The sequence below is a fragment of the Rhizobium nepotum 39/7 genome, from assembly GCF_000949865.1.
GTDB classification, from domain to species: Bacteria; Pseudomonadota; Alphaproteobacteria; order Rhizobiales; family Rhizobiaceae; genus Agrobacterium; species Agrobacterium nepotum.
In genome coordinates, this window is the sequence record NZ_JWJH01000015.1 from 1 (window position 1) to 173483 (window position 173483).

Below are 173483 nucleotides of genomic sequence, written 5' to 3' on the forward strand. Positions count from 1 at the left end.
GCCGATTTAAACCGGACAGTAGTGGGCTTGACCCGAGGATCTAAACACGCCAATAAAATCCAGACGTTGCAGACCCTCGGGACAAGCCCGAGGATGACGTCGGAGTGTTTGGTGAGGGTCGCCATTTATCGGATGATACGAACAGTAGTGAGCCTGTCTCGACATCTATTCACGCCGCGCAAGATCAACGGTTGCAGATGCCCGGGACATCCTTGGGGCTCGACACGGGGACGGAGCATGACGTGATGAGAGGTTTTCCGGTTTCGTGTCAGCCAAGGCGGCCTTCGGGCCGCTTTTTTATTGCCGTTTCAAGACCTGCCGATGCTGCCGGTCAGCAGGCGAGATCAGCGACAACCGCGTCCAGAATAAGCATGCCGGAAGGGGTGCAGCGCAGGCGGGAATTGCCTATCCGTTCCACGAAACCGTGTTGCAGGAGGAATTCCTCCTTTTCCGGGTCGAGGTCGCGGCCGGAAAGGTCGCTCCAGCGGGCGAGATCGATGCCTTCGCGGAGGCGCAGGCCCATCAGCAGCAATTCGTCGGCCTGTTCGTCCGCGCCGAGAAGTTCCTGATCGACCATGCCATGGCCTTCCCGCTCGACGGTCTCGAGCCAGGTTTCCGGGTGACGCTCGGTCACGGTCGCAAGCTTGGAGGCACCAGTGGTCAGGCGTCCATGCGCGCCGGGGCCGATACCGGCATAATCGCCGTAGCGCCAGTAGGTCAGGTTGTGGCGGCTTTCGGCGCCGGGGCGGGCGTGGTTGGAAACCTCGTAGGCCGGCATGCCGTAACGCTCGGTGATTTCCTGTGTCGCCTCATAAAGCACGGCTGAGTGTTCGCCATCCGGCACGATCAGCTTGCCGGCCTTGTGCAGCCCGTAAAAGGGCGTGCCTTCCTCGATGGTCAGCTGGTAGAGCGACAGGTGGTCAACCGCATAGGAGACGGCCTCTTTCAGTTCGGCATCCCATTCGGCCACCGTCTGGTTCGGGCGGGCGTAAATGAGATCGAAGGACATGCGCGGAAAAATCTCGCGCGCCAGCCTTATGGCCTTCAAGGCATCGGCCACGTCATGCAGACGGCCGAGGAATTTCAGATCACGGTCGTTCAGCGCCTGCACGCCGAGCGAGACGCGGTTGACGCCTGCGGCGCGATAACCGCGAAACCGTTCCGCCTCGACGCTGGAGGGATTGGCCTCCATGGTGATCTCGATACCATCAGGCACGTGCCAGAAACGCGAGACGCCATCAAGAAGCGCACCAACCGTCTGCGGGTCCATCAGCGATGGCGTGCCGCCGCCCATGAAAATGCTGGTGACGACACGCGGGCCGCTGAGCGCCCGCATCTTTGCCATTTCGCTGAGGAAAGCCGCAGTAAACCGTTCCTGATCCACCGGGCGGTGGCGGACATGGCTGTTGAAATCGCAATAGGGGCATTTGGCCGCACAGAAGGGCCAGTGCAGATAGATCCCAAAACCGGGATCGCCCGTATCCGGCAGAAGCGATGCGCCGGGGGCAGAAATATGATGCTGCCCGATCATCGGGTTCATGCCTCCAGGCAGGTTTCTACGAATTTCTTGAAGGCGCGGGCGCGGTGCGAAAGAGCAGCGGCGTCACCAGGCTTCCAGCCATGTTTTTCATCCGCCGTCATCTCGCCGAATGTGGTGTCATATCCTTCAGGCTTGAAGACAGGATCGTAACCGAAGCCGCTCGTTCCGCGCGGTGGCCACGCAACCGTACCTTCCACCTCGCCGCGAAAATATTCGACATGCCCGTCCGGCCACGCAAGGCACAGCACGCTGACGAAGCGCCCCGTGCGGTCTTCCGGTTTCGATGCGCCGCGTTCCGCAAGCGCGTCCTCGACCTTCTGCATCGCCATGGCAAAGTCACGCGTGCCGTCCGCCGTCTCGGCCCAATTGGCGGTATAAACGCCGGGCGCACCATTCAGCGCGTCGATCACCAGACCGGAATCGTCGGATAAAGCGGGCAGGCCGGATGCCTTCGCGGAGGCAAGCGCCTTGATGGCCGCATTTTCCTCGAAGGTGGTGCCCGTCTCGTCCGGCTCAACGAAATTCAGCTCTGCAGCCGATTTCGCGGAAAAGCCGAAAGGTCCGATCAGATCGGCGATTTCGGCGATCTTGCCCTTGTTGTGGCTGGCGACGACGATCGTTCTGGTATCGAGCTTGCGCATCACGTTTTCCTGTCGGCTCAGGCAATGACCTGCTTTTGAAGGGCGACCAGTTCGCTGCATCCTGCCTTGGCGAGACCGAGCAGCGTCAGGAATTCCTCTTCGGAGAATGGTGCGCCTTCCGCCGTTCCCTGAACCTCGACGATGCCGCCGGAGCCGGTGATGACGAAATTCGCATCGGTCTCGGCGGAGGAATCCTCGAGATAGTCGAGATCGATGACCGGCTGTTTTGCGAAAATGCCGCAGGAGATCGCCGCGATATGATCCTTCAGGACCTTCTCGACCTTGATCATGTTGCGGGTTTCCATCCATTTCAGGCAATCATGCAGGGCGATCCATGCGCCGGTGATGGAAGCCGTGCGCGTGCCGCCATCGGCCTGAATGACGTCGCAATCGATGCTGATCTGGCGTTCGCCAAGCGCCTGCAGATCGACCACCGCACGCAGCGAGCGGCCGATAAGGCGCTGGATTTCCTGGGTGCGTCCACCCTGCTTGCCGGCGGCGGCTTCGCGCTTCATACGCTCGTTGGTGGAGCGTGGCAGCATGCCGTATTCCGCGGTCACCCAGCCCTTGCCGCTGTTGCGCAGCCATGGCGGCGTCTTTTCCTCAAGGCTTGCGGTGACCAGCACATGCGTGTCGCCGAATTTGACCAGACAGGAACCTTCGGCATGTTTCGAGAAATTGCGCTCGAAAGAAACCTTGCGCATCTGATCGGTTTTTCTGCCTGAAGGCCGCATATGATCCACTCTCCATGTTGGTTCCTGCCTTCTAAGGTGCGCTCCGGGCTTTTGCAAAGCCAATTTCCATTTTGCCGCAGCGGTGCGACGCATTATATTGATACAAACAGGGTTTGGATGACAAAGAACGGACGAGATGGGCTTTTCTGCACCACTTTCAAAAGATCAGGCATCGCTGCTGGATGAACGGTCGCGGGAGATTTTCCGGCGCATCGTCGAAGGCTATCTCGACACCGGCGAACCCTTGGGGTCGCGCAGCCTGTCGCGGCTCTTGCCGATGTCGCTTTCACCGGCCTCCGTGCGCAACGTCATGAGCGATCTCGAGGAACTGGGCCTCATCTATTCGCCGCATATCAGCGCCGGGCGCCTGCCCACCCAGACCGGGCTGCGCTTCTTCGTGGATGCCTTCATGCAGGTGGGCGATCTGCCCGCCGACGAGAGGGCGAGCATAGACCGCCAGATCGGCCCGGTCTCCGGCCATGAACAACCGCTGGAAGGGCTATTGACGGAGGCGAGCCGCATGCTGTCCGGCATGTCGCGTGGCGCCGGGCTCGTGCTGACGGCCAAGAACGACGTCACCCTCAAACATGTGGAGTTCATCAGGCTGGAGCCCACCAAGGCGCTTGCCGTGCTGGTTGGTGACCACAATCAGGTCGAAAACCGCATCATCGAATTGCCGGCCGGTATTTCGTCATCGCAATTGACGGAGGCGGCGAATTTCATCAATGCCCATCTGTCCGGCCAGACGCTGCAGGAATTGCGGGACCAGTTTCAGACGCAGCGGGCGGAGTTGCAATCGGAACTCGGCACGCTGACACAGGACCTCATTGAGCGTGGTCTGGCCATATGGTCGGGTGACAATGAGGAGGGCAAGCTCGGCCGACTCATCGTCCGGGGACGCTCCAACCTGCTCGAGGGCCTCGCCGGCGAGGAAGATATCGATCGCGTGCGCCTGCTGTTCGACGATCTGGAACGCAAGGAAAATCTCATCGAGATCCTCAGCCTTGCGGAAAGCGGTTCCGGGGTCAGGATTTTCATCGGCTCGGAAAACAAGCTCTTTTCGCTGTCCGGTTCATCGCTGATCGTCGCGCCCTATCGGGATGAAGAAAATCGCGTCGTGGGCGCGGTCGGCGTCATCGGTCCCACCAGGCTCAATTATGCCCGTATCGTTCCCATGGTGGACTATACAGCGCAGATCATGGCCCGCCTTTCCCGAAAACAGAGATAGGACAAGCCCGCAAGGTCGGAGAATGCGGCAAGCTTTTCGCCGCAAGCCTTGATTTTTGCCCGTCAAAGCTCGATATCGGGCGCAACCAACAACATTCAAATCTGGAGAACGTCATGACCGACGATACGAAAAAGCCCGGACCTGACGCGGACGTCGCCGAAGAACTTATCGAGCCCGCGCTGTTGGGAGAAGAGACGGTGGAGACTGCCGAACCCGATCCGGTCGAGCTGCTCAGGGCCGAAAACGCCGATCTGCGCGACAAGTTCCTGCGTCTTGCGGCGGAAATGGACAATCTTCGTCGCCGCACCGAGCGCGAAGTCAAGGATGCGAAGTCCTATTCCCTTGCCGGTTTTGCGCGCGACATGCTTGCCGTTTCCGATAATCTTCGCCGCGCTCTGGAAGCCATTCCGGACGAACTCAAGACCAATGGCGAGGCTGGTCTCAGCGGCCTGATCGAGGGCGTCGAGATGACCGAGCGCTCGATGCTGTCGACGCTGGAGCGCCACGGCGTAAAAAAGATCGATGCCGAAGGCCAGAAGTTCGACCCGAATTTCCACCAGGCAATGTTCGAAATTCCCAACCCTGCGGTTCCGAACAACACCGTGCTTCAGGTGGTTCAGGCCGGTTTCACCATCGGTGACCGGGTGCTGCGCCCCGCCATGGTTGGTGTCGCCAAGGGCGGCCCGAAGGTGGAGACCGCCACATCGGCCGAGCCGGGCACCGCCTCCGTCAACGAGAAGGATGCGTGAAGCATTCTCTCACCTAATAAAAACGCGCCTCAAGGGCGCGTTTTTTTGACCATGGAAACGAACCCCGGCAGGCCGCGTCAGGCTGCTGTCGCCTGCTCCTGATTAAGGAAAGCGTAGATTGCCGTGTCGGAATCGGTGGCGCGCAGCTTGGCCACCAGTTCGGGGTCGCGCAATGAGCGCGCAATTCTGGACAGTGCCTTCAGGTGATCCGCGCCGGCGCCTTCAGGCGCGAGCAGCAGGAAAACCAGATCGACCGGCTGGTCGTCCAGCGCCTCGAAATCGACCGGTGTTTCAAGACGTGCGAAGACGCCGGTGATCTGATGGATGCTGTTGAGCTTGCCATGCGGAATGGCGATGCCGTGCCCTACGCCGGTGGAGCCGAGTTTTTCACGCTGGAGGATGACGTCGAAAATTTCCCGTTCCGAGACTCCGGTAATTCTGGCTGCCTTGGCGGCCAGCTCCTGAAGCAACTGCTTTTTGGAATTCACCTTGAGGGCGGGAATAATCGCATCTTGTTGCAGCAAATCTGCCAACGCCATTCTCTTTTTCCTTCATGCCATCGAGACGATGCAGGAGGCAGATACGCTGTTGCGACCTGCCTCCCATGTCTTGTCAGACTGTTCAGCTCTTGATCGTTTCCGCGTCGATCCAGCCAATATTGCCGTCATGACGCCGGTAAACGATGTTGAGATATTCCTTGCCCGGGCTGCGGAAGAGCAGAACCGGTTCGTCCGTCATGTCGAGCGCCATTACGGCGCTGGCGACGGACATCGTCTTTATCTGTTTCGAACTTTCCGCCACGATCGTGGGTGCGTAATCTTCGGGAACCTCGTGGTCCTCATCGGGAACAGCATCCATCACCGTATAGGCGATTTCCGACATCGCGCCGTTCGCTGCGGAACCATTGTGATGATGGTCCTTCAGCTTCCGCTTGTAGCGACGCAGGCGCTTTTCGATCCGTTCGGCGGCTGCATCGAAACTCGCTTGCGGATCATTTGCCTCACCCGCCGCATGCAATACAACGCCCGTGTCGAGGTGCAGCTTGCAATCGGCTGCAAAACGCGATCCCGACTTCTCCACGGTCACTTGGCCTGAATACCCCCCATCGAAGTATTTGGTAACTGCCAGACCTATATTGTCCTCAATCCGCTGACGGAAAGATTCGCCGATCTCCATATGTTTACCAGATACACGCACACTCATGGAAATTTTCCTTTTTGTAGTGATTTGCGAGTACCAGCTTACGTCAAGCCGAGCGCGCATCCAAGCGTTTCGAAGACCTTTAAAAGCCTCCATTCGAATTTTACGCCCATGGACGGTGGAGATGAATCCGTTACAAATAACCTTGCTTATGTGTGCGGCGGGCTTCTAGCCCCAGACGTTGCAAGAGTCAATGGTGCAGCCGGAATGCGGCTGAGAAGCCCCGAAAACGTGATCGTTTGCGCTGCTCAGTAGACGGATAATCTGGCGAGCGCTTTCTTTTCCCGCCGTCTCTGGACGGAGGAGGGGATGTTCATCGCCTCGCGATATTTGGCGACGGTACGGCGGGCGAGATCGATGCCGCTCTTTTTCAGGTTATCGACGATATCGTCATCGGAAAGGACTGCGTCGGCGGCCTCATGCGCGATCATCCCCTTGATGCGGTGACGCACCGCTTCCGCCGAATGGCTGTCGCCGCCCTCCACGGAGCTGATGGAAACGCTGAAGAAATATTTCAGCTCGAACAGCCCGCGCGGCGTCAGCATGTATTTTTTCGAGGTCACCCGGCTGACGGTGGATTCGTGCATCTTGATGGCGTCCGCCACCGTCTTGAGGTTCAGCGGACGCAGATGATCGACGCCATTGACGAGAAAGGCGTCCTGCTGGCGCACGATTTCGGTCGCTACCTTCATGATCGTTCTGGCACGCTGGTCGAGGCTGCGGGTCAGCCAATGGGCCGTCTGCATGCATTCGGAAAGAAAATCCTGGTCCTCACCCGCGCGCGCTTTGTGCCTTGAAACCTCGGCGAAATAGGTCTGGTTGATGAGCACGCGCGGCAGGGTCTCGGGATTGATTTCCACCAGCCATCCGCCTGCGGAGGAGGGGCGAATGATGATATCAGGAACGATGGTCTCCGAAACGGTCGATTCATAGCCCGCGCCGGGGCGTGGATTGAGCGTCCTGATTTCCGACAGCATGTCGAGAAGGTCTTCCTCATCGACACCGCAGAGTTTTTTCAAGGCCACGAAGTCCCGTTTCGCCAGAAGCTCCAGATTGTCGACGAAAGCCCGCATCGCCGGATCGAGCCGATCCTTCTGGGCGAGCTGGATCGCCAGACATTCGCTCAGCGAACGGGAAAATACGCCGGGGGGGTCGAAGCCCTGGAGTATCTTCAAGACGCGCTCCACCGCCGAAAGGGTTGCTCCCAGCCGTTCGGCGACATCGTCGGCGGCGTCCGCCGCGATATATCCGGTCTCGTCGAGCTGGCCGATCAGCGCATCGGCGATCATCCTGTCTTCTGCGGAGGATATGGCGAGCGGCAATTGCTGATTGAGATGGTCGCCTAGGCTTTGTCTCGCCGCAATGAAATCGTCGAGATCGTAGCTTTCGCCGGACCCGTTCCCGGGCATGGATTTCCATTGGCCGGCCAGCTCGGGGGCATCGGCCTTTCTCGGTTCGGTATCGTCGGGAAAGACGTTTTCGAAACTGGTGTCCAGCTGTTCGCCGAGATTGGCGGCGCGGTCGCCATACCAGTCGTCGCTGTCGGATGTTACCGTGGCGGACTTGTCCGGGCTTTCGCTCTCCGTGTCGCCGAAATTCTCCGCATTTTCCGGAGTATCGCTGCCCAAATCGCTGTCGTTTGCCGCAATTTCAAGCAGGGGGTTGCGCTCAATCTCCTGCGCGATGAACTGCGTCAGTTCGAAATGCGTCATCTGAAGCAGCTGGATGGACTGCATCAGTTGCGGTGTCATCACGAGAGACTGGTTTTGACGCAGCAAAAGGCTGGCAGATAATGCCATGGCGGACGCGAAACTCCCCTTACAGCTTCTCCGTCGCCACAATTTTCATAAATTTTGCGAGGGGCAACGAAACTTGGCCCAAAAATTGCTTTTTTATTTTGTTTGGTCAAGCGTCACCGCAGGGCGCGATGAAGAATCTTTCGCGCCCGAGGGCTTAAAGGCTAAAATTATTGCCGAGATAGAGCCGGCGCACGTCCGGATTGTTGACGATATCGTCCGCACGGCCATGAGTCAGGACTTCACCGGCATGGATGATATAGGCGCGGTCGATGAGACCAAGCGTTTCGCGAACGTTGTGGTCCGTGATGAGAACGCCAATCCCGCGTGCAGTCAAATGCCTGACGAGATTCTGGATGTCGCTGACGGAGATCGGATCGACGCCCGCGAAGGGTTCGTCCAGAAGCATGAAGGTCGGATCTGTCGCCAGGGCACGGGCAATTTCCAGACGGCGGCGTTCACCACCCGATAGCGCGACGGCCGGCGACTTGCGCAGCTGCGCAATGTGGAACTCTTCCAGCAATTCGTCGAGCTTGCGGTTGCGCTTGGCACTGTCGGGCTCGTGCACTTCCAGCACGGCGCGGATGTTCTCTTCGACCGTCAGCCCGCGAAAGATCGAGGCTTCCTGTGGCAGGTAACCGACGCCGAGGCGGGCACGCCTGTACATCGGCATGGTGGTGACGTCGTTGCCGTTGATGGCGATCTTGCCGCTATCGACGGGCACGAGGCCCGTGATCATGTAGAAACAGGTGGTTTTGCCCGCGCCGTTCGGTCCAAGCAGTCCCACGGCCTCGCCACGGCGTACGACCAGCGAAACGCCATTGACGACCCGACGCGTATTATAGGTCTTCGTCAGACCATGCGCGATCAGAGTGCCTTCATAGCGGGCCTTGTCGGCCTGTGACGCCGCGTCCACAGGTTGGTCGCGCCCGCCGCCGAATATTTTTGAGATCGAGGGTATTTTCACGAGGTGAGACTACTGTTTCTTCTGCTGCGATTTCGGATCGAGCATGATCCGGACAGGCCCGCCGCAGCTTTCGAGCTTTGCCTGTCCCGAATTCATCAGAACAGTGAGCTTGCAGCCGGTGAAGACATTCGTGCCTTCGGACAGCACGACCTGCTTGCCCGTCAGAATGAAGGTCTGCGCCGCCATGTCGAATTCGCCGTGATCGGCGGTAGCCTTCTGGGTCTCCGACGTCAGGTAGACGTTATTGTCGACGAAGATTTTTTCGATGTTGGCGTCGCCGCTCGTGAGTGACGAACCTTCACCCTTGTAGTTGACCGTCATCTTGCCGGCCTGAAGGGTGGTGGTGCCCTGCACAACTTTTACATTGCCGGTGAAATAGGCCTTGCGCTCCTGATCCCGGATTTCGAGCTGATCGCTTTCGATTGCAATCGGCTGATCGCCGGAAAGCGAAACACCCTTCATGTTGCTGGTGGTGTTCTGGGCAAAAGCCACAGTTGCAAGACAGGAAAAAGCAAAAGCTGCGGCTGTAAAGCCTGCGGATTTGCCAAGGGAAACGGGACGGGAAATTTGCATCATCTGGACCGGGCTCTCATTTGCCTTCATTCTTGATATTGGATGCAGCGATACGTGCCCGTACCTGCCCCGAAAATGTAATCGTCTTGCCATTATCGGCGATATCAATCGATTGCGCAACAATCGAGCCGTCGTTTGTTTTGATTGAAACGGGCTCCTTGCTGCTCATCTTTCCGGCCTTCAGATCGACATCCGCAGACTGGAACTTCGCTTGTATGCCATTGCTGAGATTGATGTCAAAAGGAGCGGTCATCTTCAGCGTGTTGGAGGACCGGTCGAAAAGGCCTTCCTTGGCGATCACCTGGGCAATGCCGTCGTTTATCGGCACCGCGGCCAGAACCTTCTCGAGCGTCATGAGGTTGGGGTTGGCGATATCCTGCAACGCACGGTCGGCGTTCATGGAGTAATCGATCCCCTTCTCGTTGCGGCCGGCAACCGCCGGTTTTTCCATCACGATCTTGCCGTCCTCGATCCTTGCGCTCTCAAGCGACACCTCTTCGGGCGCCCAGGTTCGGATGAGCGAAACGGCGACGAAGGCAAGCGAAACGATCGCTGCACCGAGCGGTAGAATGATTTTCAGTCGCTTCACGCGTGCAGAATGCCTGAGCGCGCGCTCATATGCGCCGTTCTGGTCATTGGGCAGCGGAAATGCTGGCGCTGGTTCGCGGAGTCTTTCGAGCATAGGAGCGGGTCCGGAAAACGTCTTGGGCACCATTCTGGCGCGCAAGTGAAGCTTATATGTTTATCTTGATGTCTCTGGCATGAGTGCTTTGTCCTGCCAATATGGTTTTTGTCTGGAAAGGTGCAAGGGATATGCGAATTTAATCGTAATTCTGGTTTCCTTATTGTTTCCTTGCGGCTTCGCGCTAGAAGAACCATATGGCCATGATGCTCAAGTCGCTTAAAAGGCCGGATGGCAGAGGTTTTCGATGGATAATATGGCGATAGCGGATCGCAGGCGACTGCGCCGCAAGCTGACTTTCTGGCGGGTTGCCGCTGTTCTCCTGTTCGTTGCCGGCATTTTCGGCCTCTACCGGTTTTTATGGGCTGCGCCGCAGCAAAGTGCCAGACCCCATATCGCTCGCGTTGAGGTTTCCGGTCTGATCCAGGACAATACTGAACTTCTGGAGCGGCTCGACAAGATTGCCAAGAGTGACAATGTCAAAGGGCTGATCGTGTCGATTTCGTCGCCCGGCGGTACGACCTATGGCGGGGAGCGCATCTTCAAGGCCATTCGCGGCGTTGCGGAAAAGAAGCCCGTCGTGTCCGACGTCCGTACCCTGGCCGCTTCCGCAGGTTATATGATCGCATCAGCCGGCGATGTCATCGTCGCCGGTGAAACCTCGATCACCGGCTCGATCGGCGTGATCTTTCAATATCCCCAGATCGGCCAGCTGATGGACAAGCTCGGCGTCTCGCTGCAGGAAATTAAGTCTTCTCCCATGAAGGCGGAACCTTCCCCTTTCCATGAAGCTCCCGAAGAGGCGAAGACGATGATCCGCTCCATGGTGATGGACAGCTACGGCTGGTTCGTCGATCTCGTGGCCGATCGCCGCAAATTGCCGCGCGAAGATGTACTGAAACTGGCCGATGGATCGATTTTCACCGGCAGGCAGGCGCTTGCCAACAAGCTGGTCGACATGCTCGGCGGTGAAAAGGAAATTCGCGGCTACTTCGAAACGCGTGGGCTTGCCAAGGATTTGCCGATCGTGGAGTGGAACGCACCGTCGTCCCGTTCGCCTTTTTCGCTTTTCAGTGTTGCGCAAATAGCGAAGCTTCTGGGATATGACGATTTAATTCCGTTTGCGGGCTCCGGCCAGCTCGGTGCGGACAAGTTGTTTCTTGACGGTCTTGTTTCCGTTTGGCAGGTTGAGTCGCATTAAAAATCCAATTCTTTCAGGGGGCAACCGTGATCAAGTCTGAACTGGTGCAGATCGTTGCTGCGCGTAACCCGCACCTTTATCACCGTGACGTGGAAAACATCGTCAATGCGGTGCTGGATGAAATCACCGATGCCCTGGCGGGTGGAAATCGCGTCGAGCTTCGTGGTTTCGGCGCATTTTCGGTGAAAAATCGTCCTTCGCGATCCGGTCGGAACCCGCGCACGGGTGAATCGGTTTTCGTCGAGGAAAAATGGGTGCCCTTCTTCAAGACGGGCAAGGAACTGCGCGAGCGCCTGAACCCCGGTATGGGTGACGAAGAGGACGATTGATCGTCCTCACCGCTTGGCGACGGGGAAACGGAGCCGGCGGAAAGCCCGCCGCGATGGAGTATTGTCGGATGTCGAAAAAAATCATCAACCTCATCATCCTGCTTCCGCTGGCGATCATCCTCGTCATCCTGTGCGTGGCCAACCGTCAGGCCGTAACGCTTGCGCTCAATCCTTTCCGGCCGGAGGATGGACTTCTTTCCTTCACCGCGCCGTTTTTCGTGTTCCTGTTCCTCGCCGTCATTTTTGGCGTGCTTCTGGGGTCTTCGGCCACATGGTTCGCGCAGGGCAAGCATCGCAAACGTGCGCGTATCGAAGCGAAGGAAGCCGTTCGCTGGCATGACGAGGCGAACCGGCACAAAGCCGCGGCGACCGGCCATGTTCCGACTGCGGGACAACTCCCGGCAAAGTGATGGTGCCGACATTTGTTGCGGCTCTAGTCGAGCGACGCTTGGAATGCTATTTGCTGGCGCGATAGGACGCGGGCAGAAGCGGAAAGATTTCCATTGAAGAAAAAAGACAGCCGGCCAGGCAATCGCGTGCGTGCCGGGAGCGAGAAAAAACAGGTTCATGCCGCAAAGCCGGCACGGCGGGCAGACGCGGCGCCGAAGAAGCGTGAGCCGGACGCGGTTCGCAGCGTGCCGAAACCTGCACCGAGGGAAAAGGTCGCCCCAGCGCCGGCCATTGAGCAGGTGCCCGCGCGCGCCCTCAAGCTTCGCACCGGGGAGCGCCCCGCAGAACAGGTTCCGGTCATTCTGGAATCGAGCGGCGCGGGTGATTTTCATCTGATCGACAGCGGCAACGGCCTGAAGCTTGAACAATACGGCGAATACCGCGTCGTCCGTCCCGAGGCGCAGGCTCTCTGGCAACCGTCCATCCCCGACCGCGTATGGCAGAATGCCGACGCCGTTTTTTCCGGCGATACGGACGAGGACGGCATGGGCCGCTGGCGTTTTCCGAAGACGCCGCTTGACGAAACCTGGCCATTATCCCTGCTCGGTGTCGAGTTTCTCGGCCGTTTTACGGCTTTCCGACACGTTGGCGTGTTTCCAGAACAGATCGTGCATTGGGAATGGCTGAAAAATGCCGTCGAGACCGCCGACCGGCCGCTGAAAGTGCTGAACCTATTCGGTTATACCGGCGTCGCTTCGCTGGTCGCCGCTGCTGCCGGTGCTGAAGTCACCCATGTCGACGCCTCCAAGAAGGCGATAGGCTGGGCGAGGGAAAACCAGGCGCTTGCCGGTCTGGAACAGGCGCCGATCCGCTGGATTTGCGAAGACGCGATGAAATTTATCCAGCGCGAGGAGCGCCGCGGCAGCACCTACGATATCATTCTCACCGACCCACCGAAATTCGGCCGCGGCACCCATGGTGAGATCTGGCAATTATTCGATCATCTTCCGTTGATGCTGGATATCTGCCGGGAAATCCTGTCACCCAAGGCTCTCGGTCTGGTGCTGACGGCCTATTCCATTCGCTCCAGCTTCTATTCGATGCATGAGCTGATGCGCGACATCATGCGCGGTGCCGGTGGCGTCGTTGCGTCCGGTGAACTCGTCATTCGCGAGGCCGGGCTTGATGGCAAGACGCCGGGCCGGGTGCTTTCCACATCGCTGTTCAGCCGCTGGGAGCCGAAATGACGAACGATATGCGCGAAAACACGACGCGCCGGGTTGGCCAGGTCAAGGAAGTCACCAGCCTTGCCAATCCCATCATCAAGGATATCAAGGCGCTTACCCAGAAAAAGGGCAGGGAAGAGACCGGCACCTTCATGGCGGAAGGCTTGAAGCTGGTCATCGATGCGCTTGAACTGGGCTGGACCATCCGCACCCTGGTTTACGCCAAGGCCGCCAAGGGCAAGCCGCTGGTGGAGCAGGCGGCGGCAAAGACGGTCGCGTCGGGCGGCCTGGTGCTCGAAGTCAACGAAAAAGTCATCGCCTCGATCACCCGCCGCGACAATCCGCAAATGGTCGTCGGCATTTTCGATCAGAGATGGAAGCCGCTGAAGGATATTCGCCCGGTAAAAGGCGAGACCTATATCGCGCTCGACCGCGTCCGCGATCCCGGCAATCTCGGCACCATCATCCGCACGGCCGATGCGGCGGGCGCCTCAGGCGTCATTCTGGTCGGTGATTGCACCGATCCCTTCTCGCTGGAAACGGTTCGCGCCACCATGGGCTCGGTATTCGCCACGCCCGTCGCCCGCGCCTCGGTCGAGGAATTCCTGTCCTGGAAAAAATCGGCCAATGTCAGTGTCGTCGCCACCCATCTTGCCGGTTCCGTGGATTATCGAAAGATCGATTATGCCGGTAAGCCGGTCGTGCTTTTGATGGGCAACGAACAATCCGGCCTGCCGCCGGAACTGGCCGGCAAGGCCGACCAGCTGGCGCGCATTCCCCAGCAGGGCCGTGCCGACAGTCTCAATCTCGCCGTCGCAACCGCTGTCATGCTTTTCGAGGCGCGGCGACATCTCCTCGAACTGACACCGGTGAAGTAATGGCCAAGGCGGCACTGTTTTCGAAATTTGGCCCGGCTTTCGTACTGATCGTTGCCGCACTGGTGCTGGACCAGATCGTCAAGCAGCTGGTCGAAGCCTATCTGCCGCTGCAGGAGATGATTCCGGTCGTTCCGTTTCTGGCACTTTACCGCACCTATAATCTTGGCGTGGCGTTTTCGATGCTGGCGGACATGCATGGCTGGTTCATCGTCAGTATGCGGCTCGTCATCGTCGTCTTCGTGCTGTGGCTCTGGCGCAAGACGGCGGCGGACCGGACCTTCGCCCATCTCGGCTTCGCCTTCATCATTGCGGGGGCAGCCGGCAATCTTCTCGATCGCTTTTTCTACGGTCACGTCATCGACTATATCCTGTTCCACACCGAGACATGGTCGTTCGCGGTCTTCAATCTGGCCGACAGTTTCATAACCATTGGCGCAGGTTGCGTTATTCTCGATGAGTTTTTGCACGCTCGCACGGCTAAAAAGTAAAATTTTAGGGATTCAGCCAAACATATCAAAACCGCTGCCGTGGTAGCGGTTGTGCATGAGCGAACTGGCAAGACTTCGGGAAAAAGTTTCAGATGGCCTCGGCCTGGCCGCCACACCGGCGCAGTCGGCGGATCGTGACCCCGCACCTCATCAGGCTGTTGCGGGCCACGAGATTACTGCCAGGTCGATCGCGCTCTATGTCGCCGTTTCGTTGTCGGTGGGTGCCTTCTCTGCGGCCTTGATCGCGCTTGCTGTGCCCTATGCGGTCACCGTCGCGCTGGCGTCCTTCTTTGCTGCCGTGCTCGCCGGTCTCCTGTTCTACGCGCTGTTCGGCAAATCTTTACCTCATGCTGACGAACTGCCAGCCGATTATTCGGACGTCCGGCTGCGGCAAACGCAAAACCGTTCGCTGATCGCCGAAATGCAGGAAGCCATGGGCGATATCGTCGTGATCCGTAATATGGACCGGCGCATCGTCGAGGCGAATACGGTTTTTCGTGAAGTGACGGGTTGTTGGGCGCCCGAAGGGTTGAGTTGCGAGGAAATCGGCATCGCTTTCCGTCCGGGCGACAAGGTTCACGCCTATGACGTGGAAATAGCGACCCCTTTCGGTCAACGCATTTTCTCCTGGCATGATGTCGTCACCCGCGATCTGGCAAGCAGCCGTCTTCTCATCAGCAGCATCGCCAGGGACGTGACCGAGGAGCGCCTTGCTCTCGGAGAGCGGGAAGACGCCCGCTTGCGCGCCGAAAAGGCCGATGCCGAAAAGGCGCGGCTGCTTGCGACGGTAAGCCATGAAATCCGCCTGCCGCTTTCCGGCATGCTCGGCATGAACCATCTTCTGTCGCAGACGAAGCTCAACGAAGAACAGCGCAATTATCTCGACGGCATGAAGCAGTCCGGCCAGTCGCTGGTGCAGCTGGTGGAGGACCTGCTGGATTATTCGACCATGGAGGCGGGCCGCTTCAAACTCAACCCGCGTGCGGAAAACCTGCGCCGGCTGATCGAAAGCATCGTGGAGATGCTGGCGCATCGCGCCCATGAAAAGGGCATAGAAATCACCTCCTTCGTCACGCCGGACGTGCCCGATTATCTGGATTTCGATCCGGCAAGGCTGCGTCAGGTCCTGTTCAACCTCCTCGGCAACGCCGTCAAATTCACCCGGGAAGGCGGGGTCGTCATAAGGGCGCGCATGGTCGAAGGCGAATTGCACATCGCTGTCGAGGATACAGGCCCCGGCATGAGTAAGGCGGAACAGGCCCGCATCTTTGGCGAATTCGAACAGGCCGGTCCAATGTCGCAGCGAAGTGCAGGGACAGGGCTTGGGCTTGCGATTTCCGCCCGCATCGTGCGGGAATTCGGCGGCAGCCTCACGGTCTTCAGCCGCAAGGGTGAGGGCAGCACCTTCAGGCTGGTGTTTCGTCCGGGCAGCGCTCCGGTCGGTATGCCGGATCCCGGTCGGAGGCATTGCCTGCAACATACGAATGTCCTGCTGATTGCGCCGAAGGGCGTGGCGGCGGCGGTGACGATAGAGGCGATCGAAGCTTTCGGCGGTCAATGCATTCTCATCCACCAGCCGGAGGATCTGGAAAGATTGAAAGACAGGACTGCCGATCTCACCGATATCATCGTCGATCGCCGCATTTCGTCTCTGTTCAGGGATGCCCTGAGGGATTGGCCACAACAGAATGTCCGCCGCACGCTGCTGGTCAGTCCCGAAGAGCGAGCTTCGACCACGCACGCCTCCTTCGACGCCTGGCTGATCCGGCCGCTGCGCGAAAAATCCCTGATTGACGTTCTGTGTGGTCGCCTGCGCGGGATAGAACGGCGTGACGCCATCAACGACAACCACCCGGATGTGGGGTTTTCGTCACGGCTGAGCGAAGGGGCGAGCGGCATCGATATCCTCGTGGCCGAGGACGACGCCGTCAACGCGCGCATCATCCGGGCCGTTCTGGAAAAAAGCGGCTACAGCGTCCGCTCCGTCGATGATTTTCAGGCCTTGCGGCAGTCGGTGGCGCCGGAGGTATCCAGTCTGCCGCAGCTCATCATCTCCGACCTCAATATGCCGGGCGGCGAGGGCTTTGAAGTGCTGCCGCACATTCTTGCCACGCTGAAGGGAGAAAGAAATATTCCCGTCATCGTGCTCAGTAGCGATGCGAGTGTTGAGACCGCCGAAATCCTGCTGAAGGCCGGTGCAGGTGCGGTTTTGACCAAGCCAGCCGACCCGAGGCGGCTGGTGGAGGAAATTCACCGCCTGCTGGAGGCGAAACGCCTGTTGCCATCATAACTTGACAGACTCGCGCTGGCGGCATTTTGTCACTATTCTGTCGTCAATTAGTGATTTATGACAGGAAAAATCTTTTGGTGGCGGAGCGATTCCCCATGGTTGCCGAAATCCTCAATCACGACATTTGTGAAAACAAAGTTGTCATTCATCCTCGTCCCGAGACCGCTCAGGACAATGAGGGTCTTTTCGGCCGTATCGGCACGCTGGAAACACGGCTCGCGAGAAACGAGCGTGAGATCGATGCCGCGCAGTCCGTGCGTTACCGGGTTTTCGTCGAGGAAATGAAGGCGCGCCTTCCCGCAGATGCGATGCGACGCAAGCGCGATATCGATGCATGGGATAGCGTCTGCGACCATCTGCTCGTGCTCGACAAGGCTATCGAAGGCGATAGCGAGGACCAGATCGTCGGCACGTATCGTCTGCTGCGGCAGGAAACGGCGCTTGCCAATAATGGTTTTTATTCCGCAAGCGAGTTCGATATTGCCGCGCTGGTGGCACGCCATCCGGGCAAGCGTTTCATGGAGCTTGGACGTTCCTGCGTGCTGCCGGAATATCGCACCAAGCGCACCGTGGAGCTTTTGTGGCAGGGCAACTGGGCCTATGCCGTGAAACACCGCATGGATGCCATGATCGGTTGCGCCTCCTTCCCCGGCGTGCAGCCGGAAGCCCACGCGCTTGCTCTGTCCTTCCTGCATCACAATTGCGTTGCAAAGGGCGAATGGGCGGCTTCAGCCCTTCCCGAGCTTTACCATGAGATGGACCTCGTGCCGGCGGAGGCGTTGAACGCCCGCAAGGCGCTGAACACCATGCCGCCGCTGATCAAGGGCTATATGCGTCTGGGGGCGATGTTCGGCTCCGGCGCGGTCGTGGATCATGCCTTCAACACCACCGACGTGCTTGTGGTCCTGCCGGTATCGTCCATCGCCGGCCGTTACATCAGCTATTATGGCGGCGAGACCGAGCGTATCAACGGCTGACCGGGCGTTCGTGCGGGTCGGGCGGGATGTTCCTGTGGGCAGCGGTCCCGCGCGTGTTGTGTTGGGGCGGAGATTGCCGCTAGTGTCGGCGCTCCTTTTCCGCAACACGATATGACATCGGCAAGCCATTGACGGACGTTCTGACAACCGCTGCCCTGATTACGGAGGAAAGCCGCGCTTCGGCCACTCCGATGATGGAGCAATATATCGAGATCAAGGCGAACAATCCCGGTTCGCTGCTGTTCTATCGCATGGGCGATTTTTACGAATTGTTCTTTGACGATGCGGTCGAAGCCTCCCGCTCACTCGGCATCACGCTGACGAAACGCGGCCAGCATATGGGACACGATATTCCCATGTGCGGCGTTCCCGTTCACGCCGCTGACGATTATCTCCAGAAGCTCATCCTGCGCGGTTATCGCGTCGCCGTCTGCGAGCAGGTGGAAGACCCGGCCGAGGCGAAGAAGCGCGGATCGAAATCCGTGGTCAAGCGTGATGTGGTGCGGCTCGTCACACCAGGCACGCTGACCGAAGAAAAACTCCTGTCGCCAACGGAATCCAACTATCTGATGGCGCTCGCCCGTATTCGTGGCAGTGCGGAGGCGCAGTTCGCGCTGGCCTGGATCGATATTTCCACGGGCGTCTTCCGTCTGGCGGAAACCACGCTGACACGACTACTAGCCGATATCTGGCGTATCGATCCGCGCGAGTTGATCGTTGCGGACAGTCTGTTCCATGATGAGGAACTGCGGCCGGTATTCGATGTCCTCGGCCGTGTAGCGGTGCCGCAGCCGGCTGTCCTCTTCGACAGTGCAGTCGCAGAAGGGCGTATCGCCCGTTACTTCAATGTCTCGACGCTGGACGGCTTCGGCACATTCTCGCGTGTGGAAATGGCCGCAGCCGCTGCTGCCGTAGCCTATGTCGAAAAGACCCAGATTGCCGAGCGTCCGCCTTTGGGCGCGCCGGAGCGTGAAAGTGCCGCCTCCACCCTTTTCATCGACCCTGCCACCCGCGCCAATCTGGAGCTGGTGAAGACGCTCTCCGGCGAAAGAGACGGATCGCTGCTACATGCCCTGAACCGCACGGTAACGGGCGGTGGCGCACGACTGCTGGCCGAGCGGCTGATGTCGCCTCTGACCGATCCGGAAAAGATAAACGCCCGCCTGGATGCCGTCGCCTACCTCATTGACGATGTCTCCCTTTGCGATGGCCTGCGCGATGCCCTGAAACATGTCGCGGATATGCCGCGCGCGCTTTCCCGCCTTGCGCTGGAGCGCGGCGGGCCGCGTGATCTCGGCGCTATCCGACAGGGTCTGGTTTCAGCCGAGAAAATTGCAGCCATTCTCGATCAGGGATTGCTGCCGGACGAGCTGGCGACGGCTCTCAAGGCTTTGAAAGCCTTGCCGGGCGGGCTGGAGGCATTGCTCGGCTCGATGCTCGCCGACGATCTGCCGCTTTTGAAGCGCGATGGCGGTTTCCTGCGCGAAGGCGCCAATGCCGAACTTGACGAAGTACGGGCGCTGCGCGACCAGTCGCGCCGCGTGATCGCCGGGCTGCAACTGAAATATGCCGATGAGACCGGCATCAAGTCGCTGAAGATCAAGCACAACAACGTACTTGGTTATTTCATCGAGGTTACGGCCGGCAATGCCGATGTGATGATGGCGACGGATGAGGCCAAGGCGCGCTTCATCCACCGCCAGACCATGGCGGGTGCCATGCGCTTCACCACAACAGAGCTTGCCGATCTCGAAAGTCGTATCGCCAATGCCGCCGCACAGGCATTGACCATGGAGCTGGAGGCCTTCGCGCGCATGGTCGAGGCCGTGGTGCAGCAGGCGGAGGCGATCAAGGCCGGCGCGGCGGCACTTGCCATCATCGATGTTGCCTCTAGCCTTGCTTATCTGGCGACGGAACAGGCCTATTGCCGCCCGATCGTCGATGCCTCCATGGCGTTCGCGATCAAGGGCGGGCGTCATCCGGTGGTGGAGCAGGCCCTGCGGCGTCAGTCGGCTGGGCCGTTCATCGCCAATAATTGCGATCTCTCGGCTGCTGACGGCGGCAAAAACGGGGCGATCTGGCTGCTGACAGGCCCGAACATGGGCGGTAAATCGACCTTCCTGCGCCAGAATGCGCTGATCGCCATCCTTGCGCAGATAGGCTCCTTCGTTCCGGCCGAGGCGGCTCATATCGGTATTGTCGACCGGCTGTTTTCCCGCGTCGGCGCGTCTGACGATCTGGCACGCGGCCGCTCGACCTTCATGGTGGAGATGGTGGAAACTGCGGCCATCCTCAATCAGGCGACGGATCGCTCGCTGGTTATTCTGGATGAGATCGGTCGCGGTACCGCAACCTTTGACGGCCTTTCGATCGCCTGGGCGGCGGTGGAGCATCTGCACGAGGTCAATCGTTGCCGTGGTCTCTTCGCCACCCATTTCCACGAGTTGACGGTGCTGTCGGAAAAACTCGGCCGCCTCTCCAATGCCACGATGCGGGTGAAGGAGTGGGAAGGCGACGTCATCTTCCTGCACGAGGTCGGGCCGGGTGCTGCGGATCGCTCCTACGGTATCCAGGTGGCGCGGCTTGCGGGACTTCCGGCGTCGGTGGTGGAGCGCGCACGCGAGGTGCTGACGAAGCTCGAAGATGCCGACCGCAAGAACCCGGCCAGCCAGCTGATTGACGATCTGCCGCTGTTCCAGGTCGCGGTTCGCCGCGAGGAGGGCCGCAAGGCCGGGCCATCGAAGGTGGAGGAAGCTTTGAAGGTGTTCAACCCCGATGAAATGACGCCGCGTGAGGCATTGGACGCGCTCTATGCGCTAAAGAAAGAACTTGGCAGGGCTTGAGGGGATAGACTGCCTGTCCATCGCCTTTAAAACTCGTTATAGGACACTCCCATCGCAAGCGGTGGGATTCCCACAGGACATGGATACCGGCATAGATGGCCATCAAGGACCTGGATTTTTCGGCAATTCTCGATGTATCGGCGCTCAAGCGCGAATGCGACATCATCTTTAAGGAAGACGGCAAGCGCATCGCCGACACCCGTTCCGATTTGCTGCCGATCTTTCGCAAGGCCAGCACGGAAGGCCGGGAAAAGGCCCGGGAACTGCTGAAATCCGATGGCAGCGGCATCGATTGCGCCAGACGCATTTCCTGGCTGCAGGATCGGCTGATCGAAATCCTCTATGATCTGGCCTGCCAATATGTCTATCCGAAAGACGCGCCGCAGATCGCCGTGGCGGCCGTGGGCGGTTACGGTCGCGGCACGCTGGCGCCGGGATCGGATATCGACCTTCTGTTCCTGCTGCCTGCCAAGAACACGCCGGATATGCACAAGGCCGTGGAGTTCGTGCTTTATCTCCTCTGGGACCTCGGCTTCAAGGTCGGCCATGCCACGCGCACGGTGGATGAGTGCGTCCGCCTCTCCAAATCCGACATGACCATCCGCACCGCCATTCTGGAAGTGCGGGCGATTTGCGGCAAGAAATCGCTGACCGACGATCTCGAAAAGCGTTTCGAGTCTGAAGTCGTCACCGGCACCGGCCCGGAATTCATCGCCGCAAAGCTCGCCGAGCGCGACCAGCGCCACCGCAAGGCGGGCGACACGCGTTATCTGGTGGAGCCGAACGTCAAGGAAGGCAAAGGTGGCCTGCGCGACCTGCACACGCTGTTCTGGATCGCCAAATATTATTACCACGTTCGCGATACCGCCGATCTCGTCAAGCTGGGTGTCCTGTCGAAGCGCGAACTCAGGCTGTTCGAAAAGGCCGATGATTTTCTCTGGGCCGTCCGTTGCCAGATGCATTTCATCACCAATAAGGCGGAGGAGCGCCTTTCCTTCGACATTCAGCGTGAGATCGCCGATGCGCTGGGTTACCAGCCGCGTCCGGGACTTTCCGCTGTTGAACGTTTCATGAAGCATTATTTCCTCGTGGCGAAGGATGTTGGCGATCTCACCCGCATCGTCTGCGCCGCACTGGAAGATCGGCAGGCGAAGGATGTGCCGGGCCTGTCGGGTGTTCTCAGCCGTTTTGCCCACCGCGTCCGCAAGATTCCTGGTTCTGTGGAATTCGTCGAGGATCGTGGGCGTATCGCGCTTGCGAAGCCTGATGTGTTCAAGAACGATCCGGTCAATCTGATCCGGCTGTTTCACATCGCCGATATCAACAATCTCGAACTGCACCCGGACGCGCTGCGCGTCGTCACCCGGTCGCTGTCGCTCATCGATGAAGGGCTTCGCGAGAATGAGGAGGCGAACCGGCTGTTTCTGTCGATCCTCGCCTCGCGGCGCGACCCGGCCCTGACGCTGAGACGAATGAATGAGGCCGGTGTGCTCGGCAAGTTCATTCCCGAATTCGGCAAGATCGTCGCGATGATGCAGTTCAACATGTATCATCACTATACGGTGGACGAACATCTGATCCGTTCGGTCGGTGTGCTCTCGGAAGTGGACAAGGGAACCGCTGTGGATGCCCATCCGCTCGCCAACCAGCTGATGCCGGGCGTCGAGGAGCGTGAGGCGCTTTATGTCGCCGTCCTGCTGCACGATGTCGCCAAAGGCAGGCAGGAGGATCACTCGATTGCCGGCGCACGCGTGGCCCGCAAGCTTTGCCAGCGTTTCCGGCTGACCGGCAAGCAGACGGAAATGGTCGTCTGGCTGATCGAGCAGCATCTGCTGATGTCCATGGTCGCCCAGACGCGCGACCTGCACGATCGCAAGACCATCACCGATTTTGCCGATAAGGTGCAGTCCATGGAGCGGCTGAAGATGCTGCTCATCCTGACGGTCTGCGATATCCGTGCCGTCGGTCCGGGCGTCTGGAACGGCTGGAAGGGGCAATTGCTGCGCTCGCTCTATTACGAGACCGAGTTGCTTCTGTCAGGTGGTTTTTCGGAAGTCTCCCGCAAGGAACGGGCACATATCGCCCGCCAGGCGCTTTACGATGCTCTCGATGACTGGGGCCAGAAGGCGCGGCGCAAATACACCAAGCTGCATTATGAGCCTTACCTGCTGACGGTGGCGCTGGAAGATCAGGTGCGCCACACCCGGTTCATCCGCGAGGCCGACAAGCAGGAAAAAGCGCTGTCGACCATGGTGCGCACGCATTCCTTCCACGCCATCACCGAAATCACCGTACTGGCGCCGGACCATCCGCGCCTGCTGTCGATCATCACCGGCGCCTGCGCTGCGGCGGGCGCCAATATCGCGGATGCGCAGATTTTCACGACATCCGATGGGCGGGCGCTGGATACGATCCTCATCAACCGCGAATTTCCGATCGACGAGGATGAGACACGGCGTGGCAACAATGTCGGCAAGCTCATCGAGGAGGTTCTGTCCGGCCGGCAGCGCCTGCCGGAAATGATCGCCACCCGCACCAAGAGCCGCAGGAAGAAAAGCGCCTTCACCATTCCGCCCTCCGTCATCATATCCAACGGGCTGTCGAACAAGTTCACCGTCATCGAGGTCGAGTGCCTCGACCGGCCGGGTCTTCTGGCGGATATGACGGCTGTTATCGCCGATCTTTCGCTGGACATTCACTCCGCCCGCATCACGACGTTCGGTGAAAAGGTCATCGACACTTTTTACGTGACTGATCTGTTCGGGCAGAAGGTGACGAACGACAACCGGCAGGCCAGCATCGCCACGCGCCTGAAGGCGGTGATGAGCGAGCAGGAAGACGAATTGCGCGACCGCATGCCGAACGGCATCATCGCCCATCCAGATGTGGCGGCGCTGCCGGCCACGCGCACGGCAAAGGCTTGAAATCCCCATGAGCTTGATCGGCAAGTTCGCCACGGTCGGCACGGCCACGCTCGGAAGCCGCATCTTCGGTTTCCTCCGCGAAACCCTGATGGCCGCCGCCGTCGGTACCGGCCCGGTGGCCGATGCCTTCAACGCCGCTTTCCGTTTTCCGAACACCTTCCGGCGTCTCTTTGCCGAAGGCGCGTTCAATTCGGCTTTCGTGCCGCTTTTCGCCAAGGAGATCGAGGCGAACGGCATGGAGGGCGCTAGGCGCTTTTCCGAGGAGGTCTTCGGCGTTCTGTTCACCGTGCTTCTGGCTTTGACGATCCTGATGGAACTGTCGATGCCGTTCATCGTGCGAACCGTGATTGCGCCGGGCTTTCTGGAAGACCCGGTGAAGTTCGACAACACCGTCCATCTCGCCACCATCATGTTTCCCTATCTCGCCTGCATGTCGCTGGCTGCAATGATGGGCGGCATGTTGAATTCGCTGCACCGTTATTTCGCAGCCGCGATCGCGCCGGTTTTCCTTAACATCATTCTTATCGGCGTGCTCGCCTGGGCATGGTGGAAGAATTATGACCCGCTTCAGGTAGGGTATGCCTTGTCATGGGGGGTGATGGCAGCAGGTCTGGTGCAACTCGCCATCGTCTGGATCGCCGTGCGCAATGCCGGCATGCGGATCGGTTTCCGCAGGCCGCGGCTGACGAAGAACGTCCAGCGGCTTCTGGTACTGGCTTTGCCGGCGGCAATCACCGGCGGCATCACCCAGATCAATCTGCTGATCAACACCAATATCGCGTCCGCCGGTGAGGGTGTGATTTCGTCGCTTGCCTATGCGGACCGGATTTACCAGCTGCCGCTCGGTGTCGTCGGCATCGCCGTCGCCACCGTGCTTTTGCCGGAACTGGCGCGGGCTTTGCGCGGCGGGCATATGGTCGAGGCGGGAAGCCTGCAGAACCGCTCGGTCGAATTCGTGCTGTTCCTGACATTGCCGGCCGCAGCCGCACTTCTCGTCATGGCGGAGCCGATCGTGCGCTTTCTTTACGAGCGCGGCAATTTCGCACCTTCGGCTACCGTCACTGTCGCTGAAATTCTCGGTATCTACGGGCTGGGCCTGCCGGCTTTCGTGCTGATAAAGGCGTTCATTCCCGGCTTCTTCGCCCGCGAGGATACCCGCACCCCGATGATCTTCGCGGCGATTTCCGTGGCGGTGAACGTCTCTCTGGCACTGACGCTGTTTCCGCGTCTCGGCGGTCCGGGTATCGCCATCGCCGAGATCACGGCCGGTTGGGTGAACGCCGCCCTGCTGTTCGCCATGCTGTTATGGCGCGGCCACTGGCAGGTGGATATTCCGCTTCTCACCCGCATTCCGCGCCTGCTGTTGGCCGCTGCCCTCATGGCGGGCTTCGTTCACTATGCGCTGACCTATCTGAGCTTCGAGCTGTCCTCCGCCTCCTCCATTTTCGTTCGGGCCGGAACCATTATGGGCCTCGTGTTCGCGGCCATGCTGGTTTATTTCGTGCTGGCCTTTGTTTCGGGTGGCGCCGATCTCGGCATGGTCAAGAGAGCCGTCCGGAAGCGCGGCAAGAAGAACGTCGAGACGGAGACAGGCTGATGTCCTTTGCCGGAAACCGCCGTATCACGCTGGTAACCCTCGTGGTCGATGATTACGACCGCGCAAAGGCTTTTTATTGCGAGGTTCTAGGATTCGATTGTCTTTCCGACCAGCCTCTTGACGACGGTAAGCGCTGGCTGGTGGTGAAGCCGCAAGGAGCCGACGGCTGCGGCTTGCTGCTTGCCGAGGCGGATGGTGAGGCGCAGCGCCTTGCCATCGGCAATCAGACCGGCGGACGTGTCGGATTTTTCCTCCACACCGAAGATTTTGCCCGCGACTACGAGACGATGCTCGCGCGCGGCGTGCGTTTTCTGGAGGAACCTCGCCACGAGGTTTACGGTTCCGTCGCGGTCTTTTCCGACCCCTACGGAAATCGCTGGGATCTTCTTCAACCACGCGGCTGATGCACCCTGAAACCGCTTGATTGCGAGGGGCTGCGGGTGCATAAGCGCGCGTGCAAATTCAACCACGGGGCGGGGCCCTCCACAAGCCTTTTCGAGGACGACAATGAACGCATTCAAGCCGCTGGTTTTCTCGGGCGTCCAGCCGACCGGCAATCTGCATCTCGGCAATTATCTTGGCGCCATCCGCAAATTCGTGGCTTTGCAGGAAGATAACGACTGCATCTATTGCGTGGTCGACATGCACGCCATCACCGCCCAGCTCGTTCATTCGGACCTGAAGGCGCAGACCCGTTCCATCGCGGCCGCCTTCATCGCCGCGGGCATCGACCCCGTGAAGCATATCGTCTTCAACCAGTCGGCCGTGCCGCAGCATGCCGAACTGGCATGGGTCTTCAATTGCGTGGCGCGCATCGGCTGGATGGAGCGCATGACGCAGTTCAAGGACAAGTCTGGCAAGAATGCCGAGCAGGTGTCCCTCGGCCTGCTTGCCTATCCGAGCCTGATGGCTGCTGACATTCTGGTCTACCGCGCCACCCATGTTCCTGTCGGTGACGACCAGAAGCAGCATCTGGAACTGGCCCGCGACATCGCCCAGAAATTCAATATCGATTTCGGCGACCATATCCGCGACGCTGGTCTTGGGCTTGATATCACGGTGGGCAACGAGCCGGTGCGTGCCTATTTCCCGATGGTAGAGCCGCTGATCGGCGGTCCGGCCCCGCGCGTGATGTCGTTGAAGGACGGCACCAAGAAGATGTCGAAGTCCGATCCGTCCGATCTTTCGCGCATCAACCTCATGGACGATGTCGACGCCATTTCGAGAAAGATCAAGAAGGCGAAGACGGACCCGGACGCGCTGCCGAGCGAAGTGGAAGGCCTGAAGGGCCGCCCGGAAGCCGAAAACCTCGTGGGTATCTATGCGGCACTGTCGGACAAGACGAAGGCGGATGTTCTTTCCGAATTCGGCGGCCAGCAGTTCTCGGCCTTCAAGCCGGCTCTCGTGGAGCTTGCCGTCAACGTGCTCGCGCCCGTCAATAACGAGATGCGCCGTCTTCTCGACGATCCGACCCACATCGACGCCATCCTGAAGCAGGGCGGCGAGCGGGCGCGTGCAATCGCCGAAAAGACGATGAACGAGGTGCGTGACATCATCGGTTTCCTCCGCTGACCACAGGTCGCCCGGCGGATCGCAGCCAGTGGTTTGCGCCTGCCGCGATTTGATATAATCTCCGCCCGAACCGTCGGGCGGGTTTCTCGGATCGCGGCGGACACAGGGAGTGCGGAATGGTTTCAAAACGGCTGTCGCGTCTGGAAGGGCATCGTCGCAAATTTCTCGCTGTTATCGATGACACACCGGAATGCGAAAGGGCCGTGCACTATGCCGGTCGTCGCGCCAAGAACTCCAATGGCGGACTGGTGTTGCTCTACATGATCCCGGAAGGCGATTTCCAGCAATGGCTGGGCGTCGAGCAGATCATGCGGGCCGAGGCGCGTGAGGAGGCGGAAGCCACGCTCGCCAAGATCGCCCAGAAGGTGCGTGAGACCATCGGCATTGAGCCGGAAGCGGTGATCCGCGAAGGCGGCGCGACCGAACAGATCCACGGACTTATCGAGGAAGACCGCGATATCGCCATTCTGGTTTTGGCGGCGGGGTCGACAAAGGAAGGGCCGGGACCGCTCGTCTCCTCCATTTCCGGACGGGGCGCGGCCTTTCCCATCCCCGTTACCGTGCTGCCGGATACGCTGACGGATGAGGAAATCGACGCGCTCTGCTGATCGTTGCCCGGCCTGAAAGCAGGCACGGTCTTCGGACAAGAATTAGAGGCTGACGATTTCTTGAATGTAATTATCATGTCAGGGCTTGAAGTAAGGCTTCGCCAGGCGTATTTTTTGGAAGAATTCTAAATTACGGGGCGTGAACGGCGACCTCGAAGGAGACAGACGATGTTCATTCAGACGGAAGCCACGCCGAACCCCGCGACCCTCAAGTTCCTGCCCGGCAAGGTGGTGCTGGAAAGCGGGACAGTGGAGTTCCTCAACCCCGCGCAGGCGCAGGCCTCGCCGCTGGCGGAGCGTCTCTTCACCATTCCGGGTGTCACCGGCGTTTATTTCGGCTTTGATTTCATCACCGTCACCAAGGACGACGCCGAATGGCAGCATCTGAAGCCCGCCATTCTCGGCTCGATCATGGAACATTTCATGTCCGGCCGTCCCATCATGGGCACCGCCGTCGCGGCTGAAGTGTCGGATGAAGAAGGCGAGTTCTTCGAAGAGGGTGACGAAACCATTGTCGCCACCATCAAGGAATTGCTCGATACCCGCGTCCGTCCCGCTGTAGCGCAGGATGGCGGCGATATCACTTTCCGCGGTTTCCGCGACGGTACGGTGTTCCTGAACATGAAGGGCGCCTGCTCGGGTTGCCCGTCCTCCACCGCCACGCTGAAACACGGCGTTCAGAACCTGCTTCGCCATTTCGTGCCGGAAGTGCGCGAAGTCGAAGCCGTATGACATTTGTAAGCCAGGCCACGCCATGATTGTTCTTTCACTCGACACATCAGGCGTGGACTGTTCTGCCTGCGTTTATGACAGCGCCTCCGACACGGTGCTGGGCGAGGTATGCGAAACGATCGGCAAAGGTCATGCCGAAAGGCTGATGGCTGTGATCGACGGCGCCCTGCAGCAGGCGCAACTGCCGCTCCAGAAGATCGAGCGCATTGCGGTCACTATCGGGCCGGGTTCCTTCACCGGCATTCGCGTCGGCGTTGCCGCAGCACGGGGCTTTGCCCTGTCGCTCGGCATAGAGGCGGTGGGCGTAACCACGCTCGAAACGATTGCCCTGCATCATCTGCTGGATAATCCGGGCCGGCCCGTTGCCGTCGGGCTGGACGCCAAACGTGGCGAAGCCTATCTCCAGACATTTTCGGCGGATGGAACGCCGCTCGGTGAGGCCGCCCTTTTGTCTCTGGAGGATGCCAAAACGGCTCTTTCCGGTTTCGACGGCGCGGTCATTGGCTCCGCCGCCCCTCTTTTTGTGGGATCGGAAGCGGGATCGGGGCCGGATCATTTCCCGATCGCTACCGTCGCGCGGGCAGGTGGACAGAAGCCGAAAGGCATGCCGAAACCTGCGCCGCTTTACCTTCGCGGTCCCGATGCCCGGCCGCAGACGGGTTTTGCGCTGGCACGCCAGAGCGTTGCCTGATAGGTGGCATCCCGTGAATGCATGCGGATGATTCCTTGTTATGTTTGACGAATATCTAAGCTGGAAACCCTATTTCGAGATCGTGCCGATGCAGCACGAGGATTGCGCAGGAGTGGCGGAACTGCATGCGCTGCGCTTTCCGCGCGCCTGGAATGACGGGGAGTTTTCCGGACTTTTGACGCAAGGCTCGGTTTTCGGTGCCGTCGCGCGTCAGACCAACGCATTTTTCAGCAAGCCGCTCGGTGGTTTCGTACTAGCGCGGGAAGTGGCCGGCGAAGCGGAAATCCTGACCGTTGCCGTGGCCGACAAGTTCGCGCGCAATGGCCTCGGCTGGCGCCTGATGCAATCGGCCGTTCGCGAGGCGATGATGCGCGGCGCCGAAACCATGTTTCTCGAGGTGGACAGCAACAATGCCTCCGCTCTCGGGCTTTATAAAAAGCTCGGCTTCAAAACGGTTGCGGAGCGCAAGGCCTATTACACCGCCAAGGATGGCGCGAAGTCGACGGCGCTTGTCATGCGCCGCGATCTTCGCTAGTTCCCTGCGACAGGCATTTTTCGGCGAGAGCCCCGAAATTCAACTGGAATACTCAAAAGGCCAGAAGACGTGATAGACCTTTCGAAAACGCTGGAGGAACTTTGTGCCGAGCGCGGCATGCGGATGACGGACCAGCGCCGTGTCATCGCCCGTGTGCTGCAGGAATCGGCCGACCATCCCGATGTCGAGGAGCTTTACCGCCGCTCCTCCGCCGTGGATCCGCGCATTTCCATTTCCACGGTCTACAGAACGGTGAAGCTGTTCGAAGACGCCGGCATCATCGAGCGTCACGATTTTCGTGATGGTCGCTCGCGTTACGAGACCGTGCCCGAAGAACATCACGATCATCTGATCGATCTGAAAAACGGTGTGGTCATCGAGTTTCATTCGCCCGAGATCGAGGCGCTTCAGGAAAAGATCGCCCGGGAGCACGGCTTCAGGCTCGTGGATCACCGGCTGGAACTTTACGGCGTGCCGTTGAAGCCCGGCGAGCGCTGAGACGCCGGTGAACAAGCGCACGGTTCAATCATGATGTGGCTCCGGACAGCCTATATTGCGGTCGTTCTTCTGATCGTCACGCTTATATTGCTGCCGCTGCAACTGTTGGGCCTCGCCTTCGACTGGCGGCTACGTCGCCGCATTCCGCGCCTATGGCACCGTATCGCCTGCTATGTTCTCGGCATCCGCGTGCACGTCCACGGTAAGGTGGAGCGGGCAAAACCCCTGATGCTGGCGGTCAACCACGCCTCTTGGAAGGATATCCTCGTTCTCGGCAGCATTGCCGACGTAGTGTTCATCGCCAAGACGGAAGTGCGCGACTGGCCCGTCTTCGGCTGGCTCGCCCGCCTGCAGAAAAGCATCTTCGTCCAGCGGGAACAGAAGCGTAGCACCGGTGCGCAGGTCGGCGAGATTGCCACCCGCATGGCCGATGGCGAGATCGTCGTATTGTTTCCCGAAGGCACCACCTCGGATGGCAACCGCATGCTCGCCGTCAAATCGTCGCTGTTCGGCGCGGCCTCCACTGCGGCCGAACAGGTTCCGGGCAAGCTCGTTTATGTGCAGCCGGTTGCGATTGCCTATACGCGGGTGCAGGGCATGGCCATGGGCCGTTACCACCGGGTCATTGCGGCCTGGCCGGGCAGCATAACCCTGGTGCCGCATCTGCTCGGCATCATCAAGGCGGGCGCCATCGACGTCGACGTGACATTCGGTGACAGCGTTCCGTTCCACAGCACCGACAACCGCAAACGTCTGGCGATGGATATCGCCGCCGCCATCCGTTCCATGCTGGCATTCAGCCTGCGCGGTGGCTGGCGCAAATAGCGCATCGGACCGAAAAGCGTGCACGGTTTTCGCAAAAATCCGATGCGCAAACAAAAATATGGAGCCACCGAATCGGTTCGGCTCTTTCTCGTTGCTCCAGCATCGTCGTTTTTCCGGTATTTTTCTGTTTAATCCGCGCGTGAAAAACACTAGATAACCGCCATGACCCAGGAAACCATTAGCCTCGACGCCTCCGAAGTGATCGCCCGCGATGGGGCAAACAGCCGTAAAGTCTTTATCAAGACCTATGGCTGTCAGATGAATGTCTACGATTCCGTGCGCATGAGCGATGCTTTGGCGAAGGACGGTTACGTTCAGACGGAGGATATGGGCGAGGCGGATCTGGTGCTCCTGAACACCTGTCACATCCGTGAAAAAGCGGCTGAAAAGGTCTATTCGGCGCTCGGCCGCCTGCGCGACATGAAAAAGTCGCGGGAAGAGCAGGGGCGCGAATTCGTGATCGGCGTTGCCGGATGCGTGGCGCAGGCGGAAGGCGAGGAAATCCTTCGCCGTGCGCCCGCCGTCGATGTCGTCATCGGCCCGCAGACATACCATCGCCTGCCGGACGCCCTGAAGCGGGTTCGCGGCGGTGAACGCGTCATCGAGACCGAATATGCCGTCGAGGACAAGTTCGAGCATCTGCCCGTCGCCGAAAAGGCGACGCTGCGCGCGCGCGGCGTCACGGCGTTTTTGACGGTGCAGGAAGGCTGCGACAAGTTCTGTACCTTCTGTGTCGTGCCCTATACGCGCGGTTCGGAAGTCTCCCGCCCGGTGCGCCAGATCGTCGATGAGGCGATGAAGCTGGTCGATGCCGGCGTGCGCGAAATCACGTTGCTTGGCCAGAACGTCAACGCCTGGCAGGGCGAAGGCGCCAAGGGTGAAAAATGGGGCCTTGCGGAGCTGCTGTACCGCCTGGCGGAAATTCCGGGGCTTGCCCGGCTTCGCTACACCACCAGCCATCCGCGCGATATGGATGACCGCTTGATCGGCGCTCATCGCGATCTGCGTATCTTGATGCCCTATCTGCACCTGCCGGTGCAATCAGGGTCGGATCGCATTCTGAAGGCGATGAACCGTCGCCATACGGGCGAGGAGTATATCCAGCTCATTGAGAAAATCCGGGCCGTCCGCCCTGATATCGCCATGTCGGGGGACTTTATTGTCGGCTTCCCGGGCGAGACGGATCGCGATTTTGAAGATACGATGGCGATTGTCGAGCAGGTGAAGTACGCGCAGGCTTTCTCCTTCAAATATTCCACCCGTCCCGGCACCCCGGGCGCGGACCTGACGGATCAGGTTGCGGAAGAGGTGAAGGCCGAGCGACTGGAAAGATTGCAGGCTCTGTTGCTGCGGCAGCAGAGGGAATTTGCGGAATCACTGGTCGGAAAGACGATGGATGTGTTGCTGGAAAAGCCCGGCCGCATGCCTGAACAGTTGATAGGTCGCTCTCCCTGGCTGCAATCTGTGAATCTTGATGCAAAGACGTTGAAAATCGGTGACATTGTTAATGTACGAATCACCGCAACGGGTCCAAACAGCTTGTTTGCCGAGGTGGCAGAGAGTTAGAGTGAGGAGCCGACACTGATTGGGACAGGAGCCTGACCGCTTGAACGCACACGAATTGGTATCACCTTCATCGCGCCAGCCACGCTCAGCCGCGACCGACGCCAATCACTTCGTCCTCACGTTCGAGAATAACAGGATAGCGGGAGAGCTATTCGGTCAGTTCGATCAGAACCTGAAGCTGCTGGAACAGCGCCTCAACATCGATGCCCGCCCGCGCGGCAATTCCGTTGCCATCACCGGCGATGTCGTTGCCACCAATCAGGCCCGCCGGGCGCTGGACTTCCTTTATGAGCGCCTGCTCAAGGGCGGAACCGCCGAGGTTTCCGACGTGGAAGGCGCGATCCGCATGGCCATGGCGGCAGACGACCAGCTGACCTTGCCGACGATGGAGCGCAAGGCGAAGATCTCCATGGCGCAGATTTCCACGCGCAAGAAGACCGTCGCTGCCCGCACGCCGACGCAGGATGTCTATATGCGGGCGCTGGAGCAATCCGAGCTGGTTTTCGGCGTCGGCCCCGCCGGTACCGGCAAAACCTATCTGGCCGTCGCGCATGCGGCGCAACTCTTGGAGCGCGGCGCGGTCGATCGCATCATCCTGTCGCGCCCCGCAGTGGAAGCGGGCGAACGGCTGGGCTTCCTGCCGGGCGACATGAAGGAAAAGGTCGATCCCTATCTGCGCCCGCTTTACGACGCGCTTTATGACATGATGCCGGGTGACAAGGTGGAGCGCGCCATTCAGGCGGGCGTCATCGAAATCGCCCCGCTCGCCTTCATGCGCGGCCGCACGCTTGCCAACGCCGCCGTCATTCTGGACGAAGCCCAGAATACCACGACCATGCAGATGAAGATGTTCCTGACCCGTCTGGGCGAGAAAGGCCGCATGATCGTGACGGGCGACCCGAGCCAGGTGGACCTGCCGCGCGGCGTGAAGTCCGGTCTTGTCGAGGCCCTGCAAATCCTCGGCGATGTGGAAGGCGTGTCCGTCGTGCGCTTCAAGGATGTCGATGTCGTGCGTCATCCGATGGTGGCGCGTATCGTCAGGGCCTATGAATCCCACACGGCGGTGCCGGATGAGAGCCTCGTGAAGGGCAACTGACGCAAGACAATGACAGCTCTGGATATTCAAATCAGCGTCGAGACCGAAGGCTGGTCCTCGGAAGAGGACCTGCTTGCCCTCGCAACCAGAGTGCTGGATGCGGCGGTCGATTGTTTGAAGCGGGAAGAGGAGCAACCCTTCCCGAAAATGCCGGTGGAACTGTCGCTGGTCTTTACCGACGATGAAAATATCCGGGAAATCAATGCCGAATGGCGCGACAAGGACAAGGCGACCAATGTCTTGTCTTTTCCCGCTTTTCCGCTGGAACCGGGCGGAATGCCCGGTCCCATGCTGGGCGATATCGTCATTGCGCGTGAGACAGTTGAACGCGAGGCTCTTGAACTTGAGAAGAGTTTCGGGGATCATCTGACCCATCTTCTCGTTCATGGGTTCCTGCACCTGTTCGGTTACGACCACATGGATGAGGAGGAAGCGGAAGAAATGGAGTCGCTTGAGACTCGCATTTTGGCGGTGCTTGGCCTATCTGATCCTTATGCGGGACAGGAACCGCTTTGAGTATTGTCTGGAGCCATGAACGAACATTCTGCACGACCTGCCAATGAGGGCAGAGAAAACGGTGAGCAGTCCTCTTCGGAGGAGGGCAGTAGTCACTTACGGAACGACTCCCATGCAAAGCCGAGATCGACGATCTGGTCGCGCATCGGACGGTTGCTGAAACCGTCACAGGGCGAGCGCCTGCGCGAGGATCTGACCGACGCGCTGATGGCCGACACCGAAATCGGTGCCGCCTTTTCGCCCGAAGAACGGGCGATGCTGAACAATATCCTGCGTTTCCGGGAGGTGAGCCTCGAAGATATCATGATCCCGCGGGTGGATATCGACGGTCTCGACCAGAACATGACCATCGGCGAGGCGCTGATCCTCTTCGAGGAAACCGGACGCTCCCGCATGCCTGTCTATGATGAGACGCTGGATAACCCGAAGGGCATGATCCACATTCGCGATTTGCTGGCCTATGTCGCCAAGCAGGCCCGCAACAAGCGCCGGGCGGGATCGCGAAGCGTCGCTTATGGCGAGGTGAAGGCGCCGCGTTCGCCACGACCGAATTTCGACCTGGCACGGGTGGATCTCGAGCAGACGGTGGCCGATGCCGGGCTGGTGCGTAAAATTCTTTTCGCGCCGCCCTCCATGCTGGCCTCCGATCTTTTGAAGACCATGCAGGCGCAGAGAACGCAGCTTGCCCTCGTGATCGATGAATACGGCGGCACGGACGGTCTCGTCAGCCATGAGGATATCGTCGAGATGGTCGTGGGTGACATCGATGACGAGCACGACAAGGATGAGACGATGTTTTCGCGTCTTTCCAATGACGTGCTGGTGGCGGATGCCCGCGCCGAACTGACCGAACTTGCCGAGGCGATCGGGCCGGAATTCGATGTCCGCGAGCATCTGGAAGAAATCGATACGCTGGGGGGCCTCATCTTCTTCGCGCTCGGCCGCATTCCGGCCAAGGGCGAGGTGGTCCGGGCCGTTCCTGGTTTCGAATTCCAGATTCTCGATGCGGATTCGAGGCGTATCAAGGGCGTCCGCATCGTCCGTGATCACGGCTCGGATGGGCAGGATGACCGCGCGCCGGGCGAGGCCGGCGACAATGAGGTGATCGCGCTGCCCGGGCCGGATGTTCGCCTGATCACCCACCAGCAGAATGCCGATTGAGGAAGAACGACGGGGTATAGTTCCCCGTCGCTTGCCCGTGTTCGATACCCCAATTCGACGGAGTTGAATGCCCTGTGGAACGGCGCATGACGCTCCGGCACTCATCCCTCCTGTGGACTGCGAATCTTTTTTCCTTTACGTCGGGTCTAAGGGAAAATTCCGTGGCGCGGTCTTGCCGGGAGCGGTCTTTCCCGGACGCGCATAAAACGGAGATGGTATGGAGCGTCTTGCAGGCAGGGTAATGCTGGCCAACGGCAAAAGCCGCGCAGCGATGGCGGTTGCCGCAGGCGCGGTCGGAGCGCTGGCCTTGCCTCCGTTCGGCTTTTTCGCGGCGCTGTTTTTGTCTTTTACCCTGCTTGTCTGGCTTGTGGATGGCTGCACCGGCAAACCCGGCGGCGGCATCTTCAGCCGCATCATGCCCGCTTTCGGCATTGGCTGGTGTTTCGGGCTTGGTTATTTCGTGGCGGGCCTGTGGTGGCTGGGCAATGCCCTTTTGCTGGAAGCGGATGAATTCGCCTGGGCGCTGCCGCTCGCCATCCTCGGCCTTCCGGCTCTCCTTGCGCTGTTTTACGGTGTTGCGGTCGCAGCCGCCAATATCGTCTGGTCGGATGGCCTCGGTCGCATCGCCGCGCTTGCGGCCGGATTCGGCCTTTTGGAGTGGCTGCGCAGCTTCGTGGCGACCGGCTTTCCCTGGAATGCCATCGGTTACGGCATCATGCCCGTGCCGATCATGATGCAGTCGGCGCATCTGCTTGGTCTTTTCGGCGTGACCACGCTTGCCGTTTTCATTTTTGCAGCCCCCGCTTTGATCGGCACGAAAAAAGGCATGTGGCCGGGTCTGGTCGTGGCGGGTCTGCTGCTGGCCGGTCATGTCGGTTATGGCTTTTACCGCCTTCAGACGCCGGTGGAGACGGCGGCGGACGCGCTGACGGTCAGGATCGTGCAGCCGTCGATCGATCAGTCTCGCAAAATGCTGAACGACGACAGGGCGGAAATTTTCAGCGAGCATCTGCAGCTGACGGCCCTGCCGCCCGGCGAAGGCAAAAAACGCCCCGATATCGTTGTCTGGCCGGAGACCTCCGTGCCGTTCATCCTGACGCAAAATCCGGACGCGCTGGCGGAAATCGCAAAAACGCTGGAGGACGGGCAGGTATTGTTCACCGGCGCCGTCAGAATGGAAGACCAGGGCGCCGGCCGGCCGCCGCGTTATTACAATTCGGTCTATGCGATCGACAGCCAAGGTGAAATCATCGGCGCGACCGACAAGGTCCATCTGACACCCTTTGGAGAATATGTCCCCTTCGAAGGTATCCTGCGGGAATTCGGCATTAACAACGTCATCAGCCTGCCGGGCGGCTTTTCTGCCGCCTCTTCGCGCACACCGCTCACGCTTCCTTCCGGCAAGACCTTCTATCCCCTGATCTGTTACGAGATCATTTTTCCCGGCGAGATGACGCCGGGTCTGGCGGGGGCGGCAGCGATCCTGAACGTGACGAATGATGGCTGGTTTGGCGATACGCCGGGCCCATATCAGCATTTTCTGCAGGCCAGAGTGCGGGCCGTCGAAACGGGTGTGCCGGTGATTCGTGGCGCCAATACCGGCATTTCGGCCGTGATAGACCCCTATGGCCGCATTATCGCCGGTTTGGACTACGGTCGGGCCGGAATTGTTGACGCCACCTTGAGTGGTGGGTCAAACGACGCATTTACCTACGACATACATCGGACGTATTTCTGGTTGATTTTTTCTATTATGCTGATCGTTGCGGTATTTCCTGCCTGGAGTTTTGCTCGGCGTCAGAATTGACCAGGACCCCCTGCAATTGCATAGTGAATACGTCAGCCGTAAAACAAGTTTAGACGCTGCCGAAATGCCGACTCATTTCTTCGAATAGTAGTGGAACGAGATATCAACCCTTTCCGAGTGTCAGGACCGCATGATGACCGAAAATAAGAAAAAGCCTAATCCCATCGACATTCATGTCGGAAGCCGAATTCGCCTTCGTAGAACCATGTTGGGCATGAGCCAGGAAAAGCTGGGTGAAAGCCTCGGAATTACCTTTCAGCAAATCCAGAAATACGAAAAGGGCACGAACCGCGTTGGCGCCAGCCGGTTGCAGAACATTTCCGGGATCCTGAACGTACCGGTTTCCTTTTTCTTCGAAGATGCACCGGGCGATCAGGTCGGCGGCGCGACAGGTATGGCGGAAGCGTCCAGCTCCAACTATGTGGTGGATTTCCTCTCGTCGGCCGAAGGCCTGCAGCTGAACCGCGCTTTTGTGAAGATTGCCGATCCGAAGGTTCGCCGTCGCCTCGTCGATCTCGTCAAGGCGCTTGCCGCCGAAGGTGAGGCGGAGTAGCGCCTGTAAGCGACGTCTCTATTTTCCAGCGTGTGGTGCTGGCACTCAACGGTCCGCAAGGGCCGTTTTTTTGTGCCAAATTAGAAACGAATTCTCACATAAAGATATATTTATGTGGTTGTGTCCTTGTCTTTCATGGCCGAAATGACTAACAAACTCGAAGACCATTCTTTGAGGGGAATCCCGCATGCGTGCCAATTACCTGTTCACCAGCGAGTCCGTGGCCGAAGGTCATCCGGACAAGGTTTGTGACCGTATTTCCGATGAAATCGTGGATCTTATTTATCGTGAAGCGTCCAAGACGGGTGTCGATCCCTGGACCGTGCGCATCGCATGCGAAACGCTTGCGACGACCAACCGCGTCATTATCGCCGGTGAGGTTCGGGTTCCCGATACCCTGCTGAAGAAGGACAAGGTCGTCAAGGACGCCGCCGGCCACCCGATCATCAACCCCTCCAAGTTCAAGTCCGCCGCCCGCAAGGCGATCCGCGACATCGGCTACGAACAGGACGGTTTTCATTGGAAGACGGCCAAGATCGACGTTCTCCTGCACCCGCAGTCGGCGGATATCGCGCAGGGCGTGGATAACGCCTCCGACAAGCAGGGCGACGAGGGCGCTGGCGACCAGGGCATCATGTTCGGTTACGCCTGCCGCGAAACGCCGGACCTGATGCCGGCGCCGATCTATTATTCCCACCGTATCCTGCAACTGCTCGCCACCGCCCGCAAGAGCGGCGAAGGCGAAGCGGCGAAGCTCGGCCCGGACGCCAAGAGCCAGGTGACGGTTCGTTACATCGACGGCAAGGCGGCGGAAGCGGTATCCATCGTTCTGTCCACGCAGCATCTCGATGCAAGCTGGGATTCGAAGAAGGTTCGCGACGTCGTCGAACCCTATATCCGCGAAGCTCTGGGCGACCTGAAGATCGCCGATGATTGCCAGTGGTATATCAACCCGACGGGCAAATTCGTGATCGGTGGTCCCGATGGCGACGCGGGCCTGACGGGCCGCAAGATCATCGTCGACACCTATGGCGGTGCCGCTCCGCATGGCGGCGGCGCATTCTCCGGCAAGGACACGACCAAGGTCGACCGTTCCGCCGCCTATGCTGCACGCTATCTCGCCAAGAACGTCGTGGCTGCCGGCCTGGCCGAGCGCTGCACTATCCAGATTTCCTATGCGATCGGCATCGCCCAGCCCTTGTCGATCTATGTCGATCTGCACGATACGGGCAAGGTCAGCGAAGATCAGGTCGAAGCCGCCATCCGCAAGGTTATGGATCTGTCGCCGTCGGGCATCCGTCGTCATCTCGATCTCAACAAGCCGATCTACGCCAAGACGTCTTCCTACGGCCATTTCGGCCGCAAGGCCGGCCGTGACGGCTCCTTCTCCTGGGAGAAGCTCGATCTGGTGAAGCCGCTCAAGGAAGCTTTGAGCGCCTGAGCCTTGTTATTTGACGGCGATTGAGAGATACCGTCACCAACCTTTTGTAACCCGCACAGCGCCTCATGTGGCGCTGTGCGGGTTAAGTCTATTTGTTCTTGAGAGTATGACATGACGGAAGAGCGGCGCTCGCGCGCAACGGAAGCTTTTTTTGGCAGACGCAAGGGCAAGCCCCTGCGCAATCAGCAGATCGATACGATCGAAAACCTGCTGCCTTTGCTGAAAATCGATCTGGAAAGCACGCCGCCGCAAAATCTCGTCGCTCTCTTTCCGGCGGATGTGAAATCGGTTCGTCTGGAAATTGGTTTCGGCGGCGGCGAGCATCTTGCCCACCGCGCGGTTGAAAACCCGGAGACCGGTTTCATCGGCGTCGAACCCTTCGTCAACTCTATGGCAAAGCTGCTGGCGAGCGTGCGTGAAGGCGAGCTGATGAATATCCGCCTTTACGACGATGACGCGACGCAATTGCTCGACTGGCTGCCGGAAGCATCCATCGGTCACATCGACCTTCTCTATCCCGATCCCTGGCCCAAGAAGAAGCACTGGAAGCGCCGTTTCGTTTCCGACGTCAATCTTGCCCGTTTCCATCGCGTGTTGAAACCCGGCGGCAAGTTCTGCTTCGCCTCCGATATCGATACCTACGTCAACTGGACGCTGCAACATTGCGCTCGCCATGGCGGTTTCGAATGGACGGCGGCAAGCGCTGAGGACTGGCGCACGCCCTATGCCAACTGGCCAGGCACGCGTTACGAGAACAAGGCGAAAAGAGAAGGCCGCAGCTCGGCCTATCTCACCTTCATCCGTACCTAGAGCACGTCCAGTTTAAACGGAATCGTTGGACGTGCTCTAGTTCTTTATTTTCAAGCATTTTCCAGACGTAAAACCGCTACGCACTTTTACTGGAAATGCTCTAATCAGCCGGCTGTCAGATATTCGCGTCCACTTCCGCCGCAACCGGAATGGAAGGCTGGGCGCCGGCGCGGGTGCAGGCGAGCGAGCCTGCGACAGCGGCGCGCTTCAGCGCCTTTTCAAAATCCATCCCCTGATCGAGGCTTGCGGCAAGATAACCGCAGAAGGTATCGCCCGCGCCGACCGTGTCGACCGGCTCGATCTTGAGACCGGAGGCCTTGAAAACCTTGCCGTTGCGAATGGCGATCACGCCGTCCGCACCAAGCGTCACGATCAATGTCTGGCCGGTCTTATCGTGCAGGGCCTTGATTTCGCTTTCCCGTTCGGAAGCTGAAAGGCCGCTTTTGCCGATCAGCAGCTCGAACTCGGTTTCATTGGCGATGACGATATCGGCAAGGCCGGCAAGGCGCGACCCATCGGCGGTCAGCGGCGCGGTGTTGATGATGGTGGTGATGCGTTTTGCCTTCGCGGCAGTCAGCGCCGCTTCGATAGCGGATGCCGGCACCTCGAACTGAAGCATCAGAATATCGCTCGCCGACATCTCCGCCACGACCTTTGCGGCGTCAGATGCGGAGACTTCGCCATTGGCGGCGGGAATGACCGAGATCATGTTCTCCCCGCCTTCACCGATCAGGATCACGGCCGTCCCCGTGGGGCCGGGTGCGGTCTTGACGAGCGACAGGTCGGTGCCGGCATCGCGCAGCAATGTCAGAGCCGGTGCGGCAAAGGTGTCGTCGCCCGTAGCGCCCGCCATTTTGACCGTGGCGCCCGCGCGTCGTGCGGCAAGCGCCTGATTGGCTCCCTTTCCGCCAGCCGCCGTGGAAAAGGTCTCCCCCGTCACGGTTTCACCGGGTTTGGGCAGACGTTTGGCGGTGGCGACGAGATCCATGTTGATGGAGCCGAAAACAGTAATCATGGGGGCATGTCCGTATGGGATTTAAGCGAGGCGGCGACTTTGCCCGAGGGGATCACTCGTCGTCAACCACTCGCAGTTTCGCCGTTCCCGCCCTGTTTTCCGCAAAGCGCCGCGCCTGTTCGATTTCCCCGTGAGAGGTTTCTTTTTCAGAGGGTGAAAAATCGAGACCTTCGATCTTCTGGCCGCGTGCCAGCACCTTGTCGGAGGATATCAGCATCATGTCGACGTCTTTCTGCGCCAGCCCGAAATGGGCTTGCAGCTTGCGCGTCCGGTCGTCCAGCCGCCGCACATCATCCATGAGAAGGGCGACTTCGCCCTGAATGAGATGCGCCTGCTCGCGCATGCGCTGATCCTTCAAGACCGACTGGATGACCTGCACCGACAGCATCAAAAGCGATGGCGAAACGATGACGACGCGGGCGCGGTGGGCGCGCTGCACCAGATATTCGAAATGCTGGTGAATATCAGCGAAGATCGATTCGGAAGGTACGAAGATGAAGGCCGTATCCTGCGTTTCGCCGCGTATCAGATATTTTTCCGCCACATCGCGAATATGCACTTCCATATCCCGGCGGAACTGCTGGGTGGCGGCCCGTTTGCCCTCGGGCGTTTCATCCGCTTTCAGCGCATTCCAGGCCTCCAGCGGAAACTTGGCGTCGATGACAAGGGATGGCGCGTTGTTCGGCATCCTGATGATGCAGTCGGGCCGGTAGCCGTTCGAAAGCGTCGGTTGAAGCTGAAAGGCGCCAGGGGGAAGCGCATCGGCGATCAACGCTTCCATGCGCGCCTGTCCGAAGGCCCCGCGCGTCTGCTTGTTGGAGAGGATCGCCTGAAGACCGACCACATCCTTTGCCAGATCCTGAATATTGCCCTGCGCGGCATCGATAACCGCAAGCCGCTCCTGCAAGCGGCTCAGGTTTTCGTGCGTTGAGCGGGTCTGCTCTGTCAGCGTTTCGCCCAGTCGCTGCGACATGCCGTCAAGGCGCTGGTTGATCGTCTGGCCCATCTCGGTCTGGCGTGTGCCGAGCGTCTCCGCCATTGCCGCGATCCGGCCGTGCAATTCGGACTGGGTTTTCAGCAGGTCGGAAATTTCACCATCGGCTTCCGGTTTTTTCTCACGACTTTTCGCGACCACCCACAAAGCGGAGAGGCCGAAAACCAGAGCCGCGAGGAGCGCGCCGAAGCTGATGTCGACGGAGCCGGCACGCAAGGCGGGATCGAGGAGAAAAGAGAAATCGATGCTCATGACCAAATCTAGCAGATTTCCAGTGATTCGTAAGATCAAAACAAGAACATTCATGCGGCAGAAATGAGTCGGGCGAAACAGGCCAAAGGGCCCTTTTCACCCGCGTATTTTTTATTTCCTCCGCGCAAGAGATACGTTATGGGAAGCCATGACTATCAAACCGCTTATCATTTTGCCCGATCCCGTGTTGCGCCAGCAATCAAGGCCCATCGAACAGGTGGATGCCGAAGTGTTGCGCCTTGCGGACGATATGCTCGAAACCATGTATGATGCGCCGGGTATCGGCCTTGCCGCCATTCAGGTTGGCGTGCCGCGCCGCATGCTGGTGATCGACGTTTCGCGCGACGACGAGGAGAAAAAGCCGGTCGTCTTCATCAATCCGGAAATCCTCAAAGTGTCCGACGATGTCTCGGCCTATGAGGAAGGATGCCTGTCCATTCCCGATTATTATGCCGAGGTCGAGCGCCCTGCGTCCCTGACGATGAGATATGTCGACCGTGACGGCAAGCAGCAGACCATCGATGCGGACGGCCTTCTCGCAACCTGTCTGCAGCACGAGATCGATCACCTGAACGGCATTCTGTTCATCGATCGTATTTCGCGGCTGAAGCGTGAGATGGTCATCAAGAAATTCACCAAGGCAGCCCGCGCAAAGATCTGATCCGCCTTAAACCGGAGACGGAACGGCGTAGGAAACAGGGGGCGATTATGGCTCTTCGCATCATTTTCATGGGCACGCCGGCGTTTTCCGTTCCCACATTGCGTGCATTGGTGGAAGCGGGTCACGAGGTCGTTGCCGTCTATACGCAGCCACCGCGTCCCGGCGGCCGCCGCGGTCTCGATCTTCAGAAATCTCCGGTGCACCAGGCGGCCGAACTGCTGGGCCTGCCCGTGCTGACGCCGGTGAATTTCAAGGCTGAGGAAGACCGGCAGCAATTTAAGGAATTCAACGCCGATGTTGCGGTCGTCGTTGCCTATGGGCTGCTTTTGCCCGAGGCGATCCTCTCCGGCACGCGGCTTGGCTGTTATAACGGCCACGCCTCGCTGCTGCCGCGCTGGCGCGGTGCGGCGCCCATCCAGCGGGCGATCATGGCCGGCGATGCCGAGACCGGCATGATGGTCATAAAAATGGAAAAGGGGCTGGACACCGGCCCCGTCGCGCTGACTGCAAAGGTCGCGATAGGTCAGAACACCACGGCAGGTGAATTGCACGATAGCTTGATGCTAACAGGCGCGCGGCTGATGAAACAGGCGATGGACAAGCTGGAAGATGATGATCTGCCTCTCGTCGCACAGGCGGAAGACGGCGTTCTCTATGCTTCCAAGATCGACAAGGGCGAGACCCGCATCGAATTTTCCCGGCCCGCGCAGGATGTGCATAATCATATTCGCGGCCTTTCGCCCTTTCCCGGTGCGTGGCTGGAAATGGAAATCGGCGGCAGGGCGGAACGTGTGAAGGTGCTGGCCTCCGAACTGGCAAGCGGCATGGGAGAAGCGGGCGCTGCGCTCGATGACGCCCTCACCATCGCCTGCGGCAGCGGTGCCGTGCGGCTCACCCGCTTGCAGAAGGCGGGCGGCAAGCCGATGTCGGCTGTCGATTTCGTTCGCGGCACGCCGGTTCCCGCCTCGACGAGGCTTGGCTGATGCCGCGTTTCCGCATGACCATCGAATATGATGGCTCGCCTTACTTCGGCTGGCAGAGACAGAACAACGGCCCTTCGGTCCAGGGCGCGCTTGAAGCCGCTGTCCGGTCGCTGACCGGCGAAACCGTTTCCATTCGCGGCGCGGGCCGCACCGATTCCGGCGTACACGCCGTGGGGCAGGTCGCCCATGTCGATCTTTCCCGCGAATGGCAACCCTACACGCTGCGTAATGCGTTGAACGCCCATCTGGCCATGGCGAAGGAGGCCGTCTCGGTTGTCGACGTAACGGCGGTGACCGAGGATTTCGACGCGCGCTTCTCCGCGTTGCGCCGCCATTATCTGTATCGCATCATCTCGCGCAAGGCGCGGCTGGCGCTGGAGCACAAGCGCGCCTGGTGGGTGTCGAAGGATCTGGACCATGAGCGCATGCATGCGGCAGCCCAGATGCTTGTTGGCCGGCACGATTTCACGACTTTCCGCTCGGTCCATTGTCAGGCGAACAGCCCGGTCAGAACGCTCGACCGGCTGGACGTGACGCGCAATGGCGATCTCATCGAGATACGCGCCACCGCACAGAGTTTTCTGCACAACCAGATACGCTCTTTTGCCGGTACGCTGAAAATGGCCGGCGAAGGCGCCATGACGCCGGAGGATGTGCGTGCCGCACTGGAGGCGCGGGATCGCAAAGCCTGCGGGCCCGTCGCGCCGCCGGACGGTCTTTATTTCATGCAGGTCGATTATCCCGACGTCATTCCGCCGCGTGTGTATTCAAAAGCCGAAACGGCCGAGGATGCGGACTGACTTGGAAGCTCGTGCCGGTTCTCAGGCGGGATAGACGCCGAGAAAACGTTGCAGGGCTTCCGAGAGAAGCATGCCGGGTACGAGCAGGGTCATGACGATCGCCGAGACGAGCAGCGACTGGTCGCGGATGAAGAACCTCACGATCCGCGAAAAGGCGAAGACCAGCGACAGCAAGAGTGCCAGCCAGAGGATGGCGATCAGCCCCTGCAAAGGCGGCAGGAAGAACGCGATCAGAATCAGAACCGCATAGGCATAGGAAAACGGCAGCGATAGCCAGTTCATGGTGGTGACGAGGGGCGCGAATTTTTCCCGGGCACCGAATGCGAACAGCAGCATGCCGATCAACAGCAGCGGCACGATCCAGCAGATGGCCTCGACCATCGCCAGGCGGAAGAAAAAGATGAACCCCGTTCCGGTGCCCGGCGGATAGCTGGCGAGGAAGGCGGCGCGCAGCCACAGCCAGGAAATCAGCATGGCGGGCAGGCACCAGAGGATGGAATAGAACGACCGCCACATGCCACGCTCGGACAGGTCCAGATAACGCGCGCCGGTGTGGTCGCCGAGCAGCAACAGCCACAGGCCCTTCAGATAGAGCCTTATTTCACTTGCCGTCGGCATGGGTGAACCAGCGTTCGATAAAAGTCTCGTAGATACGCGTCAGCGTCTCAAGATCGGCGACGGCGACGCGTTCATCGACCATATGCATGGTCTGTCCGACGAGGCCGAATTCCACCACCGGGCAATAATCCTTGATGAAGCGTGCATCCGATGTGCCGCCGGTGGTCGAAAGTCGGGGTTCCTTGCCGGTCACGGCTTCCACGGCGCCGGAGAGCGACGAGATGAGGGCATTGTTCCGTGTCAGGAAAACATGGGCCGGGCGGTCAGCCCAGACGATCTCGTATTTGGCCGGTGCGCGGTCCGGGCGAAGGTCTCCCCCGGCAGCGGCTGCATCGAGGCGGCGGATGATTTCCGCGCGCAGGCTTTCCACCGTCCAGCTGTCGTTGAAACGAATGTTGAAGGCCGCCGTCGCCCGCGCCGGGATCACATTGGTGGCGGCATTACCGGTATCGACGGTCGTCACTTCCAGATTGGAAGGTTGGAAATCATCCGTGCCGTGATCGAAAGGCGGGTGCATCAGCGCATGGGTCAGCTGCAACAACCCGCGAATGGGATTGTCGGCCAGATGCGGATAGGCGGCGTGGCCCTGCACGCCGTGTACCGTGATGCGGCCGGAAAGCGATCCACGGCGGCCGATCTTGATCATGTCGCCCAGCTGGTCGGGATTGGTGGGCTCGCCCACAACGCAGGCATCCCATGTTTCGCCTCTGGCGGCGGCCCATTCCAGAAGCTTGGAGGTGCCGTTGATCGACGGGCCTTCCTCATCGCCGGTGATCAGGAGGGAAACGGAACCCTTCGGTTTGCCGTGTTTTTCGATATGGCGGGCAATGGCGGCGACGAAACAGGCGATACCGCCCTTCATGTCCACCGCACCGCGGCCGAACATTTCACCGCCGGCGATTTCAGCCGCAAAGGGCGGGTGGCTCCACGCCGCCTCGTCGCCCACCGGAACGACATCCGTATGGCCCGCAAACATCAAATGCGGACCTTCCGTGCCGAGCCTGGCATAGAGGTTCTCCACGTCAGGCGTTCCGGCTTCCGTCGCCACCATTTTTTCCACCGCAAAGCCAAGCGGCGAAAGCAGGGTATCGAGCAGCGATAACGCACCACCTTCGGCGGGCGTCACCGAAGGGCAGCGGATAAGGGCGGCGAGATTGGCAACGGGATCGGTCGTGGTCATGTCAGTGGCTTCTATCAGTCGCGCAGAAGTTCGTTGATACCGGTCTTCGAGCGGGTCTTTTCATCGACGCGCTTGACGATGACGGCGCAATAGAGGCTCGGGCCCGGCTCGCCGTTCGGGAAAGGCTTGCCAGGCATGGTGCCGGCAACGACGACGGAATAGGGCGGCACTTCGCCATAGGTAATCTCGCCTGTGGCGCGATCGACGATTTTGGTCGACTTGCCGATGAAGACGCCCATGCCGAGAACGGCGCCTTCGCGCACGATGCAGCCTTCGACGACTTCCGAACGGGCGCCGATGAAGCAATTATCCTCGATGATGGTCGGGCCGGCCTGAAGCGGCTCCAGAACGCCGCCGATGCCGACGCCGCCTGACAGATGCACGTTCTTGCCGATCTGCGCACAGGAGCCGACGGTTGCCCAGGTATCGACCATCGTGCCTTCATCGACATAGGCGCCGAGATTGACGAAGGAGGGCATCAGCACCACGTTCTTTGCCACATAGGCGGAGCGACGCACCACTGCGTTGGGCACGGCCCGGAAACCCGCGGCGCGGTACTGGTTTTCGCCCCAGTTCTCGAACTTGGACGGCACCTTGTCCCACCAGGTGGATTCACCCGGTCCGCCGGTGACGATTTCCATGTCGTTCAGCCGGAAGGAGAGGAGCACGGCCTTTTTCAGCCATTGGTTCACCTTCCAGTTCCCGTCCGCCTGCTTTTCGGCGACGCGGACCTTGCCGCTGTCGAGAAGTTGAAGAGATGTGTCCACGGCATCGCGAACCTCGCCCTTCGTCGATACATTTACGCCGTCACGGTTGTCGAAGGCTGTTTCGATGATGGTTTCGAGGGAGGTGAGATCCGTAAGGCTCATGGAAAATTCCTTAAAGTCGCGTGTGTTCGTGGTCACGGATGGTCCCGCACCGCTGGAAGGCTCTGGCCATTTGATCTAAGGGAGTGTTGGAAAGGCGTCAATGTGATTTGGGTGATTTGGCGCGTCAGACGAAAGGCATCGAAATGACACGACTGAAAAACGGCAAATTGCAGCGCAAGGACGGGGTATGGGACCCGTTGAAGCGAAGCTCTGCGGACAAGCAGCAGGCCGAGGTCGTTCAAAAAACGCCGCAGTCGGATTCCCCGTCCTACAGGCTTGCCTATGTGGACATGGACTTTCTATGCCGCGAGGAATTGCGCCCCGTCAGGCTGCAGCTGGAACTTCTGAAGACGGAAATGGCGCTCACCGAGCGCGGGATCAAATCCACCGTCGTTATGTTCGGCGGCGCCCGTATTCCCGAACCGGGCGGTGAGGCATGGGCGGCGCGCAACGAGACGCAGAAGCGCAATCTGGAGCAAGCCTCCATTTATTACGAGGAGGCGCGCAAGTTCGCCCGGCTTTGTACCGATTATGGCGCGAAATCCGGGCACCTGGAATATGTGGTGGTTACCGGCGGCGGTCCGGGTGTCATGGAAGCGGGCAATCGCGGTGCTGCCGACGTAGGCGGCCCATCGATCGGTCTCAACATCGTTCTGCCGCACGAGCAGGCACCCAACCCCTATGTCACGCCGGAGCTGAGCTTCAACTTCCACTATTTCGCCATTCGCAAGATGCATTTCCTGATGCGGGCGAAGGCCGTAGTGATTTTCCCCGGCGGTTTCGGTACCCTCGATGAACTCTTCGAGACGCTGACCCTGATCCAGACGAAGCGCATGGCGCCAATCCCGCTCATTTTGTTCGGGGAGAAATTCTGGCGCTCCGTCGTCAATTTCGAATTCCTGGCGGACTTCGGCACCATTGCGCCCGAAGATATGGAGCTGTTGCATTTCGCCGAAACGGCCGACGATGCATGGAACATCATATCCGCCTATTACGAGCACTGATTTTTTACTTGAGGCGACGAAGTAATTTTAGGGTTTAATTAGCAAACATAACCTAATTTTACCTCGTCGCGATGCAGCACACTGTCCCATTTTGGACGGGCCTCCATGACGGAGATTTTCATCCGTTGACGCCGCCTTTTCGGGCCGGCGCTTTGATCGAGGCCAAAATGTTCAATTTCAAAGTGAAGTCGCTTGCGACCAAGCTGATCCTTGTAACCGGCTGTGCAATCACCACGGTTCTTGTCGCATCGAATTCCTTCCTCATTTCCCAGACCAGCAACCGTGTCCATTCGCTGACCATGGATCAGGCCAATACCGAGGCGCGCGCCATCGCCAACGTCATCGCCGCCGATGTGGGCGAGCTGGGCAGCGCCGCGCGTTCCATGGCCGGCATCATCGGCCGCGCGCACCAGGCGAAATCGATGGACCGCCCCGGCATCGTCAATATCCTCAAGGCCAATGTCGAACAGAATGCCTTCGCTTTCGGAAGCTGGTTCTGCGAACAGCTGGGCCTTTTCGACGGACAGAGCACGGAGATTGCGGGCAGGCTTGATCTCGGCACCAATGAAAACGGTGCATTTGCCCCCTATTGGTCGAAGACCCAGAAGGGCGAGATCCAGTTTTCGACCTTCAAGAACGACTATGCGGCGGAATGGTATGCGCTGGCCGCCAAATCCGGCAAGGGCGCCATCACCCAGCCCTATCTGGCCGAAGGTACGCAAGTGCCCACCACCATGACCTCGCTCGCCTATCCCGTGATGTCGGACGGCAAGATGATCGGTGTGGCCGGTGTCGATATTTCGCTGGCCTCGCTCTCCCAGAAGCTGCAGGCGCTGCATCCTTTCGAGACGGGGCGCGTGACGCTTGTTTCGCAGGGTGGCCAATGGCTGGTGCCGCCGACACCCGAGCAGAACATGAAAGCCTATGACGGTGAAGGTGCCAACACCGTTCAGGCGGCGATCACATCCGGCAAGCAGGGCCTCATTGAAAATCTCGGCCTCGATACCGATGCACCCTACAACCGGCTTGTCTATCCCTTCGCCGTTCCGAGCCTCAATGCGACATGGGTGGTTCTGGTGGATATTCCTCATCAGGCGCTGAACGCGCCGGTCCAGGAACAGACCTATCTGATGATCCTCGGTGCGATCGTCATTCTCGCAGCCGTCATTGCTGCGCTTTATTTCGCCGTCCGCCATTTCGTCCGCAACCCGCTAGCCTCGCTGGTCTCTGACGTGAAAACACTGAGCGACGGCCATTTCGACGTTCCGGTCTCCGGACAGGACCGCAGGGATGAAACGGGTGCTGTCGCAACGGCGCTTGAAGGTTTCCGCGCGAAGCTTGCCGGTATCCGTGAAATGGAGGCGGATGCCGCCGTCCAGCGCGGCAATGCGGAAACGGAGCGCCAGCGATCCGAGTTCGAACGCACTGAAAACAGCCGGATGCAGCAGCATATGGTCGGCGTGCTCGGTGCGGGTCTCAACGCCCTTTCGCAGGGCAATCTCACCTACCGGATCGAGGACGAGTTCCCCGGTGACTATGCCAAGCTCCGCAACAACTTCAACTCGGCGCTCGCCAGCCTTGAGGAAACCGTTTCCACCGTCAACGGAACGGTTGTCAGCATCGGTAACGGCACCGGCGAGATCACCCGCGCCGCCAGCGATCTTTCGCACCGCACGGAACAGCAGGCCGCAAGCCTGGAAGAGACCGCAGCCGCTCTCAACCAGTTGACCGCGCAGGTTAATTCCAGCGCGGAAAATGCTGCGCAGGCGGCCGGAGCCGTCGGCCATGCCTGCGACGACGCCGGCAAGTCGGGCGAGATCGTGCAGCAGGCCGTCAACTCCATGGAAGGCATCGCGCAATCCTCGTCCGAAATCTCGCGCATCATCGGCGTGATCGACGAGATCGCCTTCCAGACCAATCTTCTGGCGTTGAATGCCGGTGTCGAAGCCGCGCGTGCGGGTGACGCGGGCAGGGGTTTCGCCGTCGTCGCACAGGAAGTGCGCGAACTGGCGCAGCGGTCGGCAACCGCTGCCAAGGAGATCAAGGGTCTTATCAACACTTCGGCAAGACAGGTGGGCGAGGGTGTCCAGCTGGTGGGCAGGGCCGGGGAGACGATGAAAAATATCGCCGATCAGGTTTTGCAGATCAATCAGCTGATACGGCAGATTTCCGCCTCCGCCAGTGAACAGGCGGTGGGTCTGAAGGAAATCAACTCCGCCGTGACCCAGATGGATCAGGTTACGCAGCAGAACGCAGCGATGGTGGAAGAAACCACGGCTGCAAGCGTCACCCTGAATAGCGAGGCCGGAACGCTGAAATCGCTCGTTGCCGGTTTCACCGTGTCCGGCGGCCATTCCAGCCAGCAATTGCGCGCCACTGCGGCGGCGATGCGCGCGCCTGCGGCCGCGTCACAGGCATCGGGTCGCCCGGCGGCGCCACGCGCCCGTGCCAGAACCAGCGGCACAAACGCGCTGGCGCAGGATGACTGGACCGAGTTCTGAGGAATATCTCCCGATTCCAAATGAAAGGGCCGCTGGTTATGCCAGCGGCCCTTTTTCATGTCTGCGTTCCCGTCAGAGCCGGGCGAAACGCTCCGTCAGCAATTCGAAGAAACCGTCCGCATCCACAGCGCGCATCACGCGGGCGTTGGTGGGGCGCTCGGTCACGCGCCACCAATCCACCACCGTCATGCCCATTGTGAGTTCGGAACTGACCTCGATTTCGACATTGCAATCGCGGCCCTGAAACAGCTCGGGCTTGACGAGATAGGCAATGACGCTCGGATCATGCAGCGGACCGCCGTCCGAGCCGTATTTCTCGATGTCGAAACGTTCGAAGAATTCCAGCATTTCCGCCATGGCGATTGCCGGGCGTGTGCCGATCTCGCGAATGCGGCTGACGCGCGCCTTGGTCGTCAGCAGCTTATGGGTGACGTCGAGCGGCATCATGACGATGGGTATGCCGGAACGGAAGACGATATCGGCGGCCTGCGGGTCGACATAGATGTTGAATTCCGCAGCCGGCGTGATGTTGCCGCCTTCGAAGAAGCCGCCGCCCATCATTACGATTTCCTTGACGCGGCCGGCGATCTCGGGGGCCTTCTGCAGCGCCAGCGCCACATTGGTCAGCGCGCCGAGCGTGCAGAGCGTCACGGTTCCGGCAGGCTCCCGCAGCAGTGTTTCGATGATGAAATCCACCGCATGCTGCTTTTGCGCCGCCATTGTCGGCTCGTCGAGAACCGGGCCGTCGAGACCGGTACTGCCATGAACGTGTTCGGCGGTAATCGGCGCGCGCACCAGCGGCCGTTCCGCGCCCTCGTAGACGGGAATATCGGTGCGTCCGCACAATTCGCAGATGATGCGGATGTTGCGGCTGGTCAGTTTCAGCGGAACATTGCCGGCGACGGCACACAGCCCGAGAATGTCGATTTCTTCAGGGCTTGCGAAAGCCAGCATGATCGCTGCCGCGTCGTCCTGTCCCGGATCCGTGTCGATGATGATTTTTCTGCGTTCTGCCATGTCTTGCCCGCCGTTGAGGTGAGCGCTTTTTTCGAGCGGCGGACGCTCACTTGTCAAGCCTCATTCCTCGGTGTGCCCCTCTTTGCCTGGTGACCCGCCTTGCGCATCGCGGTTTTGCTTCCCATATTGCCAGTGCCGGTACGATTGACCGGAAAGGTTGCCGGAAGCGGAGCCGCGAAACGTCGCTTGGTTGCAAGGACAGAGACGATATGAGCCGCATGACGCCATTTGCCCACCCGCTTTTGCTGGGTTTTGATGCCATGGAAAAAACGCTGGAGCGTATGGCGAAGGCCAATGACGGCTATCCTCCCTATAACATCGAGCGCCTTCCAGGCGGAGAAGACGTACCGGAGCGCCTGCGTATCACCATCGCGGTCGCCGGGTTTTCGCAGGATGATCTGGATGTGACGACAGCCGATAACCAGCTCGTCATTCGCGGTCGCCAGCAGGAGCAGGAAAAGCGGGATTTTCTGTATCGAGGCATTGCGGCGCGGCAATTTCAGCGGGTCTTCGTGCTTGCGGACGGTATGCAGGTGAGGGAAGCGCGCCTGCGCAACGGCCTCCTCTCCATCGATCTCGTGCGGCCCGAAATTTCGAACGTGGTAAAGAAAATTAATATTTCCGTCTCAGAGTAGAACGTGAACGCCGGAATCCGACACGAATCGCTCGGCGTGAAGAAGGAGGCTGAAATATGCTTTTAAAAGAAGCGCATGCGCGTCTCACCCCGTCCCAGCTCGCCCATATCGGTGAGGGAGAAGTGGGATATATCCGTAAAATTCGCGCTGAAGACGTAAGCCGCTGTTTCCCGGAAGCGCCTGATCTCGATCCGCAACTGGATCTCTGGGCGCTGTTTGGTGCGGACGGTACGCCGATCCTCCTGACCGACAATCGTTCCAGTACGTTTTTCAAGGCGGCAGAAGACGATCTGAAAACCGTCAGCCTGCATTGAAACGAAAAAAGCCCGCCGATTGAGCGGGCTTTTTCTTATGAAATCAAAGGAATGGGCGATCCGGCATGTCATCGATCGAGATGACGCCGTCCTTGTTCCTGTCGAGCCGCTCGAACATTTTTTCACCGGCTGCGGTGAATTCGGCTTTACTGACCTGACCGTTTTCATCGGTATCGGCCATGCGGATCATCGCGAAGCCTCCACCCTTGCCGCCATGCTTGCCCCAGCCCTGACGGCCGCCATGTTCGCGTTCGGCACGCTTGCCTTCGGGTCCCTTGCTTTCACCCTCAGGGCGCGGATGGGCGGCGCGGAACGCCTCCATTTTCGCATGGCGGTATTCGCGCATTTCCTTCGGCGTGATCGAACCGTCCTTGTCCTTGTCGATCTCGGCAAAAAGCGCGTCCTGACGTGCGGCGAACTCTTCTTTCGAGATTTTGCCGTCCTTGTTGGTGTCGGCCACCTTCAGCAGTTGAACGAACGCCATTTCCGGGCGGATATGCATGCGCTCGCCATGGCCTTTGCCGGGAGGGGGCGGGGCGGCGAAGCTTGCCGTCGCGGCCGTGCCGACCAAGAGGGCTGCGCCAAGAGCAGAGAGTGCGATTTTTCGTGTAGACATCGTCATTACCTTCCGTTGGTGTCCCTGAAGAGGAAGATAGTGACGTAGGCGCTAGTCCACTACTTAAACATCCGTAAGGTGCATGAAGCTTCGGTAATGTCGCCTGCGGCCGATTTCCATGTTGCCGATCAGCGGCTGATCGTTCTGGTGAGGAAACCTGTCAGGTCGTCGGTGATGTAGTCGATATGCGCATCCGTCGCGGCAGGGATTTCCCAGCGCTCCATGATGATGCCTTCGAGGTTCGAGGGAACGAGCAGCACGGTCTTCATGCCGAGAGCCTTGGGTGCCGCAAGATTGCGCGGCAGGTCCTCGAACATGGCGGCTTTTTTCGTGTCGAGTTTTGCAAGTGCTGCAAACTTCTCATAGGTCGCACTTGCCGGCTTCGGCAGGTAGCCTGCGGCAACAATATCGAAGATATCCTCGAAATGATCGAGAATGCCAAGCGCGCCCGCGGCCGCCTGCGCATGCTTGACGCTGCCATTGGTCAGGATGAACTTGCGGCCCGGCAGCGCCTTGATCGCCTCGCCGAGTTCCGGATGGGGTTTGAGCGCCGAATAATCGATGGCATGCGCGCGTTCCAGAAACTCGTCCGGGCTGATGCCGTAATGGATCATCAAGCCCTGAAGCGTGGTGCCATGCTCATGGTAATAGCGCTTCTGCAAGGTTCGGGCCTCGTCGGGGTCGAGCTTTAAAAGCTCCGCCACGTAGGCCGTCATGTTGCGGTCGATCTGGGAAAACAGATTGACGTGATGCGGATAGAGCGTGTTGTCGAGATCGAAGACCCATTCGTTGACATGGGCGAAATCGACGGCATCGGGCAGGTTTTTCGGCTTTGTGTCCATGGGCTGCTTTATGCCCGTTTCGAATGCCGAAGAAAATCGAAAAGACGACGACTGACGGGAAAATCGGGCTTGGCCGCAACCTCCAGCGCATGATACCGCCAATGCCATGGAACTCTGGATAGGCATAACTTTTGCGAGCGCGTTCTTGCAGAACCTGCGCTCGACCCTGCAAAAGCACCTGAAGGGCATGATGGGCACCACGGGCGCGACTTTCGTGCGCTTCGTGTTCGGCATGCCCTTCGCTCTCGCCTATCTCGGTTTTCTCTATGGTGTGCTCGACCGGCCGCTGCCGGTGCCGAACATGTCGTTCGCTGTCTGGGCGATGGTCGGGGCCATGGCGCAGATCGCCGCCACTTTCCTGTTGGTGCACCTGTTTTCCTTCCGCAACTTTGCGGTCGGCACGGCCTATTCCCGAACTGAACCCGCGCAGGCGGCGTTGTTTGCGCTGATTTTCGTCGGCGAAAGCGTCAATGGCGGTACCTTGGCGGCTATCGCCATGTCGGTGGCCGGCGTCATGCTGATTTCGGTTGCGCGAACGGAAGTGACCCCCGCTTCCATTCTGACCTCCATCTTCAGCCGGACCGCGGGTATCGGCCTCGCCTCGGGCGCTTTCTTCGGCCTCTCATCAGTCGCCTATCGTTCTGCGTCACTGGCGCTGGCACCAAGTCTGCCGGCCCCGGATGCGGTGATGCAGGCCGGTTTCACCCTCGTCGTCGTCATCGTGACGCAGACCCTGTCGATGTTCTTGTGGATCGTCTGGCGGGAGAGGGACGAATTGCGGCGGATCGCAAAGGCGTGGAAACCTTCTCTCGCGGTCGGTTTCGTGGGGGCCACGGCGTCATTCGGCTGGTTTACGGCAATGACGTTGCAGCAAGCCGCTGTGGTCAAGGCGTTGGCGCAGGTGGAGATGCTTTTCGCTTTTGCCTCGACCGTGCTTTTCTTCAAGGAAAAGATCAACCGGCTCGAACTTTGCGGCTGTCTGCTGATCGTTCTGGGCGTGCTGTCGCTTCTGGTGTTCGGCTGAGGAGATGTGAGATGTGGCGGACGGGCTTTCCCGTCCGCCACAGGAACCGGATCAGGGCACGATGAGCGTGCCGGCGCCTTCCGTGAAAATTTCCAGAAGAACGGAATGGGCGGTCTTGCCGTTGAGGATCACCACACCCTGAACGCCGGCCTTGATGGCCTCGATGCAGGTCTCGACCTTCGGGATCATGCCGCCGGAAATCGTGCCGTCCTTGATGAGCGCGCGCGCCTGGGAGACCGTCAGTTCCTTGATGAGTTCCTTGTTCCTGTCGAGAACACCGGGCACATCGGTCAGGAACAGAAGGCGGGTGGCGTTGAGCGCGCCAGCAATGGCACCGGCAAAGGTGTCGGCATTGATGTTGTAGGTGGCGCCGTCGCGACCGGGAGCGACGGGAGCGATGACCGGGATCATCTCCGACTTGGCGAGCAGGTCGAGCAGGGTGCGATCGACCTCGACGACTTCGCCGACGAAACCGAGATCGAGAACACGCTCGATGTTGCTGTCGGGGTCGATCACGGTCTTTTTCGCCTTTTCGGCGAAGACCATGTTGCCGTCCTTGCCGCACAGGCCGATTGCCCATTCGCCCGTCTGGTTGATGAGCGCGACGATTTCCTTGTTGATCGAGCCGGCCAGAACCATTTCAACGATTTCGACCGTCTTGGCGTCGGTGACGCGAAGGCCGCCTTCGAACTTCGATTCAATGCCCATCTTCGTCAGCATTGCGCCGATCTGCGGGCCGCCGCCGTGCACGACGATGGGGTTGATACCGGACTGCTTCAACAGGGCGATATCTTCCGCGAAAGCCTTTCCGAGCGTAGAATCCCCCATGGCGTGACCGCCATATTTCACCACAATGGTCTTGTTCTCATATTTCTGCATGAAGGGCAGAGCCTGTGCGAGCAGCCGCGCCTGAGTTTCGCTTTCGGAAGCAGTCATGGAAAAACCTCGGTCTGTGGTTGCGGCCCTCGAGAGCCTGTCATCGCTCTACAGCATCGGCGCAAAAATCGGAATCGTTTTTTGCAGTGCAGGAAGCGCCAATTCGACGTGCCGGAGCACTTGCAAGGACAGGTGAATGCGCGCTTTGGATGAATGAAAGAAACTCCGGGCCTTATTGTGTCGGCGCATAGTAAAATTCTGCTTTTGGGCGCTTCGGAGCGCGTAATAAGATTGACATAAAGCGCCAATCGGACCAGCCTTGTGGGGAGCAGGGGAGGGGTTATTCAGCAGGGCGACGGGAAAGTCGTCGCGCATCGTGAAAACGATGCTGGCCTGAACGACCGAGGAGTTTGAAAACATATGACGGTGCCGGATCGAGACAAGCAAAGCGGTTTGCGGGACGAAGTGCTCGCTGGCGAATATGTGCTGGGTGCCTTGCCGCCGGAAAGCATGGCGGAGCTTGCAAAACGCATCAAACGCGACCGTCAGTTCGCCGCCATGGTCCGGCGCTGGCGAGACAATCTGGCGGAAACTGAATATCGCGAAAGGGCGAGCGTCGCAGCATTGCTCGACATGAATCCCACCCGCGCAGGCCTGCCTTTCAAGGGTCAGCCGCTGCGCAACGGCAGCATGTTCGTCGCCATGCTTTCGGAAGTCTGGCATTCCGTGCGTTTCTGGCGGCTTCTGGCGTTGACGGCGATGCTTTGGACCGCCGCCCTGCTTTTCACCATCGCCTGAAGGCGGCGGCCTCTTAGAGAGAGACCGTCCGCACGATCTCGGCGCGCAGGCTGTCCAGGCCGAAGGCTTTTTCCGAGGACGTGGCCAGAACTTCCGGATAGGCGGCGGGACGCTTGCGGATTTTCTCCAGCGTTTCACTGATCACGCGGGGAACGCCCACATCCTTGATCTTGTCCGTCTTCGTCAGAACGACCTGATAGGATACGGCCGCCTTGTCGAGCAGGCTCAGAACCTCCTCGTCGTTCGGTTTTATGCCATGGCGGGAATCGATCAGCACGTAAACGCGCTTCAACGTCGCGCGGCCGCGAAGATAGTCGAAGACCAGCTTCGTCCAGGCGTCAACGTGGTCCTTGGGCGCCTGCGCATAGCCGTAACCCGGCATGTCGACCAGCGCCATCGGCGGCAGGTCGCCCGCCTCGCCGGAATAACCTTCAGGAACGAAATAGTTCAGTTCCTGCGTGCGTCCGGGCGTGTTGGATGTGCGGGCAAGTCCCTTGTGACCCACCAGCGCATTGATAAGCGAGGACTTGCCGACATTCGAACGTCCGGCGAAGGCAATCTCCGGCGGGCCTTCGGGCGGCAGGAATTTCATCGCGGGAACACCGCGAATGAATATCCAGGGTCGCCCGAACAGGGGCTTTTCGGTTGCCGGACCGGTTTCACTCATTTCGATTGCACCGGCTTTCGTTTGAACAGCCCTTTTATATTATCGAACAATTCGATCTTGGCGCCGTGGCGCTTCATGATGAGGGCCTGCTGGGAGATCGACAGCGTGTTGTTCCATGCCCAGTAGATGACCAGACCTGCCGGGAAGGAAGCCAGCATGAAGGTGAAGATCAGCGGCATCCAGGTGAAGATCATCGCCTGCGTCGGATCGGGCGGTGTCGGGTTCATGCGCATCTGCAGGAACATGGTGACGCCCATGACGAGCGGCCAGACGCCGATCATCAGGAAGTGCGGCACATCGTAGGGCAGAAGGCCGAACAGGTTGAACAGCGACGTCGGATCGGGCGCAGAAAGGTCGTGAATCCAGCCGAAGAACGGCGCATGCCGCATTTCGATGGTGACGTAGATGACCTTATAGAGCGCGAAGAAGACCGGGATCTGCAGCAGCATCGGCCAGCAGCCGGCCACCGGGTTGATCTTCTCTTCCTTGTAGAGCTGCATCATCGCCTGCTGCATGGCCATGCGGTCGTCGCCATGCTTGGCCTTCAGCTCCTCCATCTTCGGCTGCATGCGCTTCATGTTCGCCATGGACGCATATTGCTTGCTGGCGAGCGGGAAGAACAGAAGCTTCACGACGATGGTGGTAAGCAGGATGGCCAGGCCGAAATTACCAAAATAACGGAAGAAGAAATCCATCATTTTGAACATCGGCTTGGTGATGAAGTAGAACCAGCCCCAGTCGATCAGGAGGTCGAACTTCGGAATGGAATATTCGGTTTCATAACGGTCGACGAGTGGCACTTCCTTGGCGCCGGCGAAGACAAGGCTCTTCAGTTCGATGGACTGGCCGGGTTCGACCGTCATCGTGTCGCTCTTGAAATCGGCCTGGTAGCTCGGCTGATTGCCCGTGATGTGCGAGTAGCGGGTTTCGAACGGCGTCGTCTGCGGCGGAACGATAGCCGCAGCCCAATATTTGTCGGTGATGCCGAGCCAGCCGCCGGTCGCCTTCGCGACCGTTACCGGTGCTTCTTCGATGTTCTTGTATTTCTCTTCCGTCAGGCTGCCGTCTTTGCCCGAAACGCCGAGGAAACCTTCGTGGATAACGAAAACGGGCGGTATCGCCGGCTTGTTGTTACGCGTCACGCGGCCATAGGTGGCGAAGGAGACGGGTGTCTGTCCGGGGTTCTCGACCTTGTCGTTGACCGAGATCATGTAGTGCTGGTCGATCGAAACGGTACGGGAGAAAACGACGCCGTTCTGGTTGGTGTAGGTCAGCGTGACCGGCGTGGTTTCCGTCAGCTTGTCGCCGCTTGCGAGCGTCCATACCGTCGAAGGGCCGGGAACGCTGCCAGCATCGGCGCCGCCGACATAACCGAGTTCGGTGAAATAACCGTCCTTGGTATCGGAGGGCGAAAACAGCGTGATGATCGGGCTCGAGTCATCAACGGTCTCATGGTAGCCCTTGAGCCGGATGTCATCGAAACGGGCGCCGGTCAAATTGATCGAGCCGGCAATGGCGTTGGTGTCGATGGCGACGCGCTGGCTTTTTGCAATCGCTTCTTCACGCGTCGCCGTGGCGGCGGCCTGCGTGGAGGAGGCGGGCGGTGCGCCGTCGACGGTCACGCCGGGTGCGGCACCAGGTGCCTGCTGTTGCTGCGTCGTCTGCTGTTGCGCCTGGCGGGCCTCTTCGGCGCGGCGCTGCTGATCGATGCGCGGATTCATGTAAAGGAATTGCCAGGCGAGGACGATGACAACCGAAAGGGCTATCGCGATGAAGTAATTGCGGTTCTTTTCCATCATTCTTTCCTGGAGCGGGTCTCCTGGGACCGTTTCGGTTTCGCCGTTCCTTCAATTCGCTCGGTAAGGAGAGACTGAAGTTTCGGGAAGGCCGTATTGAGCACGTCCCTGCGGGCGACAATCACATAGTCATGTCCGGGCTTCATTGCGAATCCGGCAGAAAGCCTCACGGCTTCCTTGAGACGGCGGCGCATGCGATTTCGCTCGACCGCGTTGCCTTGTCTTTTCGTTACGGTGAAACCGACCCGAGGTTCGGTTTCCTGGGTTTTCCGGTCGAGGACTTCCAGAAGAAAGGTGCCTCCCCGCCGCTTTTCCCCCGTCTGAACGGCAAGAAAATCCGACCGGTTTTTAAGCCGGCCGGGCAGTTTTTTTGTCTTGCTCATGTGCCCGCGACTTTCATCGGGCCACAGAGACGGCAATTAAGCCGACAGACTTGCGCGGCCGCGCGCACGGCGGGCTGCGAGAACTTTACGACCGCCGGCAGTAGCCATACGGGCACGGAAACCATGACGACGCTTGCGAACAAGCTTGGATGGCTGGAATGTACGCTTCGACATTTATTTAATACCGCGGTGTGCGGCCCTTCTTGAATTTGCAACTATTTTGCAAGAGCGTTTCGTTTTTTGCACGGCTAACCCCGCCTGGGCGAGCTTTTTAATGGCCGAGCGTGCGCGGCTTATAAGGGCATAGGCCGAGCAAAGTCAATTGCCGAAGGGGTTTTCGCGGTTCACCTTTTGCGGAAGCGCCATGAAATCGGCTTCGCGCATGGGCGGCGCGAGCGCATTCCGGCGCGCGATCGATAAAATCTGAAATTCTTTCTTAACGCAGCATTGATAAATGTTGTCATGGGAAAAGTTATGCCAGCTTCCCTTTTTTCACCGTGCCGCTGGCTTTTTGGGGGAACGAAGTTGAGAATTCGCGGTCGTATCAATCTTCTTGTCGGGCTGATGAGCCTTGTTGCCTGTACCATCGGTGGTCTGTCCATATATGCGGTCAGCGAGTTCCAGGTGCGTACGGCCGGATACGAAAAAGCGGCGGAGCGCGCCTATAAGGGCGAAGCGCTCAACCGTCTTGTTACCGCAGTCGTGATGGAGGCGCGCGGTGTCTACGCCGCCCCCGATATGGAAAAGGCGGCACCTTTCGCTGATGGCATCGTGAAGAACCTCGACGCCATGGAAAAGCTGATCGCGACCTGGACCCCTCTCGTTCCGACGGAACAGAAGGCGGCCTTCGACAATCTCTCCAGCCGCTTCAAGGAATTCAAGGCCTTCCGTCTGGAAACGGCGCGGCTTGCCCGGGAAGTCAGCCCGCAGGCGGCCAACCAGCAGGGTAACAACGATGCGAACCGGGCCAACCGGAAAGCCTATCAGGCGGAAATCGACGCCGTTGTGAAAAACGACATTGCCGAGCTTGCCACCGTCAAGGCGGGCATTGCCGGTTTTGTGACGACCACCTTCTGGCTGGTCATCACCGTCACCGGCAGCGGCATATTGGCCGGCGCGGCATTCGGCCTTTACATCGGGGCGCGGCAGCTGAGTGCGCCCATCCGCAACGTTTCTGAAGTCATGAACGCCGTAGCGGACGGAAATCTGGACGCGGACGTGCCTTATCTCGGACGTAACGACGAAATCGGCGAAATGGCGGCGGCTGTCGAGGTCTTCAAGAAGAACGGCCGTGAGGTGCGCCGCATGAATGCGCAGGAAACCGCAATGCGCGCCAAGAGCGACGATCTGCAGGCCGGCATGGCCGTCGTCGTCGACGCTGCGGCCCAGGGCGATTTCAGCCGACGTATCAACAAGGACTACGGCGACGAGAACCTCAATCGTTTTGCCGAGACGATCAATGCCTTGTTGACCGGCGTGGACAATGGCGTCTCCGAGACCAGCCGCGTCATCGAAGGTCTGGCGCGGGGCGATCTGACGGAAAAGATGGACGGCGAGTTTCGCGGTGTGTTCGCCGAACTCCAGGCGAACGTCAACCAGACGCTGACCAAGCTGCGGGAGACGATGCGGGAGGTGCGCAGCAGCACCGAGGGCATCAGCGGCAATGCGAACGAATTGCGCTCGGCAGCCGACGACCTGTCGAAGCGGACGGAACAGCAGGCTGCGGCACTGGAGGAAACCTCCGCCGCGCTGGACGAGATCACGGCCGTCGTTCGCAATTCCACGGACCGCGCGCAGGAAGCCAGCACGATGGTTGCCGAGACCAAGCAGAAGACGGAAGAATCCGCCAATGTCGTGCGTGACGCCGTCTCCGCGATGGACCGCATAGAAAAAGCCTCGCGGGAAATCAGCCAGATCATCAATGTTATTGACGAGATCGCCTTCCAGACCAACCTTCTGGCGTTGAATGCGGGTGTCGAGGCGGCCCGTGCGGGCGATGCGGGCAAGGGCTTCGCCGTCGTCGCACAGGAAGTGCGCGAACTGGCGCAACGCTCCGCAACGGCTGCAAAGGACATCAAGGCGCTGATCACCAAATCCGGCGAAGAGGTCGGCCGCGGCGTGTCGCTGGTTCAAAGAACCGGCAGCGCGTTGAGCGAGATCGAGACGCGTGTTCTGGCGATCAACGAGCACATCCACTCGATTGCCACGGCAGCGAGAGAGCAATCCACCGGGTTGCACGAAGTCAACACGGCGATCAACCAGATGGACCAGGTGACGCAGCGCAATGCCGCCATGGTCGAGGAGACATCGGCCGCGACCCACAGGCTGAGTGGCGAGGCGGGCCATCTCGTGACGCTGGTGTCGCGCTTCAAGGTCGGCGCCGAGGATGCTCAGCTCCGCTCCCGCGCTGAGCAGCCGCTGCGGCCTGTGGCGGTGTCCGGCAGGGCAGCGGCTGTCGCCTCTCCGGCCCGCAAATTGATGAACAGCGTCAGCCGTGCCCTCAATGCCCAGCCGGCCGCAGCGTCGGCGAACGGGGACTGGCAGGAGTTCTGAGGCGTCGCCTCAGGTTTTGTTTGCCACCGGTTTTACATCAACCGCCGCCCCCTCCCGGGCGGCGTTTGTTTTTCCGACAGTGAAGCTGTTTGTTTTGCAACGCATTGGAAAAATATCTGTTAGGTCCTATTATCGTGCTTGCATATAAACCGAGCCGTTCCACCGAAGCGGCGGCGCGCATACAGGATCAGGGCCCGGTGTTTTCTAAAGGCGTAGACAGCTTGGACGGCACGGAGAACAATCCGGTGCACTGTGTGCCGGGATTGACCGGAGGTCTTTCGGGGCGGCTGCTGTTGCTTACCGTCATTTTCGTGATGATTGCCGAAGTGCTGATCTTCGTGCCTTCGGTCGCCAATATGCGCCTTTCGTGGCTGCGGGACCGCCTGAACACGGCCGCCGCCGCCGGCGCGGTGATCGATGGCCTGCAGGCCGAATTGCCACGAAGCGTGCAGAACGACACGCTGATGGCCACCGGGGCGAAGCTTATCGCGCTGCGCAAGGACGGCACGTCGCGCCTGCTCGCCGTGGCGGAAACGCCGCCCGGGGTCGATGAGCAATATGATCTTTCCGATGTTTCGCAACTGGCTGCGGTACGGGACGCGTTCTCCACATTGCTGTTTGGCGGCAATCGCGTCATCCGCGTTTTCGATGTCGTCGGCGACAGCGACACCATCATCGAACTGGTGCTGGGCGAAAACAAGCTGCGGGCGGCGATGCTCGCTTATGCCCGCAACGTTTTCCTGATCTCCATCGTCCTGTCGCTCGTGACCGCTGGTCTTATCTTTGTTTCCATCAACCGCATCATGATCCGGCCCATACGCCGCCTGACGCTCGGCATGCAGCGTTTTTCCGAGGAGCCCGGCAATCCCGAGCGGATTTTCGTGCCGGAGGAAGGAAGCGACGAGCTGGCTGTCGCCGGACGTCACCTTTCCGACATGCAGACTGAGTTGCAGAAAACCCTGCGGCAACAGAAGAACCTCGTGGATCTCGGTCTGGCGGTTTCGAAGATCAACCATGACATGCGCAATATCCTGTCATCCGCGCAGCTCATGTCGGACCGGCTGGTGGATGCCAAGGATCCGATGGTCCGGAGCTTTGCACCGAAACTGCTGCGCACGATCGACCGCGCCGTCGCCTACACAAGCGAGGTTCTGGCCTATGGGCAGGCGACGGAGGGCGCGCCGAAACGCAAGACGGTTCACTTGAGCAATCTGGTGCGGGATGTGCGCGACATTCTGGCGCTGGAGCCTGAAAGCGGCATTGAGTTTCAGGACAGTGTGCCCGCCGATCTCACTGTCGATGCGGATGCCGAGCAGCTTTTCCGGGTGATCCACAATCTCTGTCGCAATGCCGTTCAGGCCCTGCAGTCCGACGCGACGAATACCACGCCACGGTATCTTTCGATTTCGGCCCAGAGGGCCGGCAGCGTTGTCAGCATCGTCATAGACGACAACGGGCCGGGCATGCCGCGTAAGGCGAAAGAGAATCTGTTTTCCGCCTTCAGGGGATCGGCCCGTTCCGGCGGCACAGGCCTCGGGCTCGTTATTGCGCGGGAACTGGTGCTTGCCCATGGCGGCACGATCGCGCTTGTCGAAAAACCCGGTCCCGGCACGCAGTTCCGCATTGAGATCGCCGACCGCGCCGCTTCCGTGCATGCGGCCAGAACCGCCTGAAAATTCGGACCGGAGACAGTTCGGGGCGATCGCCACACCCGCCGGATTATGCGCCACATACGACCCCTCGAAAACGGCCTCTTTGGAATTACTAGTATAATCAATAGGATACGTGAATTGCTGCGGAAAAATGACAATTTCGAAGCGAAATCACTTGCAATCGGAATGAGGACGTTTTAGAGGATCGCCACGCCACCGGAAACGACCGGAACGGCACGCACCCGTAGCTCAGCTGGATAGAGCACCAGACTACGAATCTGGGGGTCAGGAGTTCGAATCTCTTCGGGTGCGCCATTTCTCTTCTCATAAAAATATAGTGATACGCCCCGCGCCAGCCGCCATTTTGTCACGCTGTGCAGCACGGGCGTTATCGGCATTGGAATAAGGTCCGCAAGGCCGGACAGATTCCGCACTTCCCGAAAATGTGCTAAGGTCACCGGGTCATTCGATGACCGCAGGTGAAAGCCATGTTGGAAACGGACAAGGTGTTTGCCGGGTCTATCCCGGAAAACTACGACCGATATATGGTGCCGTTGATTTTCGAGCCATTCGCCCGGGACCTGGCGCGGCGGGCGGCGGCATTGATGCCGGTCGATGTTCTGGAAATCGCCGCAGGCACCGGGGTCGTTACCCGCGAACTGGCACCCGGATTGTCGCCTGCTGCCAACTATGTCGTGACCGATCTCAACCAGCCGATGCTCGACTTTGCGGCATCGCGACAGGCGCCGGATAGTCGCATCCAGTGGCGTCAGGCAGATGCTCAGACCTTGCCGTTTGAAAATGCGACTTTCGATCTCGTTTTCTGCCAGTTCGGCGCGATGTTCTTCACCGACCGCTTGTCCGCCTATCGCGAAGCGAAGAGGGTGCTGAAGCCCGGCGGACATTATTTATTCAACGTGTGGGATAGCATCGAAGAAAATCACTTCGCGAATGAGGTGACGAACGCCCTTGCACGCATGTTCCCTGAGGATCCGCCGCGTTTCATGGTGCGCACCCCGCACGGTTACCACGATAAGGCGTTGATACGTAGCGAGCTGGAAAGTGCCGGGTTTTCCCGCGTGGTGATCGAGACGATATCGGCGCAAAGCCGGGCCCCGTCGCCGCGCATTCCGGCTGTCGCCTATTGTCAGGGAACTGTTCTTCGGACCGAAATCGAAGCCAGAGCGCCGGGAAAACTGGAGGAGGCGACGAACTGCGCCGCATCCGCAATTGAAGCGCGGTATGGCAGCGGCGAGGTTGCCGCCAAAATTCAGGCGCACGTGATTCTGGCTGCCGGTTAGAATACCGGATGCCCCGGTGCAGCCAGGCCGGTTTTAGTCGATAAATCCGGGTCCGGATATTCGGAGCGCGCCCTTAATATTAGTCGTCTTCGATGGATGCCTATGTCACAAGGCCCGGCGATGAGCCGAGATTGCCGGGCTTTCCGGTGTCACCGAACTTTCTGCAAACCTTCGTCATATTGTCATACAATATAAGCATATGCGCTTCAGAAAAAGGAGCGCAGAATGACGCCACAATCACTTGAACTTTCGGGCATCGGTAAAGGCTTTGGAGCCGACGATGTTCTGAAAGAGATCGATCTCTCCATCCGTCCCGGAGAGTTTTTGTCCCTCGTCGGCATGTCTGGCTGTGGCAAGTCCACACTGTTGCGCATCATCGCAGGGCTGGAAACGCCGGATCGCGGTTCGGTCACGATCGGCGGTCAGGATGTGACGGAGATCGATCCGAGCGACCGCAATCTGGCGATGGTGTTCCAGTCCTACGCGCTTTACCCGCATATGAACGTGCGCCAGAATATCGCGACACCGCTTCGGATGCGGCGTCTGCCCTTTGTCGCACGGTTGCCGCTGATCGGACGGATGGCGGCGCCGGCCGATACGCTGCGTGAGATCGATGCCGCTGTCGAACAGGCGGCCGAGACCCTGCAGATCGCGCATCTGCTGGATCGTAAACCGGCGCAGCTTTCCGGTGGCCAGCGTCAGCGCGTGGCGCTTGCCCGGGCGCTGGTGCGCTCGCCCGCCGCATTCCTGATGGATGAGCCGCTCTCCAACCTCGACGCCAAGCTTCGCGCCCATATGCGCGAGGAACTCGTGGGGCTGCACCGGCGGCTGGGCGCGACCTTCATCTACGTCACCCACGATCAGATCGAGGCCATGACCATGTCGGACCGCATCGCGCTGATGTCGGAAGGTCGCATCGAGCAGCTCGGCACGCCGGATGAACTGTACCGGAAACCAGCGACACTGACGGTTGCGCGCTTTATCGGCACGCCATCGATCAACCTGCTGCCGGTGGAACTCGATGCTGAGGGCAAGGTCACGGCTTTTGGGCGCGATCTTGGTGTCGCGGCCTCGGGTCGCGATGTCGGTCCGGCGACGCTCGGCATTCGCGCCGAGGATTTGCGTCCAGGTATCGAAGGTTTCGCGGTGCGGATAACCCGCAGCGAAACCCACGGTGCGGACCGTTTCGTGAGCTGCCGTCTTCTGAGCGACGAGACGGTGACCATCACCCTGCGTCAGACCGCCGGTGAGGCGTTGGGCGCGGATGAGAACGGCGTGATGAACCTCGGCTTTGCGCCGGAGCGCGTGCATCTCTTCGCCGCAGACGGCCTGCGCCGCAAGACGACCGTGCGTGAAATGGTGCCGGCATGACGGCGGTTGATTTTTCCCCGGCTGCGCGCGCAAAAGCTCGTCCGCGCCTGTCGAAAGCGGACCGGCGGATGATCTGGCGTGGGCTGATGTTCGCAGCACCGGCGAGCCTGTTGCTTTTGGCGATCTATATCGTTCCGATACTCGTTCTGGCCGGTTTTTCCGTCACCGATTACAAGCTTGGCGCGCTCTCCACCCGCTTTGTGGGCCTCGGCAATTTCGTCAAGGCTTTTCACGACCCGGTTTTCCTGCGTGCACTGGCGAATACGGCCATCTATGCGGCCATCGTCATTCCCCTGGGCGTGTTTCTGGCGCTCGGCGTGGCCCTGCTCGTTTATAACCGCAAGCGCAGCCGCGCCTTTTGGGAAGTGGCCTATTTTCTTCCCGTCACCGCGACGCTCGTTGCCATGGCGACCGTGTGGCAATTCCTGCTGCACCCTTCGCTTGGCCCGGTGAATGCGGCGATCAAGTGGTTCGGCTTCGAGCCCGTCGCGTTCCTTTCCAACCCCGTTCTCCTCATTCCCACCATGGCGCTGATGGGTGTCTGGCAGGTTCTGGGCTTCAACATGGTGCTGTTCCTCGCCGGCCTCACCGCCATTTCGAAGGATCTGCATGAGGCCGTGAGGCTGGACGGGGCGAAAAACCCGGTCGACCGTTTTTTGACGGTGACGTGGCCGATGCTGGGGCCGACGACGATGTTTGTGGTGGTCACCACCTCGATCTCGGCCTTCAAGGTGTTCGAGACGGTCGCCGTGCTGACCAAGGGTCGCTTCGGCTCCGAAACACTGCTTTTCGATCTCTATCTTGAGGGTTTCGAATATTCCAACACCGGTTATGCCGCCGCGCTGACGGTGATCTTCCTCGTCATCGTGCTGATCCTGTCGATCGGCCAGACGCTGCATATGGACCGGAAGGTGCACTACTGATGGCCGCGCTCCGTAAATATCTCCCGCATCTCGTTCTGGCGCTCGGCGCTTTCGTGATGCTCCTGCCGTTCTACTGGATGATGTTGACATCGATCCGCTCGCCGGCGGAAATATTCGACGTTTCTCTCTGGCCGATCCCCGCGAAATTCGATGCCGTCGAAAACTATACCCGGGCAACGGGCCAGGTGCCGATGGCGCGTTTCATGCTGAACGGCGTCATCGTCTGCGTCGGCATCCTCGTCGTGCAGGTCCTGACATCGGTTCCCGCAGCCTATGCGCTGGCGAAGCTCAGGTTTCCGGGTCGCAAGCTGCTGCTGGGTCTGGTCATCGCGGCACTTTGCGTTCCCATTCAGGCGCTTGCCCTGCCGCTTTTCGTCGGTCTGGCGAAGACGGAACTGTTGAACACCTATTTTGCGATGATGATGCCGTTCTTCCTCTCGGTCTTCGCCATCTTCCTGTTCAACCAGTCCTTCCGCAGCTACCCGGACGAAATCATCGAGGCGGCCCGCATGGATGGTTTTTCGGAAATGGAGATTTGCTGGGGACTGGTGCTGCGCGGCTCGCTGCCCTCGCTCGCCGCTTTCTCGATCTTCTCGCTCGTCGCCCACTGGAACGACCTTTATTGGCCGATGATCGTGGTCTCCGACACCAATCTGGCCCCGCCGCCGCTCGGCATGATGCTCTTCGCGGATGTCGAATCCGGCGCCAATTACGGTGCGCTGATGGCGGGCGCGACACTGATTACCGCGCCAATGGTGCTGTGCTTCCTCCTCGCACGGCGGCATTTCATCGCCGGTATTACCATGACCGGCGTCAAGTGACGCCGTTCAAGCTCCTCCTCCCAACCCTTCTGGAGAATGACATGAAAATCAACCGACGCGCTCTGATGGGCGGTCTGGCACTCGGCGTGGCCTTTGCAGGCCTCGCAACGCCGGTTCTCGCCAACGAAATCACGCTCAACGTTCTCTACAACCTGCCGGGCTTCACGAAATTCCATCAGCCACTGGCCGATGAGTTCATGAAGAAAAACCCTGATGTGAAGATCAACTTCCTCGCTCCGGCCGCAGGCTACAATGAAGGCCAGCAGCAGGTTCTGCGCTCGGCCGTCACGGGCAATCTGCCTGATGTTTATTTCTCGGGTTACAACCTGACGGCGGAACTGGTGCACACGCTCGCACCGCGCAACCAGATCACCGATCTTAGCCCGTTCATCCAGGCTGAAGGCGGTCAGGCGTTCCTCGACAAGAACTACAGCCCGAAGATGGCGGCACTCGGCCAGATCGACGGCAAGCAGTACGGCCTGCCGGTCAATGCGTCCTCGCCGATCATCTATATCAACTCCGACCTCGTCACCAAGGCCGGTGGCGATCCGGACAAGATGCCGACGACCTTCCCGGAACTCATTGCTCTTGCCAAGAAGATCAAGGCTCTCGACCCGAAGTTCGCGGGCATGAGCTACGACATCAACGGCTGGCCGGATGACTGGTTGTGGCAGGCGTTCATTTACGAGCAGGGCGGCAAGCTCGTTGACGAAAAGACCAAGACGGTTGCTTTCGACAATGAAATCGGCCTCAACGCGCTGAAGATGGCTCGCCAGTTCGTCACCGAAGGCGGCCAGAACCTGCTCGACTGGGATCAGTCGCGCCAGCAGTTCGGTGCAGGCCTCACCGGCTTCATCTTCTCCACCCCGGCCCACGTCCAGACCATCACCGGTCTGGTTGGCGACCGCTTCAAGCTGAAGACGGCGACCTTCCCGCTCGACAACAAGGAAAAGGGCGGCGTGCCGACCGGTGGCAACTCTGCCGTTATCCTGACGCAGGAAAAGGCCAAGCAGGATGCTGCCTGGAAATACCTGAAGTGGATCACCGGCCCCGAGGCGCAGAACACCATCGTTCGCATCACGGGCTACCTGCCGACCAACAAGCTGGCCACCGGTCCGGACTTCCTCGCGCCCTATTACGTCGAGAACCCGAATGTGAAGACCGCGTCGCTTCAGGCTGACCGTTCTCTGCCCTGGGCCGGTTATCCGGGTGGCGATTCCGTCCGCATCTGGCGCACGCAGCGCGACATCATCGGCACCGTCATGCGCGGTGAAGTGACGCCGGAAGCCGGTCTCAAGCAGATCGTCGAGCAGACCAACGCCTTGCTGAAATAAGCGAAACCATCGGGGCTGCGGGAAAACCCATTCCCGCAGCCATTTTGCGCAGAAAGACCGACAATGAAGATCATCCAGATCACCGACACCCATCTTCTGCCGCCGGGCATCGCGATAAACGGCGTGGACCCCGAAAAGCAGCTGCGCGCGGCGATATCAGATATCATCGAAAAACACGCCGACGCCGATCTTCTTGTCATGACGGGCGATCTTTGCAATTACGGTGAGCCGGAGGCCTATGAGCTGCTGCGCGACATTCTCGCGCCCGTATCCTTGCCCATGCGCCTCATGCTCGGCAATCACGACCGCCGCCCGGAATTCGTGGCGGCTTTTCCCGAACAGCCACGGGACGAAAACGGCTATATCCAGTCCTTTATCGATACCGAATTCGGCCGCCTGCTGTTTCTCGACAGCCATGAGGCAGATGTCATCGGCGGCATCTACGGGGCGGATCGTCTGACATGGCTGGACAGCGCGCTTGAAGGTGCCGGCGACCTGCCGGTGACGGTTTTCATTCACCACCCGCCGATGGATTGCGGTATCCGGCATTTCGAAAACATCGGCATGCATGACGACGGCGCAATCATGCGTCGCCTCGCCGCTCATCAAGCCGGCGTGCGCCATATTGTTTTCGGTCACATTCATGTTCCGATGGCGGGCACCAGCGCGGAGGGCATAGCCTATAGTTCCGGTCAGGCCTGCGCGCACCGTTTCATCACCGATATCGCGGTTGTCGATCCCCTGTGGACGGGCGGCAACCCCTGTTACCGGGTGATCAGCCTCGGTGCGTTCGGCTTGCGCGCCTATGATGCCGAAGTGGGGCAGGCCGTACTCGGTCAGGCCTCCGCTTGTGAAGGCCCCTGATCTCGCGCGATTTTCCACGATACGATAAAAATCACATCGCATCTCCTCGGACCCATAGCCTGACAATTGGGTCCGTTTGGACACACCGGGGCGGAAATCTCCACCGTTTCGCGATGGTTGCTGGCGCGGCAGTTCCGCCTCCGGTAGAAATTCCTATCCTCCGGCCGCTATCCAGCTGCCTCTGGGTTGTAGGAGAATGATGTGATGCCCATTCGCTTCGTGGCCGTGATCGCGATTGTTGCCGTGCTTGCCAGCTGCGGCGGGCGTCCCATCGGGGTCATGACACCGACCGGGCAGACCGTGGCGGGGACGACTCCCGTCAATCTTCTGGTCGCCACGACCCGCGCGCCATCGGAAAATACCGCCGTGCTTTTCGGCGGCGAGCGCGGAACGGGTTTGAAGGTCGATGCGGTCACCATCTCCATTCCGCCCAAGGCCAACCGCAAGGTCGGGCAAGTGCAATGGCCGAAAAAGCTGCCGCCGAACCCGCTGAAGGATTTCACCACGGTGGCGGTGGAGCCTATTCATTCCGAGGCGGAGACGAAAAGCTGGATCAGCAGACATATCCAGAAAGATCGCCGCGTGCTGGTTTTCGTGCACGGTTTCAACAACCGCTACGAAGACTCGGTCTACCGCTTTGCCCAGATCGTCTATGATTCCGGCACGGATGTCGTTCCTGTCGTTTTCACATGGCCATCGCGAGCCAGCATTTTCGACTATAATTACGACAAGGAAAGCACCAACTACTCGCGCGATGCGCTGGAGGAACTGCTGACCCGTCTCGCAAAGGACAGGTCCATCGGCGAGGTCACCGTCATGGCGCACTCCATGGGCACATGGCTTGCGGTGGAAGCGTTGCGCCAGATGGCCATCCGCAATGGCCGCGTCGATCCGAAGATCGGCAATGTCATTCTGGCCGCGCCAGATCTCGATGTGGATGTGTTCAGCAGGCAGTTCACAAGCCTCGGCAAGACGCCGCCGAAATTCACGCTGTTCGTCTCGCAGGATGACCGCGCGCTCAGCCTGTCGCGCCGCATCTCCGGCAATGTCGACCGGCTGGGCCAGATCGACCCATCGGTCGAGCCCTATCGCAGCCAGCTGGAAAAAGCCGGCATTACCGTGCTGGATTTGACCAAGCTGCAATCGGGAGACCGGCTGAACCATGGCAAATTCGCCGAAAGCCCTGAGGTTGTCCGCCTGATCGGCGACCGCCTGATCGCCGGCCAGACGGTGACGGATTCCGATGTCGGTCTGGGTGAGGCTCTGGGCGCGGTCAGCATCGGTGCTGCGCAAACGGTCGGAACGGCGGCGAGCGTCGTGGTCAGCGCACCGATTGCGGTGTTCGATCCGCGCACGCGTGAAAATTACGGCAGGCAGGTCGAACGGCTCGGCCGCTCCGTCGAAAACACCGTCGGATCGGTGGGCGATACCGCCGGCTCCGTGGTGGACGATCAGGCGCTTCAGCAGTCGAGATTGAATTGCGAGGCGACCGCCAATCGAAACCGGGCGGAATGCCGCAGCCGCTAGATCATGATTGAGAGCTGATAGCGAAAACCATAAGCGGTTTTCGCTATCAGCTCTCGCAGATTTGTATACAGCTTGTATTTTTATCTGTAATATCGGTCAACAACTCAACTTCCGGAGTAAGACCCCATGCGTTGGAAACGCACCCTGCAGCTTCTCGATGTGCATTGTGAAGGCGAAATCGGCCGTGTCGTCACCGGTGGCGCGCCGAAAATTCCCGGCGACACCGTCGCCGAGCAGCTTCACTGGATGAACACCGATCCGCAAGGGGAAGCCCTGCGCCGTTTCCTGACACTGGAACCGCGCGGCACGCCCATGGGGTCGATCAATCTTCTCCTGCCGCCGAAGCATCCCGACGCGCATGCCGCCTTCGTCATACTCCAGCCGGATCAGGCGCATGCCAGCTCCGGCTCTAATTCCATCTGCGCGACGACAGCGCTGCTGGAAAGCGGAATGGTGGAGATGCAGGAACCGGAAACCGTCATCATCCTCGAAACGGCGGCCGGTCTGGTCAAGGCCACGGCCACCTGCCGCGACGGGCGCTGCGAAAAGGTCAAGCTGACCATGGTGCCGTCCTTCGTGCATGAGCTGGATGTGACCATCGACACGCCCGAATGGGGCAAGGTGACGATGGACATCTCCTATGGCGGCATTTTTTACGCGCTTGTCGATGTGCGCCAGATCGGCTTGACCATCGAGAAGGCGAATGCGGCAAAGCTGGTTGCGGCGGGCATGATCCTGAAAGACCTGGTCAACCGTGAAATGACGGTCGTGCATCCGGAAATCCCTGCCATTTCCGGCGTTGCCTATGTGATGTTCCGTGATGTCGATGCGGACGGTTCCATCCGCACCTGCACCACCATGTGGCCGGGCCGGGCGGATCGCTCGCCCTGCGGCACCGGTAATTCCGCCAATCTTGCGACGCTTTACGCGCGCGGCAAGGTGAAGGTGGGAGACGAATACAAGTCCCGTTCGATTATCGGCTCGGAGTTCGATGTCGGCCTTTCCGCCGTCACCGAAGTGGCGGGCCGTCCGGCTGTCATTCCCACCATTGCCGGGCGCGGTTTCACCTTCGGACTGCACCAGGTCGGTCTCGATCCCTTCGATCCCTTTGCCGATGGGTTTGCCATGACGGATGTCTGGGGTCCGGAAGCGGGTGGCATCTGAGGTTCGCTTCAAAAAAATGACATTTACAGCCGCCCGATGCCCATCGGCGGCTGTTTTCCTGTGACGAAAGATGCTAAGCGGGCGCCAATTCCGTCATGCTCCGAGGTATCCCGATGAAGTCGCTCACCCTTCGCCGCCCTGATGACTGGCATCTGCATTTGCGCGATGGCGCCATGCTGGAAGGCGTGATCGGAGATACGAGCCGCCATTTCGCCCGCGCCATCATCATGCCGAACCTCGTGCCGCCGGTCGTCACCTGCGCTGACGCCCGCGCCTATCGCGAGCGGATCGTCAAGGCCATTCCGGCCGGCGATCGTTTCGAACCGCTGATGACGCTTTATCTTACCGAAGACACCCAGGCCGACGATGTGGAAGAGGGCAAGAAAAGCGGTCTCATCACCGCCGTGAAGCTCTATCCGGCCGGCGCGACCACGAATTCCCATGGCGGCGTGCGCGATTTCAACAAGGCGATGCCGGTTCTGGAGCGCATGGCGAAGATCGGCCTGCCGCTTTGCGTGCATGGCGAGGTGACAACGCCGGAAGTCGATATTTTCGACCGCGAGAAAGCCTTCATCGATACGGTTCTGGAGCCTCTGCGCCAGCGCCTGCCTGAGCTGAAAGTGACGATGGAGCACATCACCACCCGCGACGGCATGGACTACATCAAGTCGTCCAAGGCCAATCTGGCCGGCTCCATCACCACCCACCACCTCATCATCAACCGCAACGCCATTCTGGTCGGCGGTATCAAGCCGCATTATTATTGCCTGCCCGTCGCCAAGCGCGAGGAGCACCGGCTGGCCCTGCGCGAAGCCGCAACTTCGGGCGATGTCCGCTTCTTCCTCGGTACGGATTCCGCCCCGCATGTGGATCCGCTAAAGGAATGCGCCTGCGGCTGCGCCGGCATCTACACCTCGATCAACACCATGAGCTGTCTGGCACACGTCTTCGAGCAGGAAAACGCCCTCGACAAGCTGGAAGCCTTCGCCTCCCTCAACGGTCCCGCCTGGTACGGGCTGGCGCCGAATGAGGAGACGATCACGCTGGTCAAGCGCGAGGAAGCGGTGTCGTTTCCCGAAAAAATCGAGACGGGCGCCGGGCCGGTGACCGTATTCGACCCGATGTTCCCGCTGCACTGGGATGTAAGCTGATTTTTTAACCGCCGGCACTGCTGGCGGTTTTGTTATGGTCTTCAGGCTTCCGCCGATAAATTCCGGTGCCGCCTGCGGACATCTTCAATGCTGAACCGAGACATTGTGCTTTCCGAAACCGATCGCGGTTTTCGGAGCGATAAACCAAGGCCGAAAAAGGAGAACGCCTATGAACCATTTCACATTCACCGACCGCGCCGTCGTAGCGGAACTGGTTGCGAAGATGTTGTGGGAAATTAAGGCGGTCCACTTCAATTCCGAAAGCCCCTACACCTTCGCCTCAGGCATGAAGAGCCCTGTTTACATCGACATGCGCAAGCTCATTTCCTTCCCGCGCATTCGCTCCGCGACAATGGATTTTGCGGCGGCGGTGGTGATGCGCGAGGCGGGTTTCGAGAAATTCGACTGCGTGGCGGGCGGTGAAACCGCCGGCATTCCTTTCGCCGCTTTCCTTGCGGAGCGCCTTGGCCTGCCGATGATCTACTGCCGCAAGAAGCCGAAAGGCCACGGCCGCAACGCCCAGATCGAAGGCCATATGCCGGAAGGTGCCCGCGTTCTCGTCATCGAGGATCTGACGACGGCCGGCGGCTCGATGTTCACCTTCATCGACGCCATCCGCGCGGCGGGCGGCATCGTCGATCACGGCATCGCGCTGTTTTATTACGGTATCTTCGAAGAGGCCGAAGCTCGCTTCACCAACGGCAATGTCAAGCTGCATTACCTGACCACCTGGCGTGATGTTCTGGCTGTCGCCCGGGCTGAAAAACTGTTCGATGAAAAGACCCTGTCGGAGGTGGAAGCCTTCCTCGACAAACCGCTGCCATGGTCGGCGAAGAACGGCGGCGTCAGCGAATTGCCGCAATCATGATTTCGGATATGGCCAGCCCGGCTTTGTGGCTGGCCTTCCGATCGATCTTCGTCTAAATCGATTTAAGTCCATTTGATTTGCTGTTTGAGGAGGACCGTAATGATCCTGTGTTGTGGTGAAGCCCTGATCGACATGCTGCCCCGGCAGACGACGCTGGGTGAGGCGGGTTTTGCCCCTTATGCCGGCGGAGCGGTCTTCAACACGGCGATTGCGCTGGGGCGTCTCGGCGTCCCGTCCGCATTCTTCACGGGTCTTTCCGATGACATGATGGGCGACATTCTGCGGACGACCCTGCGGGCGAGCAACGTCGATTTCAGCTATTGTGCAACGCTTTCGCGGCCGACAACCATTGCCTTCGTCAAGCTGGTGGATGGCCATGCCACCTATGCCTTTTATGATGAAAACACCGCCGGCCGGATGATCACCGAAGCCGAGCTTCCAGCGCTGGGAGCTGACTGCGAGGCGCTGCATTTCGGCGCGATCAGCCTCATTCCGGAACCCTGCGGCAGCACCTATGAGGCGTTGATGGTGCGCGAGCATCAAAGCCGCGTCATTTCGCTCGATCCGAATATCCGCCCCGGCTTTATCAAGGACAAGCAGTCGCACATGGCCCGCATTCGTCGCATGGCGGCGATGTCGGATATCGTGAAATTCTCCGACGAAGACCTCGAATGGTTCGGCCTGGAAGGCGATGAGGACACGCTCGCCCGCCACTGGCTGCATCACGGCGCGAAACTCGTCGTCGTCACCCGCGGCGCCAAGGGTGCGGTCGGTTACACCGCCAATTTCAAGGTGGAAGTGGCTTCCGAGCGGGTGGAGGTCGTCGATACGGTCGGCGCGGGTGATACATTCGACGCCGGCATTCTGGCCTCGCTGAAAATGCAGGGCCTTCTGACCAAGGCGCAGGTTGCTTCGCTTACGGAAGAGCAGATCAGAAAGGCATTGGCGCTGGGCGCGAAGGCTGCTGCGGTCACTGTCTCGCGGGCTGGCGCAAATCCGCCTTTCGCGCATGAAATCGGGTTGTAAGCAGGGCGTGTGCGCCATCTTCGAATAGGTGGCTGGTTGCCCGTCACGCTCGCTAAAGCCGTAAAAAACCGTTATTTGGATATCAAGAAGCTTGTGTCCGCCGGTTTTTCACGAAACAAGCGTCGCATGAGCGATCTGACAATCCATCCTTTCGATTTCGACCCGACCTATGGCATGCGGCGCGAGCAGCTGCTGGCCATTACCCCGCCTGAAGCGCCACCCGGCTTCGATGATTTCTGGAAGAAGCGTTATCGCCGCGCGCTCGCCACGGATCCGAGGCCGGTGTTGCGCAAAAGCAAGCTCAACCATCCCCGCTGGCACGTCCTCGATATTACCTACACCTCGACCGGTGGCTTCCGCATCGGCGGCTGGATGCTTCTGCCGCGTGAGGGACAGGTGCGTCGTGGTCTTGTCGTCGGTCATGGCTACGGCGGGCGCGGCGAGCCCGATTTCGATGTACCGGTGGAAGAAACGGCCGTGCTGTTTCCCTGCTTTCGTGGGCTTTCGCTGAGCGCCTGCCCGCCGATTTCGTCCGATCCTGCCCTTCATGTTCTCTATAACATCGACAGGAAGGACGATTACATCATCGGTGGCTGCGTCGATGATCTGTGGATCGCCGTTTCCACACTCGTGACCCTCTATCCATGGCTGGAAGGGCAGGTGGGTTATAGTGGCATCAGCTTCGGCGGCGGCATCGGCGCCCTGGCGATCCCATTCGATAATCGCATCGACCGAGGCCATCTTGTGGTGCCGACATTCGGACACCGGCCATTCTGGCTGACGCTGCCGACCGTCGGCAGCGCGGATGCAGTGCAGACCTATCAGAAGACCCATGCCAATGTGCTCGAGACGCTGCGCCTGTTCGACGCCGCCTGTGCTGCGTCCCGCATAAAAGTGCCGATGCTGGTTGCACCCGCTCTTTTTGATCCGGCGGTTGCTCCACCCTGCCAGTTCGCGGTTGCCAATGCCCTGCCGCACTCAAAATTTAATGAAATCTTCATCCTAGACGCGGGACATTTCGAATACGCTGACAGCGCATCCCAAGATGCGGTCCACAAGGACAAGGTCAGACAGTTTTTCAAGGTGCCATGAAACGCGAATATCTCCGCTGGTATAGTCAAAGGCTTCATCGCGACATGGAGCTGTTAATATTCGGTCATTCTGGCGCCAAGGTGCTGATGTTCCCCACCCGCGACGGGCGCTTCTTCGAATATGAGGAACTGGGACTTGTCGGTAGCCTGGCCGACAAGCTGGAAGCCGGTCAACTTCAGCTCTATTGCATTGAGGGACTGGCCAGAGAGACTTTATATGCGACCTGGCAGCACCCGGCCGAGCGCATTCGCCGCCATGCCGCCTTCGAGGATTATATTCTGAGCGAAGTACTGCCGCTGATGGCAGAGAAGAACCCGGATAGTGATACTATCGTGCAGGGGTGCAGCCTGGGGGCGTTTCAAGCCGCCAGCCTCGTCTTTCGGCATCCGCATCTCTTTCGGAAACTTGTCGCCTTTTCCGGCCGCTACGACCTGACGATGAAGGTGGAATCCTTCGGAGACCTGTTTGACGGCTATTATGACGACGACATCTATTTCCACATGCCGAGCCACTTTCTGCCGGGCCTGACCTGCCCCTGGCGGCTCGAAAACCTGCGCCGCATCGACATGGTTTTCACCATCGGCGATGCCGATCCGTTTCTGGACAACAACCATCATCTCAGCCGGGTTTTGTCGGACAAGCAGGTAAGCCATCAGTTGCATGTCTGGGAGGGCCGCGCCCACCGGGCGGGTGCATGGCGCAAGATGGCGGCACTTTATATTTGAGCGCCGCTTCGCCTTAAGGTCGTCCGGTTTAAAGTCAAAGCGCTTGTGTGAGTGACTTCGCCTCAAACGCGACGTTATCCTCGGGTCGAGCCGAGGATAACGGAAGTGGCTTTATTAGCAGCCGGAGAAGATTGCGGAGGTGAGGATTTTACCCCGCCAGTCCCGACAGCGCCTTCACCAACCCCTGCGTCGAGCTGTCATGGCCGGCAGCGCTTTCCTTGCCTTCAACGACGGGAAGCAGGCCGGTTGCGAGTTCCTTGCCAAGCTCCACGCCCCATTGGTCGAAGGAGTTGATGCGGAACAGCACGCCTTCCACGAAAACGCGGTGTTCGTAGAGCGCGATCAGGCGGCCGAGGGCAAAGGGTGTCAGCTTGTCGTAGACGAAGGTAATCGAAGGGCGGTTGCCGGTGAAAACGCGGTGCGGCGCGATGAAATCGGCCTGGCTGTCTTCCATGCCCTTGGAAGTGAGCTGGGCTTTCGCTTCAGCAAGCGTGCGGCCCTTCATCAACGCTTCCGATTGCGCCAGGCAATTGGCGATGAGAAGCTGGTGCTGATGGCGCAGCTCAGGTTCGAAACCGTTGGCGGCGATCATGAATTCGGCCGGAATGACGCTCGTACCCTGATGGATGAGCTGGTAGAAGGCGTGCTGGCCGTTGGTGCCGGGTTCGCCCCACACAACCGGGCCGGACTGGCCTTCGACGGGCGTGCCGTCGATGGTGACGCCCTTGCCGTTCGATTCCATGTCAAGCTGCTGCAGATAGGCGGGGAAACGCGACAGACGCTGATCATAGGGCAGTATGGCCCGTGTGGAATAGTTCAGCACGTTGCGATGATAAAAACCGATGAGGCCGAGCAGCATCGGCAGGTTTTCGCGGATCGGCGCCTCGCGGAAGTGCCTGTCCATGGCGTGTGCGCCATCCAGAAATTTGCCGAAATTCTCCGGTCCGATGGCGATCATCAGCGGCAGGCCGATGGCAGACCAGATCGAATAACGTCCGCCCACCCAGTCCCAGAAACCGAAGACGCGATCGCTTTCGATGCCGAAGGCGGCGACCTTTTCCAACGCCGTCGAAACGGCGGCGAAATGGTGCTTTACGGCCTCTTCACCCAGCTTTTCGGCAATGAAGCGACGCGCGGTGGCGGCATTCGTCATCGTTTCGATGGTGGTGAAGGTCTTCGACGCGACGATGAAGAGCGAGGTTTCCGGGTCGACGAGCTTCAGCGTGTCGGCGATATGCGCGCCGTCGATATTGGAAACGAAATGCGCACGCGGACCATCATGGAAGGGGGCAAGCGCCAGCGTCACCATCACGGGGCCGAGGTCGGAGCCGCCGATACCGATATTGATGATGTCGGTTATCTTTTTGCCCGTGGCCCCTTTCAGGGAACCGGAGCGGATGGCGTCGGCAAACCTGCCCATGGCGGTGAGAACGCCATTCACATCCGGCATCACATCCTTGCCGTCAACGAGAACGGGCGTATTGGAGCGGTTGCGCAGCGCGGTATGCAGCACGGCACGATCTTCGGTGAAGTTAATCGCCTTGCCCGAGAACATCTCTTCACGCTTGGCCTCGACGCCGCCGTCGCGCGCCAGCTTTTCGAGAAGCGTCACGATCTCCTCGTTCACCGCGCATTTGGAATAATCCATCAGCAGGTCATCGAATTGCGCGCTGAAACGGCTGAATCGTTTGTCGTCGGCCGCAAAAGCGGCGCGCAGATCGGTTGCGGCTGTGCTGCTTGCCGTTGCTTTCAGTTTTTCGATGGTGGCCTGCATCTTGTGCTCCTCGGCTTCCTGGAAGGATGAGGAAACTATTCTTTTTCAGGCGACCAAATCAAGGCGAGTTCGATAAAAGAGAGGGGCTGGGACAAAAGAAAAGAGCCGGTTGCCCGGCTCTCCCCATTGCCTGAGGCAATCAGTTCAGATTGCGCAATTCGCGCCGCAAAATCTTGCCGACATTCGATTTGGGAAGCTCGGTGCGGAATTCGATGATCTTCGGGCGTTTGTAGTTGGTCAGGTTCTTGGCGCAGAAGGCCTTGAGTTCCGCTTCTGTCAGCGACTGGTCTTTCTTGACGACGAAAAGCTTGACGGTCTCGCCCGAATGTTCGTCCGGAACGCCGATTGCGGCGCATTCCAGCACGCCGGGGTGGCTGGCGGCAACTTCCTCGATCTCGTTCGGATAGACGTTGAAACCGGAAACGAGGATCATGTCCTTCTTGCGGTCGACGATCTTGGTGTAACCGGCATCGTCCATGAAACCCATGTCGCCGGAACGGAAGAAGCCGTCTGCCGTCATCGCTTTCTCGGTTTCGTCCGGCCTCTGCCAATAGCCGGCCATCACCTGCGGTCCGCGAATGCAAATCTCGCCGACCTCACCGGAAGGCAGGCTGTTGCCTTCCTCGTCGCGAATGTCGATTTCCGTCGAGGAAATCGGCAGACCGATGGTGCCGCTGAATTCCGTGGCGTCGAGCCGGTTGACGGTGGCGACGGGCGAGGTTTCCGACAGTCCGTAACCTTCGGCGATCGGGCAACCGACCATCGAAAGCCAGCGTTCGGCCACCGGCCGCTGAACCGCCATGCCGCCGCCGAGAACGAGGATGAGCGACGACAGGTCGAGCTTGCGGAAATCCTCGTTGTTCATCATTGCGTTGAACAGCGTGTTGATGCCGGGGAAAATATGCGGTCGGAAATGCGACAGTTCCTTGACGAAGCCCGGAATGTCACGCGGATTGGCGATCAGCAGATTGTGGCCGCCCAGTGCAATGCCCATCAGCGAATTCACCGTCAGCGCGAAGATGTGGCAGAGCGGCAGCGCGCAGATGAAGTTGAGGACTTCTGGACGGTCCTTTCGTCCGCTGAAGGCAGCGTCCAGCCAGAGGCTGATCTGGGCCTTGTTGGCCAGAAGATTGGCATGGGTAAGGATGGCGCCTTTGGAAATGCCCGTGGTGCCACCGGTATATTGCAGGAAGGCGATGTCCTGTGCGTTAAGACTGGCAGGCTTCAGGGGAAGCTCCTGCCCTTCCTTCAGTACGGCCTTGAAACTGATGGAGCCGGGGATAGCATAAGCGGGTACGAGCTTCTTCACCTTGCGAACCACAAGATTGACGATATGTCCCTTGAGGCCGAGGAGATCGCCCATGGCCGCGACGACCACGTGCCGGACGGCGGTTTTCGGCACCGCCTGCTGCGCCACATGGGCGAAGTTCTCCAGTACGAAAAGCGCTTTTGTGCCGGAATCCTTCAGCTGGTGTTCCAGTTCGCGCGGCGTATAGAGCGGATTGACGTTCACCACGATCATGCCAGCGCGCAAAATCCCGTAAACCGCGACGGGGTTCTGCAGGATATTCGGCATCATCACGGCAACCCGGTCGCCCTTTTCCAACCCTCTGGATTGCAGCCAGGCCGCGACCGCGCGGGTTTCGATATCCAGTTCCCGATAGGTCAGGGACTTTCCCATGCTGGAAAAGGCTTTTCTGTCGGCAAATTGCGCACAGCTCTTTTCGAGAAGCTCGATAAGGGACGTATAGGCGGATGCGGGGATCTCGGAAGGTACGCCCGGCGGATAGGACGCCAGCCAGCGTTTATGGACGCTGACATTTTCCGGATGTCCCAGGGACAATTCACTCATGCTTCTCCTCCCAGAGTCTGTGTCGCGCCGCACGTTCTATGGAACGCGTGAAGGGCGCTTTAAGCTGCCTGATCGTCAGGAGGCTCCCCGCATTTACCGGCAATAACCGGATTGAGGAAACCACCTGCGGCGTCACCGGATCGACCGCTCCTCCTGCTCCCCGGTGACGAATGATAGACGCCTAATCCCTGGACGTCCATCGTATTGGCAAAGCCTAATTAACTCTAACGTAAACGTCAATATTGCTGCCCGACATCTCGCAACCTCGTGATGGGAAACCGTATTTTGCCCGGCTTTTGACTTTAATCCTGATTTGAGCGATCAACATAATTCGCAAGGCAGGGCAGGATTTGAAATGGCAGGCAGCGCAGCGCTTGAACTGAAATCGGTGGGCAAAAGATTCGGCGATACCGATGTTTTGTCCGATATCGACTTATCCGTCGAACGCGGCGAGATCATTTGTCTGGTGGGACGGTCCGGCTGCGGAAAGTCGACCTTGCTGCGCATCGTCGCGGGCGTGGAGACGCCGGATCATGGCAGCGTTTCCTTGAATGGTGCGATCGTTGCCGGGTCTGCTGTTTTCGTTGAACCGGAAAAGCGCAATATCGGCTTCGTTTTTCAGGATTATGCGCTTTTTCCGCATCTCACCGTCGAACAGAATGTTATGTTTGGTCTGAGGTCTCTGCCGAAGGCCGAGGCCCGCCGCCGCGCTGCGGAGATGATCGAACACGTTCATCTGCAAGAGTTGGCCAAGCGCTACCCGCATACGCTCTCGGGCGGGGAGCAGCAGCGCGTGGCCCTTGCCCGCGCCCTTGCGCCGCAGCCCGGCCTGCTGTTGATGGACGAACCCTTTTCCAATCTGGACCGGGGACTGCGCGACAATGTGCGCGAGGAAACGCTGGGCATTCTGCGGCAACTGGGCACGACGGTAATCATGGTCACCCATGATCCGGAAGAGGCGCTTTCCGCAGGCGACCGGGTGGTGCTGATGCAGCGCGGGCGTATCGTGCAGAGCGGCACGGGTTATGAAATCCACGACAACCCCAAAACCCGCTATGCCGCCGATTTTTTCTGCGCCTTCAACAAGATCGAAGGCCGAGTGAGGCAGGGGCGCGTGGAAACGCCGCTCGGGCCTCTGGGTGATGCGTCCGGTCTGGCGGAAGGCATTGCCGCCATCGCCTATGTGCGCCCCAATGCGATTTCGATCATCGAGGACAGCGCTGCGAAGGAGGGGATAGCAGGCGAAATATCGAGCCGCGTTTTCCTCGGCGAGATCGAACAGCTTGGCATAACCGTGCCCGGCCTTCCCGCTGACCTGCGCGTCAGGACAATGCAGCGCACCCCCGCCAAGACCAAGGCCGTGCGCTTCGGTATCGATCCGAAGGGTGTCCTGATATTTACCTGAAGTTGAATGAGCGGATTTGTATGTTTATTTCCGCTCCATTTTCAACTGTTGGTGATCAAAACGCGCCTGAAAACGGCCAAATAAAACTTGATTTACCGCATCATGTATGATGTTTGCTCCCCCTATATTGCGCCATCGAAGAAGGAGACACACCATGACGAAATTTGCCAAACTTGCCCTGCTTGCCAGCACCGTTGCTTTTGCAGCCGGTTCAGTCAGCGCTGCGGAATTGAACATCTACACCACCAGAGAGCCGGGCCTGATCCAGCCCCTCCTGGAATCCTTCACGGCTTCGAGCGGCGTCAAGGTCAACACCGTATTCCTCAAGGATGGCCTTGCCGAGCGCGTTCTCAGCGAGGGTGCAAGCTCCCCCGCCGACGTTCTGATGACCGTGGATGCCGGCAACCTTGTCGATCTCGCTGAAAAGGGTGTTACCCAGGCGGTTGAATCCGAAACCTTGACCAAGGCCATCCCGGCTGAACTTCGCGACGCCAAGGGCCACTGGTTCGCGCTTTCCATGCGCGCCCGCGTTCTTTATGCGGCAAAGGATGTCGACCTCGCCTCCTTCAACTATGAAGATCTCGCCGACGCCAAGTGGAAGGGCAAGGTCTGCATTCGCGCCGGCCAGCATCCCTATAACACGGCGCTCTTTGCCGACTACATCGCCCATCATGGCGCAGCGGACACCGAAAAGTGGCTTGCTGGCGTCAAGGACAACCTGGCCCGCAAGGCAGGCGGCGGCGACCGTGACGTTGCCAAGGATATCCTCGGCGGCATTTGCGATATCGGCATCGCCAACTCCTATTATGTCGGCCTGATGCGCTCGGGCAAGGGCGGCGAAGAGCAGGTGAAGTGGGGCGACGCGATCAAGGTGGTTCTGCCGACCTTCAAGAATGGCGGCACGCAGGTCAATATCAGCGGTGCGGCCGTGGCCAAGAACGCACCGAACAAGGCGGAAGCCGTCAAGCTTCTGGAATATCTCGTCTCTGACGAAGCCCAGAAGATCTATGCCGGAGCCAATTTCGAATACCCGGTCAAGCAGGGCGCCGCTCTTAACGAGATCATCGCCTCCTTCGGCGATCTGAAGATCGACAACAAGCCGCTGACGGAAATCGTGTCGCATCGCAAACAGGCGAGCGAGCTGGTCGACAAGGTCGGTTTCGACAAGTAAAGGCCAATCAGCGATAACATGGTGGAAGGCGTTCGCACCCGCGGACGCCTTTCCCTGTATTTTCAAGAAGCTCATGATTCCAGACGCCGTCCAGCCATTGCCGTCCCGCACCGGAACAAGGTTTTCATCCTCCTTCTGGTGGCTGTGCCTGTCGCTGGCTGCGGTCTGCGGCGCCATGGTGCCGGTTCTTGCACTCGTCTCGCAGGCTTTGCAGGGTTCGGAAGGCCTGTGGGCTCATCTTGGCTCGACCGTTCTTTTGACTGCCCTGCCGGACACAGTGATCCTTCTTGCCGGTGTCGGGCTGCTGGCCGGTGTCGTCGGAACCTATGCTGCCTGGCTGGTCACCGCCTATGATTTTCCCGGGCGCAGACTGTTGGAATGGGCGCTGCTGCTGCCGCTGGCCATGCCCACCTATATCGTCGCTTACGCCTATCTGGATATTCTGCATCCGATCGGACCGGTGCAGGGCGCGCTCCGCTGGCTGCTCGGTTATTCGAGTCCACGGGAATTCCGTCTGCCGGACATAAGATCGATGACGGGCTGCATCATCCTTCTCGGCTTCGTGCTGTTTCCCTACGTCTATATTCCTGTGCGGGCCATGTTCCTGACGCAGGCGGGCAACCTGCTTGAAGCAGCCCGCACGCTCGGCGTCTCCAGACGTGCGGCTTTCTTCAAGGTCGCGGTGCCGCTGGCGCGCCCGGCGATCGCAGTCGGTATCAGCCTTGCCCTGATGGAAGCACTGAACGATATCGGCGCGTCGGAATTTCTGGGTGTCCGCACACTCACCGTTTCGGTCTATACCACCTGGGTCACGAAATCGGACTTGCCCGGTGCGGCGCAGATCGCGCTTTCCATGCTGTTCATCGTGGTCGCCCTCGTGGCGTTCGAACGATGGGCGCGGCGCAAGCAGCGTTATGCGGTCTCGGCGCAGAAAAGCAGACAACTGGACCCGCTGCGGCTCACCGGTCTGAAAGCCGTCGGCGCTTTTGCTCTCGGCAGCCTGCCGGTCCTGATCGGTTTCGTGGCGCCGGCGAGCTATCTCGTCATCGAGGCATGGAAGCGGTTCCGGTTCAGCGGCCTGTCGTCCCGTTTCGCCGACGAAGCGCTTAATACCATCGTCTTTGCCGGACTGGCGACGGCGATCACACTTATCCTCGGCCTTGCGGTCGCTTACGCGATGCGCCTTGCACCCGGCCGCCTCTCGTTCTGGTCCTATCGTCTTTCCACGGTGGGATATGCGGCCCCCGGCACGGTTATCGCCATCGGCGTACTGATTGCGCTCGGGGGCTTCGACCGGTTTGTCGACCAGACCATGCGCGAATGGTTCGGCATATCCACCGGCCTCATTTTCATCGGCAGTGGTGCGGCCCTGATCTATGCCTATTCGGCGCGCTTCCTCACCATTGCGGCTGGTGGCGTCGATGCCGGTCTGAGCCGCATCCCGCAATCCTTTGATCACGCCTCGCGAACGCTGGGTCGATCGGCGACGCAGACATTCCGCCAGATCCATCTGCCGCTTTCTAAGGCGTCGCTTGCGGCGGCGGCATTGTTGATCTTCGTCGATTGCGTCAAGGAACTTCCCGCCACGCTCCTGTTGCGGCCGCTGAATTTCGAGACTTTCGCAACACATCTTTACGGTGAGGCGGCGCGTGGCACCTACGAAGAAGCGTCGATTGCGGCACTGGCGATCGTCGTCATCGGCATCTTGCCAGTCATGCAGCTCGCAAGGATAGGGCGGCGCAAGAGCTGACTTGGGAGTTACCCATAAATGACAGGCGCAAAACTGTGCGAGAAGCCAATAAGCTTCAAATCTCCCCAGAAAACGACAAGCATCCGGCCTTAATCCTGATGTAAATACTCAGCTTAATTGAGGTGCTGCGGCCTGCCGTATATAAACGTCGGCCGTGATCTGTTTCGGGGCATATCTTGAAAAATTTGCATGAGATGTTTTTGGGCCGCCTGGCTTTGGGAACGGCTGCCATTGTTTTGATGGCGCCATTGGTAGGTCACGCACAGCAGACGACCGTTCTGCGTGAGATCACCGTCGAGGGGCAGGGCGCGGAAAACGCCACGGGTCCGGTCCGGGGGTACGTCGCGAAGAAAAGCGCGACGGGTTCGAAAACTGAGACGGAAACGAAGGACATTCCGCAGTCCGTATCGGTCGTCGGCCGCAAGGAAATGGATGACCGCGGCGTCGTGACCAAGATCGACGAGGTACTGCGCTACACGCCCGGCGTGACGGCGGAGCCCTTCGGAACCGATCCGGATACGGACTGGTTTTACATTCGCGGTTTCCAGGCAACCCAGACCGGCGTTTTCCTCGACGGGCTGAACCTGTTCAGCTACGGTTTCGGCGGTTTCCAGATGGATGCCTACGGTCTGGAACGGGTAGAGGTCCTGAAAGGACCAGCCTCGGTACTCTATGGCGGCGCCAATCCCGGCGGCATCGTGCAGATGGTTCGCAAACGGACACAGGATGAGCCGGTGCGCGAAACGGAAATCGGCATCAATAATTTTGGCAATGCTTTCTTCGGCTTCGATCTCGGCGACAAGGTCGACGGTGAGGGCGTGTGGAAATACCGCGTCACCGGCAAGGTTTCGGGCGGCGATAACTACACCGACTATTCCGAGGATCTGCGCGGCTTCATCATGCCGCAGATCACCTTCGAGCCGGATGCGCAGACAAGTGCGACGCTCTACGGCTATTTCTCGGCGCTGGATCAGGTCCATGTCGGCAACGGCTTCCTGCCCTATGTCGGCACCGTCGTCGACGCCCCCTTCGGCAAGCTCGACCGCAAGGCCTTTTATGGCGAACCGGATATCGATAGTGGCCGTGTCTACCAATCCATGGTGGGTTACGAAGTCAGCCATGAATTCGACAATGGCTGGAAGATCAGCCAGAACGCCCGTTACGGCCATCTCTACAAACACGAAACCGGACCCTATCCGGGCGGTTGGGCCAACGCCGACGCCAATGGACAGCCGATCCTCGATGCCAGCACCAATGACTATATGCTGACCCGCTTCGGTTATGACGGCCTGTCGAAGGTGGACAGTTTCGGCATCGACAACCGCGTCGAAGGCCAGTTCGACACCGGCACGGTCAGCCATTCGCTACTCTTCGGTCTCGACTATAAATACTACAAACTGGATCAGGTGCAGGCCTGTTGCGGATCGAATGCGATCGGCGCGCTCAACCCGATCTATGGATCGACGCAGGGAACGAATTTCGTCTACGCCGATAACGTCGTGACCCAACAGCAGATCGGCATCTATGCGCAGGACCAGCTGCGGTTCGGCGATGGCTGGCTGGTAACGCTGAATGGCCGTTACGACTATGTCGATACGGAACTGAATAACAGGCTACCGGCGGGCGTATCGCGCCGCTCCAATGACGATGCGCTGAGCGGGCGTGCCGGTCTTGCCTATGAATTCGACAATGGCCTGACGCCCTATGTTTCGGCGGCTACCTTCTTCAATCCGCTGATCGATACGCTTGCAGATGGCAGCCCCGCCGTGCCGGAGGAGGGACATCAGTTCGAGGCCGGTATCAAATATGAGCCGACCTTCTTTGACGGCAGTATCACCGCCTCGGTCTTCAAGCTGGTCAAGGACAATGCCATCGTTTCCTATACGGCCGGCGGCGTGACCACGAGCGGCCAGTTCGGGCAGGTCGAATCCACCGGCTTCGAGCTTGAGGCGAAAGCCAATCTCAGCGACAACTGGAAAGCTCTTGCGTCCTATTCCTATACCGATCTCGACATTACCAAGGATGCCAATCCCAACCTGATCGGCAAATCGCCATGGATCGTACCCGCTCACACGGCGTCGCTATGGTTGGATTACGCCTTCACCGACGATACGTTTGAAGGCCTCAGCATTGGCGGTGGCGTGCGCTATCAGGGCAAGTCCTGGGCGGATGCGGCAAATACGCTGCGGGTTCCGGATGCAGCCGTCTTCGATGCCGCAATTCGCTACGAGAAGAACGACTGGACGGCCTCCGTCAACGTCGCGAATGTCTTCGACAAGGACTATGTCAAGAGCTGCGCCGGCGTCTCCGTCTGCGGTTGGGGTGACAGCCGCACCGTCACCTTCAAGCTTTCCAAGAAGTGGTAACGGGCGGCTAGGGCTGACAGTTGCGGGGAATGCAGTTTGCCACTATAAACATGAACAATCTTATCATGTTTATAGTGGCGCCTTTGCGCCTTGCTGGATCAAGAGGCCATGGCTTTCCGCGTTCGGATGGAAAATCAGATCGAGGGCTTTGCCGTCATCGGCGGCCCGCGCTCAAGGGTGTGGAACGGCATCGTCGCCGATCTCTGGGACGTGCGTTGCGCGCCGAAAGCGGGTGGCCGTTATGTCGGCAAGGACCCGCGTTTCGTTTTCCTGCTGGATATGGATGGGACGGATGACGGCCGGTTCGCGATGAACCGCAGCCGCCGCGACAATTACGCCTCGTCCGAAGCGAACCGGATTTCCTTCGTACCCGCTGATCTGGATGTGCATGCGGAACTCAGCAATGTTTCCTTCGTGCGCCATCTCGATCTGCATTTCGATGCCGGATTGCTGGGTGCACGGCTGGTGCAGGGGTTCGATCCGCACGGGCTGCTCGATCCGCATCTGATGTTCGAGGACGAGCGCCTGCTGGCGCTTGCACGGCTGATCGCCGCCGAATGCGATAATCCGGATCCCTTGCACGATCTCTACGGCGAAAGCCTCGTGCTGGCGCTGCTGACGGATTTCCTCAATGTGAAGCGGGAGCCGGTCAAAAAACGCAGCAAGCTCGCTGCCTGGCAATTGAGAGCGGCGACGGATTACATCCGCGAACATTGCCTGCGGTCGATAAGGCTGGAGGAACTCGCGGAACTCACCAACCTGTCGCAATCTCACTTCAGTCACGCCTTCAAGGCGTCTACCGGCGTGCCGCCGCATCAATGGCAGATGCAGGCGCGCATCGACCGCGTCAAGGATCTGATGATGCGAACGGACATGGCGCTCACCGACATTGCCATCGCCGCCGGTTTTTCCGATCAGGCGCATTTCTCCCGCGTCTTCCGCAAGATGGTCGGCGTTTCCCCTTCCGTCTGGCAAAAAATCCGCCAATAGGCGCCTTTTCGTTCCATCCTTCTTCGAAAAAATTCTGCCCCCAGCGTCTGAAACGCTGCGGAACGAATTGTCCGTCGAGAGGTTTACCAGACGTGACCTCAACGAGGAAAATCAAGGAGGAAAGACACATGTTGCATCAGGAACCCCGTGCCGGACAGGACCCCTATGTCAAGGATACGCCGAGCCTGATCGCCAGCGACAAGGTGGAAGGCACCCGCGTATACGGCGCTGACGGCAAGCATATTGGTTCGATCCAGCGCATCATTCTGGAAAAACGCGGCGGCCGCGTGGCCTACGCGGTTTTGAGCTTCGGCGGCTTCCTCGGGATCGGCGACGATTATTACCCGCTCCCATGGGAAAAGCTGCACTATGACGAAGAACTCGATGGCTACCGCATCGATCTCACCAAGGAAGAGATCGAAAACGCGCCGCATTTCGCCAATCTCGATGATGACGACCTGCTGAACGCCAGGGACCGCAAGGTTTATGACTATTACGGCGTCGCGCCGTACTGGATGTAAGGCCATAAAGAAAGGCGCCTCCGGCTACTTGGGTTGGAGCGCCGCCCATAAAGGAACGGCTCCTTTTCAGGAGCCGTTTTCGTTTGGTGGTATCAATGCGGATTTTTCTGCATCTCCGAGACTGCGTCGGTAAAGCATTTGCGGGCTTCCTCGGGCGACTTGCGTCCGTCAAGGGCGGCGCGGCAGGCGCTTCTGGCTTTCACGAAACTCAGGCCGCGTATTTTCGGCCAGCCTTCGGTCAACAACCTCAGTGCTTCGAACGGCCCGGCGATGACATTCTTGCCTTTTTCATCAAGATTGACCTCGACAGGTTCTGTCCATCTCTCGTTCTTCATCGTGCACCTCCCAGAGCAACGCGATCCCGAAACACACCCGACAGCGGAGCAACCCATGAACGCTGTCGTGTGTCACTGCCGTTCAGGATATGCGCAAGTGATCGAATTGACAACGGTGATCAGCGAAAGCCGAAAAACGACAGGATCGCCAGAACGATAACGACGAGGCCGACGATGTAGATGATCTGGTTCATGATTTTCTCCTTGGCTGGTGTCATCACCATAACGTGAGGGAGAAGATGAGGTTCCAGTTCATCGTAAGAATTTAATCACGTACTAAAATATTGCGGACGTCCCTTTTTGCGCGATTATGAAGCCGCGCCGAAGCGACTGTCACTGCGGTTATTTTCGCGAGGATGGTGAGCTAGGCTGCGAATTCTTGCCAGTCGCCATCATCTCGTGCATTCGAAATTTCATGTTTTGCTGCACGAGCAAGGAACCCCGACCGGGTAAGTCCTTTAGCTTCGGCAAAAGCATCAATTTCTTTCAGCACATCTTCTGGAAGAGTAATGTTCAGTCGAACAGATTTTTTGCTCCCAGTCTTGAGTGATACGAGGATGGCAACACCATCCTTGTTTTCGGGGTCAGCCATAATGGCTTCAAGAGAACAAGGTTCGGGGATGGCTTCGCCGTCCTCGATCATGCCCTCGACATGGAGCGCAAGAGCTTCCTCTGCCATACGACGGGCATCATCCAAATCGGTACCAGCCGTCACGACGCCGGGAAAATCGGGGAAGGAAACGCCGTAATCGCTATCAGCGTCCTTGTGGATCAGTCCGATATAGTTACGCATGGTTTTCACCTCAGATTGGCAATGGCGATGCCGGTCAATGCGCTGAATTTTCTATGCTTTTGATTTTAAAGGAAATGGTGCCGCTTAGGTGACTCGAACACCTGACCCCGTCATTACGAATGACGTGCTCTACCGACTGAGCTAAAGCGGCCCGATTGTGACCCGTTTGTCACGGATCAGCTTCATGGCGGGCTGATACAGGCAATGCCGAAGGATTTCAAGCCTTGAATGCAAGGGTCGTGAAAATTCTGCGAAAAGCATTGCCTGTCCACTGTTTACGCGTGGCCTCAGGCTTTCCCGCAGATGCGTTTTCTCGCTTCCTCATATTCCTTGGCCAGACGATCGACGAGGTCCGCCACCGGCTCCACCGCCTTGACTGCGCCGATGCCTTGCCCGGCGCCCCAGATATCTTTCCAGGCCTTTGCACCGCCGGTGGCGGCTTCGAAATCCATTTTCGAAGGGTCCGCTTCGGGAAGATTGTCGGGGTCCATGCCGGAGGCGACGATCGAACTTTTCAGATAGTTGCCGTGGATGCCGGTGAAATAGTTCGAATAAACGATGTCCTTGGCTTGCGCCTCAACGAGCGCCTGCTTGTAACCGTCAGAGGCGCGCGCCTCCTGTGTCGCGATGAAGGGGGAGCCGATATAGGCCATATCCGCGCCCATGGCCTGTGCCGCGAGGATGGAGCCGCCATTGGCGATGGCGCCGGCCAGCAGCAGGGGGCCATCGAACCATTCGCGGATTTCCTGAACGAGAGCGAAGGGCGAAAGCGTGCCCGCATGTCCGCCAGCACCTGTCGCCACCGCAATCAGCCCGTCCGCTCCCTTGCGGATGGCGGAGCGGGCGTGGCGATCGTTGATGACATCATGCAGCACGATGCCGCCATAGGAATGTACGGCGGCATTGACTTCCGGCACCGCGCCGAGCGAGGAAATCACCACCGGCACCTTGTATTTCACGCAAAGACCAAGATCGTGTTCCAGCCGTCGGTTGGACATATGGACGATCTGGTTGACCGCAAAGGGAGCGGCCGGACGGTCGGGATTGGCAAGGTTGTGGGCGGCCAGCTCTTCGGTGATCATCGCCAGCCACTCGTCCAGCTGGCTTTCAGGCCGCGCATTGAGCGCGGGGAAAGCGCCGATGACGCCGGCCTTGCATTGCGCCAGCGTCAATTGCGGATGCGAAATAATGAATAGCGGTGACGCTATGACCGGAAGACGCAGATTGTCTTTCAGCACGGACGGCAGCATGTCTCCTCCCACGAATTACGTTTACGCGCACGTAAGTCAATATCGTGTTCGGCGGTGGATTGAAAGCGAAAACAGCACCGCGCCGACCTCTCAAACCTGCGTTCGAAGCGCCACAATGGATCGATTTTCCCCAAAGCAATCCGGTCTTTATCGCAAACGATGCTTGCGGAGGCGCGGCATAGCCGTTACCGAATCGTAAACCAACGGCGCAAGCCACATATTTTTTTGCGAAGAGCAGTAGAACAAGGATCGGTCGTGAGCGGACTGGAAACGGCAATCAGAAATGCTCTGGAAAAATCGGACAGATCGAACGCCGAAGTTCGTGCACGAATTTACCAATCGTCCCGTCAGGCACTGGAAGCGGGCCTGCGCAAGCAGGGCATAGACGATCCGCAGGTCGTCTCCCAGCAGCGCCAGCGGCTCGAAAGCGTGATCCACGTCATCGAGAGTGAAGAGCGTAACCGTCTTCTGGACAGGGTGGAGCAGCAATTGCGGCCGCCTTTGCCGGCAAATACCGCGCATGATGAACTCTCGGTCGATCCCGTTTCACAGGCACAACACCACGGTGATATGGCCGTCGAGCCGGAATTGCGCGGCGAAACGCGTGATGCGCGGCCGGCCCCCACCGCTGCTCCGGAAGGTCCGGGTGCGGACCGTCGCAACGCAAAGGCGCCGATGAGAAGCGCCAGTGCAGGCGACGCGTCGCTTGCCTTTCGCCCGGAAGGTGCGGTCGGCCGGCGCAAGCGTCGCGGACTCTTCGCCCGACTTTTCATGTTCGTGACGTTGCTGGCTTTTGTCGGTGTCGGTGCTTGGTGGGTCTATTCCTCCGGCCTGCTGCTATCGCCGGAGCAGCGCGACACCAGCGTGCCCAATCCGCCGGCACAGGTTGAGGCTGAAGACTTCAACGGTGCTGAGCCCGCACCGAGCCTTTCCCCCGGCCGTGGCTTCTCGGACGACTGGATCGAGATATTCAATGCCGAGCGTGGCAACTCGGGGATTTCGGCGGGTCCACGCGCCAATGTCGAAAATATCGCCACACCCGCTGGCAAGGCGATAAAGGTGACGTCGAGAAGCGTCTCGCAGGATGGCGCGGTCAGCTTTGAGGTTCCGGTGGAAGTGATGCGGGATATGGCGGGTAAATCCTCGACCATATCGATCACGCTGCAATCCTCTAGCGACCGGCAGACGCAGGTTTCCGTCGCCTGCGATTTCGCTACCCTGGGCGATTGCTCCCGTCACCGCTTCACGGCCACGGCCGAACGTGCGGACATGCTGCTGAATGCGACGTTCGAGCGCTCGCTTGCCCCGAATGCGCCGGGCAAGATCTTCATCAACAGCGACATCGATGGCAACGGGCGTCCGGTCAATCTTTATTCCGTGCGCATTTTGCCCGGTCAGTAAGAAGCCGGTAAGAAGAGGAACAAGCGCCGCCAGGGCGCTTGTCATTGTCTCAAGGTCCTATTTGAGAAAACCCGGTCCTGATCCCAGTATCTTGCCGTCGATCTCGCCGATCGCCTTTTTGTCCTTGCCGTCATAGTCGAGCGCATTGAGGATGTGGCGAATGAGGTTCACTCTGGCACGGCGTTTGTCGTTGGCATGCACCACAGTCCAAGGGGCGTCGGCGGTGTGGGTCTTTTCCAGCATCTCGTCGCGCTTTTGCGTGTAATCGTCCCATTTCGTCAGCGCGGCTATGTCCATGTCCGAAAGCTTCCAGCATTTCAACGGGCTGTGGCGACGATCGTGAAAGCGCTCGATCTGCGTTTCGCGGCCGATGTCGAGCCAGAACTTGAACAGATGGACGTCCTCATGGACCAGCATCTTTTCCAGCCGCGGCGTTTCCTTGAGGAAGCGCTTGTGTTCCTGCGGGGTGCAGAAGCCCATGACCGGCTCGACACCGGCGCGGTTGTACCAGGAACGGTCGAAGAGAACGAATTCACCGGCTGTCGGGAAATGTGAGATATAGCGCTGGAAGTACCATTGGCCGCGTTCGGTTTCCGTCGGTTTGGTCAGTGCCACCACGCGGGCATAGCGTGGGTTGAGGTAGGCGCGGGTCGCGAAGATAGCGCCGCCCTTGCCGGCCGCATCGCGGCCCTCGAAAACCGTCATCACCCGTTTGCCGGTGGCCTGCAGCCAGAACTGCACCTTGACCAGCTCCACCTGCAGCGCTTCGAGAGCGGCGTCGTATTCCTCCCGCTTCATTTTTTTGTCGTAGGGGAAATCGCCGGCGGAAAGTTTCTTTTCCTCCACCCAGTCGGGAAGAATCGGATCGTCTATGTCGAAGCTGCGCAGCTTGCCGCCAATGGTGAGCTCCACCGATCGCGTCTTCGTTTCCTCGTCCATGTTTCCTCCTGATGTTGTTGTGTAAAGGCAACTCGCCGCCAATGAGTTCACATCCGCCGGCAGAATTCAAGTGAAAGAGGATTGCCGGGCCGGGAGCCCTGGTAGTGACGATTGCGGCGCAGATTATGCGCATATACGTTGTGGAAATTGCGCAGCGATGAATCTCTGTCATGAAGCTGGCCTATGAGATTTCGATGTGCTGTCAGATGAAAGTGGAAAGCGGCTGAAATGGCAGTGATGAAAGGCGATAGTGGATTGAAGCTTTTGGGGAAAAAGCTTGGCCGAAACTGGTTGCCCGTTCTCGTCGTCAGCATGCTTGCCGTCGTGGCCGTTTCGGAACTGCACACGCCCTACATGCCCGCTATCCTGTGGCTCTGCGCCGTCATCGCCATTCTGGCCGTTCGGGAGCGGCCGGTGGCGCCGGCAAAGAAAGAAAACGCGGCTGCGGAGACGGATGAGCCGGAAGTGCCTGGCGAAAACGTTATTTCCGGCGTAAAGGCCGGCCTTGCGGTTCTGGATACACCGGTCTTCATCCTCGATAAAAACGCCAGCGTGCTATATCAGAACGGCGCGGCGGAACGCGCCTTCGGCCAGCTTCCGGCTGGCGCGCATATCTCCGCCCGGCTGCGTTCGCCGGGTCTGCTGGATGTCATTCGCGAAACCATCACCACCGGTCAGTCCAACCAGGTCGAACACTCGGAGCGTTTTCCCTCAGAGCGGGTTTTCATCGTCCGCATCGCCCGCGCGGATGCGGGGGAGGTGGCGGGTCCGCCATTCTACATCCTGTCGTTCCGCGATGTTTCGGAGCTTCGCCGTATCGACCGTATGCGCAGCGATTTCGTCGCCAATGCAAGTCATGAATTGCGCACCCCGCTCGCCTCGCTGCGCGGCTTCATCGAAACCATGCAGGGACCGGCCCGCAACGATCCGAAAGCGCAGGAACGTTTTCTTGCCATCATGCTCGATCAGGCCACGCGCATGAGCAGGCTGGTGGATGACCTCATGTCGCTTTCAAGGCTGGAATTGCGGGCCAATATCGCACCGGACCAGAAGGTCGATCTCGTGTCCGTCATCGGCCATGTGCGGGATGCGCTGCTGCCGCTTGCCGATGAGCTGGATGTGGCGATCACTCTTCATCTGCCCGATCGGCCGGCGGAAGTGCAGGGTGACCGCGACGAGCTGGTGCAGGTATTCCAGAACCTCGTTGAAAATGCTTGCAAATACGGGCAGGAAGGCAAGGTCGTGGACGTCTGGTTGCGTGCCGAACCCGGCAAGCCGGTGGAGGTGAGCGTCATCGACAAGGGGCCGGGCATTCCCGCCGAGCATGTGCCGCGCCTGACGGAGCGGTTTTACCGTGTCAGCGTTGCCGACAGCCGCTCGAAAAAAGGGACGGGTCTGGGGCTTGCCATCGTCAAGCACATCCTCACCCGCCACCGCGCCCGCCTCATCATTAAATCGGAACTGGGCAACGGCACGGACTTTACCGTCAGATTTTGACATGGAGAATATTCCTGTCATCAATGTCACAAAAATTAATAAATAAAATCAATGATTTAGATTGTCACAAATCTTTCATCGAAGTGACATAAAAGGAAGTGGTTACGGTGGTTAAGAAAAGATCGCCGATCGCATGCTTAGAGCGAGTGCCGCTATCGGCTGCGTCCACAAACAAGCCCACGACGGGAGAGAAAAATGAACATCGTTAAATTTTCCGCAGCAGCTCTGGTGGCTTCTGTCGCCTTCGCTGGCGCCGCCGCTGCTCGCGACCAGATTCAGGTTGCTGGTTCCTCCACGGTTCTGCCCTATGCCAAGATCGTTGCTGAGACTTTTGCCGAGACTTTCCCGAACTTCAAGGCTCCGGTTGTCGAGTCCGGCGGTACGGGCGGCGGTCTGAAGGCATTCTGCTCCGGCGTCGGCGAAGGCACCATCGACATCGCCAACGCTTCGCGCAAGATCAAGAGCGACGAACTGGCCGCCTGTAAGGCTGCGGGCGTTGCCGACGTTCAGGAAGTGAAGATCGGCTACGACGGCATCGTCTTCGCGATGGACTCCTCTAACAAGGACCTCAAGCTCGAGCCGAAGGATCTGTACCTCGGTCTCGCCGCTGAAATCGTCAAGGATGGCAAGCTCGTTGCCAACCCTTACAAGAAGTGGTCGGAAATCAACAAGGAACTGCCTGATGTAGCGATCGCCGCTTACATCCCGGGTTCCAAGCACGGCACGCGTGAAGTCTTCGAAGAGAAGATCATGGCTGACGGCTGCAAGGAAGCCGGCGCTACCGACGCCATCAAGAAGCTGATTACCGACGCCAAGCAGGCTGCTGCCAAGTGCGTTGCAGTCCGTAAGGACGGCGCTGCGGTCGACATCGACGGCGACTACACCGAAACGCTTGCCCGTATCGACGCCAACAAGGCCGGCCTCGGCGTTTTCGGCCTGGCATTTTATGAAAACAACGCCGACCGCCTGAAGGTCGCGACCGTCAGCGGCGTTGTTCCGTCCACGGAAACCGTTGCCAGCGGCAAGTATCCGGTTTCGCGCCCGCTGTTCTTCTACGTGAAGAAGGCTCACCTGGGCGTTATTCCGGGCCTCAAGGAATATGTCGAGTTCTTCGTTTCTGACGAGATGATCGGCCCTGATTCTCCGCTCGCAAACTACGGCCTCGTTGCCGCTCCGGAAAAAGAGCGCGAAGAAATCCGCGCAAAGTTCGCTGCCGGCGCTTCGATGTAATAAAGAAAGAGGGGTGCGGCCTGCCGCGCCCCTCATCCCGCTCCGGTGCCATTCCGCTTAAGGCGATTGTCTGCGGTTGACAGTTCCCATCCATCACCGTCCACATAATTGTTGATGGATTACAGATGGATAGGATGTATCAACCTTGACGCTTGCCAGACTTTGCTACAGTCAGGCGGCAAGCATCTTTGGATGGTCCAGCGGTCTCGTTTTGATGACTTTTTGATTTGCCCGATATCGCACCGTGCTCTTGAGGCACGCCGAGGGAACTCTAATGAACACATCGATCCTTTTGCTGATACTGACGCTGATCGGCATCGGCAGTTATCTGCTCGGCAGCCGCCGTGCCATTGCTCTGTCTGGCGGGCGTCCCTCCAGCATGCATTCCCGTGCCGGTTATCACGGTTCCTACGCGGTCGTCTGGGCAGTGCTGCCCGCGGCGCTCATTCTTGCTGTCTGGCTTGTTATCAGCCCGCTGGTCGTCACCTCGGCGGTGCGCGGCGAATTTCCCGAGGACGTGCGCGCCCAGTCCGAAGCGCAGCAGAGCCTGACATACGGCATGGTGACCTCCATCGCCCGCGGTCTTCAGCGGCTGACGCCGGAAGAAACCGCAAAGATCGATGCGGACACGACGGCGGTAAGATCGCTTCTGGCATCGAAGGGTGTCGCGATCGCCGGCGATCCCGAGCGTTTCATGGTCGATGCCGCCCAGACGCTGAACGCGATGACCTCCACCAGCCGCATCGGAATGATCGCCACCGTGGTATTGGCCGCGCTTGCTGGCGCCGTCTATGCGCTGCGGTCGATCGCGCCGCGCTTCCGGGCGCGTAACAGGGTCGAAAGGGTCATTCTCGCGGCCCTGCTCGTTGCGTCCTCCATCGCCATCCTGACCACCGTCGGCATCGTGCTGTCGATGCTGACGGAAGCGATCCAGTTCTTCAACATGGTTCCGGCGCATCAGTTCTTCTTCGGAACGGTGTGGGATCCGCGTTTTGCGGCGGCCGGTGCGACGGACTCGTCCGGCCAGTTCGGCCTGATCCCGCTGCTTGCCGGCACGCTCTATATCGGTCTGGTCGCCATGCTGGTCGCCGTGCCGGTCGGGTTGTTTTCGGCGATCTATATGTCGGAATATGCGTCGCCGCGCCTTCGCTCCGTGGTGAAGCCGCTGCTCGAGGTACTCGCGGGCATCCCCACAATCGTCTACGGCTTCTTCGCGCTGACGACGGTGGGTCCGTTTCTGCGAGACATCTCCACGCAGATCAGCGGTCTGACAACGGGCGAATACGCCAACTTCATCCAGGCGCAGAGCGTCATCACCGCCGGCTTCGTCATGGGCATCATGCTGATCCCTTATGTCTCGTCGCTGTCGGACGATATCATCACCGCCGTGCCGCGTTCGCTGCGCGACGGCTCTCTCGGTCTCGGCGCCACGCGCTCTGAAACCATCAAGAGGGTCATCGTTCCCGCCGCTCTTCCCGGCATCGTCGGCGCCGTGCTGATGACGGCGTCGCGTGCGATCGGCGAAACCATGATCGTGGTTCTTGCGGCCGGCGTCGCAGCCCGCCTGCAGCTCAACCCCTTCGAACCCATGACCACCGTGACCGTCAAGATCGTCAGCCAGCTGACCGGCGACCTTGAATTCACCTCGCCGCAAACGCTGGTGGCCTTCGCGCTGGGCATCACGCTTTTCGCAATCACGCTTTGCCTGAATATCTACGCGCTTTACATCGTGCGCAAATACCGGGAGCAATATGAATGACCGACATCGTTTCTCCCGCAGCCGGCGCTGCTGCCGTAAACAGCGCCAAGCGCCGTGATATCGGCATCAAGCGCCGCTACGCCGCCGAACGCCGCTTCCGAGCTTATGGAATGGCAGCGATCTCGTTTGGCCTCATCTTCCTCTTCCTGCTGCTCTGGTCGGTCGTCGCCAAGGGCCACACCGCCTTCCAGCAGACGATGATCACCGTTCCGGTCGAGTTTTCCGAACTGATCATCGATCCGAAGAACGAGCGGGCCACAAATCCCGCAAAGCTGATGACAGCCAATTATCCCATCCTCGCCCGTGATGCGGTCGCCAAGATTCTCGGCGTCGCGCCGACGGATAAGGCCGGTCTGCGCGCGGTCAACACGATGATCTCGGACAGCGTGCGGACACAGCTGCGCGATATCGTCGTCGCCGATCCCGCTGTCATCGGCACCACACGCACCGTGACGTTTCTGGCGTCGGGCGATGTCGACAGCGCCTTCAAGGGCCAGGTGGATATGACGGGGGATGAAGCCAACCGTCGTATCTCCAATCAGCAGCTTGGCTGGATGAACCAGCTCGCCGAAAGCGGACAGCTCGGCAAGCATTTCAATACCGGCATCTTCGTCAACGGCAATTCGAGCCGTCCGGAAGCGGCGGGTGTCGGTGTCGCGCTGATCGGCTCGTTTTACATGATGCTGATCGTGTTGGTGCTGTCGTTGCCGATCGGTGTCGCGGCCTCCATCTATCTTGAGGAATTCGCCCCGAAGAACCGGTTGACGGATCTTATCGAGGTGAACATCAACAATCTGGCGGCTGTTCCCTCCATCGTCTACGGTCTGCTCGGCCTCTCCGTTTTCATCAACTTCATGGGCTTTCCGCGCTCCGCCTCTCTGGTCGGCGGCCTCGTCCTGACGCTGATGACCTTGCCGACGATCATCATCGCGACCCGTGCCGCATTGAAGGCCGTGCCGCCGTCGATCCGCGCCGCAGCGCTCGGACTTGGCGCCTCCAAGATGCAGACGATCTTCCACCACGTCCTGCCGCTCGCCATGCCGGGCATTCTGACCGGCACCATCATCGGCCTCGCCCACGCGCTGGGCGAAACGGCGCCGCTGCTCCTGATCGGCATGGTGGCATTTGTTGCGAACTACCCGACAACGCCGATGGATCCGTCCACGGCCCTGCCGGTGCAGATTTACATGTGGGCGAACGAAGCAGAGCGCGCCTTTGTCGAAAGGACATCCGGCGCTATTATCATCCTGCTCCTGTTCCTCATTCTCATGAATGTTGGCGCAATCCTGTTGCGTCGCCGCTTCGAACGGCGCTGGTAGAGGGAGATTGAGCAATGAACATGTTGTCGGAAGCAGCAGTTGAAAAGGCGCTGGACAAGAAAATGAATGAAGTTTCATACAAGATGATCGGCAAGGACGTTTCGGTTTATTACGGCGAAAAGCGTGCGCTTTACGACGTGAATCTCAATGTCCGCGAGAACACGGTGACTGCGCTTATCGGCCCGTCCGGTTGCGGTAAATCCACTTTCCTGCGCACCTTGAACCGCATGAACGACACGATCGACGGTTGCCGGGTCACTGGCAAGATCACGCTCGACACCGACGATATCTACGATCAGCAGATCGATGTCGTGGAACTTCGCGCCCGCGTCGGCATGGTGTTCCAGAAGCCGAACCCGTTTCCGAAGACGATTTACGAAAACATCGCCTACGGCCCGCGCATCCACGGTCTTGCCCGCAACAAGGCGGATATGGACCAGATCGTCGAGCAGAGCCTGCAGAAAGCGGGTCTCTGGAATGAGGCGAAGGACCGTTTGCTGGAATCCGGTACGGGCCTCTCCGGCGGCCAGCAGCAGCGTCTGTGCATTGCGCGCGCGATTGCCGTCAGCCCGGAAGTGATCCTGATGGACGAGCCGTGCTCGGCGCTGGACCCGATCGCGACGGCGAAGGTCGAGGAGCTGATCCACGAACTGCGCACCAACTACACGATCGTCATCGTCACGCACTCCATGCAGCAGGCGGCGCGTGTTTCCCAGCGCACGGCCATGTTCCACCTTGGCCATCTCGTCGAGGAAAACGAAACCGACAAGATGTTCACCAATCCGGACGACCAGCGCACGCAGGACTACATCATGGGCCGCTTCGGCTGATCCCCGGCCGCTGCTTTATCGAAACCGAACAAGACTGGTGCCCCTGCCGTGCCCCGCTTCCGGGCACGTGCATGCGGGCCAAGCCGGAGGACTAGACCATGACACAGACAACGACCCATTCGCATATCCTGTCCGCCTATGACGACGAATTGAAGTTTCTGACACGCCGCATCGCAGAAATGGGCGGTCTTGCCGAGCAGATGTGCGGTGACGCCGTGCGCGCGCTCGTTAATTCCGATGCCGCGCTCGCGCAGAAGGTCATTTCCGACGATACTATTCTCGATCACGCCGAGCGCGAAATCGGCGACAAGGCCATCGTCACCATCGCCAGACGGCAGCCGATGGCGGCCGATCTTCGCGAGATCATCGGCACCCTGCGTATCGCCGGCGATCTCGAACGCGTCGGCGATCTCGGCAAGAACACGGCCAAGCGCGTTATCGCGGTTGCCGGAACCGGCGTGCCGCGCAAGCTCGCCCGCGGCATCGAGCATTTGTCCGAGCTTGCGCTGGTGCAGCTCAAGGAAGTCCTTGACGTCTATTCGACACGTTCCGCCGAAAAGGCCAATGCCATCCGCGAACGCGACGAGGAAATCGACGCCATGTACACGTCGCTCTTCCGTGAGCTTCTGACTTACATGATGGAAGATCCGCGCAACATCACCACCTGCACGCACCTTCTGTTCTGCGCCAAGAACATCGAGCGTATCGGCGACCATGCCACGAATATCGCCGAAACGATCTATTACATGACCACCGGCAGCCAGCCGGAGGGCGAGCGTCCGAAGGACGACAGTTCCAACACGCTTGGTTCGGTGACCGAGTAACAGACAAGCAGAAGCTTGCGGAGTTCAGCATATGGTGCCCAAGATTGCAGTTGTGGAAGACGAGGAAGCGTTGAGCGTCCTGCTTCGTTACAATCTCGAGGCTGAGGGATACGACGTCGACACGATACCCCGTGGCGACGAGGCGGAAATCAGGCTGCAGGAACGCATTCCGGACCTTCTCATCCTGGATTGGATGCTGCCTGGTGTTTCCGGTATCGAACTGTGCCGGCGTTTGAGAATGCGGCCGGAAACCGAACGCCTGCCCATCATCATGCTGACGGCGCGCGGTGAAGAGAGCGAGCGGGTTCGCGGTCTCGCCACCGGTGCCGACGACTATGTCGTCAAGCCGTTTTCGACGCCGGAACTCATGGCTCGCGTCAAGGCCATGCTGCGCCGGGCCCGTCCCGAGGTTCTCTCTTCGGTGCTGAAATGCGGCGATATCGAACTGGATCGCGAAACCCATCGCGTCCATCGCAAAAGCCGCGAAGTGCGCCTCGGCCCGACGGAATTCCGTCTGCTCGAATTCCTGATGACATCACCGGGTCGGGTGTTTTCCCGCTCGCAATTGCTGGATGGGGTCTGGGGTCACGATATCTATGTCGATGAGCGCACTGTCGATGTGCATGTCGGACGCCTGCGCAAGGCCCTGAATTTTTCCCATATGCAGGATGTCATCCGCACCGTGCGCGGCGCCGGATACTCGATGGAAGCCTGAGCGGACCCGAACGCGACGGTTTCACTCGGGACAATATCCCCAAGAGTCAGAAGGCCCGAAACCGAAATGGTGTCGGGCCTTTCGGTTTTGACCCTTCCGCAAACGCGACCCCTTCATCCCATGAAGAGAGTGACTGACGGCCCCGCTGAAATCATGATTGTGAGGCGGAACCCGATAGGAAAGGGCGCGGCACTCTATCGGTGAGTTGACCGCAGAACCGCCTTGAATTTTGTCATAAAAAAACGGGCCCGAGGGCCCGTAATTTTTGAGTGCTGATTGTGTGCCGCAACACTCAAGCCTTGCGACGCTCGCTCACCGGCTGATAGGCGAGTTTCGCGTGGAACTTGCAGTAGGGCGAGGCTTCCAGCGCTTCGCAACCGCAGAAATGGAAGTCGTCCTTCAACGGGTCGCCGACCGGCCACTTGCAGGTGCGTTCCGTCAGTTCCGTCAGCGTCAGGCGACGGGAAATCGGCGTGACCGCGTTTCTGGAAGGAACGTATTCAAGAAGCTGTGCGGTCTCGATGCCGATCTCCTCGTGCAGCGCCGTTGCCGCGTTCGAACGGTTCAGGATCCGCGCCGGTGCCGCATTGACGCGGCCTGCGAAAGTCGTCGCGCGCGGGGCAGGTGCAGCGGTACGCTTGGGCGCGGAGCGCGCCGAAGTGACCGGACCGCCAGCCTTGACGCGTCCCGGCAGATTGAGACGATGGACCTTGCCGATCACGGCGTTACGGCTGACGCCGCCCAGCTGTGCTGCTATCTGGCTGGCGCTAAGCCCTTCGGACCACAATTTCTTGAGTTTTTCGACTCGCTCGTCTGTCCAGTTCATGCCGCTTCTCCGCTTGTCGCGTGTATTTTCGGCAGAATCCTTCTCTGTCTCGCGGGCTTGCCGCAAGCGTGGTTTCCGCCAGATTTTAGGTGACTAGTTCCGCCGCATCGCAGTCTAGTAATTAGCGATTAACCTAATGCTAGGCTGACTCCGTGGCAAGAGTCGCGGGAATCATCTGGAATCGATTTTCCGGTTTTCCCCAACTTGCTGCTATCTTGAGTCTGAAAGGCAACACCTTGGGCCTCGTCCGCCACGGCATACTAGTGCTGGAGAAGCCCGGGAAACGCGGACTTTTGTTGACATCGGCAAACGAAGTGACAATAGTGCCCCTGCCGCCGCAAGGCGGCATTTTTGATTTTCAGGCGAGGGATAACCCCGCAAGCCTATTGACAACCGTTTGACAGCGCAACCGCGCAAGGAGTGATACAGCCATGGCCGAAGCCGGCGCGCCATTGTTTGATACGTTTTCAAGAGCCCCCCTGCGCTTCGAGCGCGGTGAGGGCGTCTGGCTGTATACGGAAAGCGGCGAACGATATCTGGATTTTGCGGCGGGTGTCGCCGTCAACTCGCTCGGCCATGCCCATCCGCACCTTGTCGATGCGATCAAGACGCAGGCCGAGAAGGTCTGGCACGTCTCGAACCTCTATGAAGTGCCGGGGCAGGAAAAACTGGCAAAGCGCCTGACGGAAGCGACTTTCGCAGACAAGGTGTTCTTCACCAATTCCGGTGCGGAAGCCCTGGAATGCGCAATCAAGACCGCGCGCCGTTATCACTTCTCGAAGGGCCATCCGGAAAAGTTCCGTATCGTGACGTTCGAAGGCGCCTTCCATGGCCGCACGCTCGCGACGATCGCCGCCGGTGGCCAGCAGAAATACCTCGAAGGTTTCGGTCCCAAGGTCGAAGGTTTCGACCAGGTGCCATTCGCCGATGTCGACGCCCTGAAGGCCGTCATCACCGCTGAAACGGCTGCGTTGCTGATCGAGCCCATTCAGGGCGAAGGCGGCATTCGTGCGCCTAGCAAGGAATTCCTGCAAATCCTGCGCGGCCTGTGCGACGAGCACGGCCTGCTGTTGATTTTCGATGAGGTCCAGACGGGTGTCGGCCGCACGGGCAAGCTGTTTGCCTATGAACATACCGGCGTTGCGCCCGATATCATGGCGGTCGCCAAGGGGATCGGCGGTGGTTTCCCGCTCGGCGCATGCCTTGCGACCGCAGATGCCGCTTCCGGCATGACGGCGGGTGTGCACGGCACCACCTATGGCGGAAATCCGCTGGCCATGGCCGTGGGCAATGCCGTGCTGGATGTCGTTCTGGCCGACGGTTTTCTGGAAAAGGTTCGTGATGTCGCGCTGGTCTTCCGCCAGGGACTTGCCTCGCTTAAGGATCGTTATCCTGATGTGATCGAGGAAATCCGCGGCGAAGGTCTGCTGATGGGTATCAAGGCGAGGATTCCTTCGGGTGAGTTGCTGCAGGCCATGCGCGCGGAGCATCTGCTTGGCGTGCCTGCGGGCGACAACGTCATCCGTCTTCTGCCGCCGCTCATCACCACGGCGGAAGAGGCCCGCGAGGGCCTGGCGCGTGTCGACGCGGCTGCCGCCTCCCTGACAGCGAAACAGGCGAAAATCGCCTGAAGAAATCAAGGGCGGACCTCTCTTCAGGGGTTCGCAAGCATGGGACAGATTAGAATGGTTTCACCAAAACATTTTCTGGACCTCTCGGCCGTCGGGTCGGAGGATCTGCGGACAATTCTTGATGATGCGCGCACACGCAAGATTGCCACCAAAACCGGCACGGCGGAGAAGCCGCTGGCCGGCAAGATGCTGGCGATGATCTTCGAAAAGCCGTCCACCCGCACCCGCGTCTCCTTCGATGTCGGCATGCGCCAGCTCGGCGGCGAGACCCTATTCCTGTCGGGCACGGAAATGCAGCTCGGCCGCGCCGAAACGATCGGCGATACGGCCAAGGTTCTGTCGCGTTATGTCGACGCCATCATGATCCGCACGACGGATCATTCGCGCCTGCTCGAGCTTGCCGAACACGCGACGGTGCCTGTTATCAACGGCCTGACGGACGACACGCATCCCTGCCAGATCATGGCGGATGTACTGACATTCGAGGAACATCGCGGCCCGGTCAAAGGCAAGACAATCGCCTGGACGGGTGATGGCAACAACGTGCTGCATTCCTTCGTGGAAGGCTCCGCCCGTTTCGGCTACCAGATGGCGATGGCGGTGCCGATGGGTTCGGAACCGCACGACAAGTTCCTGAACTGGGCACGCAACAATGGCGGCGACGTCAGGCTGTATCATGATGCCGACAAGGCGGTGGCGGGAGCGGATTGCGTCGTTACCGATACCTGGGTGTCCATGAACCAGGAACACAAGGCGCGCGGCCACAATATCTTCCAGCCCTATCAGGTCAATGAAGCGCTGATGGCGAAGGCCAACAAGGAGGCGCTGTTCATGCATTGCCTGCCGGCGCATCGCGGTGAGGAAGTGACGGACGCTGTGATCGACGGGCCGCAATCGGTGGTCTTCGACGAGGCGGAAAACCGGCTCCATGCGCAGAAGTCCATCATCGCATGGTGCCTGGGCGTCATCTGACGGCTCTCAACCCTTCCTGATCAGTGGTCAGGAAAGGTGCTTGAACTTGGCCGGACACATTACCATCTGTGGGACTTCGAAAAGGCTCGTCGGTTTTTGCTGGCGGGCCATAATCACGATTTGCACGATTTTTCCCGGAGGCGGTTTCGCTTCCCGGATCTCTGTGCGACAAGCGAAAAAAGTACATTTTAAAAGCCGGACTTTTGGACGGTAGCGGCGCAACGGCTGCGCCAAGGAGTTATGATATGGCAGATGTAACGGTTGAACTGGACAATCTCGATTTAGCTGGTGACGACAAGGTTGTGCCCTTTCAGGTCGAAGGTCTGGACGTGCGCGGCCGCGCGGTACAGGTCGGACCGCTGTTGAATGCCATCCTCGATCGGCACGATTATCCCGATGTAGTCGCCCGGCTGCTGGCGGAAGCGACGGTTCTGACGGCGCTGATCGGTACGTCCCTGAAGTTTTCCGGCAAGCTGACCGTTCAGACCAAGGGCGACGGCCCGGTCGATCTTCTGGTGGCGGATTTCACTGCGCCCGAAAGCATGCGCGCCTATGCCCGTTTCGATGAGGAGCGGCTGGCGGAGGCGGTTGCGGCGGGGGAGACCTCGCCCGAACAATTGCTCGGCACCGGCATTCTGGCCTTCACCATCGATCAAGGTATCGGCATGCAGCCCTATCAGGGCATCGTGCCGCTGGACGGCTCATCGCTGGAAGAAATCGCCGGGGTTTATTTCCGTCAGTCGGAACAGCTTCCCACCCGCGTGCGCCTCGGCGTCGCCGAGTTCTTCGACCGTGATGGCGAAGGCAAGCCGCGCCACGGCTGGCGTGCGGGCGGGGTGATCGCGCAATTCCTGCCGCAGGCGCCGGAGCGTCTGCGCATGCGTGACCTCCACGGTGGTGACGGTGATGAGGGTGATTATGAAGTCGGGGAGGACGATGCCTGGACCGAAGCGGTAACGCTGCTGAACACGGTGGATACCGACGAACTGACCGACCCGCAGGTGCCGGTGGAGCGTCTGCTCTACAGGCTTTTCCATGAGAGCGGCGTGCGCATCTACGATCCGCAGATCATTTTCGACCGTTGCAGCTGCTCGCGGGAGAAAATCAAGGATGTGCTCTCCGGTTTCACCGCCGAAGAGATCAAGGCGAGCGAGGAAGACGGCGCAATTGCCGTGACCTGTGAGTTTTGCTCGACGACCTATCGTTACGATATCAGCGAGTTTGACAACGTCTGAAACACTGTCACTGGCGAGGCCGCGCTTTTGAACAGCGCGGCTCCGCATCGGTGCGTTTGCATCAATTCAGGACCCGCAACAGGCCGGGAGAATCCAGAGAGAAGGCGGGTATGGTGACGTTGAACACCTCGCCCTTGTCCGTTTCCATTTCATAATGGCCGAACATAAGGCCCGACGGTGTATCCAGCGGGCAGCCGGATGAATATTCGTAACTGTCACCCGGGTTCAGGTGCGGTTTCTCGCCAACGACGCCCGGTCCGTAGACCTCGTCCACCTGCCCGTTCTGGTCGGTAATATGCCAATAGCGATTGACGAGCGTTATCGGAACATCGGAATTGTTCGAGATCACGACTTTATAGCCCCAGACGTAACGGTCGTCATCCGGGTCGGATTGTTCTTCGAGATAATACGGATCGACCGTTACCTCGATATCCCTTGTCAGAGCACGATACATACGCGCCACACCTCGATATTATGCCTGCCGCCATTATCCTACACTACAGGTTCTGGCTATCGTCAAGAAAATGAACGACTTGACGGGCAGGAGGCATCTTCTGTTGCGCCGTTTTCCACCGTTAGGGATAACGGTAAAGGTAAATATTGGTTGCCTGACACCAGGGGCTTTGCCACGGCCCGACGTGAAGAGGGGCCGTAGCGATGTGTCGATTGAATTCTCAGGCGGAAACGGCCGCCAGAGCCTTTGCCAGATCCTCCAGCAGATCGTCCGTATCCTCGATGCCGCAGGAAAGACGCAAGGTGCCGCCGGAAATGCCGAGTTCGGCGCGCGCCTCGTCGGTCAGGTTCTTGTGCGTCGTGGTGCCCGGGTGGGTAATGAGGCTCTTGGCATCGCCGAGATTGTTGGAGATCTTTACGATTTCCAGCGCGTTCTGCAACGCGAAGGCTGCATCCTTGCCGCCCTTCAGTTCGAAAGCAACGAGCGTCGAGCCGCCGGTCATCTGCCGCGCGATGATGTCTGCCTGCGGGTGATCGGCGCGGCCGGGATAGATGACCTTGCCGACCTTGCCGCTGTCGGCGAGAAAATCGGCGATCCTGCCTGCATTGGCCGTCTGCTGCTTCACGCGCAGCGGCAGGGTCTCGATGCCTTTCAGAAGCGTCCAGGCGTTAAACGGCGACATAGCCGGGCCCGTGTGGCGGAAATAATCCTGCAGCTCTTCCTCGATCCACTTCTTGTCGGAAAGGATCACGCCGCCAAGGCAACGGCCCTGACCGTCAATATGCTTTGTCGCCGAATAAACGACGATGTGGGCGCCGAGTTCGAGCGGCTTCTGGAAAAGCGGTGTCGCGAAAACATTGTCGACCACCAGCTTCGCACCGATCTGGTCGGCGAGCTTCGCCACGCCGGCAATGTCCACCACTTCCAGCGTCGGGTTGGTCGGGCTTTCGAGGAAAAACAGCTTGGTGTTCGGCTGGATCGCCTTTTCCCAGTTTTCGAGATCGCGTCCGTCAATCAGCGTACATTCGATGCCGTATTTAGGCGCGAGCGTCTCGACCACCCAGCGGCAAGAGCCGAAGAGGGCGCGTGCGGCGACGATATGGTCGCCCGCGCGCAGCTGGCACATGATGGCGGCGGTGACGGCGGCCATGCCGGAGGCAAGCGCCCGGGCGTCTTCCGCACCTTCCAGCAGGCACATGCGCTTTTCAAACATGTCATTGGTCGGGCTGGCATAGCGGGCGTAGATGAAGCCATCCGTTTCGCCCTTGAAGCGCGCTTCGGCGGCTTCGGAGTTTTCGTAGACGAAACCCTGGGTCAGATAGATTGCTTCCGACGTTTCACCATAGGGTGAGCGTAGCGTACCGCCGTGAACGAGCTGGGTTGCCGGGCGCCATTTATTGCTCATGTGATCACCTTCAAAACAAAAAAACCGGCCGCAAAAGCAGACCGGTTCCTAGCACCCGGTCTTTTTAGCCACTTGTTTAACGTGGCTGCAAGCCGACCGGCCAAATCACCACGGGATAAGCTTGCCATACTGCCGTTACCGGCTTGCGTCAATGCTTTCCTTTTGGTTTTGTCGCCGTAAAAAGGAATGATGACCATGACCAGAACCACGGGCATTTTGGCGGACGGCGCTATCAGGGCGCTGTTTGCGGGCGGTAAGCTGAAAAGCGAGGCCGATCTCGATGCTGATCAGGTGCAGCCCGCCAGCCTCGATCTGCGGCTGGGCTCGAAGGCCTATCGCGTTCGCGCCAGCTTCATGCCCGGTCCCGGAACCCGCGTTATCGACAAGCTCAACCGCTTCAGCCTGCACGAGGTGGATCTGAGTGAGGGCGCGGTGCTGGAAACCGGTTGCGTCTACATCGTGCCCCTGATGGAAAGCCTGGAATTGCCGGCGGAAATGTCGGCCTCGGCCAATCCGAAAAGCTCGACGGGGCGGCTTGATATCTTCACCCGCGTCATGACCGACAATGCGCAGGAATTCGACAAGATACCGGCGGGATATGCCGGTCCGCTTTATCTGGAAATCAGCCCGCGCACCTTCCCCGTCGTCGTGCGTCGCGGCTCGCGCCTGTCGCAGATCCGCTTTCGCATCGGCCATTCGCTGCTCAACGAAAGCGAGCTTCTGAAATTGCACGAGAGGGAAACGCTGGTCGCCAGCGAAACCCCGAATGTGACCGGCGGCGGCATCGCGCTTTCCATCGACCTCAAGGGTTTCGGCGAGAATGGGCTGATCGGCTATCGCGGCAAACACCACACGGCGGTAGTGGATGTCGACAAGAAGGCCCAGCACGACGTTCTCGATTTCTGGGAGCCGCTCCATGCGCGCGGCCGCGCCGAGCTGATCCTCGATCCGGATGAGTTCTACATCCTTGTCTCACGCGAGGCCGTACACGTGCCCCCGTCTTATGCGGCGGAAATGACCCCTTTCGACCCGCTGGTGGGCGAGTTCCGTGTGCATTATGCCGGCTTTTTCGATCCCGGTTTTGGCCACGCACAGGCGGGCGGCACAGGCAGCCGCGCCGTGCTTGAAGTGCGCAGCCACGAAGTGCCCTTCATTCTCGAACATGGCCAGATCGTTGGCCGGCTGGTTTACGAACACATGCTGCAAAAGCCGGAAGGCCTCTACGGCAGCGGCCTCGGCTCCAATTATCAGGCGCAGGGGTTGAAGCTGTCCAAGCATTTTCGACCCGCATAATGACCTTGCCGGATGCTTGACACCCGCTGCAAACTGTCGGATGTCTTAGCTTCAGGCGCGGGTGTAGCTCAATGGTAGAGCAGCAGCTTCCCAAGCTGAATACGAGGGTTCGATTCCCTTCACCCGCTCCAGTTTTCAAGACAGCCGAAAGCCTTCCTGATTAGCAAAAAAGCATGGCCGCTGCCGCTTTATATGGGTGTCCGGGCGCCTACACGATTTATCTTGACTACGATTTAATTGCACGTAATAGTTGATGCAGTCGTAGCATTTGGGGATGGTGTTATGAGTCGCAAGCTTCTTTCGGAATTTCTTGGTACGTTCTGGCTCGTGTTCGGAGGTTGCGGCAGTGCGGTTTTCGCCGCCGCTTTTCCAGAACTCGGCATTGGCTTTCTCGGTGTCGCTTTCGCCTTCGGTCTCACGGTTCTGACCATGGCCTATGCGGTCGGGGGCATTTCGGGCGGTCATTTCAATCCGGCCGTTTCCGTCGGTCTGTCCGTTGCCGGCAAATTCCCGGCATCGAACCTCGTTCCTTATATAGTGGCGCAGGTTCTGGGGGCTGCCGTGGCGGCGGGCGCGCTTTATGTCATCGTCACCGGTAAGGCGGGGGCCGAAATTGGCGGTTTTGCCGCCAATGGTTACGGTGAACATTCGCCGGGCGGATACTCCCTCGTCTCGGCGCTGCTGATCGAGGTCATCTTGACGGCATTTTTCCTGATCATCATTCTGGGGTCGACACATGGCAGGGTTCCAGCTGGCTTTGCGCCGATTGCCATCGGCCTTGCCCTTACCCTTATTCATCTGATCTCCATTCCGGTCACTAACACTTCCGTCAATCCAGCCCGCTCGACGGGACAGGCATTGTTCGTTGGTGGATGGGCGCTGCAACAGCTCTGGCTGTTCTGGCTTGCTCCAATCCTCGGCGGTGCTATCGGCGCCGTGGTCTGGAAAGTTTTTGGCGAGGAAGAGAAAGTCGGCCACGCCGGTTCTGTCCAGCCCGCTCAGACATAAATGGGAAGCTTTGTTTCCCCGAATGGTCGGGGAAACCAGTGAGGAGGATGACATGGATCTTACTTCGATATTGACCCAAATTGTCGGTGGTGCGATTGGCGGTACGGCCGGCGGAAAAATACTGAAGGATTCCGATCTCGGCTCGCTCGGCAACCTGATTGCGGGCGCCGTTGGCGGCATCGGTGGAGGAAGCGTACTCGGATCGCTGCTGGGGGCAGGTGGAACTGCGGCAGCCGGCGGCATGGATATCGGCGCTCTTGCCGGCCAGCTCGTTGGCGGTGGCATCGGTGGCCTGATCGTCCAGGTCGTCGTCGGCCTGATCAAGAACAAGCTCGTCGCCAAATAAAGTTGTTCAGTCGCTGTTGTGATGAAGCGATAGACCTTGCCGGAGGAGGAACCTCGTTCGGCAGGGTGTTTTGGTTTATGCTGCATCTATAGGCGAGCCCCGCCGTAACCCGAAACCGTTTGCAAAAAGCAACAGCGCAAGCTGAAAACGGTGAGGCGCGTCCTGCGTGTCGCGAAAAGAAGCGTTGGGAACGCGCCTCTTTAATTGCCTATGTCTTCTCAGGTCGTGTTTTTGACGACCGGCATATGGGGTGTCTTGTTCCAGACGAAGGGGCTGGTTTTCAACTCCGCCACAGCGCGCCATGCCGCGACTGACAACATCAGCCAGTAAAGCGGGATCGCCAACCAGCGCTGTCCGATCTGTTGTTTCTCGTAAGGTATCATCCTGTTTCGGCCCATCAGCACGAAGATGGCGTAGCTTCCGAAAATATTCAGCGTATCGATGAAAAACAGAAGGCCCTGCCAGGAAAGCAGCATACCCGCGCCATTTTCGCTGATCGTCATGACCATGAAGGCGAAGGAAACGAACAGCAAGGGATGGGCCAGCGACGACAGAAGCATACCGCCGATCAGCAGCTGGAAGACGAGATAGGCGACCCAGCCCATGTGGCGCGCAGTGGTAAAGGGCGCGCGGGTCATCACCAGCCAGCTCTGCAGCCAGCCTTTGTACCAGCGTGCGCGCTGGCTCAACCAGACCGGAAGCGAGGTTGGCGCGTCCTCCAGTGTCTGTCGCCGGATGACGCCGCAGCGATAACCGAGCCTGTGCAGCCTGAGGCCTATATCGGCGTCTTCCGTGACATTGTAAGGGTCCCAGGCACCGGCCCGGCGCAATACGGCGGTTCGGAAATGATTGGATGTGCCGCCAAGCGGCAGCGGCAGCCGGTGTGCGGCGAGAACGGGCAGCATGCAGCGGAAGAGGCCGGAATATTCCAGTGCGAAACAGGCGCTGAGCCAGGAGGAGCGAGCATTGCTGATGATAAGCGGAGCCTGCAGGCAGGCCACGTCGTCCGGTTGATCATGGAAGGTGGCGTAGGCTTCGCGTAGTTGTTGTGGATGGGGGCGGTCTTCGGCGTCGTAAACGGCAACGAACGCACCACGCGCGCCGGAGAGCGCGTAGGTCAGGGCCTTCGGTTTGGTGCGGGGCAGGGACGGCGGCACCCTGACGATTTCGATATGCGGACCGGGGTTTGTCCGCAGGATAGCCTCGATCGTCGCTTCGTCATCGGCCTCGCAGACGAGCTTGATGTCGAGCCGAGATTTGGGCCAGTCCAGCCGCTCAAGCGCATTGACAAGTTGCGCGACGATGGCCTCTTCGCGATAAAGCGCCACGAGAACGGTGTAGACAGGCAGCTCCCCGTCCTGCTGGAGCGGAACGATGGTTTTCACATCGTTTTCTCTGGACGAGTGGACAAGTGCAAACAACCTGAAAAGCAGGGTTGAGAGATAAAGCATCGTCAGGGTGACATGAATATAAGCCAGAGCCGCCTGCGTATAAAACAGCAGCGACAGAATGAGCAGGGTAACGAAAACGCCGCTTATAAAACCCTGCTCACCGTGCAGCGTGATCCTGGCGGAATGCTGCGGCGTGGTGTTGAAAAGCTGTTGGCGCGCTTCCCGGCAGCGGCGTGTCTCACCCGCCTTCCAGATCGCGCTGCGCATGGCTTGCGGTGTGGTTACGGCAAGTTCGTCGAAAAGATGTGGATGTTGATCGAGCATGCGCTTCAGCAATTCCATCCGCCCCAGTTCCGGCACGATCAGAAGTGCTGGTTTGCTGTTTGATGGTATCAGCCGAAGGATCCGTGGTTCGGCAAGCTGCGTATCCAGATGGTTTATGTCCGCCACCCGTTCCGGATTGATTTCCGGGAGAAACGGCAATCGCAGAAATCTGGCAAAAGCACCGAAATATGCATCCGTCTCGACAAGGCCGCTTGCCAGCAACTCCTCTTCCACCGTCGAGCCGTTTTCGAGGGCCTGTTCTTCGAATGTGCTGATATAGGGCTTGCCGAATCCGAGCGATGAAAGAAAGCGCGCCGCTCCTGTTTCGTTCCCTTCGGGAAAACTCCAGGGCGGATTGTCGTCCTTCAGCGAAAACGGAATTTTTCGTTTCGCCGGCGTCGTGTGAAACGATTCTCGTGTATAATGGCTAAAATAATCCATGCATCGCCGCCGTCGTCATGGTAACGCCCAACTTCCTGCTGTGGACAGTATAGATGAGAATGACGAATGTAACGCGAAATATAAGTCTTGCATTTACTTTAGCTATCGCTTTACAATTTGTTGGTATTTTTGGAAAACTTCATGCGGAAGGCCTATCGGACGGAGGCCGCATGCCGGTGTTGTTCGACGCGCAGGAGCGGTTTCCGGGCGGCGATCTTTCTTCCGTCCCCCGGGTCAGGTTTCTGATGTCGGTCGATTTTCCGCCATTCAATTTTACCGATCAGGAAGGCCGGCTTGCGGGTTTCCATGTCGATCTGGTGCGTGAAATCTGCTCCCAGCTGAAGATAGAAAGCAAATGTCAGGTGCAGGCGCTGCCGTTTGACGAGCTGGAGGCGGCCCTGGAAATGGGAGAGGGCGAAGCGGTGATTTCCGGCCTCGCCACCACGGCCGATCTGCGCAAGAGTTTCACCTTCTCGCGTCCCTATTTGTTGTTACCCGCCCGTCTTGCCGTCAACAAGGCGGCGAAATTCACCGGCTCCGGTGCCGACGCCCTGTCGGGAAAGAAGGTGGGCGCGGTCACAGGCTCACGGCACGAACAGATGCTCAAGGCGTTTTTTCCGAAAGCGACGACTGAAGGTTTTAATGGGTATGAACCCATGTATGAAGCGCTGAAGACAGGCAAGGTAGACGCCATTTTCGCCGATGGCCTGCGCCTGCCTTTCTGGGTTTCAGGAAGCACGTCCGAAGGCTGCTGCGCAATTTTCGGCGGCCCTTACATGTCCGACAGATTTCTGGGCGAAGGCCTTTCCATCATGGCTGTGGATCCGGACAACGTGCTTGTGCCGGCCTTCGATCAGGCCCTGGCAGCACTTTCCCGCAACGGCCGGCTGGAGGAAATCTACCGGCGTTATTTCCCCTACGGCCTCTATTAGAGAAATCCGGCTATCCGGATCGTCTCCGGCGTTGGCTATTTGGCTGGCGCAAAGGACGGGTCGCTGCGCCGCAATCGCAAAAGCGCGATCCATACGGCGGCGGCGATGGCGGATTCCACCAGGAAGTAGCTGCCGATCGTTCCCGAAATGCTGAAGGACCAGGTGAAGAAGGCGACAACGACGGAGCCGATGAGGTTGCCGCTGTTCCATATCTTGGCGCGAATATCCTGTCGCCCGGATGCGCCAAGCGCCTCAAGTGCGGTCGCCGCAACCGCCATTGGCAGCACGACCCAGCAAAGGACGCGGGTAATCATGGGCAGCGAGACGTATTCGTCGCCGAACAACAGCGGCAGGAAGGGCGCGATGATAAAGATCACCAAAGCGCTACCGGCTGCGATGACAAGCGCCGCCTTCAGCACATTATAGGCGCGTTCTATGGTTTTGGTGATGCCCTGAAGGGCGGCTGAGGCCGAACCCGGATAGATCAGCCGGTTGAGAGCCTCCACCGAGAGATAGGAGCTGTCGAGAATTCGCCGGGCGATGGAATAGCTGCCCAGAACCTCGGCGCTGGCAACTGCACCGAGAACGAGAATATCGGCATTGCCACGCACGGCCTTGAACAGGAACTGCGTCGAAAACAGGACGCCAATGCGGATTTCCTCGCGAACGATCCGGAAGACGGGCCTGCCGAGCCGGCCGATAGCCTTGACCGAAATTACCGCTGCAACGATGTGAGCGGCCAGGTTCCACAGGGCCCAGGCCTCCACCGTTTCCACCTTGAAGACCAGGCAGGCGACCACGGCGGCAATCGTGCGGGCGACGGCGAACATCACTTCCAGCTTGTTGGCCGAAGCGAAGTTGGAATGGGCGATGAAGCTTTGCGTGGAAAGCGAAATAACCTTCAGAAAAACGAGGTTCGTCACCAGAATCAGGAAGGTGGTGATGAGTGTATGCAGCAATGTTTCCGATGTCGGAAAAAACACGGGGATCGTTACCATGCCGACGATGGTCAGCGCTACGCCGGTCGCGGCGCTCAACAGGTAACTGTGGCCGAGCATGACGGGAAACATGCTGCGGTCCTGCGCCACGCGGCGGATGAGCGATTCCTGCGAACCGATACCGCAGATCTGGACACCGAGATTGGTGACGGCCGTGATCGAGGCGTAAAGCGCGAACTGTTCGACGCCGAGATGGCGGGCAAGCAGGGCGAAGGTCAAAAGCTGCGCGGCGCTGGACATCAGAAGCGCCCCGCCGGATGCCATATAGGTCAATCCCAGTCTGACAAGATGGCCGAGCCGCGGCGTATTCAACGACACCTCATTCTCCATGTTTTCCGGCATCGCCGGGCGAATTCAAAAGATAGCTGCCCTGTTTTTTAAATTTGGTGAACTGAAAAAGCCGGAAACCGGGTGACAATCCAAAGGGCGGTAACCTGAATGAATGGCAGTTTCTCCTGTCTTAGCCTCCTTGAGGTAAGAGAGGGTTAAAGCAATTGCACAATAATGATGATAATGACTGTTTCTGGTTATTTGGACATGGCCCGGTTTCAAATGGGTTTCGTTGTTCGTCACAAGGCAGGCCAATGATCCGATTATCCGTTCCCGATGCAGGCGACCATGCCGCGTTTCGCTGACACGCAGTCCATGTCTGCGCAAAGCGATGCTGTGTCCCTTTCGGGCAGTCGTCGCGACGCGATTTTTTTCGTCGTCACGATGCTCTATATCTGGATATCCGTCGCGCCTTTTGAAAATCTCGCGGCTCCGCCCGTGCCGCACGCCGCCGCGAACCAGCTGACTGGGCTTGTGATTGCGCTGATTTTGGGCGTTTTTGCCCTGCGCCACCGGTTGACGGGGCTTTTGTTGCGGCCGCGTCTGCCCATTCTGCTGCTGTTTTCCTGGCTTGTGATTTGTTCGGTGATTGGCACCGAGCCCGGCACCTCGCTGCAACGCCTGCTCTTTACAGCCCTCCTGTGCTTCATCACCAGCGTCCTCGTCGTCATGCCGAGGGACCGGCGGCAGTTCGACCGGATGATAGCCGTCTTCGCCGTCATTCTGCTTGCGCTCTGTTATTTCGGGGTGATCTTTCTTCGCTCGCGTGCGATCCACCAGCCTTACGATCTTGATGAAAAAGCGCTTGCTGGCGATTGGCGCGGCATCTTCAATCACAAGAATGCCGCGGCTCCGGCCATGATCATTCTTTTCATGATCGGCCTTTACCTGCGCAATGCCTGGTCGACGGTCGGCGGCATCGCAATCACACTGCTGGCGGGTTTCTTCCTCTGGAAGACCAACGGGAAAACTGCGGCAATGCTGTTGCCCGTCACCATCGCGCTGGTCTGGATCATGGAAAGGCATGCCGGCCGGACATTGCTGATGATCGGCGGTCTTCTGGCTTTCCTCAACATCCTCGCGGTCGGCTCCACCTATTTTCCAAGCATACGGGATCTGGTCGAAAGTCTGGGGATCGATTCCACCTTCACCGGCCGAACGGACATATGGCGACTGTCCTTCGACACCTTCGCGCAATCGCCGATTTTCGGGCAGGGCTTTCAGGCGTTCTGGACGAGCGACCGGCTTCTGGCGCAGGCCGATATTGCTGGCACTTGGGCTGTTTCCGCCTTCCATGCCCATAATGGCTATGTGGAAAGCCTGCTGAATGGCGGCCTGCCAGCCTTTATCCTCATCGTCATATGGCTCGTCATCATACCCGCAAACGACTTCCGGACTGCGGTGGAGAGGGGCACGGATTCGGGATTGACACGGCTTTTCGCACGAATTTGGGTGTATGCGCTGCTTTCTTCGTGTCTTGAGAGTAATTTCTTTACCGGAACCGGGCCTATCTGGTCTTCGTTGCTGATCGCAATCTATTGTTTGAGACATCAGGCATACGACATACTTGAACAGGGACAGTAAATTGCAGACAGGCCGGGGGGCTATGCATGGCGCAGAAAATCGGGACCTTTGCAGACCGGATCAATAATCGGTTCGTGCGGTACTTTCCGGGACCGGCGGTGCGGATCGAAACGTCCGAACCGATCGTCTCCTTTACATTCGACGATGTACCGGCGACTGCCTGGACGGAGGGCGCGCGCATCCTGGAAAACGAGGGTGTTTGCGGGACGTTTTACATTGCGGGCGTTTTCATCGACAAGCACGATAAACAGGAGATGATTTCCACGAAAGGCTGCTCGGAACTGGCTGCGGCCGGCCATGAGCTTGCCTGCCATACCTTTTCCCATCGCAAACTCTCGAGTTTTTCACGGCGCGGGCTTGAGGAGGATCTCGATCGTAACGACAGCGTGCTGGGATCGTTCGATGGAAGCCGGCACATGCGGAATTTCTCCGTTCCTTTCGGCATGGCCTCACCAGTCATGCAGCCCCTGCTGCGGCGCAGGTTCAGGACCGCTCGCGGCATCATGCCCGGCATCAACCGGGGCAACATCGACCCGTATAATCTTGCCGCGGTCGAATTGCGCGCCGATCAAAACTATCTCGATGCCGCCGATCACTGGCTCGACGACGTTTTGCAAAAGGGCGGCTGGCTCGTCATTTTCACCCACGATGTTTCGCAGACGCCGAGCTTTTACGGTTGCCCGGGAGACAGACTTCAGGGCCTCGTCCGCAAGGCGGCGTCCGGCGGTGCGAAGATCATGACGGTCGACGCCGCTGCAAGTACACTCGGCCTGTAAAGGAAGTGTGTTGACGCGCGCGCCGAGACCTACCGCCGGAAGCGTGAAGCCTGCGCCCAAAGTTGCGGGGATCTATTGGCTGGCCCAGATGATGCGGGCGATCCATTCCACGTCGGCCATGTCGAAGCTGCGGTTCGGATGTTCGGGATTGAGCGAAAGAAGCTCGATATTCTTGGGGCTTTGCCGGGCCAGCACCTTGGCCATCACTTCGCCCTCGCGGCTTTTCAACACCACACGGTCGCCGCGCCGCACCTGCGCGCCGGGCTCCACGATGAGGATGTCGCCGTCGCGGTAAAGCGGCATCATGCTTTCGCCCTGCACTTCCAGCGCATAAACGCCCTGCTTGCGCTCGGGAGAAGAAGGGAACTCCACCACATCCCAGCCCTGACCGGCCGGAAAACCGCCATCGTCGAAAAAGCCGCCGGAACCCGCCTGCGCAAAACCGAGCAGGGGAATGGCATTGTCTGGACCGGAAGGTTGCATCGTCTGGGCGGCCTTGCTGAAAGCATAGCCGAAAAACTGGTCGACGCTTGCCCCCGTCGCCTCCAGCACCTTGGATACGGATTCCGTCGAAGGCCAGCGTTTGCGGCCGTCCGGGCCGAAGCGCTTCGATTTGTTGAACGATGTGGGGTCGAGACCGGCACGCTTCGCCAGAGCCGAAGGTGTCAGCTCATGACGCTTGGCAAGCGTATCGATGGCGCTCCAGATCGTCTCGTGTGAAAGCATGATAGAAAGCCCGCAGGTGGAGCAGGTGGCGGAAAAGCTCCTGTCTTTTACGCCCGGAATTTAGACCATATCCGGTCAGGAGTAAAGAAAATAAAGGAATAAAATCCTTGGTTACGCCACCATGGCCGATGTGTTGATCTTGGAAAGCTGGATCACAGCCTGCGTGCGGCTGTCGACCTTGAGTTTCAGCAGGATCGCGGAGACATGCGCCTTGATGGTGGCTTCCGAAACATTCAGCTCATAGGCGATCTGCTTGTTCAGCAAGCCTTCGGCCAGCATGCTCAGAACCCGGCTTTGTTGCGGCGTCAGCGTTCTGAGCCGGCCGATGAGGTCGGTCACATCAGGGTCGTGTTCCTTGTCGCCCTGGCAGCTCTCCGGTATCCAGACATCGCCTTCCAGAACCGTGCGAATGCCATCGCGAATATCGTCGATGCCCGAGGATTTGGAAATGAAACCGGAAGCGCCGAGTTCGATGGACCGGCGAACGGTGGTCGCGTCGTCCGTTGCCGAAACGATGACGATCGGCAGGCTGGAGAATTCCGCTCTCAGCGCCATCAGGCCTGAAAATCCGCTTACCCCCGGCATGGCGAGGTCGAGAAGCATCAGATCGGCGTCGCTGCACGCTGTCGCAGCACTTCGGGCGGCCTCGAAATCCCCGGCTTCCATGATGGTCTGCTGCCCGTCGAGGCCGGATACGGCCTGTTTGAGGGCGCCTCGAAAAAGCGGGTGGTCGTCCGCTATGATAATGACAAGTTCCGACATTCTGGCCCCCTCCCAAGGGCGTTATGCGGTTCTTCAGAAGGTCTGGTGCACTCCAGTTTCCGGCAGTCTGAACGCTTCCGGTTCCTCTGCCCAAAGGTTGCTCCAATCGGTTCCGCATTACAAGAAAAAGCTTGTGGGCAGCCGTCACGGTAATAAAAATGCCGTGGAAACTGTGGACAATCGACCCGCTTTGCGGCAAACCGCCCAGACTGAAAAGCCTTGGAAAGCCTTCGGAGAGCCCCATGCAGGAAACGCCCGCGATCATCTATAAAATCGTGCCGGAGATGTTGTGGAATGCAGCCAAGGCAAAAGGTGTCTTCGAAGGCGCCGCCATCGATCTGACGGATGGTTTCATTCATTTTTCGACGGCGAAACAGGCCGCCGAGACAGCAGCCAGGCATTTTGCGGGTCAGACCGAACTGCTTCTGATCGCGGTCGACGGAGCGGCGCTCGGCGACAAGCTGGTCTATGAGCCCTCCAGAGGCGGCGATCTTTTCCCCCACCTCTATGCTCCTCTTCCCCTCACCGCCGTGCTTTGGGAAACACCGCTTTCGCTCGGTGACGATGGCCACCACCAATTTCCGGAGATTTTGTGATGAGCGGATTATTTTCCTCTATCGGCCGCAAGGGCCTGTTTCTGGTCGATCCGGAAAAGGCGCACGGGCTGTCCGTGGCGGCGTTGAAAAGCGGCTTTTTGCCCACCTGCATGGTGCCGCACGATCCGCGTCTGCAGCAGACCGTGGCTGGCCTCGTTTTCCCCAATCCGCTCGGCATGGCGGCGGGTTACGACAAGAATGCCGAGGTGCCCGGACCGCTTTTGCGGCTCGGCTTCGGTTTCACCGAAATCGGCACCGTCACGCCGCATGCGCAATCCGGCAACCCCAAGCCGCGCATCTTCCGACTGGTCGAGGATGAAGGTGTCATCAACCGCCTCGGTTTCAACAATGAAGGCCATGCGGCCGCGCTGGAGCGTCTGAAGCAGGCACAGCTGCGTGGCATCGTCGGCGTCAATATCGGCGCCAACAAGGATAGCGAAGACCGCATTGCCGATTATGTGCAGGGCATAGAGGCCTTTTATTCCGTCGCATCCTATTTCACCGTCAATATTTCCTCGCCCAACACGCCGGGCCTGCGCGACTTGCAGGCGCGCGAAAGCCTTGCCGCACTTCTTGAAGCGGTGCTGGAGCGCCGGAAAGTGGAAGCCGAACGCTTTGGCAAAAGCATTCCGGTCTTCCTCAAGATCGCGCCCGATTTGACCGAGGAGGGACTGGATGACGTCGCGGAAGAAACGCTGGCCCATGATCTCGATGGCCTGATCGTGTCGAACACCACGCTCTCACGGGAAGGCCTGCGGCCCGGCCCGCACAAGAGCGAGGCCGGCGGATTGTCCGGCAAGCCGCTATTCGAGCTTTCCACCACGGTTCTCGCCAAGATGCGCCGGCGCGTCGGCGCCAATCTGCCGATTATCGGTGTGGGTGGTGTCTCGTCGCCGGAGACGGCACTGGAAAAAGTGAGGGCAGGGGCCGATCTCGTGCAGCTCTATTCCTGCATGGTCTATGAAGGCCCCGGCCTGCCGTCGTCCATCGTCAAGGGCCTGTCGAAACTGGTCGCCCGCGAAGGCGTGCAGTCCATTCGCGACCTGCGCGACAGCACGGTCGACCGCTGGGCCGACCGCAAGCTAGGCTGAGCGTCTCACGCGCAGAGCACCATCGCCCAATAGGGCCGGTTGCGGCTGGCGGCATCATAGGCAACCGCAACGCCGAGGCCGTTATACGGTCCCAGCATGTTTTCGAGATGGTGCCTGGAGCCGATCCAGGCCTTGACCACCCGCTCGACGCTGTCCTGCCCGGCTGCCACGTTTTCCGCCGCAGGTAGCGGCACCTTGCCGTCCTTCATGCGGATGAGGAAGCTGTCGGTCAGGCCGATCAGATGCGCCATCTTCTGCGCCTTGACCATGCGGCCTGCCTGATAAGCGGCAGCCCCACTTGCCGAGCCGTTGATGGCGAGCGGCGAAAGGCCCTTCGAGCGGCGCAACTCGTTGACCATTGGAAGCGCCGCCGCCGTCTCGTCGCGGGTGCCTGACGGCATGCCCTTGTTGGTGGGCATGGAAACGCAGGCGGAAAGAACGGAACCGGCGGAAAGCAGCACGAAGCCACGCCGTGAAAGCGTTTGAAGCGATGTATCGGTCATGTCAGCGGCGGTAGCTCAGCAGGCGCAGGATGATGAAAATGGGAATAACGATCGTCGCTCCGAGGATCAGATAGTCGCCAATTGCGCCCAGCGCATGGAAACCGCTGCGCCACAGATCGACCACGAAGTCGCGTGCACTGTATATGATGTTCCATGGCGTCAATCCGAAGATTGCCATGAGAAAGCCGACGAGCAGTGAAACCACCAGCAGCTTCACCACGGTGCGGGCCACCGTATCACCCAGCATTTTGTTGACCTCACCGGCCATCAGCAAGTCTCCTGTTTTGTCCTGACATATGAAGCGAACCGCTTCGATACAAGTTTCGGTGCACTATATCGCGTCATATCCGCTAATTCCACGGACGGGCCATGAAATAGGACTTGAGTTTTTTTATGGCTTGATAAATGACAGCCAACATCTTCTCAGGAAATCATGAATGGCCGCAAACCAGTTTTCTTCCGGTGACGTCACTGCCGACCGCCGGATGGACTATGCCCGCATGTTGACGGAAAGCGGCGACTACGCCGCTGCCGCCGAACTCGTCGAACAGGCGCTGGAACTTGCGCCGAGATGGGCTGCGGGCTGGTTTCGGCTCGGGGAATATCTTGAAAAGGTAGGCGAGACGGACAAAGCCGTGGCCGCTTACGTAAAAGTGGCCGAGTTGGATGCGGAAGGGCTGTTTGCAGCCGAGCTGAAACTCGCGGTCCTCGGGGCTGTGGAAACGCCGGAGCAACCGCCCAGCCGTTATGTGGAGGGGCTTTTCGACGACTATGCGGATCGTTTCGAAACCTCGCTCGTGACCAAGCTGGATTACAGCGTGCCGCAGAAACTGGCGGAGCTGATCGGCAAGGCGGCGGATGGCGGCGTTTTTGACACCATCGTCGATATCGGTTGCGGTACGGGTCTTCTCGGTGTGGAAATCCGCCCGCTTGCAAAGCGGCTGGAAGGTTTCGACCTATCCCAGAACATGCTCGCCAAGGCGGAAGAAAAAGGTCTTTACGACTATCTCGGCCAGGCCGATCTTTCGCTGGATGCCGCCGCCTCGGGTCTGTTCAGCCCGGCCATGACGCAACACCGCGCCGGTCTCGTCGCCGCTGCCGATGTGATGATGTATCTCGGCAGTCTCGAGACCGTCATGCCGCTCGTTTCGGCCCTGCTTGCGCCCTCCGGTTTCTTCGCCTTTTCGGTGGAGGATGCAGGAGAGGATGAAGGTTTCGTGCTGAGGGAAACGTTGCGTTATGCCCATTCGAAAAGCTACGTGATCGGCCTTCTCGAGCGGACGGGCTTTTCCCTCATCGATATCCGCGAGACCACCATTCGCAAGGATGCCGGCAAACCCCTTGCCGGCATTCTCTTTCTTGCCCGCGCCAATGGCTGAACATCCCGTTTCTTGCCTTTTTCACGATAGGTCAGTCGTCCTTACGTATCCATCTTGATCCCGTGTTTGTTGCAGTGCAAAATACGCGGGAACCTGAGGGAAAAAAGCGTGAGCAGAACGAGAAGCGTTTACAGCATGTGGAGTTCGGATCCGGCCAAACATGCGCCGGTGGAAGACGTGCAGGGCATCGTCACCGGAGCCATCGTGTCGGCGCTCGGCTTTTAGCTTCTGAACAAGGTCGGCCTTTTGACCGGCGGCACCGCCGGCGTCGCCTTTCTCATTCATTATGCCTTCGGCATCAGCTTCGGCCTCCTGTTCTTCCTCGTCAATCTGCCGTTCTATTACCTGTCTTTCCGCCGCCTCGGTCTGGCCTTTTCCGTCAAGACCTTCATCGCCATCGGCCTCGTTTCTGTCCTGACGGAAGTGGAAGCGCGCTGGATGGTCATCGACAGCATCAATCCGCTCTGGGCGGCGCTGCTCGGCGGGCTGCTTCTGGGTTACGGATTGCTGGCGCTTTATCGCCACCGCGCCAGCCTCGGCGGCATCGGCATTCTGGCGATCTACGTCCAGGACCGTTTCGGCATCCGCGCGGGTCTGATCCAGCTTGCCTTCGACGCCTTTGTGATGCTCTGCGCCTTCCTCGTCATCGACCCTGCGACTGTTGCCTATTCGATTGTCGGCGCCTTCGTCCTCAACATGTTCCTCGCCATCAATCATCGTTCGGACAGGTATATCGTCGTACGCTGAGCGAGGCATGCTTGAAATCCACCGCGCTCGGGCGCAATAGCTCGGCAAGGATCGGAAAATCGGGGGAACAGGCATGGACGAGACGAGTGCGCGCAGGCGCCTGAACCTTTGGGCCTCCGCGCCGGATCGTCATTCGCTGCTGGAGGACGCGCAGGGTATTCTGGCGGGCAGCATGCTGGTTTCACTCGGCGTGACGCTGTTTTCCGCAGCCGGCCTTCTCACCGGCGGCGTGGTGGGTCTTGCCTTTCTGGCGCATTATTCCACCGGTTTCAGCTTCGGCGCGGTGTTCTTCCTCGCCAATCTGCCGTTTTATTATCTCGCCTTTCGCCGTCTCGGCCTTGCCTTCACGGTCAAGACCTTCTGCGCCATTGCCATGACGGCGCTGCTTTCCGAATATATACCGGGCTTTTTTGCCTTTCAGAGCATCAATCCGGTTGCCGCAGCCCTTTTCGGCGGATTGACGGTCGCGGCCGGCATGCTGGCGCTGTTCCGCCACCGCACCAGCCTCGGCGGTTTCGGCATATTGGCGCTTTATCTTCAGGATCGTTTCGGCTGGCGCGCGGGCCTCGTCCAGCTCGCCTTCGATAGCATGGTGCTGGCCTGCTCGTTCTTCGTTGCGACGCCCTTCGTCATCATCTGCTCTATCCTTGGGGCGCTGGTCATGAACCTCACACTCGCCATCAATCACCGAAACGACCGCTACATCGCCATGTAGCGGTCGTTTGCGGCGGTCAAGGTGGCTCAGGCAGCCCTGGCCGCGGCGTCTACCGGGTGCTGCGAGCGGAAGCCGACGGCGATGCGGTTCCATGTGTTGATGGCGCCGATGGCAACCGTGATCTTCACGATGTCCTCATCGGAGAAATGCGCCTTCAGGGCCTCGAAGGCGTCATCCGGAGCGCCGGTTTCGGCAATCTTCGTCACCGCATCCACCCAGCCAAGCAACGCCCGTTCCTGTTCGGTGTAGACGGGGGATTCCCGCCACACGCTCATCAGGTTGATCCACTGTTCGGAAAGCCCGTCATGGCGGCTTTCCTTCACATGCATATCCACGCAGAAGGCGCAGCCGTTGATGATCGAGGCGCGCAATTTGATGAGGTGAACGAAGCGCCGCTCAAGACCGCTGCTCTGGACGTAGTTTTCCAGCGCCATTACGGCCTTGAAGGCTTCGGGAGATGCTTTGGCGTAATTCAAACGGGTTCTCATGTTTCTCTCTCCATTGGTTGGGTCGGTTTAAGGGTATGCGTCATCATTCCGGAAAGCGGTGACGCTTCCGGTATTTCGGTGATCCTGTCTTTGGGTCTCAGCGCGTTGTCGTCTTGCGCTCGTTCAGCTCCAGAAAGGCGCAGCCGCGTGCTGCAATACCGCCATCGTCAGTGGCGGCAAGGTCGCCCGCAATGTCGGCAATGGTGGTTTTTGCAAGTTCGGCTCGGTAGACCTTCTCCGCCTTCAGCATCGCGGCATTGATGCCGCAGGGCTTGGTGAAATAACGTCCCGGCAAGGGGTTCGGCCCACGCTGGCGGATTTCCGCGCAACGAAAGGCAGGCTGCGGTCCCTCCACGGCAAGAACAATATCGAGCAGCGTGATCCTGTCGGTCGTCCGGGCGAGACGATAACCGCCCTTCGGCCCCGGCACGGTGGTGACGATCCCAGCGCCGGAAAGCGATTGCAGATGCTTCAGGAGATAGCTCGTGGAAACGCCGTGAAACTCGGCCAGCGCCGCCGCCGAAAGCACGCCGCCTTCGGAAAGTCCCGCCAGCATGCTCACGCTGTGAATAGCCTGTTCAACGCCGTCGCCGAGTTTCATCCGACTTGCTCTTTTGTGGTTTGCTTCTGTATCATGGATATTATTTATCCATGATTATGCTTTCCTGTCAAGCGGGCGTGTTGCGCTCTTCTTTTTTGCAGGTTTTTCACTACCTTGAAGGCGTGAAACACGCAGAGTCTCCCATTTCCGGCACGCAGGTCGGCACCTTGCCTCTTCCATTCCAGAAATGGTTTGCCGAAAAGGGGTGGTCTCCACGCGCCCATCAATTAGAGCTTATGGCGCGGGTGCGGGGCGGCGAGAACATGCTGCTGATTGCGCCGACGGGCGCCGGCAAGACGCTGGGCGGCTTCATGGCTTCGCTTACCGATCTCGCGGAACGCGGCAAGGTTCCGCCCGGTTCCGCCTTTGTCGGCGTGCATACGCTCTATATCTCGCCGCTCAAGGCGCTTGCGGTGGATATCGAGCGCAACCTCACCAAACCCGTTTCCGAAATGGGCCTGCCGATTTCCATCGAAACGCGCACCGGCGATACGCCGCAGGCAAAACGCCAGCGCCAGAAGATCAGGCCGCCCGATATTCTCCTAACGACGCCGGAGCAGGTATCGCTGCTGCTCGCCAACAAGGAGGCCGAGCGCTTTTTCCGCGACCTTAAATATGTGGTGCTGGACGAATTACATTCACTCGTCACTTCCAAACGCGGCCATCTGCTGTCGCTGGCGCTTGCCCGGGTGCGCCGGCACGCCCCGAATGTGCGCTTCATCGGTCTCTCGGCCACGGTGGCGGAACCGATGGACTTGCGCCGTTATCTTGCGCCGCAGGGGCAGGGGGAACCGCCCGCAGGTCTTATAACGGTCGAGGGTGGGGCCAAGCCAAACATCGCCATTCTACACACGGAAGAACGCATCCCGTGGTCCGGCCATTCGGCGCGTTACGCCATGAAGGATTTGTATGCGGCGCTGAAAGAGCACCAGACCACGCTGGTCTTCGTCAACACCCGCTCGCAAGCGGAGCTGATCTTTCAGGAACTCTGGACCATCAATGACGACAATCTGCCGATAGCTTTGCACCACGGCTCGCTGGATACGGCCCAGCGTCGCCGGGTGGAGGCAGCCATGGCCGAAAACCGGCTGCGCGCCGTCGTTGCCACCTCCACGCTCGATCTCGGCATAGACTGGGGCGATGTCGACCTTGTCGTGCATGTCGGTGCGCCCAAGGGCGCAAGCCGCCTTGCCCAGCGTATCGGCCGCGCCAATCACCGCATGGATGAGCCGTCGAAGGCGATCCTCGTTCCCGCCAACCGTTTCGAGGTGATGGAGTGCCGCGCGGCACTGGATGCGAACTATATCGGCGCGCAGGACACACCACCCATCGCCGAAGGCGCGCTCGATGTTCTCGCCCAGCATGTACTCGGCATGGCCTGCGCCGAACCCTTCGACGCGGATGATCTCTACCGCGAGGTGACGAGCGCCTCACCCTATGCCGATCTGCCGCGCGCCACCTTCGACCGGGTGGTGGATTTTACTGCCACCGGCGGTTATGCGCTGCGCACCTATGAGCGCTATGCCCGCATCCGCCAGATGAAGGATGGCCGCTGGCGCGTCTCCAATCCGGCCGTCGCGCAGCAATATCGCCTCAACCTCGGCACCATCGTCGAGGCGGCGGAACTCAATGTCCGCATGGTCAAGCGCAACGCCAAAGGTTCGGTCGGGCGCGGCGGCATGTCGCTCGGCAAGGTCGAGGAATATTTCCTCGAACAGCTGGTGCAGGGCGATACCTTCCTGTTTGCCGGTAAGGTTCTGCGGTTCGAAGGGATCCGCGAGAGCGAATGTCTGGTGTCGCAGGCCTTTTCCATGGATCCGAAAATACCCTCCTATGCCGGCGGCAAGTTTCCGCTTTCCACATACCTTGCGGATCAAGTGCGCTCGATGCTCGCCGATCCCGCCCGTTGGCAGGCGCTGCCGGATCAGGTGCGCGACTGGCTGGCGATCCAGAAGGAGAAATCGATCATTCCCCGGCGCGACGAGCTGCTGGTCGAGACCTTTCCCTTCCGCAAGCGCTTCTTCATGGTCATGTATCCCTTCGAGGGGCGGCTGGCGCACCAGACGCTGGGCATGCTGCTGACGCGGCGGCTGGAGCGGGCGGGCGCAAAACCGATGGGTTTCGTCGCCACCGATTATTCGCTCGCTATCTGGGCCATGGACGATATCGGCAGTCGGTTGAAATCCCGCCGCCTGTCGCTTGGCGAACTTCTCGATGAGGACATGCTGGGCGACGATCTGGAGGCGTGGCTGGACGAATCCTTCATGCTGAAGCGCACTTTCCGCAACTGCGCCGTCATTTCCGGCCTTATCGAACGCCGTCATCCGGGCAAGGAAAAGACCGGCCGTCAGGTCACCGTCTCCGCCGATCTTATTTATGACGTTCTTCGCAGCCATGAGCCGGACCATATTCTGCTGGAGGCGACGCGACGCGATGCGGCGGCGGGACTTTTGGATATTGGTCGTCTTGGCGATATGCTGAAGCGAATCAAGGGGCACACCACCCACCGCGCGCTGGAGCACGTCTCGCCGCTTGCCGTTCCTGTGATGCTGGAAATCGGCCGCGAGACGGTGGCGGGTGAGGCGATGGATCAGGTGCTGGCCGAGGCGGCAGACGAGCTGATCGCCGAGGCGATGTCCTGAAGCATCGGATCGGAATGAAGGAACGAAGGTAAACGTGCTGAGCCGGCTGACATTGAGCGACAGGTTTTCCAACGGCTTCGAATGCCTCGGCAGCGAAACCGCCGTGAACGGCGTCGCTGCCTGGTGCGATCCGCTGGGCGGGCTTTACCTGCCGGACCTGTCGCTGCTCGTCGTTTCCGACCTGCATCTGGAAAAGGGTGCAGCCTTTGCCCGGCGCGGGCGGATGCTGCCGCCCTACGACACCATCGCCACGCTTAAAATCCTGTCTTCCCTTGTCAGCCGCTATGATCCGAAGATCGTCGTCAGCCTCGGCGACAATTTCCATGATCGCGTTGGCTCGCAGCATCTGCCGCTGATGCTGCGCGACCTCATCCGTGAGATGGCCCGTGGCCGCGAGTGGATATGGATCAACGGCAATCACGATCCTGATGGTACGGTCGATCTGCCGGGGTCTTCGGTGGACGAGATGTTCTACGCCAATCTCGTCTTCCGCCACGAGCCGAAAATAGGGGAGGTCGCCGGCGAAATCGCCGGCCACCTGCATCCATCGGCCACGGTTCGCCGTCGTGAAAAGACGGTGCGGCGACCCTGTTTCGCCACCGATGGTTCCCGGCTTTTGATGCCGGCTTTCGGTGTCATGAGCGGCGGGCTGGATCTGCGGCACAAGGCCATGCGCGGCCTCTTCAATCACGCTGCACTCGTCGCGCATCTGATGGGGCGGGACCGCATCTATTCGGTGCGGTTTTCAAATCTGCTCGGCTGAGCGTGTCGGTTTGCCCTGCGCGGGCGGCGGACACTCTCTTTTGCCGGATGAAAACTCAGTCCTTGCGGAAAATAATACTCGCACCCCAGCCGGTGACGACGGCCAGCAGAACGCACAGCGCGCCATAGGCAAGCGGCGTCTGATGCGCCGCGTCGGTGATCGCCTGTTCCATGCCGGTCTTGACGACACGCAGTTTCAGCTCGCGCTGGGCGATGAAGTTACCGCTCTTGAAGAGATAGGCGCGGGCGGTGTGTACGCCGTTCGGCACGTTGGCGGGCAGGCGCAATGTTGCCCAGAACAGGCCGGTGCGTTCCAGCCTCACCCCGGTCGTGTCGTTGCGATAAATGCCGCTTGAAAGCTTGAGCCGCCGGTAGGCCTCCTGGAAATCGAAGACATTGTCGGGCACGCCGGAGAATACGGCACTTTTGAGCGACAGGTGTTCGACACCCAGCCCCATTGCCCGCAATGCGCCGGGCGAAGCGATGGCGCTGATATCGCGGGTGCTGGCCATGGAATAGGATTCCGGCAGCGGCGTGAAGGTGATGGCGCTGGTATTGATCCAGATGCCGGCCACACGCTCTTTCTTGCGCACGGTCATGTAATCGCTGGGACCTTCGAGGGTCACGACGATATCATATTGCCCGATTGCCAGCAGCAGCTGGTCGGTATTGTTGAGAGCACCGAAGAGCGTGAAATCCGCCCCGCGAAAATCCGAGGCGATGGGAATTTCCGTCGTCGATGCGCCGATCTCGATATTTTCCTGCAAGGATCGCTGCTGCGTTCCGGGCGGCAGGGCAAGCGGCGGCGTCTGCGCCGAAGCCGTTTCCCAAAAGGCAAGACATGGCGAGAGAAGAAGTGCGGCGATCAGCAGGCGGCGGGTCAATAGCCTAACCCTCCGACAGCGACCGAAAACAGGTCTTCCGGGCGCACCACCAGTGCCACGGCAAGGCGAAGGGCGACCGCGAGCACCAGCAGCGCCAGCAGCGCGCGCAATTGTTCGCCGCGCAACTTCTGCCCCACGCGCACGCCATATTGTGCACCGATGACACCGGCCACCATCAGGATGAAGGCCAGCACCACATCGACGGAATAGTTCGTCGCGGCCTGAACGATGGTCGTATAGGCGGTCACGAAAATGATCTGGAACAGCGAGGTGCCGACGACGACGCTGGTTGGGATGCGCAGAAGATAGATCATGGCCGGAACCATGATGAAGCCGCCGCCGACGCCCATGATCGAGGTCAGGATGCCGATGCCGAACCCCAGCGTGACGATCGGGATGATGCTGAGATAGATCTTCGATTTCTTGAACCGCATTTTAAGCGGCAGGCGGTGAACCCAGTTGTGATGGCCGGGACGGCGCAAGGTCACGGTTTCGTTGCGGGCGGCACGGCGAAGCGCGGAAATGCTTTCCTTGAGCATCAACGTGCCGACGGTGCCGAGCAGGACGACGTAGAGCAGCGAAACGATGAGATCGAGTTGGCCGATGCTGCGCAGATAGGAGAATATCCATACGCCGACCGTGGCGCCCAGAAGACCGCCCACAAGCAGTACACTGCCGAGCTTCACATCCAGTGTTCCGCGTCGGAAATGCGTGATGGAGCCGGAGACGGAGGAGGCCACCACCTGGTTCGCACCAGTCGCCACGGCCACCACGGGCGGAATATTGTAGAAAATCAACAGCGGGGTGATGAGAAAACCGCCGCCCACGCCGAACATGCCGGAAAGAAAACCGACGGCCGCGCCCATGCCGAGAATGATGAAAATATTCACCGACAGTTCTGCGATCGGCAGATAGACAGTCACGGCTCGGACCTCGGGCAAATGGTTCCGGGCGACAGGGCCTGTCCGGGTGGGAGGCCGCGCCGCGATTTACATTTTCTGTCTGAAAAGACCGGGCATGCCCCGCCTTCATTCGTCATGCCCGCGAGGGTCTGACGTGTCAACATTCAACGGTAAATACGTTGATAATTTGGAAAGATAGAGGTCGGGCGTGGGGGCTGCGCCACATTCCGACGCCAAACTGTGGGAAAGCGGCCCATGCGGCCGCTCCAATCGTTGCCGAACGGTTATTTGTTGCGGGCGAGCAGGGCGGTCACCAGCTCGTTGGTGATGCGCCCGTCAGGCGTCTGGCCCACGGATTTCTGGAAGTCCTTGATGGCCGTAACCGTGTTCTTGCCAAGCTTGCCATCGGGCTGCCCGGCGTCGAAACCGTTCTTGTTCAGGATCGCCTGAATGTTGCGGATCGCTTTTTCCATGTCCACGGAAGCGGTCTTCACGCCCTCTTTGCCGGCCCATTCATCGGGTGGATTGACGTTGTTGGCGTCTTCCGAAAGCGGCTTGACCTTCCATGCGTCGGCTTTCGTACGGGCGCTCTGAAGCTGTTGCGGCTCCATCGCCCCGGCAACCTCGTCGCGCTTCTGGGCGGCATCCGTGTCGCCATCCTTGGCTGCAATGGAAAACCACTTGTAGGACTCTTCGATATCCTGCTTCACGCCGCTTCCGCGTGCATAGAGAATGGCGAGGTTGAACTGGCTATCGCGGACGCCGAGTTCGGAAGCCTTGATGAACCATTGCGCAGCGGCCGCGAAATCCGGCTGGCCAGCCGCGTCGGAGGCGAGCAGGACGGCGAGATTGTGCATTGCGCCTGCATTGCCCTGTTCCGCCGCCAGCGTGTAGTAGCGCTTCGCTTCGGAAAGGTTGCGCTCGACGCCATTCGCCTTCTCGTAAAGATTGGCAAGGCGATATTGCGCAGGAGCAAGACCGCGATCTGCAGCCAGCTTGTACCATTTTGCGGCTTCCGTGCGATCGGCGGCAAGGCCGCGACCTTCGGTGTAGCGGGCTGCGATCTCGTACAGCGCCTGTGTATCGCCCTTTGCTGCCGCTTCCGTCAGCGATGCCGGCTCGACCCCTGCGGGAACCGCAATCGCGTTCTGGGCGGAGGTGGCGGGGGCAACGGCTTGCGCCGGTGCCTGCTGCTGGTTCTGCGCAACTGTGCCGGAGGTCGCTGCATCCACCGTCGGAGCACCGGCGCTCGGCGGTTTGTTGGCCAGCGGTGCGCCGCCGATGGTACGCGGATCGATGGTGTTTTCCGGCGATGCCGCATTTTCGATGCTGTCGGCGGATGCCGCCTGCTGCGGGTCGATGGCGAGATCGGAAGGGATGGTGACGGCCTTGTCGCCGGTCTCGGGAAGTGCGGAGACCGGAGCATTGTCCATTTTCTGTTCGATGACCGGTGCCGGTGCCTCAATCGGGGCTTCCGCGCCGCCGATCATCGACTTGACGAGCGGCATGGCCATCATGGCGAGAAGAATGGCGCCGATGCCGAGCAGCAGCGGGCGGCGATAGCGCGAGAGCGCCGAAGTGTCGGCTTTGCGGCTCTTCTTGCCGGTTTCAAGCTTCTCCGGCGATGTCTCCATGGCGGCGGCCTGCGCTGCACGACGGGCGGCGGCTATGAAATCCGTCCGCCCTTCGGCGTCCGCAGCCTTGCCGTTGGCGGCGACCTGGCTGGCGCGCACCCGCTCCAGTATCTTCTTGATATCAGGCGCCCCAGAACCGGGCTCCAGAAGTTCGTTCTCCTGACCCGCGGGCAGAGCGTCGATCGGATCGAGCGAGGGAGCGGGTTCCACCTGCGTGCGCGTGGTGGTCGCCGATACGGGTTCCGATGCCGATTGAGCGGTCTTCGCCGTGCCGGTTTTGAAACGCTTCGTCAGGCCGGCAAGCAGGCTCGTTTTTTCTGCTTTTGCGGGATTTGCAGAGGCGGGCGGCACGATCGCCACCACATCCGCATCGTTTTCGTAGGCGTTCCGCACAGTGTCGAGAATGGCCTGTTCTTCGGCGATATAACCGTCCTGCGGGAAGATGGCGGCCGGCATGGCCACATCTTCGCGAGCGGAAGCGACCATATGCTGCGCGACGTTGCGTGGTGCTGCCTCTCCGCGATAGGCGGGAGCGGCATCGCGATTGTCGAGGCTGTCGAGCCGGCCGGCGATCTGCACCAGCGTCTCGTGCAGCGCCTCGAAGGTGCGGTGCGTGCGTTCTTCGGTGTTGCGGCTCAGTGCCTCGAGGCTGCGCAGATCGGTGGCGAGATCGGTCAGCATCGTCATGTCGGCGAGGTTTGTGCCGGCGGAGATATTGTTGCGTGTAAAGGCGTCCAGAACGGCCTCAGCCGCCTGCCGCGCCGCTTCGATGATATATTCGTCGTTGGAGGACATATAGTCCTCGATCGCCGACATGCGGGCATCGAGTTCAGGCGACATGCCTGCCGGCTGGTGGTGACCCGGCTGGCTGATCAGCGAGGAGAGGTGGGATATCTGGTTTTCGAGGCTCGCCAGCGCGCCGCTGTCGGCCGGTGCGGCATGGGTGGATTCGTCCAGACGGGCCGCAATATTGCCAAGCCGCTCTTCCAGACGCGAAAAGGCGCTCTCGTTGAAGCCGGCGACCGGCTGCGGCTGGCTGTAGCGATAGTCGAGATCCTCGATCCGCCGCGAAAGCGTGTCGAGCCGTTCCGCCAGACCGTCATTGACGGTGCCGTGATCCAGCGCGTCGATCTTGCGGGAAATATCGCTGAGGAAGGATGTCAGTTCCGCCTGCTGCGACGGGCGCTGCGACCGCTCCAGAAGCAGGGAAAGCTGGTCCAGCCGCTCATGCAGCTGTGCGGCGTCGCGCGCGGTGCTCAATTCGTCGATCTTGGCCGCCAGCGTTTCAAGACGGGCAGTGAGATCCAGAGTCGGTTCAGGCTTGACGGCGGCAAGGCGGTTGATATCGCCGAGTTGTTCGGAAAGGCCGTTGAGGCGAGTTTCCAACCGCTGGGCGAGCGCATTGTCCGTGGCCTGCGCATTCGAGCGGGCGCCGGTCGCGGCAATCGCACGGCTTATTTCGTCCAGCCGCTGGTCGAGACCGGAAAACTGTTCGCTAAAGGCCGCCTCGTTGGGCTGCATATGCTTGCCGAGTTGCTCCACGGCGCTCGCAATCGTGATCAGCTTTTCTTCGAGCACGCGCACGGCCGGATTGCTGCTCATGCCGCCGAGCTGGGTCTTGATGTCGTCGAGACGATAGGCGAGCGAGACGATTTCATCCTGCAGCGAGGCCGCATCGAAACCGCGCAACGTGTCTTCCACCGTGTTCCAGCGGCTTTCGATGCGGTGAACGCTGTCTTCGCGCGCAAGCTGGTCGATGGTGAGACGCAGGTCTTCGAATTCATTGCGCAGCCCGTAGGCATCCGGAGATGCGAGGTTACCGAGCTGGTCGATGCTGCCGGCAAGCCGTGCAATATCGTCGCGCAGATCGCCGATGAACTGCTGGTCTTCCGCGATTGCGCGAATATTGCGGATTTCGGCACGCAGCCCCTGCGCCTCTCGCGCCACGCCTTCGGAAATATCGTTCTTCAGCTCGTGCCGCAGGTTGACGAGTGCCTGCGCGATCTCCTGCAACGCCACGTCATTGCGCTGCTGCTCCTGATAGGGCGGGATGGAGCGTGCGCGCGGTGCGGGATTGGTTGCCGCGCTCTGTACGTCGTTCGGCCGGTATTCCGGCGCAAGCGGTCTGGTGATGGTTCGTTCCGGGCGCGCAACGGGCTCCTGCGGGCGCTGGAAGCTCGCCTCGAGAAGGCGTTGGCGCTGGCGGATTTCGTTGACGGGGTCGAGCTGCGGCGGGGTGACGGTGGCGCGCGGCTCGCGCGGGGCGGCATAAGCCTCGTTTTTCGGTTCCTGCACAGGGCTCGCGGCCCGAGGATCGCGCGGAAACTTCTGGCTCATCAGCCCTTCGATACGGGCTTCAAGGCCTTCAATGGTGCGATTGAGAGCATCAAGAGACGACCTGTCGCTTGGCTGTTGGTTTTTCGATCGCAATCCGTTCATCTTCTCGCTCGCTTCGCTTCCGTCCGGCGTGCCCGGTTGTTTGTCGCGACGGTTGCCTGTCTGGTCATGCCGTCGCCGCACATTCAGCAATTCTAGAGCCGATATTTGCCCCCTTGGAGGGAAATGCGCCGATTGACGAAGCAGTTACCTCTTGTCGGAGAATTCACGAAACGTGGTAAAGAAGTGGTTAACTAAGGTTGGAATTTTTTAACTTTTGTGGCGCACGGCGATTTCGCATGGGGAAGAGGCATGCATTCGGCGGAAAAAGGGAGGTGACATTCCGCCGGAATTTATTTGACGTTTACGCGCACGTCAAATATTGTCATCCCATATTGGCCGGATCGGCTCCGGCTTTCACGATGCGGAGGAACATCGGTAATGCCTGTTTACAAGGCCCCAGTCAAAGACACGCTTTTTATTCTGAACGACGTTCTTGGCCTCGAGCGGTATAACAACCTGCCCGGCTTCGAGGATGCAACCCCCGACATGATCGAGGCGATCACCGGCGAGGCGGCAAAGCTTGCCGAAGAGCGGCTTTTCCCTCTCAATCTTTCCGGCGACCAACAGGGCTGCAAGCGTGCCGATGACGGTTCGGTTTCCGTGCCTGATGGTTTCAAGCAGGCCTATGACGCCTATTGTGAAGGCGGCTGGATCGGTCTTGCCGTTCCGCCGGAATTCGGCGGGCAGGGGCTACCCTACACGCTGCATGCCGCGATCGGCGAATATATGTCGTCCGCCAACCTGTCGCTGATGATGTATCCCGGCCTGACGCAGGGCGCCATCGCCGCCGTTCTCGTGCACGGCACGCAGGAACAGAAAGAAACCTATCTGCCGAAGATGGTCGAAGGCACGTGGTCCGGCACCATGAACCTGACGGAACCCCATTGCGGCACCGATCTCGGCCTCTTGCGCACCAAGGCGGTTCCGCAGGGCGACGGCAGCTACAGGATTTCCGGCCAGAAGATCTTCATTTCGGCCGGCGAACATTCCATGACGGATAATATCGTCCATCTGGTGATTGCCCGCATCGAAGGCGCGCCAGAAGGCACCAAGGGCATTTCGCTGTTCATCGTGCCGAAGTTCCTTGTGAAGGAAGATGGTTCGCTCGGCGAGCGCAACGGCGTCACCTGCGGTGCGATCGAACACAAGATGGGCATTCACGGCAACGCCACCTGCGTCATGAACTACGACGATGCAACGGGTTACCTGCTGGGCGCGGAGAACAAGGGTCTCTCCGCCATGTTCGTGATGATGAATGAGGCCCGCCTCGGCGTCGGCCTGCAGGGGCTTTCGGTTGGCGAGATCGCCTATCAGAACGCTGTCGAATATGCCCGCGATCGCATTCAGGGCCGCTCGCTTTCGGGTGCGAAATTCCCCGAAAAGAAGGCCGATCCGATCATCGTGCATCCCGATATCCGCCGCACGCTGATGACCATCAAGGCCTATAACGAAGCCGGTCGTGCCTTCCTTCTGTGGACGGCGCTGCAATCCGATATCGCCCACCGTTCAACCGATGAGAAAGAGCGTCAGGCGGCGGATGATCTGCTCAGCCTCGTGACGCCGATCCTGAAGGGCGTGTTGACCGACAAGGGCTTCGACCATGCCGTCATGGCGCAGCAGGTCTTCGGCGGTCACGGCTATATCGAGGAACACGGCATGAGCCAATATGTCCGCGATGCGCGTATCACCATGATCTATGAGGGCGCCAACGGCATTCAGGCGCTCGATCTGGTCGGCCGCAAGCTCGGCATGAATGGCGGCCGCGCCGTCATGGCTTTGTTCAAGGAAATCGGGGATTTCTGCGAGGAAAACCGCGCCGACGAAAAGCTTGCCCTTTACACCAAGGGTCTGAAGAAGGGCTTGAACGACCTTCAGGCCGCAACCATGTGGTTCATGCAGAATGCCATGGCCAAGCCCGACAATGCCGGTGCCGGTTCGACCGACTATATGCACCTCTTCGGCATCGTGGTGCTGGGTTACATGCAGGCCCGCATGGCCAAGGCCGCGAGCGAAGCCCTTGCGACAGGTAGCACTTCGGACGAGGATTACCTCAAGACCAAGCTTGTCACGGCGAAGTTTTACATGGAGCGCATCATGCCGGAAACGGCGCTGCGCAAGGCCCGCATCGAAACCGGCGCGGACACCACGATGGAACTGGCTGCGGAAGCATTCTGACAGGGCGTTTCAAGCGCCGAGGGAGAGAGTTAATGACCGACGTTTATATCTACGACCATGTCCGCACCCCGCGCGGACGCGGTAAGAAGGATGGCAGCCTGCACGAGGTGCCCTCCGTTCGTCTTGCCGCCAAGACGCTGGAAGCCATCCGCGACCGCAACGGGCTGGATACATCTGCTGTCGATGACATCATCATGGGCTGCGTCGATCCTGTCATGGATGCCGGTGCGGTGATCCCGAAAGCCGCCGCCTTCGAGGCCGGTTATTCCAACAAGGCGCCGGGCATGCAGATCTCGCGCTTCTGCGCCTCGGGTCTGGACGCCATCAATTTCGCGGCCGGTAAGGTCAAGGCGGGGTCTGACGATATCGTCATCGCCGGTGGCGTGGAAAGCATGTCCCGCGTCGGCATGGGCATGTCGGGCGGCGCCTGGTACATGGACCCCTCGGTCAACTTCCCCGCCTTCTTCATGCCGCAGGGCGTGTCGGCCGATCTCATCGCCACCAAATACGGTTTTTCCCGTGACGACGTCGATGCCTATGCTGTCGAAAGCCAGAAGCGCGCCGCACATGCCTGGGAAAAGGGCTATTTCAACAAGTCCGTGATCCCGGTGAAGGACCGCAACGGCCTGACGATCCTCGATCGCGACGAGCATATGCGTCCCGGTACGGACATGCAGGCGCTGGCCTCCCTCAACCCCTCCTTCCAGATGCCGGGTGAAATGGGCGGCTTCGAAGCCGTCGGCATCATGGCCCACCCGGAAGTGGAGCGGATCAACTACGTGCATCATGCCGGCAATTCGTCCGGTATCGTTGATGGCGCTGCTGCCGTGCTGGTTGGTTCGAAGGCGGGCGGCGAGGCGATGGGCGTGAAACCGCGTGCCCGCATCAGGGCTTTCGCCAATATCGGTTCCGATCCGGCGCTGATGCTGACCGGCCCGGTGGATGTGACCGAGAAGCTTCTTAAAAAGACCGGTATGAAGATTGCGGATATCGATCTTTTCGAACTCAACGAAGCCTTCGCCGCCGTCGTGCTGCGTTACATGCAGGCTTTCGATATCAGCCACGACAAGATGAACGTCAATGGCGGCGCAATCGCCATGGGCCATCCGTTGGGCGCAACGGGCGCGATGATCCTCGGCACGGTGCTGGACGAGCTGGAGCGGCGCGATCTCAACGTGGCGCTCGTCACGCTCTGCATCGGCGCGGGCATGGGCACGGCGACCGTGATCGAGCGGGTTTAAGAGGCTTCGGCTGATACCGCAACGGCTCCTCCGTCATCCTCGGGCTTGACCCGAGGATCTATCCCCGGTGCTTAGATCCTCGGGTCAAGCCCGAGGATGACGGAGAAAGCGAAGCGGCCATTAAGATTCAGGGAAGAGGAATCCCAAAATGAGCACTTATACCAATTTCACCATCGAGACAGACGCAGACGGCATCGCCCTTGTCACCTGGGACATGCCGGAAAAGTCCATGAATGTCTTCACTTCCGAGGTGATGGACGAACTGAACGCCATCGTTGACGCAACTGTCGCCGACGCTGCCGTCAAGGGTGTTGTCTTCACCTCCGGCAAGAGCACGTTTTCCGGCGGTGCCGATCTTTCGATGATCAAGTCGATGTTCTCCTTCTACAATGACGAGAAGGCGAAGGACCCGGATCAGGCAGCCGCCAAGCTGTTCGAACTGGTCGGCCGCATGACTGGCCTGTTCCGCAAGATCGAAACCAACGGCAAGCCGTGGGTTTCGGCCATCAACGGCACCTGCATGGGCGGCGCTTTCGAGCTGTCGCTCGCCTGCCACGGCCGTGTCGCGTCGAGTGCCAAGAGCCTCAAGATCGCCCTGCCGGAAGTCAAGGTCGGCATCTTCCCCGGTGCCGGTGGCACCCAGCGCGTGCCGCGCCTCACCGATGCGCAATCGGCGTTGCAGATGATGACCACGGGCCAGTCGCTGACCGGCGCACGGGCCAAGGCCATGGGGCTGGTGCATCAGGTGGTGGAGCCGGATCAGCTTATTTCCGCTGCCAAGCAGATGATCAAGGACGGCCTGAAGCCGGTTGCCCCCTGGGATGAAAAGGGCTTCAAGGCGCCCGGCGGCGGCATCTGGACGCCGGCCGCCGCTCAGCTCTGGCCGGCCGCTCCGGCGATCCTGCGCCGTGAAAGCGCCGGCAACTATCCGGCAGCACTTGCCATTCTGAAGTGCGTCTATGAGGGCCTGCAATTGCCCTTCGATACGGCGCTGAAGGTAGAGCAGCGTTATTTCACCGAAATCCTTCGCTCGAAGGAAGCCTTTGGCATGATCCGCTCGCTGTTCGTTTCCATGCAGGAGTTGGGCAAGGGCGCCCGCCGCCCGGCCGGTCAACCTAAGACGGAATTCAAGAAAGTCGGCGTCGTCGGCGCGGGCTTTATGGGTGCGGCTGTCGCTTATGTCACAGCCGCAGCCGGTATCCCCGTTGTGCTGGTGGATCGCGACCAGGAAGCGGCCGACAAGGGCAAGGGCCATTGCGAAGAAAGCGTCAAGGCCGCCATCGGCAAGGGCAGGCTGACGCAGGACGAAGGCAAGGCTTTGCTCGACCTCGTCACCCCCACGGCGGATTACACTGCATTGTCTGACGCCGATCTCGTCATCGAGGCCGTCTTCGAAGACCGCGACGTGAAAAAAGCCGTCATCCAGGCCGTGGAAGCCGTGTTGCCTGAAGGAGCGATCTTCGCCTCCAACACTTCCACCCTGCCGATATCAGGGCTTGCGAAGAACTCCAAGCGCCCGGCGGATTTCATCGGCATCCATTTCTTCTCGCCGGTCGAGAAGATGATGCTGACGGAAGTGATCCTCGGCAAGGAAACGGGCGACAAGGCGCTCGCCGTGGCGCTGGACTACGTGGCGAAGATCAAGAAGACGCCGATCGTCGTCAACGACACGCGCGGCTTCTTCGTCAATCGCTGCGTGCTGCGCTACATGGCGGAAAGCTATGACATGCTGATCGAGGGCGTGCCGCCCGCCATGATCGAAAACGCCGCGAAATTCGCCGGCATGCCGGTCGGTCCGCTGGCGCTGAACGACGAGGTGGCGATCGATCTTTCCTACAAGATCCTGAAAGCCACGGTTGCCGATCTCGGTGAAAAGGCCGTCGATCCGCGCCATATGGAGCTGGTGAAGAAGCTTGTGGAAGGCGAGGGCCGTTTTGGCCGCAAGAACGCCAAGGGCTTTTACGATTACCCGCCAAAGCCCGCCAAGAAGTCCCTCTGGCCCGGCCTGAAGGATCTCTATCCCCAACAGAAGCCTGAAGATATCGATATGGAGGTGCTGAAACAGCGCTTCCTGGTCACGGTGGCGTTGGAAGCCGCCCGCACGGTGGAAGAAGGCATCGTCACCGACCCGCGTGAAGCCGATGTCGGCTCCATCCTCGGTTTCGGCTTTGCGCCCTACACCGGCGGCGCGCTCTCCTATATCGACGGCATGGGCGTGAAGAATTTCGTGGCGCTCGCCGAGAAGCTGAGCGAGAGCTATGGCCAGCACTTCAGGCCGACGCCGCTGCTGGAGGACATGGCTGCCAAGGGCGAGACATTCTACGGACGTTTCGATCCCTATGCCAGCACCGCGAAAGCGGCATAAGCCTTCAAGGCGAACAAGTGAACAGGCCCTTCGGGGCCTGTTTTTTTATGTCGCTTTATGTGCATCCTTTGCCCGGCTGAGGCGTTGAAAAGGCGAGATCGGGCGAGGAACGCCCGGCTAACCCAAAAACGCCTCAGGAGACAGCGATGAAAGCACCACTGCGATCTCATGGTTTCGACAAGCCGACCGACCTTGAAGACCATCTGGCTGAGCTGGACGAAGAGGCTGCGGAGAAGAAGGTCGAAAAACCCGCTGCCCGACAGGCGCGTGCTTCCGCCACGACGGAACCATCGATACGCGCAGAATTGGACGATCTCCGCAAACAGCTGGAAAAAATTCGCCGCGATGTGAAAAAGCTGGAGGCCGCCTCCCATCCGGTCCGCCATAAACCCGCAGATATCAGGCACGACAAGGACCGCGAGAATTCGCGCCTGATGACGGTGGTGCGCTCCGTTGCCGTCACCTCGCTCGCCAGCCGCATCTTCGCTTCCTCCCCCGTCGTGGCGGCGCTGGTGGCCATCGTGCCTTTCGCCCTCGGCCTTGCCGCACGCCACAGGGAAGGAGCTTGAGCAGCCAGCCCTTCCGCTGCCACCGCAAAGGCGACGCGGCTCGTTGTGGAAAGCGTCGGCTGGGACGGGCCAAGAGGTGGTGCTGGCTTTAGCGGAGGATGAATGCAGTGCTGTCGACGCATGATTTGTCCTCTACCGAGCCTGTATTCCAGCCATCCACAGGCGCCGTGAAAAAACTGTCAAAAAACTTCGCCATGGCGCTTGCCATGTCCGAACAAGATGTTATAACCCCGCTCACTTTCGGGGCACCAAAACGGCCCCGCCCGCCAAAAGCGGAGGTTCTTCAAGGACCTGAAGTGCCCGGATAGCTCAGTTGGTAGAGCAGCGGATTGAAAATCCGCGTGTCGGTGGTTCAAATCCGCCTCCGGGCACCATTCTTCTCAATTATATTGTTTATGAGTTGACTGCGTGCCGGGTTTTCCCGTTTGCGATGTGTAGCCAAGGATTTCGATCAGTGGCTGTCTATCATGTGGTTTTGCACGGACCGGCCATGTGTGGCGTTGTGCTTGCCCCTCGCTCAGGCATCTTGCTTGGAGATGCTGGCCGTTACGACTGGACACATGAAATTCCGGCGCGCAAATCGGATATCGTGAATGGCGTAAGGACAGCCCGCAGCAGGAGAGTTTCCCTGACCTTCAGGAAAGCGATTCACGCAAAAACTCCCTGAGTCGGGGGAGGGGGCTAAAGATGCTCCCGATTATCCGAATTCTGCTCCGCCCGATCCCGATAAAGTGCTGCGCGCCCTAGCAGCATCAGGGAAACCGGCGTCGTCACCGTCACGAAGATGCCGATGAATATCTCGTGGAAGGCGAAGCGGTCGCCGGAGACGGAGAAATAGATGATCGAGGCCATCACGATGCCGCCGGTGCCCCAGCTGGTGCCGAGCGTGGGCGCATGCAGGCGCTCGTAGAAGCTGTTGAGCTTGGCAAAGCCGATCGTGCCGATCAGCGTCAGCGAGGCGCCCAGGAGGACGAAGAATGCCACGAGGATGGCGGCCCAGAGCGGGAATTCTGCAGCACTGTTCATTCGATCACCTCGCCGCGCATCATGAATTTGGAAAGGGCAACGGTGGAGACGAAGCCGAGGATCGCGATCAGCAGCGAGGCCTCGAAATAGATGTCGTTGCCGGTGCGCAGGCCGAATGTCAGCAGGAGCAGCATGGCGTTGACATAGAGCGTATCCACGCCCAGCACCCGGTCCTGGGCGCGCGGCCCGATCGCGATGCGATAGACGGAAATCGTCATGGCGATGGCCAGCATCAGCTGCGCGAGCGAAAATGACCAGAAAAGGATAATCGAACTCATTCGAATATCTCCATCAGCAGTTTTTCATATCGGTTCTTGATAAGGCTAATCCAGGCCGCCTCATCCACATCGTCGAGAACATGCAGAAGAAGCGTGCCCTGGCTGGAATTATATTCGAGCCATGCGCTTCCGGGTGTCGAGGTCAGGATCGTCGCCAGGACGGCCAGCCCCATCGGATCGCGAATATCGAGCGGCACCGCCAGGAAGCCGGATTTGCGGTCTCTTTCGCGCTGGAACAGAATGATCTTCACGACCGAAATATTGGACCTGACGATGTCGTAAAGCACGATCACGATCAGCTTGACGAGCTTGTGCCAGTTGCGGATACGCGGCTTGGCCGGCCTGAGCGACGCCATCGCCCAGGAGGCAATGAGGGCGACGCCGGTGCCGAGCAGCAGATGCCCCGCTGAAAAACTGTTGATCGTCATCCAGAAGAAGATCAGCGAAACCGTCAGCAGGGGGTAGGGCAGGACACGGCTCATCATGGCTGCGCCTCCGGGTTCGTTCCCGCTCTCGGGGCGGAAATGACGCCCTGAATGTAGCTCGCCGGCAGATCGAGAATACGGGCTGTCTCCTGCATATAGCGCATCACCGGCCCGGCCTGCACTGTCATGGCAAGTGTCAGTCCAAGCAGCAGCATGATGGGCGCGATTTCGATGACGAGAACACGCGGCACGGTTCCTTCGATGGAGGCCCAGAAGGTGCGGATGCCGGCGCGGGTCATCGAGATCAACGAGGCGAAACCGGCAAAGATGATCAGGAAGACGAGCCACCAGGAAAGCGTGGAAACGCTGTCATTGGCGCCGAGCCCCGAAGGATTGAGAATGGCGGGCAGCATCGAGAATTTTGCGATGAAGCCGGAAAGCGGCGGCAGGCCGGCCAGCAAAATGCCACAGGCCGCAAAACACGCACCGAGCACCGCGATCGTACCGGGCATGGTCACGCCGACTTCTTCTTCCTCGTCTTCTTCTTCGCCCTCGCCATAGGCTTCCATGGTCACGGCAAGAACGTTCGCGCCCGCATCCTGCCCGCGCTCCACCAGTTCGATCAGCATGAAAAAGGCGCTGATGGTCAGTGTGGAGCTGACGAGATAATAGAGCGCGCCGGCGGCAATCGTCGGGTTGCCGGTGCCCATGGCGGCGAGAAGCGTTCCCGAAGACACCAGAACCGAAAACCCGGCCAGCCGGCCAAGCGCCTGCGACGCCAGAACGCCGATGGCCCCGAAGATGATGGTGGCGATGCCGCCGACGAGCAGGGCATCATGGCCGAAACCGGCGGATTCCCCCGCCGTCTGTCCGAAAAGCAGGAAGGACAGGCGGGCGATGACGTAGATGCCGACCTTGCTCATGATCGCAAACAGCCCGCCGACAGGCGCGGAAGCGGTGCCATAGGCGGAAGGCAGCCAGAAATTGAGCGGCCACATGCCGGCCTTGACCAGAAATGCGATGCCGAGAACCGCAGCGCCGGTTTCAAGTAGCATGCGCTGGTCCGGGTTGAGGCCTTCGATGCGGTGGGCAAGGTCGCCCATGTTCAGCGTGCCGGTGACGCCATAGATGAGGCTGACGCCGATCAGGAAGAACAGCGCCGCGACGAGGTTGATGGCGATGTAATGCAACCCCGCCTTGACGCGCTGCTGGCCGGAACCATGCAGCAAAAGGCCGTAGGAGGCCGCCAGCATGACCTCGAAGAAAACGAAGAGGTTGAAGAGGTCGCCGGTCAGAAACGCGCCGTTGACGCCCATCAGCATCATCTGGAACAGCGAATGGAAATGCGCGCCCGCCTTGTGCCATTTCGCCAGCGAATAGATCAGCGACGGAATGGCCAGCAGCGCCGTCAAAAGCACCATCAACCCGGAGAGGCGGTCGGCGACGAGCACGATGCCGAAGGGGGCCGGCCAGTTGCCGAGCAGATAGACGCCGCTCGAAACCACCGCCGCGATCTCGGTATTGACCGTCGAATTTACCTCACGGAACAGCAGGATGGCGACAACCAGCAACAGGACGGTCGAGGTGAGACTGATGGCGGCTTTTGCCACGCGCTGGCGCTCGTCGAAGAACAACAGGAGTGCAGCGGTGATCAGTGGCACCAGAATGGGCGCGATGACGATGTGGAAGGGGAATGACATCATTTCGTTTCCCTCCCGTCCACATGGTCGGTGCCGGTCAAGCCGCGCGCGGCAAGCAGCACGACGAGGAACAGCGCCGTCGTCGCAAAGCCGATGACGATTGCCGTCAACACCAGCGCCTGCGGCACGGGGTCGGCGAGCGTGGAACTGTCGACACCGTTGACAAGGACCGGCGGCGCATTGGTCTTGATGCCGCCGACGCCGAAGATGAACAGGTTGACGGCGTAGGACAGCAGCGAAAGCCCGACGATGACCTGATAGGTGCGCGGGCGCAGAACCAGCCAGACACCCGAGCCGGTCATGACGCCGATGGCGATTGCAAGAATGAGTTCCATTACACGTCCTCCGCTTTTGCGGCTTCAGGCGTGCGAACGCGGTAGTTACGCAACGATTGGTGTGCCAGTGCTATAAGAATAAGAACGGTGGAGCCGACGACCAGCGAGAACACGCCAAGGTCGAACAGCAGGGCGGACGCCGTCGGCATTTTCCCGATATAGGGTATCTCCGTATACTGGAAATACGAGGTCAGGAACGGGTAGCCGAAGAACCACGATCCGATCCCGGTTGATGCCGCCATCAGCAGGCCGAAGCCCATCCAGCGCAACGGCAGGATGCGAATGCGGTCCTCCGCCCAGCGTGCGCCGCCGGCCAGATATTGCAGCAGGAAGGCGATCGCCATGGTGATGCCGGCTGCAAAGCCGCCGCCGGGCAGATCATGCCCTCGGATGAACAGGAAGATCGAGAAGGTCACGATGACCGGGAACATCCACTGCATCACGATGGACGGGACATAGAGATAGTCGCGGACGGTGTCGCCCTTGCTGCGGTCCGGCTGTTCGGCATCGAAGGCGTTCTGCATCTGCTGCTGTTCCGGCACCCCGATGCTTTCATGCGCGGGGCGGAAACGGCGAAGCAGCGCAAAGACGGTCAGCGCCACGATCGCCAGCACCGCGATTTCGCCGAACGTGTCGAAGCCGCGGAAATCGACGAGAATGACATTGACGACATTGGTGCCGCCGCCTTCGGAATAGGCGCGCTCCAGGAAATAGGTCGCAATCGCATTCGGCACGGGCAGGGTCATCACGGCATAGGCGATGACGGACATGCCGATACCGCTTGCGGCGGCCAGCAGGAAGTCACGGGCGCGGCGAAGCTGTGCTGGCAACTCGTCGCTGCTGTCGACCTTCTCGAAACGTTTCGGCAGCCATCTGAGACCGAGCAGGATGAGAACCGTGGTGACGATTTCCACCAGCAGCTGGGTGATTGCGAGATCCGGCGCGGAAAGCCAGACGAAGGTAAGGCAGGTGACGAGGCCGGAGACGCCGAGCATGATGAGGGCGGCGAGGCGGTGATATTTCGCCTGCCAGGCTGCACCCATCGCGGCGATCATGCCGATCAGCCACAGGATGGCGAAGATCGGATCGAAGGAGGTCACGCGCGGCAGCGACAGTGAAAATTCCGAAAGGAATAGCGGTGAGAAACCCGCAAGAAGCGCCACGAGGATCAGAAGCCGCAGCTGCGGCTGCAAACGCCGGGTGCCGAGCGTGCTTTCCAGCCACCGCGCCCACTTCCAGGACACGGTGACGAGAATGCGCTCGAAGATGCGCTGGCCCCGCAAATGCCGGAAGATTGGCGGACCGTCGTCGCAGCGTGAGAAATAGCCGCCGAGCAGAACGTAGATCGTAACGCCGCCGACGAGTGCAGCGATACTCATGATGAGCGGCAGGTTGAAACCGTGCCAGATCGACAGGCTGTAGACGGGCGTCTGCGGGCCGAGCACGGAGAGCACGGCCGAATGCAGGAACGGGCCGATCGACAGGCTCGGAACGATGCCGACGATCAGGCAGGCGAAGACCAGGAACTCGATCGGGAAACGCATCCAGCGCGGCGGCTCGTGCGGATTGGGGTTCGGCAGGTCGACGGGCTTGGGACCGAAAAAGACCGTGTGGATGAAGCGCAGTGAATAGGCGACGGCAAACGCGCCGGACAATGTCGCGACATAGGGCAGCGCCCGATCCAGCAGCGAGTCGGCGTGGGTTTCGACGGACTCGGCAAAGAACATTTCCTTGGAGAGGAAGCCGTTGAACAGGGGTACACCGGCCATTGCCGCACTTGCCGCCATGGCGAGCGTCGCGGTTGCTGGCATATAGGTGTAAAGCCCGCTTAGTCGCCGCATGTCGCGGGTGCCGGTTTCATGGTCGATGATGCCGGCCGCCATGAAAAGCGAGGCCTTGAAGGTGGCATGGTTGACCATGTGGAAGATGGCCGCAACCGCCGCAAGCGGACTGCCGAGGCTGAGAAGCGTGGTGATGAGGCCAAGATGGCTGATGGTCGAATAGGCGAGCAGCCCTTTCAGGTCCTGCTGGAACATGGCGAAATAAGCGCCGAGCAGCAGCGTGATGACGCCGGCCACGCCCACCAGCCAGAACCATTCCGGTGTGCCTGCCAGCACTGGCCAGAACCGCGCCAGCAGGAAAACCCCTGCTTTCACCATGGTCGCCGAATGCAGATAGGCCGAAACGGGCGTGGGCGCGGCCATGGCGTTGGGTAGCCAGAAGTGAAACGGAAACTGCGCGCTCTTCGTCAACGCGCCGCCCAGAATGAGGATAAGCGCGGGCAGATAAAGCGAATGGGCGCGGATTGCGGCGCCGGCCTCGATAATCCTGTCGAGATCGTAGCTTCCCGCCATGTGGCCGAGGATCAGCAGTCCGGCAAGCAGGCTGAAACCGCCGATGCCGGTCACGGTCAGTGCCATGCGTGCGCCGTCACGCGCGCCGGCGTTCTGGTGCCAGTAGCCGATCAGCAGGAACGAGAAGATGCTGGTCATCTCCCAGAAGATCGACAGCAGGATGACATTGCCGGACAGGACGATGCCGAGCATCGAACCCATGAAGGCGAGCAGAAACGCGAAGAAACGCGGGATCGGATCTTCGGCCGACATGTAATATCGGGCGTAGAGGACCACGAGCAGACCGATGCCGGTAATGAGGATCGCGAAAATCCAGGCAAATCCGTCCAGCCGCAGGGTGAAATTGAGCCCCAGCTGCGGCAGCCATTCCACGTCGTATTTCAGCGCGCCGCCGTCACTGACGGTCGAATAAAGAAACATGCTGGCGACAAGGCCGAAGAGGGCGACGGCGCCTGCGACGGAGGCCGGACCGGCGGCCGCACCGTCGCGCGGCATGAAAGCCGTGAGAATAGCGCCGACGAACGGCAATGCGACGATAAATGGAAGAATGGTTGCAAGTGTCATATGCGGCGGCGGGTTTCTCTCTGGAATTGGAGCCTACGGCGGGTTTCCGACGACTCCGATCCCTCAAGGTTCACAAGAAACCGAATGATGAGGACCGCCGGAATGGCTAAGAGATAATATGCGGGGGCGCTCTTGGAACCACGCTCGCAAAGTCTCGGAAAGATTGTAGCGTAACGGCAACAGGTGTGACCGCCGGTTTGGCCTCACTGGTGAGCCGCAGGGCGCCTGAAGGAAAAGCACCGGGGCGAAGTCCTGAGCCGGTGTCGCCGGCCTTGCAGCCGTAATCGCCGCCGCTGTTGCACTCTCTATCGCGAAGTGACGGGGAGTGGCCGAGATCGACGGTCTGCAATCGCTCCAGACGGCTGGTCTTGGAAACGGTCTTCATGCCGGAAGGGGCCTGAAAGCCGATGATGACGAGCAGGCTTGCGACCACGAGGCCGATCAACACTTGCGGATGGCGCCTTGAACAGCGGCATTTCTCCATCCATAACAAGTTGGCATCTCCTTGATCGTAAAGGTCTCTTTAAAGCATCACCGCTGAGCGAATATCCCGTTGATTTGTTTTAGGGGAAGCCGGACATGCTTGTCCAGCGCACAGGCCGGAAAAACCGTGCGGGGCTCCGATTCCTTTTCGTTTTTGCCTGTTTGCGGCAAAGTAAGGGCGGCAATGGCTAAAAGCTTTTACAAATTTTACCGTTTGACGTCGGTACCCATGTTTCTTAACTTTCAAGCAAGGAATTAACCATAAAGATTGATGGTATTTCCACGGCGGAATGGGGTTTCTCCCCTTCCAGGCATGACGCCGCACTGCCGTACCGGGCCCGATCCGGTATTTTCGTTTCTTGGTTCAAGAAGGTCAGGCAAGCGTCGATGCCACATCGTCCGCGATGGGTGTGTTCGTTCAAAAATCCCCCTTAGGGTGCTGGCGTTCTGAACCTTGGCCAATTGGCCGGGTTTTTACCGGCCGTCATTTATTGGGGACGTCGGTTGGGGCAGGATTTGCCATCAGATCAAGCGCGGAGATCGGCAGGCGCCAGCCTGGCGGGACGGCTGCGTTTTGCCGGTCTGGATGAGACGCAATCCGATTTCCTGCGCAATTATCGCAGCATGCTGGAGCCTTACGTCAAGGCGGGCCTGCGCGACGTGATGAACCGTTTCCAGTCCATGCCGGACTGTTCTCCGTCTTTCGAAAGCGACAACCAGCTCGACCGCCTGCACGATCTGCAATCCTCGCACTGGAGCGTGCTCACCGATGCGCGTTTCGATGCGCTCTATGCCGAACGGGTGAAGGTTCTTTCCGACAATGCCGGCCGCATGGGCCTCGATCCGCGCTGGCAGATCGCCAGCCACGCAATCGTTCTGGAACATCTGCTCGGCGGACTGGTGGCTGAACACGCGCCGCGCTCGATCCTGCCCGGCAGCCGCAAGAAAAACCGCGAGCTGGCAGAAGCCGTGAAAAATGTCGTCCGTCTGGTGATGGTCGACACCGAGATCGCCGTATCGCTGCGCTTTAACGAATTGCGCCTGCGCCACGGTCGGGAACTGGCGGAACAGCGCGACAACGACCGCTCGGAAGCGGCAAAATTGCTGGGCGAGGCGCTGACATCCTTTGCCGCAGGCGATTTGCAGGCCCGCATCGGCGGCGATGTGCCCGAAGCTTATCTGGACGTTGCAGCTTCCTTCAACACGGCGCTGGAGACGATCGGCGCGTCGCTGATATCCGCCCAAAACGGTATCGGCGAGGCCGAGGCGTTGAGCGCGCGGTTTGCCGATATCGGCCGTTCCATGGCGGAGCGCTCCCGCGAACAGGCCGCAGCCCTTGCCGAAACCTCCCGTGCGATCCAGACGATGATCGGGGATGTTGCCGAAAACGGCGTCCGCATTTCGGCGGCGGAGACTGCGGTTTCCCGTGCCCGCGAGGCGGCGGTCGAAAGCGGCAAGGCAATCGGCGAGGCGATAAACGCCATGTCGGATATCGAGCAATCCGCCGAGCAGATCGGCCGGATCATCGGCACGATCGACGAGATCGCTTTTCAGACGAACCTGCTGGCCCTCAATGCCGGCATCGAGGCGGCGCGCGCAGGTGATAGCGGACGCGGTTTCGCCGTCGTCGCGCAGGAAGTCCGGGCATTGGCCCAGCGTTCCGCCGACGCCGCAAGAGAGATCAAAAGCCTCGTCGGCTCCACGAAAAAGCAGGTCGAGGGCGGCGTCCACATGGTCAACCGCACGCAGGAGGCAATCGGCGGGGTCGTCCGGCAGGTGTCCGGCATCAACGACATGATCACGGAGGTCTCCCGGCACACCGCCGAGCACGCCGGCGAATTGCAATCGGTCGCCGCAGATATCGGCGACCAGCAACGGCAGGCCGGCCGGAACGCCGCCGATATGGGCGAGGGCGCATCCGAGGCCGACGCGCTTCATACCGTCATTCTGGAACTCGGCCGCACCATTCGCGAATTCCGTATCGCCCGTCAGGAACAGGCGAAAGCGGTCGCGGCTGCGGATCGGCGGAACACATCATTTATGGCCCGTGGGGACGACCGCACGGAACACCAACAATTCAGACGCCAAGGAGTCATGTAATGGCAGCCAGAAAAGCAGCTGAGGCGACACTGAAACTGTCACCGGTGCTGGATCTCAACGAGGCATCGGCGCTGCACGGCAAGCTGATGACGCTGAGGGGAGCACCGCTGTCGGTCGATGCGTCCGAGGTCGAGCGTATCGGCGCACTTTGCGCCCAGGTCCTCATGGCCGGCGCGAAATCCTGGGAGGAGGACGGCAAGCGGTTCGGTTTTGCCAAAGTGTCCGATGCATTCGACAAGACCATGAAACTGATAGGCGTCGAAATCGATCATTTGCTCCTGAAGGAGATAAAGCAGTGAAGAAAAAAGTTCTTACCGTGGACGATTCCAGAACGATCAGGAACATGCTCCTGGTCACGCTCAACAATGCCGGTTTCGAGACCATCCAGGCCGAAGACGGCATTGAGGGCCTCGAAGTGCTGGAGCAGAGCAACCCCGATGTCATCGTGACTGATATCAACATGCCCCGTCTCGACGGTTTCGGCTTCATCGAGGGTGTGCGGCGCAACGAGAAGTACCGCGCCATACCGATCCTCGTTCTGACGACCGAAAGTGATGCAGAGAAGAAGAACCGCGCCCGTCAGGCCGGTGCGACCGGCTGGATCGTCAAGCCGTTCGACCCTGCGAAACTCATCGATGCCATTGAACGCGTAACTGCCTGACACGGGAAATTTCACGATGGATATGAACGAAATCAAGGAAATCTTTTTCCAGGAATGCGAGGAACAGCTCGCTGAACTGGAAACAGGACTTCTTAAATTGAATGACGGCGACCGTGACCCGGAAACCGTCAACGCCGTTTTCCGTGCCGTTCATTCCATCAAGGGTGGGGCGGGTGCCTTCGGTCTCGATGATCTCGTGGCCTTCGCCCACGTTTTTGAAACGACCCTCGACTGCGTCCGCTCCAACAAGCTGGAGCCGTCGCAGGACGTCCTGAAAATCATGCTGCGTTCCGCCGACGTCTTGGCGGACCTGACCAATGCGGCGAGAGACGGCGGCAGCGTCGACGAAAGCCGCACCCGTGGCCTCGTCAAGGAGCTGGAAGCGCTGGCAAACGGCGAAACCGTGCAGGCCTCCGCACCGGTCGCCGTCAAGATGCCGGAACCCGTCGCCGCCAAGCCGACGGACGATAGCGGCTTTGAGCCGGTCCCGTTCTCCTTCTCGGACTTTGCCGACGAAACCACACCATTGATGGAAGCGCCGTCCTTCCAGATAACCTTCAAGCCGCATGCCTCGCTTTATTCGAAAGGCAACGAAGCAGCACTTCTCCTGCGCGATCTTTCGCGCATCGGCGAGATGAGCGTCAATTGCGACCTGTCGGAACTGCCTTCGCTCGACAAGCTCGATCCTGAAGCGTCCTATCTCTCCTGGACGGTTTCGGTCACGACCGACAAGGGTGAAGAGGCTATCCGCAGCGTCTTCGAATTCGCCGAATGGGACTGCGATCTCGAAATCGTGCCGGTTGTTTCGGATGCCGCAGGTGACGAGGAAGAACTTCCGATGATCCCGGTTCCGTTCGACCTGTCGGCTCTCGACGGTGACGCGGAAGAGGAACCCGCCGTCGCGACCCCCGTGGTGGAAGAGTCTTACGTTGCCGCAACAGTCGAGGCGGCCGTTGCGACGACGCAGATCGCTCGGAGCGTCAATGCCGCCATCGAAAAGCGCGAGGCGGCGGCAGCGCCCGTCGCAGCCCAGGCCACCGCAAATGCTGCGGCCAATGCCAGCGCCGGCCAGACCATCCGTGTCGATCTCGACCGTGTCGACCGCCTTATCAACCTCGTTGGCGAACTCGTCATCAACCAGGCGATGTTGTCGCAGAGCGTCATCGAAAACGATGCGAGCGGCACCTCCGCCGTCAATATGGGGCTGGACGAACTCCAGCAATTGACGCGCGAAATCCAGGACAGCGTCATGGCTATCCGTGCGCAGCCGGTCAAGCCGGTGTTCCAGCGCATGTCCCGTATCGTCCGCGAAGTTGCGGACATGATCGGCAAGCAGATCCGCCTCGTTACCGAAGGCGAGAACACGGAAGTCGACAAGACGGTCATCGACAAGCTGGCCGAACCTTTGACCCACATGATCCGCAATGCCGTCGACCACGGCATCGAAACACCTGAGAAACGCGAAGCGGCGGGCAAAAACCCCGAAGGCACCATCAAGCTTTCCGCCAAGCACCGGTCTGGCCGTATCCTGATCGAGCTTCAGGACGATGGCGCGGGCATCAACCGCGAGCGCGTTCGCCAGAAGGCGATAGACAACGATCTCATTGCCGCCGATGCGAACCTCACCGATGAGGAAATCGACAATCTGATCTTCGCTCCGGGCTTTTCCACGGCGGACAAGATTTCCGACATTTCCGGCCGTGGTGTCGGCATGGATGTGGTCAAGCGTTCCATTCAGGCACTCGGCGGCCGCATCAACATCTCCTCGCGCCCCGGTCTTGGATCGACCTTCACCATGAGCCTGCCGCTGACGCTTGCCGTTCTCGACGGCATGGTGGTGACGGTTGCCGGACAGACGCTTGTCGTTCCATTGACGGCAATCGTGGAAACCCTGCAGCCGGAAGCGAAGAACATTCACTCCTTCGGCGCCAATCAGCGGCTGATCTCCATCCGCAACTCCTTCTGCCCGCTGGTCGACGTCGGACGCGTTCTGAACTTCCGTCCGACCCAGGCCGATCCGGTCGAAGGCGTGGCGCTTCTGGTGGAATCGGAAGGCGGCGGCCAGCGCGCGCTGATGGTCGATGCAATCCAGGGCCAGCGCCAGGTCGTCATCAAGTCGTTGGAAGCCAACTATACCCATGTTCCGGGCATTGCCGCCGCCACCATTCTGGGTGACGGACGTGTCGCGCTCATCCTGGATGTCGACGCCATCGTCAGCGCGTCGCGCGGACAGCCACTGAAGCAGGAAATGTCACTCGCGGCGACGGGTTGAGGGCGAAATATTCATGGCAGCACTTAACCTCAGCGATCAGCGCCAGTCCCCCGACGATGTTCTCGCCAGCGGCGAATACCCGCTGACGAGACGCGATCTGGCGGAGATCGCCGCGATGATCTACGCCGATGCGGGCATCTATCTCAACGACACCAAGGCGTCGCTGGTCTATTCGCGCCTGTCGAAGCACATCCGCAATCTCGGACTTTCCGGCTTTCGCGAATATTGCGCATTGGTGTCCTCGCCGGAGGGCGCGCACGCACGGCGCGAAATGCTGTCGCACCTGACGACGAATTTCACCCGCTTTTTCCGCGAGAACCATCATTTCGAACATCTGCGCGACGAAGTCCTGCCGGGCCTCATCGCAAGGGCGAAGGCCGGCGGGCGCGTCCGCATCTGGTCGGCCGCCTGTTCCGACGGGCAGGAACCCTATTCGATTGCGCTCACCGTTCTCGCCATGTTTCCGAATGCGGCGGACTACGATTTCAAGATCCTCGCGACGGATATCGATCCGAAGATATTGGCCCAGGCCCGCGCCGGCGTCTACGACGACAACGCGCTCGAAACCGTATCTCCGGCCATGCGCAAGCAATGGTTCACCGAGGTCGATGCCGGCGGTCGCCGCAAGTTCCGCATCGACGACAAGGTCAAGCGTCTCATTACCTTCAATGAATTGAACCTGATGACGCAATGGCCCTTCAAGGGCAATTTCGACGTCATTTTCTGCCGCAACGTCGTCATCTATTTCGACGAGCCGACGCAGATGCGCATCTGGTCGCGTTTCGCAGGCCTGCTGCCGGAGGGCGGTCATCTTTATATCGGGCATTCCGAAAGAGTGTCCGGCGACGCCAAGAACCTGTTCGACAATACGGGCATCACCACCTACCGCTACATTGGTCATACGTCGGGGAGGAAGGCATGAGCGCGCTCGCACGGGTACTCGTCGTCGATGACTCTCCAACGATGCGCGGCCTGATTTCCGCCGTCCTCAAGGCCGATCCGGAGGTCGAGGTGGTGGGGCAGGCCGGCAACGCCATGGAGGCGCGCGCCGCCATCAAGCAGCTCAATCCGGATGTCGTGACGCTTGATATCGAGATGCCGGAAATGAACGGCCTCGAATTTCTCGAAAAGATCATGCGCCTGCGGCCGATGCCGGTCATCATGGTCTCGTCCTTGACCCATCGCGGCGCGGATGCCTCACTTGCCGCGCTTGAAATCGGTGCTTTCGACTGTGTCGGCAAGCCGGCTCCCGGCGATGCGCGCCCCTTCGGCGACCTGGCCGACAAGGTGAAGGCGGCCGCGCGGTCGCAACACGCGGCCTACCGCGCGACACGCCCGGAAAACGTTGCGGCGCCACAGCCGATGCCCGTCAGCGATTATCGGGCCGGCCGCAAAGTCGTGGCCATCGGTTCATCGACGGGCGGTGTCGAAGCCTTGATCGCCGTGCTCCAGAAATTTCCGGCCAATTGTCCGCCGACCGTTATCACCCAGCATATGCCGCCGACATTCACCAAGAGCTTCGCGGAAAGACTGAACCGCATCTGCGCGCCCGTCGTGGAAGAAGCGACGGATGGCGCACGCCTGCAAACCGGCAAGATCTATCTCGCGCCGGGCGGCGAACGCCACTTGCAGATATCCAATCGGAATGCCCCCTGCTGCCGGCTCATCGAGCGCGACCCGGTCAACGGCCATCGCCCCTCCGTCGATGTCCTGTTCGATTCGGTGGCCGAGCTTGCCGGGCGTAACGCCGTCGGCGTCATTCTCACCGGCATGGGCCGGGATGGTGCGGCCGGGCTGCTGAAAATGCGGCATGCCGGTGCGCGCACCGTCGGCCAGAATGAAAAAACCTGTGTCGTCTACGGCATGCCGAGAGTGGCCTTTGAGCTTGGCGCCGTCGAACAGCAATTGCCGTTGGCTTCAATCGGCGAAGAAATCCTGAAACTAACCACTGCCCGCAAAGAAGGTGCTGACTAATGTCTCTCGCAGAAAAGATCAAAGTTCTGATCGTCGACGATCAGGTGACCAGCCGGCTGCTGCTCAGCGATGCGCTGACACAGCTCGGCTTCAAGCAGATCACTGCCGCTGGCGATGGCGAGCAGGGATTGAAGATCATGGAGCAGCAGCCCCATCATCTCGTCATCTCCGATTTCAACATGCCGAAGATGGACGGTCTGGGTTTCCTGCACGCCGTGCGGGCCAACCCCACCACCAAGAAGGCGGCCTTCATCATCCTCACGGCGCAGGGTGACCGCGCGCTGGTGCAGAAGGCGGCGCAGCTCGGCGCAAACAACGTGCTGGCCAAGCCCTTCACGATCGACAAGATGCGTGCAGCCATCGAAGCGGTTTTCGGATCGTTGAAATGATCGAAGCTGCGGCCAAGCGCGTACATATCATTCAGGGCGAGTATAAGGTTGTCAGCGATCCCGACGTGGTCATGACGACTATACTCGGTTCGTGCGTGGCCGCCTGTCTGAGAGATCCCGTTGCCGGCATCGGGGGGATGAACCACTTCCTGCTGCCGGGAACGGGCAGTGTGACCGGCGGAGATGCGACGCGTTACGGCGTGCATCTCATGGAGCTTCTGATCAACGGCCTTCTCAAGCAGGGCGCCCGCCGCGACCGGCTGGAAGCCAAGGTTTTCGGCGGCGCGAAGACGATTGCCAGCTTTTCCAATGTCGGCGAGCAGAACGCAATCTTCGCCATGCAGTTTTTGAAGGATGAAGGCATTCCGGTCATAAGCTCCTCCACGGGTGGAGACCATGGCCGCAAGATCGAGTTCTGGCCGGTCTCGGGGCGTGCGCGGCAGCATCCGCTCAGCGGCGCGGAAACCCAGAAGACGGTCGCCATGGAAACACGTCCGGTGCCGGTGCCCAAGCCCGTCGCCAACGACATCGAATTTTTCTAGTCACGGAGTTTCCAATGCAGATTGCAAACAACACCGCCGCCGCTCCGTTCGAAGAAGCCTTGCCGGAGGTTCTGATGCGTGTGGTATCGGAGCTGCACGATGTCGCCTATCTGATCGAGCGCATCGAGCCGCAATTGCTGGAGGTGACCAGCGGCGAATTGTCCAGTGACGGCGTCAAGCTGCTGCAGGGCATCGACCTCGCCGTTCAGAAAACCCGCGGTCTCGCCGAATTCATCGATACCGTCACCGGCTCCATTCCCGGTCATTGGATCGTGGATGTCAGCACCGCGCTCAGCCTCGTCAAGCTTGCCGAAATGCAAAAGGCGCTGGGTGCTGCGTTTCGCCATGGCCATTCGCAACCGCTCGACAAAGCCTCGGGCGACTTCGACCTGTTCTAGACGGCATTCCAGCACCATTCATCCTCGCGGCACCTTCCTCTTCTTAGATTGCGGGAAAAGGCAACGCTCGCGCAAGCTTCGCACCCTATTGTCACTACGGGGCCAAAAGGCCTCGGACTCTATGAATGACGGTGCGGAACAGAATGAATCTGTTAAATCAAATCCCTCAGGTCTTGAAGAATGTCGCGGCGCTGGGTCAGACACGGCTGCTGATGCTGGGCGGCGTGGGCGTTTTGTCCATGGCCATTATCCTTGCGGCAGCACTTTACGTGAACCGTCCCGCTTACGAGACCCTCTATGTGGGACTTGAGAAAAGCGACCTCAACAAGATCAGCATTTCACTCGCCGAAGCGGGGCTGGACTTCCAGGTCGGAATTGATGGCACCAGCCTTCAGGTTCCGGTCGGCCTCACCAGCAAGGCACGGCTGCTTCTGGCCGAGCGTGGCCTGCCCGACAGCGCCAATGCCGGTTATGAGCTTTTCGACAATGTCGGCTCTCTCGGCCTGACCTCCTTCATGCAGGAAGTGACGCGGGTGCGCGCCCTTGAAGGCGAGATCAGCCGCTCCATTCAGCAGATCGACGGCATTGCGGCCGCACGCGTCCATATCGTCATGCCTGACGTCGGCAATTTCCGCCGTGGCGAGCAGAAACCCACCGCATCGGTCATGATCCGCGCCAATGCCACCGCCGGGCGCAAGGCCTCCGCCTCCATCCGCCACCTCGTTGCCTCGGCCGTTCCCGGCCTTGAGGTCGATGATGTGACCCTGCTCGATTCGACCGGCCAGCTTCTCGCTTCCGGTGACGACGTCACCAATGCCGCCATGAACCGCTCGCTGACACTGGCGCAGAACGTTCAGCAGGAAATCACGACCAATATCGACAAGGCGCTGGCACCTTTCCTCGGCATGGACAATTTCCGCTCCAGCGTGACGGCGCAGCTCAATACCGACAGCCGGCAGATTCAGGAAACCGTCTACGATCCGGAATCGCGCGTCGAGCGCTCTGTCCGCACGGTGAAGGAAGACCAGAAGTCCCAGGAAACGCAGCCCGATACGGCAGCGACCGTGGAACAGAACGTACCGCAGGCAGCCCCTCAGGGCGGCGCTGGCGGCCCGCAGTCTTCGGACCAGTCGGCCAAGAAGGAAGAGCAGACCAACTACGAGATCAATTCCAAAACGGTCGCCACGGTCAAGAACGGCTATACCGTCGAGAAGATTTCGGTCGCGGTGGTCGTCAACAAGGGTCGCATTGCCAAGATGGTCGGCGAACCTGTCGATCAGGCCAAGATCGACGCCTATCTTGCCGAGATGCAGAAGATCGTAACCTCGGCCGCAGGCATTTCCTCCGATCGCGGCGATATAGTCACGCTGACGGCGATGGACTTCCTGGAAACGCAATTGCTGGACGAGGCCGTAAGCGGGCCGGGCATCATGGAAGTGCTGAGCCGCAATTCCGCCGGCATCATCAACTCGCTCGCCTTCGTCGCTGTCGCTTTCCTCGTCGTCTGGCTCGGTGTACGTCCTCTGGTCCGCACGGTTACCGGCAACGGTTCGGCGGCAGGCCAGATCGGCCAGGAGGCGGCTGGTCTCGAATTGCCGGATTTCTCTCCCGGCATGGATGCGGGTGCAGGCGGTCTCATGGAAGGTTTCGGAGCGGATTTCGGCTTCGACAGCACCGACGATCTACTGGCGGGTGGCGACAGCGAGGGTACCTTCAACCGCCGGGTTCGCGAAGGACCCGAACGCAGGCTCTCCCGCATGGTGGAAATCAGCGAGGAAAGGGCAGCCAAGATCCTTCGCAAATGGGCGGTGGAAAAAGCAGCGTGATTTTGAAAAGGCCGGGTTTACCCGGCCTTTTGCTCATTTTCGGGCTTTCTGGTATCTTTGTCCGGCCAGCGGGTGCATTCTCATTTCGGGACACTGTTTACAAAAAATTCAGCAACGATACAGTTTGCTGGGAATAGGCTGAGAATGCCGTTTATGGATTGGTCAGCTTTTCAGTATGTTTTTTAGGAATAGACGAACAAGGAAATACGTGGAAAGGCTGGTGTCAGGTAATGGCAAATCCCGGTTCGTTCCATAAAATGAAGTGATTCGGTCTCCGGGGGTTTGCCGTCCCATTTTGGTAAACTTCTCGAATGGAATGATTCCATCCCGAGGTATAATCTCCCACTGGGAGCAAGAGGGCGTAGGCGATTGAAAGTCGATGTTGATATCCGCAGGCTGTCTGCCAAGCCTATGGAGGGCATGGGTAAGCCCTTGCCACGCGACCAGCTTGCCAAGAACGTCGCAGCTACGGCCGCCGCCGGTAACGTTGCAGGCGCGCTGGATTTGCTCGTAACCTACGCCGGCGCCTCGCATTATCTGCTGGCGCGGGAAGATCTTCTCGAAGAAACCGGACTGAAATTCATCATCACGTCCGACTGGCCTTTCGATCTGGTGCGCAGGCTTGGCGCGGAACTGGCCAACAGCCAGAACAGATCGAGCGAAATGGAAAAATGCCTTTCGCTTCTTCAGCCGCGATTGCTGATGCTTCCCAATGACGTTTCTGTTCCCTTTGGCATTGACCGGCAATATTCGGCGCTGGCCTTCTGCGTGGGCCGCATCCGTCTTTCGCTTCTGCTGCTGTTTCCGGAACATTCGGTTCCTTCGCCGGAGCGTCTGCGCGAAATCGCGCTTCTGACGGGTTATTGCGTCAGCTTCGGCATTGCCAGCGAAGCAAAGGCCGTGCGGGATATCGATCTCACCGAGCGCGAGCTTGAGTGCCTGTTCTGGATCGCGGAAGGCAAGACAAGCGACGAAATTGCGATGATACTTGGCATTTCGCGCAATACGATCAATAATTACATTACAAGCGTGATGCGGAAAACCGCGACGAAAACCCGGTCGGAGGCAATCGCCTACGCCGTGCGCAACAACCTCGTATAAGTGGTCGGGACCGATGGTACAGACGAAAGATAATGAGGGCACGGGTCAAAGCAGCGGCATGTTTTTCCGCAGCCCTGTCGTGACGAGCCGGTCGGACCTGTTTCCGAAGCTCGTCGCCATGCAGAAGCTGGTCGGCGCACGGAATTTCGTGGTGACGAAAGCTGCCGCTTCCGGCTTCCCCAACAAGAAGAAGCTGACCTGCGAGCTGGAAAACTGGGGCATGAACGCCGCCGAGCAGAGCGCGCAGTTCATCCGCGCCGTTGGCGATATTCTCCTGGATCATATCGAGACGTCGCTGTTGCCGGTCATCTGGCGCAACAAGAATGCCGGCGGTTTTGCCGATCTTCCCGATGTGCCGGCTCTGCTGCGCCGGATCGAGAACGACACATTGCCCTATGCGGGACTGGCCTTGCCGGTGCGGCTGGGCACCATCGGCAACGGTTACATCGTCTTCTGCGGCAGCAACCTCGTTCTCGACAACGAGGTCGTCATCGAACAGCATATCAAATGCTGCGAGATCATGGTCGACATGCTGGCGCTGGACGAGCGCAAGGCAGCACCCTCGGAAGCATTGAGCGAGAGGGAAATCGCCTGCCTGCAATTGGCGGGTGATGGCCGTATCAGCGAAGAAATCGCGGTGAAGCTCGGGCTCTCGGTGCATACCGTCAATGCCTATCTCGGCTCGGCGACGATCAAGCTCGATTCCGTCAATCGCATTCAGGCGATCGCAAAAGCCATACGGCTCGGCTATATCCATTGATGGCGGACGGGGCTTTTCCCGTCCTGCTAGTCTGGCCGCCTTAGGCCAGCTGATTGCGGCGTCTCTGCCAGAATGATGTGGCCGCGTCGCTTGTTTCGCGTTTTTTAACAGTTGCTAACTAAAACTGTCTTAGTTTTGGCTTTGGGGAACTGTTTCATGCATAACCGGCTCTTTAAGTCCGTTGCGGGCAAGGTCGTCGCGCTGACGATCGGCCTGATCATGCTCAGCATCGCGGCAGTTGGTTTTTCCACCTACATGCGGTTGAAGGATAATATCATCACGACCGCGTTGCGCGATACCCGCAGCGCAATGCGTGGCATGGCGATCCTCTACGAGATGAAGGTCGGTGGCGTCGCCCTCGATATGGGTGACGGAGAACTGAAGAGTGTCAACCGCGCCAGCATCGGGACATTACGCGATAACGACCTTGTCGACCGCACGGCGGCTGGAAACGGCGGTATCGCCACCGTCTTTGAAACCAAGGCCAACGAATACGTCCGTATCACCACCAATCTGAAAAATGAAAAGGGTGAAAGGGCGGTAGGCACCAAGCTTGCTGCCGATCATCCCGCTTTCGAAAAGGTTTCCAAGGGCGAAGCCTACTTCGGCGCGGCCACGCTTTTCGGCACCAGTTACATGACCGGTTACATGCCGGTTCTCAACAAGACCGGAATCACCGTCGGTATTCTTTTCGTGGGCGTTCCCATGGCCGTCTACGAAGCCCAGATCTACGGCCTGCGCGACCTGCTGCTGATCTGCGGCGCGCTCGCCATGGTCGGCGTGGGGCTGCTCGCCTACTTTGTGATCCGACGTACATTACAGCCTTTGGGCAGGCTGACCGATGCGGTGAAGTCGCTTTCGGATGGCAATCTCGATACGCCGATCCCTTATGCCACCAATACAAATGAATTCGGCAACATCGCCCGCGCTCTGGTGATATTCCGCGAGAATGCGCTTGAAAAACTCGCGATCGAGGGAAAAAGCGCCGAGGAACGTTCCGTGGCGGAATCGGAACGTCACCGCAACGATACCGAGAAGCAGGAGCTGGACAGCCAGATCGAATTCGCTGTCGGCGAGATCGCGTCCGGTCTCGGCAGGCTTTCGCGCGGCGATCTGAGCCGCACGATCGAGACGCCGTTTGCCGGTCGTCTGGATCGGCTGCGCACGGATTTCAACGAATCCCTTCTCAATCTGCGCGATGCGCTGGGGCAGATCCGCGAGCGCACCCTCATCATTCAGCATAGCGGTTTTGAAATAGAACAATCGTCGGTCGATCTGTCGAAGCGTACGGAAAATCAGGCGGCCTCGCTGGAAGAGACTGCAGCCGCCGTCGAGGAAATCACCGCGACGGTGAGATCTTCGGCCGAACGGGCGCGGGAGGCCAATGAGGCTGTCCGCATCACCAAGCAGAGCGCCGACAGTTCCGGTTCGGTCGTCAGCAATGCCGTTGACGCCATGAACCGCATCGAAGGCGCGTCGCGCAAGATCGAGCAGATCATCGAGGTCATCGATGATATCGCCTTCCAGACCAATCTTCTCGCCTTGAATGCCGGCATCGAGGCGGCGCGCGCGGGCGAGGCGGGCAAGGGTTTTGCGGTCGTGGCGCAGGAAGTGCGCGAGCTTGCCCAGCGCTCGGCCGAAGCGGCCCGCGAAATCAAGCAGCTCATCAACCAGTCGACGCACGAGGTCAGTTCCGGATCGAAGCTGGTGCAGGAGGCGGGCACGGTTCTTTCCGCCATCAGCCATCAGATCGTCGCCGTCAGCCAGCACGTCGAAACCATCGCGACGGCAACGCAGGACCAGTCCTCGGCGCTTCACAACGTCAACAGTTCCGTCAACCAGATGGATCAGATGACCCAGCAGAATGCGGCGCTTGCCGAACAGTCGAGCGCGGCCAGCAGGGTGCTATCAGGCGAAGTGGAAGCGTTGCTCGATCTGGTTCAGCGTTTTCAGATGGAGCAGAACTCTGCGACCGGCAAGGATCGATACAACCAGGCGGCCTGATACCTGCATTTTTTGAAAACCAATAGCTCCCGGATCGCAAGGTCCGGGAGTTTTTTATTCCGCTGCCGCGCGTGCCGTGCTGGATATCTGGTTGATGTAGGCGCGCAGCGCCGCCGGTTTGACCGGCTTGTGCTGGACGGAAATCCCGTATTTCTCCGCATCGCTGCGCACTTCCGGGCTGCGGTCTGCCGTCACAAGCAGGGCCGGGATCGACTTGCCGTAAAATGTCCTGATCAGGCGGATGGCGCTGATCCCGTCGCCATCGTCCAGATGGTAATCGGCAATGATGATATCAGGCGCCGCCGACATGCTGAGAAACGGTTCTTCCAGCGTCGCCACGGAACCTGCGGGCAAGACCTCGCAACCCCATCCCGTCAGCAGCAACGTCATGCCTTCGAGGATTTTGGGTTCGTTGTCGATGCAGAGCACCCTGACACCCTGGAGGCGATCGCTCGCCGCCGGATTGGCGGTACCGCCGCTGACTTTGGCGGAGGCAAGGCGGTCCGCTTCGCGTGGCAGATGGATGCGGAATGTCGTGCCCTTTCCAGGCGTGGAAATCAGCTGCACCGGATGGTGCAGCATGCGCGACAGCCGGTCGACGATGGAGAGGCCAAGCCCAAGGCCGGAGGCCGTCTTCGCCCCTTCGTCCAGCCGGGCGAATTCCTTGAAGACTGTGCGGAATTTGGATGCGGGAATGCCGATGCCGGAATCCGTCACCTGAATGACGACCTCGCCGCCCCGGCGGCGTGCACCGACGACGACCTTGCCCTTCAGCGTATATTTGATGGCGTTGGAGACGAGGTTTTGTATCAGCCGCCGCAACAGGTTGGGGTCCGAGCGCACCGTCAGGGAGGTGGGCATGACCACGAGGTCGAGGTTCTTTTCCTGCGCCATGGGCGCGAAGTCGGTCTCGATGCGTTTCAGCAGCTCGTTCAGCGGCACCGACGTCATGCGCGCCTTCATCGAACCCGTGTCGAGGCGGGAAATATCCAGCACCGCGCCGAGAATGGTCTCGACCGACTCGAGTGCTGAATCGATGTTCTGCACGAGATCGCTTTCTCCCGACGCGCCAAGCCGTTCGACGAGCGAGGAAGAATAGAGCCGGGCGGCATTCAGCGGCTGGAGAATGTCGTGACCGGCGGCGGCGAAAAACCGTGTCTTGCCGATATTCGCCTCGTCGGCGGACGCTCTTGCCTCCGCCAGTTCGCGGTTGACGCGGGTAAGCTCGACGGTGCGTTCCGCCACGCGCTGTTCCAGCGTTTCGTTAGCCTGTTTCAGCGCCTGGTCGCTCGCCACCCTCTGGGTGATGTCGGTGAAGGTGGCGACGATGCCCTTGTCCGGCATGGTGTTGGAGCGCACTTCGATGATGCGCTCGCCGCCGCCAAGCACCAGCGAGAAAGGCAGGTCCATGGTGAGGAAACTGGTGATCAGCTGCTCTGTGTCGCCCGCCGGCATGTCGCCGCGCTCCTGCAGCATGGTGACGATATCCGTCAGCGGCACTCCCACCTGCCCGAATTGCTCGGGCAGATCGAGAAGGGTGCGGAAGCGCCGGTTCCAGATCGTCAGCTGCTGCGAACTGTCGAAAACGGCGATGCCCTGATCCATTTGCGCCAGCGCCGTTTGCAGCATGTCCTGATTATATTGCAGGGCTTCGCTTGCCTGATCGAGCAGCCATGCGGTGTCTGCGCTGGTGTCTTCCGCCTTCTGAAGAATGATCGAAAGCACAAGCCGGGCCGAGGAGGAGCCGATGGCGCTGCCCAGCAATTGTTCGGAGAAATGAATGAGCGCCATGTCGGCGGGCTGATCGTCGTTCAGCTTTCTGCCCGCCGTCTTCTCATAGGTCGCCAATGAGCGCAGCATCCGCTCCTCGCCGAGATAACGGGCGATCGCGCTTTTGAGATCGCCGACGCTGACCCGGGTTTTCCAGCCGCGTGTGGCGAATTGCGATTTCGAATGGCGCTTGACGAAGATGCCGGACTGGATGCGCTCCACCGGCCGAGGATTGCGCGACAGCGAGCCGAGCACGAAGGCCGTGCTGTTGACGAGCAGGCTGAGGATCACCGCATTCACGAAAGGATCGGCATCCGGCCCGTTGAAGACCGTGCTGCCGGAAAACAGGAAGCCGAGAATGTTTGCAGCGACCTCGGAATTATCAGGCCCGCCGAAGCTCGGCAGAAACAACAGATAGGCCCAGACGAAAAAGCCCGAACTCAGGCCGGCGATCGCGCCGCGGGCATTGGCTCGCCGCCAGAACAGCCCGCCAAAAAGGGCAGGGGCCATCTGGGCGATGGCGGCGAATGCCAACAGGCCGATGGAGGCAAGCCCCGTGGCGCTGTCGGCGGCACGGTAATAACCGTAGCCCAGCAGCATCACCGCGAAAATCGCCGTTCTGCGGATATTGAGCAGCGTTTTGGCGAAGTTGTCCCGGTGCGGCGAGCGGTTCAACAGCTTCTGCCGCAGAAAGATCGGCATGACGATGTCGTTGGAAATCATGATCGACAGCGCGACGGAGGCGACGATCACCATCGCGGTCGCCGCCGAAAATCCACCGATGAAGGTGATCAGCGAGACGACCGGCATCTGGTGTGCGAGCGGCAGTTGCAGCACGTAGAGATCGGCATCGCCATTTGTGCCGAGGGTCAGAATGCCGGCAAGCGCGATCGGCAGCACGAAAATGTTGATCGCGATGAGATAAAGCGGCAGCAGGAACCCGGCCATGCGCAGCTCTTCCGGCGTGCGGTTTTCAACTACGGTGACGTGGAACTGGCGCGGCAAAAGGATGATGGCGAAGCCGGATAGCAGGGTCATCACGATCCAGCGACTGATGGGCGTATGATAGGATATGGCTCGCATCGCCTGCTCATTGCCGGAGGCGAGCTGCCACAAATGCGAAGGGCCGTCGAAGAGGACGAACAGGACGTAAAAGCCGACGGTGCACATGGCGACCAGCTTGACGAGCGATTCCATCGAAATGGCGAGAATAAGCCCGTCCTGATGTTCGGTGGCGTCGGTATGACGGGTGCCGAACATCACGGCGAAGCCCGCCATGACGATGGTGACGATGAGCGGCAGATCGAGGAAATAAAGGTTGCCGCTACCGATGCCATAATCGCCGGGATCGACCATCGTCGCCACCGAGCTGGAAACGGCCTTCAATTGCAGGGCGATATAGGGAATGGCGCCGACGAGCGCGATGACGGCGACGATCATCGCCACGGTGGAGTTCTTGCCGTAGCGGGCGGCGATGAAATCCGCAACCGATGTCAGCTTTTCGGTCTTGGCAAGCTCCACAATGCGGCGAATGATCGGCATGCCGATGGTGAAGGCAAGGATCGGCCCGGTATAGATGCCGAGGAACTCCAGCCCCCTGTCGGCCGCAAGCCCGACGCCGCCGAAATAGGTCCAGGAGGTGCAATAGATCGCCAGGCTGAGCGCATAGACGAACGGCCGTCCCTTTTTCGGGGCGTTTCTTTTCCGGCTGTTCCTGTCCCCATAGCTTGCGACCGCAAACAGCAGCAGGACATAGGCGAAGGCCGAACCGAATATGATCCACCCAGGAAGCACGCATCCTCCCCATGCAACAATCCCTGAAAACGAGCATAGGCGAATTCCGGGCTGTTGAGAATGAGCGCGGTCTGATCATAAAGTTCAAGACGAGCGTGCAAAAAAGCTAATAAATGCAATCTTGACGAATTCCAAATGGGGCGGGGAACCTATATGGTTGAGCGCGTAGGGACAGTCACATAGCTTCAGCTCGCGAAGCGGGAGAGAGGGACCATCTGATGCTTAACGAATTTAAAACATTCATTGCCCGTGGCAATGTCATGGATCTGGCCGTGGGTGTTATTATCGGAGCGGCGTTCAGCAAGATCGTCGATTCCGTCGTCAACGATCTCATCATGCCGATCGTCGGCGCGATTTTCGGCGGGTTCGATTTCTCGAATTACTTCCTGCCGCTGAGTTCCAGTGTCACTGCCGGATCGCTCGCCGCCGCCCGCGATCAGGGCGCCGTCTTCGCTTACGGTAGCTTTCTGACGGTTCTCATCAACTTCCTCATTCTCGCCTGGATCATTTTCCTGATGGTCAAGGGCGTCAACAAGCTTCGCGCCTCGGTCGAGCGCAACAAGGCCGAGGAAAAGTCGGAAGCGGCTCCTCCGCCGGAAGACGTCAAGCTTCTCACCGAAATCCGCGATCTGCTCAAGACGCGTTAAAACTGGGATTTCCCGGCCGGAGTTCGCGATCTCCTGGCCGGGGATCCATCCATAAAGAAAATCCATGACTGCCTCACGGAATATCATGCATATCGCCCGTTCGATGCGATAAGAAGACACCAAACGGAGTGTCTTTAATGTCCATTTTGAACAGTCTGAGCGCACGCTCTCTGGCGGCTCCCGAGAGCGGCATTGTCGAAGTTGTGAATTATGCCCGGGGACGGGATAATCTTCTGCCGCTGTGGGTCGGCGAAGGCGATCTGCCGAGCCCGGACTTCATCAACAAGGCTGCCATCGACGGGCTCAACAATGGCGAGACCTTCTATACCTGGCAACGCGGCATTCCAGAATTGCGCCAGGCGCTCAGCGGCTATTACGAACGTCACTTCGCGGCCTCGCTGTCGCCGGAACATTTCTACGTGACGGGTTCCGGCATGCAGGCGATCGCGCTTGCCGTGCAGGCGCTGACCTCGCCGGGTGACGAGATGGTGTATCTCACGCCAACCTGGCCCAATATCGTCGCAGCCATCGGCGTGGCGGGCGCGAAGGCGGTTGCGGTCGGCATCGATTTCCGCGATGGCCGCTGGGATCTCGACATCGGCAAGCTGGAAAGCGCGATCACCGGCAAGACCAGGGCGCTTTTCATCAACACGCCCTCCAATCCGACCGGCTGGACCGCGACGCGCGACAATCTTCGCGACGCTCTCGCGCTCGCCCGCAAACACGATCTATGGATCGTGGCGGACGAGATCTATGCGCTTTACCATTATGCCGGCACTCGCGCTCCGTCGTTCCTCGACATCATGGAGCCGGACGACAAGATCGTTTTTGCCAATTCCTTCTCGAAGAACTGGTCCATGACCGGCTGGCGTGTCGGCTGGCTTGTCGCGCCGCCGGCCATCGGTCAGGTCATCGAAAACCTCATTCAATATTCCACCTCCGGCGTGGCGCAGTTCATGCAGCGCGGCGCAGTCGCCGCCCTCGATCACGGCGACGGTTTCATTCGTGAAAACTATGCGCGCGCCTTGACGTCCCGCGATATTCTCTGTGACACGCTGATCGCCACGAACCGTGTGGAAACGCTGAAGCCGGACGGCGCCCTTTATGCTTTCCTCAAGGTGGATGGCGTGACGGACAGCCGCGCCACGGCGCTGGATATCGTCGACAAGACCGGCGTAGGCCTCGCGCCAGGCACTGCCTTTGGTGCAGGGGGAGAGCTGTTTCTGCGCGCCTGCTTCCTGCGCAACCCGAAGCAGATCGAAGACGCGGCCGATCGGCTGGCATCCTACATTCTCGGTAGATAAAATCTTCGCCCTGCCGCGCCGCATATCTTGCCGCGGCAGGTGCAAATCTGCCCCAAAAGTCACGACCAACCGCTAAAACTACAACCCCACGGCGTACCCATCGACTGGCGCGCATTTCTATGCTATGCGCTGATTGTTCCTTTTATGAGAACATTTTCATCTAATAAATAAAAAGCACTTCATTGCGCTAACCAATCGTAAGCCACCTTTTAAGTGGGCTGAGGGCGTGGTGGCGTATTTGCTGTGCAAGTAATCAATGATGAAGAATTATTGGCTTTGATGGACCGAACAAAAGCAAACAGGGAAGTGGTGTCATGGCTGTTCTGGTCACCGGTGGGGCCGGCTATATAGGAAGCCACATGGTGTGGGCTTTGCTCGATGCCGGGGAAGAGGTTGTCGTTGTCGACCGGCTTTCGACGGGATCACGCTGGGCCGTCGCGCCGGCGGCGCGTTTCTATCTCGGCGACGTGGCGGATCGCGCATTGCTCGGCCAGATTTTCGAAGAAAACCAGATCGAGACCATTTTTCATTTCGCCGGTTCCGTCAGCGTTCCTGAATCGATCAGCCAGCCGCTTGAATATTACGAAAACAACACCGGCACGACCCGCGCCCTCGTTGCGGCTGCGGTCGGCCATGGTATCAGCAACTTCATCTTCTCTTCGACGGCCGCCGTCTACGGGAACCAACCCTTTGATGGCCCGGTTCCTGAAACGGCGATCCTCAGCCCCGAAAATCCCTACGGCCTGTCGAAGCTCGCTTCTGAAATCATGTTGCGCGATGTCGTGCAGGCGCATGATTTCAACTATGTGGCGCTGCGTTATTTCAACGTCGCCGGAGCCGACCTGCAGGGCCGTGCCGGGCCTTCCCCCACGGGTGTGGCGAACCTCGTCAAGGTGGCCTGCGAAGCGGCAACCGGCCGGCGCGACAAGGTAGAGGTTTACGGAACGGATTATCCCACGGCGGATGGCACCGGCGTTCGCGACTATATCCATGTCAGCGATCTTATCGACGCGCATATGCTCGCCATGTCGCATCTGCGCGCCGGTGGCGGCACCCGCACGCTGAATTGCGGTTATGGCGTCGGTTATTCGGTGCTGGACGTCTTGCACGCGGTACAGCGGGAATCGGCACGCGAGTTCCCGATCATCCATTGCCCGCGTCGCCCGGGCGATATTGCCGCCATGGTGGCGGATTCCACCCGTATCCAGTTGGAGCTGGGCTGGCGTCCGCGCTTCAACGATCTGGCGACCATCGTTCGCACTGCGTTCCAGTGGGAAGCCAAACGCGAAACCCGGTCAAGCGACATGATCCCACCGCTCCGGGGCAAACTGGCGGCGACAGGCTAAATCGCCTTTGCATCAATGGGTGCGGCTCTACCTGACGGAAGGGTAGTGGACCGGCCGATCCGAAACGGCGGCGGCTGGAAGCCATTTCTCGCTGTCGAAAAAGCTGCGTGTCAGCTTCAGCCCCGGCAATTGTTTCGTTGTGAGTAAAATCACGTTCAGCCGATGCGGTGCGGTCGGCTCCGGCTTTATGGAGACCGAAATACCGAAGTGCTGTGCCTGATAGGGCTTCATCCTGCGCGCCGGCTCAAGCATGCTGGCAAGATCGGCCCAGCGGGTTTGCTCGACGATCAGCGCCAATGCATCCTCGAGCTTCGTCAGAATAACAGTCCCGTCCGGCGTCTCAGGCGCAACCGCCTTCATCCTGATGGAGCGAACCTCGCCGGACGCCTCACCTCTGATGTCAAGGAAGAGCGATGCCCGTTCGGCGGCGTTCGCCGTGTCCCCCACCACAAGATCGGCCATGCATTCGAAGTTGCGGATGTTCGCCGGGCTGGCGTGCCAGCCTTGCGGATTGGAAAAACCCTGGGTGATAAAGCGGTCACAGAGGTCTTTGCCGGAAAGAACGAAGTCGCGTGCGAAGGATGCTCTGTCGCCGCCTTGCTCGAATTTCAGCAGATGCGGCGGTAGATCGAGCTTTTGGGCGACAAGCTTTTGCCGCTTGACGGGCTTTATTCTCGTCGGCGGCTCGGCGGAACGCATGGCGGGGGCCAGATTGAGGTAGGTCAGCAGGCTTTTGAGGTGCTTTTTGTCATTGGCAAGCAGCACCGTCGTCAATACGGCAACGCAAACGGCAAGCACCGCAAACAGCAGCGCGCCTGGGCTTACTCTTTTTTGCAGGCTTGCGTCCATCGGGGAACCCTAATGGCTGCCGGGGGAGGGGCGTCAACCGGTTTTTGATATGGCTTTTCGGGCTGGTACCCGGTGAATATATATTACGAACGGAAACTTTGAAAAATATTATGCAATCCACCGCCGGAATTTCCGGCGGCGCGGCGTTATTCGGAGGAATTTTCGTCCATGTTCTGCCCGTCGGCGCTGCTTTCATCGTCGGCGACGGGAATGGCGTAGGAGCCGTTCAGCCAGCGGGCGAGATCGAGCGAGCGGCAGCGATCCGAACAGAAGGGATAGTCATCCCGCGTCGATGGCTTCCCGCATTCCGGGCATGGTTGCGATTTGCGAAGCGGCGTGACATTTCCAGCGCCTTCGGTGGACGGTTTTGCCATGGTCTATCCTTCGAGCCAGCCCGAGGTCACCTCAAATCCTTCACCGGAAAGAAGCGACATGGTCTCATAAAGCGGTAGGCCGACGACATTGGTGTAGGAGCCGGTCAATTTCTGCACGAATGAACCGGCAATGCCCTGAATGCCGTAGGCGCCTGCTTTGCCGCGCCATTGCCCGGAGGCAATATAGGCGTCGATCTCGCGCGTGGAGAGGCGCTTGAAGCGCACCTTGGTTTCCACAATCTTCTGGCGGACTTTGCCACCGGGTGTCACAAGGCAAATGCCGGTATAGACCCAATGGCTGCGCCCCGACAGAAGATGCAACGCTGCGGAAGCCTCTTCGGTATATTCCGCCTTACCCACGATGCGGCGGCCCACGGCCACCACGGTGTCGGAACCGAGAACATAGGCGTCCTTCCACGTCTGCTCGCTCTTCAGCGCTGCATGCGCAGCCTCGGCCTTCTGCTGCGACAGGCGACGGCACAGCGTGCGCGGATGTTCCAGCTTTGCGGGCGTCTCGTCGATATCCATCGGCATCAGGCGTGCCGGCTCGATACCGATCTGATGCAGCAATTCCAGGCGCCGCGGCGATCCGGATGCCAGAACGAGCTTTTGTTTTGAGTTTGTCATTGCGCTGCCCGGGGCGTCCGATGCCGAAAACGGATTACTTGAAGCGATAGGTGATGCGGCCCTTGCTCAGGTCGTAAGGCGTCATTTCAACCAGCACCTTGTCGCCCGCCAGAACGCGGATACGGTTCTTGCGCATGCGGCCCGCCGTGTGGGCGATGATTTCATGTTCGTTCTCAAGCTTCACGCGGAATGTTGCGTTCGGCAGCAATTCGGTTACGATGCCCGGGAATTCAAGGACTTCTTCTTTTGTCATGTAAGGGTTTTCTTCCTGTTGATAGTGCCGGACATGTCATATCCGGGAAAATTGCGCGGAAACTACACAATCCCGGCACATTTGTGAACCTCTAAAGCATCGGCTTGAAAATCACTATCGATTTTCATAGGCGGAGGCAGGTTTCATTCTTTTGAAAGCGTATCCGCCACCGGTTGCGGCCGTCCCGGCAGGCGTTCGGCAATCAGTTTCGCAAGATGGTCCCGCACCTCACGATAGGCATTAAGGATCTGCTCCCGCGTGCCGGTGATCACCGTCGGGTCCATGGTCGGCCAATAGACCACGTCGAACGAGTTCGAGCGCGTCAGTTCCAGCGCGGCGTGATGGGCTTCAGGCGTCAATGTAATGATTAGATCGAAAAAATCATCCTCGATCTCGTCCAGCGTGCGCGGTTTGTGCTTGCCGAGCGAAAATCCCTGTTCTTCCAGCACCGCATCCACGAAGGGGTCTCGCTCTCCCGCCCGAACGCCTGCGGACTGGATGTAGATGCCGGGCGCCACCAGCCGTTTGGCGATGACCTCCGCCATCGGGGAACGGATGGAATTCATGCCGCACATGAAGAGGACCGATTTGGGGGCCCGTCCCTCGTTTGGAGCCGCGGCGGGATCTCTCATCTCTAACCCCGCCAATAAAGCACGCAGACAAGGGTGAAGAGGCGGCGCGCGGTGTCGAAATCCACTTTGATCTTGCCGGATAGCCGGTCCATCAAAGTTTGCGAGCCGTCATTGTGAATACCGCGCCGGCCCATGTCGATCGCCTCGATCTGGCTTGGGGTGGAGGAGCGTATCGCCTCGTAATAGCTTTCGCAGATCAGGAAATAATCCTTGATGATACGGCGGAACGGCGTCAGCGACAGAATATGGGTCGAGACATCCTTCTCGTCCTCGGTTTTTATCGAGAAAACCAGCTTGGCGTCGACCAGCGAGATATGCAGCCGGTATGGACCGCCCTCGTGACCAACCGGCTCGAACGTGTTTTCCTCGATCAGATCGAAAATCGCGACAGCGCGTTCATGCTCCACGTCGGGCGTGGACTGGCCGATGCTATCGTCCAGAACCACATCGCAAAGCCGGAAATCGCCTGAAGCCATCTCTTAACTTTCCGGATTGAGGCGAATGGCGACCGAGCGCGCATGCGCGTCCAGCCCCTCCGAACGGGCAAGGGTGATCGCCGCCGGCGCAAGCTGGCGCAGCTGCTCGGGGCCAAGGCGCAGGATAGATGTGCGCTTGACAAAATCCAGCACCGAAAGGCCGGAAGAGAAGCGCGCCGAACGCGCCGTCGGAAGAACGTGGTTGGAGCCGCCGACATAATCGCCGATCACCTCAGGCGTATGGCGTCCGACGAAGATCGCGCCTGCATTGCGGATATGCGCCATCAGCGCGTCCGGATCGTCAACGGCGAGTTCCAGATGTTCGGCCGCGATGCGGTTTGCCAGCGGAATGGCATCGGTGAGCTTTTCGACCAGAATGATCGCGCCGAAATCAGCCCAGCTCGCTGCCGCAGTCTCGGACCGCGACAGTCGCTTCAACTGCCGCTCAAC

At 59.6% G+C, this 173483-nt stretch carries 159 protein-coding genes, 4 tRNA genes, 1 pseudogene and 1 riboswitch; of the genes and pseudogenes, 106 read left to right on the forward strand and 58 right to left on the reverse strand.

All coding sequences use genetic code 11. From position 1 onward, the window contains the following. Nucleotides 1-331: 331 nt before the first annotated feature. Genes hemW through rph form a run of 3 tightly spaced genes read right to left on the reverse strand, consistent with a single transcriptional unit; the run spans nucleotide 332 to nucleotide 2915 of the window. A complete protein-coding gene (gene hemW, locus RS75_RS15975) occupies nucleotides 332-1531 on the reverse strand; it encodes a radical SAM family heme chaperone HemW (protein ID WP_045022320.1) in 1200 nt (399 codons plus the stop codon). 5 nt (nucleotides 1532-1536) lie between these two features. After that, a complete protein-coding gene (gene rdgB, locus RS75_RS15980; protein WP_045022077.1) occupies nucleotides 1537-2181 on the reverse strand; it encodes an RdgB/HAM1 family non-canonical purine NTP pyrophosphatase in 645 nt (214 codons plus the stop codon). Between the two features lie 17 nt (nucleotides 2182-2198). Further along, entirely contained in the window at nucleotides 2199-2915 is a 717-nt protein-coding gene (gene rph / locus RS75_RS15985) for a ribonuclease PH (protein WP_045022079.1), read from the reverse strand. A 136-nt stretch (nucleotides 2916-3051) separates the two neighbouring features. Between rph and hrcA the strand changes: the two genes are divergently transcribed. Beyond that, a complete protein-coding gene (gene hrcA, locus RS75_RS15990; RefSeq protein WP_045022081.1) occupies nucleotides 3052-4143 on the forward strand; it encodes a heat-inducible transcriptional repressor HrcA in 1092 nt (363 codons plus the stop codon). A 113-nt stretch (nucleotides 4144-4256) separates the two neighbouring features. Continuing rightward, entirely contained in the window at nucleotides 4257-4892 is a 636-nt protein-coding gene (gene grpE, locus RS75_RS15995; protein ID WP_045022083.1) for a nucleotide exchange factor GrpE, read from the forward strand. A 77-nt stretch (nucleotides 4893-4969) separates the two neighbouring features. Here grpE and ptsN read toward each other — a convergent pair whose 3' ends face one another. The 6 genes from ptsN to lptC all read right to left on the reverse strand — a co-directional run bounded on the left by ptsN (nucleotide 4970) and on the right by lptC (nucleotide 10110). Further along, a complete protein-coding gene (gene ptsN, locus RS75_RS16000; protein WP_045022085.1) occupies nucleotides 4970-5431 on the reverse strand; it encodes a PTS IIA-like nitrogen regulatory protein PtsN in 462 nt (153 codons plus the stop codon). Nucleotides 5432-5513: 82 nt separating this feature from the next. Beyond that, a complete protein-coding gene (hpf, locus tag RS75_RS16005) occupies nucleotides 5514-6095 on the reverse strand; it encodes a ribosome hibernation-promoting factor, HPF/YfiA family (protein WP_045022087.1) in 582 nt (193 codons plus the stop codon). Between the two features lie 245 nt (nucleotides 6096-6340). Continuing rightward, nucleotides 6341-7891, reverse strand: a complete 1551-nt coding sequence (gene rpoN, locus RS75_RS16010; protein ID WP_045022089.1) for an RNA polymerase factor sigma-54 — start codon at nucleotides 7889-7891, stop codon at nucleotides 6341-6343. A gap of 154 nt (nucleotides 7892-8045) precedes the next feature. Further along, complete coding sequence (gene lptB, locus RS75_RS16015) at nucleotides 8046-8855, reverse strand: LPS export ABC transporter ATP-binding protein (RefSeq protein ID WP_084686994.1); 810 nt, start codon at nucleotides 8853-8855, stop codon at nucleotides 8046-8048. A gap of 9 nt (nucleotides 8856-8864) precedes the next feature. Next, nucleotides 8865-9431 carry an LptA/OstA family protein gene (locus RS75_RS16020; protein ID WP_045022090.1) on the reverse strand — a complete coding sequence of 189 codons (567 nt, stop codon included), beginning with the start codon at nucleotides 9429-9431 and terminating at the stop codon, nucleotides 8865-8867. A gap of 13 nt (nucleotides 9432-9444) precedes the next feature. After that, complete coding sequence (gene lptC, locus RS75_RS16025; protein ID WP_045022322.1) at nucleotides 9445-10110, reverse strand: LPS export ABC transporter periplasmic protein LptC; 666 nt, start codon at nucleotides 10108-10110, stop codon at nucleotides 9445-9447. A gap of 247 nt (nucleotides 10111-10357) precedes the next feature. Between lptC and sppA the strand changes: the two genes are divergently transcribed. The 27 genes from sppA to trmB all read left to right on the forward strand — a co-directional run bounded on the left by sppA (nucleotide 10358) and on the right by trmB (nucleotide 39664). Then, nucleotides 10358-11311, forward strand: a complete 954-nt coding sequence (gene sppA / locus RS75_RS16030; RefSeq protein WP_045022091.1) for a signal peptide peptidase SppA — start codon at nucleotides 10358-10360, stop codon at nucleotides 11309-11311. 2 nt (nucleotides 11312-11313) lie between these two features. Further along, entirely contained in the window at nucleotides 11314-11640 is a 327-nt protein-coding gene (locus RS75_RS16035; protein ID WP_267884622.1) for an integration host factor subunit beta, read from the forward strand. 68 nt (nucleotides 11641-11708) lie between these two features. Then, a complete protein-coding gene (locus RS75_RS16040; RefSeq protein ID WP_045022093.1) occupies nucleotides 11709-12050 on the forward strand; it encodes a LapA family protein in 342 nt (113 codons plus the stop codon). Nucleotides 12051-12143: 93 nt separating this feature from the next. After that, a complete protein-coding gene (locus RS75_RS16045; protein ID WP_045022094.1) occupies nucleotides 12144-13277 on the forward strand; it encodes a class I SAM-dependent methyltransferase in 1134 nt (377 codons plus the stop codon). Further along, complete coding sequence (locus tag RS75_RS16050; RefSeq protein WP_045022096.1) at nucleotides 13274-14134, forward strand: TrmH family RNA methyltransferase; 861 nt, start codon at nucleotides 13274-13276, stop codon at nucleotides 14132-14134. The genes RS75_RS16045 and RS75_RS16050 overlap by 4 nt, the downstream gene beginning before the upstream one ends. After that, on the forward strand, nucleotides 14134-14622 hold the full coding sequence (gene lspA, locus RS75_RS16055) for a signal peptidase II (RefSeq protein ID WP_045022098.1): 489 nt from the start codon (nucleotides 14134-14136) through the stop codon (nucleotides 14620-14622). The genes RS75_RS16050 and lspA overlap by 1 nt, the downstream gene beginning before the upstream one ends. A 55-nt stretch (nucleotides 14623-14677) precedes the next feature. Continuing rightward, entirely contained in the window at nucleotides 14678-16912 is a 2235-nt protein-coding gene (locus tag RS75_RS16060; RefSeq protein WP_045022101.1) for a hybrid sensor histidine kinase/response regulator, read from the forward strand. Nucleotides 16913-17007: 95 nt separating this feature from the next. Continuing rightward, nucleotides 17008-17889: a GNAT family N-acetyltransferase gene (locus RS75_RS16065; protein ID WP_045022103.1), complete on the forward strand. Its 882-nt coding sequence runs from the start codon at nucleotides 17008-17010 to the stop codon at nucleotides 17887-17889. A 191-nt stretch (nucleotides 17890-18080) separates the two neighbouring features. After that, nucleotides 18081-20732 carry a DNA mismatch repair protein MutS gene (gene mutS / locus RS75_RS16070; protein ID WP_084687020.1) on the forward strand — a complete coding sequence of 884 codons (2652 nt, stop codon included), beginning with the start codon at nucleotides 18081-18083 and terminating at the stop codon, nucleotides 20730-20732. Nucleotides 20733-20827: 95 nt separating this feature from the next. Next, nucleotides 20828-23656: a [protein-PII] uridylyltransferase gene (locus RS75_RS16075; protein ID WP_045022108.1), complete on the forward strand. Its 2829-nt coding sequence runs from the start codon at nucleotides 20828-20830 to the stop codon at nucleotides 23654-23656. Between the two features lie 7 nt (nucleotides 23657-23663). Further along, nucleotides 23664-25253 (forward strand): murein biosynthesis integral membrane protein MurJ, encoded by a 1590-nt coding sequence (gene murJ / locus RS75_RS16080; RefSeq protein WP_045022110.1) that lies wholly within the window; start codon nucleotides 23664-23666, stop codon nucleotides 25251-25253. Next, nucleotides 25253-25657: a VOC family protein gene (locus tag RS75_RS16085; protein ID WP_045022112.1), complete on the forward strand. Its 405-nt coding sequence runs from the start codon at nucleotides 25253-25255 to the stop codon at nucleotides 25655-25657. The genes murJ and RS75_RS16085 overlap by 1 nt, the downstream gene beginning before the upstream one ends. A gap of 103 nt (nucleotides 25658-25760) precedes the next feature. After that, nucleotides 25761-26825 (forward strand): tryptophan--tRNA ligase, encoded by a 1065-nt coding sequence (gene trpS, locus RS75_RS16090; protein WP_045022114.1) that lies wholly within the window; start codon nucleotides 25761-25763, stop codon nucleotides 26823-26825. Between the two features lie 116 nt (nucleotides 26826-26941). Further along, a complete protein-coding gene (locus RS75_RS16095) occupies nucleotides 26942-27433 on the forward strand; it encodes a universal stress protein (RefSeq protein WP_003514782.1) in 492 nt (163 codons plus the stop codon). Nucleotides 27434-27601: 168 nt separating this feature from the next. After that, nucleotides 27602-28165, forward strand: a complete 564-nt coding sequence (locus RS75_RS16100; protein ID WP_045022115.1) for a NifU family protein — start codon at nucleotides 27602-27604, stop codon at nucleotides 28163-28165. Nucleotides 28166-28187: 22 nt separating this feature from the next. Then, nucleotides 28188-28856 carry a tRNA (adenosine(37)-N6)-threonylcarbamoyltransferase complex dimerization subunit type 1 TsaB gene (gene tsaB, locus RS75_RS16105; protein ID WP_045022116.1) on the forward strand — a complete coding sequence of 223 codons (669 nt, stop codon included), beginning with the start codon at nucleotides 28188-28190 and terminating at the stop codon, nucleotides 28854-28856. A 40-nt stretch (nucleotides 28857-28896) separates the two neighbouring features. Then, a complete protein-coding gene (locus RS75_RS16110; RefSeq protein ID WP_045022117.1) occupies nucleotides 28897-29391 on the forward strand; it encodes a GNAT family N-acetyltransferase in 495 nt (164 codons plus the stop codon). 69 nt (nucleotides 29392-29460) lie between these two features. After that, nucleotides 29461-29889, forward strand: a complete 429-nt coding sequence (locus tag RS75_RS16115) for a Fur family transcriptional regulator (RefSeq protein WP_045022118.1) — start codon at nucleotides 29461-29463, stop codon at nucleotides 29887-29889. 30 nt (nucleotides 29890-29919) lie between these two features. Continuing rightward, on the forward strand, nucleotides 29920-30714 hold the full coding sequence (locus tag RS75_RS16120) for a lysophospholipid acyltransferase family protein (RefSeq protein WP_045022120.1): 795 nt from the start codon (nucleotides 29920-29922) through the stop codon (nucleotides 30712-30714). Between the two features lie 162 nt (nucleotides 30715-30876). After that, the gene (miaB, locus tag RS75_RS16125; RefSeq protein WP_045022125.1) at nucleotides 30877-32280 is read left to right on the forward strand and encodes a tRNA (N6-isopentenyl adenosine(37)-C2)-methylthiotransferase MiaB; all 1404 of its coding nucleotides are present in this window, start codon (nucleotides 30877-30879) and stop codon (nucleotides 32278-32280) included. Between the two features lie 40 nt (nucleotides 32281-32320). Next, nucleotides 32321-33376 carry a PhoH family protein gene (locus RS75_RS16130; RefSeq protein ID WP_045022127.1) on the forward strand — a complete coding sequence of 352 codons (1056 nt, stop codon included), beginning with the start codon at nucleotides 32321-32323 and terminating at the stop codon, nucleotides 33374-33376. Nucleotides 33377-33385: 9 nt separating this feature from the next. Continuing rightward, a complete protein-coding gene (ybeY, locus tag RS75_RS16135) occupies nucleotides 33386-33892 on the forward strand; it encodes an rRNA maturation RNase YbeY (RefSeq protein ID WP_045022129.1) in 507 nt (168 codons plus the stop codon). A 15-nt stretch (nucleotides 33893-33907) separates the two neighbouring features. Then, nucleotides 33908-35053 carry a hemolysin family protein gene (locus tag RS75_RS16140; protein ID WP_045022131.1) on the forward strand — a complete coding sequence of 382 codons (1146 nt, stop codon included), beginning with the start codon at nucleotides 33908-33910 and terminating at the stop codon, nucleotides 35051-35053. Between the two features lie 217 nt (nucleotides 35054-35270). After that, a complete protein-coding gene (gene lnt / locus RS75_RS16145) occupies nucleotides 35271-36860 on the forward strand; it encodes an apolipoprotein N-acyltransferase (RefSeq protein ID WP_045022133.1) in 1590 nt (529 codons plus the stop codon). A gap of 133 nt (nucleotides 36861-36993) precedes the next feature. Next, the gene (locus RS75_RS16150) at nucleotides 36994-37413 is read left to right on the forward strand and encodes a helix-turn-helix domain-containing protein (protein WP_045022323.1); all 420 of its coding nucleotides are present in this window, start codon (nucleotides 36994-36996) and stop codon (nucleotides 37411-37413) included. A 187-nt stretch (nucleotides 37414-37600) separates the two neighbouring features. Continuing rightward, nucleotides 37601-38854 (forward strand): methionine adenosyltransferase, encoded by a 1254-nt coding sequence (gene metK / locus RS75_RS16155; protein WP_045022134.1) that lies wholly within the window; start codon nucleotides 37601-37603, stop codon nucleotides 38852-38854. Nucleotides 38855-38965: 111 nt separating this feature from the next. After that, nucleotides 38966-39664 (forward strand): tRNA (guanosine(46)-N7)-methyltransferase TrmB, encoded by a 699-nt coding sequence (gene trmB, locus RS75_RS16160; protein WP_045022135.1) that lies wholly within the window; start codon nucleotides 38966-38968, stop codon nucleotides 39662-39664. Between the two features lie 115 nt (nucleotides 39665-39779). Here trmB and RS75_RS16165 read toward each other — a convergent pair whose 3' ends face one another. Further along, nucleotides 39780-40679, reverse strand: a complete 900-nt coding sequence (locus RS75_RS16165) for a ribokinase (RefSeq protein WP_045022136.1) — start codon at nucleotides 40677-40679, stop codon at nucleotides 39780-39782. 52 nt (nucleotides 40680-40731) lie between these two features. Next, the gene (locus RS75_RS16170) at nucleotides 40732-41925 is read right to left on the reverse strand and encodes a DNA recombination protein RmuC (protein ID WP_045022137.1); all 1194 of its coding nucleotides are present in this window, start codon (nucleotides 41923-41925) and stop codon (nucleotides 40732-40734) included. A 148-nt stretch (nucleotides 41926-42073) separates the two neighbouring features. Here RS75_RS16170 and def point away from each other — a divergent pair, with 148 nt between their 5' ends. Genes def through truA form a run of 3 tightly spaced genes read left to right on the forward strand, consistent with a single transcriptional unit; the run spans nucleotide 42074 to nucleotide 44369 of the window. Continuing rightward, entirely contained in the window at nucleotides 42074-42586 is a 513-nt protein-coding gene (gene def / locus RS75_RS16175) for a peptide deformylase (RefSeq protein WP_045022138.1), read from the forward strand. A 47-nt stretch (nucleotides 42587-42633) separates the two neighbouring features. Further along, nucleotides 42634-43569, forward strand: a complete 936-nt coding sequence (gene fmt, locus RS75_RS16180; protein WP_045022139.1) for a methionyl-tRNA formyltransferase — start codon at nucleotides 42634-42636, stop codon at nucleotides 43567-43569. Beyond that, nucleotides 43569-44369, forward strand: coding sequence for a tRNA pseudouridine(38-40) synthase TruA (gene truA / locus RS75_RS16185; protein WP_045022140.1), 801 nt, complete (start codon nucleotides 43569-43571; stop codon nucleotides 44367-44369). The genes fmt and truA overlap by 1 nt, the downstream gene beginning before the upstream one ends. Before the next feature lie 21 nt (nucleotides 44370-44390). Here the strand turns inward: truA and RS75_RS16190 are convergent, their stop codons facing one another. The 3 genes from RS75_RS16190 to dapD are packed head-to-tail and all read right to left on the reverse strand — an operon-like array spanning nucleotide 44391 to nucleotide 47036. Beyond that, nucleotides 44391-44987 carry a hypothetical protein gene (locus RS75_RS16190; protein ID WP_045022141.1) on the reverse strand — a complete coding sequence of 199 codons (597 nt, stop codon included), beginning with the start codon at nucleotides 44985-44987 and terminating at the stop codon, nucleotides 44391-44393. Further along, nucleotides 44971-46167, reverse strand: coding sequence for a succinyl-diaminopimelate desuccinylase (dapE, locus tag RS75_RS16195; protein ID WP_045022142.1), 1197 nt, complete (start codon nucleotides 46165-46167; stop codon nucleotides 44971-44973). Before dapE ends, RS75_RS16190 begins: the two co-directional genes overlap by 17 nt. Nucleotides 46168-46181: 14 nt before the next feature. Further along, entirely contained in the window at nucleotides 46182-47036 is an 855-nt protein-coding gene (gene dapD, locus RS75_RS16200; RefSeq protein ID WP_045022143.1) for a 2,3,4,5-tetrahydropyridine-2,6-dicarboxylate N-succinyltransferase, read from the reverse strand. Nucleotides 47037-47179: 143 nt separating this feature from the next. Between dapD and RS75_RS16205 the strand changes: the two genes are divergently transcribed. After that, nucleotides 47180-48040, forward strand: a complete 861-nt coding sequence (locus tag RS75_RS16205) for an LOG family protein (RefSeq protein ID WP_045022324.1) — start codon at nucleotides 47180-47182, stop codon at nucleotides 48038-48040. A gap of 167 nt (nucleotides 48041-48207) precedes the next feature. Then, complete coding sequence (locus tag RS75_RS16210) at nucleotides 48208-50541, forward strand: methyl-accepting chemotaxis protein (RefSeq protein ID WP_045022325.1); 2334 nt, start codon at nucleotides 48208-48210, stop codon at nucleotides 50539-50541. 72 nt (nucleotides 50542-50613) lie between these two features. Here the strand turns inward: RS75_RS16210 and RS75_RS16215 are convergent, their stop codons facing one another. Next, a complete protein-coding gene (locus tag RS75_RS16215) occupies nucleotides 50614-51558 on the reverse strand; it encodes a nucleoside hydrolase (RefSeq protein ID WP_045022144.1) in 945 nt (314 codons plus the stop codon). A 209-nt stretch (nucleotides 51559-51767) separates the two neighbouring features. On the opposite strand from RS75_RS16215, the gene RS75_RS16220 reads away from it, so the two are divergent. Continuing rightward, entirely contained in the window at nucleotides 51768-52193 is a 426-nt protein-coding gene (locus RS75_RS16220) for an Hsp20 family protein (RefSeq protein WP_045022146.1), read from the forward strand. A 56-nt stretch (nucleotides 52194-52249) separates the two neighbouring features. Next, nucleotides 52250-52507 carry a BQ00720 family protein gene (locus RS75_RS16225; RefSeq protein ID WP_045022148.1) on the forward strand — a complete coding sequence of 86 codons (258 nt, stop codon included), beginning with the start codon at nucleotides 52250-52252 and terminating at the stop codon, nucleotides 52505-52507. Nucleotides 52508-52550: 43 nt separating this feature from the next. Here RS75_RS16225 and RS75_RS16230 read toward each other — a convergent pair whose 3' ends face one another. Then, entirely contained in the window at nucleotides 52551-53129 is a 579-nt protein-coding gene (locus tag RS75_RS16230; protein WP_045022150.1) for an EF-hand domain-containing protein, read from the reverse strand. A gap of 122 nt (nucleotides 53130-53251) precedes the next feature. Continuing rightward, a complete protein-coding gene (locus RS75_RS16235) occupies nucleotides 53252-53965 on the reverse strand; it encodes a pyrimidine 5'-nucleotidase (RefSeq protein WP_045022151.1) in 714 nt (237 codons plus the stop codon). Nucleotides 53966-54071: 106 nt separating this feature from the next. On the opposite strand from RS75_RS16235, the gene RS75_RS16240 reads away from it, so the two are divergent. Then, nucleotides 54072-54989 (forward strand): DMT family transporter, encoded by a 918-nt coding sequence (locus tag RS75_RS16240; RefSeq protein WP_045022152.1) that lies wholly within the window; start codon nucleotides 54072-54074, stop codon nucleotides 54987-54989. Between the two features lie 51 nt (nucleotides 54990-55040). Here the strand turns inward: RS75_RS16240 and argB are convergent, their stop codons facing one another. Continuing rightward, nucleotides 55041-55925, reverse strand: coding sequence for an acetylglutamate kinase (gene argB / locus RS75_RS16245; RefSeq protein ID WP_045022153.1), 885 nt, complete (start codon nucleotides 55923-55925; stop codon nucleotides 55041-55043). A 360-nt stretch (nucleotides 55926-56285) separates the two neighbouring features. On the opposite strand from argB, the gene RS75_RS16255 reads away from it, so the two are divergent. Beyond that, nucleotides 56286-56663: a hypothetical protein gene (locus RS75_RS16255; protein WP_045022156.1), complete on the forward strand. Its 378-nt coding sequence runs from the start codon at nucleotides 56286-56288 to the stop codon at nucleotides 56661-56663. A 13-nt stretch (nucleotides 56664-56676) separates the two neighbouring features. On the opposite strand, the gene yihA is transcribed toward RS75_RS16255, so the two are convergent. Genes yihA through rpmH form a run of 4 tightly spaced genes read right to left on the reverse strand, consistent with a single transcriptional unit; the run spans nucleotide 56677 to nucleotide 59683 of the window. Further along, nucleotides 56677-57330: a ribosome biogenesis GTP-binding protein YihA/YsxC gene (gene yihA / locus RS75_RS16260; RefSeq protein WP_045022161.1), complete on the reverse strand. Its 654-nt coding sequence runs from the start codon at nucleotides 57328-57330 to the stop codon at nucleotides 56677-56679. After that, nucleotides 57327-59129, reverse strand: coding sequence for a membrane protein insertase YidC (yidC, locus tag RS75_RS16265; protein ID WP_200893644.1), 1803 nt, complete (start codon nucleotides 59127-59129; stop codon nucleotides 57327-57329). The genes yihA and yidC overlap by 4 nt, the downstream gene beginning before the upstream one ends. Further along, nucleotides 59126-59509 (reverse strand): ribonuclease P protein component, encoded by a 384-nt coding sequence (gene rnpA, locus RS75_RS16270; protein ID WP_045022166.1) that lies wholly within the window; start codon nucleotides 59507-59509, stop codon nucleotides 59126-59128. The genes yidC and rnpA overlap by 4 nt, the downstream gene beginning before the upstream one ends. A gap of 36 nt (nucleotides 59510-59545) precedes the next feature. Continuing rightward, nucleotides 59546-59683 (reverse strand): 50S ribosomal protein L34, encoded by a 138-nt coding sequence (gene rpmH, locus RS75_RS25145; RefSeq protein ID WP_013635393.1) that lies wholly within the window; start codon nucleotides 59681-59683, stop codon nucleotides 59546-59548. Nucleotides 59684-60034: 351 nt separating this feature from the next. On the opposite strand from rpmH, the gene RS75_RS16275 reads away from it, so the two are divergent. The 16 genes from RS75_RS16275 (at nucleotide 60035) to RS75_RS16350 (ending at nucleotide 77881) form a co-directional block, all read left to right on the forward strand. Further along, on the forward strand, nucleotides 60035-62062 hold the full coding sequence (locus RS75_RS16275) for a methyl-accepting chemotaxis protein (RefSeq protein WP_045022326.1): 2028 nt from the start codon (nucleotides 60035-60037) through the stop codon (nucleotides 62060-62062). A 254-nt stretch (nucleotides 62063-62316) separates the two neighbouring features. Further along, nucleotides 62317-63735, forward strand: a complete 1419-nt coding sequence (locus tag RS75_RS16280) for a sensor histidine kinase (RefSeq protein WP_052679705.1) — start codon at nucleotides 62317-62319, stop codon at nucleotides 63733-63735. Between the two features lie 217 nt (nucleotides 63736-63952). Beyond that, nucleotides 63953-64029 (forward strand) — tRNA-Arg (locus RS75_RS16285). Between the two features lie 173 nt (nucleotides 64030-64202). Further along, nucleotides 64203-65015 carry a class I SAM-dependent methyltransferase gene (locus RS75_RS16290; protein WP_045022169.1) on the forward strand — a complete coding sequence of 271 codons (813 nt, stop codon included), beginning with the start codon at nucleotides 64203-64205 and terminating at the stop codon, nucleotides 65013-65015. Nucleotides 65016-65240: 225 nt separating this feature from the next. After that, the gene (locus RS75_RS16295; RefSeq protein WP_045022171.1) at nucleotides 65241-66386 is read left to right on the forward strand and encodes an ABC transporter ATP-binding protein; all 1146 of its coding nucleotides are present in this window, start codon (nucleotides 65241-65243) and stop codon (nucleotides 66384-66386) included. Then, nucleotides 66383-67309: a carbohydrate ABC transporter permease gene (locus RS75_RS16300; protein WP_045022172.1), complete on the forward strand. Its 927-nt coding sequence runs from the start codon at nucleotides 66383-66385 to the stop codon at nucleotides 67307-67309. Before RS75_RS16295 ends, RS75_RS16300 begins: the two co-directional genes overlap by 4 nt. Further along, a complete protein-coding gene (locus RS75_RS16305) occupies nucleotides 67309-68130 on the forward strand; it encodes a carbohydrate ABC transporter permease (RefSeq protein WP_045022175.1) in 822 nt (273 codons plus the stop codon). Before RS75_RS16300 ends, RS75_RS16305 begins: the two co-directional genes overlap by 1 nt. Before the next feature lie 41 nt (nucleotides 68131-68171). After that, on the forward strand, nucleotides 68172-69464 hold the full coding sequence (locus RS75_RS16310) for an ABC transporter substrate-binding protein (RefSeq protein ID WP_045022176.1): 1293 nt from the start codon (nucleotides 68172-68174) through the stop codon (nucleotides 69462-69464). A 63-nt stretch (nucleotides 69465-69527) separates the two neighbouring features. Further along, nucleotides 69528-70328 carry a phosphodiesterase gene (locus tag RS75_RS16315; RefSeq protein WP_045022177.1) on the forward strand — a complete coding sequence of 267 codons (801 nt, stop codon included), beginning with the start codon at nucleotides 69528-69530 and terminating at the stop codon, nucleotides 70326-70328. Between the two features lie 204 nt (nucleotides 70329-70532). Further along, nucleotides 70533-71855 carry an alpha/beta hydrolase gene (locus tag RS75_RS16320; RefSeq protein ID WP_045022178.1) on the forward strand — a complete coding sequence of 441 codons (1323 nt, stop codon included), beginning with the start codon at nucleotides 70533-70535 and terminating at the stop codon, nucleotides 71853-71855. A 126-nt stretch (nucleotides 71856-71981) separates the two neighbouring features. After that, complete coding sequence (locus RS75_RS16325) at nucleotides 71982-73019, forward strand: 4-hydroxyproline epimerase (RefSeq protein WP_045022179.1); 1038 nt, start codon at nucleotides 71982-71984, stop codon at nucleotides 73017-73019. Between the two features lie 113 nt (nucleotides 73020-73132). Further along, entirely contained in the window at nucleotides 73133-74170 is a 1038-nt protein-coding gene (gene pyrC / locus RS75_RS16330) for a dihydroorotase (protein WP_045022180.1), read from the forward strand. A 169-nt stretch (nucleotides 74171-74339) separates the two neighbouring features. After that, the gene (locus tag RS75_RS16335) at nucleotides 74340-75038 is read left to right on the forward strand and encodes an orotate phosphoribosyltransferase (protein WP_045022181.1); all 699 of its coding nucleotides are present in this window, start codon (nucleotides 74340-74342) and stop codon (nucleotides 75036-75038) included. 99 nt (nucleotides 75039-75137) lie between these two features. Further along, on the forward strand, nucleotides 75138-76064 hold the full coding sequence (locus tag RS75_RS16340) for a carbohydrate kinase family protein (RefSeq protein ID WP_003514875.1): 927 nt from the start codon (nucleotides 75138-75140) through the stop codon (nucleotides 76062-76064). Nucleotides 76065-76190: 126 nt separating this feature from the next. Then, on the forward strand, nucleotides 76191-77156 hold the full coding sequence (locus RS75_RS16345; protein WP_045022329.1) for an acetylxylan esterase: 966 nt from the start codon (nucleotides 76191-76193) through the stop codon (nucleotides 77154-77156). Further along, nucleotides 77153-77881, forward strand: a complete 729-nt coding sequence (locus RS75_RS16350) for an esterase family protein (RefSeq protein ID WP_045022183.1) — start codon at nucleotides 77153-77155, stop codon at nucleotides 77879-77881. Before RS75_RS16345 ends, RS75_RS16350 begins: the two co-directional genes overlap by 4 nt. A gap of 148 nt (nucleotides 77882-78029) precedes the next feature. On the opposite strand, the gene pgi is transcribed toward RS75_RS16350, so the two are convergent. Both pgi and RS75_RS16360 read right to left on the reverse strand, forming a co-directional pair. Next, a complete protein-coding gene (gene pgi / locus RS75_RS16355) occupies nucleotides 78030-79655 on the reverse strand; it encodes a glucose-6-phosphate isomerase (protein ID WP_045022185.1) in 1626 nt (541 codons plus the stop codon). 139 nt (nucleotides 79656-79794) lie between these two features. Then, nucleotides 79795-81507: a long-chain fatty acid--CoA ligase gene (locus tag RS75_RS16360; RefSeq protein WP_045022187.1), complete on the reverse strand. Its 1713-nt coding sequence runs from the start codon at nucleotides 81505-81507 to the stop codon at nucleotides 79795-79797. Between the two features lie 355 nt (nucleotides 81508-81862). Between RS75_RS16360 and RS75_RS16365 the strand changes: the two genes are divergently transcribed. The 6 genes from RS75_RS16365 (at nucleotide 81863) to RS75_RS16390 (ending at nucleotide 89710) form a co-directional block, all read left to right on the forward strand. After that, a complete protein-coding gene (locus RS75_RS16365) occupies nucleotides 81863-82912 on the forward strand; it encodes an ABC transporter ATP-binding protein (RefSeq protein ID WP_045022189.1) in 1050 nt (349 codons plus the stop codon). 154 nt (nucleotides 82913-83066) lie between these two features. Further along, nucleotides 83067-84083: an extracellular solute-binding protein gene (locus RS75_RS16370; protein ID WP_045022191.1), complete on the forward strand. Its 1017-nt coding sequence runs from the start codon at nucleotides 83067-83069 to the stop codon at nucleotides 84081-84083. A gap of 73 nt (nucleotides 84084-84156) precedes the next feature. Further along, entirely contained in the window at nucleotides 84157-85833 is a 1677-nt protein-coding gene (locus RS75_RS16375) for an ABC transporter permease (protein WP_045022193.1), read from the forward strand. A gap of 176 nt (nucleotides 85834-86009) precedes the next feature. After that, nucleotides 86010-88199, forward strand: a complete 2190-nt coding sequence (locus RS75_RS16380; RefSeq protein ID WP_084687000.1) for a TonB-dependent siderophore receptor — start codon at nucleotides 86010-86012, stop codon at nucleotides 88197-88199. Nucleotides 88200-88307: 108 nt separating this feature from the next. Then, the gene (locus tag RS75_RS16385; protein WP_045022197.1) at nucleotides 88308-89189 is read left to right on the forward strand and encodes a helix-turn-helix transcriptional regulator; all 882 of its coding nucleotides are present in this window, start codon (nucleotides 88308-88310) and stop codon (nucleotides 89187-89189) included. 128 nt (nucleotides 89190-89317) lie between these two features. Further along, a complete protein-coding gene (locus RS75_RS16390; RefSeq protein WP_045022198.1) occupies nucleotides 89318-89710 on the forward strand; it encodes a PRC-barrel domain-containing protein in 393 nt (130 codons plus the stop codon). 92 nt (nucleotides 89711-89802) lie between these two features. Here the strand turns inward: RS75_RS16390 and RS75_RS16395 are convergent, their stop codons facing one another. The 4 genes from RS75_RS16395 to RS75_RS16410 all read right to left on the reverse strand — a co-directional run bounded on the left by RS75_RS16395 (nucleotide 89803) and on the right by RS75_RS16410 (nucleotide 92088). Continuing rightward, nucleotides 89803-90045, reverse strand: coding sequence for a DUF982 domain-containing protein (locus RS75_RS16395; RefSeq protein ID WP_045022200.1), 243 nt, complete (start codon nucleotides 90043-90045; stop codon nucleotides 89803-89805). A gap of 364 nt (nucleotides 90046-90409) precedes the next feature. After that, nucleotides 90410-90838 carry a type II toxin-antitoxin system HicB family antitoxin gene (locus RS75_RS16400; RefSeq protein WP_045022202.1) on the reverse strand — a complete coding sequence of 143 codons (429 nt, stop codon included), beginning with the start codon at nucleotides 90836-90838 and terminating at the stop codon, nucleotides 90410-90412. A gap of 75 nt (nucleotides 90839-90913) precedes the next feature. After that, nucleotides 90914-90989: transfer RNA gene (locus tag RS75_RS16405), tRNA-Thr, on the reverse strand. A 136-nt stretch (nucleotides 90990-91125) separates the two neighbouring features. Continuing rightward, nucleotides 91126-92088, reverse strand: a complete 963-nt coding sequence (locus RS75_RS16410) for an NAD(P)H-dependent flavin oxidoreductase (RefSeq protein WP_045022204.1) — start codon at nucleotides 92086-92088, stop codon at nucleotides 91126-91128. Between the two features lie 255 nt (nucleotides 92089-92343). Between RS75_RS16410 and RS75_RS16415 the strand changes: the two genes are divergently transcribed. Continuing rightward, entirely contained in the window at nucleotides 92344-93489 is a 1146-nt protein-coding gene (locus RS75_RS16415; RefSeq protein WP_045022206.1) for a hypothetical protein, read from the forward strand. A 57-nt stretch (nucleotides 93490-93546) separates the two neighbouring features. On the opposite strand, the gene ppk2 is transcribed toward RS75_RS16415, so the two are convergent. Further along, entirely contained in the window at nucleotides 93547-94428 is an 882-nt protein-coding gene (ppk2, locus tag RS75_RS16420) for a polyphosphate kinase 2 (protein WP_045022208.1), read from the reverse strand. A 228-nt stretch (nucleotides 94429-94656) separates the two neighbouring features. Here ppk2 and phoR point away from each other — a divergent pair, with 228 nt between their 5' ends. From phoR to phoB, 7 genes are all read left to right on the forward strand, one after another. Continuing rightward, nucleotides 94657-95925, forward strand: a complete 1269-nt coding sequence (gene phoR / locus RS75_RS16425; RefSeq protein WP_045022209.1) for a phosphate regulon sensor histidine kinase PhoR — start codon at nucleotides 94657-94659, stop codon at nucleotides 95923-95925. A 195-nt stretch (nucleotides 95926-96120) separates the two neighbouring features. Beyond that, nucleotides 96121-97155, forward strand: coding sequence for a substrate-binding domain-containing protein (locus tag RS75_RS16430; RefSeq protein WP_045022211.1), 1035 nt, complete (start codon nucleotides 96121-96123; stop codon nucleotides 97153-97155). 274 nt (nucleotides 97156-97429) lie between these two features. Next, nucleotides 97430-98914: a phosphate ABC transporter permease subunit PstC gene (gene pstC, locus RS75_RS16435; RefSeq protein ID WP_045022213.1), complete on the forward strand. Its 1485-nt coding sequence runs from the start codon at nucleotides 97430-97432 to the stop codon at nucleotides 98912-98914. Continuing rightward, the gene (gene pstA, locus RS75_RS16440; RefSeq protein WP_045022215.1) at nucleotides 98911-100233 is read left to right on the forward strand and encodes a phosphate ABC transporter permease PstA; all 1323 of its coding nucleotides are present in this window, start codon (nucleotides 98911-98913) and stop codon (nucleotides 100231-100233) included. Before pstC ends, pstA begins: the two co-directional genes overlap by 4 nt. Nucleotides 100234-100247: 14 nt before the next feature. After that, entirely contained in the window at nucleotides 100248-101063 is an 816-nt protein-coding gene (pstB, locus tag RS75_RS16445) for a phosphate ABC transporter ATP-binding protein PstB (protein WP_045015181.1), read from the forward strand. 98 nt (nucleotides 101064-101161) lie between these two features. Continuing rightward, nucleotides 101162-101887: a phosphate signaling complex protein PhoU gene (phoU, locus tag RS75_RS16450; protein ID WP_045022217.1), complete on the forward strand. Its 726-nt coding sequence runs from the start codon at nucleotides 101162-101164 to the stop codon at nucleotides 101885-101887. Between the two features lie 31 nt (nucleotides 101888-101918). Beyond that, entirely contained in the window at nucleotides 101919-102602 is a 684-nt protein-coding gene (gene phoB, locus RS75_RS16455) for a phosphate regulon transcriptional regulator PhoB (protein WP_003493692.1), read from the forward strand. 292 nt (nucleotides 102603-102894) lie between these two features. Here the strand turns inward: phoB and RS75_RS16460 are convergent, their stop codons facing one another. Further along, a complete protein-coding gene (locus tag RS75_RS16460; protein WP_045022219.1) occupies nucleotides 102895-103428 on the reverse strand; it encodes a GcrA family cell cycle regulator in 534 nt (177 codons plus the stop codon). 431 nt (nucleotides 103429-103859) lie between these two features. Between RS75_RS16460 and RS75_RS16465 the strand changes: the two genes are divergently transcribed. The 3 genes from RS75_RS16465 to RS75_RS16475 all read left to right on the forward strand — a co-directional run bounded on the left by RS75_RS16465 (nucleotide 103860) and on the right by RS75_RS16475 (nucleotide 107266). Beyond that, entirely contained in the window at nucleotides 103860-105059 is a 1200-nt protein-coding gene (locus RS75_RS16465) for an aspartate aminotransferase family protein (RefSeq protein WP_045022221.1), read from the forward strand. A 54-nt stretch (nucleotides 105060-105113) separates the two neighbouring features. Next, on the forward strand, nucleotides 105114-106031 hold the full coding sequence (gene argF, locus RS75_RS16470; protein ID WP_045022223.1) for an ornithine carbamoyltransferase: 918 nt from the start codon (nucleotides 105114-105116) through the stop codon (nucleotides 106029-106031). A gap of 245 nt (nucleotides 106032-106276) precedes the next feature. After that, nucleotides 106277-107266 (forward strand): Hsp33 family molecular chaperone, encoded by a 990-nt coding sequence (locus tag RS75_RS16475; protein ID WP_045022225.1) that lies wholly within the window; start codon nucleotides 106277-106279, stop codon nucleotides 107264-107266. Between the two features lie 61 nt (nucleotides 107267-107327). Here the strand turns inward: RS75_RS16475 and apaG are convergent, their stop codons facing one another. Together apaG and RS75_RS16485 are read right to left on the reverse strand one after the other, a co-directional pair. After that, on the reverse strand, nucleotides 107328-107720 hold the full coding sequence (apaG, locus tag RS75_RS16480; protein WP_003514932.1) for a Co2+/Mg2+ efflux protein ApaG: 393 nt from the start codon (nucleotides 107718-107720) through the stop codon (nucleotides 107328-107330). Nucleotides 107721-107940: 220 nt separating this feature from the next. Further along, a complete protein-coding gene (locus RS75_RS16485; protein ID WP_045022227.1) occupies nucleotides 107941-109125 on the reverse strand; it encodes an O-succinylhomoserine sulfhydrylase in 1185 nt (394 codons plus the stop codon). 43 nt (nucleotides 109126-109168) lie between these two features. Further along, a riboswitch (SAM riboswitch) is annotated at nucleotides 109169-109247 on the reverse strand. Between the two features lie 73 nt (nucleotides 109248-109320). Here RS75_RS16485 and RS75_RS16490 point away from each other — a divergent pair. The 4 genes from RS75_RS16490 to RS75_RS16505 all read left to right on the forward strand — a co-directional run bounded on the left by RS75_RS16490 (nucleotide 109321) and on the right by RS75_RS16505 (nucleotide 111772). Further along, complete coding sequence (locus RS75_RS16490; protein WP_045022331.1) at nucleotides 109321-110418, forward strand: 2'-deoxycytidine 5'-triphosphate deaminase; 1098 nt, start codon at nucleotides 109321-109323, stop codon at nucleotides 110416-110418. A gap of 57 nt (nucleotides 110419-110475) precedes the next feature. Continuing rightward, a tRNA-Gly gene (locus RS75_RS16495) sits at nucleotides 110476-110549 on the forward strand. A 151-nt stretch (nucleotides 110550-110700) separates the two neighbouring features. Next, nucleotides 110701-111426 carry an aquaporin Z gene (gene aqpZ / locus RS75_RS16500; protein WP_045022229.1) on the forward strand — a complete coding sequence of 242 codons (726 nt, stop codon included), beginning with the start codon at nucleotides 110701-110703 and terminating at the stop codon, nucleotides 111424-111426. 52 nt (nucleotides 111427-111478) lie between these two features. After that, a complete protein-coding gene (locus RS75_RS16505) occupies nucleotides 111479-111772 on the forward strand; it encodes a hypothetical protein (RefSeq protein WP_045022333.1) in 294 nt (97 codons plus the stop codon). 218 nt (nucleotides 111773-111990) lie between these two features. Here RS75_RS16505 and RS75_RS16510 read toward each other — a convergent pair whose 3' ends face one another. Next, nucleotides 111991-113928 carry a glycosyltransferase family 2 protein gene (locus tag RS75_RS16510; protein WP_045022232.1) on the reverse strand — a complete coding sequence of 646 codons (1938 nt, stop codon included), beginning with the start codon at nucleotides 113926-113928 and terminating at the stop codon, nucleotides 111991-111993. A gap of 170 nt (nucleotides 113929-114098) precedes the next feature. Between RS75_RS16510 and RS75_RS16515 the strand changes: the two genes are divergently transcribed. Further along, nucleotides 114099-114860, forward strand: a complete 762-nt coding sequence (locus RS75_RS16515) for a transporter substrate-binding domain-containing protein (RefSeq protein ID WP_045022234.1) — start codon at nucleotides 114099-114101, stop codon at nucleotides 114858-114860. A 35-nt stretch (nucleotides 114861-114895) separates the two neighbouring features. Here RS75_RS16515 and uppX read toward each other — a convergent pair whose 3' ends face one another. Continuing rightward, the gene (gene uppX, locus RS75_RS16520; protein ID WP_045022237.1) at nucleotides 114896-116188 is read right to left on the reverse strand and encodes a Wzx-type polysaccharide biosynthesis protein UppX; all 1293 of its coding nucleotides are present in this window, start codon (nucleotides 116186-116188) and stop codon (nucleotides 114896-114898) included. A gap of 288 nt (nucleotides 116189-116476) precedes the next feature. Between uppX and uppY the strand changes: the two genes are divergently transcribed. Both uppY and RS75_RS16530 read left to right on the forward strand, forming a co-directional pair. Next, nucleotides 116477-117772 carry a Wzy-type polysaccharide biosynthesis protein UppY gene (uppY, locus tag RS75_RS16525; protein WP_045022335.1) on the forward strand — a complete coding sequence of 432 codons (1296 nt, stop codon included), beginning with the start codon at nucleotides 116477-116479 and terminating at the stop codon, nucleotides 117770-117772. Nucleotides 117773-117798: 26 nt separating this feature from the next. Beyond that, a complete protein-coding gene (locus tag RS75_RS16530) occupies nucleotides 117799-118548 on the forward strand; it encodes a polysaccharide deacetylase family protein (RefSeq protein ID WP_045022239.1) in 750 nt (249 codons plus the stop codon). Nucleotides 118549-118620: 72 nt separating this feature from the next. Here RS75_RS16530 and RS75_RS16535 read toward each other — a convergent pair whose 3' ends face one another. Beyond that, complete coding sequence (locus RS75_RS16535; RefSeq protein WP_045022241.1) at nucleotides 118621-119274, reverse strand: S24 family peptidase; 654 nt, start codon at nucleotides 119272-119274, stop codon at nucleotides 118621-118623. Nucleotides 119275-119385: 111 nt separating this feature from the next. Beyond that, nucleotides 119386-120036, reverse strand: a complete 651-nt coding sequence (locus tag RS75_RS16540) for a response regulator (protein ID WP_045022243.1) — start codon at nucleotides 120034-120036, stop codon at nucleotides 119386-119388. Between the two features lie 242 nt (nucleotides 120037-120278). Between RS75_RS16540 and RS75_RS16545 the strand changes: the two genes are divergently transcribed. Together RS75_RS16545 and RS75_RS16550 are read left to right on the forward strand one after the other, a co-directional pair. Then, nucleotides 120279-120632, forward strand: coding sequence for a DUF952 domain-containing protein (locus tag RS75_RS16545; protein ID WP_045022246.1), 354 nt, complete (start codon nucleotides 120279-120281; stop codon nucleotides 120630-120632). Beyond that, nucleotides 120632-121723: a quinone-dependent dihydroorotate dehydrogenase gene (locus RS75_RS16550; protein WP_045022248.1), complete on the forward strand. Its 1092-nt coding sequence runs from the start codon at nucleotides 120632-120634 to the stop codon at nucleotides 121721-121723. Before RS75_RS16545 ends, RS75_RS16550 begins: the two co-directional genes overlap by 1 nt. A gap of 5 nt (nucleotides 121724-121728) precedes the next feature. On the opposite strand, the gene RS75_RS16555 is transcribed toward RS75_RS16550, so the two are convergent. Further along, a complete protein-coding gene (locus tag RS75_RS16555) occupies nucleotides 121729-122226 on the reverse strand; it encodes a CAP domain-containing protein (RefSeq protein ID WP_045022250.1) in 498 nt (165 codons plus the stop codon). Between the two features lies 1 nt (nucleotide 122227). Continuing rightward, nucleotides 122228-122494: a DUF6460 domain-containing protein gene (locus RS75_RS16560; RefSeq protein ID WP_045022252.1), complete on the reverse strand. Its 267-nt coding sequence runs from the start codon at nucleotides 122492-122494 to the stop codon at nucleotides 122228-122230. Between the two features lie 169 nt (nucleotides 122495-122663). Here RS75_RS16560 and RS75_RS16565 point away from each other — a divergent pair, with 169 nt between their 5' ends. The 3 genes and pseudogenes from RS75_RS16565 (at nucleotide 122664) to RS75_RS16575 (ending at nucleotide 125067) form a co-directional block, all read left to right on the forward strand. Then, complete coding sequence (locus RS75_RS16565; protein WP_045022254.1) at nucleotides 122664-123605, forward strand: class I SAM-dependent DNA methyltransferase; 942 nt, start codon at nucleotides 122664-122666, stop codon at nucleotides 123603-123605. A gap of 135 nt (nucleotides 123606-123740) precedes the next feature. Beyond that, nucleotides 123741-124352, forward strand: a pseudogene (locus RS75_RS16570) (YitT family protein). A gap of 73 nt (nucleotides 124353-124425) precedes the next feature. Next, nucleotides 124426-125067, forward strand: a complete 642-nt coding sequence (locus RS75_RS16575) for a YitT family protein (protein ID WP_045022256.1) — start codon at nucleotides 124426-124428, stop codon at nucleotides 125065-125067. Nucleotides 125068-125093: 26 nt separating this feature from the next. Here the strand turns inward: RS75_RS16575 and RS75_RS16580 are convergent, their stop codons facing one another. Continuing rightward, entirely contained in the window at nucleotides 125094-125555 is a 462-nt protein-coding gene (locus RS75_RS16580) for a carboxymuconolactone decarboxylase family protein (RefSeq protein ID WP_045022257.1), read from the reverse strand. 97 nt (nucleotides 125556-125652) lie between these two features. Next, nucleotides 125653-126156: an RrF2 family transcriptional regulator gene (locus RS75_RS16585; protein ID WP_045022258.1), complete on the reverse strand. Its 504-nt coding sequence runs from the start codon at nucleotides 126154-126156 to the stop codon at nucleotides 125653-125655. A gap of 50 nt (nucleotides 126157-126206) precedes the next feature. On the opposite strand from RS75_RS16585, the gene RS75_RS16590 reads away from it, so the two are divergent. Further along, entirely contained in the window at nucleotides 126207-128798 is a 2592-nt protein-coding gene (locus RS75_RS16590) for a ligase-associated DNA damage response DEXH box helicase (protein WP_234704287.1), read from the forward strand. Between the two features lie 34 nt (nucleotides 128799-128832). Then, nucleotides 128833-129561, forward strand: coding sequence for a ligase-associated DNA damage response endonuclease PdeM (pdeM, locus tag RS75_RS16595; protein WP_045022260.1), 729 nt, complete (start codon nucleotides 128833-128835; stop codon nucleotides 129559-129561). Nucleotides 129562-129616: 55 nt separating this feature from the next. Here pdeM and RS75_RS16600 read toward each other — a convergent pair whose 3' ends face one another. The 3 genes from RS75_RS16600 to podJ all read right to left on the reverse strand — a co-directional run bounded on the left by RS75_RS16600 (nucleotide 129617) and on the right by podJ (nucleotide 135419). After that, entirely contained in the window at nucleotides 129617-130444 is an 828-nt protein-coding gene (locus RS75_RS16600) for a TIGR02186 family protein (RefSeq protein ID WP_045022262.1), read from the reverse strand. Further along, on the reverse strand, nucleotides 130441-131367 hold the full coding sequence (locus RS75_RS16605; RefSeq protein WP_045022339.1) for a sulfite exporter TauE/SafE family protein: 927 nt from the start codon (nucleotides 131365-131367) through the stop codon (nucleotides 130441-130443). The genes RS75_RS16600 and RS75_RS16605 overlap by 4 nt, the downstream gene beginning before the upstream one ends. 263 nt (nucleotides 131368-131630) lie before the next feature. Continuing rightward, the gene (podJ, locus tag RS75_RS16610) at nucleotides 131631-135419 is read right to left on the reverse strand and encodes a cell division protein PodJ (protein WP_084687008.1); all 3789 of its coding nucleotides are present in this window, start codon (nucleotides 135417-135419) and stop codon (nucleotides 131631-131633) included. 378 nt (nucleotides 135420-135797) lie between these two features. Here podJ and RS75_RS16615 point away from each other — a divergent pair, with 378 nt between their 5' ends. From RS75_RS16615 to RS75_RS16635, 5 genes are all read left to right on the forward strand, one after another. Then, nucleotides 135798-137594 carry an acyl-CoA dehydrogenase C-terminal domain-containing protein gene (locus RS75_RS16615; protein WP_045022264.1) on the forward strand — a complete coding sequence of 599 codons (1797 nt, stop codon included), beginning with the start codon at nucleotides 135798-135800 and terminating at the stop codon, nucleotides 137592-137594. A 32-nt stretch (nucleotides 137595-137626) separates the two neighbouring features. Further along, nucleotides 137627-138835, forward strand: coding sequence for an acetyl-CoA C-acetyltransferase (locus RS75_RS16620; protein WP_045022266.1), 1209 nt, complete (start codon nucleotides 137627-137629; stop codon nucleotides 138833-138835). A gap of 148 nt (nucleotides 138836-138983) precedes the next feature. Next, entirely contained in the window at nucleotides 138984-141200 is a 2217-nt protein-coding gene (locus RS75_RS16625) for a 3-hydroxyacyl-CoA dehydrogenase NAD-binding domain-containing protein (protein WP_045022268.1), read from the forward strand. 146 nt (nucleotides 141201-141346) lie between these two features. After that, nucleotides 141347-141769, forward strand: coding sequence for a hypothetical protein (locus tag RS75_RS16630; protein WP_045022270.1), 423 nt, complete (start codon nucleotides 141347-141349; stop codon nucleotides 141767-141769). A gap of 298 nt (nucleotides 141770-142067) precedes the next feature. Further along, nucleotides 142068-142143 (forward strand) — tRNA-Phe (locus RS75_RS16635). A 307-nt stretch (nucleotides 142144-142450) separates the two neighbouring features. Here the strand turns inward: RS75_RS16635 and mnhG are convergent. The 7 genes from mnhG to RS75_RS16670 form a co-directional block, all read right to left on the reverse strand. Then, entirely contained in the window at nucleotides 142451-142795 is a 345-nt protein-coding gene (gene mnhG / locus RS75_RS16640) for a monovalent cation/H(+) antiporter subunit G (RefSeq protein WP_045022272.1), read from the reverse strand. Then, nucleotides 142792-143073, reverse strand: coding sequence for a K+/H+ antiporter subunit F (locus tag RS75_RS16645; protein ID WP_003514989.1), 282 nt, complete (start codon nucleotides 143071-143073; stop codon nucleotides 142792-142794). The genes mnhG and RS75_RS16645 overlap by 4 nt, the downstream gene beginning before the upstream one ends. Then, the gene (locus RS75_RS16650; protein ID WP_045022274.1) at nucleotides 143070-143558 is read right to left on the reverse strand and encodes a Na+/H+ antiporter subunit E; all 489 of its coding nucleotides are present in this window, start codon (nucleotides 143556-143558) and stop codon (nucleotides 143070-143072) included. Before RS75_RS16650 ends, RS75_RS16645 begins: the two co-directional genes overlap by 4 nt. Then, nucleotides 143555-145201: a monovalent cation/H+ antiporter subunit D gene (locus RS75_RS16655; RefSeq protein ID WP_045022276.1), complete on the reverse strand. Its 1647-nt coding sequence runs from the start codon at nucleotides 145199-145201 to the stop codon at nucleotides 143555-143557. Before RS75_RS16655 ends, RS75_RS16650 begins: the two co-directional genes overlap by 4 nt. Beyond that, nucleotides 145198-145533: a Na+/H+ antiporter subunit C gene (locus RS75_RS16660; RefSeq protein WP_045022277.1), complete on the reverse strand. Its 336-nt coding sequence runs from the start codon at nucleotides 145531-145533 to the stop codon at nucleotides 145198-145200. Before RS75_RS16660 ends, RS75_RS16655 begins: the two co-directional genes overlap by 4 nt. Beyond that, nucleotides 145533-148451 carry a monovalent cation/H+ antiporter subunit A gene (locus RS75_RS16665; RefSeq protein WP_045022280.1) on the reverse strand — a complete coding sequence of 973 codons (2919 nt, stop codon included), beginning with the start codon at nucleotides 148449-148451 and terminating at the stop codon, nucleotides 145533-145535. The genes RS75_RS16660 and RS75_RS16665 overlap by 1 nt, the downstream gene beginning before the upstream one ends. Before the next feature lie 106 nt (nucleotides 148452-148557). Then, complete coding sequence (locus tag RS75_RS16670; RefSeq protein ID WP_045022283.1) at nucleotides 148558-148935, reverse strand: hypothetical protein; 378 nt, start codon at nucleotides 148933-148935, stop codon at nucleotides 148558-148560. Between the two features lie 515 nt (nucleotides 148936-149450). Between RS75_RS16670 and RS75_RS16675 the strand changes: the two genes are divergently transcribed. From RS75_RS16675 to RS75_RS16735, 13 genes are all read left to right on the forward strand, one after another. Continuing rightward, on the forward strand, nucleotides 149451-151034 hold the full coding sequence (locus tag RS75_RS16675; RefSeq protein ID WP_234704288.1) for a globin-coupled sensor protein: 1584 nt from the start codon (nucleotides 149451-149453) through the stop codon (nucleotides 151032-151034). Continuing rightward, nucleotides 151034-151333 carry an STAS domain-containing protein gene (locus tag RS75_RS16680; protein ID WP_045022284.1) on the forward strand — a complete coding sequence of 100 codons (300 nt, stop codon included), beginning with the start codon at nucleotides 151034-151036 and terminating at the stop codon, nucleotides 151331-151333. The genes RS75_RS16675 and RS75_RS16680 overlap by 1 nt, the downstream gene beginning before the upstream one ends. Beyond that, nucleotides 151330-151695 carry a chemotaxis response regulator CheY1 gene (gene cheY1, locus RS75_RS16685; RefSeq protein ID WP_003493773.1) on the forward strand — a complete coding sequence of 122 codons (366 nt, stop codon included), beginning with the start codon at nucleotides 151330-151332 and terminating at the stop codon, nucleotides 151693-151695. The genes RS75_RS16680 and cheY1 overlap by 4 nt, the downstream gene beginning before the upstream one ends. A 16-nt stretch (nucleotides 151696-151711) precedes the next feature. Continuing rightward, entirely contained in the window at nucleotides 151712-153967 is a 2256-nt protein-coding gene (locus RS75_RS16690) for a chemotaxis protein CheA (protein WP_045022286.1), read from the forward strand. Between the two features lie 13 nt (nucleotides 153968-153980). After that, nucleotides 153981-154889: a protein-glutamate O-methyltransferase CheR gene (cheR, locus tag RS75_RS16695; protein ID WP_045022288.1), complete on the forward strand. Its 909-nt coding sequence runs from the start codon at nucleotides 153981-153983 to the stop codon at nucleotides 154887-154889. After that, nucleotides 154886-155941 (forward strand): protein-glutamate O-methylesterase CheB, encoded by a 1056-nt coding sequence (gene cheB, locus RS75_RS16700; RefSeq protein ID WP_045022290.1) that lies wholly within the window; start codon nucleotides 154886-154888, stop codon nucleotides 155939-155941. Before cheR ends, cheB begins: the two co-directional genes overlap by 4 nt. Then, on the forward strand, nucleotides 155941-156330 hold the full coding sequence (gene cheY2, locus RS75_RS16705; protein WP_003493781.1) for a chemotaxis response regulator CheY2: 390 nt from the start codon (nucleotides 155941-155943) through the stop codon (nucleotides 156328-156330). The genes cheB and cheY2 overlap by 1 nt, the downstream gene beginning before the upstream one ends. Further along, nucleotides 156327-156872 (forward strand): chemoreceptor glutamine deamidase CheD, encoded by a 546-nt coding sequence (gene cheD, locus RS75_RS16710; RefSeq protein ID WP_045022292.1) that lies wholly within the window; start codon nucleotides 156327-156329, stop codon nucleotides 156870-156872. The genes cheY2 and cheD overlap by 4 nt, the downstream gene beginning before the upstream one ends. A gap of 14 nt (nucleotides 156873-156886) precedes the next feature. Then, on the forward strand, nucleotides 156887-157270 hold the full coding sequence (gene cheT, locus RS75_RS16715) for a chemotaxis protein CheT (protein WP_045022295.1): 384 nt from the start codon (nucleotides 156887-156889) through the stop codon (nucleotides 157268-157270). Nucleotides 157271-157413: 143 nt separating this feature from the next. Beyond that, nucleotides 157414-159096 (forward strand): flagellar basal-body MS-ring/collar protein FliF, encoded by a 1683-nt coding sequence (fliF, locus tag RS75_RS16720; protein ID WP_045022297.1) that lies wholly within the window; start codon nucleotides 157414-157416, stop codon nucleotides 159094-159096. A 369-nt stretch (nucleotides 159097-159465) separates the two neighbouring features. Beyond that, nucleotides 159466-160197, forward strand: a complete 732-nt coding sequence (visN, locus tag RS75_RS16725; RefSeq protein WP_052679704.1) for a transcriptional regulator VisN — start codon at nucleotides 159466-159468, stop codon at nucleotides 160195-160197. A 58-nt stretch (nucleotides 160198-160255) separates the two neighbouring features. Beyond that, on the forward strand, nucleotides 160256-160957 hold the full coding sequence (gene visR / locus RS75_RS16730; protein WP_045022300.1) for a transcriptional regulator VisR: 702 nt from the start codon (nucleotides 160256-160258) through the stop codon (nucleotides 160955-160957). A gap of 156 nt (nucleotides 160958-161113) precedes the next feature. Then, entirely contained in the window at nucleotides 161114-162961 is a 1848-nt protein-coding gene (locus RS75_RS16735) for a methyl-accepting chemotaxis protein (RefSeq protein ID WP_045022302.1), read from the forward strand. Nucleotides 162962-163015: 54 nt separating this feature from the next. On the opposite strand, the gene RS75_RS16740 is transcribed toward RS75_RS16735, so the two are convergent. After that, nucleotides 163016-166525 (reverse strand): PAS domain-containing hybrid sensor histidine kinase/response regulator, encoded by a 3510-nt coding sequence (locus tag RS75_RS16740; protein ID WP_045022304.1) that lies wholly within the window; start codon nucleotides 166523-166525, stop codon nucleotides 163016-163018. 218 nt (nucleotides 166526-166743) lie between these two features. Here RS75_RS16740 and mscL point away from each other — a divergent pair, with 218 nt between their 5' ends. From mscL to galE, 3 genes are all read left to right on the forward strand, one after another. Further along, the gene (gene mscL / locus RS75_RS16745) at nucleotides 166744-167172 is read left to right on the forward strand and encodes a large conductance mechanosensitive channel protein MscL (protein ID WP_045022305.1); all 429 of its coding nucleotides are present in this window, start codon (nucleotides 166744-166746) and stop codon (nucleotides 167170-167172) included. Nucleotides 167173-167309: 137 nt separating this feature from the next. Then, nucleotides 167310-168476 carry a pyridoxal phosphate-dependent aminotransferase gene (locus RS75_RS16750; protein ID WP_045022307.1) on the forward strand — a complete coding sequence of 389 codons (1167 nt, stop codon included), beginning with the start codon at nucleotides 167310-167312 and terminating at the stop codon, nucleotides 168474-168476. Between the two features lie 314 nt (nucleotides 168477-168790). Next, on the forward strand, nucleotides 168791-169822 hold the full coding sequence (gene galE, locus RS75_RS16755; RefSeq protein WP_045022309.1) for a UDP-glucose 4-epimerase GalE: 1032 nt from the start codon (nucleotides 168791-168793) through the stop codon (nucleotides 169820-169822). A gap of 27 nt (nucleotides 169823-169849) precedes the next feature. On the opposite strand, the gene RS75_RS16760 is transcribed toward galE, so the two are convergent. From RS75_RS16760 to RS75_RS16790, 7 genes are all read right to left on the reverse strand, one after another. Beyond that, nucleotides 169850-170671 carry a DUF6030 family protein gene (locus RS75_RS16760; protein WP_045022310.1) on the reverse strand — a complete coding sequence of 274 codons (822 nt, stop codon included), beginning with the start codon at nucleotides 170669-170671 and terminating at the stop codon, nucleotides 169850-169852. A 146-nt stretch (nucleotides 170672-170817) separates the two neighbouring features. Then, a complete protein-coding gene (yacG, locus tag RS75_RS16765) occupies nucleotides 170818-171045 on the reverse strand; it encodes a DNA gyrase inhibitor YacG (RefSeq protein ID WP_045022312.1) in 228 nt (75 codons plus the stop codon). A 3-nt stretch (nucleotides 171046-171048) separates the two neighbouring features. Then, nucleotides 171049-171672 (reverse strand): Maf-like protein, encoded by a 624-nt coding sequence (locus RS75_RS16770; RefSeq protein ID WP_045022314.1) that lies wholly within the window; start codon nucleotides 171670-171672, stop codon nucleotides 171049-171051. A gap of 34 nt (nucleotides 171673-171706) precedes the next feature. After that, a complete protein-coding gene (gene infA, locus RS75_RS16775) occupies nucleotides 171707-171925 on the reverse strand; it encodes a translation initiation factor IF-1 (RefSeq protein WP_003493814.1) in 219 nt (72 codons plus the stop codon). A gap of 143 nt (nucleotides 171926-172068) precedes the next feature. Next, a complete protein-coding gene (locus RS75_RS16780; protein ID WP_045022316.1) occupies nucleotides 172069-172557 on the reverse strand; it encodes an arsenate-mycothiol transferase ArsC in 489 nt (162 codons plus the stop codon). 2 nt (nucleotides 172558-172559) lie between these two features. After that, complete coding sequence (locus tag RS75_RS16785; RefSeq protein WP_045022318.1) at nucleotides 172560-173033, reverse strand: UPF0262 family protein; 474 nt, start codon at nucleotides 173031-173033, stop codon at nucleotides 172560-172562. Nucleotides 173034-173036: 3 nt separating this feature from the next. Further along, nucleotides 173037-173483 (reverse strand): histidinol dehydrogenase (locus tag RS75_RS16790; RefSeq protein ID WP_200893645.1); only part of this gene is annotated, 447 nt, incomplete at its 5' end.

Bases quoted from the DNA above. Each gene is read 5' to 3' on its own strand.
- hemW (WP_045022320.1), bottom strand. From the start codon at position 1,531: ATGATCGGGCAGCATCATATTTCTGCCCCCGGCGCATCGCTTCTGCCG.
- rdgB (WP_045022077.1), bottom strand. From the start codon at position 2,181: ATGCGCAAGCTCGATACCAGAACGATCGTCGTCGCCAGCCACAACAAG.
- rph (WP_045022079.1), bottom strand. From the start codon at position 2,915: ATGCGGCCTTCAGGCAGAAAAACCGATCAGATGCGCAAGGTTTCTTTC.
- hrcA (WP_045022081.1), top strand. From the start codon at position 3,052: ATGGGCTTTTCTGCACCACTTTCAAAAGATCAGGCATCGCTGCTGGAT.
- grpE (WP_045022083.1), top strand. From the start codon at position 4,257: ATGACCGACGATACGAAAAAGCCCGGACCTGACGCGGACGTCGCCGAA.
- ptsN (WP_045022085.1), bottom strand. From the start codon at position 5,431: ATGGCGTTGGCAGATTTGCTGCAACAAGATGCGATTATTCCCGCCCTC.
- hpf (WP_045022087.1), bottom strand. From the start codon at position 6,095: ATGAGTGTGCGTGTATCTGGTAAACATATGGAGATCGGCGAATCTTTC.
- rpoN (WP_045022089.1), bottom strand. From the start codon at position 7,891: ATGGCATTATCTGCCAGCCTTTTGCTGCGTCAAAACCAGTCTCTCGTG.
- RS75_RS16020 (WP_045022090.1), bottom strand. From the start codon at position 9,431: ATGATGCAAATTTCCCGTCCCGTTTCCCTTGGCAAATCCGCAGGCTTT.
- lptC (WP_045022322.1), bottom strand. From the start codon at position 10,110: ATGCTCGAAAGACTCCGCGAACCAGCGCCAGCATTTCCGCTGCCCAAT.
- sppA (WP_045022091.1), top strand. From the start codon at position 10,358: ATGGATAATATGGCGATAGCGGATCGCAGGCGACTGCGCCGCAAGCTG.
- RS75_RS16040 (WP_045022093.1), top strand. From the start codon at position 11,709: ATGTCGAAAAAAATCATCAACCTCATCATCCTGCTTCCGCTGGCGATC.
- RS75_RS16050 (WP_045022096.1), top strand. From the start codon at position 13,274: ATGACGAACGATATGCGCGAAAACACGACGCGCCGGGTTGGCCAGGTC.
- lspA (WP_045022098.1), top strand. From the start codon at position 14,134: ATGGCCAAGGCGGCACTGTTTTCGAAATTTGGCCCGGCTTTCGTACTG.
- RS75_RS16060 (WP_045022101.1), top strand. From the start codon at position 14,678: ATGAGCGAACTGGCAAGACTTCGGGAAAAAGTTTCAGATGGCCTCGGC.
- RS75_RS16065 (WP_045022103.1), top strand. From the start codon at position 17,008: ATGGTTGCCGAAATCCTCAATCACGACATTTGTGAAAACAAAGTTGTC.
- mutS (WP_084687020.1), top strand. From the start codon at position 18,081: ATGATGGAGCAATATATCGAGATCAAGGCGAACAATCCCGGTTCGCTG.
- RS75_RS16075 (WP_045022108.1), top strand. From the start codon at position 20,828: ATGGCCATCAAGGACCTGGATTTTTCGGCAATTCTCGATGTATCGGCG.
- murJ (WP_045022110.1), top strand. From the start codon at position 23,664: ATGAGCTTGATCGGCAAGTTCGCCACGGTCGGCACGGCCACGCTCGGA.
- RS75_RS16085 (WP_045022112.1), top strand. From the start codon at position 25,253: ATGTCCTTTGCCGGAAACCGCCGTATCACGCTGGTAACCCTCGTGGTC.
- trpS (WP_045022114.1), top strand. From the start codon at position 25,761: ATGAACGCATTCAAGCCGCTGGTTTTCTCGGGCGTCCAGCCGACCGGC.
- RS75_RS16095 (WP_003514782.1), top strand. From the start codon at position 26,942: ATGGTTTCAAAACGGCTGTCGCGTCTGGAAGGGCATCGTCGCAAATTT.
- RS75_RS16100 (WP_045022115.1), top strand. From the start codon at position 27,602: ATGTTCATTCAGACGGAAGCCACGCCGAACCCCGCGACCCTCAAGTTC.
- tsaB (WP_045022116.1), top strand. From the start codon at position 28,188: ATGATTGTTCTTTCACTCGACACATCAGGCGTGGACTGTTCTGCCTGC.
- RS75_RS16110 (WP_045022117.1), top strand. From the start codon at position 28,897: ATGTTTGACGAATATCTAAGCTGGAAACCCTATTTCGAGATCGTGCCG.
- RS75_RS16120 (WP_045022120.1), top strand. From the start codon at position 29,920: ATGATGTGGCTCCGGACAGCCTATATTGCGGTCGTTCTTCTGATCGTC.
- miaB (WP_045022125.1), top strand. From the start codon at position 30,877: ATGACCCAGGAAACCATTAGCCTCGACGCCTCCGAAGTGATCGCCCGC.
- ybeY (WP_045022129.1), top strand. From the start codon at position 33,386: ATGACAGCTCTGGATATTCAAATCAGCGTCGAGACCGAAGGCTGGTCC.
- RS75_RS16140 (WP_045022131.1), top strand. From the start codon at position 33,908: ATGAACGAACATTCTGCACGACCTGCCAATGAGGGCAGAGAAAACGGT.
- lnt (WP_045022133.1), top strand. From the start codon at position 35,271: ATGGAGCGTCTTGCAGGCAGGGTAATGCTGGCCAACGGCAAAAGCCGC.
- RS75_RS16150 (WP_045022323.1), top strand. From the start codon at position 36,994: ATGACCGAAAATAAGAAAAAGCCTAATCCCATCGACATTCATGTCGGA.
- metK (WP_045022134.1), top strand. From the start codon at position 37,601: ATGCGTGCCAATTACCTGTTCACCAGCGAGTCCGTGGCCGAAGGTCAT.
- trmB (WP_045022135.1), top strand. From the start codon at position 38,966: ATGACGGAAGAGCGGCGCTCGCGCGCAACGGAAGCTTTTTTTGGCAGA.
- RS75_RS16165 (WP_045022136.1), bottom strand. From the start codon at position 40,679: ATGATTACTGTTTTCGGCTCCATCAACATGGATCTCGTCGCCACCGCC.
- RS75_RS16170 (WP_045022137.1), bottom strand. From the start codon at position 41,925: ATGAGCATCGATTTCTCTTTTCTCCTCGATCCCGCCTTGCGTGCCGGC.
- def (WP_045022138.1), top strand. From the start codon at position 42,074: ATGACTATCAAACCGCTTATCATTTTGCCCGATCCCGTGTTGCGCCAG.
- fmt (WP_045022139.1), top strand. From the start codon at position 42,634: ATGGCTCTTCGCATCATTTTCATGGGCACGCCGGCGTTTTCCGTTCCC.
- truA (WP_045022140.1), top strand. From the start codon at position 43,569: ATGCCGCGTTTCCGCATGACCATCGAATATGATGGCTCGCCTTACTTC.
- RS75_RS16190 (WP_045022141.1), bottom strand. From the start codon at position 44,987: ATGCCGACGGCAAGTGAAATAAGGCTCTATCTGAAGGGCCTGTGGCTG.
- dapE (WP_045022142.1), bottom strand. From the start codon at position 46,167: ATGACCACGACCGATCCCGTTGCCAATCTCGCCGCCCTTATCCGCTGC.
- dapD (WP_045022143.1), bottom strand. From the start codon at position 47,036: ATGAGCCTTACGGATCTCACCTCCCTCGAAACCATCATCGAAACAGCC.
- RS75_RS16205 (WP_045022324.1), top strand. From the start codon at position 47,180: ATGACACGACTGAAAAACGGCAAATTGCAGCGCAAGGACGGGGTATGG.
- RS75_RS16210 (WP_045022325.1), top strand. From the start codon at position 48,208: ATGTTCAATTTCAAAGTGAAGTCGCTTGCGACCAAGCTGATCCTTGTA.
- RS75_RS16215 (WP_045022144.1), bottom strand. From the start codon at position 51,558: ATGGCAGAACGCAGAAAAATCATCATCGACACGGATCCGGGACAGGAC.
- RS75_RS16220 (WP_045022146.1), top strand. From the start codon at position 51,768: ATGAGCCGCATGACGCCATTTGCCCACCCGCTTTTGCTGGGTTTTGAT.
- RS75_RS16225 (WP_045022148.1), top strand. From the start codon at position 52,250: ATGCTTTTAAAAGAAGCGCATGCGCGTCTCACCCCGTCCCAGCTCGCC.
- RS75_RS16230 (WP_045022150.1), bottom strand. From the start codon at position 53,129: ATGACGATGTCTACACGAAAAATCGCACTCTCTGCTCTTGGCGCAGCC.
- RS75_RS16235 (WP_045022151.1), bottom strand. From the start codon at position 53,965: ATGGACACAAAGCCGAAAAACCTGCCCGATGCCGTCGATTTCGCCCAT.
- RS75_RS16240 (WP_045022152.1), top strand. From the start codon at position 54,072: ATGGAACTCTGGATAGGCATAACTTTTGCGAGCGCGTTCTTGCAGAAC.
- argB (WP_045022153.1), bottom strand. From the start codon at position 55,925: ATGACTGCTTCCGAAAGCGAAACTCAGGCGCGGCTGCTCGCACAGGCT.
- RS75_RS16255 (WP_045022156.1), top strand. From the start codon at position 56,286: ATGACGGTGCCGGATCGAGACAAGCAAAGCGGTTTGCGGGACGAAGTG.
- yihA (WP_045022161.1), bottom strand. From the start codon at position 57,330: ATGAGTGAAACCGGTCCGGCAACCGAAAAGCCCCTGTTCGGGCGACCC.
- yidC (WP_200893644.1), bottom strand. From the start codon at position 59,129: ATGATGGAAAAGAACCGCAATTACTTCATCGCGATAGCCCTTTCGGTT.
- rnpA (WP_045022166.1), bottom strand. From the start codon at position 59,509: ATGAGCAAGACAAAAAAACTGCCCGGCCGGCTTAAAAACCGGTCGGAT.
- rpmH (WP_013635393.1), bottom strand. From the start codon at position 59,683: ATGTCGAAGCGTACATTCCAGCCATCCAAGCTTGTTCGCAAGCGTCGT.
- RS75_RS16290 (WP_045022169.1), top strand. From the start codon at position 64,203: ATGTTGGAAACGGACAAGGTGTTTGCCGGGTCTATCCCGGAAAACTAC.
- RS75_RS16295 (WP_045022171.1), top strand. From the start codon at position 65,241: ATGACGCCACAATCACTTGAACTTTCGGGCATCGGTAAAGGCTTTGGA.
- RS75_RS16300 (WP_045022172.1), top strand. From the start codon at position 66,383: ATGACGGCGGTTGATTTTTCCCCGGCTGCGCGCGCAAAAGCTCGTCCG.
- RS75_RS16305 (WP_045022175.1), top strand. From the start codon at position 67,309: ATGGCCGCGCTCCGTAAATATCTCCCGCATCTCGTTCTGGCGCTCGGC.
- RS75_RS16310 (WP_045022176.1), top strand. From the start codon at position 68,172: ATGAAAATCAACCGACGCGCTCTGATGGGCGGTCTGGCACTCGGCGTG.
- RS75_RS16315 (WP_045022177.1), top strand. From the start codon at position 69,528: ATGAAGATCATCCAGATCACCGACACCCATCTTCTGCCGCCGGGCATC.
- RS75_RS16320 (WP_045022178.1), top strand. From the start codon at position 70,533: ATGCCCATTCGCTTCGTGGCCGTGATCGCGATTGTTGCCGTGCTTGCC.
- RS75_RS16325 (WP_045022179.1), top strand. From the start codon at position 71,982: ATGCGTTGGAAACGCACCCTGCAGCTTCTCGATGTGCATTGTGAAGGC.
- pyrC (WP_045022180.1), top strand. From the start codon at position 73,133: ATGAAGTCGCTCACCCTTCGCCGCCCTGATGACTGGCATCTGCATTTG.
- RS75_RS16335 (WP_045022181.1), top strand. From the start codon at position 74,340: ATGAACCATTTCACATTCACCGACCGCGCCGTCGTAGCGGAACTGGTT.
- RS75_RS16340 (WP_003514875.1), top strand. From the start codon at position 75,138: ATGATCCTGTGTTGTGGTGAAGCCCTGATCGACATGCTGCCCCGGCAG.
- RS75_RS16345 (WP_045022329.1), top strand. From the start codon at position 76,191: ATGAGCGATCTGACAATCCATCCTTTCGATTTCGACCCGACCTATGGC.
- RS75_RS16350 (WP_045022183.1), top strand. From the start codon at position 77,153: ATGAAACGCGAATATCTCCGCTGGTATAGTCAAAGGCTTCATCGCGAC.
- pgi (WP_045022185.1), bottom strand. From the start codon at position 79,655: ATGCAGGCCACCATCGAAAAACTGAAAGCAACGGCAAGCAGCACAGCC.
- RS75_RS16360 (WP_045022187.1), bottom strand. From the start codon at position 81,507: ATGAGTGAATTGTCCCTGGGACATCCGGAAAATGTCAGCGTCCATAAA.
- RS75_RS16365 (WP_045022189.1), top strand. From the start codon at position 81,863: ATGGCAGGCAGCGCAGCGCTTGAACTGAAATCGGTGGGCAAAAGATTC.
- RS75_RS16370 (WP_045022191.1), top strand. From the start codon at position 83,067: ATGACGAAATTTGCCAAACTTGCCCTGCTTGCCAGCACCGTTGCTTTT.
- RS75_RS16375 (WP_045022193.1), top strand. From the start codon at position 84,157: ATGATTCCAGACGCCGTCCAGCCATTGCCGTCCCGCACCGGAACAAGG.
- RS75_RS16385 (WP_045022197.1), top strand. From the start codon at position 88,308: ATGGCTTTCCGCGTTCGGATGGAAAATCAGATCGAGGGCTTTGCCGTC.
- RS75_RS16390 (WP_045022198.1), top strand. From the start codon at position 89,318: ATGTTGCATCAGGAACCCCGTGCCGGACAGGACCCCTATGTCAAGGAT.
- RS75_RS16395 (WP_045022200.1), bottom strand. From the start codon at position 90,045: ATGAAGAACGAGAGATGGACAGAACCTGTCGAGGTCAATCTTGATGAA.
- RS75_RS16400 (WP_045022202.1), bottom strand. From the start codon at position 90,838: ATGCGTAACTATATCGGACTGATCCACAAGGACGCTGATAGCGATTAC.
- RS75_RS16410 (WP_045022204.1), bottom strand. From the start codon at position 92,088: ATGCTGCCGTCCGTGCTGAAAGACAATCTGCGTCTTCCGGTCATAGCG.
- ppk2 (WP_045022208.1), bottom strand. From the start codon at position 94,428: ATGGACGAGGAAACGAAGACGCGATCGGTGGAGCTCACCATTGGCGGC.
- phoR (WP_045022209.1), top strand. From the start codon at position 94,657: ATGGCAGTGATGAAAGGCGATAGTGGATTGAAGCTTTTGGGGAAAAAG.
- RS75_RS16430 (WP_045022211.1), top strand. From the start codon at position 96,121: ATGAACATCGTTAAATTTTCCGCAGCAGCTCTGGTGGCTTCTGTCGCC.
- pstC (WP_045022213.1), top strand. From the start codon at position 97,430: ATGAACACATCGATCCTTTTGCTGATACTGACGCTGATCGGCATCGGC.
- pstA (WP_045022215.1), top strand. From the start codon at position 98,911: ATGACCGACATCGTTTCTCCCGCAGCCGGCGCTGCTGCCGTAAACAGC.
- pstB (WP_045015181.1), top strand. From the start codon at position 100,248: ATGAACATGTTGTCGGAAGCAGCAGTTGAAAAGGCGCTGGACAAGAAA.
- phoU (WP_045022217.1), top strand. From the start codon at position 101,162: ATGACACAGACAACGACCCATTCGCATATCCTGTCCGCCTATGACGAC.
- phoB (WP_003493692.1), top strand. From the start codon at position 101,919: ATGGTGCCCAAGATTGCAGTTGTGGAAGACGAGGAAGCGTTGAGCGTC.
- RS75_RS16460 (WP_045022219.1), bottom strand. From the start codon at position 103,428: ATGAACTGGACAGACGAGCGAGTCGAAAAACTCAAGAAATTGTGGTCC.
- RS75_RS16465 (WP_045022221.1), top strand. From the start codon at position 103,860: ATGGCCGAAGCCGGCGCGCCATTGTTTGATACGTTTTCAAGAGCCCCC.
- argF (WP_045022223.1), top strand. From the start codon at position 105,114: ATGGTTTCACCAAAACATTTTCTGGACCTCTCGGCCGTCGGGTCGGAG.
- RS75_RS16475 (WP_045022225.1), top strand. From the start codon at position 106,277: ATGGCAGATGTAACGGTTGAACTGGACAATCTCGATTTAGCTGGTGAC.
- apaG (WP_003514932.1), bottom strand. From the start codon at position 107,720: ATGTATCGTGCTCTGACAAGGGATATCGAGGTAACGGTCGATCCGTAT.
- RS75_RS16485 (WP_045022227.1), bottom strand. From the start codon at position 109,125: ATGAGCAATAAATGGCGCCCGGCAACCCAGCTCGTTCACGGCGGTACG.
- RS75_RS16490 (WP_045022331.1), top strand. From the start codon at position 109,321: ATGACCAGAACCACGGGCATTTTGGCGGACGGCGCTATCAGGGCGCTG.
- aqpZ (WP_045022229.1), top strand. From the start codon at position 110,701: ATGAGTCGCAAGCTTCTTTCGGAATTTCTTGGTACGTTCTGGCTCGTG.
- RS75_RS16505 (WP_045022333.1), top strand. From the start codon at position 111,479: ATGGATCTTACTTCGATATTGACCCAAATTGTCGGTGGTGCGATTGGC.
- RS75_RS16510 (WP_045022232.1), bottom strand. From the start codon at position 113,928: ATGGATTATTTTAGCCATTATACACGAGAATCGTTTCACACGACGCCG.
- RS75_RS16515 (WP_045022234.1), top strand. From the start codon at position 114,099: ATGCCGGTGTTGTTCGACGCGCAGGAGCGGTTTCCGGGCGGCGATCTT.
- uppX (WP_045022237.1), bottom strand. From the start codon at position 116,188: ATGGAGAATGAGGTGTCGTTGAATACGCCGCGGCTCGGCCATCTTGTC.
- uppY (WP_045022335.1), top strand. From the start codon at position 116,477: ATGCCGCGTTTCGCTGACACGCAGTCCATGTCTGCGCAAAGCGATGCT.
- RS75_RS16530 (WP_045022239.1), top strand. From the start codon at position 117,799: ATGGCGCAGAAAATCGGGACCTTTGCAGACCGGATCAATAATCGGTTC.
- RS75_RS16535 (WP_045022241.1), bottom strand. From the start codon at position 119,274: ATGCTTTCACACGAGACGATCTGGAGCGCCATCGATACGCTTGCCAAG.
- RS75_RS16540 (WP_045022243.1), bottom strand. From the start codon at position 120,036: ATGTCGGAACTTGTCATTATCATAGCGGACGACCACCCGCTTTTTCGA.
- RS75_RS16545 (WP_045022246.1), top strand. From the start codon at position 120,279: ATGCAGGAAACGCCCGCGATCATCTATAAAATCGTGCCGGAGATGTTG.
- RS75_RS16550 (WP_045022248.1), top strand. From the start codon at position 120,632: ATGAGCGGATTATTTTCCTCTATCGGCCGCAAGGGCCTGTTTCTGGTC.
- RS75_RS16555 (WP_045022250.1), bottom strand. From the start codon at position 122,226: ATGACCGATACATCGCTTCAAACGCTTTCACGGCGTGGCTTCGTGCTG.
- RS75_RS16560 (WP_045022252.1), bottom strand. From the start codon at position 122,494: ATGGCCGGTGAGGTCAACAAAATGCTGGGTGATACGGTGGCCCGCACC.
- RS75_RS16565 (WP_045022254.1), top strand. From the start codon at position 122,664: ATGGCCGCAAACCAGTTTTCTTCCGGTGACGTCACTGCCGACCGCCGG.
- RS75_RS16575 (WP_045022256.1), top strand. From the start codon at position 124,426: ATGGACGAGACGAGTGCGCGCAGGCGCCTGAACCTTTGGGCCTCCGCG.
- RS75_RS16580 (WP_045022257.1), bottom strand. From the start codon at position 125,555: ATGAGAACCCGTTTGAATTACGCCAAAGCATCTCCCGAAGCCTTCAAG.
- RS75_RS16585 (WP_045022258.1), bottom strand. From the start codon at position 126,156: ATGAAACTCGGCGACGGCGTTGAACAGGCTATTCACAGCGTGAGCATG.
- RS75_RS16590 (WP_234704287.1), top strand. From the start codon at position 126,207: ATGATTATGCTTTCCTGTCAAGCGGGCGTGTTGCGCTCTTCTTTTTTG.
- podJ (WP_084687008.1), bottom strand. From the start codon at position 135,419: ATGAACGGATTGCGATCGAAAAACCAACAGCCAAGCGACAGGTCGTCT.
- RS75_RS16615 (WP_045022264.1), top strand. From the start codon at position 135,798: ATGCCTGTTTACAAGGCCCCAGTCAAAGACACGCTTTTTATTCTGAAC.
- RS75_RS16620 (WP_045022266.1), top strand. From the start codon at position 137,627: ATGACCGACGTTTATATCTACGACCATGTCCGCACCCCGCGCGGACGC.
- RS75_RS16625 (WP_045022268.1), top strand. From the start codon at position 138,984: ATGAGCACTTATACCAATTTCACCATCGAGACAGACGCAGACGGCATC.
- RS75_RS16630 (WP_045022270.1), top strand. From the start codon at position 141,347: ATGAAAGCACCACTGCGATCTCATGGTTTCGACAAGCCGACCGACCTT.
- mnhG (WP_045022272.1), bottom strand. From the start codon at position 142,795: ATGAACAGTGCTGCAGAATTCCCGCTCTGGGCCGCCATCCTCGTGGCA.
- RS75_RS16645 (WP_003514989.1), bottom strand. From the start codon at position 143,073: ATGAGTTCGATTATCCTTTTCTGGTCATTTTCGCTCGCGCAGCTGATG.
- RS75_RS16650 (WP_045022274.1), bottom strand. From the start codon at position 143,558: ATGATGAGCCGTGTCCTGCCCTACCCCCTGCTGACGGTTTCGCTGATC.
- RS75_RS16655 (WP_045022276.1), bottom strand. From the start codon at position 145,201: ATGATGTCATTCCCCTTCCACATCGTCATCGCGCCCATTCTGGTGCCA.
- RS75_RS16660 (WP_045022277.1), bottom strand. From the start codon at position 145,533: ATGGAACTCATTCTTGCAATCGCCATCGGCGTCATGACCGGCTCGGGT.
- RS75_RS16665 (WP_045022280.1), bottom strand. From the start codon at position 148,451: ATGACACTTGCAACCATTCTTCCATTTATCGTCGCATTGCCGTTCGTC.
- RS75_RS16670 (WP_045022283.1), bottom strand. From the start codon at position 148,935: ATGGAGAAATGCCGCTGTTCAAGGCGCCATCCGCAAGTGTTGATCGGC.
- RS75_RS16680 (WP_045022284.1), top strand. From the start codon at position 151,034: ATGGCAGCCAGAAAAGCAGCTGAGGCGACACTGAAACTGTCACCGGTG.
- RS75_RS16690 (WP_045022286.1), top strand. From the start codon at position 151,712: ATGGATATGAACGAAATCAAGGAAATCTTTTTCCAGGAATGCGAGGAA.
- cheR (WP_045022288.1), top strand. From the start codon at position 153,981: ATGGCAGCACTTAACCTCAGCGATCAGCGCCAGTCCCCCGACGATGTT.
- cheB (WP_045022290.1), top strand. From the start codon at position 154,886: ATGAGCGCGCTCGCACGGGTACTCGTCGTCGATGACTCTCCAACGATG.
- cheY2 (WP_003493781.1), top strand. From the start codon at position 155,941: ATGTCTCTCGCAGAAAAGATCAAAGTTCTGATCGTCGACGATCAGGTG.
- cheD (WP_045022292.1), top strand. From the start codon at position 156,327: ATGATCGAAGCTGCGGCCAAGCGCGTACATATCATTCAGGGCGAGTAT.
- cheT (WP_045022295.1), top strand. From the start codon at position 156,887: ATGCAGATTGCAAACAACACCGCCGCCGCTCCGTTCGAAGAAGCCTTG.
- fliF (WP_045022297.1), top strand. From the start codon at position 157,414: ATGAATCTGTTAAATCAAATCCCTCAGGTCTTGAAGAATGTCGCGGCG.
- visR (WP_045022300.1), top strand. From the start codon at position 160,256: ATGTTTTTCCGCAGCCCTGTCGTGACGAGCCGGTCGGACCTGTTTCCG.
- RS75_RS16735 (WP_045022302.1), top strand. From the start codon at position 161,114: ATGCATAACCGGCTCTTTAAGTCCGTTGCGGGCAAGGTCGTCGCGCTG.
- mscL (WP_045022305.1), top strand. From the start codon at position 166,744: ATGCTTAACGAATTTAAAACATTCATTGCCCGTGGCAATGTCATGGAT.
- RS75_RS16750 (WP_045022307.1), top strand. From the start codon at position 167,310: ATGTCCATTTTGAACAGTCTGAGCGCACGCTCTCTGGCGGCTCCCGAG.
- galE (WP_045022309.1), top strand. From the start codon at position 168,791: ATGGCTGTTCTGGTCACCGGTGGGGCCGGCTATATAGGAAGCCACATG.
- RS75_RS16760 (WP_045022310.1), bottom strand. From the start codon at position 170,671: ATGGACGCAAGCCTGCAAAAAAGAGTAAGCCCAGGCGCGCTGCTGTTT.
- yacG (WP_045022312.1), bottom strand. From the start codon at position 171,045: ATGGCAAAACCGTCCACCGAAGGCGCTGGAAATGTCACGCCGCTTCGC.
- RS75_RS16770 (WP_045022314.1), bottom strand. From the start codon at position 171,672: ATGACAAACTCAAAACAAAAGCTCGTTCTGGCATCCGGATCGCCGCGG.
- infA (WP_003493814.1), bottom strand. From the start codon at position 171,925: ATGACAAAAGAAGAAGTCCTTGAATTCCCGGGCATCGTAACCGAATTG.
- RS75_RS16780 (WP_045022316.1), bottom strand. From the start codon at position 172,557: ATGAGAGATCCCGCCGCGGCTCCAAACGAGGGACGGGCCCCCAAATCG.
- RS75_RS16785 (WP_045022318.1), bottom strand. From the start codon at position 173,033: ATGGCTTCAGGCGATTTCCGGCTTTGCGATGTGGTTCTGGACGATAGC.